General features: G+C 33.8%; 164 protein-coding genes, 4 pseudogenes and 3 riboswitches (1 of these 171 cut by a window edge). Of the genes and pseudogenes, 34 read left to right on the top strand and 134 right to left on the bottom strand.

Annotation, left to right across the window (positions count from 1 at the left end; all coding sequences use genetic code 11):
* The 10 genes from N4A68_19540 to N4A68_19495 all read right to left on the bottom strand — a co-directional run.
* The coding region (locus tag N4A68_19540) for a transposase (GenBank protein MCT4566493.1) at nt 1–243 on the bottom strand (243 nt) is incomplete at its 3' end.
* Nucleotides 244–945: 702 nt separating this feature from the next.
* Nucleotides 946–1,401 (bottom strand): hypothetical protein, encoded by a 456-nt coding sequence (locus N4A68_19535; protein MCT4566492.1) that lies wholly within the window; start codon nt 1,399–1,401, stop codon nt 946–948.
* Nucleotides 1,402–1,416: 15 nt separating this feature from the next.
* On the bottom strand, nt 1,417–9,462 hold the full coding sequence (locus tag N4A68_19530) for a hypothetical protein (GenBank protein ID MCT4566491.1): 8,046 nt from the start codon (nt 9,460–9,462) through the stop codon (nt 1,417–1,419).
* Between the two features lie 34 nt (nt 9,463–9,496).
* Complete coding sequence (locus tag N4A68_19525) at nt 9,497–11,476, bottom strand: hypothetical protein (GenBank protein ID MCT4566490.1); 1,980 nt, start codon at nt 11,474–11,476, stop codon at nt 9,497–9,499.
* Between the two features lie 291 nt (nt 11,477–11,767).
* Nucleotides 11,768–12,460 carry an ABC transporter ATP-binding protein gene (locus N4A68_19520; protein MCT4566489.1) on the bottom strand — a complete coding sequence of 231 codons (693 nt, stop codon included), beginning with the start codon at nt 12,458–12,460 and terminating at the stop codon, nt 11,768–11,770.
* The gene (locus tag N4A68_19515; GenBank protein MCT4566488.1) at nt 12,384–13,211 is read right to left on the bottom strand and encodes an ABC transporter permease; all 828 of its coding nucleotides are present in this window, start codon (nt 13,209–13,211) and stop codon (nt 12,384–12,386) included. The genes N4A68_19520 and N4A68_19515 overlap by 77 nt, the downstream gene beginning before the upstream one ends.
* On the bottom strand, nt 13,183–14,211 hold the full coding sequence (locus tag N4A68_19510; protein ID MCT4566487.1) for an ABC transporter substrate-binding protein: 1,029 nt from the start codon (nt 14,209–14,211) through the stop codon (nt 13,183–13,185). Before N4A68_19510 ends, N4A68_19515 begins: the two co-directional genes overlap by 29 nt.
* Before the next feature lie 20 nt (nt 14,212–14,231).
* Entirely contained in the window at nt 14,232–14,579 is a 348-nt protein-coding gene (locus tag N4A68_19505) for a cupin domain-containing protein (GenBank protein ID MCT4566486.1), read from the bottom strand.
* Between the two features lie 19 nt (nt 14,580–14,598).
* The gene (locus N4A68_19500; protein MCT4566485.1) at nt 14,599–14,955 is read right to left on the bottom strand and encodes a cupin domain-containing protein; all 357 of its coding nucleotides are present in this window, start codon (nt 14,953–14,955) and stop codon (nt 14,599–14,601) included.
* Between the two features lie 22 nt (nt 14,956–14,977).
* Nucleotides 14,978–18,850, bottom strand: coding sequence for an acyl-CoA dehydratase activase (locus N4A68_19495; GenBank protein ID MCT4566484.1), 3,873 nt, complete (start codon nt 18,848–18,850; stop codon nt 14,978–14,980).
* 120 nt (nt 18,851–18,970) lie between these two features.
* Here N4A68_19495 and N4A68_19490 point away from each other — a divergent pair, with 120 nt between their 5' ends.
* Complete coding sequence (locus N4A68_19490) at nt 18,971–19,654, top strand: Crp/Fnr family transcriptional regulator (GenBank protein ID MCT4566483.1); 684 nt, start codon at nt 18,971–18,973, stop codon at nt 19,652–19,654.
* 15 nt (nt 19,655–19,669) lie between these two features.
* Here the strand turns inward: N4A68_19490 and N4A68_19485 are convergent, their stop codons facing one another.
* From N4A68_19485 to N4A68_19455, 7 genes and pseudogenes are all read right to left on the bottom strand, one after another.
* Nucleotides 19,670–21,034 (bottom strand): MATE family efflux transporter, encoded by a 1,365-nt coding sequence (locus N4A68_19485; GenBank protein ID MCT4566482.1) that lies wholly within the window; start codon nt 21,032–21,034, stop codon nt 19,670–19,672.
* A gap of 240 nt (nt 21,035–21,274) precedes the next feature.
* Nucleotides 21,275–21,745 carry a MarR family transcriptional regulator gene (locus N4A68_19480; GenBank protein MCT4566481.1) on the bottom strand — a complete coding sequence of 157 codons (471 nt, stop codon included), beginning with the start codon at nt 21,743–21,745 and terminating at the stop codon, nt 21,275–21,277.
* Between the two features lie 328 nt (nt 21,746–22,073).
* Nucleotides 22,074–23,057 (bottom strand): ATPase, encoded by a 984-nt coding sequence (locus N4A68_19475; protein MCT4566480.1) that lies wholly within the window; start codon nt 23,055–23,057, stop codon nt 22,074–22,076.
* A 58-nt stretch (nt 23,058–23,115) separates the two neighbouring features.
* Nucleotides 23,116–23,250 (bottom strand): annotated as a pseudogene (locus N4A68_19470) (class II fructose-bisphosphate aldolase).
* A gap of 345 nt (nt 23,251–23,595) precedes the next feature.
* Nucleotides 23,596–25,011 carry an MATE family efflux transporter gene (locus N4A68_19465; GenBank protein MCT4566479.1) on the bottom strand — a complete coding sequence of 472 codons (1,416 nt, stop codon included), beginning with the start codon at nt 25,009–25,011 and terminating at the stop codon, nt 23,596–23,598.
* A gap of 93 nt (nt 25,012–25,104) precedes the next feature.
* On the bottom strand, nt 25,105–25,983 hold the full coding sequence (locus tag N4A68_19460; protein ID MCT4566478.1) for an MBL fold metallo-hydrolase: 879 nt from the start codon (nt 25,981–25,983) through the stop codon (nt 25,105–25,107).
* Between the two features lie 431 nt (nt 25,984–26,414).
* Entirely contained in the window at nt 26,415–27,407 is a 993-nt protein-coding gene (locus tag N4A68_19455; protein ID MCT4566477.1) for an AraC family transcriptional regulator, read from the bottom strand.
* Nucleotides 27,408–27,827: 420 nt separating this feature from the next.
* Here N4A68_19455 and N4A68_19450 point away from each other — a divergent pair.
* The 3 genes and pseudogenes from N4A68_19450 to N4A68_19440 all read left to right on the top strand — a co-directional run bounded on the left by N4A68_19450 (nt 27,828) and on the right by N4A68_19440 (nt 31,075).
* Nucleotides 27,828–29,279 (top strand): annotated as a pseudogene (locus N4A68_19450) (5'-nucleotidase C-terminal domain-containing protein).
* 300 nt (nt 29,280–29,579) lie between these two features.
* Nucleotides 29,580–29,711 (top strand): annotated as a pseudogene (locus tag N4A68_19445) (LysM peptidoglycan-binding domain-containing protein).
* A gap of 194 nt (nt 29,712–29,905) precedes the next feature.
* Nucleotides 29,906–31,075 (top strand): YibE/F family protein, encoded by a 1,170-nt coding sequence (locus tag N4A68_19440; protein ID MCT4566476.1) that lies wholly within the window; start codon nt 29,906–29,908, stop codon nt 31,073–31,075.
* 167 nt (nt 31,076–31,242) lie between these two features.
* Here N4A68_19440 and N4A68_19435 read toward each other — a convergent pair whose 3' ends face one another.
* The 6 genes from N4A68_19435 to N4A68_19410 form a co-directional block, all read right to left on the bottom strand.
* Entirely contained in the window at nt 31,243–32,697 is a 1,455-nt protein-coding gene (locus N4A68_19435; protein ID MCT4566475.1) for an aminoacyl-histidine dipeptidase, read from the bottom strand.
* A gap of 343 nt (nt 32,698–33,040) precedes the next feature.
* Nucleotides 33,041–33,367, bottom strand: a complete 327-nt coding sequence (locus N4A68_19430; protein MCT4566474.1) for a MarR family transcriptional regulator — start codon at nt 33,365–33,367, stop codon at nt 33,041–33,043.
* Between the two features lie 153 nt (nt 33,368–33,520).
* The gene (locus N4A68_19425; GenBank protein MCT4566473.1) at nt 33,521–34,534 is read right to left on the bottom strand and encodes a methyltransferase; all 1,014 of its coding nucleotides are present in this window, start codon (nt 34,532–34,534) and stop codon (nt 33,521–33,523) included.
* Between the two features lie 260 nt (nt 34,535–34,794).
* Nucleotides 34,795–35,541, bottom strand: coding sequence for an ABC transporter ATP-binding protein (locus N4A68_19420; GenBank protein MCT4566472.1), 747 nt, complete (start codon nt 35,539–35,541; stop codon nt 34,795–34,797).
* A complete protein-coding gene (locus N4A68_19415; GenBank protein ID MCT4566471.1) occupies nt 35,538–36,548 on the bottom strand; it encodes an iron ABC transporter permease in 1,011 nt (336 codons plus the stop codon). The genes N4A68_19420 and N4A68_19415 overlap by 4 nt, the downstream gene beginning before the upstream one ends.
* 7 nt (nt 36,549–36,555) lie before the next feature.
* Entirely contained in the window at nt 36,556–37,671 is a 1,116-nt protein-coding gene (locus N4A68_19410; GenBank protein MCT4566470.1) for an ABC transporter substrate-binding protein, read from the bottom strand.
* 518 nt (nt 37,672–38,189) lie between these two features.
* On the opposite strand from N4A68_19410, the gene N4A68_19405 reads away from it, so the two are divergent.
* The 4 genes from N4A68_19405 to N4A68_19390 all read left to right on the top strand — a co-directional run bounded on the left by N4A68_19405 (nt 38,190) and on the right by N4A68_19390 (nt 42,207).
* Nucleotides 38,190–39,149, top strand: coding sequence for a zinc ABC transporter substrate-binding protein (locus N4A68_19405; protein ID MCT4566469.1), 960 nt, complete (start codon nt 38,190–38,192; stop codon nt 39,147–39,149).
* Between the two features lie 194 nt (nt 39,150–39,343).
* Nucleotides 39,344–40,069 (top strand): ABC transporter ATP-binding protein, encoded by a 726-nt coding sequence (locus tag N4A68_19400; GenBank protein ID MCT4566468.1) that lies wholly within the window; start codon nt 39,344–39,346, stop codon nt 40,067–40,069.
* Nucleotides 40,070–40,156: 87 nt separating this feature from the next.
* Nucleotides 40,157–41,074, top strand: a complete 918-nt coding sequence (locus N4A68_19395) for a metal ABC transporter permease (protein MCT4566467.1) — start codon at nt 40,157–40,159, stop codon at nt 41,072–41,074.
* The gene (locus N4A68_19390; protein ID MCT4566466.1) at nt 41,071–42,207 is read left to right on the top strand and encodes a metal ABC transporter permease; all 1,137 of its coding nucleotides are present in this window, start codon (nt 41,071–41,073) and stop codon (nt 42,205–42,207) included. Before N4A68_19395 ends, N4A68_19390 begins: the two co-directional genes overlap by 4 nt.
* A 50-nt stretch (nt 42,208–42,257) precedes the next feature.
* Here N4A68_19390 and N4A68_19385 read toward each other — a convergent pair whose 3' ends face one another.
* The 23 genes from N4A68_19385 to N4A68_19275 all read right to left on the bottom strand — a co-directional run bounded on the left by N4A68_19385 (nt 42,258) and on the right by N4A68_19275 (nt 68,813).
* Nucleotides 42,258–43,610 carry an MATE family efflux transporter gene (locus N4A68_19385; GenBank protein MCT4566465.1) on the bottom strand — a complete coding sequence of 451 codons (1,353 nt, stop codon included), beginning with the start codon at nt 43,608–43,610 and terminating at the stop codon, nt 42,258–42,260.
* Between the two features lie 56 nt (nt 43,611–43,666).
* A complete protein-coding gene (locus N4A68_19380; protein ID MCT4566464.1) occupies nt 43,667–44,266 on the bottom strand; it encodes a TetR/AcrR family transcriptional regulator in 600 nt (199 codons plus the stop codon).
* A gap of 247 nt (nt 44,267–44,513) precedes the next feature.
* Nucleotides 44,514–45,446, bottom strand: a complete 933-nt coding sequence (locus N4A68_19375; protein ID MCT4566463.1) for an alpha/beta hydrolase — start codon at nt 45,444–45,446, stop codon at nt 44,514–44,516.
* Nucleotides 45,447–45,815: 369 nt separating this feature from the next.
* Complete coding sequence (locus tag N4A68_19370; GenBank protein MCT4566462.1) at nt 45,816–46,460, bottom strand: flavodoxin family protein; 645 nt, start codon at nt 46,458–46,460, stop codon at nt 45,816–45,818.
* Nucleotides 46,461–46,641: 181 nt separating this feature from the next.
* A complete protein-coding gene (locus N4A68_19365) occupies nt 46,642–47,238 on the bottom strand; it encodes a TetR/AcrR family transcriptional regulator (GenBank protein ID MCT4566461.1) in 597 nt (198 codons plus the stop codon).
* A gap of 162 nt (nt 47,239–47,400) precedes the next feature.
* Nucleotides 47,401–47,844 carry a transcriptional repressor gene (locus tag N4A68_19360; GenBank protein MCT4566460.1) on the bottom strand — a complete coding sequence of 148 codons (444 nt, stop codon included), beginning with the start codon at nt 47,842–47,844 and terminating at the stop codon, nt 47,401–47,403.
* A 453-nt stretch (nt 47,845–48,297) separates the two neighbouring features.
* Nucleotides 48,298–50,766 (bottom strand): S-layer homology domain-containing protein, encoded by a 2,469-nt coding sequence (locus N4A68_19355; protein MCT4566459.1) that lies wholly within the window; start codon nt 50,764–50,766, stop codon nt 48,298–48,300.
* Between the two features lie 63 nt (nt 50,767–50,829).
* Entirely contained in the window at nt 50,830–50,958 is a 129-nt protein-coding gene (locus tag N4A68_19350; GenBank protein ID MCT4566458.1) for a hypothetical protein, read from the bottom strand.
* A 142-nt stretch (nt 50,959–51,100) separates the two neighbouring features.
* Complete coding sequence (locus N4A68_19345) at nt 51,101–52,468, bottom strand: LuxR C-terminal-related transcriptional regulator (protein MCT4566457.1); 1,368 nt, start codon at nt 52,466–52,468, stop codon at nt 51,101–51,103.
* On the bottom strand, nt 52,465–53,838 hold the full coding sequence (locus tag N4A68_19340; protein ID MCT4566456.1) for a LuxR C-terminal-related transcriptional regulator: 1,374 nt from the start codon (nt 53,836–53,838) through the stop codon (nt 52,465–52,467). The genes N4A68_19345 and N4A68_19340 overlap by 4 nt, the downstream gene beginning before the upstream one ends.
* Nucleotides 53,839–54,020: 182 nt before the next feature.
* The gene (locus N4A68_19335; GenBank protein MCT4566455.1) at nt 54,021–55,748 is read right to left on the bottom strand and encodes an ABC transporter ATP-binding protein/permease; all 1,728 of its coding nucleotides are present in this window, start codon (nt 55,746–55,748) and stop codon (nt 54,021–54,023) included.
* 1 nt (nt 55,749) lies between these two features.
* The gene (locus N4A68_19330) at nt 55,750–57,486 is read right to left on the bottom strand and encodes an ABC transporter ATP-binding protein/permease (protein MCT4566454.1); all 1,737 of its coding nucleotides are present in this window, start codon (nt 57,484–57,486) and stop codon (nt 55,750–55,752) included.
* Between the two features lie 162 nt (nt 57,487–57,648).
* Nucleotides 57,649–59,025 (bottom strand): MATE family efflux transporter, encoded by a 1,377-nt coding sequence (locus N4A68_19325; GenBank protein ID MCT4566453.1) that lies wholly within the window; start codon nt 59,023–59,025, stop codon nt 57,649–57,651.
* 216 nt (nt 59,026–59,241) lie between these two features.
* Nucleotides 59,242–59,694: a winged helix DNA-binding protein gene (locus tag N4A68_19320; protein ID MCT4566452.1), complete on the bottom strand. Its 453-nt coding sequence runs from the start codon at nt 59,692–59,694 to the stop codon at nt 59,242–59,244.
* Between the two features lie 168 nt (nt 59,695–59,862).
* Entirely contained in the window at nt 59,863–61,032 is a 1,170-nt protein-coding gene (locus tag N4A68_19315; GenBank protein MCT4566451.1) for a nitrogenase component 1, read from the bottom strand.
* 11 nt (nt 61,033–61,043) lie between these two features.
* The gene (locus N4A68_19310) at nt 61,044–62,354 is read right to left on the bottom strand and encodes a nitrogenase component 1 (GenBank protein MCT4566450.1); all 1,311 of its coding nucleotides are present in this window, start codon (nt 62,352–62,354) and stop codon (nt 61,044–61,046) included.
* 35 nt (nt 62,355–62,389) lie between these two features.
* Complete coding sequence (locus N4A68_19305) at nt 62,390–63,484, bottom strand: ABC transporter substrate-binding protein (protein MCT4566449.1); 1,095 nt, start codon at nt 63,482–63,484, stop codon at nt 62,390–62,392.
* A 126-nt stretch (nt 63,485–63,610) separates the two neighbouring features.
* The gene (locus N4A68_19300; GenBank protein MCT4566448.1) at nt 63,611–64,348 is read right to left on the bottom strand and encodes a nitrogenase iron protein NifH; all 738 of its coding nucleotides are present in this window, start codon (nt 64,346–64,348) and stop codon (nt 63,611–63,613) included.
* A gap of 53 nt (nt 64,349–64,401) precedes the next feature.
* Complete coding sequence (gene cobI, locus N4A68_19295) at nt 64,402–65,103, bottom strand: precorrin-2 C(20)-methyltransferase (GenBank protein ID MCT4566447.1); 702 nt, start codon at nt 65,101–65,103, stop codon at nt 64,402–64,404.
* Nucleotides 65,104–65,546: 443 nt separating this feature from the next.
* Complete coding sequence (locus N4A68_19290) at nt 65,547–66,182, bottom strand: ATP-binding cassette domain-containing protein (protein ID MCT4566446.1); 636 nt, start codon at nt 66,180–66,182, stop codon at nt 65,547–65,549.
* Nucleotides 66,183–66,351: 169 nt separating this feature from the next.
* Nucleotides 66,352–67,122, bottom strand: coding sequence for an ABC transporter permease subunit (locus N4A68_19285; GenBank protein ID MCT4566445.1), 771 nt, complete (start codon nt 67,120–67,122; stop codon nt 66,352–66,354).
* Nucleotides 67,094–68,065: a PhnD/SsuA/transferrin family substrate-binding protein gene (locus tag N4A68_19280; protein MCT4566444.1), complete on the bottom strand. Its 972-nt coding sequence runs from the start codon at nt 68,063–68,065 to the stop codon at nt 67,094–67,096. The genes N4A68_19285 and N4A68_19280 overlap by 29 nt, the downstream gene beginning before the upstream one ends.
* Before the next feature lie 106 nt (nt 68,066–68,171).
* Nucleotides 68,172–68,813 carry a Crp/Fnr family transcriptional regulator gene (locus N4A68_19275; GenBank protein ID MCT4566443.1) on the bottom strand — a complete coding sequence of 214 codons (642 nt, stop codon included), beginning with the start codon at nt 68,811–68,813 and terminating at the stop codon, nt 68,172–68,174.
* Between the two features lie 109 nt (nt 68,814–68,922).
* Between N4A68_19275 and N4A68_19270 the strand changes: the two genes are divergently transcribed.
* The 3 genes from N4A68_19270 to N4A68_19260 are packed head-to-tail and all read left to right on the top strand — an operon-like array spanning nt 68,923 to nt 71,339.
* Nucleotides 68,923–69,633: a hypothetical protein gene (locus N4A68_19270; GenBank protein MCT4566442.1), complete on the top strand. Its 711-nt coding sequence runs from the start codon at nt 68,923–68,925 to the stop codon at nt 69,631–69,633.
* The gene (locus tag N4A68_19265; protein ID MCT4566441.1) at nt 69,626–70,417 is read left to right on the top strand and encodes an ATP-binding cassette domain-containing protein; all 792 of its coding nucleotides are present in this window, start codon (nt 69,626–69,628) and stop codon (nt 70,415–70,417) included. Before N4A68_19270 ends, N4A68_19265 begins: the two co-directional genes overlap by 8 nt.
* A complete protein-coding gene (locus tag N4A68_19260) occupies nt 70,392–71,339 on the top strand; it encodes an ABC transporter substrate-binding protein (protein MCT4566440.1) in 948 nt (315 codons plus the stop codon). Before N4A68_19265 ends, N4A68_19260 begins: the two co-directional genes overlap by 26 nt.
* 203 nt (nt 71,340–71,542) lie before the next feature.
* On the opposite strand, the gene N4A68_19255 is transcribed toward N4A68_19260, so the two are convergent.
* The 7 genes from N4A68_19255 to N4A68_19225 are packed head-to-tail and all read right to left on the bottom strand — an operon-like array spanning nt 71,543 to nt 79,086.
* A complete protein-coding gene (locus tag N4A68_19255) occupies nt 71,543–72,730 on the bottom strand; it encodes an ABC transporter substrate-binding protein (protein ID MCT4566439.1) in 1,188 nt (395 codons plus the stop codon).
* A 24-nt stretch (nt 72,731–72,754) separates the two neighbouring features.
* Complete coding sequence (locus N4A68_19250; GenBank protein ID MCT4566438.1) at nt 72,755–73,906, bottom strand: nitrogenase component 1; 1,152 nt, start codon at nt 73,904–73,906, stop codon at nt 72,755–72,757.
* Between the two features lie 10 nt (nt 73,907–73,916).
* Nucleotides 73,917–75,230, bottom strand: coding sequence for a hypothetical protein (locus tag N4A68_19245; GenBank protein MCT4566437.1), 1,314 nt, complete (start codon nt 75,228–75,230; stop codon nt 73,917–73,919).
* A complete protein-coding gene (locus tag N4A68_19240) occupies nt 75,227–75,985 on the bottom strand; it encodes a nitrogenase iron protein NifH (protein ID MCT4566436.1) in 759 nt (252 codons plus the stop codon). The genes N4A68_19245 and N4A68_19240 overlap by 4 nt, the downstream gene beginning before the upstream one ends.
* Before the next feature lie 14 nt (nt 75,986–75,999).
* Complete coding sequence (locus N4A68_19235; GenBank protein ID MCT4566435.1) at nt 76,000–76,797, bottom strand: ABC transporter ATP-binding protein; 798 nt, start codon at nt 76,795–76,797, stop codon at nt 76,000–76,002.
* Complete coding sequence (locus N4A68_19230; protein ID MCT4566434.1) at nt 76,787–77,863, bottom strand: iron ABC transporter permease; 1,077 nt, start codon at nt 77,861–77,863, stop codon at nt 76,787–76,789. The genes N4A68_19235 and N4A68_19230 overlap by 11 nt, the downstream gene beginning before the upstream one ends.
* An 11-nt stretch (nt 77,864–77,874) precedes the next feature.
* Nucleotides 77,875–79,086, bottom strand: coding sequence for an ABC transporter substrate-binding protein (locus N4A68_19225; protein ID MCT4566433.1), 1,212 nt, complete (start codon nt 79,084–79,086; stop codon nt 77,875–77,877).
* Between the two features lie 109 nt (nt 79,087–79,195).
* On the opposite strand from N4A68_19225, the gene N4A68_19220 reads away from it, so the two are divergent.
* Nucleotides 79,196–79,900, top strand: coding sequence for a Crp/Fnr family transcriptional regulator (locus tag N4A68_19220; protein ID MCT4566432.1), 705 nt, complete (start codon nt 79,196–79,198; stop codon nt 79,898–79,900).
* A 130-nt stretch (nt 79,901–80,030) separates the two neighbouring features.
* Here N4A68_19220 and N4A68_19215 read toward each other — a convergent pair whose 3' ends face one another.
* From N4A68_19215 to N4A68_19185, 7 genes are all read right to left on the bottom strand, one after another.
* Nucleotides 80,031–80,645, bottom strand: a complete 615-nt coding sequence (locus N4A68_19215) for an HD-GYP domain-containing protein (protein ID MCT4566431.1) — start codon at nt 80,643–80,645, stop codon at nt 80,031–80,033.
* A gap of 62 nt (nt 80,646–80,707) precedes the next feature.
* Nucleotides 80,708–81,142, bottom strand: coding sequence for a flavodoxin (locus N4A68_19210; protein ID MCT4566430.1), 435 nt, complete (start codon nt 81,140–81,142; stop codon nt 80,708–80,710).
* A gap of 363 nt (nt 81,143–81,505) precedes the next feature.
* On the bottom strand, nt 81,506–82,102 hold the full coding sequence (locus N4A68_19205) for a DUF3793 family protein (GenBank protein MCT4566429.1): 597 nt from the start codon (nt 82,100–82,102) through the stop codon (nt 81,506–81,508).
* A 319-nt stretch (nt 82,103–82,421) separates the two neighbouring features.
* Complete coding sequence (locus N4A68_19200; GenBank protein ID MCT4566428.1) at nt 82,422–83,516, bottom strand: YibE/F family protein; 1,095 nt, start codon at nt 83,514–83,516, stop codon at nt 82,422–82,424.
* A 317-nt stretch (nt 83,517–83,833) separates the two neighbouring features.
* Nucleotides 83,834–84,328 carry a flavodoxin gene (locus N4A68_19195; GenBank protein MCT4566427.1) on the bottom strand — a complete coding sequence of 165 codons (495 nt, stop codon included), beginning with the start codon at nt 84,326–84,328 and terminating at the stop codon, nt 83,834–83,836.
* Nucleotides 84,329–84,342: 14 nt separating this feature from the next.
* Nucleotides 84,343–84,903, bottom strand: coding sequence for a DNA-3-methyladenine glycosylase I (locus N4A68_19190; protein ID MCT4566426.1), 561 nt, complete (start codon nt 84,901–84,903; stop codon nt 84,343–84,345).
* Nucleotides 84,904–84,907: 4 nt separating this feature from the next.
* The gene (locus N4A68_19185; protein ID MCT4566425.1) at nt 84,908–86,149 is read right to left on the bottom strand and encodes an NAD(P)/FAD-dependent oxidoreductase; all 1,242 of its coding nucleotides are present in this window, start codon (nt 86,147–86,149) and stop codon (nt 84,908–84,910) included.
* A 357-nt stretch (nt 86,150–86,506) separates the two neighbouring features.
* Between N4A68_19185 and N4A68_19180 the strand changes: the two genes are divergently transcribed.
* Complete coding sequence (locus tag N4A68_19180; protein MCT4566424.1) at nt 86,507–87,787, top strand: hypothetical protein; 1,281 nt, start codon at nt 86,507–86,509, stop codon at nt 87,785–87,787.
* A 13-nt stretch (nt 87,788–87,800) separates the two neighbouring features.
* Nucleotides 87,801–88,511, top strand: a complete 711-nt coding sequence (locus N4A68_19175; GenBank protein MCT4566423.1) for a DUF6320 domain-containing protein — start codon at nt 87,801–87,803, stop codon at nt 88,509–88,511.
* 329 nt (nt 88,512–88,840) lie between these two features.
* Here the strand turns inward: N4A68_19175 and N4A68_19170 are convergent, their stop codons facing one another.
* The 7 genes from N4A68_19170 to N4A68_19140 all read right to left on the bottom strand — a co-directional run bounded on the left by N4A68_19170 (nt 88,841) and on the right by N4A68_19140 (nt 96,940).
* Nucleotides 88,841–89,707, bottom strand: coding sequence for an AraC family transcriptional regulator (locus tag N4A68_19170; GenBank protein MCT4566422.1), 867 nt, complete (start codon nt 89,705–89,707; stop codon nt 88,841–88,843).
* Between the two features lie 146 nt (nt 89,708–89,853).
* The gene (locus N4A68_19165) at nt 89,854–90,891 is read right to left on the bottom strand and encodes a flippase-like domain-containing protein (GenBank protein ID MCT4566421.1); all 1,038 of its coding nucleotides are present in this window, start codon (nt 90,889–90,891) and stop codon (nt 89,854–89,856) included.
* A 391-nt stretch (nt 90,892–91,282) separates the two neighbouring features.
* Entirely contained in the window at nt 91,283–91,696 is a 414-nt protein-coding gene (tsaA, locus tag N4A68_19160) for a tRNA (N6-threonylcarbamoyladenosine(37)-N6)-methyltransferase TrmO (GenBank protein MCT4566420.1), read from the bottom strand.
* 145 nt (nt 91,697–91,841) lie between these two features.
* Nucleotides 91,842–93,464 carry an ABC transporter substrate-binding protein gene (locus N4A68_19155; protein ID MCT4566419.1) on the bottom strand — a complete coding sequence of 541 codons (1,623 nt, stop codon included), beginning with the start codon at nt 93,462–93,464 and terminating at the stop codon, nt 91,842–91,844.
* Nucleotides 93,465–93,485: 21 nt separating this feature from the next.
* A complete protein-coding gene (locus N4A68_19150) occupies nt 93,486–95,138 on the bottom strand; it encodes an ABC transporter ATP-binding protein (protein ID MCT4566418.1) in 1,653 nt (550 codons plus the stop codon).
* Nucleotides 95,135–95,875, bottom strand: coding sequence for an ABC transporter permease (locus N4A68_19145; GenBank protein ID MCT4566417.1), 741 nt, complete (start codon nt 95,873–95,875; stop codon nt 95,135–95,137). The genes N4A68_19150 and N4A68_19145 overlap by 4 nt, the downstream gene beginning before the upstream one ends.
* A 105-nt stretch (nt 95,876–95,980) precedes the next feature.
* Nucleotides 95,981–96,940, bottom strand: coding sequence for an ABC transporter permease (locus N4A68_19140; protein MCT4566416.1), 960 nt, complete (start codon nt 96,938–96,940; stop codon nt 95,981–95,983).
* 147 nt (nt 96,941–97,087) lie between these two features.
* Between N4A68_19140 and N4A68_19135 the strand changes: the two genes are divergently transcribed.
* Nucleotides 97,088–97,777 (top strand): Crp/Fnr family transcriptional regulator, encoded by a 690-nt coding sequence (locus N4A68_19135; GenBank protein ID MCT4566415.1) that lies wholly within the window; start codon nt 97,088–97,090, stop codon nt 97,775–97,777.
* Between the two features lie 681 nt (nt 97,778–98,458).
* Here the strand turns inward: N4A68_19135 and N4A68_19130 are convergent.
* The 16 genes from N4A68_19130 to N4A68_19055 form a co-directional block, all read right to left on the bottom strand.
* Nucleotides 98,459–99,313 (bottom strand): MurR/RpiR family transcriptional regulator, encoded by an 855-nt coding sequence (locus N4A68_19130; protein ID MCT4566414.1) that lies wholly within the window; start codon nt 99,311–99,313, stop codon nt 98,459–98,461.
* 91 nt (nt 99,314–99,404) lie between these two features.
* A complete protein-coding gene (locus N4A68_19125) occupies nt 99,405–99,887 on the bottom strand; it encodes a PTS glucose transporter subunit IIA (GenBank protein MCT4566413.1) in 483 nt (160 codons plus the stop codon).
* A 1-nt stretch (nt 99,888) separates the two neighbouring features.
* Nucleotides 99,889–100,749, bottom strand: coding sequence for a PHP domain-containing protein (locus N4A68_19120; GenBank protein MCT4566412.1), 861 nt, complete (start codon nt 100,747–100,749; stop codon nt 99,889–99,891).
* A gap of 23 nt (nt 100,750–100,772) precedes the next feature.
* Nucleotides 100,773–102,170 (bottom strand): PTS transporter subunit EIIC, encoded by a 1,398-nt coding sequence (locus tag N4A68_19115; GenBank protein MCT4566411.1) that lies wholly within the window; start codon nt 102,168–102,170, stop codon nt 100,773–100,775.
* A 36-nt stretch (nt 102,171–102,206) separates the two neighbouring features.
* A complete protein-coding gene (pbp4b, locus tag N4A68_19110; GenBank protein MCT4566410.1) occupies nt 102,207–103,862 on the bottom strand; it encodes a penicillin binding protein PBP4B in 1,656 nt (551 codons plus the stop codon).
* 11 nt (nt 103,863–103,873) lie between these two features.
* Nucleotides 103,874–104,788 carry an N-acetylmuramic acid 6-phosphate etherase gene (gene murQ / locus N4A68_19105; GenBank protein ID MCT4566409.1) on the bottom strand — a complete coding sequence of 305 codons (915 nt, stop codon included), beginning with the start codon at nt 104,786–104,788 and terminating at the stop codon, nt 103,874–103,876.
* 383 nt (nt 104,789–105,171) lie between these two features.
* Complete coding sequence (nagB, locus tag N4A68_19100) at nt 105,172–105,897, bottom strand: glucosamine-6-phosphate deaminase (GenBank protein MCT4566408.1); 726 nt, start codon at nt 105,895–105,897, stop codon at nt 105,172–105,174.
* Between the two features lie 45 nt (nt 105,898–105,942).
* A complete protein-coding gene (locus tag N4A68_19095; protein MCT4566407.1) occupies nt 105,943–106,677 on the bottom strand; it encodes a GntR family transcriptional regulator in 735 nt (244 codons plus the stop codon).
* A gap of 354 nt (nt 106,678–107,031) precedes the next feature.
* Nucleotides 107,032–108,291 carry a phosphoribosylamine--glycine ligase gene (purD, locus tag N4A68_19090; protein ID MCT4566406.1) on the bottom strand — a complete coding sequence of 420 codons (1,260 nt, stop codon included), beginning with the start codon at nt 108,289–108,291 and terminating at the stop codon, nt 107,032–107,034.
* A gap of 46 nt (nt 108,292–108,337) precedes the next feature.
* Nucleotides 108,338–109,879: a bifunctional phosphoribosylaminoimidazolecarboxamide formyltransferase/IMP cyclohydrolase gene (gene purH, locus N4A68_19085; protein ID MCT4566405.1), complete on the bottom strand. Its 1,542-nt coding sequence runs from the start codon at nt 109,877–109,879 to the stop codon at nt 108,338–108,340.
* Complete coding sequence (gene purN, locus N4A68_19080) at nt 109,880–110,506, bottom strand: phosphoribosylglycinamide formyltransferase (protein ID MCT4566404.1); 627 nt, start codon at nt 110,504–110,506, stop codon at nt 109,880–109,882.
* Entirely contained in the window at nt 110,503–111,540 is a 1,038-nt protein-coding gene (purM, locus tag N4A68_19075; protein MCT4566403.1) for a phosphoribosylformylglycinamidine cyclo-ligase, read from the bottom strand. Before purM ends, purN begins: the two co-directional genes overlap by 4 nt.
* A 29-nt stretch (nt 111,541–111,569) precedes the next feature.
* Complete coding sequence (purF, locus tag N4A68_19070) at nt 111,570–112,988, bottom strand: amidophosphoribosyltransferase (GenBank protein ID MCT4566402.1); 1,419 nt, start codon at nt 112,986–112,988, stop codon at nt 111,570–111,572.
* A gap of 124 nt (nt 112,989–113,112) precedes the next feature.
* Nucleotides 113,113–113,814, bottom strand: a complete 702-nt coding sequence (locus tag N4A68_19065; GenBank protein ID MCT4566401.1) for a phosphoribosylaminoimidazolesuccinocarboxamide synthase — start codon at nt 113,812–113,814, stop codon at nt 113,113–113,115.
* Between the two features lie 56 nt (nt 113,815–113,870).
* Nucleotides 113,871–114,365 (bottom strand): 5-(carboxyamino)imidazole ribonucleotide mutase, encoded by a 495-nt coding sequence (gene purE / locus N4A68_19060; protein ID MCT4566400.1) that lies wholly within the window; start codon nt 114,363–114,365, stop codon nt 113,871–113,873.
* Nucleotides 114,366–114,623: 258 nt separating this feature from the next.
* A complete protein-coding gene (locus N4A68_19055) occupies nt 114,624–118,394 on the bottom strand; it encodes a phosphoribosylformylglycinamidine synthase (GenBank protein MCT4566399.1) in 3,771 nt (1,256 codons plus the stop codon).
* A gap of 231 nt (nt 118,395–118,625) precedes the next feature.
* On the opposite strand from N4A68_19055, the gene N4A68_19050 reads away from it, so the two are divergent.
* On the top strand, nt 118,626–119,507 hold the full coding sequence (locus N4A68_19050) for a LysR family transcriptional regulator (protein ID MCT4566398.1): 882 nt from the start codon (nt 118,626–118,628) through the stop codon (nt 119,505–119,507).
* Nucleotides 119,508–119,604: 97 nt separating this feature from the next.
* Here N4A68_19050 and N4A68_19045 read toward each other — a convergent pair whose 3' ends face one another.
* Together N4A68_19045 and N4A68_19040 are read right to left on the bottom strand one after the other, a co-directional pair.
* A complete protein-coding gene (locus N4A68_19045; GenBank protein MCT4566397.1) occupies nt 119,605–119,754 on the bottom strand; it encodes a hypothetical protein in 150 nt (49 codons plus the stop codon).
* Nucleotides 119,755–120,001: 247 nt separating this feature from the next.
* Nucleotides 120,002–121,300 (bottom strand): NCS2 family permease, encoded by a 1,299-nt coding sequence (locus N4A68_19040; protein ID MCT4566396.1) that lies wholly within the window; start codon nt 121,298–121,300, stop codon nt 120,002–120,004.
* Between the two features lie 235 nt (nt 121,301–121,535).
* Nucleotides 121,536–121,637: riboswitch (purine riboswitch) on the bottom strand.
* Nucleotides 121,638–121,901: 264 nt separating this feature from the next.
* On the opposite strand from N4A68_19040, the gene pepF reads away from it, so the two are divergent.
* The 3 genes from pepF (at nt 121,902) to N4A68_19025 (ending at nt 125,659) form a co-directional block, all read left to right on the top strand.
* Nucleotides 121,902–123,788, top strand: a complete 1,887-nt coding sequence (gene pepF, locus N4A68_19035) for an oligoendopeptidase F (GenBank protein ID MCT4566395.1) — start codon at nt 121,902–121,904, stop codon at nt 123,786–123,788.
* A gap of 337 nt (nt 123,789–124,125) precedes the next feature.
* Nucleotides 124,126–124,473 carry a DUF5658 family protein gene (locus N4A68_19030; protein MCT4566394.1) on the top strand — a complete coding sequence of 116 codons (348 nt, stop codon included), beginning with the start codon at nt 124,126–124,128 and terminating at the stop codon, nt 124,471–124,473.
* A gap of 100 nt (nt 124,474–124,573) precedes the next feature.
* On the top strand, nt 124,574–125,659 hold the full coding sequence (locus tag N4A68_19025) for a copper amine oxidase N-terminal domain-containing protein (GenBank protein MCT4566393.1): 1,086 nt from the start codon (nt 124,574–124,576) through the stop codon (nt 125,657–125,659).
* Between the two features lie 59 nt (nt 125,660–125,718).
* On the opposite strand, the gene N4A68_19020 is transcribed toward N4A68_19025, so the two are convergent.
* From N4A68_19020 to N4A68_19000, 5 genes are all read right to left on the bottom strand, one after another.
* The gene (locus tag N4A68_19020) at nt 125,719–127,131 is read right to left on the bottom strand and encodes an AbgT family transporter (GenBank protein MCT4566392.1); all 1,413 of its coding nucleotides are present in this window, start codon (nt 127,129–127,131) and stop codon (nt 125,719–125,721) included.
* Nucleotides 127,132–127,321: 190 nt separating this feature from the next.
* Nucleotides 127,322–128,692 carry a M20/M25/M40 family metallo-hydrolase gene (locus N4A68_19015; protein ID MCT4566391.1) on the bottom strand — a complete coding sequence of 457 codons (1,371 nt, stop codon included), beginning with the start codon at nt 128,690–128,692 and terminating at the stop codon, nt 127,322–127,324.
* Between the two features lie 296 nt (nt 128,693–128,988).
* Nucleotides 128,989–131,028, bottom strand: coding sequence for a sigma 54-interacting transcriptional regulator (locus N4A68_19010; protein ID MCT4566390.1), 2,040 nt, complete (start codon nt 131,026–131,028; stop codon nt 128,989–128,991).
* A 266-nt stretch (nt 131,029–131,294) separates the two neighbouring features.
* On the bottom strand, nt 131,295–132,050 hold the full coding sequence (locus N4A68_19005) for an SDR family oxidoreductase (GenBank protein ID MCT4566389.1): 756 nt from the start codon (nt 132,048–132,050) through the stop codon (nt 131,295–131,297).
* A gap of 22 nt (nt 132,051–132,072) precedes the next feature.
* Nucleotides 132,073–132,543, bottom strand: coding sequence for a heme-binding protein (locus N4A68_19000; protein MCT4566388.1), 471 nt, complete (start codon nt 132,541–132,543; stop codon nt 132,073–132,075).
* Nucleotides 132,544–132,754: 211 nt separating this feature from the next.
* Here N4A68_19000 and N4A68_18995 point away from each other — a divergent pair, with 211 nt between their 5' ends.
* Both N4A68_18995 and N4A68_18990 read left to right on the top strand, forming a co-directional pair.
* The gene (locus N4A68_18995) at nt 132,755–133,489 is read left to right on the top strand and encodes an IclR family transcriptional regulator (protein ID MCT4566387.1); all 735 of its coding nucleotides are present in this window, start codon (nt 132,755–132,757) and stop codon (nt 133,487–133,489) included.
* A 45-nt stretch (nt 133,490–133,534) separates the two neighbouring features.
* Nucleotides 133,535–133,675: pseudogene (locus tag N4A68_18990) on the top strand (tyrosine-type recombinase/integrase).
* Nucleotides 133,676–133,775: 100 nt separating this feature from the next.
* Here the strand turns inward: N4A68_18990 and guaA are convergent.
* The 3 genes from guaA to N4A68_18975 all read right to left on the bottom strand — a co-directional run bounded on the left by guaA (nt 133,776) and on the right by N4A68_18975 (nt 137,479).
* Nucleotides 133,776–135,311 (bottom strand): glutamine-hydrolyzing GMP synthase, encoded by a 1,536-nt coding sequence (gene guaA / locus N4A68_18985; GenBank protein ID MCT4566386.1) that lies wholly within the window; start codon nt 135,309–135,311, stop codon nt 133,776–133,778.
* Nucleotides 135,312–135,326: 15 nt separating this feature from the next.
* Complete coding sequence (gene guaB / locus N4A68_18980; GenBank protein MCT4566385.1) at nt 135,327–136,787, bottom strand: IMP dehydrogenase; 1,461 nt, start codon at nt 136,785–136,787, stop codon at nt 135,327–135,329.
* A 222-nt stretch (nt 136,788–137,009) separates the two neighbouring features.
* A riboswitch (purine riboswitch) is annotated at nt 137,010–137,111 on the bottom strand.
* Between the two features lie 209 nt (nt 137,112–137,320).
* The gene (locus tag N4A68_18975) at nt 137,321–137,479 is read right to left on the bottom strand and encodes a hypothetical protein (GenBank protein MCT4566384.1); all 159 of its coding nucleotides are present in this window, start codon (nt 137,477–137,479) and stop codon (nt 137,321–137,323) included.
* Nucleotides 137,480–137,726: 247 nt separating this feature from the next.
* Between N4A68_18975 and N4A68_18970 the strand changes: the two genes are divergently transcribed.
* The 4 genes from N4A68_18970 (at nt 137,727) to N4A68_18955 (ending at nt 139,310) form a co-directional block, all read left to right on the top strand.
* The gene (locus N4A68_18970) at nt 137,727–137,930 is read left to right on the top strand and encodes a hypothetical protein (protein MCT4566383.1); all 204 of its coding nucleotides are present in this window, start codon (nt 137,727–137,729) and stop codon (nt 137,928–137,930) included.
* A gap of 260 nt (nt 137,931–138,190) precedes the next feature.
* A complete protein-coding gene (locus N4A68_18965) occupies nt 138,191–138,469 on the top strand; it encodes a spore coat protein (GenBank protein ID MCT4566382.1) in 279 nt (92 codons plus the stop codon).
* A 359-nt stretch (nt 138,470–138,828) separates the two neighbouring features.
* The gene (locus N4A68_18960; GenBank protein ID MCT4566381.1) at nt 138,829–139,035 is read left to right on the top strand and encodes a hypothetical protein; all 207 of its coding nucleotides are present in this window, start codon (nt 138,829–138,831) and stop codon (nt 139,033–139,035) included.
* Between the two features lie 20 nt (nt 139,036–139,055).
* The gene (locus tag N4A68_18955; GenBank protein ID MCT4566380.1) at nt 139,056–139,310 is read left to right on the top strand and encodes a spore coat protein; all 255 of its coding nucleotides are present in this window, start codon (nt 139,056–139,058) and stop codon (nt 139,308–139,310) included.
* 110 nt (nt 139,311–139,420) lie between these two features.
* Here N4A68_18955 and lysA read toward each other — a convergent pair whose 3' ends face one another.
* The 7 genes from lysA to N4A68_18920 all read right to left on the bottom strand — a co-directional run bounded on the left by lysA (nt 139,421) and on the right by N4A68_18920 (nt 150,441).
* Complete coding sequence (gene lysA / locus N4A68_18950; GenBank protein ID MCT4566379.1) at nt 139,421–140,722, bottom strand: diaminopimelate decarboxylase; 1,302 nt, start codon at nt 140,720–140,722, stop codon at nt 139,421–139,423.
* 235 nt (nt 140,723–140,957) lie between these two features.
* The gene (locus N4A68_18945; protein ID MCT4566378.1) at nt 140,958–142,814 is read right to left on the bottom strand and encodes a sigma 54-interacting transcriptional regulator; all 1,857 of its coding nucleotides are present in this window, start codon (nt 142,812–142,814) and stop codon (nt 140,958–140,960) included.
* A 123-nt stretch (nt 142,815–142,937) separates the two neighbouring features.
* Nucleotides 142,938–144,569: a chaperonin GroEL gene (gene groL, locus N4A68_18940; GenBank protein MCT4566377.1), complete on the bottom strand. Its 1,632-nt coding sequence runs from the start codon at nt 144,567–144,569 to the stop codon at nt 142,938–142,940.
* Nucleotides 144,570–144,608: 39 nt separating this feature from the next.
* Complete coding sequence (gene groES / locus N4A68_18935) at nt 144,609–144,893, bottom strand: co-chaperone GroES (GenBank protein ID MCT4566376.1); 285 nt, start codon at nt 144,891–144,893, stop codon at nt 144,609–144,611.
* 422 nt (nt 144,894–145,315) lie between these two features.
* Nucleotides 145,316–148,411, bottom strand: coding sequence for an efflux RND transporter permease subunit (locus N4A68_18930; protein MCT4566375.1), 3,096 nt, complete (start codon nt 148,409–148,411; stop codon nt 145,316–145,318).
* On the bottom strand, nt 148,411–149,586 hold the full coding sequence (locus N4A68_18925) for an efflux RND transporter periplasmic adaptor subunit (protein ID MCT4566374.1): 1,176 nt from the start codon (nt 149,584–149,586) through the stop codon (nt 148,411–148,413). The genes N4A68_18930 and N4A68_18925 overlap by 1 nt, the downstream gene beginning before the upstream one ends.
* A 300-nt stretch (nt 149,587–149,886) precedes the next feature.
* Nucleotides 149,887–150,441: a TetR/AcrR family transcriptional regulator gene (locus N4A68_18920; GenBank protein MCT4566373.1), complete on the bottom strand. Its 555-nt coding sequence runs from the start codon at nt 150,439–150,441 to the stop codon at nt 149,887–149,889.
* Nucleotides 150,442–150,703: 262 nt separating this feature from the next.
* Here N4A68_18920 and N4A68_18915 point away from each other — a divergent pair, with 262 nt between their 5' ends.
* Entirely contained in the window at nt 150,704–151,840 is a 1,137-nt protein-coding gene (locus N4A68_18915; protein MCT4566372.1) for a glycerate kinase, read from the top strand.
* A gap of 48 nt (nt 151,841–151,888) precedes the next feature.
* Here the strand turns inward: N4A68_18915 and N4A68_18910 are convergent, their stop codons facing one another.
* Nucleotides 151,889–152,773, bottom strand: a complete 885-nt coding sequence (locus N4A68_18910; protein MCT4566371.1) for an 8-oxoguanine DNA glycosylase — start codon at nt 152,771–152,773, stop codon at nt 151,889–151,891.
* Nucleotides 152,774–153,030: 257 nt separating this feature from the next.
* Here N4A68_18910 and N4A68_18905 point away from each other — a divergent pair, with 257 nt between their 5' ends.
* Nucleotides 153,031–154,353, top strand: a complete 1,323-nt coding sequence (locus N4A68_18905) for a hypothetical protein (GenBank protein MCT4566370.1) — start codon at nt 153,031–153,033, stop codon at nt 154,351–154,353.
* Between the two features lie 12 nt (nt 154,354–154,365).
* Here N4A68_18905 and cobT read toward each other — a convergent pair whose 3' ends face one another.
* The 5 genes from cobT to N4A68_18880 all read right to left on the bottom strand — a co-directional run bounded on the left by cobT (nt 154,366) and on the right by N4A68_18880 (nt 161,139).
* Nucleotides 154,366–155,415 (bottom strand): nicotinate-nucleotide--dimethylbenzimidazole phosphoribosyltransferase, encoded by a 1,050-nt coding sequence (cobT, locus tag N4A68_18900; GenBank protein ID MCT4566369.1) that lies wholly within the window; start codon nt 155,413–155,415, stop codon nt 154,366–154,368.
* 83 nt (nt 155,416–155,498) lie between these two features.
* Nucleotides 155,499–155,721, bottom strand: a riboswitch (cobalamin riboswitch).
* A gap of 57 nt (nt 155,722–155,778) precedes the next feature.
* A complete protein-coding gene (locus tag N4A68_18895) occupies nt 155,779–156,594 on the bottom strand; it encodes a 3-keto-5-aminohexanoate cleavage protein (protein ID MCT4566368.1) in 816 nt (271 codons plus the stop codon).
* Between the two features lie 104 nt (nt 156,595–156,698).
* Nucleotides 156,699–158,057 carry an aspartate aminotransferase family protein gene (locus N4A68_18890; protein ID MCT4566367.1) on the bottom strand — a complete coding sequence of 453 codons (1,359 nt, stop codon included), beginning with the start codon at nt 158,055–158,057 and terminating at the stop codon, nt 156,699–156,701.
* Between the two features lie 373 nt (nt 158,058–158,430).
* Nucleotides 158,431–159,783, bottom strand: coding sequence for an NADP-specific glutamate dehydrogenase (gene gdhA, locus N4A68_18885; protein MCT4566366.1), 1,353 nt, complete (start codon nt 159,781–159,783; stop codon nt 158,431–158,433).
* Between the two features lie 531 nt (nt 159,784–160,314).
* Nucleotides 160,315–161,139, bottom strand: a complete 825-nt coding sequence (locus N4A68_18880) for an Asp23/Gls24 family envelope stress response protein (protein ID MCT4566365.1) — start codon at nt 161,137–161,139, stop codon at nt 160,315–160,317.
* A gap of 349 nt (nt 161,140–161,488) precedes the next feature.
* Here N4A68_18880 and N4A68_18875 point away from each other — a divergent pair, with 349 nt between their 5' ends.
* The gene (locus tag N4A68_18875) at nt 161,489–161,659 is read left to right on the top strand and encodes a 4Fe-4S binding protein (protein ID MCT4566364.1); all 171 of its coding nucleotides are present in this window, start codon (nt 161,489–161,491) and stop codon (nt 161,657–161,659) included.
* 161 nt (nt 161,660–161,820) lie between these two features.
* Here N4A68_18875 and N4A68_18870 read toward each other — a convergent pair whose 3' ends face one another.
* The 8 genes from N4A68_18870 to N4A68_18835 form a co-directional block, all read right to left on the bottom strand.
* Nucleotides 161,821–162,174 (bottom strand): DUF1667 domain-containing protein, encoded by a 354-nt coding sequence (locus N4A68_18870; protein MCT4566363.1) that lies wholly within the window; start codon nt 162,172–162,174, stop codon nt 161,821–161,823.
* The gene (locus N4A68_18865) at nt 162,175–163,443 is read right to left on the bottom strand and encodes an NAD(P)/FAD-dependent oxidoreductase (protein ID MCT4566362.1); all 1,269 of its coding nucleotides are present in this window, start codon (nt 163,441–163,443) and stop codon (nt 162,175–162,177) included. It lies immediately after the preceding gene.
* Between the two features lie 14 nt (nt 163,444–163,457).
* Nucleotides 163,458–164,912 carry an NAD(P)/FAD-dependent oxidoreductase gene (locus tag N4A68_18860; protein ID MCT4566361.1) on the bottom strand — a complete coding sequence of 485 codons (1,455 nt, stop codon included), beginning with the start codon at nt 164,910–164,912 and terminating at the stop codon, nt 163,458–163,460.
* A gap of 162 nt (nt 164,913–165,074) precedes the next feature.
* Nucleotides 165,075–166,619 (bottom strand): glycerol kinase GlpK, encoded by a 1,545-nt coding sequence (glpK, locus tag N4A68_18855; protein ID MCT4566360.1) that lies wholly within the window; start codon nt 166,617–166,619, stop codon nt 165,075–165,077.
* A gap of 205 nt (nt 166,620–166,824) precedes the next feature.
* Complete coding sequence (locus N4A68_18850; protein MCT4566359.1) at nt 166,825–167,169, bottom strand: hypothetical protein; 345 nt, start codon at nt 167,167–167,169, stop codon at nt 166,825–166,827.
* 50 nt (nt 167,170–167,219) lie between these two features.
* Nucleotides 167,220–167,588 carry a hypothetical protein gene (locus N4A68_18845; protein MCT4566358.1) on the bottom strand — a complete coding sequence of 123 codons (369 nt, stop codon included), beginning with the start codon at nt 167,586–167,588 and terminating at the stop codon, nt 167,220–167,222.
* A gap of 127 nt (nt 167,589–167,715) precedes the next feature.
* The gene (locus tag N4A68_18840; GenBank protein MCT4566357.1) at nt 167,716–168,291 is read right to left on the bottom strand and encodes a glycerol-3-phosphate responsive antiterminator; all 576 of its coding nucleotides are present in this window, start codon (nt 168,289–168,291) and stop codon (nt 167,716–167,718) included.
* A gap of 899 nt (nt 168,292–169,190) precedes the next feature.
* Nucleotides 169,191–169,625 carry a winged helix DNA-binding protein gene (locus tag N4A68_18835; protein MCT4566356.1) on the bottom strand — a complete coding sequence of 145 codons (435 nt, stop codon included), beginning with the start codon at nt 169,623–169,625 and terminating at the stop codon, nt 169,191–169,193.
* A gap of 927 nt (nt 169,626–170,552) precedes the next feature.
* Between N4A68_18835 and N4A68_18830 the strand changes: the two genes are divergently transcribed.
* The 4 genes from N4A68_18830 to N4A68_18815 all read left to right on the top strand — a co-directional run bounded on the left by N4A68_18830 (nt 170,553) and on the right by N4A68_18815 (nt 174,210).
* On the top strand, nt 170,553–171,560 hold the full coding sequence (locus N4A68_18830) for a TAXI family TRAP transporter solute-binding subunit (GenBank protein ID MCT4566355.1): 1,008 nt from the start codon (nt 170,553–170,555) through the stop codon (nt 171,558–171,560).
* A 62-nt stretch (nt 171,561–171,622) separates the two neighbouring features.
* Nucleotides 171,623–171,748: a hypothetical protein gene (locus N4A68_18825; protein ID MCT4566354.1), complete on the top strand. Its 126-nt coding sequence runs from the start codon at nt 171,623–171,625 to the stop codon at nt 171,746–171,748.
* 77 nt (nt 171,749–171,825) lie between these two features.
* Nucleotides 171,826–172,260, top strand: a complete 435-nt coding sequence (locus N4A68_18820) for a DUF1850 domain-containing protein (GenBank protein MCT4566353.1) — start codon at nt 171,826–171,828, stop codon at nt 172,258–172,260.
* Nucleotides 172,261–174,210 (top strand): TRAP transporter permease, encoded by a 1,950-nt coding sequence (locus N4A68_18815; GenBank protein MCT4566352.1) that lies wholly within the window; start codon nt 172,261–172,263, stop codon nt 174,208–174,210. It abuts the gene before it with no gap.
* Between the two features lie 176 nt (nt 174,211–174,386).
* Here the strand turns inward: N4A68_18815 and N4A68_18810 are convergent, their stop codons facing one another.
* From N4A68_18810 to N4A68_18785, 6 genes are all read right to left on the bottom strand, one after another.
* A complete protein-coding gene (locus N4A68_18810) occupies nt 174,387–175,838 on the bottom strand; it encodes a 4Fe-4S dicluster domain-containing protein (GenBank protein MCT4566351.1) in 1,452 nt (483 codons plus the stop codon).
* A gap of 76 nt (nt 175,839–175,914) precedes the next feature.
* The gene (locus N4A68_18805; GenBank protein MCT4566350.1) at nt 175,915–177,087 is read right to left on the bottom strand and encodes a serine/threonine-protein phosphatase; all 1,173 of its coding nucleotides are present in this window, start codon (nt 177,085–177,087) and stop codon (nt 175,915–175,917) included.
* A complete protein-coding gene (locus N4A68_18800) occupies nt 177,084–178,808 on the bottom strand; it encodes a 4Fe-4S binding protein (protein MCT4566349.1) in 1,725 nt (574 codons plus the stop codon). The genes N4A68_18805 and N4A68_18800 overlap by 4 nt, the downstream gene beginning before the upstream one ends.
* Before the next feature lie 2 nt (nt 178,809–178,810).
* Nucleotides 178,811–179,056 carry a (2Fe-2S) ferredoxin domain-containing protein gene (locus N4A68_18795; protein ID MCT4566348.1) on the bottom strand — a complete coding sequence of 82 codons (246 nt, stop codon included), beginning with the start codon at nt 179,054–179,056 and terminating at the stop codon, nt 178,811–178,813.
* A 488-nt stretch (nt 179,057–179,544) separates the two neighbouring features.
* Nucleotides 179,545–179,898, bottom strand: a complete 354-nt coding sequence (locus tag N4A68_18790; GenBank protein MCT4566347.1) for a DUF3870 domain-containing protein — start codon at nt 179,896–179,898, stop codon at nt 179,545–179,547.
* A gap of 176 nt (nt 179,899–180,074) precedes the next feature.
* On the bottom strand, nt 180,075–180,710 hold the full coding sequence (locus tag N4A68_18785; protein ID MCT4566346.1) for a redox-sensing transcriptional repressor Rex: 636 nt from the start codon (nt 180,708–180,710) through the stop codon (nt 180,075–180,077).
* A 339-nt stretch (nt 180,711–181,049) separates the two neighbouring features.
* Here N4A68_18785 and N4A68_18780 point away from each other — a divergent pair, with 339 nt between their 5' ends.
* Together N4A68_18780 and acpP are read left to right on the top strand one after the other, a co-directional pair.
* On the top strand, nt 181,050–182,960 hold the full coding sequence (locus N4A68_18780; protein MCT4566345.1) for an ABC-F family ATP-binding cassette domain-containing protein: 1,911 nt from the start codon (nt 181,050–181,052) through the stop codon (nt 182,958–182,960).
* 116 nt (nt 182,961–183,076) lie between these two features.
* A complete protein-coding gene (acpP, locus tag N4A68_18775) occupies nt 183,077–183,307 on the top strand; it encodes an acyl carrier protein (GenBank protein MCT4566344.1) in 231 nt (76 codons plus the stop codon).
* A 405-nt stretch (nt 183,308–183,712) separates the two neighbouring features.
* Here acpP and tsaD read toward each other — a convergent pair whose 3' ends face one another.
* From tsaD to secA, 14 genes are all read right to left on the bottom strand, one after another.
* Nucleotides 183,713–184,750, bottom strand: a complete 1,038-nt coding sequence (gene tsaD, locus N4A68_18770; GenBank protein ID MCT4566343.1) for a tRNA (adenosine(37)-N6)-threonylcarbamoyltransferase complex transferase subunit TsaD — start codon at nt 184,748–184,750, stop codon at nt 183,713–183,715.
* A gap of 188 nt (nt 184,751–184,938) precedes the next feature.
* A complete protein-coding gene (locus N4A68_18765; protein MCT4566342.1) occupies nt 184,939–185,301 on the bottom strand; it encodes a hypothetical protein in 363 nt (120 codons plus the stop codon).
* Between the two features lie 412 nt (nt 185,302–185,713).
* The gene (locus N4A68_18760; protein MCT4566341.1) at nt 185,714–186,928 is read right to left on the bottom strand and encodes an ABC transporter permease; all 1,215 of its coding nucleotides are present in this window, start codon (nt 186,926–186,928) and stop codon (nt 185,714–185,716) included.
* 80 nt (nt 186,929–187,008) lie between these two features.
* Nucleotides 187,009–187,701, bottom strand: coding sequence for an ABC transporter ATP-binding protein (locus tag N4A68_18755; protein ID MCT4566340.1), 693 nt, complete (start codon nt 187,699–187,701; stop codon nt 187,009–187,011).
* A gap of 1 nt (nt 187,702) precedes the next feature.
* On the bottom strand, nt 187,703–188,971 hold the full coding sequence (locus tag N4A68_18750) for an efflux RND transporter periplasmic adaptor subunit (GenBank protein ID MCT4566339.1): 1,269 nt from the start codon (nt 188,969–188,971) through the stop codon (nt 187,703–187,705).
* Nucleotides 188,972–189,478: 507 nt separating this feature from the next.
* Entirely contained in the window at nt 189,479–189,922 is a 444-nt protein-coding gene (gene rimI / locus N4A68_18745; GenBank protein ID MCT4566338.1) for a ribosomal protein S18-alanine N-acetyltransferase, read from the bottom strand.
* On the bottom strand, nt 189,915–190,643 hold the full coding sequence (gene tsaB / locus N4A68_18740; GenBank protein MCT4566337.1) for a tRNA (adenosine(37)-N6)-threonylcarbamoyltransferase complex dimerization subunit type 1 TsaB: 729 nt from the start codon (nt 190,641–190,643) through the stop codon (nt 189,915–189,917). The genes rimI and tsaB overlap by 8 nt, the downstream gene beginning before the upstream one ends.
* Nucleotides 190,643–191,101 (bottom strand): tRNA (adenosine(37)-N6)-threonylcarbamoyltransferase complex ATPase subunit type 1 TsaE, encoded by a 459-nt coding sequence (gene tsaE, locus N4A68_18735; GenBank protein MCT4566336.1) that lies wholly within the window; start codon nt 191,099–191,101, stop codon nt 190,643–190,645. The genes tsaB and tsaE overlap by 1 nt, the downstream gene beginning before the upstream one ends.
* Nucleotides 191,102–191,187: 86 nt before the next feature.
* Entirely contained in the window at nt 191,188–191,430 is a 243-nt protein-coding gene (locus N4A68_18730) for an aspartyl-phosphate phosphatase Spo0E family protein (protein ID MCT4566335.1), read from the bottom strand.
* A 111-nt stretch (nt 191,431–191,541) separates the two neighbouring features.
* Entirely contained in the window at nt 191,542–192,699 is a 1,158-nt protein-coding gene (locus tag N4A68_18725) for an amidohydrolase (GenBank protein MCT4566334.1), read from the bottom strand.
* A 232-nt stretch (nt 192,700–192,931) separates the two neighbouring features.
* A complete protein-coding gene (locus N4A68_18720; protein ID MCT4566333.1) occupies nt 192,932–194,233 on the bottom strand; it encodes an MFS transporter in 1,302 nt (433 codons plus the stop codon).
* Between the two features lie 351 nt (nt 194,234–194,584).
* Nucleotides 194,585–196,873: an RNA-binding transcriptional accessory protein gene (locus N4A68_18715; protein MCT4566332.1), complete on the bottom strand. Its 2,289-nt coding sequence runs from the start codon at nt 196,871–196,873 to the stop codon at nt 194,585–194,587.
* 174 nt (nt 196,874–197,047) lie between these two features.
* Nucleotides 197,048–198,152 (bottom strand): peptide chain release factor 2 gene (gene prfB, locus N4A68_18710; protein ID MCT4566331.1). Its coding sequence is split into 2 segments (ribosomal slippage): nt 197,048–198,076 and nt 198,078–198,152, totalling 1,104 coding nucleotides; the frame shifts between segments, so codons are not numbered across the junction.
* Between the two features lie 43 nt (nt 198,153–198,195).
* A protein-coding gene (gene secA, locus N4A68_18705; protein ID MCT4566330.1) for a preprotein translocase subunit SecA crosses the window boundary here: on the bottom strand, nt 198,196–199,844 show its 3' portion. 1,045 nt of this gene lie beyond the right edge of the window; only the last 1,649 of its 2,694 coding nucleotides appear in the window; the start codon falls outside the window, past its right edge; its stop codon occupies nt 198,196–198,198.

Genomic DNA, 199,844 nt, shown 5'->3' with positions numbered 1-199,844 from the left:
TCCACATATCCTACGCATTACTTGTTCTAATGGTTCTTTACCTATTTTTAATAATACATGTACATGATTTCCCATTAGACAATAAGCATAAACTTGGTATCCACTTTTCTCTTTGTACTTTTTTATGGTTTGTATAAATTTTATACAATCTTCCTCATCTTCAAATATACTTTGACGATTTATTCCTCTCATCATTATATGATATATACCGCTTTCACTTTTTCTTCTGGCTTTTCTTGGCATAAATACACCCCTAGACAATAGTATCCCAAATTTCTACTGTTGTCAATAACTCCGTCCCCTTGACATACGTCCCCTTGACATATGTTTTTTCTCTATATCTAAACAAGCATCATCATTGACCCCATTATTATATTGAATAAATCCTTCTACTGCCTTTTTTCTATCATTATTGAATATATTAAGTGTAAAGCCTATATCAATTAGCTCTACTTTATTTACATATTCATGATAACTACTTCATTTGTATTCTTCTATATTAGTTACTAATCCAGCTTTAATAGGGTTTTGATGAATATATCGCTGGACAGTTAGGAGATATTTATCATCTTCTACGGGCTCACTTTTAAATCGATCTTGAAATAAATATGCTTTGACGATTTATTCCTCTCATCATTATATGATATATACCACTTTCACTTTTTCTTCTAGCTTTTCTTGGCATAAATACACCCCTAGATTAGGGTATCGCAGACTTCTGTTGTTGTCAACAACTCCGTACCCTTGACACTTTTTGATGGAATATTTTTCTCGTTAAGTAAACTGGTATAAAAAGTTTAATATAGAATATTATTCTTAATTTAAATTGGTAATTTACTACCAATTATACTGCTTATCTTTGTACAAATTTCAGGTAACTAGTAATTTCAAGTATTTTATAAAAAAGAGACGATTATTTTTAATTTATAATCGTCTCTCTAAAACTTATATTATTTCAATGATTAAATTGTCTGTCCATACATCATAATAATGTTTAGACATTGAAAATAATCCCTCTTGAATATTATCCACTTTTACTTTAATTGTTTCATTAGAAGAATATCCTTCTTGGGCAAAACTTGTTAAAATAATTCTAAAATTATTTATTTCTGACCTTCTTGCAATATTCTCAACTGCATTTGCAAACTTCAATATTTTTTCAGTTGGATGCTCTAATGACTCCCAATCTTCAAATTCTCCAATAAAATTATCACACTTAAATTCTATAAACTCATCTTGTATATAGTCTTTAAAATACTCTTTCTTTACCTCCCTTATTTGATTTTTATATATAATTTTAAAACCGATATTATTAAATGAAGTTACTAACTCATGTATATTTGTATCAATCTCCTCTAGGTTAAATGTGATAAATTGAGTACAATCAAAATTTTCTTTCATGCTATTTTAACTCCTTTATGGTCTATATTTGCCATTAAATAAATAATCATATAACTGTTTTATGTCTTTAGTTGTTGGAGATGTAACCCCACCATTAGTAGTTTTTGAACCTGTCCCACCATATATATTTCCATTAGGCGCACTATTTCTTGTTGGTTGATGGACATGAGGTTTTACACCTCCATGTGAGTCAGTGCCAAATCTTTTAAACTGTCCTCCTGTTCCTCTTGGATTATTATTAAATCCTGGTGAGTTAGTGTGTAATGGTATTTCTTTATCAATACTCACATTATTATTTATAAACCCTTCAAGTGTTCTTTCTCCTTCTTTAGGTTTGTATCCTTTGTTATGAATCCAATCACCTTCACCCGTCTCCCCACCATATTTCCTATAAACCTCTGAATAATCTGCCTTTGGCTTTGAAGAATTAATAGGCTTAATATTTTTAGCATAATCTCCTGCAGATACAGAAATCATTAAAGAAGTTTGTAATGCATTTCCGTATACTTCATAGGCTTCCATGAATTTAACTACATCTTCTGGTGTAAAACTTTGCCACGGTACGGTTTTATCTATATTTGTCCATGCACCGGGTGACGAACCTAAAACTATTGGATCTTCTGTATAACTTCTATTTAGATGTTCAAATAATTCTTCTTCAGTCATAAGCTTTTCTGATTTTTTTAATTTATATCCGTGCCATGGTGCCTTACCATCATACTTAGTCATTATAATGTTGTATAGGTACCGATACTGTGATAAATCCACCCCATCAACAATATATTTGCTTATTGCACCAGCTCCACCATAATCAGCCTTTTTCTCATAGTTAGTAAAGAAAATTTCTTCCTTGCTCATTTCTTCCCTTGCTCTATTAATTTTGTATCTTCTGTTATTTACCTTTTTTCTAGTCCTTTTTCTCCACTTATCTCTAGTTGCATCTGCATACTTCATGTGATCTAAATTTACATCATGATCATCGGTGTATTCATGCCCTCGTTCACGTCTTGCTTTTTCTCTTATTTCCGTGGCTTTTTCATGCCAATATTTCTTTTCTCTATTATTTTTTGCATCATACCAGTGATCCGTTGCTTCAATAATTTTATCCTGTTCTTTTTTCTTAAGTTCATAGTCACTCTTTATCCAATGCCCACTCGGGTCTATAAAGTTTACTGGGTCATTATGACAGTAGGTGTATCGGTTTAGGCTTAAAGGGTTATTCTCTTGTCCCCAGTAGCTATCCTCGGATACGAATCTTCTGTCCCTTGGGTCGTAGAATCTTGCCCTTAGGTAGTACATGCCTGCTTCTTTGTCGTAGAATTCTCCTGCATACCTGATTTCATTTGCATAACTTTCTTTTTCTTCTAGGAAGTTTCCAAAGGAATCGTAGTGGTAGCTGTTGTCTATTTGACCAGCTTGGTTTACTAGCTGTACCACATCACCATGTCCATTGTAGAGATAGTTTGCATAATTTCTATCATTATCTATTCTGGCTATGTAATCTAATCCCTTTATATATCTTTCCTTTAGATTATTTTGTTTGTCTGTTGCTAGGATCACCGATCCCCTATTATGTAAATAATTTGTTGCGTCTACCTCTACTCCTGCATTTTTTATTGTTTTCTGTGTTCTTAGATCGTCACCATTGTATTTATATTCTACTGCTTTTTCTTTTCCATCTACATTATTAATTACCCTTTTCAGTCTGTCAAATCCATCAAACTCCAGGATAGGCTGACTGATGCTTTGTGCCGTATCTCCTTGATTTAGACTTTTGCTTAGCAGTCTATTTCCCGGTGAGTATGTCATGGTTGTTACTTTGGTTGTTGTATCATTCCCTTCCCTTAGTTCTTCCACTATTTGTATTATATTGCCTACATTGTCAAAGGTATAGCTTTCATTTTTCCTAGGTGAGTCTACACTTTGGAGTCTTCCCTTATTGTCATAGTCATATCTTGTGGTTCCGTATTGATCCGTTGCCGATATCCTTCTTCCTAGGAGATCATATTCATAGGAGTATTGTGATATGATTTGGCTGTTTTGTTTGTTTATTACCTTTATTGGCTTATTGTTCTTATCGTACTCATATGCTATATTTACTCCTGAATCGTAGCTTATATTGCCTTTGTTTCCATTGATGTCATAGCTATATTCTACTATATTGGTTTTACCATCTACTTTATAGCTCACTATTTCTAATCTGTTTAAATCATCATATTCATAATACGTTTCATTATTTAGCTTATCTACTGTCCTTTTTATGTTTCCTACCCTATCGTAGCTATAGCTTAGCTCATCCACATTATCTTTTTGTATATTTCTTATTCTATATATTCTATCATATATGTATTCTGTACTTCCTGTTTCATCTGTCATTCCTATTCTGTTTCCTACTTCGTCATACTCATATTCTATTTTGTCATTTGTAACCGCATTTTCTTTGGATAATAATAGATTTCTATTATCATATTTATAGTTTATTGTATTTCCTTTCTTATCCCTATGCATTATACAGTTAAGGTTTAGATCATATTTGTAGCTTTCTGTTTTATTTTCTGGATCTATTACTTCCTTTAGTAGTCCGAAATCTCCATAGCTGTATTTTGTCAAATGATTGTTTCTATCTAGCATTTGAACTTTATTATTTGCTTTATCATAGGTATAGTTTACCTTTATATCACCTGCATCAGTAACTGTTTTCAACCTTCCAAATTCATCATAATCATATTTTTTTGTGTTGTTTAAAGCATTAATTTCTTCTGACAATTCCCCGAATTGGTTGTACTTATATTTATAGCTGTATTTATTTTTTTCCTTTGCTATGGGGTCAACAATCTGAATCAGTTTATTATTTATATTATAGGTATATTCTGTTCCATATCTTGAATCGTTGTCACTTCCCGATAAATATCCCTTGGCATCAATTTTCTTGATAAGGTTGTTATTTTCATCATAAACATTTTCTTCGATTACTTGATTCCTATTGTTTCTAGTGCGGCTTAGTCTCCCTAAACTATCATATTCGTAGCTTATTTTTTGTTTTTGGGAATTGATTATCTGAGTCCTGTTGCCTAGCTTATCATACCTATACTGAATGATATTACCTAGCTGGTCTGCCATAGCTATAGTTCTGTTCATTTTGTCATAAGCAAAGTATTGTGAATTTCCCTTAGGGTCTATCTTTCTTGTGAGATTCCCTACACCATTATATTTATAGATATTGCTTTTAGCTTGTCCACTGTGGATGAATTTTTCTTCAACTAATCTATTGAGAGAATCATATATTTTTGTTACTGCATACTCCCCTGTATCTCCTTTAAATTCCTTTGGTGAATATACCTTGATTATATTACCAAATCCATCATAATCATACTTTGTCTTTATTTGGATTTTACTAGGATATTCATTGTCCGTAAGCTTTGGTATTATATACTCATCATTAAGCATGCTTTTATCTACTAACTTTATTTCTTCCGTCAATCTATTTTGATTATCATATTGGTATTTTACTATATCATACTTATTTGTATCTCTTTGAATCCTTTGCTTTTTTATATTGCCATTTCTATCGTAGTCATATTCCGTTATGCTGCTGCCATTTAATATCTGTTTTTTTATTTGGTTATTGTCATAGTAGTTATATTCTAAACTTCTTATTAAATTTACATCCTTTGTACCAGTTGTTTGTATCCTTGCTATATTACCAATATCATCATAGGATGTTTCTCTGATACTATAATGTATTATGTCTCCTTTTTGTTCCATTGGTATTTTTTCCTGTATTAACCTATTAAGCTCATCATATGTTTTTTCTGCTATGATATTGCCTTTATAATCCGTTTCCCTTATTGGATTATTGTTTTCATCATATTCAAAGTTTTTGATATTTTTATTGGCTATTCCATTGCTGTAATTAGGATTTTTTATGGAAATTATTCTTCCTAGTCCATCATAATCATAGGTTACTGTATTCCCTAATTGATTTGTATAGGTTTTCTTTCTACCCAAATTATCATAGGTATATCTTACTATGCCCTTATCGGGATATGTTATTGTTTCTATATTATAATCCTTTGTATATGCTATTTGTACGGTGTTGCCTTCCTCATCTGTATATTCTGTGACATTTCCTACTTTATCGTATTTCAATTCTTTTGACTCAAAATATGGATTTATGATCTTAGTTATCTTGTTTAGATAGTTATACTCATACATTGTTTGTTGCTTCTTATCATTTTCTTTATCTGTTAATGTCTCTTTTATAAGGTTTCCATTTAAATCAAATTCCCTATCTATTGTTAGCTTTTTATCTCTAGAGTTTATTTTTACCAATCTATTCAATTCATCATAGGTGTAGTTTTCCCCTACCAATGAATCTATCTCAGCTAGATTGTCTTTGTTTTTATCATAATTCTCTGGAAGTATTTCCTTTATTAGATTTCCTACGTTGTCATATAGATATCTAGTTACTGCAACGTCGTTAGTACCATAGGGAGTTGTCTTTTTTATCAATCGCCCTGCGACATCATATTCAAAATGTACTTCTTTTCCCCTTGGATTTACTAGCCTTATTATATTACTTAGTCCATCATAATAGTATTTATCTTCTTTACCTAGGGCATTAGTTTTTTTAACTATTCTACCTAATTCATCATAGATGTATTTGGTAGAATTATTTTTATAGTCCCTTTCTTCTATCCTATTTCCTACATTATCATAGCTATAGCTTTTACTGTAGTATTCATTGTTATTTGGTGTTACTTCTTCTTTTACTAATCTGTCATCTATATCATAGTATAATTTTTCACTGTAGCCTTCTTCATCTGTATAGATTTCTAAATAGGGCATTGCTTGGTCATCTGTTATTTGATAATTTATTGTTTTTGATTTTAGTTCTGTATTGTTAGTGTCATTAAAGGATTTTTCTTTAAGCCTGTCAAGGGAATCATAGGTGTTTTTTATATATCTTCCATTACTATCGATTTCTTTAGTAACATTGTTCATTAAATCATATTCAAATTCTTTTATTGGAAATTGATTATTTAATTCTGCTGAAAATCCTTTTGTTACTTTATCAAATGTTATTCTGAACTCATTTTTAACTACGCTTTTAATATTATTAAATATATCTAGATTATACTCATAGGAATAGTTCTTACTAGGTTTAAATATCTGTACCTTGTATCTAGCAATAATTGTATCCCCATTATCAGAAACCTGGAGGGAACTATAGTCAGTTATGGGAAAATAATTCTTCGAAATGAGCTTTTCCAATACCATACCCTGTATATACCCTCTAAGCTCCCTTGAATGTTGCTGAACTACTACGTCCCATGTTAAGTTTTTAAGATTATAATTTTGTTCTAAATTTTTAATTATGTTTTCTTTAGAAATCCTTATAGAATATGTTTTTACTCCTTCACTATGCAAAGTTGTATCTCTTATTACTGTAACTTTATTATTTTTTCTCCACACTTCAACCCTTAGCGCTTGTGTCTGGGGATTTTCATATATTCTATTTTCAAAATATACTCTTCTGTCATTATCCTTATTTGGATAGATTGTTTTTATGATTCTATTTAAATCATCATATATATAGCTAATTGTATTGCCATTTTCATCCATGAATTTTGATCTATTACCTGTATTAAAATCATAGCTGTATCTTTTTTCTATAGTCTTATTATCAATTGTTTTATATTCTCTAGTTAAATATGCCCCCCTATGATTTACTCCATCGATGTCAGTACCATACTCAAATTGTATATTATATTTATTATCTATAGATTGTGATAATAGGTTACCATAGGAATCATAGGTGTAGTTAGTTATTCTTCCCTTGCTACTGTAATCTTCTTTATAGCTCTCAAGGATTTTAGTTATGTTACCCTTATTATCCGCATTATAATCTTCTCTACATTTAGTAGAATCGTCTTTATACCATTCCTTGGTTTTTTTAGCATGGTATTTATCAGTATAGTAGGTATACTTGATTGTATTTTTATCATCTGTGGGCTTATTATTGCTTCTATTTGCTAAGGGACCTGTATAACTAAGTAGATTACCATATTCATCATAGCTAAAATCTTCTATTTTACTGATAGAATTATCACCTACACTGCCATCAGCTACTTCAAATTCCTTTGTTATCTTTTTCTTAAGCTGTCCTTTTTCATCATAAGTGAATTCCTTATTTATTTTATGGTCTAATCCCCTATCACAAACTTCTATCAGTTCGTGATTCCCATTATATGTAAAGGCTTTTTTACTATATGGATACTGTACCTCTACATTGTATCTGTAGGTATTTTTTAGATAGTCATCATCATTTTTCTTATATCCACTGACACCATACCCCGATGGTTCATTGGAATAATTATAATTGATTTGTTTCTTATTTTCATAAGTAAACTCATTAGTTGATGTATTAAGGTTCTGCTGTAATATTATCTTCTTTCCAACCTTCGAATATTGAAGTTTACCAGTATCTCCTAATTTCCTAGTCCCTTCTATATATTCATATTTGTCTATCCTATTGTTTCTTGCGTATTTAACTTCAGTTATAAGGTTATATGTATTGTATTTACTATATGTGTTTCCAGAGTAAGTTATCCCTAGATTTTTACTCTTCCAACTGTATACATATTTAGCATAGTCCTTGTACTGTCTATCGCTAGTACTCTTTAGCTTTTCTAAGCTATACATTAACCTTGTGCTTAATACTTCACCTTCTTCAGTCATGGAAAGACCGGATTTGCTGTATCTTATCTTTTTATTTCCTGGAAGAAAAATTTCTACGTCAAACTTGCCTTCTAAATCCGTTGAATATTTACCATTTGCTAATTTTTTAGGTGTAAAATTCAAATCAGAATTATATTGTATATTTACCTCTCTACCCACTGTATCTATTATCTTACTTATTAACAATCTCTTGAAAACTGTATTTTTCACTTTATGTGCATCAAAATACTGATAGTAAAATTTTATCTCATTATTATATCTATCCTTTATCCCCAGTATTCTTCCGTCACTTGAAAAATAGGTTTTCTTTCCATCCTTTTCTATAAGTACATATCTAGATTTAGAATTATAACTACTTATATCGGTTTGTCCACTTGTATAAGTTGTATCTTCTTTAAAGGAAATATCCTTTAGTTTATGTCCATCTATGACATATTCATTATTTTTCTTCTCTATTTGATAAACTTTACCTGTTTCAGAATGAAGAAAAATGCCACTATTTGTATTAGTTATCTCTAAACTTGGAAATGAAAATCGCATTCCTATACCTAGGTTATATCTTTTGTCATAATAGGTTTCTAAATCCCTTGGATTATTAATTATAAAGTTAGAGCTAAAAATCTCATCTTTAATTTCATTTCCTATTAATCTAGCTTTTGTATTCCAAACATGGGCATGACCACTCTTGTAAATCCTCTTCAGCTCAAGGTCTAATCCATTTCTACCAGGTAGAACATAGTCAGTATGGATTAATGTAAGTTCACCGGTTCTTGGATCTATATCTTCTACTGCTTCATAGTCATCTTTGTATGAATTCATAATATCTACATTATATTGAGCCTTTGGAGTGGCTATTTCATTTAGATACTTTTCTGTTTCACTTGTATATGCTGACATCAAGCTAGGCCTATTAGCTCTAAATAATAGACCTTTACCGCTTCTAAGGCTTTCACTCAAGTTAAATTTTACATTTGATTCTTTATTATTTAAGATCGGTACTATCTGTATTGGAGTCTCTTCTTTCTTTAGTTCAATCTCTTTTATTTCTTCTTGATTATCACTATCTTGAATCACTTTATCATAGTCAATATCCACATCATCAAATTCGCCAGTATCTTCTTCTTCAATAACCTCGATTTTGAAATCCTCCGTATTGCCAAAGGGATTTTTATCATTCTCTATCAATTCTTTATCTTGACTTAGATTTTGAATCCCTTCTTCTTTAATAAATTGATGTATATCATCTGCATATATAGGAGTCACCTGGGCAACAATTATTGTAAATATTATAATATAGCTTATAATTCTCTTTAATCTCATATAAATACCTCGCTTTAAATTGATCTATATATTTTTAGTTATTATATTTATGTATTAGATATTCTATATATATATCATCTAGGGATGATCCTTGTATCAATTTTTCGACTACATAATCTACATTTTTATTTATCTCCTGTGAAAATCTAATAACAATATAGGTCTCATCGGATGATAAGCCATATTTTATTGATGTATCATTAAACAAATCATCGTCAACATTTGCATTTTCAAGAGTTTCATTTAACCTAAGAATATTAAATTTGATTTTTATATCCTCCCATGAATTTGTTTCCCTAAGCTGCATTATATAGTGGAAAATATCTTTATCTCCACTAAGGATATCTTCGTTATTTATTGGATTTGTCAATGTTATAAGTTCCTCTTTCTTTTCTAATACTGTTTGCTGTGTTTTCAAACCCCCACCATTTGAATCTTCTGAGATAGTATCCCTTAATTTTGAAGGTTTTGTTTCTTTAGGTTCATTGGATTCCATGGTCTCCACAATATTTTCTTCTTCATCTTCAATTTCAATAATATCTTCTTCTGATCCTCTATCTGATTCATCCTGGGAATCCTGTTTTTCTTCTAAAGCTTGATCCTCTGTTTTTATTGAATCCTCCACTGAAACGTCATTTTCATTAGTTTCTATAGGCTCTTCTGTTTCTTCTTCATCTATATTCTCTTGTGTAGGTGTTTCTTTCTCTATAGTTTCTTCCTTCTCTATAGTTTCTTCTTCTGCCAAATTTTCAATTATTTTTTCCTGTACTTGTACCTCTTCTGTAGATTCTTGTTTTTCATCTACTTCAAAGTCTTCGTTTTCTCCAATTTCTTCTGAATTTTCCTTAGATTCTAATATCTTAGCTTCCTCTGGCTTACTATCTTTTTCTTCTAGGATTTTTTCATCCTCTTTATTCTCTTCTATGGATTGCTCTTCATCTTCTTTCTCTTTTTTACTAAACTCTTGTTTTTCTTTTACCCCTTGATCAATATCATCAGCTTCTGATATCATGGCTTCCTTTGGCTTATTATCTTTTTCTTCTAAAGTTTTTTCATTATCTTTATTCTCGTCTACGAATTCGTCTTCCGATTCTGTGATAATTCCATCAGGATTGTTTTTTTCGTTTTCTTCATCTACTATTTTTATACCTTTATCATCTGCTAAGCTTTTAGATTCATTAACTTCTTTTACTGATTCTTTATTTTCAGGAATCACCTTTTCCTCTGGCAACTCTTCTTTATTCTCTTCTATAGTACTTTCTTCAATATCATTTGTGGTGGATATTGTTTCTTCTTTATTTGTTTTATCAATTGTTTCCTCTAGGTTAATATTGTGTTGTAATTCCTCATTTTTTTCTTTAACCGTTTCTTCTGAAGAATCATTTTCTATTAATTCATTTTCCCTATCAACTGCTTCTTTTAAATCAGAACCTTCTTTCTGTAACTCTTCATCGACTTCTTCCTTAGCTGCACTCTCCTGTAAGTCTTTATGGAGTTCTAAGTTATTGTCCACTTTTGTTTTTTCATTGTAGTAACAATTGAAATCTAGCAATTTATTTATGCTGTATGTAACTTCGCCTGCTATTACAATATCTTCAAAGGTTAGTTCTGTATTTTCGATTATATCCTTTATTTCATCAAATGAAATATCCGGTTGAATACTGTTGCTTTCTGTATTTTGTATATATTCTTTCAATACTTCTTCCAAGTTTTTGTTTTTAGCTAATTGCAATATCTTTTCAACCTCATCTAGGGTCCCGTAGTTATGAAATAAAAATTCATAAACCACCAAGACATCCTTGTCTTTATATCCTTTATTAACAAGTTCTTCTAATATTTCCTCATATTTAGGTTGTATTTTAAATTTTTCTTTTAATTCCTCAATAAGCTTCACTTCATTTTCATTACCTATTTTTATTTTTTGAGCTTCTTCATTATATGCAAGACAATTAATGGGAAGCAAAAAAACCATTATTAAAGAAATCGTGGTTAATATCTTGCTATTTAATTTCATAAAATTATTTCCTCCCTTAAAATTTTTTGTGATTCTAAATAAAACTTAGTGATAATTCAGCTTTCATAAACATGCTATGGAATGATTTTATTTTTCTACTGTTATCATTTTTTTCCCACCCCTCGACACCAAGTTACAATTTTTGCCCGAGTTATATTATACTTATTCCCCATGTATAAATTTGTCATTTTTTGTTGTCGAATATTATTTTTTTTTGACTTTTTTGTAACAAAAGAATAAGGGCAAACCTCACAAATTTTACATCAATTCATGAAGTCTGCCCCTAATATTCTATTTCACAAGACAACTAATTATTTCATTTCTTATTTTAATTAACATTTCATTCTCTAAGCTTCGTTCTCTTTTTAAAGCTTTTATCTCAAATTCCTTTATTACCTTTGTGGGTGTATGGGATAACACCAGTATTCTATCCCCAAGTAGAAGAGCTTCGTCGATTTCATGGGTAACAAAGATTATTGAATTTTGCTTTATCTCCCAAAGATTTAATAGGTGGTTAATCATGGCAAATCTCAGATTGTAATCAAGGGATTTAAAGGGTTCATCCATAAGCAATAACTTTGCTTCATAATTAAATGCCCTTGCAATGGAACATCTTTGCCTCATTCCACCACTTAATTGTGATGGATGATAGTTTTCAAATCCTTTGAGTCCCACCTTGTCTATTAATATTTTCATTTGTTCCCTTGAAGCTTTCTTATTCACAGCAAGAATATTTTCATACACTGTCTTCCATGGAAGTAATCGATCCTCTTGAAATACATAACTGATTCTTTCACTTTTATTTAAAAAATCTCCCTTAGAAGGCTGAATAAGTCCCGATATAATATTAAGCATTGTAGATTTTCCACATCCAGATGGCCCGATTATACATACTATCTCTTTATCATTAATATCTAGGGAAAAATCTTTTAATACTACATAATCGCCAAATACTTTTTCTATTTTGTTCATTTGCAAAATCATAGTTTTCCCCTTTACTCCTAAAATCAAATACTATATCTATCAATTTTTGAGAAAAATATCCTAACACAATAACAATAATTGTCCAAGCCAGCACCTTACCAGTCTCAATATTTAATCTTGAATTAGTTATTTGGGCTCCAATTCCAGTACTTGAACTCAAGACTTCTCCCATAATTACCAATTTCCATCCTAATCCAACTGCTATTGTAATTCCAGATTTCAAATAGGATTTTAATGATGGAAGTGTAATTTCAAAAAGCACTTGTTTTTTTGAAAACCCAAAAATATTGCCCATTTCAATTAGTTTAGGATCAATGTTTTCAAATCCTTCTACAATATTAATTATGAGTATAGGTATACTAGCGATAAACACAATAAATACAGTGGCCTCTCCATCTAGTCCAAACCATATCATGGCAAGTGCTAACCATGATATGGGGGGTGTGGCTTGTATAATATGAAATATGGGCTCAAATAGATTACTAATCCTTTTATTGGCACCTATTAAAAGTCCTAAAATTCCTCCTAATAAAATGGCCCCTGATAGCCCTATAAATAGTCTTTTGAGAGTAATGAACACATCCCTAAAAAAACCAGCATCCATTAAAACATCCCCTGTGGATTTTAATGTTAAAATAGGGCCTGGAAGGATTATGGGGGAGTAGACCATCGATAATCCTCCCCAAATAATCAATATTACAATTAGAGTTTTAAGTATGTCCCTATTTTTCTTCGTAATAATAGTTTTCATCTGGAGTTTTCCCCCCGATACTATCTGCATTAAAATTTAATAGGGTTTCATAATATTTTTCTAAATCCTTCTTAGCATCACCAGCTAGTTTATAATTAAGCCCTAGGGTTGACATGGATTCTTGTATCAAAGCCCCCTTCAGTCCAAGATGTTTTTCTACTAATTGTGATGCCTCCTTAGGATTTTCCAACGTCCATGCAAGGGCCTTTTCATATTCTTTTTCAAATAAGGCTACCAACTCTTTATTGTCCTTTAGGAACTTGTTATTTGTGGCTATACCTGCATTTGGTATATCATACTCTTCTCCCTCTAATTTCTTCCATTCCTTCATATAATCAAAGATCACTCTTACATTTTCATTTCCCATCTTACTCGCAGTTATAAATGGTTCAATATTCATTGCATACTCAATCTCTCCTGCCTTCATTAGCTGTGCAATTTCCGCTGGTGTTGAATATGCTATCTCAATATCTTCTCCTACCTTTAATCCATATTGCTTTAAGAAATGTTGTGTAACTATATCTGGCGGAGCGCTTTTAAATGGTACATACAATTTCTTACCCTTCAAATCTTCCCATTCATTGCACTCTGGATCACTAGTGGATAGGTACATAACACCCCAGGTGTTTACGTTTGTAAGTTTTATATCAACGCCCTTATTGTATAGCTTGGCTGACACATTAACTGGTATAGCTAAAAATCCATATTCTGAACCCGTAGCTGTAGCCAATAATTCCTCAACACTATTCCACACCTTGAAATCAATTTTTACATTTTCTCCAAGGGCATTTGTTTCCATCATCCTAAGTAGTGGAAATGTTGGAGGTGCCTTGGGTCCACCCATAACAATGGTTATTTCTTTGTCTGGAATTTCTGATGATTGTTCTATGTCCTTTTTCTCTGATAAATCTTTACCCACGGTATTTTCTGATTTATCACATCCAAAAAACAATGTAATACTCAAAGCTAGAATCAAAATAAATGCCACTCTTCGTCTCATGATCTTCCTCCCATTCTCCACTATTTTTGTGTTTTTACTATAATGATCATTATTTTTGATTTTTCCACTGCATCAAGACTGTGAAGTACATTGGAAGTAACCACTATGGTTTCTCCTGCTTTAACCATGGATTTTGTTTTTTCATCAATAACCACCTCGGCTTTTCCCTCATATACATATATCATGGTATCCCCTGGCATTGAATAGGCACTTATGCCTTCACCCTTATCAAAGGCAAACAGGGTTAAACTAAAATCCTCTCTTTGAACAAGGGTACGACTTTCAACGCCTCCTTCCACATATCCAATCAAATCTTTAAAATTAAATATTTTTTTAAAATCTATATTTTTGATATATTTTTCTTCCATAAATAAAATCCCCCATGTACTATTTATTTTTTTTCTCAGGCTTTACCACAATAAGCATCATTTTAAATTTTTCTATTGCCTCTAGGGCATGGGGAATATTTGCAGGCATAACCGTTGTGTTTCCCTCTGATAATACGACCTTTGTATCCTCCCCAATCTTTATTTCAACACTTCCTTCAATTATATATACCATTGCATCCCCCGGTGCAGAATGTGTACTCAATCCCTCACCTTTATCAAAGGCAAATAATGTTATACTGAGATCACTTCTTTGTACAAGGGTCTTACTACTCACCCTACCCTCTGAATAGTCTATTAAATCCTTTAATTTTAAAACCTCTTCAAATGGTACATTCTTTAAATATTTTTCTTGCATTTTAGATCCTCCTCGTAATTTTTTAGATATAATAAATGAAATTTTGAATTTTTTCATCATTTCCACTATGTTTACTACCATCAAAGGATAATTCCATGACGGGATAATTAAATTCTTTTTGATACTTATCCTTTAAAAGCTTTAATATGGTTCCAGTATTTTCATACATGGAATTCAAAATCAAAGCTCCATTTATTGTGGCTGGGCATCTAAACTGTTTAATCATCCTATATCTCCCATTTCCGCCACAATATAATGGCAATTTGGAATCAGCTATTTTTATCATTTCATCCAAGTCCTTATCAAATGGACTATATTCCTGTAATTCTTCTGAAATACGGTTCATTACCTTCTTCATATTTGTCAAATTATCTTTCAATAATTTATGGTTACTTTTTTCCTTTTTTAAATAATCTGTCCATCTAAAAAACATCATCTCAGAAATAGGAACATAATAGACCTTATTTTTAAGCTCAAGTTTTTCAAGTTGATGGTTATTAAGGAGAGGGTTAAATACTATACTCAATTCTCCTAGGGCATATATGAATTTCCCATAGCTCTTCCTTGATAATTGATTGTAGATATGCTTAGATATTTTAAGAAGTACCTCCTCGTTAAATGTTCCAGCTTCAATACTATTTAATATTTCTTTTAAATAGTCATTTCTATGCTCTTTATCGGAAGCCATAATAAGGTCTCCTGCAACTAATATCAATCCAAAATCCAAGCCATATTCTTCATCCCCCAACAAATCCTCTATAAATGGTGATTCCACCGTTATATTTTCATGTCCAGCAAGTTTGATCTTTTGCTTTAATAGTCTACTATATTGACCAAAGGCCTCACTCCCTTCGGTTTTAGGAACCCATATACTTGTATTTTTCCTTTTCATTCCTTCTATCTGTGAAAATACATCCCCTAATAAAGCCGTTAGGGATACATACTCCTTTGTCGTGGAGTATCTTTTCCCAATCTCCAAGGATTCTTCATCAGTGGGCAGCAGGATTTTTGCATCAATGTCTCTTTTTCTAAACAAACTCTGTAGTAAATTACTGTAGGGATATAAATAGGGTATATATATACTTCTTTCGCATATTTCCCTAGTATCTCTTATATTGCTACACGCCCTATCCCTTTCACCATTAACCCTATTGTCCTTTAAGCTATCTACAAAGGCTTCAATTCGTGTCATTACCCCAACATTTGATGCATGTTCATCGACCTCTAAATGAAGATATGGCTTATCCTTCATTTCTTCCTTAAAATAGTGACTTAAAATTGTATCCGGCCCACATCCATGGTTTGTAAGATATATGGCATAAAGATTCTTGCTCTCTTTTACAATTCTCGCCCCGGATAGGATATGCTGTCCAAAGGGCCAATACATATTAGGATACTCCCCAGATAAATCATAACTGTGGGCAGGAAGATTGGATAACGTAAGGACTTTATAGCCCATCTCCCTTAGCCTTCGTGGAATTCCCATATTGAGCCCTTTATCTGCTATTCCGTAGGTTCTAGTAATTATTACAAAGGCCTTTTCATCTTCCTTTAGATTATCAATAACCTCTTTTCCTAAATTCTCAACTTCATCTTGAAATTGTTTAAATCTTTTCATTCCCTTTGCTATGGCTAATGTGGTTTGCCCACTATTTTTACCAAGTTCTTTTCCCAATTCCATAAGGGTCTTCATCATGTATTTCTTACCAAACTTAAAGGAAAGGGCTGGAGATAGAAGCTTGATGCCCTTGCCCCTCAAATCCATTACCTGTGACACAATTTGAGGAGCAGTTTGCATATATACGCAGGCATAATCTTCTCTGGTATTGGATATTTCGTGCTTCATAGTATACAAACTTGGTAAAAATACATAATCTACACCTTTATTAATTAGCGTGGCAACATGGCCATTGATAAGCTTTATGGGATAGCACGTCTCATCCAGTGAATACCCTTGACTAAGGGCAACAATATCTTCATTAGTTACTTCAGATAATACAACATTAAAGTCTAGCTCCTTGAAGAACACATTGAATAGGGGAAATAATTTGTGGATAAATAGAACTCTGGGAATGCCAATAGTAGGTTTATCCCCATGAATTTCCCCAGTATACCCTTTTAAAAACAGTTTCTCAATTTCACCTTCAATATCTTCTGTTTCATTGTATATTGATCTTTCATTTTCACCCTTTTCAACCTCTTCTTTGGTTAATAATGCAGCACCATAGGCCCCTGTGACACTAAAAAATGGGGGAACTACAATTTCCTTGCCAAGTACTGCCCTAAAACCATTAACCACAGCTTGATTATGGGCTATTCCTCCCTGGAGAAAAATTTTATTTCCTATGGGCTTATTACCAACTACTCGGTTTAAATAATTATTGACAATGGAATAACTAAGCCCGGCTGTGATATCTACTTTGCTTCTTCCTTGGGATATGGCCTTTGAGATATTCCCTTCTATGAAAACTGTACATCTATCTCCTAAATTTAGGGGCTTATTTCCCTGTAATGCAACTTTCTCATATTCCTCTATAGGTATTCCTAGCTTCTTAGCTTGTTCTTCGATAAATGAGCCTGTACCAGCAGCACAAATTTTATTCATCTCGAAATCAACAACCCTGCCATCTTTTATGCTTATATATTTTGAATCTTGACCTCCTATTTCAAAAATGGTATCCACATCTTCATCTAGCTCTACAGCACCCTTTGCCTGTGCAGTAATCTCATTTATGATAAGGTCTGCACCTATTTTCTTACCAATCATATTTCTACCTGAACCGGTTGTTCCTATGCCTCTTATCCTTAGCCTCCCATGAAACTCATCTTGTATGGATTCCATACCAAGCTTCACAGCTTTTTTAGGATTCCCCTTGGTTCTCAAATATCTATAGGATAAAACATTCCTATTACCATCGATTAGTACAACATTTGTACTGGTAGAACCCACATCTATTCCAATATAGCCTGGGACAATATCCTCCACAGGAATTTTACACATATGTTTATCTAAACTATCCTTATCTCCATATTTTTTAAGGGGTTCATAAACCAGCCCATCTTCATTTATTCCTTCTATTTCCTTTATCCCATTAATTAGTTCTTCCAAAGTACATATCATACTGTTGTCACTGCCCAATAAAGCCGCACCTAAAGCTCCCATATTGGAACAGACACTGGAAACGATCATATCCTCATTAGAAAATTGAAGGATATCCTTTAATGCCTTTATTACACCTTCATTATGTCCTACTCCACCCACAAACATTACTGGCTTTTCCACCTTGATATGCTGAACTACATTAGCTTTATAGTTTCTAGCAAGGGCATAGGACAACCCAAGTAATATATCTTCAGTTTTTACGCCCTCCTGCTGATGGTGGATCATGTCTGTCTTAGAAAACACACTACACCGTCCTGCAATTCTAGGTATTTTTGTAGCCCTTCTTATATAGCTTGAATATTCATCAAGCTCTATGCCTAATCGTGATACCTGTTCTTCTAAAAAAGAACCTGTACCAGCTGAACAACTTGAATTCATGGAAAATTTTATATTTGCCCTAGAATCCTTTGAAAAACCTGTTATAAACCTAGAACTCTGAGCCCCTATTTCCATGATAGATTTAATATTTTCGTCGGTATAAATAACCCCTTCAATCAACGCTGAAATATCATTAATATGATATTTTTCAAATAACTTACCATGTTCTCCCGTAAAGCCTATATAGGATTCCTTTATATCAAACTTACTTTGTATATCCCTTAGCACTTGCTTTAATAATCCTTTTACATTACCATGATGGAATAAACAACTATCAAATACTTGTTTCCTTTGGTCACTTATAACTATACATTTCAATGTAGAATAGCCTATATCAATTCCAATGCTGTACATAACAACCTCCACAGATAATGATAATCCATATCATTTACATTTTATTATCATTATAGTATAATTGATTAATCAATATTTGAAGTATCTAGAGATACTCTTTTTAGAAATTTGGAGGGTAATATGAAATATCTTTTAAAATCACTTTATACCTCAGTTCTTTTCAAAAACATAAATCAAAGTGAAATTGACCATGCTTTATCCTTAGTTGAATATGAAATTAAGTATTATGAAAAAGGAGATTTGATTTTCGGAATTGATCATCCCACTAAATGCATTGGTATTATTTTAGAGGGCTGTATTGAAGTACAGAAAAACTTAGCTTCAGGCAAAACCATAAGTATTCTTAATAAGAAGAAGGGAGACTTATTCGGAGAAGGTTCTGTTTTTTCAAAAACAGGAACATATCCCTGCAATATATTCTCAAAAACTAAAAGCACAATTTTTCTTATTTCTAAGCAAAACATATTATGTATGATATCTAGTAATTCTATGATATTAGATAATTTTCTGAGTTCTTTTGCAAATAGAGTACTTTTACTGAATTTAAAAACTGAATTATTGTCTTACTCATCTATTCAACAAAAAATTGCATTTTCATTACTAAATCTTATGGAGGAATATACACAAGATAATGTTATTACCTTACCCTATTCAAAAAAAGCATGGGCCGAACATCTAAATGTGTCCCGCCCATCCTTATTTAGAGAATTAAAAATACTTTGCAATCAAAAAACTATTCATATGCAGAATCGAACTATTACTATTTTAAAGGAAGATGCCTTAGTAAATCTTTTAAATAATTAATTTATCCCAGAACTTTTAATGAATTATTCCTATTCTACTTTTTATCACCAGTGAATCCAATTCTTTTTTTAACTTAACACTAAAGAATAATGTCAATATCACTGTCAACATATCGGCAATTGGTTGAGAAAGAACAACGCCCTTTAGTCCAATTATTTGTGGTAAAATAAGCACAGTAGGTATTAAAAATATGCCTTGCCTTCCTAGACTTAGTATTAGACCTTCTCTTCCCTTTCCTAATGCTAAAAATAAACTCATATAAATCGTCCCAAATCCAAAAATCGGAAACACTATGCTATAGGCCTTTAAAGCCTGAACCCCTATTTCAAGAACCCTAGATTCATTAGTAAATATTGATACTATTTGACTTGCAAATATGATTTCAATTATTGCTAAGATGAAACAAAAATAAGTCGTCCATTTCAGTGAAACATTAATCGATTTTTTTAAACGATCATATTTTTTTGCTCCGTAATTATATCCCGCAATGGGCTGGAAACCCTTTGAAAATCCTAAAACAATGTAGCTTCCTATGGCGAATATTCTGTTGACAATTCCCATGGCAGCCACTGCCGCATCTCCATAGGGAAAAGCTGCTGAATTTATTAGCCCCATTGATACCCCTGACAATATCTGTGTAACAAGATTAGGAATTCCTATTTTAATTATTTCAAATATAACCTTTCTAGATAAAGTAAAATATCCTATGGATATTTTAATACTACTTTTCACACTATAAAAAAATCTAAGTAATAAAATTGTGGATACAATTTGTGATATTACCGTTGCAATTGCAGCTCCCCTTATTCCAAGATCAAAGATATATATGAAAATTGGATCTAATATTATGTTTAGGATAGCACCTATTAACAATGTATTCATACTTATTTTAGCTGCACCCTCGGCTCTAGCTAAATGGTTCAAAGCTATATTTATAATATTAAATATAGACCCTGGAATAAAAATATACATATAAGCCTTGGCGAAGGGTAGTATAGTTTCTGTTGCTCCAAAAAAACTCAATACGGATTCTAAAAAAATTAAAGTTGGAATTATCGCAATTACTCCCAGAATCAAACTTCCCCAAAATGCAATTGAGGATGCTATGTTGGCCTGTTTTATTTCTCCTTCTCCCAATAGTCTCGAAATATAAGATGCTGATCCGCTTCCCAAAATCAATCCAATTCCTATACTAATCATTGATATGGGAAACGCTACAGCCAATGCCCCCATTGCACTTGTTCCCAGACCTCCAACAAATATGGCATCTACAAAATTATATACCGCAGTTATAAGGAATCCAATAATTGCAGGTATACCAAATTTCAATAATGCTGTTGGAATACTTTCCTCACTCATGATTCTAGTTTTTTCATTCATATGTACCTCTCCTCATATAATAGATTTATGGAAATTACAATACCTCTTCAAATTTGATAAAGATATTCATTCTCATTTAAAATTCGATATAAAGATTCCCGTATTTCAATTTATACATGTCCAAAACTCCCAGAAACACTGAGTATTTGTACATGTATAAATTAAGATTTACTTGGAACTCTCTATATATAGTTTTACCCTCATAATTGTTAACCTGGTTAATTGTTCCTTAAAATTTTTTTAGATTTTTTCAATTATTTGAGCCAATTCCTCGTTTAGCTTTTCTAAAAAATTCTCGATTGTTACTATTTCCCTTTCTTTACTATCTTCTAAAATGCTATACACTCTTTTGAATGTTTCACTGGAAAACCTTTCATGTCCTTGAAAAGCAATCTTACCTTTATCCGTAAGATTAAAGATTACTTCTCTTTGATTATCAACGGGCCTACTTTTTATAATATAATGTTTTGCTATAAGTTTTTTTATAAACTTAGATGCAGCACTTTTAGAAACTCCTAGGGTTTCAGCTAGTTGAGTTAGATTAGTTCCTGGAGTTTTGCTAATAGCAACTATTGTATGGATTTCTGTAGAATACAAGAAGTCTCCAGTACCAAAATCCCTTGGCTCCTTTGAGATCAGGTTAAGTTTATTATTAACTCTTAATAAAAATTCTATTGTCTTACTATATTTTTTCATTGAGCCATTCACCATTATTAACCTCCGCAACCATAAACATGTTAATCAAATCATGGTAATATTCGTTCCTTTTTTCTATAGTACACCTAGTTAACTATTTTGTCAATCCTAACCAGTTTAATTAACCAAACTTTTTTAAAAACCGCCTTTTATAGGCGGTTTCAGATTGTTGACAAAGTCAACAAGATGTCAGGCTGCCTAACAATTCGAAGTTCGAGGCGTGCTGAAACCGAGAAGCCGTAGCGTATACAGACATACGTAAGGGTTCTTGGGTGAAGCAACAACGAAGAAATTCGGGTTTTTAGGCAACCTAAAACCGCCTTTTGTAGGCGGTTTTGAGTTACTATATTTTAAATTTCTCTTCCCCTATAAGTCTACTAATAACCCCTTCATTAAACTCCTCTGTTCCTAACTTAAGGGCATATAAAGCCGCTCCTGTTATAGGCTGTAATAAAGGGTTAACTATCCTTATATTTTTATGAAGACCTAAAATATATTTCTTAAAGGGCTGAAGAATAAATTCCTTGGCCCTAAATACACCCCCAGAATAAGACACAAGGACTTCATCTTCCTCTGAAAAATCTAATTGATTGATTATTGCCCCTACGGTTAGCCCTTGCTCATAGGCAGCTTCTTCAAATATGCCTATTGCATGTTCATCTCCATTTTCAGCAGCCTTAAAAAGAATCTTGGCAAACCCTGCTATTTTCCCTCTATCCATTTTGTACTGTTCTAATACTATCGATATTAAATCAAAATCCCTTTCTATTTTTAACTCCCTACGCATAATTTCATAAATAGGTGTTTTCTCCAATCTTCCATCTGATTCTTTTCCAAATATTTCAATAGCTTTCTTACCTAGCCAGTATGCAGAACCTTCGTCACCACAAACATGGCCCCAGCCACTAGCTCTAACACTTTTCCCATGTTTATCAACCCCAACACCTATTGCTCCTGTTCCAGCAACTATATTTATACCTGGTTTACATGCCAAAGATCCTGCCCATCCTACCTCTACATCGTTTCCACATTTAAAGTTTTCTGATTGTAGGATCAACTTTATTTCCTTTTCCATATTCTCTGCAGCTTCAATTATTTCTCCATATCCCGGCAGCCCTAAAAAGGAAAATGTAATATCCTTAATATCTATTTTACTTTTATCACAGACTTGTTGAATTCCTTCTTTCAGTATTGTAGAAAAACCTTTTATTCCTACTTGCTTGTAATGGCAAGTCCCCTTGACTGTATATCCAAGTATTTCTCCCGATTGATTTATAAGGATAAAAGCAGTTTTTGTTCCCCCACCATCTACACCTAAATATATCATTTAATCATCCCTAATCTAAAAAATTTATTATAGTTTTACGCTTTTACCTGGTCCCCCCCGAGGCTCCGTGAAAAACCAATGGAATACTTACTTTTTGCCTTATTTCTGATAATATATTAAAATCTAACTTAGGTTCAAACTTGTATATCCCGTTGGCAGTACCTACAGCAACTGCCGGGGAATCAATTTTTGTGTTTTTTCAGGTATGACTCCTGGTATCCAAAATCGAGTTCATGTATAAATCACTCCTTTTCTAAAACAGTGAAATCAACATAACATTATGATATAATGTCGTACGTACCATTTGTTTGACACTTTGCTATTGTAAAATATTCTAAACCGAACTGGTACTTACCACTTTATATGATAATATTTTATGATTCCTTTGTCAACTACATATAGTCATCTATTTCTTCGTTGCTACCGAAGCCAAGAACCCTTACGTATGTATATACGCTGTGGCCCCTTGATTTCAGAATGCCTCGAACTTCAGATTTCTCAGCAATCTAAAACGCCTACTAAAAGTAAGCGTTTTTTATTAAACCCTTTTCTCTACTTCTATTTCTTTGTTTATATCTGCAAACTCTCTTATAATGAAAAATATACTTAATATAATAGTAAGTAAATCTCCCAATGGCATGGCCAGCCAAGCTCCTGTCTCCCCTATGAAATGGGGTAAAAGTAATATGATTGGAATGAAGAATAGTATTTGTCTTCCTCCAACTAATAGGGCGGCCTTACCTCCTTTTCCAATGGCTTGAAAGAATCCGATAATCATTGCCATAAAACCATAAAGTAAGAATATACTAAGAAATATTCTAAAATGCCCTATGCCCAATCTAACTAAGGATTCGTCTGTTATAAACCAGCCTAGTATTGCCTTAGGAAATATCATAAAACTAATCCATAGAACTCCCGCAATAACTGTAGATATTCTTGTAAATGATAAACAAGCCCTTTTCACACGTTCAAGTTGGTTGGCACCATAATTAGCTCCCATAATCGGTTGTACCCCTTGTGCTATCCCCCATAGGGATACAAAAGCAAATGTCATAACCCTGTAAGAAACACTCATCAATACAATACTATTGTTTCCATAGGAAGATAATATCTTAAACATTAAAGACATCTGAATTGCAGGCATGATTTGCATAACCATCCCCGATATTCCGACGCTCAATATCTTTGGCATGATATCAAATGAAACTTTAAAGCTTTCCTTTGATATTTTTATAACGCTTTTATCTGACTTAAAATATATAATATCTCCTATTAAAACAAACATTTGTGCAATAATCGTGGCTAATGCAGCTCCTTCTATTCCCATTCCAAATGTCTTTATGAGAATTGGATCTAGGATGATGTTTATAACCATACCTAGAATCATAATTTTCATTGCAGACTTCATTTTTCCTTCACCACGAATTAAAAAATTCAAGGCAGGCCCTAGGGATGAGAATATAAAGCCTAAGCATATTATTTTTAAATATCTTGTCCCTAAAGCTAATATTTCTTCCTTTGCCCCAAGAAAATGAAGCATTGGACCGGCAAAGTTATAAACTAATATGGTCAATAGAATGGATAATACAGAAGTACATATCAATACATTTCCAAATAGTTTATTGGTAGTTTCTTCATCTTTTTCGCCTATAGCCCTTGATAAAGCTGACATTGCTCCCGTAGCAAGGAGCATTGCAACAGCGAAATTCAAGGCTATTATGTTATATGCCACAACTATAGCACCAACACCTTCAGCAGATACAAACCTTCCTACAAATATGGCATCCACCATATTATAAAGTCCTATTACCATCATACCTATCATGGATGGTATAGCGAGCTTCATAAAAAGCTTGCCCATGCTCATTTCCAGTAATTCTTTTCTATTGTCTTGCATAATATATTTTTTCTTCCCTTCTTCAAATTTATGGTATAAGATAGCATATGGCAGCATTTGATTCCATCTTAATTATTTCCATTATTCTAACTATCTTCCTTCCCTGTATCGCTCACAAAACAATCTAAAACATCCTGTCTCCATAAGATATTAAACACACTCAAAGGTTATTTTTGTTCCTACATTACATTTCTTTACTTTTTCTTCACCAAATCGTTTCTTAAGAATATCAATTGTTTTGGTTTTCTTAGTGAATGGCGCAGGCATTTTATCTGTACAATGGTTAAGATATAAATCAGGAAGGTCATATGTATTCTCTAATATATCTCCTACATGCATAACTTGTTGGTGTGTATAAGAAACCATGTGGGTCCCACCGATAATTGCCTTTATCCTTCTTCCCGTAGATTTTTTTACATGATTACAAATATTTAAAATACCACTATGGGCACACCCTGCAATAATAACTTCACCGTCCTTAGCACTCAATACTAAAGTTAAATCATCTAAAATCGGATCAACGACTAAATTATTATTTTCCCAATGCAATGCACGGGATTCCAGCCCATCAAGTTCATTTCTTTCAGTAATTTCTCCAGTGGTTTTTAGATATGGAGCAATTTGCTGTTGCTGTTTACTTAATTGAAAATCTAGTTTTTTTCGTTGACTTTGTGTCAATTTAGGACACCCTAAGGGCATTTTCATAAATAACATTTTAAAAATTTTGTCTTCCGAGAAATCGGGATGGGCAAATAGGGGCAGACTTCCTTTTTTCGTCCTTTTATCAAGAAAATCAGGTAGTGCCCCAGTATGATCCACATGACCATGGGATAAAACCATTTTTGTTATGTGATTTGGAGAAATATTGAGCTTATTCATATTATGAAACAATATATTACTCTTTTGGCCAGTATCAAATAAAATTCGTTCCTTTCCTATGGAAATTAAGAAACTTTGCCCATGATGATTTTTAAGGCCAGAGCCCTTTTCACTTTCATTACTATACAGATTTAATATTTCTACCTTCATTATTTTTCCCCCTTCTATCAATCAAAGTAATTGAGCAAATTGCATAATTACTTTCTATAAAAACCATCATATATTATGCAATTTAGCCAAGTAAGAGTTATGCAATTCCCCGCATAGATATTAATTATCATTATCAATTATAATTCAAAAAAAACTCTCCCGCTTATTCAATCAGAGTAATCAATGTTCCAATCAGATATTAATTTCTAATATTTAGACATATTAAAGGGATAAGTAAGTCAGATTACAAAGTGATTTCAGATTGCTGTAAAGGTTAACAAGATTGAAGAATGCTTAAGAATATGAAGCTTAAGGGGTGCTAAAACCATGGGTACGCAGGATATATAAACATACAGAGGTTCTTGTTTAAAACAATAGGGAAAAGAATTAAATTGGCGGATAAGATTATTAGTTTATTTTTGGAATATGCCTCAATATAAATTTCTGGCATCCCTTGGAGTGATATTGTAATGCTGTTTAAATGCTTTTGTGAAATTTTGATTATTACTATATCCACAATTCAAAGCTATTTCAAGAATGCTTCTATCGGTATTTATTAATAATTCCCTTCCTTTTTCCATTCTTGATTGTTTTATATATGCATATATGCTATTTAGAAATGTTTGCTTAAAACATCCCTTTAATGTTTTAGAAGAAATGTCGAATCCTTCACAAATATCATCAATTGTAATTTTTTTATCCAAATTATCCATTATATATTCTTGGATATTTATTATTTTATTTATTGTGCAGCGATTATAATATTCTATATTAACTCTTTTATTTTTTTCAAAATTCATGACCTCATATAGGAATAGCTCAATAGTTTTTATTCTAATGATTGCATTTTTATCATCATAAATGGCTTGTTTTATCTCATTAACGAGTCTTTTAACCCTAGTATTATATCTGATAATTACAGTTTCACCTTGATTAATCAATTTATAAAAATTAATAAACCTTTCCTTTTCTATTTGAAATATTTCTTCAAAGGATTCCATTATTTTATTACTATATCCCATAATCGTAATACTTTCATATTGTTTATCATAGGGCTCCATTATCTTGACATTTCCAGTACCCTCATAATACATAGATGTTCCCTTGCTCCCTAGAAATACTTTGTCTTCTTGATTACTGGTCAAGAGCTTTCCCTTCAAGCAATAATCTATTTTAAGAAAATCTTGTGAATATATTCTATGGTCAGAATAGTAATTGGTAATTTTATCTTGAAGAACTAAATTATTAAAAGTTAACTTGAGTCCATTTATTATATTGAAAGTCGTTATTGTTCCTTCTCCATATTCAGGTAAAACTGTATATGTAGAATAGTCCTTATTTGATTCCTTTAAAGCAGTCATTTTATTTATGAAAAATGAATCTTTTCTTATACTATTAATAATTACCCCCCCTAAAATAGTCATTGTTTAAGTTCATTGTATCTATTACTTTTATTTTTGTCAATTTTTTACTTTTTCATAGTGCTTTTTTCAGTAATTTACTCAAATGAATATCATATTATTTTCTTAAGCAAAATTTAGCAATATCAGAAGGATATTCCTAGAAAACATAGAATTTATTAATTATGTGGGCAAATTGCATGTAGCTTTAGAAGCTTCAAAGCTATATTCTATAAGGATTTTGGTATAAACTTTAACTTATACAAATCAAAACCCCTTAGAATCATGGGATATTTCGATATGTACAAATTAAGATTTAACCTAAACTCTTTATATCATGTGATTCACTCATATAAAAAATCTAATAACGGAGGGACTAATATGAAAAAATTGTTACAAGTCTGTAAAGGCAAATCACTTCTAAGTCTACTAATAGTTACAATGATGTTATTTACACTGGGTACATCATTTGTCTTTGCCGACGAAGCCACTACTACTGCACCTAGTGGTAACGATTCCACAACAAAGCCCGTTGCTGAAACAGTAGTTGAAGATCAAATTGCTAATACCATTGATATTATTACTTTTAATGACTTCCATGGTAATCTGTCCGAGGATGTTAGAGAAAAAGGGAAAAATATTGGTATGGCTAAAATGGTATCATACGTTAATGAAGCCATGAAAAGAAATCCTAATACCATAGTTGTATCCGGCGGAGACAACTATCAAGGCTCTGCATTATCAAACCTTACATATGGGGCTCCCGTATCTGAAATGATGAAGGCCATGGGTGTAATAGCATCTGCGGTTGGTAACCATGAATTTGATTGGGGAGTACAGCGCATGGAAAAATGGGCTGAAGATGGTGGCTTTGATTTCCTTGCAGCAAATATCTATGATACTGAAACAGGTGAACCAGTAAAATGGGCAAAGCCTTACTTAATAGTTGAAAAGGATGGCGTTAAGATTGCTTTCCTTGGTTTAGCTCATCCTGATACCGTTACTTTAACTAAGGCTGAAAATGTAACTGGTCTTGAATTTAGAGATCCTGTACAGGCGGCACAAACATGGATTGATTATCTAAAGGCAGGAAAAGCTGAAGAAGGTACTCCAGATGTTATAATAGCACTTACTCATATCGATTCTAAACAAGATAGAGAAACAAAAGAAATCACTGGACTTGCAGTTGAATTGGCTAATAAAGTTAAAGGTCTAGATGCAATAGTATCTGCCCACAGCCATCAAACAGTAGCTGGTGAAGTGAACGAAGTGCCAATTGTTCAAGCTTATAAATACGGTCGTGCCCTTGGTAAGATATGTATTGAACTAAATGAAGATAAAACTGTAAAGGATATTACTGCTTCTGTAGATGCCGTATATAAGACTAAAAATGATCTTATAGCCGATGAAAATACCACTAAAACCTATGATAAATACAATAAAGATTTAAGTCCTATTTTAGATGAAGTTATTGGAACAGCCACTGCTGAGTTTGCCCATGACCCAAGTCAGCCAAATGTCACACTATTAGGCAAATGGGTTTCAGACATGAAGAGAAAGAAAACAGGCTGTCAGGTAGCTATTCAAAATGGCGGTGGACTTAGAAGAAGTCTATTGGAGGGAAATATCACAGTGGGTGATATGTATGAAATCATGCCATTTGATAATGCTCTCGTGACTATGGAGCTGCCAGGAAAAGACCTTAAAAAAGCAATCGATCATGGAATATTAAATCCAAAGGTTCGCGATGGACAATTCTCAGGACTTAAGGTTGAATATGATAAGGATAAGGAGTTTGAAGAAAGAATAACTTCTATAGCCCTTGAAGATGGTACACCCCTTGAAATGGATAAGTATTATACAGTTGTTATTAATGACTTTATGCTAACAGGTGGAGATGGATATGACTTCACTAATGCTAAAAATGTTGTGAATACTTACATTCCAATTAGAGATATGCTTATAGAAGCAATAAAAGAAGCTAAATCTATTACTCCACAGGCCGTTGATTATATAGTAGAGGTGGCTAAACCAGTAACTGAAGAACAACAATCAGTAGAACCAGTAAAACCAGCTGAACTTATTCAACCAGCTAAACCGGTACAACCTGCTGAGCTTATTCAACCAGCTAAACCGATACAACCTGCTGAGCTTATTCAACCGGCTAAGCCAGCACAACCAGTTGTTGAGAAAACCTACACTGTTCAAATTAATGATATGTTATGGAAAATTGCAGAAAAGTTTGGAACTACATATCAAAAGCTTGCAGAATTAAATAAATTAGAAAATCCTAATTTAATTTATCCTGGACAAAAGTTATTAGTGCCTGTAAATTAGAAATTTAAAAGAATTTATATTTCATGGATGCATGGAATAATTTACAGGAAAAAGGGTTGTCTCAAGGGAATCTCCCTTAGGCAACCCCGTTTTTATTATAAACCACAGGTTAAACCCAGAGTATCCATAGGAAATTGAAAAACTCAACGACCAATAAGTCTTGGGGATGGAAAGGAGCTAACATAGTGAATAAGTTAAGAATATCCATTTTGTTAGTATTTTGCTATTTATTTGTAGGACTGGCTATGGCTGATCTATGCTTTGCCGACTCCAAAAAAGATGAAGGTCTTAAGGAATATTATGAAGAGCAGATGAAAAGACCTGATTATATAACAGTCAAAGCAAAGGTTATAGATATCCCCTTTGACGATACAGCAATCGACAAACCCGATGTCCCCCTTATATCGGATATAAGATATCAGCATCTCAAGGTCAAGATACTAACTGGAAAACATAAGAATGAAATGTATACAGTAAGAAATACTATAGAAATGATTACTCCATATAAACTTATATTCAAGAAAAATGATGGCATTCTTCTACACCTAACCGAAGATGAAAAAGAAAATGTAGTAAATTTGAGGGTTTATGAAAGATCAAGGGAGAATAATTTATATTTTATTATTGGATTGTTTATATTGCTGCTTATACTTATTGGTGGAATAAAGGGATTAAAGTCGGCTTTGACCCTTATTTTTACAGCATTTATGATTGTATTTGTACTGCTTCCATTGATATTAAAGGGACTAAATCCTATATTCATTTCTTTATTAGTTTGCATTATAACAGTTGGAGTGACACTTCTAGTAATAAGTGGGAAAAACAAAAAAACTCTGACAGCTTTTTTAGGAACAATAGGCGGGGTAATAATTGCAGGTCTTTTGGCATTGTCAGTGGGGACTGCTTCCAATTTAACGGGTCTCGGCAATGAAGATGCTCAATTGCTAGCTTATATTCCACAAAACCAGCAAATAGATTTTCAAGGACTTTTATTCGCAGGCATCCTTATCGGAGCCCTAGGAGCTGTCATGGATGTAACAATGTCAGTGGCTTCTGCCCTGTGGGAGATTGAAGAAATACAGCCTAAAATAACAACCAAGGATTTAATTCGTTCGGGTATGAATATTGGTAGGGATATAATGGGCTCTATGTCTAATACATTAATTCTTGCATATGCAGGGGGTTCCATTCATTTAATGCTCTTGTTTATGGCATTTAATATGACTCCACTGGAAATAATAAATCTAGACCTAATTGCATCTGAGATAATTAGGGCGATGGCTGGAAGCATAGGATTGATTTGTGCCATACCCCTCACGGCTTTAATCGGTGCTACAATAGGTAGACAATATTGAAAGCTTTAGATGCAGAATATTACCTCCTAAAATAAATGAAACCTTCCATTCATTTATACAATAAAGGTTTTTAGGCATATGAAAAAATAAACAAGTCAGGTTACTAAAAGAATCAGTAAGATGACTTGTTTATTTTTTGAATGTACCTTAATCCTATTTAGAAAGGATTATTTAAGTCGTTTCAATACTTCACATAAAAATTCAAAAACACGTTTTGTAGATGATATACTTATATGCTCATTTGGCGTATGGACATCGTAGATATTAGGCCCAATAGATATCATATCGATATCACCCACTTTTTCCTTTAAAAATCCACATTCTAATCCTGCATGGATAGCATCAACCTTAAGCTCCTTACCATACATATCCTCATAAACCTCTTTCATCAAATCCCGTATAGGTGAATCCACCTTATATTCCCACTCGGGATAACCGGCTACTAATTTCATATGGGCATTTGTTAGGTCACATATAAACTGTATTCTATTACTGATTTCTCTCTTCAACGTATTTACAGAGCTGCGAATGGCACTACTAAATACCACATCCTTCTCTTCGGTTAAAAGTACACCAACATTATTAGAACTCTCTACCAATCCCTTAATATCCGCACTCATTGTTTGAACTCCATTTGGAATAAGTCTTAAAATACTTATTAAGGATTGTTTTGTATTTTCACTAAATACTTTATGGGGCTTTTCTCCTTTGTACATATAAAGTGTTATTTCTGGATCGGAACCCTTGAATTCATTTGAAAATATACTTTGGTTATCCATTACAAGCTTTTCCAATTTTTCTTCATTTTCTTTATCCGTTATAATAATTACGTCAGCCATCTTCGCGATAGCATTCATTTTTTCTCCACCAGTGACCTTAGCAATATCAATACTTATATTTGAATTTATTGAATCTAACATTCTTCCCAATAATTTAATTGCATTTGCCCTGTTTTTATTAATTTCCATTCCAGAATGTCCGCCTAATAATCCTGTTATAGAAATTTTATAGGCACTCTTGCTCGGGTCTGCATCCTCCCATTGTATAGGTAGTGAAACTACATTTCTTACTCCTCCAGCACAAGAAGATAGGACTGTTCCCTCTTCTTCTGAATCTATATTAATTAAAATATCCCCTGCAATATTTCCTGGTTTGAGGTTTAAAACTCCATCCATTCCCGTTTCTTCTTCAACAGTAAACAATGCAGTCAATGGTGGATGGGGTAAATCCTTAGCCTCTAAAATTGCCATAGTCATTGCAACCGCTATTCCATTATCGGCCCCAAGTGTAGTTCCTTCTGTACGAATCATATCCCCATCTAATACTAACTTAATGGCATCCTTAACAAAATCAAACTCTATATCCTCTTTCTTTGCACATACTATATCCATATGTCCTTGGAGAATAACCCTAGGAGCATCTTCATAGCCCACAGAGGCAGGTTTATTAATGATAACATTTAAACACTCTTCCTGGGTTACCTCAAATCCAAGGTTTTTACCAAACTTTTCTAGAAAATCACTAACTTCCTTTTCATTTCCTGACCCTCTAGGTATACGGGTCAAAGCCTCAAAATGCTTAAAAACAGCTTCCGGCTGCAATCCCCTTAATACTTCTTCCATTTTATATGCCTCCTTTATTTTTAAATTAAAGCTTAAGTGAGTAAACTCTTTATACTTTAAGAAAATAACTATGGGAAGTACCGATAGTCCTAATAGGGCATATGAAGAAAATAAACGAGTCAGATTATGAAGTGATTTTGATTATTTTCTAGGCACTCAGTCACAATAATACCTACTGTATGCAAGCGATTGAGCATGGCCGAAAAGAATCAAAGGGACTACTGAGGTGACTAGCTTATCCTTTGAATATGCCTAAGTCTATTGTAATACCAATACCAATTCTTGTAAATACCAATACCTATATTATATTGCAAAATGAGGGTATACCCCTCATTTCTATTCACTAAAAGTGATTCTCTACCATCTCATTGGCTTTTACCATAAAAGCCTTCACTATATCGAGACTATAGTCCTCTAAGCCATCTAAAAATTCATATATATTTTTATCATTCACAAGATGAAAGGTATTATGAGCGTCATAGGCTTTCTTCCCTTTATCAGTAAGATATAAACATACCCGCTTCCTATCAGATGGGTCTTCCTCTTTACGTACAAAACCATTCCTTTCTAGCTTAATTATGGTCTTTGATACAACTGCACGGGTAATGTTAAAGTGTCTAGCCATCTCAGATATATAAATTCCTGAATGATCTCCAATTACTTTGATCATATGAATTTCACCCCTGTAAAAGACCATGTCATCTCCAAAATCTAAAATCTTTCTTTTCCCATTGTACACTACCTCAATTAATTTTAAAAAATCTCCCATTATTTCACGAGTTTTATTATTCATATAATAATTATATTAAATCTAATAAGATTTTCAACCTTTCATATAAATCTTTCCCTGTAAATCATCCATGATACTTCCTATCTTTTCCCCTTCCATTTCTACAAAACCGGCTGCCTCCAAAGCATTTGTAATGGTATTTTTATCAAGGAGAATATCTAAACCATCTAAATGACTAGATAACCATCCTACTATAAATTGCTTTGGTGCAGTACGCTCTTCATTAACATCATGGGAAACAAGATAAAGATATCCGGAAGTATTTAAAGCGTCATATAGCTTCTCCACCATATGTAATAAACTATCCTTAGCAAAATCCAATACCCCGGAAGCTATTATAAAATCATAATCCCCTCCTATATCATCAATGGTAAAATCCCCTGTTAAAACTTTTATACGATCCTCAAGATCCATTTCTTTAACCAATTCCTTAGGTAGTTTGGAAACCAAGGGATGCTCGAAGATCACACCATTAGAATTAGGATAATTCTTGATAAACTCTATGGCTAAAGTGCCGGAACCTCCACCTAAATCCAATATCCTCAAAGCTTTATCCTTAGTAAATAAGGATTTTGAAATCTCTAATAATGACTGGACTCTTCCTGTATACATCTCTTTAATTGACAGCTTTGCTAACTTATAAAAATCGTAAACCTCAACACCTTTATTATTTTTGACTACCTGCTGAAGAGGCCCATTTTTAACACGCTCTACTACATTTGAAAGCTGTGTCATTTTTTCTCTAAATACAATATATTCACCTAAATATAATTCTCTTTCTCTATTTAAATAACAATCCACCATGGAAGTATTTTTATAACTATTGCCTTTTTTTTCTATTAAACCAATTGCCACTAGGCTATTTAGAAAAAATTTTAGATTCCTTCCATTGTAACCTGTTTCTAAAGCCACCGCTTTGTAATCCTTAAATTCTTCTAAGTAAGTAAATATATCCAGCTCTATTGCAGCAAATAATAATTGAGCCTCCTTATAATTGTGAACCATTTTATAAAAGCACTTTGGACTGCAGTCTTTTTCATTCAACATAATAATCGCCTCCTATAGATAAACACCCCTAGTATCAAGTTAAGTCATAATATTTCATTAACGCTGAAGATATTGTATCTTAAACCAAAGACAGTTTGCCAGAGAAGACACATATATTTTATGGAAGTTCCCTTTATAAAGCAGTTTTATCCTCTCTCTATTTAGATGATAAACTGGTTTATAGGAGGAACTGAAAAAAACATATGTGACTTCTCGACATCCACGTAGTATCTTAATCTAACACTAAGAGTTGCCTATATTTAACTAATTTTAAAATCAAACCAATCCATTGAAAGTTCAAAGGTTGTGGATAAATTTTTCTTATTTAGAACATTATCAACATCTCCATAAATATATTTAAAATTCTTCATTAATAGTAGAGATTTTTGTCCATATCTTACAGCATTCATAGGGTGATGCGTATTAACAATGCAACCAATTCCTTTAGCCCTAACAAGCTGTATCAATACATCAAAAATTCTTACTTGATTTGCTAAGTCTAAATTCAACTCTGGTTCATCAAGAATCAGCATCTCGGGTTCTGAAACTAATGCTCTTGCTATCAAGATCATTTGTATTTCCCCACCGCTTAATTTATTTATTCGTTTCTTTTTCAAATGTTCAAGACCAAAAGCCTTTAATATCCTATTTACATGATAATAATCCTCTTCCCTAGGTCTTGAAAAAAAATTAATATAAGGATTCCGTCCCATAAGTACTAATGATTCCACTGTATAGGAAAATGGTAGGGTTTTCATTTGAGGTACATATCCTATCCTCTTCCACAGCTGACTTCTAGAATAGTCTTTTATAGTACATCCATCTATCAAGGTATCCCCTTTGGTCCATTCTAAAAAGCCAAGCATACACTTGACTAAGGTAGTTTTTCCCACTCCATTTGGCCCAAGTATTGTCATTAACTCACCTTTTTTTATTAGGAAGTTTATATCCTTTAAAACAGGTATGTCATTGTAATAAAAATGTCCATTTTCAACCTCGAAAATCATGTCCAGTTTCCTCCTGTCTTTTTTAAAAGCAATCCAAAAACCGGTGCCCCAATCAAAGCAGTTAATACAGATAATGGTATCTCAGAACTATACATCAATCTACAAAGATCATCTATTAACAACAAATAAATTCCTCCAATAATAATGGAAATAGGAATTAATTTTTCATTATCAGTACCCACAATCATTCTTCCAATATGGGGTGTGATAAGCCCTACCCATCCAATCATTCCACACATTGATACAGCTGTAGCCGAGATAATAGTGGAGGATAAAATAACCAATATTCTATAAAGCTTAACATTAAGTCCAAGGGCCTCAGCTTCTTCATCGGATAATGATAGCATGTTAAGCTTCCATCTCATCATAAACAACAAGCCAGTACAAAATACAATAGGCAAAAAAGCTGCTTTTACATCCCTCATCTCCACTCCAGATAAGCTTCCCATAAGCCAATAAATAATGGATGGCAATTCCGTATCTACATCGGCACTATACTGTAGCAATGATAGTAATGATGTAAAAACTGCACTCACAATTATACCTGCCAAAACCAGCATAATAACGGAAGATGATTTATTACTTTTCCCAATTGTATAGGTGAGTAATACAGCAACAATCCCCCACAGGAAAGCCATAAGCTGTATGAAAACAATGTTGTTATTAATTAAAATACCAAGTGCAACACCAAAGCTGGCTCCAGCTGATACCCCTAGGATTCTGGGACTAACTAAGGGATTCTTAAAGATAGCCTGCATACCCACTCCTGCCACAGCAAGTCCACTACCAACGAGTAGTGCCATGAGAATCCGAGGAAGTCTTACAGAAAAAACAACAAATGTTTCGATATCATCCATAGAAAGTGTATTGGACAAAGCATTCCTTAATATCCCTAACAAATCTCGTTTTGAAATCTCAAACTTACCAACTCCTAAAGAAGTAACCATAAGTATTATCAATATGAAGCTAAGAATCATGTAATATCTCTTAAGTCTCTTGTCCCTCATACTGTAATTACTCTCTTTCTTTGTTTGGCTCAACAATAGAATCAAGCATTTCATCGGTTAAAGTTATATTGTAATGATTATCATAATACTCCTTAATGATATTAATTAATTTATCTCCGTTGAAATACGACGGATAATTTTTTGCCATCATCCAGTGTATCATTAAAGGCGAATCAGCATTAGGGGCTCCCCATGAAAATATGCCTTCTGGAACATCATATATCCTATTTTCTTTAACAGCATTAACCTTAGACCAATCCTGTCCATTGATATCCTTTAAATAATTCATGGCAGGTTCTCCCATAAATACATAGATTATATCTGGATTGAACTGATAAATTTGTTCCATACTAACTTCTTTCTCTCCAATGATATTATCTGCCACATTAACTAATCCACTCATTTCTAACCAATAATCTCCATATGTATTATTACCACTAACAACTATCTTGTTGCTATTATTGTTAAATATCATTAATCCCTTCAATTTACCTTCACCTATTTTTTCCAAAGAAGTACTCAATTCCTTGTCTATCTTTTCCCACTCCTCTTTTATTGTTTTTCCGTCTTCAACTTGATAAATATCCCTAATCAATCTTTCCCATTCAGTAGTGATTGCCACGGGATCTCTATCCTTAGGCTTCATGAAATCTACCATAGGAATATTTAAGCTCTCTAAACCTTTTTTTTGCTGCTGTCCATAATAGAAAATTATATCGGGCTTGAGATTTAAAACAGATTCTGTGCTTATACTAAATCCCTTTATAAAGCTAGTATCAATCCCATCAAAATTCTTAAATATCTTTTTTATGATCTGGGGATTAGCATTTTTGAATGTAAGTGGATGGGTAGCAACTATATTACTTGTATCCTTAAGTACACCATATTGAATTGATGCAATTGGTGGTGAAATAATAACAACACGATTCAATTTTTCAGCCGATGGCAATTTAACAACATTACCACCTAAGTCCACTATTTCTCTTTGCCCTTCATGGGATAACACTTTTTCTTCAACGTCTGGAGCTAGAACATCATGCTTTGAATTGTTCTCCCCTGTTCCACAGCCATAAATCCCAACTGTAATTAACATAACTAAAAAAATTATTATACTCTTTTTCACTTATATATATCCCCCTTTTTGTATGCTAGGCATACATTGTATTATAAAAAAAATGAGAAATATTCTCATTGAAGATTTTAACATAAATACTTTATAGTGTAAAGCGTTATTTAAAGAAGCTTTCATTTAAAATAAAAGCTTCTTTGAAAAAATTATTCTTCAATAGAAACATACTATTTTTCTTCAACAAGCAATATATATCCTACTTTACCACTGTTGTATGGTATCTTGTTTCAATCTCTTTCCTAGTTTTGTATGCATATAGGAAAAGCAAACGACATAAATTTTATTGATAATAAACTTCATTATTCATAAAATGAGAAAATTGCATAACTCTTACTTGGGAATATCTATAGTAGATTGTTTTTATAAAAAGTAATTATGCAATTTGCTCAAAATAATTATTTTTATTAAAACTATTGACTTTCAAAATTTTCCATATTATAATTTTATTGATAATGAATTTCATTATCAATAGTCTTGTATTTAATTTTTAATTAAAAAAGGAGGTTCAGTAAATGAATAAAAAAATGGTTTTACTTTTAACACTTTGCTTGTTAGTTTTCACTTTTATATCTGGGTGTTCCCAAGATATATCTCCATCTGACAACACACCACAAACTATGAAGGTTATAACAACCAGTACTATGATTACGGATTTGGCAAAGGTAATAGCTAATGGAAACGATAATATTGTCATTACAGGCATTATGGGGCCGGGGATAGACCCCCACTTGTATAAGCCAACCGCTGGCGATGCTGAAATCATGCAAAAATCAGATTTAATTGTTTATAATGGTCTACATTTTGAAGGCCAAATGGGTGAATTATTTAAGCAGATGAAAAGCCGGGGCATACCAACGGTCTCTTTAGCAGACAGCATGAAGGATTTTGAGGGTATTTCCTTTATTGAAACAGTTGAATTCGGAGGAAATTATGACCCCCATATGTGGTTTGATATACATATATGGAAAAGTGCTACTAGGGTGGTGAAGGATGCTTTTATAGAGTTAGACCCAAATAATAAATCCCTTTACGAATCAAATGCAGAAGCTTATTTAAAGGAACTAGATACATTAGCTTCCTATGTTGAAGGTAAAATTTCAGAGTTACCTGTGGAAAGTAGGGTATTAATAACTGCCCATGATGCATTTAACTACTTTGGAAGAATGTATGAGTTTGATGTAAGGGGTGTTCAAGGAATAAGTACTGAGTCCGAAGCAGGTACAAAGGATATTAAGGATTTAGCTGATTTTATTGCTGAACATAAGATAGGCGCCATGTTCGTAGAAAACTCTGTTCCTAAGAAAAATATTGAGGCTCTGCAAGCAGCTGTCAAGGCCCTGGGCTTTGATGTTGAAATAGGCGGAGAATTATTATCAGATTCGTTGAGTGAACCAGGTACAGATGGTGACACGTACTTAAAAATGGTTCGTCATAATGTTGATACCATAGTAAATGCAATTAAGTCTAATTAATATGGGGTAAAGCCAGATTATTCATGGAATATTTGAAAAAATGCAAGTAGTTTTGATTTCTAAGGTGTTTATTAGATTTGAAGACATCTAGGGGGATACGTCGAAAATCTAATGAATACCTTAGAAACAAAAGGACGCAGCAGAGTTTTAGATTTTCTATGTATAATCTGGGTTAAGACTAGGGAGATGTTGCTATGAATGAAAATGCTCTTGAAATCCACGACTTAACAGTGGCATACAATCAAGTCCCCGTTTTATGGGATATCGAATTAGAAGTCCCTAATGGGATTTTAATGGCTATTGTTGGCCCAAATGGAGCCGGTAAGTCAACATTAATCAAGTCCGCCTTACAGCTTATAAAACCAATGTCAGGGAACATTCATTTTTTTGGAGGACAATATAAAAAACAAAAAAAGAGAATTGGATACGTCCCCCAAAGAGGAAGTGTTGATTGGGACTTCCCCACGGATGTACTTGATGCGGTAATGATGGGAAGATATGGTAGGCTTGGTTGGTTTAAACGTCCTACTAAGAAGGATAAAGAAATCGCTTTAGAAGCTATTGATAAAGTCGGAATGCTTTCCTTTATCCATAGACAAATAAGTCAACTCTCTGGAGGGCAGCAGCAAAGAGTTTTCCTAGCTAGAGCCTTGGTACAGGACGCTGATATATACTTTATGGATGAACCCTTTCAAGGAATTGATGCCAAAACTGAAAAATCAATAGTTAAAGTTTTACAAAACCTAAAAAGTCTTAATAAAACCGTCGTTGTTGTACACCATGATTTAGCAACCGTACCTGAATATTTTGATTGGGTTACTTTGCTCAATACAGGTATTATTGCTACAGGTCCTATAAATGAAGTATTCACTAAGGAAAATATATTTAAGACCTATAATAAAAATAAAGTTCGCTATTAAACCCAGATTATTCATGGAAAAATAAAATATCCTTTACTTTTTGATCCCTCTATGAATAATCTAGGTTAAAGGAATCTGGGTGATAATATGATAGAAATATATGAGCTTTTTGCTAATGATTATACATTAAGAATAGTTGCATTAGGCTCAGCTATATTGAGTATAATAAGCGGTGCTTTAGGCACCTATGCCGTTCTAAGAAAACAAAGCCTTTTAGGGGATGCAGTATCCCATGCTGCATTCCCTGGTATATGTCTTGTTTTTTTACTTACAGGATTAAAACGAACTGAGCCCCTTTTACTTGGGGCATTAATCGCTGGATGGTTAGCAGCCATACTTATTCGTGCTTGTGTAAACAATACACGCATCAAACTGGACAGTGCTTTAGGTGTTACTCTTTCTTCCTTTTTTGGTGTAGGTTTAATAATAATCACCTATATACAAAAAATACCGAATTCAAATCAAGCAGGCTTAGATAAATTTATATTTGGTCAAGCTTCAACACTTTTAATTAAGGATATAAAGATAATGACTATACTAGGAGTTGTTGCACTCCTCATAGTTATAATATTTTGGAAGGAATTCAAACTTTTTTGCTTTGACAAGGAATTCGGAAATACTATGGGTTTCTCAATAAAAATCCTTGATATACTTCTGACTACAACAATAGTTATTGCTATAGTCATAGGACTACAAACAGTAGGTGTTATATTGATGAGCGTAATGCTCATTGCTCCAGCAATTGCAGCTAGACAATGGACGGATAGACTTTGGCTTATGATGATTATTGCATCTATTTTTGGTGCTTTATCGGGAGTCACAGGTACCGTTATCAGCTCCCTTGTTAGAAACATTCCTACGGGGCCTATGATCGTAATAGTGATTTCCCTTATTACATTTATATCTATTCTATTAGCTCCTAAAAATGGATTAGTATGGAAAATTATTAAAAAACCTTTAAAAACAGATACTCCAATTGATGTTAAAGGGGGAAGGGAAAATTGAGTACAATTCAAATTGAAACCCTATTCATAGCTATATTAGTTGCAGCTACCTGCGCTTTACCAGGAACATTTTTAGTACTTCGTCAAATGTCAATGATGGCAGATGCTATTAGTCATACGATCCTACTGGGAATAATTCTAGGTTTCTTTATAGTACATGATGTAAACCACCCTTTATTGATTATAGGTGCTGCATTAATTGGAGTTGTAACGGTTTTTATAGCAGAACTTCTAAATAAGATAAAGCTTATAAATGAAGATGCTTCAATAGGTCTTACCTTTCCATTTTTATTTAGTATCGCCATAGTGTTGATATCCTATTATGCTAGAAACGTTCATATAGGTGTTCATGCTGTTTTACTAGGAGAAATTGCCTTTGCCCCATTTAATAGACTTATGATAGGTGGGATTGATTTTGGTCCAAAGGCATTTTATATAATGGGAACCATATTCATAATCAATCTAACATATATTATTTTATTCTATAAAGAGTTGAAAATTGTTACCTTTGATCAAGGCCTAGCAGCTGTATTAGGAATTTCACCCATAATTGTTCATTATTCATTTATGAGTATTGTCTCTATCACATGTGTAGGTGCATTCGACACCGTAGGCTCTATACTAGTTATTGCCTTAATAATAGGCTCTCCTGCAACGGCTTATCTTCTCACGGATAGCTTAAAGGTAATGATCGGTCTAAGTGCAATTATTGGCTCCATATCCGCTATAATCGGATATACCATTGCCCTTTGGATAGACAGTTCTATAGCTGGCTGTATAGCTGCAGTAATTGGAATTGTTTTTATACTCACATTTATCTTTGCACCTAAAAGGGGATTAGTGGCAACCAAGCTTCAGGAACGCCATAAAAAATTGGAGTTCTCACGTTTGGCCTTGCTGATCCATATCATTAATCATGAGAATTCTGAAGAAGAAGAAGAGGAATGCTCTATAAGAAGTATTCATAATCATTTATCATGGAATGTATCATTCTTAGAAAAAATAATTGACTCCACCGAAAAAGATAACTATGCTTTTATAGATAAGGGGATATTAAAGATCACCGAAAAAGGTAAGGAGTATGCAGCAAGCTATCATCAAAGTATCTTAGATAGAATATCTGTAGATAATTGAGATGATTATGTAACTAAGGGGCTGTCTCAAAGGACACCCCTCTTCTTATATCAAATCAATAATTCCTTTCTATCATCTTCCAACCTTCTATATTCCATCAAAAGATTGCTTATGGCTACAAGTAATACTATACCATCCGTAATAGGAATACTTATCCATACCCCAAGCATGTGCATAAGTCTAGGAAGGAATATAACCGTAGGAATAAATACAACCACTTGACGAAGCATAACTAAAATACCTGCTTTACTTCCTTTACCCAATGCTTGGAAAAATGTAACACTTATAATAAAGATGCCTAATACAGGGAAAATACTATACATAAGTCTAAATGAACCTACTCCCTTTTCAACAATAGATATATCCTTAATGAACAAAGCTAGTACCTGCTTCGGAATAATTTGAATTGGCAGCCAAAAAAGTAGTGAGATAACTATTGAACCAACCATAAAGGTATTGGCAACTTTTTTCACACGGTCATATAATTTAGCCCCGTAGTTAGTACCAATAATAGGTTGCAGACCTTGACTCATTCCCCATAGGGGAATGAATGAAAACATTAATACCCTAAGGGATGCCCCCATCAAAATCACTTGTTCATTACCCCCATATTGACTGGTAACATTATATAATACGGTTTGCTGAACAAAGCTCATTATTTGCATAAGCATAGCAGATACTCCTATGGAAAGAATCTCTGGTATTAATTCTTTAGATATTCTTATCCCATGAAATCTCACTGTTTCGCTTATTTTAATAAAATAATACATGGTAATTATGGCTTGAATTATCTGGGATACAATTGTTGCAATAGCCGCCCCCTCTATGCCTAAACCAAATACTTTAATGAAAATAGGATCTAATATTATATTGAGTATTGCCCCAGCTGCCATTATACCCATAGCTCTTTTCATCAAGCCCTCTCCACGCATAATCATATTTGCACTTTGGGCAAAATTGACAAAGAATGAACCTAAAAATATTATCTTAAGGTATCTTACAGCTAACTCAAACATTTCACCTTCAGCACCGCTAATTAGCAGAAGTTTATCTGCAAAAATAGTGCCTATAAGTGTAACAATTACTGATAAAATAAGAACCATTACCAACAAATTACCCATAATTTTGTCTATGGTTTCATTATCTTTTTTTCCTATTGCCCTTGACAATATAGACGCAGATCCAATCCCAACTAGTGTGGCAATACCAGAATTAAATAAAGTAAAGGGATAGGCTACTGAGATAGCTCCCAATGCATTTGCACCAACTAACTGACCTACAAATATGGCATCCACAAAGGAGTAAAGACCTATTACTAGCATACCTATTATAGCCGGTAAAGAAAGCTTAATCATCAAATCCCAGGGACTTTTTTCTAACAATTCTTGTCTCATTTCGTTCATTTTAATACCCCCATCCGCAAATAGACGTAAGCGTCTATTTGCTATAAAAAAATTTTTTATTCTAAAATTTCACTATAAAGCCTGTAGAAAATATTATATAGATTTTCTCTATTTTTCTTTAAAATTTCTTTATCTGAAAATAGATTTTGAGTAAGTAAAAGGGCATTCCCCATTCTGCTTATATATATATTTTTATTCCTCAGCTTTTCTGATTCACAATTTGAAGTATTATCCTTGAATATATTATCAAATATATCCAATGTTTCTTTTTCCAATTCTAAAAATACCTTTTCAAAGTCTTTATCATAAATAATCTCATATGCAAACATCAAGTATAGCTCTCTTTCCGGTGCTTCATTTAATACCTTATCTAACATAATATTTGTTAAAGCCATACATACTTCTTCCCTAGATGCATTTTCCTTTAGCTTGATATTTTGCTCTATAAACCTATAGTTTCCGTATCTCATTATATCGATTAATATTTGCTTAGTACTCCTATAATAATGATAAAATCCCCCCTTGGATAGGCTCGTGGCATTGATTATATCCTCCATAGTGGTATTTCTATATCCCTTTTCTAAAAATACTTTTAATGCCGCTGATCGTATTTCCTCGTATCGTTCTTCTCTACTTTTTCTAATATATTCACCCATATTTTTCTCCTTAAAATAATATTATTATAAATATATCACATTTTAAGTAAGAAAGTTCTCATTAAGTCGAATAAATTCTACTATTGCTACTAATTTTTATCTATCATACCCCCTCACTCAAACTCAATAGACGTGATCGTCTATTGAGTTTGTTGAAAAACGAGATCGATTATCAATCTCGTTTTTCTTTGATTATATTGTAAACCATTCTTATTCATATGGCAACATATTTTTATATAGATTCCCTTTATTCCTTAAAAAATTTAATTAGTATGGGGTTTATTTCTTCAGAGAACTCATAGTGGGCAAGATGGGAGGCCTCTTCCAATTCATGGTATTGAATCTTTGGAATAATATTCCTAAGTCTATCCATCGACTCCCCTGAAATACTTTTATCATTTTTTCCCCAAGTGAGGAGCATAGGTATACCTTGATCCTTTACTTGCTTATAAAAATCCGTTGCGTCATTGACAGCATCACCTCTCATATTAGCAAGTATTGCTCTTTTTTTCCCCTTATAATGTATCTGTCTGGATAGCTTTTCCTTAAGCTCCTGATTCTTTTCAGAAGAATAAAGTACATTTGATGGATTAACTGCTGTCTTATCTCCCACAACACCCATGAAATATTCTCCTACTCCCTTGGTTCTCAATAAGTTTGCCATACCCTTTCCTTCAAAGCTATCGAAGAGGGGAGACAGTAAAGCAACTTTTTCAACTTTACCAGGATGGGTAGCTGTAAAATATATGCTTATACTTCCACCTTGGGAAGTACCGGCTATATATATGGGTTCGTCGATACCCAGTTTATCCAAAAGCTCAACTAGCTGTCTATCGTATAAATCCCTATTATACTTATCCATTTCGGGTCTATCGGAAAAACCATGACCAAATACATCATATCTTAAAACTCTGAAACCAGCATCCACTAAATAATCAAAATTATTATCCCATGAAAAATAAGGCGCTGCGTTTCCGTGTACAAGTACTATTGTTTTCCTTCCTTCATCTCCCTTTAACTCATAATGGGTAACCCCATCGGACAACTCCATAAACTCTCCACCTATATTAGCCCTTGTTTGATCATTCAATACTTCTTTTTCTAAATTTCCTGTTATAAACGGCATTAATATGACAATTAAAACAATTAAACCCAAAATATATACTAACATCTTCTTCATACTGGCCACCTCTCTAAATAATAGCATCCACATTGTAGTTTATAATACACTTTATATTCATTTCCATCCTTCTTCATATGATGAGTTTTTTTCATTTATTTTCCTGTAGATTCATGATATGACATAGGATTTTATTGCTTTATAGCTGAAGAAATTTATAAAAGAAGATATCCAAGCACTTGATAATGATTATTAATTTCATTATCGCTATTTGTATTATACACTATTTTTATCCATGTTTCAATATATTTTCCAAGCAACTGAATTCCATGATTACCTTCTGTAAAAACATACCCCAGGGATTATGCAATTTTCTCAGGTACTAAAATTTTTGGTATATGGTCAGGAATTATAGAAATAACTAGAAATTTATTTTAATTTTTTTCCGGCTATATAGGCTTTTTTCATTATTCTTTCTTCTTTATTCCTTAATAATTTAAATAATGTATCAGTGTATATTACTTTACCGATGAGCTTTCCCTTAAGATTGCCTATATATATCTTCATACACCTAACAGTTTGAGGTAATTCTCCCGATAAATGCGACCCAGGGAATGGAAGGGTCATTGCTACCACTATCATAAACTTTTTCCCATGTAAATATGGATAAGCTCCAAAATTTTTCATTGCATATATATAGGTCTTAAGCTTTTCCATAAGCTTCATTTTATAAAACCCAGCTGCATTATCAGGCTTATACATTGCACTACCGGTATGACGATCAAAAAAGTTTTTCATTATTCCAGATACATCACCCCAGTAGCAGGGACTTCCTAAAATAATAACATCGGATTCTTCTATTTTCTTAAAAATACTTTCAAAATCATCTTCATAAATACATTTACCTTTCTTAGCGCATGCCCAGCATCCAATACAATAATTGATATTATAATCGTATAAATTGATTATTTCCGTTTCATGACCATTCTCATTTGCACCTTCTAAAATCTTTTCACACATTCTGCTTACAAGTCCCTTTTTCCTTTTTGTTCCTACTACTGCCAATACCTTCATATACTTCTCTCCTTCCAAGAATTCTATTAATTTTATTTATGATTTCCCTCTTCTTAGCCCTTTTTAATATACGCCAAAATGATTGAAATACATTGCCTTTTTCATTGCCATAAAAGCTTCAAATATTTCCACCCTCTTTCAATAACGAATGATTATTCTTTATTGTTCTAAAAAAAATTATCTACTCATAGAACCTATGCATTCCACTTAGGTGATATTTTATAAAATCATTTATGGTATCATCTACCCATTTATCATTCTTATAATGCCTTACTATTTCAAGGAATCCTTCCACAAGATTTGTTGCAATTATATGCATAACAAAGGATACATCACTGTTTGCTTTTTCTTGCTCTAAACTAATGGTAAAATGGTTTTCAAGAAATCCGATTAATGTATACTTTAATTTTTCATATTTTGTTCCTTCACTTTTATCAAATATTAGTACTATCTTTTTACTATCACTTTTTATTAATGAGCCTATACCATTTGCAACAATTTTTATAAACTGTTCAATAAAATTAATGTCGGAAAAGTCCTCATTATCTTCATCTCCATTAAAATTATCTAATAGTCTTTTAATATCATAGCAAATTGGGTCAACTATAGAATAATATAGCTTCTCCTTGCCCTCAAAATAGTTGTAAATATTGCTTACACTTGTATCCGCCCTTTGAGCTATACTCTTCATAGATGCCCTTGTAAACCCTTTTTCTAAAAATACTTCTATAGCTGCATTTTGAATTTGCTTTTTTACTTCTTCCTTAAGAACTTGCATTAACGAATCTCCATTCTTTTTTACTGTATTATATAAAATTTCTCATTCTTTGTCAAGTGAGCAAATTGCATAATTACTTTCCATAAAAACCATCTACCAAAAGTAACTACTGAAAGAATCCAAAGGACGAGTAGGATGACTAGTTTATCTTTTGAATCTGCCTTAGGATTTTTGTTTGCATTTAGCACATATTCCAAAGAATTTCACCTTATGATCCTTTATTTCAAAATTATAATTTTTTTCTATTTCTTCTTCTAGTGGTTCCAATAAATCGACCTTTACTTCAGCTATACTCCCACATTTAGTACATATTAAATGATGATGCTGATGATGTTCAGTATTTACATTTAACTCATATCTGCAAACCCCATCATCAAAGTTTACTTTTGTGATTATTTCTAACCCCTCTAATAATTGTAAAGTCCTATATACCGTTGCAAGACCAATATCTGGACAATCCTTCTTCACATATTGATAAACCTGTTCAGTACACAAATGATCCCCTTGATTTTGTAGGATAGCTTCTAGGATAATTCTTCTTTGAGGAGTAAGTTTATATCCCTTTGATTTTAACACTTGTTTTATATTTTCGATTTTATTTATCATCCCATAACCCCCATTTTTCATACCTAAAGTTATTGAATCTCCATGATTGAGTTCTAAGTAAATCTTAATTCAGACATATAAAAACATCCCATATTTCTAGGAATTTTTGATGTGTATAAATTAAAGTTTTGCCTGGAATCTCCATACTTCCATTTATATATCATCCCCCCATATTTGATAATGCTTGTATTTATCAAGTCATGTATATATGATATCCATTAACTTCCATAAAGTGTTTTTTTTATTATATTACTATATTCCTTGCTAGTCAATAATAATAATCATTATCAATATATATATATCATTGTCAACTAGATAAACTAAGTATTTTTATATTTACAAAAGCAACAGATAAAAAATTTCCTTATTACATTACAGTAGATGGGTTTTTTATCTGTCACTGATGGGCTTTACATTAATACATTTTAATTATTATTTTGCATCAATATATCACTATTTAAAGCTATCAAAGGTTCTTTTCAATAGTATTATTGCTACTTCCTTTGTTACGGTTCCTCTAGGATCTAATTTATCACCTGATCCATTAAATATTTTATATCCATTTAACAATTTCACACTATCATAGGCCCAGCTTGAAAGAAAGCTCTTATCGGTATAGCTTTGACTAAAATCTATGTTTTTAGAGTATTTTACACCCGCTGCATCAAGGGATCTCACAAGCATGACACATAGCTGTTCCCTAGTAAGGTTATTATTTGGCGAAAAAGTTGTCTCGGTAGTTCCACCTACTATTTTTGCATGATAAGCCCTTATTATTTCAGTATTGTTGGTATCATTAAAGGGATTTGATGTATCATTTATGGTTTTCCCACCCATGGCATCATAAAACTTCATGATGATTTCACAAAATTCTTCCCTTGTGATAAATTCTTTAAAATTATTAGTCGACTTTGGAGTAGTTAGATTTTTACTAACCGCTTCATTTATTTCTGAAACCGCCCATGAACTAGCTGTACTTATATTTATAGGTGTATTATTTTTATGGGTACTATTTACGGATACTGGACTTTTAGCATTATCTTCGATAAATAGCTCATGAACAATCATATGGTTAGTAGCTCCACCATAATTGTCTCCAAAAACAAACATGATTTTCTGTGGATTGTTGATGGATTTCTTAACTGCTTCGGAAAACACCCCGGATTTTTCTTGGATTAAATTACTGCCTTGTCTACCATAATAATTTCCCTTAGCAATAGTTACCTTCCATGCACTATCGGTGAAGGTAAGGGTTTTATATATTTTTGTACCATTTTGCACAACCTTACTTCCTGCCCAGCTATGATGGGTGGTCACATACGCACCGCTTCCTATATTATCTACTGCAAGCCCCGTGTAACCACAATAATCTTTTCCATACACTGTAAATGCTCCATATACGGTCTTATTTTTCACATCAAAGGATTTTACTGTATCAATCCTATTTCCATCGCGATAACCATTCACTAATCTACCATTTGTATGGTTATCACCTGTCATTTTTAATCCCAGTGCATCTTGACTCAATTGCCCTTTGTACTCCCTATGTTGTACCATATCATACCCATTTACTACATAACCAGCTTTAGAATGAACTGGAGCTTCCTCTTTTTCCAATACATATGAGACTAGATACTCTTTATTTTCAAATTTATTTGTCCATTTTCCAGTTTTATAGCCCTTTGCCTTTATCTCAACATTCAATTCCCTATTTGCGGGAACCTTTAAATTTTGAAAACCTGAGGTTTCAGATTTAATGGTTACATCTCCAAATCTTACTTCAAGTCCATATATTGGATTATTTTGTTCATCGGTTACAGACCCAAAAATAGTAGCGTATTGCTCTTGGGATGGTTGGTCTTGCTTTACAACAGGTTTAAGAGGTTCAGTGGGCTTAACAGGCTCAACACCACCAACATATGAAAGCACAGCTTTATATTCACATGGGAAACTATTATACACATTAAATTTATAAACTTTTCCAGCTTCTACATTTACAACTGCTGTATCACTACTTCCGGGATTGACCTTAAAATCCCATAATCCCATATTTCCTGGATCTCTAAGACTTCCTGACAAATTAACATTGTCCTTCCAATCATTTGTAAGACTTTTAGTTCCATTCATAGATTTTTGTTTTTTAGTAAACATTTTGAGTGCATTGCTATCTGTATTATAAAGAACTACATTCATCTGTCCTGTTTTCGGTGCAGTAAAAGTATATCTGTCATCTCTATCAACATACCATTTACTCCCCCACATTGTTCTCATTCCAATATTACCATTTATAACTATGGAATCCCTTATATTCAGATTATATGGGTTGGTCTCAGTGGTATCTCCATTGTGTTCAATTTTGAAAAATTCCTGTGTGGCTTTTATGGCAAATTGCAAAAATATTCTGGTTGTTGAACTCTCATCAGAATAATTATTGCCCCCTATGGAAACAAAATACTTCCCTGGATATGCATAAAAAGCTCTTTTACAATTACCATTCCCCCCTTCTAAGATAGAACTCACCCTAGGGTTATAGTGCTTTTTCTCCCCGGACACTGAGGAAACAAAATATACGTTTATATTTGAAGAAACATTATGGCCTGCATTTGTGGGTGTCACATCTAATGTAACCATACCCTCTTTCTCAATATTAAGCTCAAAAATCGCAGTCCTATAGACCATATTATCCCTTGCACTTGCATTATATTGACCACCAGTAACACCAACTCCACTCCCCCCAATGGAAAGATTGGAGTACGAATATATTGTATGGGAATTATTAAATACATTATCCATGATATATCCCTTGTCAGCTTCAGGAGAAGGAATAATTGTAGCTCCCGCAGCATAGCCACTACCCATTGATATTGATATCAATATACATATGATACTTAATAACATGATATTTTTCATTACCTTAATCATCAAACATCCCCCTTATATATTTTTGACTATTATTCATTTGTTTATAGCTAGTAATAGTAAATTCTATATTTTTTTATCTTCATCCATTTTGGGGCTTGCTCTATTGTTAATGCAATAGTGAATCAAGTATCCTACACCGGAAAAAATTATTGCACCAAGTAAAACAATAGTCACGTAGAACATAACCTCCATAATACCTCCCCCTCTCAAATTATTTATATATTATTCTACTAAAAGTACAATAAAAAAAAATCATACTTTTAGCTAGAAAAGGTATGATTTTTAGGGGTGGTATCCTAGGGGTGGTATGAATTTTTGTTGATATTAAAGGGTTTCAAACCTTAAGCATAGGATGATCTTTGACTAGCTTATCTATACAGTTCTTCAGTTCACCCCTTGAGGATATATATAGTTTGCTGTAAATTCGACTAATATGGGTCTTAACTGTGTTTTCACTAATAAATAAGATTTTGCTTATCCTTTTATTATTACATCCATTTATTATGTGATAGCATACTTCTAGTTCCCTTGGAGTTAATATTTTCAACTCCTCTATTTGCTGTAATTCATTAAATGTGATTTTTTTATCCTTATTTGTATTTAAGGTTTCTGGGAAAAAGATTAGAATCATGATTGCTAAAAATAAGGGAATGAAAGTAACTATACCGTATATTGAAGAATTCCCAAAACCTACTTTTTCAATTATTTGAGATAAAAAAGCTCCTATTGCTGCTCCCGATAGCATAGCCGATATACCCCTAGGGAAAAGATAGTCCTTTTTTGACCTTTCTGCCATATCCCATGAAAAGCTCCATCCGAAAGCATTCACAAAGGCCCAACCGGATTGTAAAAATGTTTGTGTAATAAAATATGTAACAATCGATGAGGGCATTATAAAGAAAGTGAAGGATATTCCTAAAAGTCCGACTCCAAGCACAAAATTTATTTTTCTTCCGTACTTATCTAGGACAATCCCTGCTAAAATAATGGATACTAAATAAAAAAGCACATTATAATACCTATCTATATGTGCATAAAGCTTAAAATAAGGATATATTCCTGCATAGGAAAACCCACCCGCTATATAAACTACTATTAGAAATATATATACAAAATAGGGATGTATAGTATTTAAGGTTTCATCATTATTCCTAACTATATTATCTTTATATTTTTGACTCGTTTTCAAATAAAGAATAACAGATATACTGCTCATAAGGGCAGGAATTATAAGTGCTATTCCTTTGGTTAGCAAAGAAAAGTTCATATTTATAAAATACAGGATTGTAAAGGAAATAAATAGGGATAAGGATATTATTTTACCCCTTATGAAGTTTGGTATAGCAAGTTTTGCCGTATATGTCCATAAACAACCGATTCTCCCAATCATATAAGCATAAAGCATGGTAGTTATTATCTTAAGATAATAGGGTAATATGTGAAAGGATAAAATAAGGGGTAGAAGCAATCCTAAAAAAACACAAAAAAACTTTGGATGCCCTTCTAGTTTAAAGGGTTTTAAAAAGAATCCAAATACGTGAAATGCTACGGCAATAATGCTAAGAATAGGTGCAAACCCTCCCGCCGTTATGGTTAAAACGGGGCCAAAAAAAGTAAATACTATGGTAGCACCATATGTAAAACCTAAGGTAAGTATTATAAGAGGATATTTTTTAAAAATATTTATATATACTTTTATCAAGATGATTCCCCCTTATTTAAGCTGCTAAGGAGTTCTTTCTTATTTTTCACTCCCAATTTACTATAAATATTTCTTGCATGTCCTTTCAATGTATTCTCACTAATATTTGCTTTTTCAGCTATTTCTTTATTCTTTAGGCCCAATAGCATAAGCTTATATATCTCCATCTCTTTTTTTGTAAGCAATTGTACAATTTTTTCCTCTGGTATAACCCCTTTTACAGCTTCTCTGGTAATTTTAACATCAAGCATTTCATCAATTCCCTTTACCATTAACTTATTGACAAAGGGTAAAAATGCAAATGCTAAAATAGCACCTATAGCAGAAATAGTTATGGCTATATAGGCATGCTCCCTTGTATCCCCTAAGAACATCCCCAGAAGATTTCCCATAAAAACCGCCATTAGATTCGATGCCATGATAAAAATAAATATTTTAATTGGTCTGCCAAAGATATATCCCATCTCCCCTACCAATGTCCAAAGAAAAATATCTAAAATAGCATAACCTAGAACTATTAACCCATAAGCTATAATAGGATTCATTGTAAAAATGATCAATGACATATATCCACAGGCTATCATAACCATTGACAGCGTAACAATTATATCTATAGGGAATCTCTTTTTTGTCTTATAAATTATCAAACCAATAAAAATATATATGATGATATCTAGAATATGAATACTACCAAAGCTATCTTCTACTAAAGGACTTACCAATGTCTGAACTACTCCACCACCTACATTTAATAGAAACATCAAAAAACACATCATTACAAGCAAATCAATGGGTAATTCAATATTGAAATTATGCCTATTTTTTTTAGAAGTAGTTATCAACCTTGAGGAAGTATAATAAGTGCCTGAAAGGCATATAAACAATGAAAGGACGACAATATTGTTCAAATTTTGATATTTTAAAACTTTATTTACATGAAAAATTATATAACCTAGGCAAATTACATATGCCATGTACTTATACATGCTTTTGATATTCAATAGCTTTACAAAATAGCAACCCCATCCCGTTATAAAGAGGACACTAGCAATACCCATCATACCTGCAAGGATAAAAGCAGGAGTAGGATTATCGTGATTTCTTATAAATATTGATAAAATTGTACCTAAAAAGCAAAGGATAATACTATATTTCATAAAACCTGAGCTGTATTCTTCTTTTATATTATAAAATCCCAAATAGAAGAAAATGATTGATGGCGTCAAAATATAGGCTATTGCTAAATATCCCGAGTTTATCTTACTACTGTTAAATATTATATCAAGTGCAGGTCCATTATATAAAAATGATAAAAGCCACCCTAAAAATAGTCCGTAGGATAATATTAAATACCGATAACTTTTTCTCATTGTTTAATCTCCTTGCTATAGGGATTTTAGTATAGACTTCAACTTATGACTTTCTATAAATAATCTCAACTGAGTATTATTTATATATAATAAACCATACTATTATTTAAAACAATAATAAATTCAAAAAATAAATACAATTATTTATTTTTTGAATTTATTTTCAGTTCAACATTATAATTTTATGAGCATAAAAGCCAGTCTTTTGCTTGCTTTTGGGCATCCCATAGGGTTTTAAACAAACCCTTCTTTGCCATAAGCTCGTTGTGGTTACCTCTTTCAACAATTCTCCCTTCATTGAATACTAGGATTTGATCAGCACTTTTTATTGTTTGTAAATGATGGGCTATTACAATCAAGGTTCTTCCCTTCGCAAGATTAGATATGGCTATTTGTATTTTTCTTTCATTTATTGGGTCTACATTACTTGTGGCCTCATCCAGTATCACAATTGGAGCATCCTTTAAGAAAGCCCTAGCTATTGATATTCTTTGTTTCTGTCCTCCCGATAGTCCTGCTCCATTTTCCCCAACAACGGTATCATACCCATCTGGAAGGGTCATGATAAAATCATGTATCATAGCCTTTTTAGCGGCTTCAATCACTTCATTCCTTGTGGCATCCTTATTTCCTACCTTTATATTTTCATATATGGTATCTGCAAATAATATTACATTTTGCATTACAATACTTATATTTTCTAATAGATAATTATAATCTATATCTTCTATGTTAATACCTCCAATTTTTATATGTCCACTTTTTAAATCATAAAATCTCAAAAGTAGGTTTGTTATTGTTGTTTTTCCTGAACCCGACGGACCAACCAGTGCGACCAGAGAGTTTTCCCCTATGTCAATATCAATATTTTTCAGTTCAAATTCATTCTCTTCATATGCAAATGATGCATTCTTAAAAAGAATATCAAAGTGTTTTGGGATTTGTGGATTTTCAGGATTTTTAATAGTGTCTGCCTTTAAAATAGTCATAATCCTATTATAGCTGTCCTTTGCCACAATATAATTGATCCAATATCCCTCTAAATTTGAAAATGGTTTATAGAACTCCTTAGAAAATATGATAAATATTAAATATTGAAATAAATCTATATCATTTTTAAATAGCATAACCCCTCCAACTACCACAAGTACTGCAAAAGAAAGCTCCATAAATACAAAATATTTTCCTATATAGTTTGCAATTGATTTTGCTATTTTTTTACTGCTTTCCCCAAAGTCAACGGCACTTGTTTTAAGATTACTTTCAAAGGTGGTACTTTCATTAAATGCCTTTAAGAGTGGAATACCCTTTGAATACTCTACAAATAAACTAACCATATTTGCTAAATCATCCTGTGAATATTTTTGCAGCTTACTATTTTTCTTTATACCATATATAAGCACTGCTACTGCAATCGGCAGAAGAGAAATCATTGCTAATCCAAGTCTTATATTAATGACACAAAGGCCTATTCCAATGATTATAGATATGATGAAATCACTAATCATTCTAGTCCATAAATGGGCTACTATCATCTCTACATTATCTACATCCTTGTGAATAATTGTACTAATTTCCCCAAGTCTTTCTTTGGTGTAAAAACCTAAAGAAAATCTTTTTAATCTTAAAGTCATTTTTTCTCTTATTCTTCCTGTTATCTCAAACCCCACAAAATGTTTAGCTAGATCAGCAACAGTATTGAAAATTCCTTTAAGTATAAGGATGACAATCAGGCTGATCCAATAGGATGTCAGGCTAGAAAATAATCCATTGCCCCTTATAATTTTATTTAACATATCCAATATCACTACCATCATAAATACACTCAACAAGGAATTGAAAACAAAGCAAATAACCGATGCGGCATGATACATTTTTTCTTTTGTCGTCATTCCTTTTAATATATCCATACTAAACCGCCTCCTTTATTTCCCAGTTATCAACTCGTCTTTGTTCCTCAATCATTTGCTTATATAAACAACAACTATCCACTAATTCTTCATGTATGCCTTTTTCAATTACTCTACCTTCTTGCATCACAACAATTTGATTCGCATTTACAATCGTATTTAAATGATGTGCAATCATAATAATCGTCTTATTTTCTGCCAAATTATCTATGGCCCTTTGAATTAAAAATTCATTATAGGGATCTATGGCTGAGGTTGCTTCATCGAGTATGATTACAGGTGCATCTTTTAAAATCATGCGTGCAATAGAGATACGCTGTTTTTCTCCCCCAGATAATTTTGCTCCACTTTCTCCAACAACTGTATCGTATCCATTCTTTAATGTCATGATCATATCATGGAGCTGAGCTTTCTTAGCAGCTTCAATTACCTCTTCCCTAGATGCATTTTTCTTTCCAATCCTTATATTTTCTTCAATACTTAAATTGAACAAAAACACATCCTGCTGAACTATTGAAACCAATTTTCGAAGCTCACCTTCATCCATATTTTCAATATTTTTACCACCAACCCTTACTTCCCCTTTATCAACCCCATAGAATCCCATAATAAGATTGGCAATTGTACTTTTACCCGATCCCGAGGCTCCTACTATGGCATTTACTGAATTTTTTTTGAACATGAGATTTATATCCTGTAAAGCATTTTTTTCTTTATTATAGCTAAATGTTACATCCTTAAATTCAATTTGAGTTGAGTCAGCTACTTCACTTATATTATCTTTCCCTACTTCCTTTACTCCAAGGATCGTATTTATGCTGTTGATGGTTTTCCCAAAAACTATGTTCTTGTGTTGAAATGTTGATAATTTTGCAAAGGAACTAACAAATACGCCCCCCAATATTATTGATAAAATAAATTGTTCTGTGGTAATTAGATTATTGCTAAGAAGTATGGACCCTACAATGGACAATACCACAATTCCCCCTTCTATAAACAATCCTATTATACCCATGGGAATTGATATGCCCGCAGTCATCTTCTTTACCCATTTGATATAGCTATGCATCGTATCAAGAATTTTTTCTGTTCTATTTTCATCCTTACTAAATGCCTTTATGACCGGTATGGTTGCTATGTATTCCAGTAAATCCTCTGACATCCTCTTTGTACTTTGATTATATATCTGAAATTGCTCGCCCCAAAATCTATGAAAAAGTCCCATCAATAACCACATGATCGGAATGGTGGAAACCAAAGCAAATGCAAGCCTCCAATCCACGAAAAGCAAGCTTATAAATATGGTTGTAGGTATTAAAGTCGCCACTATTATTTCTGGATAAGCATGGGCTAAGTAAACCTCCACTTGTTCTACATCGTGATTTATTATATTTGCAAGATCTCCTGTTTTCCTTTCTTGAAAAAAGGATATAGGCATTTTCTTTAAATGATTAATTATATCCAATCTTATTTCCACTAGGGATGAATAGGCTACATCATGGGCTTTGTGTATGGAAAGGGCATATAAAAGGGCTTTCAATACCTGACAAAGGGCTATCCCAAAACCATATTTAAGAATGCTTGCTGTTGTAAGCTGCTGCACTGAATACAATCTCACTATCCCAATAACTATAAACATGGAAATCACACCTAGTACTACACTTAATGCCATCAAAACACTAGAAAATTTATTTTTCCCTTTATATTTCTTTTTTAAATCCATAGCATTATTTTTCATTTTTTCCTCCTTCTGATCATGATTTTTAGTTTTTATATAATTGAGGAAATTGCATAACTCTTACTTGGCAGAATTGCATAATATATATGGTATAGTTCTTAAGGTTTTTTAACTATATATAGTAGATAGTTTTTGCAGAAGGTAATTATGCAATTTGCTCAATTATCCAATTTCTGTTTTATTGGTATTTATAGGTATTTCTTTTGTTAAGCTACTGATTTTGTCATTTATCTTAAAAGAAAATACCACGGTAAGTAATGTTGTAAAAAAATCTGCTATTGCTTGGGAAAAAAGAACTCCATCTAATCCTACTATTCGTGGCAAGATAAGAACAGTTGGTATCAAGAATATCCCCTGTCTTCCCAAACTCAATATTCCCCCTTCCCTGGCTTTCCCTAATGCTAAAAATAATGTCATATAAATCACTTGGAAGCCAAAGAATGGAAACATTATACTATAAGCCCTTAAAGCTCTAGACCCTATTTTAAGAACTAAGGGATCATCACTAAATATTGATACTATGGGACTCGCAAATATGATTTGAATCACCGCCAGGCCAAAACAAAAAACAGATGTCCATCTAAGGGAAATATTTATTAATTCTTTTAAACGACTATATTTCTTTGCACCATAGCTATATCCTGCAATGGGTTGAAACCCCTTTGAAAATCCGAATACAACATAGCTTCCTATAGCAAATATTCTATTTACGATCCCCATGGCAGCCACTGCGGCATCACCATAGGGAACGGCAGCCGAGTTTATCAGTCCCATGGAAGCACTGGATAATATCTGAAAAACAAGATTTGGCATTCCTATTTTTAATATTTCTAGCATTATTTCTTTAGACAAAGTAAAATACTTAGTGGATATCTTGATGCTGCTTTTATCACTTGAAAAAAAAGCTAACAATAAAATCATACTTACCACTTGTGATATTACTGTAGCTATGGCAGCTCCCTTTATTCCCAACCCAAAGCTATATATAAATATTGGATCTAGAATTATATTGAGAATTGCTCCCACCATCAAGGCTTTCATACTAATTTTAGCTGCACCTTCAGCTCTTACTATATTGTTCATAGTTATATTTACAACACTGAATATTGACCCTGCAATGAAAATATACCCATAGTCCTTTGCAAAGGGCAATATGGTATCCGTAGCTCCAAAGGAACGTAATAATGGCTGCAAGAAAATTAAGGAGGGAACTATCACGATTATTCCTAAAATTATACTCCAAAAAAAAGCTGTTGAAGCAGTTCTATTCCCTAGTTCTATATCTTTTTCTCCTAAAAGCCTAGAAATATAAGAAGCAGCACCACTTCCCAATGTCAAGCCAAGTCCCACAATAACCATTGATATGGGAAAAGCTATAGCCGCCGCTCCCATTGCACTCGTTCCAAGTCCTCCAACAAATATGGCATCCACAAAATTATATATAGCGGTTATAAGCAAACCTATGATTGCAGGTATTCCAAATTTCAATAATACCCTAGAAATTTTTTCTTCGCTCATAATCCTAATTTTTTCATCCATTTATCTCTCTCCTTTTCCTTCACTATAATTGGGTTCACAAAACAATACAAAGTCCATTTATATTGTGATTATGATTTTCATTATCATTTCAAATGATTTATTTAACTCTACTTGACGTAGAGTTATTGTCTTCTATAAATTAATTTGCATCCATGCTTAATTACTTTTTTATGACGTATACCCAGTATACGTTAGGACCTAATAAATAGCGGAATCCTATATGTGTCTTTCCGCCATTTTATTAGCTTTGTCTAAAAATATATCTAAAATATCTAACTCATGTTCAGTTAAACCTGCTAAATATAAAAACATATCTTTATCATATTCACTATGATACTTTTCATGGGCATAATAGGCCTTCATACCTTTGTCCGTTAGTTTAACCAATGTTCTGGTGTTATTAGTTTTATCTATTATTTTTTCAACCAGTCCCTTCCTTTCAAGTTTTTTTATGGTCTTAGATATGGCACCCTTTGTAACGCCAAATTTCCTTGCAACTTCGGAAATATGAATATCATCGTTGTCTCCTATTACATTTATTATATGGATTTCACTCCTATATATTTCTACATCGGTTTCAAAGTTCTTTGGCTGATTACTATTTTTAGATATCTTTTCAGTAAAAGTCATGTACTTTTCAATTACATTTTTCTTTTTATTTTCTTTCATAAAAACATAGTATACCAGGTATACGTATTTGTCAAGTAGTTTTCGCTTAGGAATTTATAAAATCTATTTCACAAAATAAGACTGCTTTAAACCATCAAAAAATTTATGGTTTAAAGCAGCCTTTTCATATATTGGGTAGCCCATTGCATACCCTAGTTATTTCATACTTTATGTATTCCCAAATATTTTGTTCCCATTGTCTGATATATACTCAATTTCTTTATCCCAATAAAGTCTGCTTGAAAGGGCAATATGGGGCAACTCTATATACGTATATTTGGTATTATCCCTTAATAAATCTTTATATAGTGGATCACCTACAATCATGTTATAGTTATCTTCATCCACCAGCATTCCCAGTGAGTCTTCTTCCTTCAAATGTACATCATCTAATTCCATTAGCTCTTCATCCATTTTAAAAAATGATGCTACAATTACTTTTTCAAATCCCATATCCTGTTTCAACATTTTTCTTAAGGAATTGCCCATAATCTGCTCTCCTATAATTAATGCCTTCCTATCAGTGTTTATATCATGAACATTAATCCCATAATCTATTTTTTTATTATTACCTTCTATCAAGTTCTTGGCTTCACTAAAAAAACTTAATGATGCTTTTTTACCAATTGGAATTCCTGTAATAAAGGGAATATCAAACTTATTCTTTAGATATCTAGCTGCTTTCAAGCCTGAAGCCGAAACAACAATATTCAATTCAGCATTTGCACATAGGGAAATTTCTTCAACATTTGTTCCCATACACCAACAGGATAGTATGTTAAAACCTTGTTCTTGGACTCTTTTAATAATATCATCCATATTTTTATTTCTCCCTAAATCTAGGGGGCATGCACCAATTATATTTACAGAGTTCTTTATTTTCTTTTGGGGAGGTTTTACAAAATAATCAGCTATCTTCAGAAACGCCTCAGAAGCTCCAATATCATAATAATCCATCCCATTTGTATCAAATGCAAAGGAAGGCATTTGGGTTTTCTCCTCCAAAATTTTTGCTATTGCATCATAATCCGTTCCAATAACCATTGGAGAAGGGCTACCTAAAACTGCGATAAATTTTCTTTCAATTTGCTTTGAAGCCTCTTTTATTTTTCTAATTAATTTATCATCGTCACCTAGTACAGCATCAACTTCCCTAAGCTCAGAACTGAATACAGCACTTGTATTCCCATACCAACGCGGTTCATCATATCCTGTAAAATTTCCTGTGCATCCTCCAGCATCATGTATTACCAAAATACCTCCCATTTCAAACAAAACAGAGCATACCCCAGAATAATCCGGGGCAAAGGGTGGCAAAGTTTTATATAATCCTTTCATTACACTCCTCCTTATATAACAAGCCCATGGGCATACATCTGCTCTTTATGACTTTTTTTGTCTTTAAGTGCTTTTTCCATCTCTTCAAAAAGATGATATATACCTTTGTACCCAAAGGGTTGACTATCCAATAATAAGGGTACGGTTTTGCAACCAGAACAAAAATAGCCAGCATCAAATCCTATAGCCATATCCGCCTCTAATTTCTCATTTGAAAAATCCGCCATGGTTGGATGAGAGTTTGTAAAAATTTTAATATGGGGTGCATTAAGCTTTAACCATTTTAAATAGTCCTTTTCATAATTCATAATTTGGTCTGCAAAAACATAGGTAACATGAAAACCGTATTTAGTTAATGCACAAGCTAGTTCAAAGGGGCTTGCATTAATTGATGACCCCACGGCAACAGAAAGAGAACCTAGCCTCTCACTATAATAATCAATAGCTTGTAGGGTTTCTTCTAAATACTTTTGAGTATTCAATTTCAATCCTAGGGTTTCTTCTAGCTTCCCGTATGTTTTTTTTATATTATCAACATCATATTCAACGGGAGCAAAAATATATGGGATCCCCAATCTTTTTTCCATATCCTCTGCGGCCAGCCTTCCACCATATTTAACTAATATATTGTATTTAGCTTTACTCATTTTTTGGAATTCTTCAAATGTATCACAAGAAGCAATATGTCTTATTTCGCTTATTCCTGCTTCATACATCACCTCATAAAATTCGCTTTCTTCATCTATAGCAGCAAAATTACCTATGATATTAATTGAATTATCCTTTTCCTCCACTTTATCAATATAATTATATATAGTTTTCTGAACAGTCAGTGGTGGAGGTGTTTTCCCATCCATTGCAATAGGATCCATATGGCATTCACGAACAGTTATCCCATATTTTTTTTCTAATTCCTTTACTAAGCTTCCATAATCTGATCCTAATAAATCATCTATACATGTGGCACAAATTGTCAATGCTTTCGGTTTTAATTTACTATGTTTGATTATTTCTGATACTGCATCGTCGATTCTATCCATATGATATCCCGTTACTATATGGGATTCCTTCATATGTAGAAAAAATAATCGATCTTTGAATCCCAATTGTATACCTGCAATTGCTCCATGCCTACCACAAGCCGCCGGGGAAACAAATAACAATATGGATTCCGGTACAAGAAGGGCTACTCTTATTATCCCCCACCCTCCTGAACTAGGAGGGCAGTAATGAAGACAATTAGAAGTAACTATTTTATTTTTCCGATTTGAATCCTTACTATATATATTATCTATTGGAACATAATAGGGTTTATAACTCATGGCTCATCGCCTCTCTATTTGAAATGATATGAATGTTATTTGACCTTTAATATTTTATTTACAACATCATCGGAAATATCATAATTATGAAGCTCTTTATAAAAGGCTTTAATCTCATCACTCATTTCATAATCACTAAATATATCGGGATGATGGATTTTAGCAAGCCATTTCAGCATTAATGGCGTTTCTACATTCGGTGGATCCCATCTGTAACCACCAATTGGCACCTTATAAACTCTTCCATTCTTCACTGCGTCTATATTAGCCCAGTCTTGACCTTTAACCTTGTTTTCAAGTAAATCCTCTGGTTGAAGACTACAAAAATTACCAATATATATTATTTGAGGATTCCAGGCCATTACTTGCTCCATGCTTACAATTTCACCCCAACCCGAGATACTATCGGCTACATTAATAGCTCCAGTTGTTTCTATCCAATAATTATTAAATGTATCTTTTCCAGCTGTACCAAGCTTTTCGTTAGCAAGATAAAAAACTTTTGGCTTTTTATTTTCTTCAATTCCATTTAATTTTGATACAATGGATTCAGTGGTCTTTTTATGATAGTCTATTATTTCCTTAGCTCTATCTTCCTTCTCAAACAATTCACCAAGCATATTTATCCAAGTCTCTAAATCATCTTGAGTCCCATACTTTACGCCTATAACCTTCAAACCAGCATTCTCCATTTTTTTTATCTCTTTTTCCTGATGGGTCCACTGAAAAACAACATCTGGATTTAGTTTTAAAAGTTCTTCCGTGTTAACTGTAAAACCACCTTCTACAAATTCAGTTGATGCCGCTTTAAGTTCTGGGGCCAACACATTCAAAGTGCTATCCTCAACTGCACTCATAGATTTTGGATGCATACCTACGATTTTGTCCCCGCTTCCATCAACGGCATAGATAATTGATGGAAGTGGTATAGGTAAAGTAACAATCCTTTTTATTTCCTTTGGTACTTCTACTTCCCTTCCCATCTGGTCAACAATTATCCTTGTTTCTTCTTTTTTCACCGTTTCTTCTTTTTTTACTGTTTCTTGTTTATTACTGCATCCCCCCAAGGAAATAATGCATAAAATACAAAGAAACAAAGTAAATATTTTTGTCATTTTTCCATTCTTCATTTGAATCTCCCCTTTCATTTTGAAATCGATAATCGTTATCAATGGCTATGCTGATATATGCCACTATAATTGTTACAAATACGTATTTTACTTCTTCCCCCTTCTGAATATCCTTTTTCAATCTTTTTATATCTTTTTCGCCAGTTCATAATAAATCTTACTCATATCTGAATCAGGAAAAGCTTCAACCACAGTCTTTCCATCATTTTCAGCTCTTTGAACCAAGGGATTTCTAGGTATATGATGAATTACATTTGTATTTATTTCCTTTGCTGTATCATTTACTAATTCTACTTCATTTTTTACATTTCTTGAATTCAGAATCAAGCCACTTAACTTAGCATATCCTCTAGATTTGAACTGTCCAACGGCACTTGCTATATTCTTTGCTGCATATATGCTCATTTTCTCCCCAGATGTAACAATATAAACATCACTGGCATATCCATTACGTATGGGCATAGCAAATCCGCCACATACCACGTCTCCCAGCACATCATAAATTACTACGTCTGGTTTATATATTTCAAAAGCATGCAGGTCCTCTAGCTTTTCAAATGCAGTAATTATACCCCTACCGGCACATCCAATACCTGGAGTAGGTCCGCCAGCCTCTACACAAAGAATCCCATTATATCCTTCAAACACTATATCCTCAAGCCCTATATCATCATCCTTTTCTTTTATAACATCTAATACAGTGGATATAGATTTTCCACCCAAAAGATTTTCAGTAGAATCTGCCTTGGGATCACAGCCTATTTGCATAACTTTATATCCATTAAGTGATAATGCCGCCGATAAATTAGATACAGTTGTTGATTTACCAATACCGCCTTTTCCATATATAGCTATTTTTTTCATGCTAATCTCCCTTTTTAATTAATTGTAATGTATAGGAAAATATCATTTTCCTATCATTCCTTTTTATCTTTTCGTGTCAATAGAATTGATAATCTCTCTTTGTTTTCCTTTAATGCATCTATAACTTCTTCTTTAACCGAAGCATCGGAGAATCCACAACGCTGTACCAATACTCCTTGGGAATCCAATCCATATTTTTCTAAAAATTTAACTGCTTTTTCTTCATTATCATTTAGTTTCATCATTACAATAGCATCGCTTTCCATAAGTACAGAATCAATTTTTTCACTAGAAGCTTCAAGGGGAATAATAGATAGTATTTCATTTGTTTCAACTAGGGGTCTATTTGTAATTGCCGCCGCTGCACAAAAAGATGTAACTCCTGGTACTGTTTCTATTGGTATTCCTGGTGGTATGTTTTTAAGAACATACCCATATGTACTATATACACTAGGATCACCTAATATTGCAAGTGCAACATTTTTCCCATTTTCAACATTTTCACTAATGATGCTTGCTATATTCTCTCCCATTTGCATAAGGACGTTATGATTAATCTGTATTGGATAATCAATAAATATTTTTTCAGCTTCTGAATTCAAACAATCCTCAATAATGGTACAAACAATGCTCTTTTTATCATCTGAGCCTCTCATCATTAATATTACATCAATATTTTCCAGTATGTTTTTTGCTTTAATAGTTAATAATTCTGGATCACCTGATCCTACCCCTATACAATAAAATTTTGACATAACACTCCCCTTTCCATTATTATTCTTTAGTTACTTTATAAAAAGAATTTAAAATGATTTATGCTATATATGGCATGTTAATAATATGGGATTTTATAATATTATCAAAATATATATCTTTATAATCAATAATGATTATCGTTATCAATTTTACCAATATATTCTATTCATGTCAATACGTTTTCCATTTTTTGTGACAACTTTTTCTATTTTTCGCCAAATTTAGCAGTAAAAATATTCAATAGGGGAAATTGTATGACGCTCACTTAGATAAGCCCAATATAGAAATTAATTATGGGATTTGCTTAATAGTCTATTTTTCAAAAAAAGATAATAAAATAAAGGACATAAAAAATCAACAAGTTCTCCAGTGTTTAGAATCACTTAACTTGTTGATTATTATATCCTTCAAGAAAATGGTCATAGAATTTTCTTATTTTTAATTATTTTCTAATGGGGGTAACTATCCTTTCCTTGATACCCAAGGGCTTGCCCTCCAGTATAAATACATAATCGGCAAGCAGCATGGCTTCATCCATATCATGGGTGATAAAAATAACCGTTCTTTTATCCTCATTCCAAAGTGAAATAAAGGATTTCATCAGATTGGTCTTCAGCTCCATATCTAGTCCCTTAAAGGGTTCATCCATAAGTAAAATATCCGAGGGATAGGCAAATGCTCTAGCAATAGAAACCCTTTGCTTCATTCCACCACTTAACTGCTTTGGAAGATAATATCTGTATTCCTCTAAATCCACTATCCTTAGATACTTATCTGTAATATTGTCTGTCTCTTCCTCAGTATTATCTCCTTTTAGGACAAATTTAATATTTTCCTCCACTGAAAACCAAGGTAAAAGCCGGTCCTCTTGAAAAATATAGGAGAACTTCTTTCTCTCTAAACCTACAATATCCCCAGAATCATATTGTTCTAATCCTGAGATTATATTTAGTAGAGTGGTTTTACCTGAGCCCGATGGGCCTAACAATGCTGTTATCTTTTCTTCTTCAAACTCTATATTAAAATTATTTAAAACCCTTAGCCCCTCATATTCCTTATTCAAGTCACTTATTTTGATTGTCACAAGCTACACATCCTTTAACCCATATTATTCATAGAAATTTAAAAATCTACTACGTCCTTTTGTTTCTAAGGCATTCATCAAATTCTCCACGTACCGTTTTGGTATGCCTTCGGACTTGATAAACATCTTAGAAATCAAAACTACTCCCATATTTTTAAACTTACTATGAATAATCTGGGTTTAATAATCGCCTCTTTTTAATCATGGATTTAAATAGATACTCAAATCCAAAACTAAGTAATATAACTACACCCGTCCAAGCAAATACCTCGGGAGTTTCCAAGTATACTTTGGCATTATATAGATGCATTCCTATTGCAAATTTGGGACTGCTTAGCACTTCTGCAGCCACAGTAACCTTCCAACCTAATCCAAGGCTCATGGTAATCCCAGCTGAAATATAGGGCGTAATGGAAGGTACGTAAATATCCCTTATAACTAAGGATTTTTTTACATTATATATTTTTGCCATTTCAAGTAAATTCCCATCTACACCTCTTATACCTTGAACCACATTGGTCCAAATGACTGGGAAGCACATTAAAAAACATATGAAGATAGGGACATTACCAGCTTCAAACCATATAAGTGCAATGATTATGAAGGATATGACTGGAGTAGATTTTATTGTTATTACCAGGGGGTTGAAAAGCTCATAAAAAAATCTATTAAGTCCACAAATTATTCCAATAAGTATTCCACCTATACAGGAAATAATAAATCCCATTGCTACCCTGAGTATAGACATAAAAACGCTATTCCAAAATTTCACTTGTACTATTAACCCCATTAATGCCTTTAATGTACTAATAGGTGAAGGGAGATACACCTCTTTACTTATTATTAAAGAAGCTATCTCCCAAACTAATATCCAAAATACCAAGACCCATATTTTAGTTATTTTATTATTCTTTGATATAATAAAATTCTCCACCTGGAACTTCTCCTCCTATTGATTTAGGATTGAAATTAAAAAGTATGTCATAAAATCCATGTAACATATCCTTAGAAGCCTTTCCATCAACAAATACAATATTACATTTTGGTATCGCCATCTCGGCTATCTTTGCTTTAGGAAGGATACCGTGCTTTTCTATTAAAGCACCCGCATCGGTATTATTTGCATTTACCCAATCAACTGAAGCCTTATATTCATCTAAAAACTTATCTAGGGTCTGCTTATGTTTCTCAGCAAAATCCTTCTGTACAACTATGCAACCCATGGCAAGCTTACTTTCATCTCCCGATACCTTTTCCCATTGTTCAGTCATATCCAGTGCGATTCTCATATCCTTATTTTTCATAAGGGCTACGGTAACATGGGGCTGAGGTAAAAGTGCTATGGCGGCATCGCCTGCTGCAACCATTGCTGCTAGATCAGCATGCTGCATGGAAAAATCTATCTCCACATCCTTGTCGGGATCAATTCCATTTTTCTTTAAAACATATCTAAGTACATAATCGGGAGTAGCTCCCTTACCACTGGCATATATCTTTTTACCCTTTAAATCAGCTATGCTCTTTATTTCATTTCCATTCTCAAGTATGTACAAAACACCCATTGTATTCACTGCCGCCAGCTGTATTTGTCCTTCTGTTTTTTTATAAATAATAGATGCTAGATTTGTTGGCAAAGCAGCAATATCAACTTCTCCATTTATAACCTTTCCTACCAATTCATCTGGGGCCCCAGATACTACAAATTCGTAATTTCCATTGCTTCCCTTTGTCTCGCTATCTTCCATCATTTTTACCATTCCCATACCCGTAGGGCCTTTTAAAGTAGCAACCTTTGTCGTGCTAGAACAACCGGCAAAGGCCATTACAGATAAAATAATTATTAACCCCACGGCAGTAAATTTAAATAGCTTATTCATTTTATTCCCCCCTCAGTTCTTTGATAATCATTATCAATTTAACACTTTTTTATATAGTTGTCAACGACTTTAATATTGTCAAAAAAATAAGTACTATTTAGGAGTATTAAAGATACTTAACTTTATTCTTCTCCCATTTGATTAAGCCTTCCTTTGCTAGATCATTAAGAACTCTATATAGTGAAGCCCTGCTTATACATAGATATTCTGCCAACTCCTGTTTAGAATATCTTATGACTATTTCATCTTGATTATCTTGTCTTTCCCTCTCACTTTCAAGAAAGCAAAGCACCCTTTCTTGAATGCTTTCATAGGTAAAACCCTCTATTCTTTTATTTAGGAAATATATTTTGTCACTAATAAAGGACAAATACCTCTGTAAAATAGTAAAGTCCATTTCAAATATCTTTAGTAATTCCTCCTGGGATATAAAAAGTATTTTACAATTATTTTTTGCCACGATCCTAGAGGGATAGTAATTCTTATTATTAAAAAGTGCAGATATACCCAAAATATCTCCTTTGTTCATTCTATTAAGAATTATAACCTTTCCCGAATAATGAAGCTTTTGGGCTTCTACCATTCCCCTTAATATGATACCCATTGAAGGCTTAAAATCAGATTCTGTAAATACAGTTTCCCCTTTAGAGTATTTAACTATCCTGTGATGTATTTTGTTAAATATTTTTTTCAGTTGGTCCTCACTGACTCCATCAAAGATGGGATTACCTTTAATTATATCATACATATTATTTTTCTCCCCAAAATGTCTTATATAAGACAGATTCCTTTCAAAGATTATATTATACTTTATTCATAATTGCAAGAGATTATCATTATCGTTTTGGAGGTGCTTTATGAAAATAATTATCACAGCTGGAGCCCCAGCCTCAGGAAAGACATCAATTCTATTTAAAACCATAAAGTATTTAAAGGGTCTTGATATAAAAATGGCGGTAGCTAAATTAGATTGTTTAAAAAGCGATGATCAAAAAATATATGAAGCTTTGAATATTCCAGTAATCACTGGCTTAAGTGAAAATTTATGTCCAGATCACTTTTTAGCAATAAATATTATAGAAATCTTCAATTGGGCTAAGGAAAAGGGAGCAGATTATCTCATTGTTGAAACCGCAGGCCTGTGCAATAGATGCGCTCCATTTATCGATCGTGCATTAAATATATGTGTAATCGACTGCTTATCGAGTATAAAGGTTCCTGAAAAGCTAGGCCCAATAGTGACAACGGCTGATATCATCCTCATATCAAAGGTTGATATGGTTTCACAGGCAGAAAGAGAAGTATTTGTATATAATCTAATGGGTCTTAATCCTAATGCAAAGATTTTAGAGGCCAATGGATTAAGCGGGTTTGGAAGCCAAAAAATAGGCAATGTCATCTTAAATTCTTCCGATTATGACACCATTGAAGGGGACTCCCTTCGTCACAGCATGCCAAGTGCAACATGCTCCTATTGTGTGGGTGAAATAAGAATAGGAAATACTTATCAACAGGGAATTATAAATAAAATGGATTTTTCCAAGGGAAGTGAATTTAGTTATGTTTAATAGGTTAATGATTGTTGGAGGCAATGACAAAACAGGAAGTGAAGAGCCAGTGAAAAGGCTCACCCTAGAAAAGGGTAATATTTATACTATAGTTGGCCCCACTGGCTCAGGTAAAACCCAGTTGATTGAAGATATTGAATGCCTAAGTGATGGTTTTGGACTTACCAAACGTAAAATTCTTCTTGATGATGGTCTTTCCCCGGATGATTATAGAACCAGCTATCAAAATAGACTCGTATCCCATTTATCACAAAACATGCATTTTATACTGGACATGTCCGTAGAAAGTTTTCTTAAAATGCGTTTACAGTGTACTAATTTTAATAACTTAAGTAAATCCACCCAGGAAATCATCCAATGTGCCAACGAGCTTAGTGGGGAAAAAATCCATGGAGACTATTCATTGACTAAGCTAAGTGGAGGACAATCCAGAGCCTTAATGATAGCCGACGTGGCTATAAACGGAACCACTCCCATAATATTGATCGATGAAATTGAGAACGCCGGTATTGATAGGCTAAAAGCTATGGAAATTCTTGTAGATTCCCATAAAATCGTTCTCGTTGTTACCCATGACCCCCTATTGGCCCTATATGGTGATAAAAGAATAGTAATGAAGAATGGCGGTATATCAAAAATAATAAATAGAAATCAATATGAGGTAGGCTTACTTAAAGATCTCCACGATATTAATAAAATAACAGCTGGAATTAGAAATGATTTGCGAATAGGAAAAGAATTAAAGAAAGAGGGATGTTATGAGCTTCAAAGTGTATTGGAATAATGTATGCCTTTTAAGTACAAAGGAAGAAAAATATATAGGTGATTCCTTAAAGGATTCAAAAAAAGAAGATAGTATAGTTTTTGAATACTATGGTCTAGGAAGAAGAATGGGATTGAGAGAAAAAATTATGGAGGATTTATCTGAAAATACTATAAAAGCCGATCTAGTTATTTCAACAGATTTAGATATTTTTCAAGATAAGGGTCTAATCCCAAGTGAGAGTGACAGGTTTTCTAATATAAGGGGCTCAATGCCTTTAAGAGCTGAAATATCAAACTCTAATATCGTTGATCCTTCTGGGATTTTTGCTCCTTTTATCATAATTCCACTTATATTTGTGGTAAATAAAAATTTAATTCCAGAGGAAAAAATCCCCCATAGCTTCGAGGAATTACTTGATCCATATTATAAAAACAAAATAGCCTTTGGAGGGATACATAACTCTGCCGGTAGGTCTTTACTAAAATCTATATGGTATTTATATGGAAAAGAAAAGGCTGAGGAATTTGCAAAAAATAGCATTATTACTAGTATGCCAGCTGCCGCCTTTAGAAAGGTCATGACTGGTGAAGCTCCTATATCCATTGTTCCAACCATATTTGCAATGAGATCGGGAATAAACAATATCACTGCCATATGGCCTAGAGAAGGTGCCGTGGCAATCCCCTCATATTATGCTTTTAAAAAGGATAGCGATCCTTTATGTACTAAATGGATACTGGAAAATATCCTTGGAAAATCCCATCAAGAACTTTTAACATCGGCGGGTGCCGTAATTCCATGTGACCCCCATGTGGAGCTTCCACATTTAGCTAAAGAAAATGATTGCAGATTACTGTATCCTAATTGGGAGTTTTTACATGACTTTGATGATGATTATTTTTATTCCTTGTGTGAGAAACACTATGAAATGATAATATAGAAATAAAGGCGTCTTTCGACGCCTCAGATTGTTGACAAAGTCAACAAGATGTCAGGCAGTTGAGAAATTTGAAGTTCGAGGCGTGCTGAAACCCAGAGGCCGTAGCGTATACAAACATACGTAAGGGTTCTGGGCTGAAGCAACAACGAAGAAATTCGGATTTGTCAACAGCCTAAGGCGTCCTTCGACGCCTTAGTACTATTCTAATTATATCCTTCAGAGGCTGCTCTCGATGGATTTAGTATTTTATTTACTTCATCATCGGTCAGCTCATAATCATAAAATTCCTTATAGTAGGTCTTTATTTCATCCTCTATTTTATAGTCATTAAATATTTTAGGATAATTCTTTTGTGCCAGCCACTTTAACATAAGGGGTGAATCTCCACAGGGAGGGAACCATCTATATATTCCAAGGGGTATCTTATATACCTGCTTGTTCTGTACAGCCTTTACTTTACTCCAATCCTGTCCATCAATTGTATTATTGTATAAATCCTCGGGCTGTACATCAGTAAAGTTGGTTATGTAAATAATCTCTGGATTCCATTTATATATTTGCTCCATATTTACAGCACTTTTTATATTGATATCATTTTCTGCCACATCAACAGCACCGGTAGCCTTTAGCCAGTGATTTCCAAAAAATCCTTTACCGGAAACAACTATACCTTTATCGGCATAAGTAAAGATCATTAGTCCTTTCTTTTTCTTGTCTTCTTCCATGGACTCCAATTTCTTGTCAATCCCCTGTTGCACTCTTCGTCCATAGTCAATTATTTCTCCAGCTCTTTCCTCTTGATTAGTCATCTGACCAAGCAGCTCCAACCAAGAATTAAGAGTTTCTACGGAATCACCCTTGGCGATGGACATAGTCTTTATTCCAACCGCATTTATACCCTTGCCTTCAATTTCATCCAATTTATTACCTGAGTCTCCATACATAAAAACAATATCAGGATTCAACTTATATATCTCCTCAATGTTCATTTCATTTCCCTGTATGAAATTTGTTTTAGCTTCTAATATAGATGGAGCCATTTTTTTGAGTATTGAGTTTTCCGCTGCACTTTTTGATGCGGGATGAATTCCTACAATTTCATCTGTAGATCCAGTAGCTAAAAACCAAACAGCAGGAAATGGTAATATCCTTCCTGTAACAATTCTCTCAATTTTATCTGGCATCTCGACTTCACGACCATTTTGATCTATTATTACCCTTGACTTTGTTTCCTTTTCATTTTCTTGTTTTTGAGCTGTGGCATCTTTACTTTCTTCTATTTTGTTCTTAGTTTCACTAGCATTTGTCACATCATCCTTTGTTTCTGCCTTGCATCCAACAATGGATATCCCAAGTATTACCATTAAAGTTATGGTAATCAATTTCTTCATTCCATGTACCTCCTCACATTTTTTTTATATTGACTTTCTTAGAAACTCCATACCGGCTTCCCCGGTATGACAGACATAGTTATCCCAATATAATCGACTAGACACGGCTAAATGAGGTAGTTCAACATAATTTTTCTTTTCATCTGCACTAAGAAATTTTTTGAATAATGGATCTCCAATAATTAGATCAAAGTCAGATTTTTTTAGTAATTCCTCTAAACAATCCTCTGAATCAATAAATTCATCGGTGTCTTCCATTAAATCCCTGTCCATATGAAAAAAGGATACTACCTTTATATCCTCAATGTCATATTCAAGTTTTATTGCATTTCTTATGGAATTGGAAAGGACTTGATCCCCTATAATAAGGATTTTATTTACATTAGACGCCTTTTTCATTATCTCTTTTTTCTTTGTATCTGAATCTATATTTCCCTTGATTTCATCCGCCACCACATCGGAATAATTTGCTCCAATAGGAACACCTATTACATAGGGCATATCATATTTTTTCTTCATAATCCTTGCCGCCTCAAGGGCAGATATGGAAAGTACAAGATTGACCTTAGCCTTTAGTGAATGTCTAATTTCTTCTAAGGACGAACCCATAGCCCAACAAGAATTAATATGTATTCCCCTTTCCCTCAAAGCTCCTTTGATATTTTCAAGCTGAGCTTCATTCCAATAATCTAGGGGAGTCACCCCCAAGAGATTAACACTATCATCTATTTTTTCATCAGTATCAATTAACATGTTTTCAGCAATTGTGGCAAGGGCCTCCGACGCTCCCTTTTCATATGTATAGGTCCCTGTTGTGTCAAAATGATAAACGGGGACACCAAGCTCCGAAGAAATTTTCTGGGCAAGGGCCATTTGATCCATACCTATAACAACGGGTGTAGGTGTAGATGCCAATGCAACAAACTCCCCTTTTTCATTTTTGAGTCGCTCAATAATAAAGCTCTCATCCCCTGTCACTGCATGTATCTCCCTAAGTCCAGAGCTACAAACACAGGCTGAGCTGTTATAAAATCTTGGTTCATCATATCCAGTTACGTTTCCCGTACAACCATCTGCACCATTTATAACCATTACTCCACCCAATTCAAAAAATACTGAACTGACTCCAGAATAGTCCGGTGCAAAGGGCGGTAATACACTATATAATCCTTTCATGTTTGCCTCCTTAAATTACCATTCCCGATTGATACATTTCTTTCTTTAAGTCCTGGGGATTCTCAAAAACTTCTAGCATTCTAGAATATAATATTTTAGTACCTTCATACCCATAAAGCTGTTCATCTAAAGATAAGGGAACTGTTTTTGAACCGCAGCAAAAATATCCTGCATCGAAACCTATGGCTAAATCCACTTTTTTCTTTTCTTCTAAGAAAAATGCCATCGTGGGACTCATGGTAGAATATACCGTTATATAGGGTGCATTTTCTTTAAGCCAATCAACATGTACTTCATCGGAAGGAAGAAGCTGATCTGCAAAAATATAGGGTACATGAAAATCTCTTTCCACTAACTCCCTAGCAAGCTCAAAGGGACATGCATTTGCTGTGGCTCCAACGGCTACAGATAATCTTCCAAGTGTTTTCACCTTATCACGTATTATTTCTTCGGCGGCTTTTCTATATTTTTTATATTCAAGGGATTTTCCTAAAAGCTGCTCTATTTTCATATAGTTCTCTTCTATTCCATCTAGTCTATAGGCCACTGGTACATCGGCAAAGGGTATCTTAAACCTTTTTTTCATTTCTTTGACTGCCATTTTCCCCCCGGGCTTTATTAGTAGATTATACTTTGACCTACTCATCCCATGATATTGTTCATAGGTCTTGAAATCCCTTATGTGAAGGATATCTTCCATACCAGCTTGTCTAAGGATATCATTGATTTCACAGTCCTTGGCAAAACCGTTGAAGCTCCCTATAATATTAATAGTATCCTTTTTTTCATTTGGTACTTCATCTAGATAATCATAAATGGTTTTCTGAATCATTAACTCCGGTGGTCTTTTACTTTCTTTTCTAATAGGATTCATTCGTCCAATCCGTACATCTATATCAAACTTTTCCTCTAGAACCTTTGCTTTGCCTTCATAGTCTGAACCTAATAAATCGTCGGTACATGTACAGCATAAAACAAGGGCCTTTGGTTTTTTTTCTACCTTGTTTAGTATTGACTCAACTGCTTTATCGATCTTATTCATATGCTCGCCTGTAATTATATCTACTTGAGACATATACAGATAGAATAATTGTTTATTGTAGTCGTGCATCATGGATGCTATTGCCCCATGTCTTCCACACCCCTGTGGTATAACAAACAATACCACGGACTCTGGCACTAGACAGGCGACTCTTACCACTCCCCAACCCCCAACACTAGGTGAACAATAATGCAAGGCATCTTCAGGATAGATTCTATTACCCCTATTTCTAACTTCTTCCTTTAAATTAGTTATAGGTATGCTGAATATTTCTTTCTTCATTGAATTTCACTACCTTCAACAATAGATTTTGCTATATCCATTATCTTATGTGATATAGGCAATTCCATATCTCCTTGAATAACAGTCATGTTTTGTTCTTCATATTTTTGAATATTTCCATCCCTCGGTATAATGCCTATGATTTTAGTATCCATGTCCTTTACATATTTTGAAACGATTTCTTCCTCATTCTCAATATTTCTTTTGTTCAATATCACCCCTCGTAGTTTGCCATAGCCCTTATCTCCAAAGCTATCAATAGCCATCTTTATATTACCCGCTGCAAATAAGGCCATCTTTTCACCCGATGTAACGATAATAACCTCATCTGCATATCCATCTCTAATAGGCATTGCAAAGCCACCACAAACTACATCTCCTAGAACATCATAAAATACGAAATCCGGTTTAAATTCCTCAAAGGCATCTAAATCCTCCAAGGTCTCAAATGCCATAATTATTCCTCGTCCTGCACATCCAATACCAGGCGTAGGTCCTCCAGCCTCTATACAGACTATGTCGTTATATCCTTTAACAGCGATCTCATCTAAAGACTCACAGCTACCATTCTCCTTTAGATATTGGATGACAGGTGTTAGCCTTTTACCATTGGTAAGGTTAATCGTGGAATCTGCCTTTGGGTCACAGCCAATCTGTACAACCCTATAACCCAATTGTGATATTGCCGCCGCTAAGGAGCTAGTTATTGTAGACTTACCTATCCCACCTTTACCATATACAGCAATTTTTCTCATAACACTACTCCCCTTTATATTTCATTTGCCAGCTTTACAGGAAACAACATTTGTGCTTTTTCCCCCTCATTTTCCCATTCAATTATTCGAGTTTTCACTTCAAAGAATGCCTTAATATTCTCTTCTGTAATAATTTCACGGGTATTCCCAAATAGATGTCTGCCATTTCCACCTAACATCAATGTGTTGTCGGAAATACGCAGTGCATGATTAGGATAATGGGTATTGATAATGCAAGAAATGTTTTTTCCCTTCTTGAGCTTTTCTATTATCCCAAGCACTAAAAGCTGATTCTTCATATCCAAATTAGATTCTGGCTCATCTAAGACCAATATTTTGGGAGCTGAAGTCAATGCCCTGGCTATGAGTACCAACTGAAGCTCCCCACCACTTATGGCCCCACAGGATTTGTACATTAACCTTGATATCCCCACCTCTTCAATGGCTCTTTTGGCAATAGCTATATCCTCTTTACGGGGTGAAGACATTGATCCTAGATAAGGCGCTCTTCCCATCAAGACCATTTCCAATACAGTATATGGAAATATCATGCTTTTAGCTTGGGGTACATAGCTTATATCCTTCCAAAACTCCGAAGCCGTTATCTTATCTGCTTCTAAATCATTTATAATTGTATTCCCTTTTCTCCATTTAAATAGTCCTAATATACATTTCAGTAAGGTCGTTTTCCCTACACCATTAGGCCCAAGTATAGTAAGTATTTCTCCCGTTTCAACCTTAAAGCTTAGATTTGAAAAAAGATTTGGGCCTTTATCATACCCATATGTACCGTTAACTACTTTAAGCATCATTCCATTTTCCTCCTGTTTTACGTAATAAAAAGATAAAAAATGGCGCTCCTACTATGGCAGTCAATATTGATAATGGTATTTCAGCGGCTGTAATAGTTCTTGCTATATTATCTATAATAAGTAAGTAAAAACTACCTAAGCATATGGAAGCTGGAATAAGATACTTATGATTATTTCCTACCATCATTCTAGCTAAATGGGGGATGACTAACCCAATCCATCCTATAATCCCACATAGGGACACAGCTGTGGCAGAAATAACGGTTGTAGAAATAATTATAATAGTCCTTAGCCTATTTACATTTACTCCCAAGGATTTCGCTTCATCTTCATGTAAAGACAATATGTTCATCTTCCACCTAATGATATAAAGCATTGCAAGCGCAATTGTGATCAATGGTATTCCCAATTTCAAATCAGTTGCGGATGTTCCCGACAAGCTTCCCATCAGCCAATATACAATAGTAGGTAGCTTTTCCTCTGGATCTGCAACATATTTTATTAGGGAAATCAAAGCTTGGAATAATGCACCGACAATGGTTCCTGATAATACGAGCATAAAAAGCTGCATACCAGATTTCTTCTTGCTGATTGTGTAGGTCAGCATAATGCCTAATATACCAAATATAATGGCCATAGTCTGTATAATAACTATATTACCGGATAATAATATCCCTAATGCGGCACCTAATCCTGCACCATAGGATACCCCTAGAATATGGGGGCTTACCAGGGGATTGCCAAACATAGCTTGATTTGAAGCCCCGGCAGCTGATAAGCCTCCTCCAATAAACATGGCTAAAATAATTCTAGGTAACCTGACATTTAGAATAACAGTTTCCTCTATGTCGCTCCAACTTTGTTTTACAGGAATAATCTTTGACAAAAGTACCTTGTATGCCGTCAAAGGTGTAACCCTATACCTTCCTACGCATAGGGAAATCAACATACAGCCTATAGCCGCAACTATCATACCCGTAAACACCATAGTTCTTTTTCTTTTTTTCTTAACTTCACTCTCTTCTATTTGCGATATATCACCCAATACCTTTTCTGTTAAATCCATAAACCTTCTCCTTACTGTTTTGATAACCCTCCGGTACCATTAGCAGCTTCTTTAGCAGGATTTAAAATACCTTCTACGTCATCATCCTTTAATTCATAGTTATAAAAAGTTTTATAATACTGCTTTGTTTCTTCCTTCATATTCAAATCCTCGAAAAGCTCGGGATACTGATGCTTGGCCATCCACTTCATCATTAGAGGCACATCTCCACTTGGTGGATACCAACGATAAACCCCAACGGGTATTTTATATACTCTTTTATTCTTCACTGCATCTACTTTACTCCAATCCTGTCCTTTTATATTATTATCATATAAATCCTGGGGCATGGTTTCAGTAAAGCTACTAATGAATATTATCTTCGGATTCCACTTATAGACTTGCTCCATATTAACATTAGCTGTAACATTAATCTCACGTGCTACATTGTATCCTCCCGTTGCTTCAATCCAAAATTGTCCGTAATGTCCTTTTCCAGGTACTACAATCTCTGATTCACTATGCTTAAATAATATTACTGATTTTGATTTTTCCCCATCTGCAATTCCATCGGTTTTTGTTTGAATATCAGCTAAGGTTTTTTCTCCATATTTTATTACTTCATCTACTTTAGACTCTTTATCAAAGACTTTTCCAAATATTTTGAGCCATGAGCTTAAGGTTTCAAGGGCATCTCCTCCACCCTGTGTCTTAACTGCAATTGCAGGTATGCCTGCCTTTTCCCATTGCTCTTGCTGATTTGTATATGAACCCCAATAAAATGCAATATCAGGCTCAAGCTTAAGCACCTCTTCTATATTCAAATCAGTTCCTTCTATGAAGCCTGTTTCTTTATTTATGAGTTCTGGCGTCATCTTGCCCATGATAGAATTTTCTATGGCACTTTTAGACCCAGGATGCATGCCCACAATTTTATCAACGGATTCTCCAGTAAGGGCATATATACTAGGTAAAGGTAACGCCGTCATAACTACATTATCAGTTTTTTCTGGTAAAACAACTTCCCGTTCATTTTGATCAATAATAGTTTTCCCTTTCACATCCGATGCTTGTTTATCCAATGATTCATTTGTATCCTCTGTTTTTACTTCATTTTTATCAGAAGCCTGTTCTTCTTTTTGTACTGGTTTTGTTTCAGGTGAGCTATTACTACATCCACTTACCATACTTACAAGTGCAATGCATGATATCAACATTAAAAATACACTAATTCTTTTTTTCATACGTCAACCTCCTATAGTTGTGTTTGATATTGATTTTCATTATCGTTAATAGTATAATATCTATTGAATTCAATATCTGTTTCAGATGGAACACAATGGAGGTTTTTTTATGGATATTATTTTAAACGACAAAGAATTAGATTCCCTCAATAGCTGCCCTTTATTTGAAAATATCTCTACTAAAGATACCAGAGAAAATATATTGAACATGGGCTGCTTCAAAAGAAACTACTTGAAGAAGTCAATTTTATTAGATTTTGACCACGATTTCAAAGGAATTGGCATTTTACTATCGGGGGAAATAACAGTAAATATATTTTATGAAAATGGAAATCACCTACCCTTGAGATGTATTAGGCCCTCGGAGGTTTTTGGATTATCCTACTTTTTAAATAATGACAGTCATGAAATAATTACTTTCATAACCAATACAGATTCTACGGTTCTATTTATAAATGAAGATTGTTTGCTGACATTATTAAAAAACTCACCCATATTACTTCAGAACTATTTAAACTATATGAATGGACGTATAAAGTTTTTGATATCAAAGATCGTATTTTTCAATTTATCCAACAACAAGCAGAAAATTTGTCACTTTTTACTTAATGAATGCTCCAAAACTTCTTCAAGGGATTGTTGTCTAAATCTACCTAAAAGTACTCTTTGTGAATACTTAGGTATAGGTAGAACTTCATTTTACCGTGAACTTAATGCCCTTGCCGATAATAGTGCAATCGAAGTGAAAAATAATGGTGTCATTACCATTGATTCCAAAAAGCTGATCGATATTTTGAATAATAGATGCAGTTAAAAATAAAAAAAAGGCATCCCTCGATGAATGAATCTTAGAATCTTTAACTTCATTCATCGTGAAACACCATGGGGTTAAGCTTAAGATATACTTTTTATAGCCAGCCCCTTATAAAGGGAAAAATACATATCTATTTGCAATAATACCTTTGTTGCCAATATTCCCACAATACATCCATTGATTCAACTATAAAGGGATCAAATTGTATACCCTTATTATCTTGAATTTCTTTTTTGCATGTTTCCCAAGACATGGGTTTCCTATAAGCTCTTTGTGATATCATAGCATCTATAGAATCACATATAGTTATAATTCTAGATCCTAAGGGAATATCTTCTCCCTTTAAACCACAGGGGTATCCTTTACCATCCCATCTTTCATGATGATGTAGAACAAGCTTAGATATGACCCTAAGAGTATCGGAGCAATCTAGAATATCGCTACCAATTCTAGGATGTCTTTTGATTGCCTTCCATTCGCTTTCACTAAGCTTCCCCTTTTTATTCAATATCTTATCGGGTACACCGATTTTTCCTATATCATGTAAATGTCCAGCTATATGTATAGTATTAAGTTCTTCTCCTTTTATTCCAATACACTTTGCAAGCTCGTATGACATATCCCCTACTCTATTGGAATGTCCTCTTGTATATAAATCCTTTGCCTCAAGCGCTCCTACTAAACACTGGATTATATCATGATACACTTCAAAGTCTTCTGATAGTTCTTCTATATCATGAACCATTTCATCCTCCGTAGAAACCATATAACAATTGCACTTGTTTTACCAATTCCCTAGGGAATTATTTATGCCCTTGCTAACTGCTCTCCTAATGCCTTACAATCATCTATACCCTCATCGTCGGGAGTTAAGTGAACGATTAAACCTTCTTCTTCCACTAAACTAGCTCCATATTCTTTCATTCTTTCTGCCCAGCTTCTCATCCATTCTCCATCGCCCCAGTCATAAGAACCAAATAGAGCAACTTTCTTACCTGAAAAATCTACATCACTAAGGGACTCAACGAAGGGCTCCATTAACTCTTCCTCTAAAACTTCTGCTCCCATAGATGGGCAGCCAAGAGCTATCAATTCAGAATTTATAACCATATCTTTATTGGCATCCTCTACACTAACTACCTCTACATCATTTCCTATAGCCTTTACTCCTTCTGCAACGGCATTTGCCATCATTTCAGTATTACCAGTACCACTCCAGTATATAATAGTTGCTTTTTTCATTTAAATTACCTCCATTTTATATATATATTTTGCTGAAATATATAGAGAGTCTAGGATAAATCTTAATCTGTACATATGCAAGCATCCAATGTTTCTGGGGATTTTTGATATATATAAATTAAATTTTTAACTAGAATCTCTACATTACAGCTTAATAGCACAGTTTTTTGAATATAAACTTAACTGATTTTTATATAGAAACTGAACAAGTATCTTGAGGAAATTGCATATGCGAATATCATCCTTAATTTAATTACTTAAGATACAAGCATATTTGATGGTATAGCTTTAGGGATTTTAAAACTACATGCAGCAAATAGTTTTTATAGAAAGTAATTATGCAATTTGCTCTCTTAATGACTTCTATATAAAAGCCAAAAGTTTTTCCGGCTTATTGGATTGAAGAAGCTTTCTTATCCTGCTTTTAGCTTCTAAAAATTCATTGAGCCTTTTGTCTGATAAGGTAGGGTCTCCATAAACTCTCCACCCATTAATTTTAGTAAGCTTTAGGGAGGGATGCCCTATAAATCCCATTATGTCCTTCAATGGATATCCTAAGAAGACTCCTATTTCATGGGGAATTACACCATTTCTCATTTTTTCTACAATAAATTCTACATAGGTATCTAAATCATATCTTCGAGGATACCCTAGGGTTTTTAAAAATTTCATATTTCTAAAATCCTTTAAATTTTTATCTAAAGCTTTAGGATTATAGAATAGGATTTTTATACTATTATTTTTAAAATTAAATAACTTGTATGTGATCCTTTTACATTTTCCTATATGCTTATGTATATCCTCAATTTTTCTGAGAACGTGCTTATCATGCTTTGGAAAGCTAAGCAATTCAGCAGGCTTTGAACCTATAAGTACTGGCCCTAATATTTCAACAAGCCATCCGATAAAATTGTCATTTGTTTTATAGGCTAACAAGCAGGTTTCAGTACATTTAGGCACTTTTATTTTTCCCCCTTTAATTTGATGAAAAACATTGATAATAATTATCAATATCAATTAAATAATACCACACCATTTGCTCCTTGTAAATATTTTCTTACATATTTTTTTGTTTTTTTCATTGAGGGAATTTTATAACTCTTAATAGGCTAGGTTACATATGGGAATATAATCCTTGATTTAATCCCTTAAAATATAAGCATAATTGATGGTTTAGCTTTTAGGATTTTAAAACTATATGCTATGGATGGTTGTTATAGAAAGTAATTATGCAATTTCCTAAATTAATAAAAAATAGACAGCTCTTACTTAGAACTGTCTATCTTTTATATACATGGGCTCTTCTTTTATATTTTTTTTGGGGTACCATCATGGCTGCAATTATTGAAGTAAATGGTATCGTCAATATCAATCCAACACTACCGCAAAGTGATCTAATTATCTCAGTGGCCAACATCTCTGTACTTATAAGCCCGTTGATGGGCATCCTCATAAAATGAAATACTAAGAGTATGGGCATTGAACCCCCTACATAGGCTAATATAAGTGTATTTACCATAGTTGCCATTATATCTTTTCCTACCTTCAGCCCCGAATTAATTAATCCTCCAAAGCCTACGCTTGGATTATGGGTTTTTATTTCAAAAATCATTGAGGTTATTGACATACTTACATCCATTACTACTCCTATAGCACCTATAAGAACACCGCTGAAATATAGACCCCTATAGTCTATTACTATATTCATATGTGTTATCAAAAAGTTTACCTCTTCACTACCAAATCCAGTTATTGCACATAAATCTGTAAATATCTTGGCCAGTAACCCAGCCGTAATAGTTCCTGCCACTGTCCCCAGTATGGCGACAAGGCTTTTTCTAGTAAAGCCTGAAATGAGAATAAAGCTTATCAGTATAATAATTATTGTGCTTACGATTGATATAAATATTGGATTGTGACCTTCTACTATTAAGGGGATCATTATCTTAACTATTATAAATCCCGTTACCCCCAATGAAGTCACTGAAAGAATTCCCTTTAAACCGCCAAATATAATTACTGACCCTAAGAAGATTCCCCCTAATATCCTTAGATGATCTTCTCTAGACACATTTATAATTCTTCCCTTTATTTTTCTATTTTCATCAAGCTCAAGCTTTATTAAAACCCTGCTACCCTTTTTAAGATCATAGCTATTGGAAGAATATTCAACGGGTATATATTGTATATTAATTCCTTTTCCCTTATACTCTCCCTCAAGTATTTTGACCTTAACAACCTTTGTTTTGATTCCATTATTTGAGTATTCTTCTACATTCAATACTTCTGCCTTTATTAACCCTTCTTCTTCAGCATACACAATACTTACCAATGAAAAGAAGATAATAATAAGCAAGAAAATCCTTTTAGTCATGTAGTCCCCTCCTATTCATATTTATAACTATGATTAGGAGCTAACAAATAGACCTAGTTATTATAATTTGTCCCTATCAAAAACATTGCTCCTATCTATCTAGTTTTTGAGTTATAGGTATAGAAATTCCAGTCAAAACTATAAAGAGGGTGTCTCAGAATGACGAATTTCTTTGTTATTTGAAATTACACCGGCTTGGCACGTACATAAGTACTAGCCAAGCCGGTGTAATTTTAAAACCTCGAAATTCATTCATTTTGAAACACCCAGGGGCTGAATTAAAAAATTGGTCCTTTGAGACAGCCCCTTCTTTATTTTTAAATAATCTCTTCTATCCATTTCTTCAATTGTGATTTGGCTTCTTCTTTGCCATTTTTTAATGGGTCCTTAAACTCCATTACACTTAAAATCTCATTATCCTTTAGTTCTTCCCTTAGCATCTTAAATGCTTTATTACCTCCTCCTCCCGCATGGCAAAAGAAGAAAGCGACCTTCTTTCCACTTATTTTTGTTTTATCTAGAAAAGAACCAACAGCGGGAGCATATTTCCCTGCCCATATTGGGGAGCCAAGGAATATTAGGTCATAATCATCTGGATTTTTATCGATGGATTTTAAAGCTGGTTTTTTCCCTGTAATAACTTGTCTTCCACCCCAAATATATTTCATGAATTTTCCTGAATCTATATTCTTTATGGGTTTAAGCTCTAATAAATCTGCTCCAGTTATTTCCTTAATGCCTTCTGCTATGAATCTCGTATTTCCTTCTAGAGAATAAAATATAACAAGTTTTTTCAAATCTTTCCCTTCCATATTAACGCTCCTCTCTATACTTCTTTATATCTAAAGCAATCCACTAAATGATCATTAACCATTCCCGTGGCTTGCATATAGGCATAGCAAATAGTCGGCCCTACGAATTTAAAACCCCTCTTTTTCAAATCCTTACTCATAGCTTCTGATTCACATGTCTTAGCAGGAACCTCATCTAAGATTTCCCAGCTATTTTTTATAGTTTCTCCTCCAACAAATTGCCATATGTATTTATCAAAGCTCCCGAACTCTTCTTGTACCTTTAAGAAAGCCTTGGCATTGGCCACAGCAGCCTCAATTTTCCTCTTATTTCTAATTATTCCTTCATTATTTAGAAGCTCATTGATTTTATTTTCATCATATTCAGCTACTTTTTGAGGATCAAAGTTATCAAAGGCTTTTATATAGTTTTCTCTTTTCTTCAAAATAGTTATCCAGCTCAAACCAGCCTGGGCTCCTTCTAAAATAATAAACTCAAAATGCTTCCTATCATCGTGTACTGAAACTCCCCACTCCTTATCATGATATTGGATATATATAGGATCACTGCCAGCCCAATCACATCTTTTTTCCATTATTTTATACTCCCCCGATACTTTTAATAATAGATTCTGCCACCAATTTTCCCATTGAAAAGGCCCCTTGAATATTATACCCACCGGTGTCCCCGTCTACATCAAGAACTTCCCCAGCAAAGTATAATCCTGTAACAATACGGGATTCTAATGTCTTAGGATATATCTCCTTTAAGGATACTCCTCCCCTTGTAGCCATGGCAATATGAAAATCTCCTAGGGCTTTTACCTCCATAGGAAAACCCATAAGCTTTCCTATTAAATTATTTCTTGTTTTTTTATTTAACTCAGCACATTTCAAATTTTCATCAATACCAGCAAGCTTCAATAGATTATCAATAAATCTCTTTGGCAGGAAATATTCTTTTAGCATTGTCCTTACCATTAATTTACCATTTTGTTGAATATCTTCTATAAACCTAGATCTAAATCCTTCCTCATTATCTGCTCCAACAAAATTAATTTTAATTATATCGCCGGGTAAAATATACCTAGAGAAATTTAGGATTCCAGGTCCAGAAATATTCCTATGGGTTAAAAGGATATCTCCCTTAAATGCTTTAATCTTTTTATTATTTCTCCATAGAGTAATTGGTATACCTTCAAAGGAAATCCCTGAAAGCTCAGAAAAGGGATAATCCTTTATATATACTGGCGTAAGTGAGGGCATGGTTTTTTCAATACTATGTCCAAGTTTTTTTGCAAAGATATATCCATCACCGGTAGAACCAGTATTGATATAGGATTTGCCCCCAGTGGCTATAACTAAATATTTTGATTTATATTCTTCACCATTCGTTTTAACAAAAAAGCTCAAGTCCTTTTCATTATAATCAACATCTTCTACTCTTTGATTATATTTTATGTCAGTTTTTTTCCGCTCGCATTCTTGAAGCAATATATTTAGAACATCTATTGCCTTTAGGGTACTTGGAAATATCTTCCCGTTTTCATTACTTATAAAATCCAAGCCTTTATTTCTAAAGAAGTTCAGTAAATCATCATTTGTATAATTTAATAGGGAATGCTTTAAAAACCTACCATTATCTCCATAGTAATTTAGAAAGTCCATAATTCTCCCATCATGGGTAAGATTGCACTGTCCTGCTCCAGATATCAAAAGCTTTTTTCCAGCAGAGGAATTTTTCTCTAGAATCAAGACCCTTCTATTTTCTCCTCCTGAATTTATACCAGCAAATAACCCTGCTGGACCTGCTCCAATAATTATTACATCATAATTTTTCATTTATTTACCTCCAATAATGGGCTTACTATATACTATTTTATATTATTATGTCTCTCTTTTGGTTATAAGTTTTATATTTTTACAAAGAAACAAAAATTATTTTCTAAAGAAGTCCCTAATTATAGATAGCATATTTATTTTATTAAATTGAAACCCTAGGGATTTAAGTATAAGTTAAGTTATACTATGAAAACCCTATATAGGGATTTTAGTATAGACTTTAACTTATACAAGTCCAAAATGCCCAGAAACATCGCATATTTGTCCATGTATAAGTTAAGTTATACTATGAAAACCCTATATAGTATATAATAGTCATATATAAATAACCCATGATAAGCTTGGAGGTTACTAACAATGTCCTATAGAAAAAATAGCTGGTTTCGCCTTGATAATGCCGGCAAGTTATATCCATCTATAATGTCTTCAAGAGTAAGCACTTTATTTAGATTTTCTGCCACATTAACTGAAATGGTTGATCCCCAAGTCTTAGAAAAGGCCCTTGATAATCTAATGCCAAGGTTCCCCTATTTTCAAGTTAACCTCAAAGCAGGAGTCTTTTGGTATTACTTTGTAAATACAGATAAGGTTCCTAAGGTAGAAAAGGAAACCTTTTATCCATGTATGAACATGGAGGTAAAAAAGAAGAGTAGATTTCCTTTTAGGGTCTTATACTATAATCGAAGGATTTCAGTGGAATTTTCCCATGCTATAACCGATGGAACTGGTGCATTGATATTCCTTAAATCACTGATTATAGAATACTTTAGATTAAAAGAATTTAATATAAAGGGAGGGGAAGGATTTTTTAGATACACCCAAGAACCCCATAACGAAGAATATGAAGATGCTTTTAGAAAATACTATAATAAGAAAATTCCCAAGCCACGCAAAAATGATAGGGCTTTTCAGTTCCCATTTCCTTTAGAATCTAAGGGTATATACCATATAGTGACGGGTATAGTCCCTGTCAAAGTCATACTGGAAAAAGCGAGAGAATTTGATGTTACATTAACTGAATTTCTTTTAGCCCTTTACTTTCACTCGATCTTAGAGGTAATATATTCTCTGCCCCCTAAGAAGAGAAATCGGCTAATAAAGCCCATAATACTTAATGTTCCCATAAACTTAAGAAGCATGTATCCATCTAAAACAATGCGTAATTTTTTCATGAGTGTAACTCCTAGTATAGATCCTAGGCTTGGAGTATATAGCTTTGAAGAAATCATCAAATACGTCCATCATTTTATGAAGGCTAAGGTTGATAAAAGATACATAAGTCAGCAAATAACAATGAATGTAAAAAGTGAATTATCCATTATACTTAGGCTGTTCCCTTTGGCATTAAAGAATATGATTATGCCCATAATATATAATGTTTTTGCTGAGAGTCGTTATACCAGCGGCTTTTCAAATATAGGAAAAATAAGTTTACCAAGGGAGATTGAAGAATATATTGAAAGGTTTGAATTCTATCCTCCCCCAAGCCAAGGAAATATTATAAAATTAGCTTCCATTAGCTATAGAGATAAACTATATATATCCTTTGGCAAACTAACAAATACCAAGGATGTGGAAAGGATTTTCTTTAGAAAAATGAGGAAAATGAATATACCAGTTAAAATTGAAACGAATTAGGGAGTGAGTATATATGCCTTATTGCTCAAAATGCGGTATTGAGGTTGATTATAATGTAAGAAAATGTCCACTATGTGATTTTGATATCCCCTTAATAGAACCAGAAGAAAGAAATGAAGATAGATTTCCTTCACCACAAAATTCTTACCCTACTAAGGTTCAGAAACGTAAACGAAGGATATTTATAATAATTTCAGTAATTCTTTTAACTTCTGTTGAACTTATGTTTTTTCAGAATTTTTCACTTGAAGGTAAGTTAACTTGGTCAAGGTACAGTGCCGCCAGTATAATAGCAAGCTGGATTTATTTATTCTTTTTATTTAGATTTATACCTAAATTTAAGGTTTCAGTGATTGGAATAAGTATCACAACCATAATTCTATTGTATTTCTTAGATATACTTAATGGCAAATTGGAATGGTTTATACCTATTGGCCTACCATGCGTTCTTATAGCTGCATTAACTACAATCATATTCGCTCATCTTTTTAAGCGAACTAAAAAGAAAGGGCTTAACATAGTATCCTATATTCTTCTGGCCCTTACCGTCAGTTGCATAGTAATAGAGGCTTTTATTTCATTACATACAAACCAATTTGTAAAATTATATTGGTCCATAATTGTTACCCTGTCTTTGCTCCCAATATCCATTTTATTTCTCTATCTGCATTATGGACTCCCTGAGAAATATAAAATTAAGCTAGAGAGAAAGTTTCATATATAGATGTGTAACTAAGAAAATTAATAAAAAGAAAAGAGAATGACTTCAAGAATATAGTAAGAAAACTATCTGAAAGATTTGTGAAAAATTCGTAGAAATGACAGGACGTCATTGCAGCGACCATGAGGCATGGACGCCTCACGGGAGCGTTAGAATTTTTCTCAAAGCTTGAAGATAAAGTTTTCTCTATATTCTTGTCGGATTGAACGTTCTTTTTATTAATTTTCAGAATCACACTTCTATATAGAGAGTTTAGGGTGAATCTTAAAATAAATCTCAAACAAATAGTCAATGGAAACTGTCATATGCTCCATTGACTATCTGTATCTTTTCTAATCTTTTATTATCGGTATCCACACTTCGCATCTATAGTCGTCATCATTTGGAGAAAGTCCTTCATTAGGATATAGTTCCATTTCGGGCCCTCCGGAATGTTCGTAGCCCGTTGCTGGAAACCACTCAGAATAAATTCTTTTCCATACCCTTTGGATTGCATCAGGAATAGACCCTATTGATTGAAATACGGCCCATGTGGATGGAGGTATCTCAAATTCCTCAAATTCCCCCAGCTCAACATCCTTTGTTTTTTCAACGGCTATTATATAAGTCAACTCCTGAAGGTCTTCACAATAATCCGTACATATGCCCAGCATATCTTTCTTTTCTGTTAATTCCATTATCCTATTGTTTAGTCCTTTTCGATTAAATTCTTCCCAAAATTTTGGTATCCTAATATAATTTTCTCCATCCTTAGTAGATACTCTTATACTTTTTCCAATTAATTTATATGCATCCTTATCAATGATTTTATAATCCATATTCTCATCTCCCTTAATGGATATCTGAAAGGAAAGGCGTGGATAGGCTTTTAATTTGATTCCCGGTCGTCTCGCCGCAGATGGCGGTATACCATGAAGATTTTTAAAGGCTTTGCTAAAAGCTTCTGGTGTCTCATAACCATACTTGAATGCTATATCTATTACTTTAGCTCTAGATGTAGCTAATTCCTGGGCCGCCAGTGTGAGTTTCCTCTTTCTTATGTACTCTGCTATGGTTACATCCATTATCATATAAAACATTCTTTGAAAATGAGATGGTGATGAATAAGATATTTTAGCCACCTCATAAATATCTATTTTGCCCTCAATATTCTCCTCAATATAATCCAAAGCATTGGTCAACCTACTTAGCCATTTCAAGTTCCTGCCTCCTTTAAATAATATTATAGGCGATGATAAAAACTATTTCCTGTCATTTTGTGCTGTTATCTAACAGTATAGTTTATGTGTGGGAAAGTCTCAAGTCGGTTTGGGGGAATAAAAAGTCAACAGAAAAAACCGCTGACTTATGCATCTATTCTTCCCCCCACTCTCCTTTGAAACACATATAAATAAAATGTAAAGATGCCACAAACGATCAATCCAAGATAATAGCTTAAGCACCTCCATAGCAATAGTGCCGCGGTAATTAGGTTGGATGAAAATACTGTCTTAAGTAGTAATGCAAATCCCACCTCGGCTGCCCCAACTGTTCCAGGGGAAGGGATAAGTACAATAGCTATATAAAGCAGTGCCTGTAAAGTAATGATTTGGTAAATCGATGTACCACTTAGACCTAATGCCTTGTAAACAAAGAATGTAATAGAAAAGAAAGCTGTCAGTTGAATAATGGTAGCACAAAAAAGTCTTAGGGTTAAAACCCAGTCTTCCTTATACTTATTTAAGCATTCAACATATTCATCTATAAACTGTGTTGACTTATCAATACACTGTTCTGGTTTCTTAATAATATGGATATATTTAAGCCAAAGGATTATTTTTTTAATTACTTTTTTCATCTTATCTGAATTAAAAGCTATCATTACAATAGCTGTCATTCCAAAGGTGTTAATAAATAATCCGATAAAAATAAATGTAGAAGCTATTTTTGTATTTTCTAAAATCATGGGAAGCTTTAGTATGGCTAATACCAAAGCATATATTGTTGCAGTCACCTGATATAATATAAATTTACTAACTAATACGGCGGTTCCACTTGTTAGGGGTATATTATCCTTTCGTAGCTCATAGAGCTGTGCAGGCTGACCCCCACTTGAAAAGGGTGTCAAATAGCTATAGTATTGCCCAACTAAAGTAATTTTGATTGCTGTAAAGGACTTTATTTCAGGATTGACTCTCTTTAGTAGAATATCTAAAACCCAAGCCTCAATCCCCAAAAACAATATCATACAGATAACTCCACCTATTAGATATACTGGGTTACTAGCTTCTAGCACATATAAGAAATTTCTAAAGTCGAGTTTAGAAAAAATCACCCAAAATGTTGAGATAAGTAGTATAACCAAAACTCCATAGTTTAGATATTTTTTCAATTTAATCACCATCTTAAATTAATTCCAAAGGCATTTGTTAGTATTAAAATATCCCAGTTCATGTTATTTGAGGAAATTGCATAACTCTTACTTGGCACAATTGCATATGCGAATATCATCCTTAATTTAATTACTTAAGATATAAGCATATTTGGCGGTATAGCTTTGAAGATTTTTAAACTACATGTAGTAGATGGTTTTTATAGAAAGTAATTATGCAATTTGTTCATTTGACACTAGGATTTATGCCCTCTACATATTATACTGTAAAATAATTAATACCGCATAGGAGTTTTCTTAATATTTCCTTAAAATATCACAAAAAAATACAAAATAGCACTTGGATTATCCAAATGCTATTTTGTATTTGGGCATATTCAAAATTTCTTTCATATGCCTTACTCTATAAATTTTCAGGATTCAACTTTTCAACATAGGGTTTTATATCCAATACTGGAGTTTGATCCAACATATCCACTCCTTGGATTTCCAGTGTGCATCCATCTATTTTCCTTAGTTCCACTATAGTTATACCTATTGGATTTGGACGTCTAGGCGATCTAGTAGAAAAAACTCCTTTTCTTTCCTCACTCCACGGAGTGAGAGTCAGAAGGTCATATCCCTTTGACTCATGAAAATAGAATTGTACAATAATGTGTGAATAATTATCTAAATCCTTCAAGCCTTCTTTATACTCCTCCATAATGTTTATGGTAGCTATTTTTTCCTTGGCATATATACTCTGAGGCGGAATCTCTTCAACGGTTTTAAATGGAGACGATATATACCCAATGGATCTTAATGTAATATCACTCATAATCAACATCCTTTATATGTTTTTTATTTGAGCAAATTGCATAATTACTTTCTATAAAAACCATCTACTACATGTAGTTTTAAAATCCTCAAAGCTATACCATATATATTATGCAATTGTGCCAAGTAAGAGTTATGCAATTTCCTCATTTTACAAATATCATTTTATTTAAAGCCAATGGGACACCTATAGATACACCTTCTTTGGTGTAATATAGCTCAACCTTATCATTGTGTGCAAAAACAAATTCAGAAAAATATATGTGATACGATGGAAGCTCTTCTACATAAATTTTTTGGAACTCCTTTAAAATTTCTTTTCTTTCTTCAATATCTACTGCTGAAAGCTGCTGGGTCAAAAGTTGATTTATCTTTTCTGATTTGTGATATTGATCGCTTGTGGCTGATTTCCCCAGTATATCCCTATTTAAAAATATAGGATCTCCTAATGCTGCACTTTCTACTACGGATAAATCAAAGTCTCTATTTATAATCATCTGATCCGCTTGCTGTAAATCTTTATATACTGCTTCGGCTTTTATACCTGCCTTATTTAACTGTTCTACAATAATATCTACATCCCGTCGTACTCTTTCATGTCCTAAAACTTTAAAACCTAATATTTTTCCATCCTTTTTATAGTATTCTCCATCTTTTTTGTACCCCAATTTTTTAAGTATCTCTTCTCCTTTTTCAGTATTATAAGTATATTGCTCCATGCCTTGTTCATAGTACTTACTTTGCTCCGGGAAAATACCCGCATTACCCATAAACGCATGACCTCTATGGGCTATCTCAATAATCTCATCCCTATTGATCAAATATGCTATAGCATGTCTAAATTCTTTATCATCAAAGGGAGCTTTTTGGTGATTAAAGGCCACCTTTGTCAACATTCCTATATTACTAATAATTTTTATATCCTTTTCCTTAAGTACTTGCTTTGCATCACCATTTGTAAATATAGCATCTACCTCTCCTTGAAGTAAAGCCTTTGGCTGCATTTGGGGATTCATCTTGAAAACCTTTAATTTTCTTACCTTTGGATATCCTTGATAATAATCCTTAAAGGCTTCAAATACATATTCACCCTTTTCAGCATTATACTCTGCAAGTTTAAAGGGACCACTTCCAATTGCGGATTTTTCAGATAAGTATTCTTGAGGATTATTTATATCCTTATAAATATGCTCTGGTAATATAGGCATACAACCTGCTATATTGGTATAGAATGGAGACCATTTTTGTTTCAACTTAAATTCTACTTTATTTTGTCCTATGGCTTTTACACCTTCAATTGCCTTTAAGTCCAGCCAAAAAATAGGATGTTTTTGTATATAATCAATAGTGAAGGTAATATCCTTTGCCGTTATAGCCTCTCCATCATGCCATTTAGCATTTTCTTGAAGCTCAAAGGTATATGTATTCTTCTCTTCATCGTAGTCCCATTTTTTTGCTAAAGCAGGAATGAAATCTCCATTTTCATTCTTCCATATCAATGAATCAAATACATAACTCATGTATATAAATCCAGGCCCCCTTGGTATAAATCCATAGGGTGTAGGCTGTCCCCAATTTCCCTTTGAATCGGGTATTATATATTCTTCTATACTGTTAACCTGTTCATTTTTCTCTTCTATACCCTTTTCCTCTAGGTTCTCTTGATTTACTGGAGTGGCTTTTTGAGCTTTTGAAGTACAGCCTCCTATACCTAATATTAATACTCCTGATAAAAAAAGTGAAATGATTTTTATAGATTTCCTTTTCATTTTGATACCTCCTCTTATTATTTAAAATATTTTTGGTGCAGCATTTATAAGTTTTTTTGTATAAGAACTAGTAGGTGTATTTATAATCACTGCGGAGCTTCCACATTCCACTACCTCTCCATTTTTTAATACAAGCATCTTGTCGCTTATTTTACGAGCCAATGCAATATCATGTGTAATAAAAAGCAATGTCAGTCCTCTCTTTTCCTGTAACTCCATAAATAATTTCATAATCTTTGCTTGAACACTTACATCAAGAGCAGAGGTAGCTTCATCTGCTATAAGTAATTTGGGTTCTAATATCAAGGCCCTTGCAATAGCTACTCTTTGGCTTTCACCACCACTTAGTTCATGGGGAAGACGCTTTAAGAAATCCTCATCTGTGGGTAAATGCACCTCCTCCAAAGCCCCTAGTACCTTTTTCTTCTTATCTTCTTCACTTCCTATACGATAAATATCAAGGGGTTCCTTCATGGCTTTTAGAACATCAAATCTTCTATTGATAGAGCTTTGAGGATTTTGATAAATCACTTGAACCCGTTTATAAAAAGCTTTATCTTTATGTACAACCTCCTCATTACAATAAAACAATTTACCCTTATCCATTTTTTCTAGTCCCATAATGCATTTGGCAAGGGTTGTTTTTCCACTGCCACTTTCCCCCACAACTGCCAGTGTTTCTCCTTCATACAATTTAAAATCAACTTCCTTAAGCACTTTAGTTTTTTTATATACCTTTGTGATTTCTTCTCCCTTTATTAAACAAATAATTCCTCTTCTATGACATGCTATAAAACGATTCTCTATAAATTCAAGACGTGGCACTTTTTTAAAACAAATATCCTTACTTTGTGTACATCTGCCTGCAAAGGGGCATCCTTTCCTATGACATTGTATCTTTCCTCTAATCCCCTGTAGGTCCTTTGTTGTAGACATATTAGGATATGAACGTAATAGTCCCCTTGTATATGGATGTATAGGCTCACCTAGAACCTTATTTACATCTCCTTTTTCAACCACATAACCTCCATATAGAACCACTATTTCTTCTGCTAGACTCCTTGCAACTGAAAAATCATGGGTGATTAGAAGCACAGTCTTATCCTTAGAAACCCCTTTGATAACATCTATTATTTCAATTTTGGTTAAGGGGTCCAATGCTGAGGTGGGCTCATCCAACACTAAAATATCAGGATCATTAGAAAGGGCCATAGCCAATAAAACTCTCTGAAGCTGTCCCCCACTTAACTGTGGAGGATAAAGATCATGATATATTTCTTTTAATCCAACCTGCAAAAGTAATCTCCTTGCCCTATTAACAGCTTCTTTTTTCGAACAAAATTTATGCTCAATCATAGCTTCTTGAATCTGCTTAGATATTTTTACAGTTGGATTTAATATCTCCCCCATATTTTGAAATACCATACTGGCTTTATTCCATCTATATTGCTTCAGCTTTTCATATGAATATCCTAGGATATTTTTACCTTCTACAAGAATCTCCCCATCTATTTTCCCTTTGTTTAACCCTAACATAGAAAGTCCAATACTTGTTTTTCCAGTCCCAGATTCTCCTATGATCCCAGTAATACTATTCTTCTTAAATTTTAAATCTATTCCACTTATGACTTTCTTATCACCATAAGAAATATTCAAGTCTTTTATTTCTATCACGATTCTATTTCCTCCAAATAAACATTTCTCTTGTTTTCCATATAATATCCTATATAGGATAATGAAAGTAAAAACAATGAAAGCACCACTCCAACAGGAAGCAACCACCATTTCCATACATCTAAATATGTAAATGCCATTGCATTACCCATGATTTTCCCCCAGCTAATGGTTTTAGGATCTACTAGTCCTAGATAGGAGAGACTTGCTTCCATAAAAACAGCCACCCTTGCATTTCTTATAAAGGTAGATATGAGCAGTGGCAATATCTCAGGGATAATATGCTTTCTTAATATATGAATTTTATTAGCTCCAAAGGTCCTAGCCGTATAAACCGATAAATTCTCTTTACAAATAACCACTTGAGAACGTATAACCTTAAGGGGCCCTTGCCAGTTTAATAAACTAATTATGAGTATCAAGGTGATTACATTTGGCCTAATATATGAAGCAATTAACAAGCAAATTATAAACTCAGGCAAAGCTAAAAACACATCGCAAAGCCTTAATATAAATCTATCAAAGGCTCCCCCAGTCAAAGCTGCCATTGACCCAAGAAAACCTGCTATTAAGGTTGCAGCTAATCCTACTGATAAACTAGTGAAAATAGAGACCCTTAAGCCATAAAGAAGTCTAGAGAAAATATCTTGCCCTACATCATTTGTTCCAAGTATATGCTCTCTTGAAGGAGAAACAAGCACTTCCTTTGAAGATTCCCCCGGGGGTAATAAATCCATGAATGGAATACTCCCTGCAGTAATCACTAAGGATATAAGTATGAGCCCTCCTATCCATATACAAATATCTTTTTTGTGAAAATTAATATCTAGCTTCAATTCTTTTTACCTTCTCTCACCATATTTCAAATGAATACCCTCTGCTATTCCGTTAAAAACCAGAACCATTATTGAGACAATAAAAAAAGCACCTTGTAAAACAGGATAATCTCGTACCTTGACAGCTTCATAAATAAGACTTCCAAGTCCCGGATAAGAAAATACAACTTCTATCAGTAATACACCTACAAACATTCTTCCCATAATAATAGCCGCCATTGTTAACAATGGAATAAAGGAGTTTTTACCTAGATATCTGTGCTTTATAACCCTTTGACTTAGTCCTTTTGCTACCGCCGTACGCATATATAATTTTTCACTTGCTACTATTGATGTATTTCTAGTTAACAAATACATATTTGATACCTCTGAAATAACAATTGTCACTATTGGGAGAATCATATGTACTAAGATATCCTTTAGTCTAGTGATCCCCGTCAAGCTTGAACAAGCAGTTTCACATCCTCCCATGGGAAGCCAACCAAGATGAACACTAAAAAATATTAAAAGCAGCATGCCTAAGAAAAATTGAGGAAAACCACTAATTAAGATCATAATACTTAATAGAAATTTATCTATTTTTTTACCACTATGATATCCACTCTCTATGCCAGTCAAATATCCTATTACTATGGATAAAATCATTCCTATCATTACTAAAGCAATAGTCCAAGGTAAATATAGAATTATAAGGTCTATGACCTTCCTTTTATAAAAATAAGAGTAACCCAAATCTAATTTTATTAATGACATCATATATTTCCCAAACTGTATATATATCGGTTTATCTAGTCCAAAGGAAGTTATTAACTCTTGACGCATTTCAGTAGTCATTTCAAAAAAAGCTTGTTCACCAGCCAATGCTGTAACGGGATCACCCGGTAAAAGCCTTGGCAGCATAAAATTCAATATAATTAAACATCCAAATGCCACAATATAATCCTTATACTTCTTTATTGATTTCATTATTAAAATCTCCCATCAAAATCAATCGCAATAATTAATAATGAATCTCATTATCTTTTTGCATTCAGTCTAGATTATAATATAATATATCTAAAGAAACAGTATCTGGTGATACACTTTAAATATTTTTTTGAAAGGAAATTCCTCATGTATGATTTATCAAATTCACTCAAAAAATGTAGTTTGTTTAAAAATAAATCTATAGATGAAATACAATATTTATTATCAAACATCATTTATAGCATTAAATCTTTTAGTAAAAATGAGATTATACTTTCTTCAAATCAAATTGCTAATACAATGGGAATTATTTTATCTGGCTTTGCCGATGTGCAAAAGTTTTTTCCCTCTGGAAAGGTTGTCATAATAGCTAGAAAAGAAAAAAATGATTTAATAGCTGAGCCTTCAATATTTTCAAATACAAAATATTATCCTGCCACGATTTCAGCATGTGAAGCGTGTAGAATAATATTTATACATAAAAATGAACTGCTTAAGCTATTTTTAATGGATGAGGAACTTATGCAAAACTTTTTGGAATCCGTATCTAATTCAATGATAATTTTAAAAAATAAGATTGGAATCCTATCATTAAATTCTATACAAGAAAAAATCAGCTATTTTTTAATTGACGAATATAGAAGAAATAATTGTAATATCGTTAAATTACCCTTTTCAAAAAAAGTTTGGGCTGAATATATGAATGTATCAAGGCCATCTCTTTCAAGGGAATTAAGAAAATTAGAAATGGAAGGAATTATATCATTTGATAAAAACATTATAGAAATTCATGATTTAGAAAGACTAGAAAAAATACTCTTCCAACAACATGATTGAGAAATGTCAAAGGATAAATTCTTGCAATAAAAACCATAATTACACAAAAAGCTATTAAAAGTTATTGAGGGAATTGCATAACTCTTACTTGGCACAATTGCATATGCTATGCGAATATCATCCTTGATTTAATTGCTTAAGATATAAGCATATTTGATGGTATAGCTTTGAAGATTTTTAAAATACATGTAGTAGATGGTTTTTATAGAAAGTAATTATGCAATTTGCTCTATTGATAAAAACAAGATGACAACGTAAAATTAACTACCACCTGTTAAATTAACACAGGAAGCAATACTAATTTCAAAGAATTTATTTTACATATAGTATTTAGTTTTTTGTATATCCTGTATATGTAGATAGATATTTGAGAGATGTTTTAAAAATTCAAGTAGTTGTGTTGATTTCCCAATAAAATGTATACTATTTGGTTTCGTAAACTTCACCATATCTGTTATCCCCTTTTAGATATATCTTTTGACTACAAATCCCTATACCTTTTAGGACTTTAGTCCTACTTCTCTACATTATATCACATTTTTTCTTATATTTTGAGAATTTTTGTCAAAATTTCAATGAAAAATTTTTGGAAAATACAATTTTCTCACATAATTATTGTATAAGAATAAACCAAGGGAACGATTTATGCCAGACTGTCATCCCCCTGGTTTGTGTTTAAAGCTATTTATCAATTTTAAATTCCCTCAGAATATCACTAGTTTGTTGAATATATACCGGAATGTTAGAAAAGTTATTCTTTACTATTCCAATAAAAAGTATATCAACAATAGTAAGTTGAGCTATTCTTGAAGCAATAGCACCCATTCTAAGAGTCTTTTCAACCTCGGTTGTATATATTTTTATATCTGCGAGATCACTTATAGGACTCTTACCAAACTTTGTTATTGAAATTGTTTTGGCTCCTCTTTGCTTTGATATCTCCATGGCTCTATAGGTCTCGATGGTCTTTCCACTATGGGAAAAAGCAATGGCGACATCCCTATTCGTTATGTTCGCAGCGGACACCAGTTGAAGATGGTTATCTGTATGTATATATGCGGGCATATCTATTCTAACTAATTTATATTGAAAGTCCTGTGCAACTAAAGAAGAACCTCCAACCCCATAGATATTTATTCTTCTCGCAGAGCTTATTGCTTCTATTGCTTCCGTCAATACTTTTTCATCCACAAGCTTTATTGTATTTTTGATAGCATTTATGTTTTCAGCGGCTATTTTATTTACAATACTATTCATTGAATCATGGATAGTTATTTTTTCATATATTTTGTCCTCATCAAATACATTCTGATGTACTTCCCTTGCTAAGGCAATTTTTAGTTCTTGAAAGCCTTCGTATCCAAGTTTTTGAGAAAATCTGACTATACTTGCGGGACTGGTATTAGTAAGACTTGCAAGGGTAGATGCAGTTGAATTATAGACCCTATCTACATTAGCTATTATAAAGTCTGCTATTCTTTTTTCAGAAGATGTAAAATCATTTTTTAAATTGTTTATTCTAGTGATACTGCTCATCAAAGAACCCCCAGATTTTCAAATTATAGTATGTTTATTATATCATCCAATGCTTATTAGTAAAATACTGCATTATATATTGTCCTAGAGGCTATTTTTTATTAACCTTCATAATTAGGCTTTGACCGTATACCACATCCCCTAACAATTTTTCTATGTTCTTTACTTTATCTCCATTAGTTATTACAACTGGAGTAATAAGGGACTTAGCCTTTTCCTTTAAATAGGTCATATCCATTTCTATGAGTTTATCACCGGTCTCAACCCTATCTCCTTTGTCAACAAGACGTTTGAATCCTTTACCCTTTAACTCAACGGTATCTAATCCCAAATGTATTAATATCTCAATACCTTCCTTAGTTTTTATTCCAATGGCATGATTAGTAGGAAATACTTGTATTACTTTGCCGTTACATGGAGATACAACATTTCCATGGGTTGGGTCTATGGCAATCCCATCTCCAAGCATTTTCTGTGAAAATACTTGATCTGAAACTTGTGATATATCAATGGCTTTTCCGGTTAATGGAGATGCAATGTCGATTATTGAATTCTTCTTGAATAGATTTAGCATATTAATGACCTCCTATACTTGGACTATTTATCATATATGGCTCCAGATTATAATAGACCTCGTCTGGCAACCAAATGCCACAGATAGGGGTTTTCCTTCTATTATAATCACCATGATAATCTGACCCACCTGTAAATATCATGTTTTTTCTAGATACGATATTCATTAGTTCATTTTGAACTTCATCATTATTGGCAGGATGGTATATCTCAATACCATCTAGTAACTCACTATTTATAAGTTCTTTATATAATCCCCCATCCTTTTTCTTGATCTTGCCAGGATGAGCCAATACTATGATCCCACCATTTCTCTTTATTAGGTTACATATTTGATGAAAGTCATAATAGTCGTAGGTATCCTCCATATAGTAGGGAGCATCCTTACCAAAGAAAGCTTTCAATGAACTCATTATTTCTTCTTGCTTTAAGTATCCATACTTAGTAAGAGTCTTAAGGAGCTTGGCCCTATATAATGGCCCACCGTAACTTTCCTTAAAGAATTCCTCTTCATGGATTTCAATACCATTTGCCTGCATTAGTTTAATTTCCTGCTTTGATTTGTTATTTAAATAGTTTAATAGATTATTAGAATATTTTCTTAGTTCTTCAGAACGAAAGTCTATATTATAGGCTAAAACATGGAACTTAAGGTTATTTTCAACTGCTGTAAATTCAACAGCGGGTACGAACGGGATGCTATATTTTTTACTCATTTTATTCACAACCTCAAGACCTAATATGGTGTCATGATCAGTAATTGCTAATGCAGAAAGACAATTTTTCTGAGCTATTTCAAAGATTTCTTCAACTTTAGAGCTGCCATCAGAAAAAACTGAATGTATGTGAAAATCAAACTTCATAGCTATCCCCCCAAATATATTTTCTATTTAATATTAAGCACTTCACTTAATAGGTTATTTTCATCTTCTGATACTATATCATCGGCCATATCTTCCCACTTAGTAAAATATGTTAAAACAAACCCACCGGCATATGCTAATAGAGTACCAATTATATAATTAAAAACCTTATTAGAAGGTATCAATAAAGTTAAAGGCAACCCAGATAGCCCAATACCAATTGACGCAACTTTAGTTAATGATATATAAGCCCCACCAACCATTGAACCTAGACAGGCGGTCAAAAAAGGTTTGCCTAGTGGCAATGTTACACCAAACATCAAGGGTTCACCAATTCCTAACATACCAACAGGTAATGAGCTGCCAATGATTTTTTTAAGTCTTTTATTCTTTGTCTTAAAGTAAATAGCTAATCCAGCACCTACTTGACCTGCTCCAGCCATAGCTAAAATAGGTCTTAATAAATCGAACCCTGTTTCTTTCAGCAGGCTTACTTCAATAGGCGTAAGTGCCCTGTGAAGACCAGTCATTACTAATGGTAGAAATGTCCCTGACAAAATAGCTCCAATAAGTATACCACCTTTTTGAATAGATGTATTTACTATCCAACTAAGCCCCCCAGATAGGTAAACTCCCGCAGGATGAAAGATATATAAACTACTTAAACCTACTACTAAAAGGACAATTGTAGGTGTTGCAATCAAATCAATTACAGAAGGCATAACTTTTCTAAGTTTCTTTTCAATCCAAGCCCCAAAAATAACAGCTATTAGTACAGCAATGATTCCTCCAGCTTCGGGAACTAGATTCTCGCCACCTATAACTATTTTTGCAAGCTTAGGAGAACTCAAAATACCTGCAATAGCACCACCTAACGATGGACTTCCCCCGAATTCTTTAGCAGCATTAATACCAACCATTATATTCATATACATAAATACTGATTTACCAATTACATATAGTACATAATAAGTATTTTTATCAATCCATTCTTGATTTAAAAATATTTTTGCCAATCCATATATTACCCCACAGCCGATGAATGCTGGTATTAATGGTATAAATATATTAGATACATGCCTTAGAAATAATTTAAATGGAGTACTATTTTTTGCTTTAAGTTCCTCTTTCCTTACCTTAACTTCATCTTCAACTCCCACCTTGATCCCCGTTAACTTTCCGAACTCAAGGGCTACTTTACCAGCTGTTCCAGGTCCAAGTATTAACTGGAGTTGACCACTTTGTTCTACAATACCCATTACCCCATCAACTTTATTAAGAGCTTCTTTGTTAATAATATCCTTGTCTTTAATAACTAGCCTCAACCTTGTAGCGCAATGGGTTACAGATATAACATTTTCTTTCCCACCAATTTTCTCCAAAATATTTTCGCTAATTTTTTTGATTTTTGAGCCAGCCATTCAAGTGGTCCCCCTTTTTATTATATTTTATATAGTTTATTTACTCTCCAGTAGAGCTTCATAAACTAAAGATACTATACTCCCATATCTTCCTGTTTCATACACATCACCTTCAAATCTACCATCATTGCAAACTGAATGTTTTTTATTTGTCAAAAGAATTATGGCCATATCATGCTTGGGATCAATTTGTGTAAGGGTTCCAGTCCATCCAGTATGACCTATTGCTATATTACTAGCATATGGACCAAACTGCCATATCTTATCCCTATTTCCAGCTCTATTCCATCCTAATCCAAATGTGATATTATTATCCGATGGCTTAGTAAATTGATCTAATACATCTTTATCGAATATCTGAACGTTACCATATCCCCCTTGATTCAATATTGTTTGACACAAAATAGCCATATCCGAAGTAGTAGAGAAAAGTCCAGCATGCCCGGAGATTCCACCCATTGAATAATAGGACTTCTCATCATGAACCTCCCCTTGGAGTGTATATCTTCTTATACTCGGATAATCCCTTGATCCACCCCTTGTATTACCCATGGTTTCCGTTGCTGCACAATCTTCTTTTTCAATTCCCTTTTCTAAGGGATTAAATACTGTATGGGTTAATCCCAAAGGCTTATATATATTGCTTTCAACATATTCATCTAGTTTAATCCCAGTAACATTTTCAATTATATATCCTAAAAGCATATAGTCAGTATCACTGTAAATAGTTTTTGTTCCAGTAGGATATTCTAATGGAGCCTTTTCTAAAAGCTTTAATGTTTTTTCTCTATCAAGTGAATGAAACTCCTCACCATAAGGATTATCGGGCATATAGAATTTAATGCTTGATGCAAATCCAGCGGAATGGGTTAACAAATCTCTGATCCTAATATTCTCCCTTGTTTCACCGGTAAAACCTGGGATATATTTACATACCAAGTCGTTTATGTTTATTCTACCTTCACTTACAAGCTTTTGTATAGCTAGGTTAGTAGCATACATTTTAGTGTTAGATGCAAGGTCAAACAAAGTTTCGGTATTCATGGATTCGAAATTATCGAGTAGCTTATCTCCATCATATTTAAGCTTGTATCCATATGCAGTATTTTTGATGATTTTTCCATCCTTCATTACTAATAGTACTGCACCGGGAAAGCCTTCTTTTACTTCTTTATTTATAAGATCATCAATTTCACCTAGTTTTTTTGCTGAAAACCCAACATCTTCTGGCTTTCCAACTATTAGTTTGGGATATGGAATAAATACATTTATGTATGCATCCCCGGGCTTGACCCTTAAAACCTTTAAGGCATTGTGTCCTGTCACAGTATACTTGCTTATGTCTATAGTAACCCTTCCATCTTTGTGTTTAAATACATCCTTAGCCGATACTAATTTGCCATTTACATATAGATCAGCCGATTGTGCCCCGTGATTTTCTACAATTATCTTGCCTTGACCTTCATATCCTTTGAATACCCTTCTACTTTGGGCATATAGCCTACTAGTAGGTTCTTCTTCAGGAAATCTAGGATCAATCTGGGAAGCAACAAGTGGCTGAGCCACTGAAACTTGCTGTTCATCTGCTGTAGTACTAATTTTATTATCCACTGCATATCCATTTAAACTAGTAGATAATATTAATACAAATAGTAATAAGATTGAAAGTTTAGATTTCAAGTTCCTATTCATTTAAATCCCCCTTATTGTATTTTTTTTATTGCTTTTAAAGCCCTTCTTATATGTCCCTTATGTGAATTAAGGTTTTTTTGGGCTACTTCCTTGTCAAGCTCTGACATTATCATAAATATGGCAAGTTTAACGTCATATCCCGTTTTTTCTAAAAACTGAGCAGCAACTGTTTCATCCACAGAAGTAGCTTCTACGATTATGTTTCTACATCTTTCCTTTAGCTTGAGATTTGTGGATTCCAAGTCCACCATTAAATTCTCGTATACCTTGCCAAGCTTTATCATTGCCCCAGTAGAAAGCATGTTTAAAACCATTTTCTGTGCAGTACCTGCTTTCATTCTAGTTGACCCTGTTAATGCCTCGCTTCCTACTACCACCGAAATACAGATGTCAGCCAGCCTTTGAATTTCAGAATCGGCATTGTTTGTAACGGCTACCGATGAAGCCCCTATGGCTTTTGCATATTCGATTCCCCCAAGTACATAGGGTGTTCTTCCACTGGCGGTTATACCTACGAGGGCATCGGTATCATTAAAGCCTATTTTTTTCAAATCCTCCACAGCTTTTAAAATATCATCCTCTGCACCTTCTACTGCACTAAATACTGCCTTTGATCCCCCAGCGATTATTCCGTGAACCAACTCCTTTGGAGTCCCAAAGGTTGGAGGACACTCCGAAGCGTCTAATATTCCTAATCTACCGCTGGTACCAGCTCCAAGATATATCAGTCTTCCCCCCCTTTCAAGCTTATTTGCGATTATATCTACAGCCTTTGCAATGTTAATAATTTGTTTTTCAACAGCATATGCTATTTTTTTATCTTCATCATTAATCATTTTTATCATTTCTTCCGTTGAAACTATATCCAGTTCAAGTGTATTAAAATTCCTTTTTTCAGTGGTCAAGTTACTTAAATCAATCTTCATAGATGTATACACCCTTTCATAGTAGAGTATTAGAGCCTATAGCAATTTGTACATATATTGAGATCAGTTATACTAAGATATCATGAAAAAATATTACTTATAAACTAATGATATCATGAAATTTTATTTCTTTCTACTCCAAAAAAATTTTTGTAAGCTATTTTCTTTTTGAATTTGTTTGTTGGTGCCTTTATTCTTTATCCTAAATCTAACCCTTTTTAGAGTAAACAGCAAACACCAATAGGAGATATTATACTTTAAAAATATATGTAATAAATTCGGCGGGTCTATTGTGATATTTTCTTTCATACCCAATAGACCCGCCAACAAATATAAAAAGAAGGAAGTGTAATAATATTTCATATCCACCTACAGACATGACCTTAAAGCCTGGAGCCTGCATCTTTATCAATAATAACCGTTACATCGGGATGCAGCTGTAGTACTGAAGCTGGTACTTCCGGTGTGATTGGCCCATTTAAAGTATTATAAATAGCTTCAGACTTTTCAGTACCACTTGCCAATAACACTATTTTCTTTACCCCCATAATTGTTTTTATTCCCATACTTATTGCCCTGGTGGGTACTTCTTCTATGGAATCAAAAAATCTTGAATTTGCTTTTATAGTATCTTCATCTAAATGCACTAAATGTGTAGTTGCTTCAAACTTTAGATCCGGCTCATTAAATCCTATATGTCCATTTTTACCTATACCAAGAAGCTGTAGATCAATACCTCCAGCCTGCTTTATAGCATCTTCATAGTTAGCACATTCATCCTTAATGCTATCACACATACCATTGGGAATATGGATGTTTTCAGTCTTTACGTTGACATATTTAAAAAAGTTTTCTTCCATATAATAATTATAGCTTTGAGGATTTTCTTTAGAAAGAGGATAATATTCATCGAGGTTAAAGGTTTTTATATCCCTAAAATCAATATCCCCTTCATCATAAATACTTATTAGATCCTTATAAGTACCTAATGGAGTATCACCAGTTGCAAATCCCAACACACTATTAGGGTTAAGTATAATCTGACTTGCAATAATATTGGCCGCTTTTTTACTCATTTCATTATAATTATCAACAACAATAATCTTCATTTTTCTACCTCCAATACTGTTTTCCATGCTATTTTAACTTATAGCTTAAGGTTTTAACATTATCTCATACTTGTATTTATCACTTCTATATATGGATTTTGTATATTCAATTACTCTACCATCTACTAAATAGGTTTTCCTTTTCAATAACAAGGCCATTGTATCCTTCGGTATATTTAACATACTACTTTCATATTCAGCAAGAATTGTTGGCTCTATACTTTGCTTGGCATAATCCATAACATAATTATAATTTTTACTCAGTAGCTTATATAAAGAATTACCTTCAATTGTTTCCTTTAACATGTCTGGGCACATATAATGGGGTATACTTACTGTCTCCAAGGAAAATGGTTCATCTTCAATGATCATCAGTCTTCTTATTTCTATTACTAGATCATTTTCATCGGATAACTGTAAGTTAGCTTTAACTTTTTTAGTTGCTTTTTTGATCCTAAATGATAGAAGCTTCGTGCTTGTTTTCAAACCTTTTTCTTCCATTTCCTCTGAAAATCCTCTTAGCTTAGTCATTTGTTGCTTTTCTTTTGGGCTTGATACAAAGGTGCCCTTTCCTTGTTCCCTATATAACAATCCCTCATTTACTAGGGACATTATAGCTTTCCTAGCTGTCATTCGACTTATATCATGTAATTTACATAATTCAAGCTCCGGCAGAATGGGATCACCGGGCTTTAATTCTTCATTGTCAATCATCTCACCCAATATCTCCTTTAGTTGATAATACAGAGGTAAAGGACTTTGCTTTGACACTTTTTTCAAAAACATCACTCCCATAATTGTATTACATTTGTTATATTGTATATACAATTATAAAAAAACTTACTTCATTTGTCAAATATATCTAGCATATTATATTTTGGGCTTTACTCATTATTGTTATAATATTTACCGCTATTGAAGATTGGACGGCCTTATTTCTATATTCCAGAGGGGACGATCATTCCTGTCATATAGAATCTATTTATGGTAAAAAGAACCGTTTTCATTATCATATATCTTAATTCACATGTTATTGTCACTATATTCTAAATTTTTTTCAACCCAAAGGTGGCAGTACGAGCCTACTGAAAAAAATCTTATTATATTAAAAGAGACAAGAAAAAAGCACCTGGTCTACCCAAGTGCTATCTCTCCTATATCCGTTCTATATTGTTTTCCTTCAAAATTAATCTTATCTATATTTTTATACACTGTATTTCTAGCCTCATCTATGGTATCGGCAGTAGCAACTACTCCCAGCACTCTTCCTCCATTGGTAACTACCTTACCATCTACTATCCTAGTTCCTGCATGGAATACTATAGCATCTTTTATATCTTCAAGTCCATTGATGGCTTTTCCTTTTTCATATTTTCCTGGATAGCCCTCAGAAGCTAGTATAACACAAACTGCTTTCTTATCTGACCATTTGATGTCTTGATCTTTTAATCTTCCTTCTAGTATACTTTCTATAATGTCCAACAAATCCGTTTCCAGTCTTGACAGTACTACCTGTGTTTCTGGATCACCAAATCTTGTATTAAATTCTAGTACCTTTGGCTGACCGTCCTTAATCATAAGTCCTATGAATACTACACCTCTATAATTTAATCCGTCAGCTTTAAGCCCATCGATAAAGCTTTTTAGTATCCTATTTTCAACCTTTTCTTTTATATCATCATTGTATATTATGCTAGGTGAATAGGTTCCCATACCCCCTGTGTTTGGTCCATTATCTCCATCAAAGGCCTTCTTGTAGTCTTGGGCACTGACCATAGGCACTATGGTTTCTCCATCTACAAAGCAAAGTATCGAGGCTTCTATTCCATCCAAAAATTCTTCTATAACTACCTTGGAGCCTGCATCACCAAACTTTTTATTCTTCATTATCATGCTTAAAGCTTCATGGGCTTCCTTTTCATCCTGTGCAATGATTACTCCCTTACCTGCTGCAAGTCCATCGGCCTTTATAACCATGGGAAATCCGTAAATACCTATATCACTTATTGCTTCATCCGGATTTGTATATTCCTTATACTTTGCTGTAGGAATATCATGTCTTATCATAAATTCCTTAGCAAAGGCCTTACTTCCCTCAAGCTGGGCACATGCTTTATTGGGTGCAAATATCCTTAATCCCTCTGCCTCAAATCTATCAGCAATTCCATCTACTAAGGGTACTTCCGGTCCAACTACGGTTAAATCTATACCTTTTTTCAAAGCAAATCCCAATAAAACCTCTATATCTTCAGCCTTTATATTAACCAGCTCTGCCATATCTCCTATTCCAGCATTTCCAGGAGCGCAATATATCTTATCAACCCTTGGGCTTTGAGAAAGCTTCCATACCAAAGTATGCTCACGTCCACCGCTACCGATAACAAGAACCTTCATAGTTTTCACCTCCAAATAACTTTTGGGTAATACACTTAGAACTCTTCTAATGTTTAAAATGTCTCATTCCCGTAAATACCATTGCTATACCATACTTATTGGCTGCATCTATTGATTCCTGGTCTCTTATTGAGCCTCCAGGTTGGATTATAGCTGTTATCCCTGCTTTAGCCGCTACTTCAACGCAATCTGCAAAGGGGAAGAATGCATCGGATGCCATTACACTTCCTTTAACCTCTACCAAAGCTTGTTTTATAGAATTTTCCACAGCCCAAATTCTATTTACTTGACCAGGGCCTACTCCTACAGTTTGCTTATTCTTAGCCAATACTATACCATTTGATTTAATGTGCTTACATACCTTCCAGGCAAATTCCAAGTCTTCCATTTCCTTTTCAGTAGGTATTCTTTCCGTAATCACCTTTAATTCCTCTTTATACATCTTGGAATTTACATTTTGAAGAAGAATACCACCATTAACTTTTTTCATATCCATGGCATTTTCCCTTTGCTTTTTGCTTATATCCTTTAATTTTAAGAGTCTGATATTTTTCTTTGACTTAAGTATCTCCAATGCATCTTCATCAAAATCTGGAGCAATAACTATCTCAACAAATATTTTATTTATCTCCTCGGCAGTTCTATAATCTATGCTTCTATTAGCAGCAACTATTCCTCCAAAGATTGATTTAGGATCACATTCATAGGCCTTCATGTAAGCATCGTATATATCATAGCCACTGCCAACCCCACATGCATTTGTATGCTTTACACCTACCACTGTCGGTTCTTCATATTCCTTTAGCAGCTCTAGGGCTCCGTTTGTATCATTTATATTATTAAAGGACAGCTCTTTCCCATGTAACTGAACTGCATTAACTAATGATCCCTCAGTCTGTCCTACTTCTTTATAAAATGAAGCTTTTTGATGGGGATTTTCACCATACCTTAGATCACTAACCTTTTCATAGGTAAGGGTCAAAACCTCTGGGAACTCTCTACCCCCTAATCTATTTCTTAAATAACCGGAAATCAATGTATCATAATGGGATGTATGCTCGAACACCTTTAGTGCCAATTCATATTTTGTTTCATAGCACACCTCATTACTCTCATTAAGTTCACCAATTACTTTATCATAATCCCTAGGGTCAGTTACTACTGTGACAAATTTGAAATTCTTAGCCGCAGATCTTAGCATTGTCGGCCCGCCTATATCTATATTTTCAATGGCCTCATCAAACTCTACATTTTCTTTAGCTATGGTTTGCTTAAAGGGGTAAAGGTTTATCACTAATAAATCTATTGGTTCAATATTTAGCTCCTTTAACTGAGCCATATGACCTTCGTTATCCCTTATGGCTAGTATTCCACCATGTATAACAGGATGTAGAGTTTTTACTCTTCCATCTAAACATTCTGGAAATCCTGTAATATCTGACACCTTAGTTACTTCAACACCATTTTCCATAAGTTTTTTAGCAGTTCCACCGGTAGAGATAATCTCTACCCCTAATTCCTTAAGCTTTTTAGCAAATTCTACAATTCCACTTTTATCTGAAACACTGATTAAAGCTTTTTTAATCATTTAAATACCTCCCTTTAACTTAACTCTTCTTCCCTCTACTACCAATCTATCCTCACAAAATAGCTTCACTCCAAGGGGAAGAAGCTCATGTTCTACTTTTAATACCTTATCCGACAAGGTTTCTACAGTATCATCAAAATCTACGTCTACGGTTTTTTGTAGTATGACTGGCCCCGTGTCAGTTCCTTCATCTACAAAATGTACAGTAGCTCCCGTCAACTTCACTCCATAATCCAGTACTGCCCTGTGTACCCTCGAGCCATAATACCCTTTACCACAAAAGCTTGGAATCAGTGAAGGATGGATATTTATTATCCTATGTCTAAAAAGCTTAACAAAGTTTTCATTCAATATGCTCATGTATCCCGCAAGGACAACTAAGTCCACTCCTCTTTCCTTTAGTACTTCTATGAGTCTATCATTTCTTGCATCCACATGGGGATAGTTTCCTTTTCCTATATATATACCTTCAATATCATGGTTTTCGGCCCTCTTTAGTGCATAGGCATCCTTTTTACTGGAAATAACCACTTCAATTCTTCCATTTATATTGCCATTTTCAATATTATCTATTATTGTTTGTAGATTGCTTCCTCTACCTGAAACTAAAACGGCAATTCTCTTTATCGGCATAAACTCACCCCATGTATGCCCTCTACTACTTTTCCTATTTTATAGGCATTTTCGCCAGTATCCTTAATAGCACCGAGTACCCCTTCCCCATCCTTTTCTTTAACAATAAATATATATCCGATACCCATATTAAAGGTTTTAAACATTTCATCGGTTTCAACATTACCTTCTCTTTGCATCAACTCAAATATAGGCAGTACATCCCAGCTTCCTAGATTAACCTCTACACCTAAGCCCTGTGGAATAATTCTAGGAATGTTTTCATAAAAGCCTCCGCCGGTGATATGAACCATACCCTTAACATCATATTGACTTAATACCTTTATAACTGTATTGGCATAAATCTTTGTAGGTCTTAGTAATGCTTCTCCCAGGGTTTCTCCTAATTCCTCAATGTATTTATCTACACCATATCCTAATCTATCGAGGAAAAGCTTTCTAACTAAGGAATATCCATTGGAATGGATACCACTTGAAGCTACTCCTATAACTACGTCTCCATCTTCTATCTTACTTCCATCAATAATCCTAGGCTTGTCTACTATTCCTACGCTAAATCCAGCCATATCATACTCCCCTGCAGCATAGAATCCAGGCATTTCAGCGGTCTCCCCACCAATAAGTGCCGACCCTGACTGAATACAGCCCTCTGAAATCCCCTTCACTATATCGGCGACCTTTTCAGCCTCAAGCTTTCCAGTTGCCACATAATCTAAGAAAAATAAGGGCTTTGCTCCTTGACACAGTATATCATTAACACACATTGCCACCAGGTCAATACCCACAGTATCGTGTTTATCCATCATAAATGCAAGCTTAAGCTTAGTCCCGACACCATCGGTTCCAGAAACTAAAACCGGTGCTTCATACTCTTTAGCATTTAACTCGAAAAGTCCCCCAAATCCACCTAGGTCGCATAGAACATTCTTAGTAAATGTATTTTTTACATATCCCTTCATCAAGTCTACAGCTCTAGCACCTTCTTCTATATTCACTCCTGAATCCGTATAGGTTAGTTTTTCACTCATCAAATAGTCACCTCAAATATAAGATTTGTCTACTTTTTCTCAAATAAGAACTTATTGCCAAGGCTTGGAACCTCCATAGGATAGTTTCCACAGAAGCAAGCTGTACAAAGTTTTTCATCCTCCATATTAATGGATTTTACAAGTCCCTCTACACTTAAGTATCCTAAGCTATCTGCTCCAATTTGCTCTCTTATTTCTTCAATTGAATGGGTAGCTCCTATTAGTTGTTTTCTTGTTGGAGTATCTATGCCAAAGTAGCATGAATGGGTAACGGGTGGCGAACTTACCCTTAGATGAACCTCCTTGGCTCCAGCTTGTCTCAACATATCTACAATTCTACTGCTTGTAGTCCCTCTAACTATGGAATCATCAATTAAAACAAGTCTTTTACCTTCAATATTTTCCTTAAGAACACTAAGTTTTAGCTTAACCATAAGCTCTCTCATTTTTTGATCCGGTTGAATAAAAGTTCTTCCCAAATATTTGTTTTTTAGTAATCCCTGTCTATAGGGAATTCCAGATTCCTCTGCGTAGCCTATTGCCGCAACGGTTCCTGAATCCGGCACAGCCATAACTATATCTGCATCCACTGGATGCTCCTGAGCAAGTATTTTACCTGCTTCAATCCTACTTTTATATACACTTTGTCCATCCAAAACACTGTCTGGTCTAGCAAAATACACAAATTCAAAGGAACAAAGGGCCTTTTGCTTACCTTCATCATATATAATTGACTCTATACCATTATCATCTATTATAACAACCTCTCCAGGTTTAACATCCCTTATCAATTCTGCTCCTACAACACTAAGGGCACAGCTTTCCGATGATAAAACGTAGCCATCATCGAGTTTTCCAATACATAGGGGTCTCAATCCATGGGGATCTCTTGCTCCAATAAGCTTTCCTTCACAGATAATATTGAGGGCAAAGGAGCCCCTTATTCTTTTTACAGCTTCAACAATTGATTCTTTAAATCCTAGATTATAGTTCTTAGCTATTAAGTTGGCTATTACCTCGCTATCTATTGAAGTCTGAAATATGGAACCATTGTCTTCAAGTTCATTTCTGATTTTATCCGCATTTACTAGATTTCCATTATGGGCAAGGGCTATTGATCCACCTTTATATTGTACTACCAGTGGTTGAGCATTGGTCACATAGCTTTCTCCGGTTGTAGAATATCTAACGTGTCCAATGGCTATATGCCCATTTAGTCTATCTAGTACAGTTTTATTGAATACTTCCCTAACCAATCCCATTTCCTTATAATAATGGATTTTACCATCATTATATGCTGCAATCCCTGCACTTTCCTGTCCCCTATGCTGCAATGTCACCAATCCATAATAAATCATTCTAGATATATTTTGACTACCCTTAGAATATACTCCAAATACTCCACACTCTTCATTTAATTTATCAAAATCAAAATTATTGCAGTACATTGTATTTTGTCCCTCCGTTTATTGTTAGGAAAAAGGAGATAGGAGATAAGAAAAAGGTTTATAGGGCTTAATATAGTCCCCTTTAACCTTTCTTCTTTCTCCTATTACTTGTTTCCACTAATTTTTACTGTAATCTCCCCAAGACCTCTTCGTAAGCCTCTTCCACATCTCCTAAATCCCTTCTAAATCTATCCTTATCGAGCTTTTTATTAGTCTCTGCATCCCATAGTCTACAAGTATCAGGGGAAATCTCATCGGCAAGTATTACTTCTCCATCATGTAAACCAAATTCTAATTTAAAATCAATAAGCTTAATATTTCTTGCTTTAAAATATTGTACCAATATATCATTTATTTTCAAGGCATATTCCTTAACCTTGTCAAGCTGCCCATCGGTTGCAAGCTCTATAGCTTTAATATGATAATCATTGATCATTGGATCGCCCAGATCATCATCCTTGTAGCAAAACTCTAAAACTGGAGTCTTCATTACTACTCCTTCTTCAAGTCCCAATCTCTTAGCTAAAGATCCCGCAGCAACATTTCTCATGATAACTTCTAATGGAAGTATTTTTACATCCTTAACTAAACATTCTCTATCACTTAATAATTCAACAAAGTGAGTCGGTATTCCTTTTTCCTCTAGCATCTTAAAAAGTAAAGCTGACATTTTATTGTTGATTACGCCCTTACCACCTATTGTTCCCTTTTTTTCTCCATTGAAAGCTGTTGCATCATCCTTGTATTCGATTATATATCTTTTTTCATCATCGGTTTTAAAAACCTTCTTAGCCTTACCTTCATATAACATTTCAAGTTTTTTCATATTCAATCTCCTCCGTTATACTTAGTTTCGCTTTTAAATAAAAAATTATATTTACTCTAGCCTTCATTAATTATAGACTGTATTTTAGCATCCTTCTCTTCAACCTGCTTAGCCATTTCCTTCTTGTATTCTCTAAACTTCTCTCTTAAGTCTTCATATTTAACTGATAATATTTGAATTGCCAGTAAAGCTGCATTTTCAGCTCCATTGATTGCAACCGTGGCAACGGGTACTCCCTTTGGCATCTGCACTATTGATAATAATGAATCCATGCCATCCATTGTGGAGGATTTGATTGGTAGTCCTATAACTGGAAGTGTACTTACACCGGCTAAAACTCCAGGAAGATGTGCTGCTTTTCCAGCCGCTCCTATTATTAGTTCAAATCCGTTCTTCTCAGCATTTTCAGCAAAATCAATTGCCTTAAATGGTGTTCTATGGGCTGATATAACCCTTACGTCTGCTTCAACCCCAAAGTCCTTAAGAATCTTTACTGATTTCTTAACCACATCGTAATCTGAATCGCTACCCATAATAATCGCTATCTTCATCAAAATACCTCCTTAAATAATGTTTGTCTTTCCCATGTCACAATGTTGTATTTTTTAATATCGAATGTTATATTCCGTTTTTTCTAATCTCATAATATCAAAGGACCTATATATAGTCAATATATTTAACGTATATTAAATACGTTTTTTAATATAAAATACGTTTATTATCGAACGTTACTCTAAATCTAACTTCATTTATTCGTTTTCAATCTTTTCACAACCTTCAACATATCTCATTGGAAGATTCAACATTTTCTACCCAAAATATCTTATTCCCGCTTCAAATAACCTTTGATCCTTATCACCTGGTATATTCTTGCATACATCTCTACCTAGTCTTTCCGAATGCCCCATTTTACCAAGTATTCTTCCATCTGGACTTGTTATTCCCTCAACTGCATTAAATGATCCATTAGGGTTAAACTCTCCATCATAGCTTGGATTTCCATCAAAATCTACATACTGCGTAGCTACCTGCCCATTAGCTATAAGCTTTTTCATTACATCGTCACTTGAGGCAAATCTTCCTTCCCCATGGGACATCGCTATTCTATGAACGTCTCCAACCTTTACATTGTTAAACCAAGGCGAAAGATTGGATACAACCTTCGTCATAGGCATACATGATACGTGGCGTCCTATCTTATTGAAGGTAAGCGTAGGACAACTTTCATCCATATCCCTTATCTCGCCATATGGCAGTAATCCTAGCTTGATAAGTGCTTGGAAGCCATTACATATACCTATCATCAATCCGTCTCTGTCCTTTATAAGCTTCATAACTGCTTTTCCTACCCTTGGATTTCTAAATACAGTCGCTATAAACTTACCCGATCCATCGGGTTCATCTCCAGCACTAAAACCACCGGGTAAGGCTATGATTTGACTGTCCTCTATCTTCTTCACTATTTCATCAATAGATTTTTCAATGTCACTTGGAGTAAGATTTCTAAGTACCATAGTCTCAGCCATACCTCCAGCCCTTTCAAAGGCTTTAGCTGTATCATACTCACAATTTGTACCTGGAAATACAGGTATTAGTACCCTTGGTTTTGCAATTTTTATACTAGTCTTTAGTATGTTTCCCTTTTCATAGGATATGCTTTCAGGTGTTCCCTCCACATCTTCTTTGACTGGAAATATATCCTTTAATGGCTCCCTAAAGGCATCTATAGCTTCATCGAGATCAATACTTACTGCATTTATGTCGATGGCTTTTTTTCCTTGAGTTTTTCCTAAAATTTTATACTCCAACCCGCTTAACAATTCATTTAAATCTTCCTTTGAATCTATCTCTAAGATCATTGAACCATAATCAGCCTTAAATAGCTGCTGAGCTTCCATTGTATCAGTAATTTCAAGTCCTATTTTATTTCCAAATGCCATTTTTGAAACTGTAGCTGCTATACCTCCTATTTTCACAGCTCCTGTTGATAATACTCTTCCATCCTGAATAAGCTCATAAATCTTAGAATAATTCTTATCAAGCCCATCAAAATCTGGAATACTTCTTTCATCCTTTTTAAGGGGGATAAATACTACATAGCTATTTTCTTTCTTGAATTCTGGTGATACAATGGCTCTGGCATCTGCTGTATCTACGGCAAATGATACTAATGTAGGGGGAACATTTAAATCCTTAAAGGTTCCAGACATACTGTCCTTTCCTCCAATAGCTGGTATCTCTAGTTTCTTTTGAACATAGAAGGCTCCTAATAATGCACTAAATGGCTTACCCCATTTTTCCTTATCATTTCCTAGTTTCTCAAAATACTCTTGCAGAGTTAATCTAATGCCTTTATAGTCTCCTCCGAGGGCCACAACCTTTGAAACCGACTCTATTACTGCGTACATAGCTCCATGGAAGGGACTCCATTTAGCTAGTCTTGGATTATATCCATATGTCATTATGGTACAGGTATTGGTTTCTCCATCTAGTACTGGTATCTTCGCCACCATACCTTCTGAGGGAGTAAGTGAATATTTACCACCAAATGGCATTAGTACTGATCCAGCACCTATAGTACTATCAAATCTTTCAACTAATCCTTTTTGGTCAGCAACATTCAAATCCTTTAAGTTTTCTATCCATGCAGTTTTGATCTCTTTGTCCCCATACATAAGGGCAGTTTTGTCGAAATAATTGTCTTCCTTTAATGGATTAATGACTTTAACCTGAGTCCTTTGCTTAACACCATTTGTATTTAAAAAGTCCCTGCTGAGATTTAAAATTTCCTTTCCACGCCACTGCATTATCAATCTACCGGTATTTGTGACACTCGCTACTAAAGTAGCTTCCAGATTTTCCAATAAAGCAAGCTCCTTGAATCTATCTAAATCCTTTTTATCTATAACTACTGCCATACGCTCCTGAGATTCTGATATGGCAAGCTCTGTTCCATCTAATCCTTCGTATTTCTTTGGTACCTTATCTAAATCTATTTCAAGACTGTCTGCAAGTTCACCTATGGCAACGGAAACTCCACCGGCCCCAAAGTCATTACACTTTTTAATCAGTCTTGCAAGCTCGGAATTTCTAAAGAGTCTTTGTATTTTTCTTTCCGTTGGAGGATTACCCTTTTGAACCTCTGCACCGCATGTAAAAATAGACTCTTCTGTATGCTCCTTAGAAGACCCAGTGGCTCCACCACATCCATCTCTACCGGTTCTTCCCCCCACAAGTATTATGAGGTCTCCATCTACAGGCTGTTCTCTTTTAACATTTTCCCTTGGTGCTGCTGCAATAACTGCACCTATTTCCATTCTCTTTGCTAAAAATCCTTCATCATATACTTCAGCAACCTGACCAGTGGCAAGTCCTATCTGGTTTCCATAGGAGCTGTATCCCGCCGCAGCCTCTATAGTTATTTTTCTTTGAGGTAGCTTTCCAGGTAATGTATCTTCAATCCTTGTTCTTGGATCTCCACTTCCCGTAACCCTCATGGCCTGATAAACATATGCTCTACCCGATAATGGGTCTCTTATTGATCCACCAAGGCAAGTGGCAGCTCCCCCAAAGGGCTCTATTTCCGTAGGATGGTTGTGGGTTTCATTTTTAAACATAACCAGCCATTTTTCATTTTTATCATTTACATCTACATCTACTTCTATACTACAGGCATTTATCTCATCGGATACTTCAAGATCATCTAGTTTTCCTTTTTTCCTAAGCTCCTTCATGGCTAGAATAGCTATATCCATAAGACAAATATCCCTATCCCCATCACCATAAACATACTCTCTAGATTTTAGGTATTCAGCATATGCCTCTTCAATAGCTTCTCCATAATAGCCCTTCTCTATCTCGGCTTCTTCTATTTCTGTAAGAAATGTAGTATGCCTACAATGATCTGACCAGTAGGTATCGATAGTTTTTATCTCAGTAACAGTTGGATTTCTCTTTTCAATGTCCCTAAAGTAATCTCTACAAAATAAAAGATCATCGGTACTCATTGCAAATCCAAATTCTTCTCTAAACTTAGTTAATTCATCTACGTTCTTATCTATAAATCCATCTAAAATCATTACATCTCTTACAGCTATGGTTTCCATTTCCAAGGTTTCCGGCTTCTCCAGGGAAGCTTCTCTAGAATCAACGGAATTTATACAATAGCCCTTTATCTTGTCAAAATCCTCGTCGTTTATTTTTCCCTTAAGTAACAATAATTTGGCCACATATACCTTTGGCCTTTCTTTTTGAGTTAATATTTGAATGCACTGCATAGCTGAATCAGCCCTTTGATCGTATTGTCCAGGTAAAAACTCTATAGCTAAAACCCTTTCATCGTCACTGCTTTCTAAAGTCTCATTATATACGCTGTCAACATTTGGCTCAGAGAAGATAGTTCTTTTTGCTCTTTCAAATTCATCTTCCAATATTCCCGATACATCATAACGATTAATAACTCTTAAACCCGTAAGCCCATCTATCCCTAAGTTGTCCTTTATATTTTTTAATAAATGCTGTGCTTCTACATCAAAACCACTTTTCTTTTCCACAAAGAGTCGTCTAACAACATTTCTCATATATATAAACCTCCCATTAGCACAAAGCGTCTAAAGACGCGTTTGTAGTTCTAAGTTCTAAGTGATAAGTTCTAAGATTTAGGTCATTCTTACAGGTCATATAAATTAAAAAAATCGTCCTATGGACTATTAGCTATTAGCTAATCTGTCCCTTTACAATTCAATTCTAACATAGTAAAATATATAATTAAAATTAATAATACTAATGTCAACTATAAGGAGTAATAATATATGGATGTAAATTTTGAACTGTATAAGGTTTTCTATTTTGCAGCAAAGACCTTGAATTTTTCTAAGGCTGCAAATAAGCTATATGTCTCTCAATCAGCAGTAAGTCAATCCATAAAGCTTTTGGAAAAAAAACTAAGCACTAAACTGTTTTTCAGACACACCAAAAATATGAAACTGACTTCTGAAGGCGAAACCCTTTTCAAGCATATTGAGCAAGCCTTTAACTTCATAAAATCCGGGGAAAGAGCTATATTTGAAATAGATAATCTGTTGTATGGCGAAATACGAATCGGTGCCAGTGATACAATCTGTAAATATTTTCTCCTACCTTACTTCAAAAAATTCCATGAAGATTATCCAAATATAAGGATTCACATAACTAATAGACCATCTCCAGTGTGTATAGACCTATTAAAAAGCGGCAGCATTGATATAGCAGTAGTTAATTTAAATAATAAATATAAATATGAAAACCTAGAAGTAACTCCTGTAAAAACCATACAAGATGTTTTCATTGGAGGAGAAAAATTTAAGACTTTGAAAAATAAACCCATAAGGTTAAAGGAGCTTGAAGAATATCCAATACTGAGTCTTGAGAAAAATTCCACCACAAGAACTTATTTTGATCAACTGATTAAAAATCATGACGTAAAAATATCTCCAGAATTCGAACTAGATAGTATAGATTTGCTTGTAGAGATGACTAAAATCGGGCTTGGGATTTCCTTTGTAATAGAAGATGCCATAAAGTTAGAATTGGAAAAAGGCAAAATTTTTAAACTGGATATTAAAGAAACTATATCTGCTAGAAATATTGGAGTAGTTACCCATAATAAAATCCCTCTCCCCCCTGCTGGTGAAGAGTTTATCAAGATGTTCTAAATTTTTCATAGATAATTTGAATTGAAGTCAAGAATTGAATTTTGAACCTTCAAATGGTATTATTATATTAATTAACCAGTAAATTTTGTGAATAAGATTAGGCGAATTCTATGGCAAAAAAAGGATTAAAGATATCCATATATTCAAGTCCTGTTTCAATAAATGGTTCTGGAAAACATCTTATTCTTGATCTGCACATTTCAAATACTACTTCTAAATCTTCAGTATATTTATCAAAAAATTCCATATCATTCTTCCCCCCTTTAAATATCATACAAATTTCTCCATAGGGTCACAAGATATATATGAAATTTTTTACAAAAAAAATAAAAAACAGAAGCCAATATTTAAGCTTCTGATCTAATGTATTCTTATATCCATGGGACTCGCTCCTCCATAGAATATCTATTTACTTTTTAAAGAAGGAAACATAACTTGAAACTAAGGAAAAATAAATCCCATGGTTTATAACTACTCATTTTTATAAATATGCATTACACAATAAGGAATTTAAATATAAACAATACTGCTAAAATATACATAAGCGGTGAAACCTCTTTATATTTTCCTGTTACAGTCTTTAGTACAACATAGCTTATCATTCCAAACACTATACCTTCTGCAATACTATATGCAAGGGGCATCATGATTATAGTTAAGAAAGCTGGTATAGCTTCTGTAAAATCTTCAAAATTTATCTCTTTAATTGGTGACATCATGAAAAGCCCAACTAGTATTAACGCCGGTCCAGTTGCAGCAGATGGAATCATTATAAATAGTGGAGATAAGAATAAAGCCATGGCAAACATACATGCAGTAGATAAAGCGGTAAGTCCTGTTCTTCCTCCCTCGGCTACACCCGATGCACTTTCTACATAAGTAGTTACTGTACTTGTTCCAAGCATCGCTCCAACCGTTGTTCCAACTGCATCTGCAAATAATGCTTGTTTTACTCTAGGTACTCTTCCCTTTTCATCCAGCATATCAGCTTTAGTTGAAACCCCAATTAGTGTTCCAACGGTATCAAACATATCAACAAATAGGAAAGAGAAAAGTACTACAAACATTTTCATGGTGAAAATCTGTGAAAAATCAAACTTAAATAATATCGGTCTTAATGTCGGCGGGGCACTGATAAACTTTAACCCTTCTGGAAGATGGGTTACGCCCATTGGTATACCTATAATAGTTGTGATTAATATGCCAAACAGCAAAGCTCCTTTTACTCTCTTGGCTAGTAAAAAGCCTGATATCAATAATCCTATAATTGCTAATAATGCAGAGCCCTGTGTAACATGGCCTAAAGTTAATGGAATATCTTGTCCTGGAGTTATAATTCCAGATGTAAAAAGTCCAATAAATGCGATAAATAAACCGATACCAACAGAAACAGCCTTCTTAAGGTTCATTGGTATAGCATTAATTATAGCTTCTCTAACATTTAAAAATGTAAGTATAATAAATATAATTCCCTCTAAAAATACTGCTGTCAAAGCAAATTGCCATGAAACATTCATTCCCACTACTACAGAAAGGGCAAAATATGCATTGAGTCCCATTCCCGGTGCCAATGCAAAGGGAAGGTTTGCAATAAATGCCATAATCAGCGTTGCTATAATTGCAGACAATGCCGTTGCAGTAAATACTGCACCAAAATCCATTCCAGCATCATGTAAAGTTAATGGATTAACTATGAGAATATAAGCCATAGTCATAAAAGTAGTAATACCCGCCATGATTTCTGTCTTCACATTAGTGTTGTTTTCAGACAGTTTAAAAAATCTTTCAGTCATTTTATCCACCTCATCATTTAGTATAGATTTTCGCTTTTATTATTTGCGAAATTTGCAAAACTTACATTATAAATTTTGAATATCCTTAAAACATTATCTATTCAAAAAAATGTAAATTTTTAAATGTGTTCTATATAAGAGAAATCCTTTGAGATAAAAAATAGACGCAAAAAATTTCACATATAGAGTGAAACCTTTGCGTCAATTATTAACTCACTGACAAGTGCAAAATAGCACTTAGACAAATTTCACCCATAGTCAGACAATTTATGGTTGTCCGGTAGAAACTTCCCGACCCTATTACGGGAATTATATGAGAGGATATTTATTTTTTCGACAAATAAATAATAACAAAGTAACTTTTAATAGTCAATAGTTTTCCCGAATTTTATTGTCGTTTTTTTGATTATTTAGCTATATTTATCCGAACATTCATTTGTTATGTTTAAATACAATTCGAATTTCAAGGATTATAAGTAAAAATTTTATGCTAAACACCCTATGATTTTTATAATTTACAAAATTTTCTTGACATTGTATTTGTATCATTATAAACTATTTTTGTATATTTTAAAAATTTTATATGTTAAGGGGGATTTTTATGTTAAAAAGACCATTCAAGCCTAAAGCATTGGTATTTATTTTATTGATTACTATGCTTTTTTCATCTTTAGGGGTGTATGCTGAGGGAAGTAGTGTCCCTACTAGGGGTGAAATTCAAGATCAGTACAAATGGAGATTAGAGGATATTTATGAAAGCGATGATGCTTGGGAAGATGATTACAAAAAGTTAGAAGAAATGATTCCTACTATATCAAAGTATAAGGGATCATTAGCAAAAAATTCTAAGAACATAGCTGAGTGTTTATATCATATACAAGATATCAATCGTTTGCATGACAAACTATATGTATATGCAAATATGAGAAGTCATGAAAACCTTTCAGTTGAAAAATATCTTGAAATGGTGGATAGAGTAGGTTCACTAGGTTCTACCATTGGGGAAGTTGCTGCATTTATAACACCTGAATTATCAGCCATTGCTGAAGATAAACTAAAATCATTTATGAAAACTGATGATCTAAAAGACTATGACCTATATCTACAAAACATATTAGATGGAAAGTCCCATACCCTTTCTGAAGCTGAGGAAAGCATAATGGCATTAGCTGAAACTCTTTCCAGCACTCCTGAAAATGTTTATGAAGCATTTAAATATAAGGATAGAAAGGCAAAGAAAATCAAGAATGAAAATGGGGAAGATTTATTATTATCCTATGGAAACTACAGTATACTACTTGAAAATCCAAATCGTGATATGAGAAGGAAGGCCTTTGAAGGAGAGTTCAGCAGCTATAATGAAAATATAAATACATTGGCAGCAGCTTTATATGGTGAAGTTAAGACAAACATCTTCAATGCCAGAGCAAGAAAGTATAATTCCTCCCTTGAAGCGGCTTTACTTTCTAGTGGCATTGATCCAAAGGTATATGACAGCTTTATAGAGGCCGCAAATAATAACCTAGAACCATTACATAAATATGTATCCTTAAGAAAAAAACTTTTAGGTATACAGGATAAGATTCACTATTATGATATGTATGTACCTATGCTTCAATCAGTGAACTCAAGTATACCCTATGAAGATGCAAAAAAAATGGTGTTAGATGCATTAAAACCCCTGGGTGATCAATATGTTAAGGACCTTCAAATGGCATTCGATAACCGCTGGATAGATGTATATGAGACTCAGAATAAATATTCTGGTGGTTATTGCTGGGGATCATATGATACACATCCATATGTTCTTCTGAATTATAACGGTACATTGAATGAAGTTTCAACAATTGCCCATGAATTGGGCCATGCAATGAATAGCTACTATTCCAATAAGAAACAACCATATAGCAAAGCAAATTATGAAATTTTTACCGCAGAAGTAGCTTCCACTACCAATGAAGCTATGATGTATGATTATTTAATAAAAAATGCAGAGTCTAAAGAAGAAAAAATATATTTGATAGGTTCATATCTTGAGCAAATCAGAGGATCAATCTATACTCAATTAATGTACGCAGAGTTTGAAAAAACTATATATGAAGCAGCAGAATCTGGAGCAACCCTAACAGCCCCATTCTTAAACGAAACTTGGGGTGATTTGATGCAAAAATACTACGGTGAAGACTTTGAGGTAGATCAGCTGGCTAAGGTTTGGTGGTCTAGAGTACCTCACTTCTACTGGAATTTCTATGTTTATACATATGCTTCTGGACTGTCAGCCGGCATCAATTTATCCGACGGAATCGTAAATGAAGGTGATACAGCCAGGGATGCATACCTAGAATTCCTTGGGGCTGGAGGCTCCGATAATCCTGTGGAGCTTCTAAAAGCAGCAGGTGCTGATATGTCTACTCAAGAGCCCGTTGAAAGGGCATTACAAAGATTTGATGAACTTTTGACTGAACTTGAAAAATTAATCAATCAGTAATTTTAAAAGGGTCTAAGCCCTTTCATACTTGTAAGTGGTAAGTTCCAAGTCCTAAGATATATAGGTAAAACTTTCAATATAAAATTCTTAGGCATATGAAAAAAACAATCAAAAGAACGAGTAAGATGACTAGTTTATTTTTTGAATCTACGACTCAATTTTTTATAATTGAGTCGTATTTTCTATTTAAGACCTACTAAAATCTACTGATCTATTCCCCAACTCTATTCACACCCTTTTCTTTATGGTAATACTTTGTACTGTCTCTGAATAAAATACCTTTGAAGGTTAATACTTCAAATAATAAATATCATTAAAATTATTTAGGAGAATCCATATGAAAGATAAGAATGCAGTTTTAAAGTACAGAGTATCCAATAATTTAATATTGTCACTTATATTTATCCTTGCCATATCCGATTATATTTTTACATATTTAGGAATAAATGCATTAAGTGTGATCTCTGAAGCAAATCCCCTTATGATAGGATTTATGAAATTGCCATTATACGAAGGGTTATTTCTTAGAAGTATTATAATTTTCATACCTCTGTTTTTATTAAAAATAGTGGAAAAACAATTTGAAAATCCAAAGAACTTTAGATTGATTCTATTTGCGATATTGATCATACAAATCTTCCCTAATATTCTACATGCTATTTGGATCAATATGTACCTGAGTTAAAAATTTATTAGTTAACAGGAACTTTTTAATTTTTTTGCCGTCTAATCTAACAAAGTAGCAAATAAAAAAATCCATGTACTATCTAAAGGAGGACATACAAATGAAATTTAATAAAGTACTTGTATTTACATTGGCGGGAGCAATGCTTGCATCGGGTATAGTAGCATCGGCAGAGTATAGTCCAAATAAGGCCTTACAAGAACCTGTACCAATTTCGAGTTTAAATGTTAATGAAAAACCACAGGACTCCTATGAAGGTTTTCATTTTGTCATTGTAATTAATGGAACTGCATTAAACCCTGAAGAAAATAAAGTATATATGAAGGATGACGATACTATAATGATTCCATTAAGAGCCGTCACTGAAACTTTAGGATACGAAATCCAGTGGAATAATGAAGCTAGGGTAGTGGAATTATTAAAGGGTCCCAACTTAATTATGGTCAAACCAGGAGAGGATTATTATAGCTTTGGAAAAATGGCTCCAGTAAAATTGGGTACAGCATCGGAAATCTTAAAGGGTACAACCTATGTCCCATTAAATTTCTTAACTGATATCTTAAAAGTAGAGACTGTAATGGATGAAACAGGCGGTATTAACATCACCTCACAACAAACTGAAACTAAGGAAAGCACTCTTTTACAAACCCTAGGGAAAATCAGTGAAATAAATAAAACAGAAAAGGGTACTAGCCTATGGATTGAAGGAGAGAACTCCGATGAAGGATATGATTCTATTGTTTTACATATAAATGAGGAAACCCCTTTAATTGATCCAATAACCGATAAAACCCTATCCATAAAGGATTTAAAACAAGGAGATTCTGTCAGAGCCTTCTATGGCCCAGCATTAACTAGAAGTCTACCTCCTCAAGGACAGGCTGAAAGGATAGAGCTTTTAAAGGATGTAACGGTTAAAGCAGGCGTTATCACCGATATAATGAGTTATGATAAAACCAACCAAATTCTCATAGGAGATAAAGTTAATGGTATAGTTCTAACCATTAGTGATAAAACAAAAATAATTACAGAGGATAATAAGGAATTAGCATTTACTGATCTGAAAAAAGGAATGGATATAGAAGCCTATCATTCTCTTATGGCTACAATGAGTTTACCACCTATTTCATCGGCTGAAAAGATTGTAGTAAAAAAAGTAGATACTCAAGCTTCCACGGAAAAATAATTTATGTTATTAAAAAAGTTGACCTATTTGTAAAGGTCAACTTTTTTATTCAATATCAACTAGTATCCTATCATTGTTGCTATTATTAAAAATCCCGCACCTACACTAAGCCAGATACCTAGAAGAGGTACCATGAACTTTAACCATTTTTCATATGGAATTTTGGATACTGCTAAATATCCCATCAAGGTTGCTGATGTTGGTAAAATAGAATTAGTGAATCCATCTCCTAATTGAAAAGCCAGCACAGTGGTTTGCCTTGAAACCCCTAATAAATCTCCCAAGGGTGTCATTATAGGCATGGTAGTTGCCGCCTGACCACTGCCCGATGTAATAAAAGTATTTATTATTATTTGCATTAAATACATACCTAAAGCAGCCACAGAACTATGAAATGATGAGATTAAATCCGATAATGACTTTACAACTGTATCAATAATACAAGCATCCTGCATCACAACTAGTACCGCCCTTGCAATACCCACAATTAAAGCACCGAAAACTATTGACTTTGCACCTTCAACAAATTCCTTTGCTATTTGACTAGGTCCAAACGACGATACAATACCACTTACTATTCCAATTATAAGAAAGGCCGTTGTTAGTTCCTCAATCCACCAGCCCCTATTAGATACTCCCCAAATAATAAGTCCGAAACCAACTATTAGAGTTAAAATAACAATATAATTCTTTATTGACATATCCTTAAGATCATTTAAATCAACAATCACTGTATCCTTCTCTTCCTCTTCTAGATCTGCTACTATGCTATTTGCCATATTACCCTTTATTTTTTTTGTATATCTAATAATATATATACTAGTTACTACTAATAAACAAATCAATAAAATAGCCCTTAACCAAAGTCCAGAAAACATTGGTACCTCTGCAATACTTTGAGCAATTCCAACGTTGAAAGGATTTAGCAATCCTGCTGTAAACCCACAGGCAGCTCCTAGTGCTATCATGGAAGTTCCAGTAATTGCATCAAACCCTAGGGTTCTAGCAACGGCTATACCAATGGGCACAAACATCATTACCTCCGCAGACATTCCCATTGTGAATCCGAAAACAGAAAATATAGTTAGAAAAATAGGTATAATTATTTTTTCTTTACCCATAAACTTTTTAGCTATTTTACCCGTTATACCTTCTATCGTCCCCGTCGAGGAAATAATTTGAAAAGCTCCCCCTACAACAAATATAAAGAATATTATACTTGAAGCACTATTCAGCCCTTTGACGAAGGCCCTAAAAACATCAATTATTCCCGTTGGATTTTGTTCAATATACTTAAAAGAATCAACCACAATAAGGGTCTTTCCAGTCCTTACATCCTTAACCCTTTCAAATTCTCCAGCGGGTATAATATAAGTCAGCAAAGCGACCAATATAACTAGCATGAATATAATTACATAGGTATGTGGTACTTTGAAAAGCTTTCTTTTAGGTTTCATTTCCTTTGCTACCATATAATCCTCCTTTAAATAAGTTTATTTGTCATCTCAAATCTATATAAATCAATTGAGCGGATTGCATAATTACCTTCCGTAAAAAACATCTACTATATATAGTTTTAGAATCTGCGAAGCCATACCACCAAATATGCTATATCTTAAATATTCAAATTAAGGATGATATTCGCATATGCAATTTCCTCAATTAACTATAGTTACTAAGCTCTTTTCCTAGATCATAAATAGCCTGGGCAGAAATATGAATTCCCTTATTAAATAGATCCATTTTCATATTTTCATTAGGTGCATGATTACATTCATCCGCATTACCATATGGAACTGAAATGGATGGCACTCCTAATATTTTCGTCCATATATAATCCGGTAGACTTCCACCTATTACGGGCATTTCAACGGGTCTATCCTTAAAAAAACAGCTGACCGCCTTAACAATAGTTCTTGATAATGGTAGATCAGTGGATGTACGAGAGGGCAGCATATCCTCCTCAACTCTTTTGATCTTGACCCTTGGATTTATATTGACAATATGATTTTTTATCTTCTTAAATACATCTTCTGGATCTTGATCAAATGCGAGTCTTACTTCCATTTTAGCAATTGCCCTTCCCGGTATTATGTTCTTGGCCCCGGCACCTATATACCCACTTTTAAGTCCATTAATTGTTAGGGTAGGCTTAAACATTAAATTGCTATAAAACTGATTTTTAGTAAGTTCTAATTTTTCTACACCATAAATCTTTGCAAGTTCTGATGGTTCATATGGAAGTCTTTCAATAAGCTTCAAATCATATTCGCTAGGTGGTACAACATCTTCATAAAAGCCTTTAATCAATACATTGTCGTCTTCATCCTTCATGGTATTCAATAGCTTTACCATCTCCCATGCTGCATTTTTTATAACACCCCCTTTATTGCCTGAATGATTATCAGTGGTAGATGTATCTAAACTCAAATCAAAATTCATCACTCCCCTAACTCCAAATATTATGTTTGGAACATCATTAATCCCCATAGCTCCATCGGATGTATATACCATATCAGCTGATAATAATTCTTTATTTTCTCTAGCGAATTTAGCTAGATGCTTACTCCCTATTTCTTCTTCTCCTTCAAATACAAATTTAATGTTTATAGGAACATCACCCAGGACTTCTAAGTAATGCTTTACCGCTAAGATATGGGTTATCAATTGCCCCTTATTATCTGCTGTTCCCCTTCCATACATCCTTCCATTTCTTATCTCTGGTTCAAAGGGCTGGCTTTCCCATAAATCTAAATCACCTACTGGCTGAACATCATAGTGTCCATAAAACAGTAATGTCAAAGTTTTTTCCCTATTTGACCTTAGATGTCCGAAAACGATAGGATTTCCATCGGTATTAATTATCTTTGTCTCAATACCCGCTTTTTCCATAATTCCTTTTAATACTTTTGAACATTTAGCTACCTCAAGGTTATTATTACTTACACTTGGTTGGGCAACTAACTTTTTCAATTCCAAGATATTGTTTTCAGTATTAGCATCAATATAACTATGAACTTTTTTAATAGGCATGACTATTTCCTCCCCTTACTTAGTTTGATATTTTATTCAGATATATTAACTTAATTAAGCAATTCATATGCCAAAGGCCCTTTTATATAGCAAATTCAAATATTTCCTTAATATAACTGCCTAAAATCCAATGTTATTTTCCAAAATAGACCTACTATTAAGAACGCTCTTACAAATTAGGGGAATATTTATTTGATATACACCTAATTTAATTTTATTTACCCCCTAAATTCTGCATTTAAAAAACATCCTGCCTCGATTATCGAGACAGGATGTTTTTCCTATATCAGCAGTTATCACATATGTCTTTCATCATTTTTATGGAGATGCATCAACAATTTTCTTCCCTTCTCTGTAATAATGCTGCCTTGTCTAGTTGTTCCTGAAACAATCAGTCCATAATTCTTTAATAGAATTAATCTTTGTCTTATCTGATCATCTGTAATATAAATATTTTTTTCATTTAATAAGTCTCTCAGCCTATTTCTACCGATTCTCATATTATTAAAATACGCGTATTTTAATTGATCCAAAATAAGTATACACTGATTTAATACATTTTTAGATTTTAAATCATCAATAATTAATTGGTACTCTTCACCTATATTTTCCTTGGTTTTTAATAACTTCTTCGGTAAATCCATTTTCTTAATTACTGCACTTTCTGAGATACATTCTAAATAACTAACCAAATTTTCCAGTTCTCTAATATTACCTGGCCAAGAATAAGCTTCTAATATTTCGATTACTTCTCTATCAATTTCTTTGTGTCCATTCATTTTTTTGAAAAAATATTGGATCAAATCCTTGATATCTTCCTTCCTCTCCCTTAGTTTTGGTAATGATAGTGACAGAACATCCAATCTATAGTATAAATCCTCTCTGAACTTTCCTTCGTTGACCATTCTGATTAGATTTCTATTTGTAGCAACAATGATTCTAACATCAATAGGAATGATTTTTCTGCTACCCACGGGCATAATCTCTTTTTCTTGAATTACCCTCAATAATCTTTGTTGTATCTTAAGAGAAGCGTCGCCAATCTCATCGAGAAAAATAGTCCCCCCATGGGCAATTTCAAACAGCCCTTTTTTTCCTCCCTTTACGGCCCCAGTGAAGGCTCCTTCTTCATATCCGAATAATTCACTCAAGGCTAAATCATCTGCTAAGGATGCAAGATTTACAGCAACAAAGGGCCCCCTTTTCCTGCGGGATTCATTGTGTATGGCTTGTGCAAAAATTTCTTTTCCTGTCCCATTTGCCCCCTGTATAAGAACTGTAAAGTCACTTTTGGCTATTCTATTTGCAATTTTTATTTTATTCAGTATTATATCGCTTTTACCAATTACATCATCAAATGTATATTTTGCATTGAACCCTTTACTTAACAACTTCTTTCTCACAATATTTTCTAATTTCTGAATATGCGTTATGTCTTGTATCCCTAAAATAAATCCTAATTCCTTATTATCCTCATTAATTATTTTACTATTAATCATCATCTTTTTCCCTTTATAGTCAATGATTTCATTATGCTGTTCTTTTTTAATTTCTAATAAATCTATAATATTACCTTCTCCAAAAACTTTTCTAAAGTCCTTATTTATAATTTTATTATGGTCACATTTAACTATTTCTGAAAAATCTCTATTACAGAATGTTATGGTATCTTCACTATTAACAAAAGCTAGTCCTTCACTAATAGTCTCAAAAATACTTAACAGAATACTATTCATATTCCTATTATAACTGTTGTATCTAAATATTTTTTCATTATAGCTTTTTGTAATTAGTCCGAGCTTCTCAATTGGCATGTTTAAATTAATAAAGATTTCTATTATTGTACTTATATCAATATATTTCTCTCCAATACAAACAACATTTTCTACACCCTCTGGTACTAAATCCTCTCCCGTTGTAATCACAGTGTCTTTAATATCCAGTCCACTACCTTGAACATATGGAATTAGATCTAAATGAAATATCCCCATTTGCTTTAAAAGGTTTATGGTGACCTTCGCTTCCCTTATGAAATTGCTAATAACAGATACCTCTGACCCTGGCTTTAGACTCAAAACCTCTAGTAAATTACCTAGTCTTATAGTCCTTTTTGCCACAATAACAGGTGTATTTCCTTTTATTTTCTTTAATATATCCTTTACCATACTATTATCTGTACATACTATAACCTTGGATTTCAATTCATTAACATTTTCTAAGTTTCCATATAAAACCCCTATTACTTTATTTGTATAAGCGAATATATCCTTTAGCTGTTGTACCAATAGATCATTTGTCAAGGGATCATAGGAAATTAAAGCTATTTCACCTTTCATTAGATTTCACCACCTTATAATTTTTATGGTAGCTTCAAAGATATTTCTTAAAAGTTTCTCAAACCGAGGAGACATTAGTATCTTTTCTCCCTATATAATCCTTTGTAATTAATTCAATTTAGTAATTGTTTTTCCTTTTTTTTAATAAAAAAATTTGATAACTGAGGAAATTGCATGACTCTTACTTGGATAAGCCTAATATGGGAATATCATCATTGATTTAACTGCTTAAGATATAAGTATACTAAAACAGATATTCTCACAATCTACTGTACTGGTTGACCTGTATGTATGTCAAGTCCCCCTGAGATTGGCAAATTAACACCATTACATGAACTTGAATCCTCGGATGCTAAAAAATACATGGCTTTCGCTACTTCATCTGGAGTACAAATTCTTTTAAGTGGATTTGCTTCGTTAAACATATCTATAACTTCCTGTGAATTTGCTAAAAACATAGGTGTTGCACATGCTGAAGGGCAAACATTATTCACACGAATATTGTATTTTCCATAGTCAAGTGCCATAGCTTTAGCCATATTTACAACAGCACCTTTTGCTGCATTATATGCTGCCATATTGTAATCTCCAAGCATACCTGAAACTGAAGCTGTATTCACTATAGTTCCTCCACCATTTTTAATCAGATAGGGTACAAAATATTTTGAAGTTAAATATATAGACTTTACATCAACATTAAATATCTTGTCCCAATCTTCTTCCTTGGTTTCATGAAGCATTCCACCAGTCCAAATACCAGCGTTATTAATGACACTATCAATTCCACCTAATGTTTCTAGGGTATAATCATAAAGTGCCTTTACTTCACTATCCTTTGTGACATCACATTTACAAAAGTATACTTCCTGAAACCCTTGTTCTTTAAGCTCTTCAATCAATTTTTCTCCCTTTTCTTGATTAATATCTACAACCATAACTCTCCATTCTCTTTGAAGGAAAAGTTTAGTTGCACTAAGCCCCATTCCTGATGTTCCACCAGTTATCAATACTCTTTTTGACATGATATTCATCCCTTCTAAAATATTATTTCCTGTCATTCAAGAATTCTTTGATTCCATCAATACATACTTTATGATCTAGTTCCCCAGTCAATCCACAAACAGTAATAGAACCTACAACTCCAACATTTTTGATTATTAATGGGAACGATCCTCCAACTGCTTGGAATTTTTTAGGATCTAAAAGACTAGATTTATCAAAAGTTGTTCCCATATCCTTATACATTTCCTCAACAAACTTAGATGAGTGATTATATCTATCTACAACATTCTTCTTTCTATCATACCAGTATGCATTCTCTACCATTGTTCCATCCATTAGATGGGAAAATAATACTTGTCTATTTCTCTCAATTTTGATGCCTATACCTCCTTCATCTAATCCTTTTGCTATTTTTATAAATGTCAATCCTAGATTTAATGCATCCTCACTTGAAAATTTAGTGAATTGAAATTCTTCTTCTAATTTTAGTAAATCCTTCATTATTTGATTCATATTTTGTCTCCTCTCACATTTCATGATTTCGTTATTAGCGAACAACATTCATTAATAATGCAATGTTATAATACCATTTACTTTTCTTTCCGTCAACGGTTTTTTGTCATTATCGAATACAAGTCGGTTATATTGAAACCCCTTGTTCTTTATGCTATACTAGGATTACATTATTCTTTTAAAAGTATAAGATAAAAATTTAGGAGGAAATATGAAAACTATCCAATCTATAGATAAGGCAATATTTGTCCTTGAACATGTATCAAAGCAAAATGGAAAGCTTACTTTAACAGATATAAGTATAGCTCTTGATATAAAAATAACCACATTGCATGGAATAATTTCCACATTAGAGTATAGAGGATTTCTACATAAAAATCCTGAAAATAGTAAATATCATTTAGGTGCAAAGCTTTTTGAAATGGGAAAGATTTATGAGGCCGATGTATCTCTTATCGATACTGTTCACCCCTATATAGAAAAGTTAGCTGATGAATTTAGTGAAACGGTTCATCTTGCCATTCCCTTTGAAAATAAAATTCTTTATATTGACAAGGTGGAATCTAAGCATCCGCTAAGGCTTACTTCCATGGTTGGAACAGTTGAAAAGGCTTATGATTCTGCAATAGGTCTTGTAATTCTTGCTCACCTTTCGAAACCTAATTTAGAGAAATTCATGCAAGGATTTAGTAATAAGGAATCAATGAATAAAAAGACTCCTCAACTTATGGATATTTTTAATCAAATAAAACAAGATGGATTCTATATAAAGTTTGAACCTGAAAATGACTTTTACTGTATGGCTTCTCCATTAATAAACTCAAAATCCATAGCTATCGGTGCTATAAGTATTGTTATTCCAAATCACAGATATAATGAACAGCTAAGTAGAAAAATATCCTATAGATTTAAAGAAATATCTGATTTTCTTAAACAAATTATTTAAACATAGGAGTTTTTATTTTCCTTCTAGCACAGATTTTTTGCATTCCTACGCATACACTTAAGGCATTCTCATGCTTCACTGCTCATAGAACTAGGCTTCTCTCCTGTGCTAATTGCTGAAAGATTAGGACATGATAAAGTCGAAATCACTCTAAACACTTACTCACACTTATATCCAAATAAGTAAACTCAAGTAGCGGAAAAACTACAAAATTTACAATTAGAGCCAAAGCATAAATTTAAAAGCCTATAACCCTTATATTTAAAGGTTATAGGCTTTTTGTTTATTACTCCCACTCAATAGTTGAAGGTGGCTTACTAGTTATGTCGTACACTATTCTGTTTACATTATCTACTTCATTCACTATTCTATTTGATATCTTTTCAAGGACATCATATGGTATCCTAGCCCAGTCAGAAGTCATACCATCTGAGGATGTAACTGCTCTGATACCCACTGCATGGCTGTAGGTTCTTTCGTCACCCATAACTCCAACTGATTTCATGTTTGGTAGGGCTGTGAAGTACTGCCAGATCTCTCTTTCCAAGCCAGCATTTTTAATTTCTTCCCTTAGTATAGCATCGGATTCTCTTACTATTTTAAGCTTATCCTCTGTAATTTCTCCTAATACTCTAATAGCAAGTCCTGGTCCTGGGAAAGGCTGTCTCCATACTACTTCCTTTGGCATTCCTAATTCTTCTCCAACTCTTCTAACCTCATCCTTAAACAGTTGTCTAAGGGGTTCTATCAATTCAAACTTCATATCCTCTGGAAGTCCACCAACATTGTGGTGGCTTTTGATTACTGCTGCTTCATCGGTACCACTTTCTATAACATCAGGATAAATTGTTCCCTGTAATAGATAATCCATTTCTCCAAGCTTACTAGATTCTTCTTCAAAAACTCTTATGAATTCTTCTCCAATTATTTTTCTCTTTGTCTCTGGGTCAGTTACTCCCTTTAGTCTTCCTAAAAATCTTTCTCCAGCATTTACTCTGATAAGATTCATATTGAATTTCTCACCAAAAACTGCCTCTACTTCATCGCCTTCATTTTTTCTTAGGAGTCCATGATCGACAAAAATACAGGTTAGGTTATCACCTATAGCCTTGTGTACTAAAACTGCTGCTACCGATGAATCTACTCCTCCAGATAAAGCACATAAAACCTTTTTATCACCAACTCTTTCTTTTATCTCTTTTATGGTTTTCTGTGCGAAATTATACATAGTCCAATCTCCTGAGCATCCACAAATCTCATATAGGAAATTTTTAATAAATTGTTTGCCAAATGGAGTATGCTCAACCTCTGGATGGAATTGAACAGCATATAACTTCTTATCTTTATTTTCCATTGCAGCCACTGGACAGTTATCTGTTGTAGCCGTTATCTCAAATCCTTCTGGAGCCACTTCAATAAAGTCAGTATGACTCATCCAACAAACAGATTTATCTTCAATATTTTTAAATATATCCTTATTTTTAGGTATATTAAGTTGAATTTTTCCGTATTCCCTTGATGGGGCTCTATTAACTTTCCCATCAAAAAGCTTTGCCATAAGCTGTCCACCATAGCAAATCCCCAATACTGGAATTCCCTGTTCAAATACTTCCTTAGAAATGGTTGGTGCATTTTCTGCATATACACTTGCGGGTCCACCAGTAAATATTATTCCTATAGGATTCTTTTCCTTGATTCTTTCTAAAGCCTTTTTATATGGAACTACTTCACAATATACATTTGCTTCTCTAACTCTTCTAGCAATCAATTGGTTATACTGTCCGCCAAAGTCAACTATCAATACTAGTTCTCTTGACTCCATGATAAACCCTCCCTATTAGTCTCTAAAGCTATAATTTGGTGATTCCTTTGTTATATGGATATCATGGGGATGGCTCTCCTTTAATCCTGCCCCAGTTATCCTTATAAACTTACCATTCTCTTTAAGATCGCCGATTGTAGCAGCTCCACAGTATCCCATTCCGGCCTTAAGTCCGCCTATTAATTGATATATAGTTTCTCTAAGGGCACCTTTATACGGCACTCTACCTTCTACTCCCTCAGGAACAAATTTTTTGGTATCTTCTTGGAAATATCTGTCCTTACTTCCGGCCGCCATAGCTCCAAGTGATCCCATACCTCTATAAACCTTAAAGCTTCTTCCTTGATAGATCACTGTTTCCCCAGGACTTTCCTCTGTACCCGCAAATAATGAACCCATCATTACCAAATCTGCTCCCGCTGCAATTGCCTTTGGAATATCTCCAGAATACTTGATACCACCATCGGCTATTATAGGAATATTATATTTTTTTGCAGCCTGAGCGCAATCATAAACTGCAGTTACTTGAGGAACACCTATTCCTGCCACAACCCTTGTTGTACATATGGATCCAGGGCCTATTCCTACCTTAACAGCATCTGCTCCGGCTTTAATTAAATCTTCAGTTGCTTCACCTGTAGCAACATTACCAGCTACAACTTGCAGATCTGGATATTCAGTTTTAACTTTTTTAACGGCATCAAGAACACCCTGTGAATGTCCGTGGGCAGTATCTAAAACCACAACATCTACACCTGCTTTTACTAAAGCAGCCACTCTTACCATCATATCATCGGTTATACCTATTGCAGCACCTGCTAGAAGTCTATTTTTCTCATCAGTCGCTCTATTTGGATATTTTATTGCTTTCTCAATATCCTTAATAGTTATAAGTCCCTTTAATGTACCTTCTTCATCAACTATCGGAAGCTTTTCTATTTTCCATTTTCTTAATATCTTTTCTGCCTCATCTAATGTTGTACCTTCCTTACCTGTTACTAGGTTTTCCTTAGTCATTATATCATCAATTTTTTTACTGAAATCATTTTGAAATCTTATATCTCTATTAGTCAAAATCCCAACTAGCTTTTCATTTTCATCGGTTATAGGAACACCTGAGATATGATATCTCTCCATTAATTCTAATGCATCAGCAATCACATGGTTAGGAGACAGATGAAATGGATCAACTATTACTCCATGTTCACTTCTTTTTACCTTGTCTACTTCCATGGCTTGTCTCTCAACGGACATATTTTTATGGATGATTCCTATTCCACCTTCTCTAGCCATTGCAATTGCTAGTCTTGCCTCAGTAACAGTGTCCATTCCCGCACTCATAATTGGTATATTTAGCTTTATTTTGTTAGTAAGTCTTGTTTTTACATCTACTTGTTTAGGTAGAACTTGTGATTTTTGTGGTATAAGCAGTACATCGTCAAAGGTTAAGCCTTCTTTAATTAATTTTCCCTCCATAATTCACAACCTCCAGTTTTTTCATATTATTTGCAAATGAACGAAATATAAACTCAGATTAATCATAGAAAGCTTTAAAAATAAAAGTAGTTTTTAATCTCCCATGGATAATCCGGGTTAAAATCAATAAATAGAAAATCTGCATAATAACTCCATAGGAGTGAAATTATTATGCAGACAAATTACATACTAAATTCATGTCCTTAAAGTAAAGACAGTATGCATTATAATAATTTCACCCATAGTCAGACAATTTACGGTTGACTGGTAGATACTTCCAGACCCTATTACTGGATTTATATGAGTGTTACTATTCTGTTTATTATTTCTATATAAAGTATCAAATTTATCTATAATTGTCAATACAGCAAATAATTGTTGGAATATTTAGCAAATATAAATCTACTGGGCCGAGGATCTAGGCTTTTGCAGTTCTAAGCTTAAAGTGGTAGGGGCTAGGTAAAGTTTTGCTCCCTCTTCTTGGCTTTTTAAAAAGATCTAAGCTCCTATGATTAGTCATAGGAGCTTAGATCTTACTTTTCTTCATCTTGAGGATTTCCAATGCTTCCTGGGTCTTCTCCAAAGGATACATGGGTATCCTTCATATTGGTTAAATCCCTATTATTTTCAGTATTATTCCTTTTCCCATTTTTGCTCCTAAAAATGTTGAAAAAATTATCAAATAAGCCCATAACGCACCTCCTTTGACATATATTTTTTATATTGATCAAATTGCATAATCATCTTCTATGGGAAATTATCTAATATACCATATACATTATGCAATTGCACCAATCCAAAATTATTTAATTTCTTCAAATTTTAAAAATTATCCAAGCTTTCTAATTATGTTTATCTTCTTCATAATTTACAAGCAATATATATCTATTTACTTGAAATACTATAATTAAGAAATATTCGTAAAGGAGGATCAATAAAATGTATTCTAATACTAGGCTAGATGAATCTAGCCTTAAGGTTATCGAAAATCAATTAGCCTATGAAGCAATGATGAACAGAAAGTACAATTTATATGCATCATACTTCAATGATGCTCAACTCAAAAACCTTTGCCAAAAATCCTCTAATAAGCATAAAGAAAATTATAATAATCTACTTAATTATCTAATTTCATATCATTGAGGAAATTGCATAACTCTTACTTGGCACAATTGCATATGCGAATATCATCCTTGATTTAAATACTTAAGATATAAGCATATTTGATGGTATAGCTTTGAGGATTTTAAAACTACATTTAGTAGATGGTTTTTATAGAAAGTAATTATGCAATTTGCTCCATTAAAGATAATTGCTTTTGAACTTAAACTATAGGAACGAATATCCATAGTATTTCATCTTTTTTGAAATTAATTCAAAAATGTCCTAGGGAGGTTAAGCAAATGTCTTATGACAACAATTTTAGTGAAAAGGAATTATTAAATGATTTATTGATGTCAGAAAAACAGGTTACCTCCACATATAATACGGGTATCATCGAAGCGGCTTGCTTTGATCTAATATCTGCTTTAAATATATGTTTAAGTAATGTCCAAAACTGTCATTTTGAAATATTGGAAGCTATGAATCAAAGAGGGTGGCATGAACTAAGGGAGGCAGATTCCCAGGAGCTTGAAAATACTAAGAAAAAATTCATGGAAATGTCTAATGAATTATTATAAAAAAGTGCATACTGCACTTTTTCAGGCTGTTGAGAAACCCGAATTTCTTCGTTGTTGCCTAGGCCAAGAACCCTTACGTATGTCTGTATACGCTACGGCCTCTCGGTTTCAGCACGCCTCGAACTTCGAATTGTTAGGCAACCCGACATCTTGTTGACTTTGTCAACAATCTGAAAAAGTGCATACTGCACTTTTTTGATTTAATTAGATGGGTTTTGTAAAAAGTAATTATGTGATTTGACTATTTAGCATAATTTTACTTTATAATTATTTAATGCATAGAATATATCTTCTTCAAATATCACAAAATAAACTTGGGTAAACCAAAATATCGTTTCTTAAAGGAAGGAGAGTTTGTATTGGCTCAATTAAATCAAGTGGACCTAAGTAACGTTAGTCAACAGGAATTGCAAAATTTAAGGCACATCATTGATGGTCATAAAACAATGGTTGCTAAATTAAATGATTATGCTTCAAAATGCCAAGACAGTCAAATAAAGCAAATGTTTACACAAGCGGCTCAATCAGCTCAAACTACTGTTCAGCAATTGACCAATAAATTATAATGAATTAGGAGGTATATGCTATGGCTATGCAGGAAAAAGAAATGGTATGCGATGTTCTATCTATGACAAAGGCTAGTATGTCAGACTATACTAACTCAATAGGTGGATGTAGTAATCAAAGTCTTAGAAATGCGTTAACTCAGCTTAGGGCTGAAGCTGAGCAATTTCAAAATCAATTGGCTCAAATAGCTACTCAAAAAGGATATTATCCTACATCTCAGCCTGCTACTCAACAGGATAAGCAACAGCTTAAGTCCCAGTTAACTCAAGGATAATAGTATATAACAAGGGTGTCTCAATGGTTTATCCTTTGAAACACCCTTTTTTATTAGAACTATGAAAAAGATAAATAAGTAAGATGAGTAGTTTATTTCTTGAATATACCTTATTTTAGATATTCAGGAATATGATATCTTGATATCAAATCTTCATAGGTCTCTCTTTCAACAATTACCTCAGCGTATCCTTCATTTACAAGGACTACGGCAGGTCTTGTAACCTTATTATAATTATTCGCCATTGAATAATTATATGCTCCTGTACTAAGAACCGCTAAAACATCCCCCGATTGAATCTTTGGAACCTTTAGATCCCATATAAGTATATCCCCGGATTCACAGCATTTCCCGGATATTGTTACTGTTTCTTTCACTTCTTCATTTGCTTTATTAGCGACAACGGCTTCATATTTTGAACCATAAAGGGCAGGTCTTGGATTATCGGGCATTCCACCATCAATTGCGGCATAGGTTCTAATCCCAGGTATTTCCTTTATAGAACCTATGGTATATAGGGTAATCCCTGCTTCTCCTATAATCCATCTACCAGGCTCAATTATAATAGTAGGCATATCCAAATTGAATTCTTCACACTTTTCAGATACCGTCTCAATTATGGCACAGGTAAAATAGCATATGGGCTTTGGACTGTCTCCCTCAGCATAATATATTCCATATCCCCCACCGGTATTTAATTCCTTTGTAATAAAACCCAATTTATCCTTAGCTTGTTTTATCAAATCCATAGCTTTTTTGGTCGCCATTATATGGGAACTGTTGTCAAATATCTGGGAGCCCACATGAAAATGAAAACCTAGAAGTTCAACGTTCTCATACTCCATTCCAAGCTTAATTGCTTCAAATATTATATTATCCACAAGGGGAATTCCAAACTTTGAATCCTTCTGACCTGTTATAACGTATTTATGGGTATCACTTTCTACCCCTGGAGTTATTCTATATAATACCCCTGGTTTCTTGTTCATTCTATTTCCTATATCATTTATTAATTCAAGCTCATATAGATTATCTACAACTATTCTTCCCACGTCATTTGATATCGCAAGCTCCAATTCGGCCCTACTTTTATTGTTACCATGGAAAAATATTTTCCCCATGGGAAAGCCTGCTGTTATGGCAGTATATAGTTCCCCACCGGAAACCACGTCTAAACACAGTCCTTCCCTTTCTATAATCTTGCACATAGCATGATTTAAAAAGGCTTTACTAGCATAGGCTGCTTTAACATTCTCATATTTTAAAAAGAAATTATCTCTTATTTCTTCACATTTTTCCTTAATAATATCCTCGGATACGACATATAAAGGTGTACCGTATTCCTTGGCCAGCATTACTGTATCCAAGCCCCCAAACACATAGTTTCCATTTCCATTAGTACTTCTCTTCACAATAATCACCCATTTCTCATAATATCCATTTAATTGTAATATTAATCAAGCAATTATTGTGCCAATATGAACATACTATAAAATGAGCAATTCATGTATACTATATTCTATTTTTTCCGGATTATCGGATTAATTGATTTAAGAAAAACTTGTACATTGTATTTTCAAGGAAATTTTCTATCCGTTTTTTAGAACTAAATTCCGTATTCCAGGAATGATTTTTATACTACTACAGCTACATATCAATGTCATATTTCTTTAGCTTATCATAAAAACTTGTTTTCCCAATCCTAAGCATATTCATTGCTTTCTTTTTATCCCCCTCACAAATTCTAAGGGTATCCATAATAATCATTTTTTCCGCATTAATTACTGCCTGTTTTAGAGTCATGGTATTTTCTTTATTTTCACTGTTTTCCCCATAACTAGGTTCTATTTTCAAATACTTAGAAAGTATAGTATTCCCTTCACATAGGATTACTGCCCTTTCAAGAATATTTTCAAGTTGTCTAATATTACCTGGCCAATTATATTGTTTTAGCTTCTTTAAGGCCTCCCCCGATATATGCTTCTCATCATATCCAGCTAGCCTGCATATTTGAGGCAATTTGGAATATACAATCCCATGTATATCTTGCTTTCTCTCCCTTAGAGGTGGTATCCAGATAGGAAATACATTTATTCTATAGAATAAATCTTCCCTAAATCTACCATTTAAGACCTCTGCTTCTAGATTTTTATTTGTAGCTGCCATGATCCTTACATTTACTTTGATCTCCTTAGTCCCACCTACCCTGAAAAAGGATTTGCTTTGCAAGACCTGTAAAAGCTTTACCTGCATAGAAGGAGGTATCTCAGATATCTCGTCTAGAAATATGGTTCCCCCCTTTGCCATTTCAAAGAATCCTATTTTCCCCTTGGTCTTTGCACCGGTAAATGCTCCTTCTTCATATCCAAAAAGCTCACTTTCAATTAGATTCTGTGGTATGGAGCCACAATTTACTTGAATAAAGGGTTCGTCCTTAACCTTGCTTGCCTCATGTATTGATTTTGCCATTAATCCCTTTCCAGTACCACTCTCACCCAATAATAGAACTGTGGAATTAGATTTTGATGCTTTATAAAGAAGATTTTTAACCTCCTTTATTTCATCACTTTCTCCAACAATATTTGGAAACAAATCAATATTTCTTTCCCCTTGCTTTATCTGTTTCTCAACTTCTTCTAATTTCAAAAGTGCTTCATTTCTTTCCTTAATCAATTCCTTTAGTCCAGATATATCCTTAACCTTTAAAACCGCCCCTGCTCTTTTACCATTTCTATCTACAGGTGCAAGTGAACATAGGGTTGGTCTTCCATTTATCTCCATAAATTTATCCTTAAAGGTAAAGTTTTTTCCTTTAGCCGTTTCATAGAACTCTTTAATGGCCCCTACATGACCATGTATCTCAAAAATATCTCTTCCGATAACCTTTACTTCCAGGTTTTTCCCCTTTGCCATATATTCCTTGCCAATAATTAAATCTAGAATACTTTCACGCCTTATTGTATATCCATTTGCTTGATAGAACTTAACTTCGCCCGTTTGTCCATCTAGTACCACCATATGCCCTATTGCATTAATATATTCTATTTCAAAGGTTTCTTCATCTATAGATATATTTATAGATCTTCCTATGAAATCTATACTTACCCGAATATTCTTATCTGAAAACTCCCTATCCAAACTCATAAATTCTTCACTTTTATCTTTTATGTATTTATATATAGGAGAAGCCTTATCATCCTTATATGTACCTAGGGCTATTATAGAATCACCCACATCCATATTATTATCTTCAATCCCTAGCACACTTAGATGCCCTGGAGTAAGTCCACCATCGTCTCTTCCTAGATTATTGTCGGCTATTATTACTATATCTCCCTTTAAGATTCTACCTGCTTCATGACCCTTACCTTGGTTATATATAACTCCGAATACTTCCTTTGCCTTTTTATTATATATTTGAATTATTCCTCTATTATCAATAAAGATAAAGCCTTCTGACATCATATCTGTAAATTGATTAATATAGTCCATATCCACAAACATAAGATAGCCTCCTTGACTTACCTACTACTCCCATTATATACAGATTTAATGTAATTAAAAAGGAGTGGGAAAATCCCACTCCTTTTTATTATATATTATTATCTAAAAACTATCGACTATTTATTACATCATTGGAGGCATTCCGCCGCCCATTCCCATCGGTGGCATATCATTCTTTTCTTCTGGAAGATCAGCTACTGCAGCTTCAGTTGTTAAGAATAAAGCTGAAATTGATGCAGCATTTTGAAGAGCTGAACGAGTTACCTTAGTTGGATCAACGATACCAGCTTCAAGCATAGCAACATATTTTTCATTTAATGCATCAAAACCAATACCAGCATCTGCATTTCTAACCTTTTCAACTACTACAGAACCTTCAAGACCTGCATTGATTGCTATTTGTCTTACTGGTTCTTCAAGGGCTCTTCTGATTATTAATGCACCAGTTTTTGCATCTCCTTCTAAGCTCTCTATTACTTTTTCTACAGCTGGGATAGCATTTATAAGTACAGTACCACCACCAGAAACTATACCTTCTTCAACAGCTGCTCTAGTTGCATTTAAAGCATCTTCAATTCTTAATTTTCTTTCCTTCATTTCAGTTTCAGTAGCAGCCCCTACCTCTATAACTGCAACTCCACCTGAAAGCTTAGCAAGTCTTTCCTGTAGTTTTTCTCTATCGAAATCCGAAGAAGTTTCTTCTATTTGACTTCTTATTTGTCTAATTCTATCTTCGATTCCTGAAGTTTCTCCAGCGCCATCGATGATAGTTGTATTTTCTTTATCTATCTTAACAGATTTTGCAGTACCAAGCATATCTATTTCAACTGTTTTAAGGTCTAAACCTAATTCTTCTGAAATCACTTGACCACCAGTTACTATAGCTATATCTTCAAGCATTGCCTTTCTTCTATCACCAAAGCCAGGAGCTTTAACGGCAACACACTCAAAGGTTCCTCTAAGCTTATTAACAACAAGTGTAGCAAGTGCTTCTCCTTCAATGTCTTCAGCAATAATTAGAAGTTTCTTTCCTTGCTGAACTATTTGCTCAAGGATTGGAAGAATCTCTTGGATATTTGTAATCTTTTTATCAGTAATTAATATATATGGACTCTCTAATACTGCTTCCATCTTGTCAGTATCAGTTACCATGTAAGGAGATACGTATCCTCTATCAAACTGCATACCCTCAACTACTTCTAGAGTAGTTCCCATAGTTCTTGATTCTTCAACAGTAATAACTCCATCTTTTCCTACTTTTTCCATAGCTTCAGCTATAAGAGAACCGATTTTTTCATCAGCAGCTGATATAGAAGCAACGTTAGCAATAGCTTCTTTTCCTTCTATTTGCTTTGAATTATTCTTGATTTCTTCAACTGCTGCTTCAACAGCTTTTTCGATACCTTTTTTGATAATCATTGGGTTCGCACCGGCTGCTACATTTTTTAATCCCTCTCTGATTATAGCTTGAGCAAGTAATGTAGCTGTAGTTGTACCGTCACCAGCAACATCATTAGTTTTAGTAGCTACCTCTTTAACTAATTGAGCCCCCATGTTTTCATATACATCTTTTAATTCTATTTCACGAGCTATAGTTACACCATCATTAGTGATAGTTGGTGAACCAAATTTCTTATCTAAAATAACATTTCTACCCTTAGGTCCTAATGTAACCTTAACTGTATCAGCTAATTTATTAACACCTTCTTCTAATTTACGACGAGCATCTTCACAGAATTTAATTTCCTTTGCCATTGTATTAACCTCCTTATGTAGTTTATACCTGTTCTTTTATTACTCTACTACAGCTAATAAATCATTTTGCTTTACGACAGTATATTCTTCTCCGTCATATTTAATCTCAGTTCCCGCATACTTTGAGAAGATAACTTTGTCACCAACCTTAACTTCCATCTTAACCTCTTTACCATCAACCATTCCACCTGGTCCTACTGCTACTATTTCAGCGATTTGAGGCTGTTCCTTTGCTTGGCTTGGTAAAACTATACCACTTTTAGTCTTTTCTTCAGCTTCTAGCTTCTTGATAACAACTCTGTCACCTAATGGTTTGATGTTCATTATAAAACCTCCTCATTTTTTTGTTTATTTAAATGTAATTTCTAACCTAATTATTAGCACTCACCTTCAACGAGTGCTAATCACAATACTAATTTACATTATTAGTAATTATATGGCAAATCTCATTTGAAGCTATTTTTTACCATATCTATTAATTTTAAATGATTATTACCAATTAGGAGATTATTATTTGCATTATCTTAGTTTTTCTTTGTTTCACTCTTTAGTTCTATTTTTTCAGATTTATATTAATATAAAGCATCAATAACATTCCTTTTTTCTTCATATTTTTTCGTTTAAAACATTATTTTTCAACATTTTTCAGGTCTTCATGACAAAAGCACTAGTACAAGTACTAATGCTTTTAATCTAATTTTTTTTATTTAAATCTTTTCATAAAAATTCCTTTAATAACCTATTTATTATACTTTACGCATATTGGACACTAACCTTCTAATCAGTGACTTTTCTCCTTCAACTATAAGGAATGCAACTGGAATTATAATCAAAGTAAGTATAGAAGAGATTATCATTCCAAATATTATGGAGTAAGCCATAGGCGCCCATAGACTTCCCCCCGTAAGCCCTAATGGGATCAATGAAATTACAGTTGTTACCATACCGATCATTATCGGTCTTATTCTAGTGGCACAAGCTTCTATTATTGCGGCTTTTAAGCTTTCACTTTCATTTCTAAGTAGTTTAATGTAATCAAGGAGAACTATTCCGTTGTTTACAACAACCCCCATTAAGCTAATAGCCCCCAGAAGAGCCATAAATCCTACAGGGTATCCTGTAAGCTTTAATCCCCAAATAACACCTATAAAGGAAAGGGGTATGGTTCCCATTATAATAAGTGGTTCCCTTAGATCCCCAAATTGTACAACGAGAATCAAATAGATAATAGCCACTGCAATTATGGATGGAATAATCATTGATGAAAAAGCTTCACTTCTTTCTTCACTTTCTCCTCCCACTACTAGGGTATAGCCCTTAGGCAGCTCATACTCACCCAAAGCCTTTTCTACCTCTTTATGGGCCTGTGCTGTATTATGTCCTTCCCTAATAAACATTCCTACTGCAATATTACGTTTGGTGTCTCTTCTCATAATGGTATTTCCTGTGAATTCATTTTCTATTGTTGCAATCTGATTTATAGGTATATTCTCTCCTGTAAATCTCGATGTAAAGAATATATTATCCAGAACCTCTTTATTATGTTTATTTGCATCGGGAATCTTCATCAAAACTGGCATATCATCATCATCAATATTTTTTTGCTTCAATTTAGTGATTTCCAGTCCATTTATAGCCATTCTTACGGTAGTAGCTATATCATAGTTTGTAAGTCCAACAAGATTGGCCTTTACTTCGTTGACATTAATCCTCAGTTTATATGAATCAAAGCCATAGTTATCTTGAACATTTTTTACGCTTGGAATTTCTTCTATTATTTCCTTCATTTCACTTGCAATTCTCTTAAGCTCTGTGATATCATCTCCTGATACCCTTACCTCTATTGGGAAATCAACGGGATATGCATTTTCAAGTCTCTTTATATTGATTCTTGCTCCCGTAACATCTTCATCTAATTTTTTTTGTATGCGTTTTATATCCTGTTTCTTACCATTTACAATAAATTGTGCTTTGTTACTAGCTTTAGTTATAGGTATAAAGGTTACATAATACTTTAATGGCCCATCGCCAACCTTAGACATGAAAAGTTCTACGGACTCATCTTCTAAAAGCATATCCCCTATTTCCTTAACTATTTCTCCAGTTTCCGATGCCGTACTTCCATCTTGAACCGCCACATCAATTATATACTGATCCCTCTCAACATATGGGAATAATTGAACTCCTAAGCTAGGTACTACTGCTAAGCTCCCAATAAATACTGCTAAAGCTATCAGAATAACAGTCTTAGGTTTCTTCAATGCTCCACTTAAGATGTTCTTATATATATCAACCATCCTTTTCGCAAAGCTGTCAAGCTTAAAGATTTCTTCTAGTTTTTTAGATACGACATTTTTCTTTTTGCCTTCTCCTTTAAGCCTTAAAATCGTATATCCCATTGCAGGAATCATAGTAAGGGAAAACAGATAGGAACTAAATAGTGCCACAGAAACAAGTATCGGCAAGCTTCTAACAAACTTTCCTGCGACCCCTTGCATCATAGCCAAGGGTAAAAAAGAAGCGATACTTGTGAGTGTAGAAGTTAAAATAGCAACTTGAACTTCATTTACTCCTCTGATACATGCCGTTTCTCTATCGAAGCCCTTTTCCATATAAAGATATATACTATCGTTAGCAACAATCCCATTGGCTACCAATAGGCTTAATGAAATTATTAAAGATGCTATGGAAACCTGATGAAGCTCCATTGAAAAAAGCTTCATAAAAACAAGTACTGACATAATAACTAAAGGAATCGATGAAGACACCACTATAGAGCTTCTTGCTCCCATGGCAATTAAAATCACAATAATTACTAGAACTATAGCCGATATAAGATTATCTTCAAATAAACCTATTGCCTCTTCAACATAAGAACCCTGGTTAGTAAGAATGGAAAGCTTCATGCCTTCATAAATCTCAGATTCAAAGTCCTTTATCACTTTTTCAAGTCTTTTACTGACTTTGACCATGTTCCTTCCTTCAGCATATTTCACTCCAATAACTAATGCCTTTTCATTACCCACCATTATATACTCTTCTTTTTTCTCTTCAGTCTTTACTATGTCCGCAACATCCTTTAAGTATATTGGATTTCCGCTTTCAGAGATTTGTATAACCGTATTCATTATTTCATCAATATTCTTATATTCTCCTGTGGTTTGTACGGGTATCTTAATATTACCTATCTCTAGATTTCCACCTGGAATATTGACATTTCTTGCTTTAAGTGCTTGTATGATAAAGGTAGGGGCTATCTTATACTGTTGAAGCTTAACCATATCCAGATTAATATGTATTTCCTCATTTATTTGCCCATCTATCTCTACACCCTTAACACCTGGATCAGCTTCTAACCTATCCTTTAAATCATCAGCCAACTGTTTTAAATTTTTATAGCTATGTCTATCACCTGATAATGTCACAAGCATACCAAAGGTCTCTGTCAAATCAGTGTTTACCACTGGTTCCCATGCCTGAGATGGTAAATCCTTCTTTACTTCATCTATATCATTCTTTAATTCATCCCAAACCTTTTCTACCTTTCTATCGCTTAAATCCTTTAGAGTTATCCTTATAACACCTATACTATCCTTACAATAGCTTCTTAATCGCTTTATCTCGGATATTTCCTTGATTTTTGACTCCATAGGCTTTATTATCAACTTTTCAATATCCTCTGGACTAGCTCCAGGATATATACATTGTACCGTTGCTTCTGGGGCAACTACATTAGGATTTTCCTGCCTTTCCATATCTCCATATATTAGAATCCCACCTAGGAGAACAAAAAAGCATATCATCATCACAACACTTCTATGATTTACGCTCCATTTTACCATTATTTGTCTCCCTCCACCTTAACAATGTCATTATTTTTGAGCTTAAATTGTCCCTTTACAATTATTTTCTCACCATCACTCAAACCCTCTATTATCTCAACCTTATCCTTTACAATTGAACCCGTTGTGACCAATCTCTTATTTACAATATTCTCCTTTTGGGAATACACAAATACAGTAGGCCCCTCGGGCATATTTATTACGCTATCTATAGGAACAAGGATAGACTCCATATTTTCAAAGGGAATTGTGGCCTTAGCTACCATACCCGGCTTAAGAGCTAGATCCATATTCTCTATGGTTATTTTAACGGGGAAGGTTCTAGTTTTTGTGTCGGCCATGGCTCCAATTTCTGTAATAACGCCATCATATTCCTTTTCCACACCATATACGTAAACCTTTGTCTTCTGACCCTTTTTTATCTTGTTTATATGTTCATCGGGTACACCTATTTCTGCTTCTACATTATCCAGTTTTCCTAGTACTACTACTGGATATCCAGCTGCAACAGTCTCCCCTGCCTCAAATAGTTTTTTTACGACTATTCCATCTATGGGACTATAGAGACTTGCATCGGCAAGATTAGAATCCGCAAGCTCACTCATTGCCCTAGCTTGCTCCAGTTTTTTAGCATATATTTGCTGTGCATTAATTGCTTCATTATATTTATTTTCTATAGTTATAAGGGCTGTTTTGATCTCATCTAATTTATCCTCTGATACTGACCCCTTTTCGTATAGTTTACTAATGCTGTCATGTCTTTTTTGCATTAAATCTAATTGAGATTTCGCTTGATTTATGGCAGATGGTATCTCACTTTTAACCTTTAGCTGCAAGGATTCATAGTTGGACTGGGCTGCAATCATATTTAATCTATACTGATAAGAATCCAGGTTTGCCAATAAACTGCCTTCTTTAATAGAACTTCCCTCTTCAAAATCAATTTTATCTATTACCCCGGGAACCTTAAAGGCAACCTTTACGGTCTTAGAGGGTTTAATATTTCCACTTATAGATATTTCATCTGAGTATTTATTTTTGTTTGCTTCAAATACCTTAACAGGCTTTTTAATTTTTTCTTGCATATTTGCCATCTCACCATCCACAGCACACCCTGACACCACTATTTGAATGGATATTACTAAAGCTATAAAAATACTTAATTTTCTTTTCATTATTTATCCTCCTATTACAAAACTTGTAAAACTTTTCTAGTTTTCCTAGTACCAATTTAATTTTAGCACCACTTCCAAAATGACATGATTTTGACTTGAGCATTTATCATCCAAATGGTGCTTAAAAGTGTTCACCTAGATTATTCATAGTAATATTTTATATAGCTTTAATATATAGAGATTCCAGTCAAAACTTTAATTTATCCATATCAGAAAGTCCCCAGAAACATCGGATGTTTTGCTATGTATAAATTAAGATTTACCCTAAACTCTCTATAGCTATATATTAATATATTTTTATTATTTTTTTGCAGCTCCAAAAAGAACTATGTCTACAAGTGAACCTACTGCTTCACTTATAGTTAAATTGTTTTCCCTTAGGAATTTTTTATCGATTATCCAGTTTTTTGCTTCGTTTAACACCTTAATCAAAATATCTGGATTTATATTTCTAAGTTCTCCTTTTTTTATTCCTTCATAAATAATTTCTTTTTGAATCATTGCCCTTTTCTTAAGCCATGCATCGATCTTTTTCCACTGCTTTGGATAATACTTTTCCGATTGATAGATAGTTTTTTCATTAATATATTTCAGCTCATTTTCAATAACAAGTGTTAATTCCCTTAATTTTTCTATTGTACTAAGGGTTTCATTATTAATAATCTGTCTATCCTTTTCCATTACATTATCTAAAAACAAATCCATAACAGTACTAATTAGTTGTTCCTTTGATCTAAAATTTTCATATAAAGTTCTTTTGCTTACTCCTAGTCGTTTAGCTAAATCATCCATAGTAAATCTGCGGCCCTTTTCATTCATTTCCTCTATAGCTACCGACATTATCCTTTCTCTCATATATTATTGAACCTCCTTATTTACCATGAAAACTTTTTAGGTTTCTTTAGTACCAAGCTAATTTTAACACTCCTACCCAAATATGTCAACAATAATAACTCGAATGTTGTCGATTTATCAGTTCTAATCTCCAGGTTCTAAGTTTTCAAGCTATTCTTTTTGTTTTTGTATTATAATTATAGTAACAGATGAGGAAATTGCATAATACATTCAAAGAATTTTAAGTATGCAGCTTTCTAAAATACTAGAAAAAGGTGATCTTATGTATAAAGTTGTTATTGCTCCGGATTCCTTCAAGGGGAGTTTAACTGCTAAGGAGGTTTGTGATGCCGTTGAGGAAGGCATTATGCAGGTTTATGAAAATATACATATAGTAAAGCTTCCAATGGCTGACGGTGGAGAGGGAACTCTACAGTCCTTAGTCGATTGCAGGGATGGAAAAATTATTTATAAAAGAGTATTAGACCCATTAGCTAATGAAATAGAAGCTCCCATGGGATTACTAGAAGATAGAACCGCAGTTATTGAGATGGCCAGTGCCTCTGGTTTGCCACTAGTACCCATTCATAAAAGAAATCCTTTAATAACTACTACCTATGGTACGGGGCAATTGATAAAGCATGGACTAGACCTTGGGATTCAAAAGTTCATCATAGGAATAGGTGGCAGTGCTACAGTGGACGGCGGAGCTGGTATGCTTCAAGCTTTAGGAATAAAGCTGTTAGACTCTAATAATGAAGAAATAGGCTTCGGTGGGGGAAACTTAAACAACCTTGACAGTATAAATCTTTCTTCAATGGACTCCCGACTTAAGGAGTGTGAGTTTTTAGTAGCATGTGATGTCACTAACCCCCTTACCGGTGAAAATGGTGCTGCAAGGATCTATGGCCCCCAAAAAGGTGCAAGGGGAGAAATGGTGGAAACATTGGAAGAAGGCTTAATGAAGTTTTCCCATGTAGTCAATAAATATCTAAATAAAAATTGTAGTAATGTGCCTGGTGCAGGTGCTGCTGGAGGACTGGGTTTTGGATTAATATCGTTTTTGAATGCCAGACTTATAAGGGGCATCGATATTGTTATAAATGAAACTAAGCTAGAAGAACATATGAAAAATGCAGATTTAATCATAACCGGTGAAGGGAAGCTTGATAGTCAAACGGCATTTGGTAAAACCCCCATTGGAGTCTCTAAACTCGCTAAAAAATATGATATTCCCGTTATAGCATTAGCAGGAGCATTAGGGAATGATATTGATAAGCTCTATAATCAAGGTATAACTTCCCTGTTTTCTATCTCTAAAGCTCCAACTTCCTTAGAGTATTCCATGGAAAATGCTTATTCATTAATTTCCGATACAACGGAAAGGGTTTTTAGGATAATAAAGGCCATCGGTTTATAAATTATAGTTTAAAAGGGGCTGTTTTAAAGGACAACCCCTTAGCCTAAATTATTTCTTTCCCCTTCCTATTTTTAATTCCCTGGCATAGTAAAATAAATACTGTTGGGCAAAACCTGCTATATCTCCAAACTTGTCCCTAGCAAAGCTTTGAATTTTTTTAAGGCTGGTCCCCTCTTCAACATAAAAATATTCCATAACTCTTTTTACCCATATGTCTATAGGAAATGCATCGGCTTTATCCATTGAAAAAAACATGATACAGTCGGAAACCTTTGGCCCTATTCCTGGAAACAACATAAGCTTTTCCCTAGCTTCTACAGTGGATAAATTCCTGAGATTATAGATATCTATTCCATGATCCACCACGAGTTTAGCGGCACTTAATATATATTTGCCTCTAAAACCTATTCCACTAAATTGAATATCTGATATCTCAAGGTTATACAAAGCCTCGGGTCTTGGAAAACTGTAATATTTTTCCCCACGGTATTCTCCAATATATTGTCCATAATTTTTGCTCAATGCATCTATTGCCTTTTTTATCATGGGTATCCTATTATTAGCTGATACTATAAAGGATATCAAGGTCTCCCATTCATCCTGCTTTAGTATCCTAATACCATGGCCAAACTTTACTGAAGTAGCCATAGTTTCATCTAAATCAGCTAATTCCTTTTTTATAGCTTTATAATCTCTTGTTAGATCAAAATAATCATTCCATATATCCATAAATTCATCATAATTGGTATTATCTATGTATACGTTTTTGCCTTCCTTTTTTAGATTTATTACCCTTCCAAGGGCTACTCCTGTGTAGCTCCCATCCTCTTCTTTATTCCATCTAAAGCATTGCCCACATTCAAATATATGGGGTAATTCAAAACTCTCTACATTTTCTAAAACTACTTTATTTTCCATTTCATAAATTTTCATATAATCGAACACTCCTATATATTATTTAGAATATATTTTTAAAGGATTTTAAATCTATTTGTAGAATTATTTATTGAGGAATTTGCATAACTCTTACTTGGCACAATTGCATATGCGAATATCATCCTTGATTTAATTGCTTAAGATATAAGCATATTTGATGGTATAGCTTTGAAGATTTTTAAACTACATATAGTAGATGGTTTTTATAGAAAGTAATTATGCAATTCGCTCTATTAACAAAAGGGGGACATTTTATGGATTTTTTTGTGGATAAACTTAAAGATAGTATGATATTATCCAGGGAAGATATTCTCCTCCTAAGAAAGACTATCAATGAGGAAAACCCATATCTTGATAACTATGCCAAGGCCCATATTTTAGCTAGGTCTATTCACAATAGCTTAGATAAAAGTTTAAAGGGCTTTACTAAGGATTATAAAATTAATATTAAAACTAATCTCATTAGAAATACCTTCTTAAATAGTAAAGATTCTATATACCAATATGATGTCCTCAAAGCATGTGCGGCATCCCAGGATGTATCCTTAGAGTTTATTTATCAAGTTAATAAATGGGTCAATAAGCAAATAGATACAGAAATACCCTTAAATATTATAAAACATACAATTGAAGAAATAAACATCGAAGCTGAAAAAGATATTAAAGACGATATTTCTTTAAGTAAAATATTAGAAGAAGATGATGATGAAACCGTATATAAACCTACTGAAAATGAAATCCCTGATAGTATCCCCCCCACTGAAGATTTTATTGATGAAGAAGCTACCCTAGGTACTGTTAATCCATCACCCGATGAAGCCGACGGGGATGATGCAGATATAGAAGCCCAAATAAATACACAGCAAGACTCTATCATAAAATATATTACAGAATTTAAAGATAAGATTATTGAAAATATAAAAGCTAACATGCCAAAGGATAATATAAAGAAATATATTCTTATATATTCCCTTGCTTTGTGTCTTTTAATCATACCCATTACACGGGTTATTAAAATCTATATAGAAAAAAGGGGAGGTTTTTTTAATATCGTTGTCAGTGCTGATTACAATGATTCAGAATTAGATTTTGGAAAAAATGATGAGGATATTATTATTAGCGAAGAACTCCAGATGATGACAAGTCATTTACCAGATTATTTAAAATATAAACGAATTAATAAGGAAGGCTTAAAAAATTATTTGATTGAAAAGGACTCTCTTTTATCAAAGGAGCCATATTTTTCAACTATAATTGAATGTGCTAAAGAATTCAACTTAAATCCTATTTTATTATTTTCAATAGCTGGTCATGAGCAATCCTTTGTTCCTAAGGACAACGATGCGGCGGAAAAAATTATTAACAACCCCTATAATGTATTTGAAAGCTGGGAAAAGTACAATACCAATTTAACCGATTCTTCAAAAATAGCCTCTAGAACTGTTATAAATAAATTAAAAAACAGACCAGAGAATGAAGATCCATTTAAGTGGATAAACAAGAAGTATGCAGCGGATAAAAACTGGTGGAAAGGCGTTAGGGAGATATACTATACTTTAGAAGAAAAAGCAAAGTAATAACCTAATCCATTAATCCCTCATTATACCTAATTCTTCAAAGGTAGCCATCTCGTTATTCATGAAGGTAGCCGCCTCTATTATATTAAATGTCAAAACTCCACCCGTACCTTCTCCAAGCCTCATTTCCATATTTAACATAGGTTTTAATCCTAAAAGCTCTGAGGCCTTAGCTGCGCCCTTTTCCATTGATGAGTGGGAAGCAAATAGATAATTCTTTACCCTCGGCTCTATGGTACATGCTATAAGGGCTGCTGCAGTTGATATAAAACCGTCCACCACCACGGGTACTCCATTAGCTGCTGCTCCCATCATGACCCCTGCCATCCCTCCAATTTCAAGACCACCTACCTTTGACAATACATCTATACCATCTGTCCTATCGGGTTTATTGACCTCAATGGCTCTTTTAATAACTTTAGCCTTGTGAATTACCCTATCCTCAGATAATCCAGCACCCCTTCCGGCTATTTCAATAGGATCATATGCTCCCAAGACCGAAACGATAGCAGCACTTGGGGTAGTATTACCAATACCCATTTCCCCTGTTGTAAGAAGATTTTTACCCTTATTTATTTCCTCAGTAGCTATTTCAATACCTACTTCTAAAGCTTTTACTGCCTCTTCCCTCGACATAGCAGGCCCCTTTGCCATATTATCTGTCCCATACTTGATTTTTCTATTTATAACCCTTGGTTCGTCTAAATCAACTGCTATTCCTATATCCACTGCAATCACATCGGCCTTAGCTTGTTTTGCCAATGCACAGACCCCGGTTATTCCCCTTGGAAAATTACATGCTTGTATTGCCGTAAGTATTTGTGGGTCTGGTGCCACGCCTTCATCATAGACCCCATGATCTCCAGCCATAACTATAACCCCACGATTATCGACCCTTGGAAAAATATCCCCAGTTATTCCAGCTAATCTTTCTACTATACATTCCAATCTTCCAAGGCTTCCCTTAGGTTTAATTAAATTATCAACTCTAGCTCTAACTTTATTCATGGCATTCCTATCAAGCTCCTTGATACTTTCTAAAGTTTGATTTAACAGTCTCATTGTCTAATCCTCCTATTCCAAATAAATAAAAAAATCCATAGCTCATTTGCATATCAAACAAGCTATGGATTTTACCGTCATCCATTAGTCTTAAAATATTAGGCAGGTCTCCTGGCTCTGGGTCAACACCTTTAAACACCTTCCCGTATAATACTTTTTACAAGAATACAACAGTGGCATATCGTTTAAAGGTTCACCATCACAGTGGTGGGTCCGCTGAAGCTTTTCACTTCATTCCCTATTCTCCTCAACCCATGTACTATTTAAAGTACATAAATTTAAGGCACCTAGATTTTAAAATATTCTATTATATATTTTATTATACAAATAAGCTAGGTTATTTGCAATGGTTATAATATCTAATTAAACTAACCCAAGTATCTTCTTAGCTTCATCCACCGTGGCTATTTCCCTTCCCATCTCTTTAGCTATTCTAACGACTCTTTTCACAAGCAGCTCATTAGTGGCATGGCTTCCATCCTGCATTTTTAGAACATCTTCTATGCCAGTTCTCACGTGTCCACCTAATAACATAGCCATTGTAATAATAGGAACTTGGGAGTATCCAATTCCACATACAGTCCATGTAGAACCCGGCGGTAGACTTTCTACCATAAACATTAGATTCCTTGGTGTTCCTGGTATTGATCCCGGTACATTCATGACGAGATTGAAATGTAAAGGAGCCTTTAATATACCCTTTTTAAGGAGTCTAACTGCATTATGAATCATAGCCATGTCAAAGGCTTCTATTTCAGGCTTAATATTATTATCATACATTTTTGTAGCTAAAGCTTTAATAAGCTCTGGAGAATTGGCATTGACACTACTAGCAAAATTAGATGATCCCGTTGCTAAGCTTGCCATATGAACATTCAAATCTAGCATCTGTCCACGCCATTCTACTGTATTGGCACCTCCACGAGCCCCCGTTGAAAGCTGTTTTATTATTGATATATCCTCTTCATCCAACCTATCAACAACTTTTTTGAATAAACTCCTATCACTGGTAGGCCTTTGATTTTCATCTCTAACATGAATATGGGCTATGGAAGCACCTAATTCATGGCATTTCTTTATATCCATAACTATTTCATCTATTGTTAAGGGGGAATATGGGTTTAATTCTTTAGTGGGAACATTGCCAGTGGGTGCTATGGTAATTATCAGTTTTTCCATAATTTTAACTCCTTTCTATATTAAAAACGACTTAAGTTCCTTTTGTAGTTTTAGGTGACAAGTTCAAGGGGTCAAGTTTAGAGTTTTAAATCATTCTTCTAGGTTTATAATACTTCTTCACAGGTTTTACTTATTCCAGCTTTCAGTGCATCAAATAGTAAATTCACTTCTTTCTTTGTTATATTAACCGGTGGAGCTATGAGGATATGGTCTCCTTTTATGCCATCAACAGAACCACCACCTGGATATACAACTAAGCCCCCTGCTAGGCAGTTATTCATTATCTTATTTTTCACTTGAATACTTGCTTCAAAGGGCTCCTTAGTTCCCTTGTCCTTTACAAATTCAATCCCTATCATCAAGCCTTTTCCTCTAATATCTCCTACTATTGGATATTCATATAGGTTTTGAAGTTTTTCCATTAAATATGTTCCTTGCTCCGCCGCATTTTCTACATATCCTTCCCTTTCCATTATATCTATTACCTTATTTGCTATACCACATGATAGGGGATTACCAGCATATGTGTGTCCATGGATGAAGTGTCCTGATCCTTCCACCATTATAGTATTAAATATCCCATCGGTGACAATAGCTGCTCCTATTGGAGTATACCCACAGCTCATACCCTTGGCACAGGTCACGATATCAGGCACTATACCAAAATGCTCTACAGCAAACTTCCTACCTGTTCTACCAAATCCAGCCATGACTTCATCTACTATCAATAAAACATCATATTTATCACAGATTTCCCTAACTATTTTGAAGTAGATTTTATCTGGATGTACTCCAGGTGCTGCCGATCCTACTACAGGCTCTGTTATAAACGCTGCTATATTATCTGCACCTTGCCTTAAGATTTCTGCTTCCAAGGCCTCGGCCGCTTTTATACTAGTTTCTTCTAAGGTTTTACAGTCCCATGGATTTCTATAGTGGTAAAATTGGGGTACCTTAGGGAAGTTTATAAGCATGGGATCATATATTTTTCTTCTACCCGTTATACCCGTCATTGAAAGTGACCCAATTGTATTTCCATGGAATGAATTCCATTTAGAAATAACCTTCCACTTTGTAGTACTATTTCCGTCCCTTTCTACAAAATATTGTCTGGCCATTTTAATAGCTGTCTCAGTTGATTCCGATCCACCGGATACAAAATAAACATGGTTCAAATCACCGGGAGCCCACTGGGCAACTTTCTCAGCACATTTTTCTATTGAATCCACTGTCCATCTTGAAAGATGTGTAAAGGCTATTCTTTTCATATGCTCCTTTGTAAACTCTGCAATTTCTTTGTTACCATGACCAATATTAGCAACAGCTGAACCAGAACATCCATCGATATACCTGTTTCCATTCTCATCGATTAAATATATCCCCTCTCCCTTTTCTATCCTTGGATACTTCCAGTTTTGGTTTCTGTAAAAAACATGATTTTTAGGAGCTTTGTTTAAACTCATATTGATCCCCCATTCTCTCCACTTGGATTTTCCAATAATTTTTACAATACCCTAAAGCTATAGAGATTCAAGTCAAGACCTTAATTTATATATATCAAAATTCTTCAGAAACGTCGGATATTTTGAGATGTATAAATTAAGTTTAACTTTGGCAAATCTATATAAAATAAAAAACCCAGTACAATTATGGATTTCTCTAAGGAAAATCCATACTGTACTGGGTTTTATTCACTAAGCAATGCTGTAAGGCAACACTACGGTAAATAAAGCAGTAGTAATTATCGAATTATTAATCTGAAAATTCGTTATTATCTAAATAAATTATAACTCAATAGTTTCATGTTTTCAAGATTCTTTTTAAAATAAAAGTTTTTTAGTAATTTCCTTGTGCATGCATAGCTTCAGCAACCTTTAAGAAACCAGCTATATTAGCACCTGCAACTAGGTTATATCCAAATCCATATTCATCCGCAGCTTTCATAGCATTTTCATGGATATTAATCATTATTTGATGTAATTTAGAGTCAACTTCTTCTGGAGTCCAAGCTAATCTCATGCTATTTTGAGACATTTCTAGGGCTGAAGTGGCAACTCCACCAGCATTTGCTGCCTTAGCTGGCCCAACCAAAACTCCATTTTCTTGTAAATACTCTAATGCTTCGTTTGTAGTAGGCATATTAGCACCTTCTACCACATATTTAATTCCATTGGCAACTATTTGTTTAGCATGCTCTAAATGAATATCATTTTGAGTAGCACATGGCATTATTATATCAACTTTTCTTCCCCATGGCTTTTCTCCAGGGAAAAACTCTACTCCATACTTATCGGCATAGTCCTTAACTCTAGCCCCTTTATTTTCCTTTAGCATCTCTACTAAATAATCTATTTTTTCTCCAGTTATTCCATCGGGATCATATATATATCCATCGGGGCCTGAAAGTGTAACTACTTTTCCTCCTAATTCAGTAACCTTTTGGCATGCTCCCCAAGCCACGTTACCAAAGCCTGATAATGCTACTGTCTTATCTTGGAAGGTTTCGCCTTCATGCTTTAACATCTCTTGACAGAAATAAGTTACTCCAAATCCAGTAGCTTCTGGTCTAATCAAGCTACCACCATAGGATAATCCTTTTCCTGTAAGAACACCATTTTCAAATGCTCCTCTAATTCTTCTATATTGTCCATAAAGATAGCCTATTTCTCTTCCACCAACACCAATATCTCCAGCTGGAACATCAACATCTGGTCCAATATGTCTATATAGTTCTGTCATGAAGCTTTGGCAGAATCTCATGATCTCAGCATCAGATTTTCCCCTAGCATCAAAGTCAGAACCACCCTTACCTCCACCTATTGGAAGTCCAGTTAATGAGTTTTTAAATATTTGCTCAAACCCTAGGAACTTAATGATACCAACATAAACTGATGGGTGGAATCTTAAACCGCCCTTGTATGGTCCAATAGCTCCATTGAATTGAATCCTCATACCACGATTAACTTGAACTTTGCCATTATCATCAACCCAAGGCACTCTAAAAAGTATTTGTCTTTCGGGTTCAACCATTCTTTCAAGTAAATTAGCTTCTATATACTCAGGATGATTCTCTAAAACTGGAGCCAAAGAAATCAATACTTCTTCAACCGCCTGTAAAAATTCTGGTTCACCAGCATTTCTTTTCTTAACTTTTTCTAGTACTTCATTAATATAATTCCTAGCATTCATAGTTTGTTGTGTCATTGCAAGAAACCTCCTCTTTTTTTTCAATATAACTATAATTGAATAAAATCTTTTATAAAGACTTTATCAAAATGAATAACATAATTTGTCCTTTTATTATTGTCAAATTCCTTATTTTTATGACTTTTCCATATACTTCACCCTTCAAAATATGATTATTTTGTTAAAATTATAACTTTAAAAAATATTCAGAAAAGTCCGGAATTTGATTGGAAAACCTTTTCCTTGTTCACAAATAAAAAATGCCTATTGCTTTTTACAATGGCATTATAACATACGGGGTAAACTTTGTAAATAAATTATCAGCTTTATAATCATGATTATTTTTTAATTTTTTTTAAAATATTCATCGAGATTTATATAGCTGAGGAAATTGTTTAACTGGAATATCTATATAGGGTTTTCATAGTATAAGTTAAAGTCTATACTAAAATCCCTATACCATGGCTTTAGATATCCTTAAAGTATAATATACTACATAGCCTTTGTAGAAGGTGATTATGCAATTTCCTCAACCTATGATTTTCTATTACTTATCTCTAAACTTTTTATCATAACATTTATAGCAATTATATTTAATGAAGTCATATGTCCTACTTCCCTTTTAACCTTTTTTTGAAGTTCAGAAACAACCTGGGGAATTATAAATCCATAGGTTAGTGATAATTCAATATCAATAGCTATTCCATGGGCATAGTTATTTATCTTTACTTTATTAACTCTATAAATACTTTCAACGTCACTTGTTACGTACTTTATAATCTGAACTATAGCCCTATCATAAATTGTAAATTTACCCATATAGCTAAATGTAGGTCTAACAACGGATTTTTCAGCTATTTGCAGGGTATTATCTCTTTTTTTCCTAAATATTTTAAGCTTATCAATAAAATATCCTGAAAAATCCTTTTTAATCTCAAAGGTTGGTACTGGTATTACATGTTTCCCTTGCTTTAGCCTATAGTGCTGAGCTATCTTTATCTCTTCTTCAGTAGCGATTTCATCAATATATACTATCTCATTGACAGATACAATTCCTAAATTTTCTGCTATTTGCTTTATCATCTTTTTTGAAGTCCCAAGTATCAAGATACTAGCCGGCCTGTACTGGGATATGGTCTCTATAATAGCTTGTCTATGTTTCTTTTCCATAAATAGGGCTGTCTTAACAGCCGATATTCTGGTCCTTTCTCTTTTAGCCGATTTACCAGCTATTATCTTATTTCCCTTGATGAAAAGTCCATCATCTATTATGTAATTGATTTTTTTTTCATGGGCAAGGGCTGATGCCTTATAGCTTTTTCCTGTTCCACTTTTTCCAACTAGCGCAACTACTCTCATTGATTGCCTCCTACTGTATTAAACAAAATATACATTTTAATTATCTCATAAATCAGCTTATTTGTTAATGTAAATTAGGACCCATCCAAAAAATGGACTAACCATCCCACTTGTCCTTTTGATTATTTTATACCCTCTCTTGTCTATTTTTTTCATATACCCAATCTCCAAACCCTCTATATTTAGCCTGTTTGGAATGAGTTTATTCTACAATAAATATACAATGATAATCATTATAATTTAAGCTTTTTTTTAGTTTTTTTAATATATACTGTTGTTTATTATACCCTATATGCTGTATAATTCCTTTAAGAAATGTTTTTAAGATTTATTAAAGGAGGATTTTACAATGGCTTATGTAATTAAAGATAGTTGTATTAATTGTGGTGCTTGTGAGGGAGAATGTCCAGTTGGCGTTATCAGTGCAGGAGATGATCAATATGTAATTGATGCATCTGGTTGTATCGATTGTGGTGCTTGTGCTAACGTATGTCCAGTAGACGCTCCTCAACCAGAGTAATACATACATAAAAAAACCTTAAAAGATTAAGCCTATAGGCTTAATCTTTTTTATTTTTATGGGTATAACAAGGACATCCCATGGCACTAAGAAAAAATAGGACCGCCTCCAAAGGCAACCCCATAGTAATTTAAACTGTAATATCTGCACTTTATAAATTTTTACATACTCCTTGATGCAACAACATCTACCCCTGTACCTAACATATCTTCAATAATAACATCTCCAATTGAAACCGGTGCTTCTGTTTCAGTAAAATTTATTATTTCCATGCATTCAAATATCTTATCCTTTGATATAGCTTCCCTTGTTTTAACAGGCAATCTATTTAATATTCCGCCTTTTACCTTTACAGTTGTAGTTAAAACTCTTGTGGGATTAGTTAATTCTTTAATGCCATATTCCCTTCCTCTAGGACAATTATTTCCAACTACATTATAATCGTCTCCATCCTTCGACACCTTAATATGGCATCCTATAGGACATACTATACAAACCATTTCCTTTGTTTGCATTTAATTAGCCTCCTTCTCCAAAGAAACTGATAGAACAGAATAATCTGAGGCAAGCAAATCTTCTTTTTTTATTTTTACTGTCTCCATTTCTCCAGGAGCCAAATGTTTCTTTTTTATTCTTTTTATTTCTTTGTCATCAATACTAATTACCATGTTCATATCAGTATATACATTATCTACTCTCATAAATAAATCTAATGTATTATCAATATTTTTTGGTCTAACCCTTTGAGGTACAATATACGCAATCCCAGTTTGTGGTTTCGTTTTGACCATGAAGTCTCTACCCTTAATTTGATTATTAATATATTTTGCAGCATTTTTCCCAGCTCTTCTACTTTCTTCTGTAACAAAATCTACTAGATCATGGACATGAACAACATTACCACAAGCAAATACACCTTCAATACTCGTCTCCATTGCTTCATTAACAATAGGTCCTCCAGTAACTGGATCAAGCTTTACACCTGCATTTTTTGAAATTTCGTTTTCCGGAATCAATCCCACGGACAATAATAATGTATCGCATTCAAAGTGTTTTTCAGTTCCTGGAATTGGTTTTCTATTTTCATCAACCTTTGCAATAACAACCCCTTCTACTCTATCCTTACCTTCGATTTGAGTGATCGTGTGGCTAAGTAGCAAAGGAATATCAAAATCTTCAAGGCACTGTACTATGTTTCTAGTGAGTCCCCCCGAGAAAGGCATAAGCTCGGCTACTGCTAATACTTGAGCCCCTTCAAGGGTCATTCTCCTAGCCATTATTAATCCAATATCCCCAGAACCTAATATTACTACTTTTCTACCTACCATATATCCTTCCATATTTACAAACCTCTGGGCAGTTCCAGCTGTAAATACTCCTGCGGGCCTTGTGCCAGGAATGTTTATTGCTCCCCTGGTTCTTTCCCTACATCCCATTGCCAATATTATTGCACCTGCTTGTATCATTATGAATCCATCTTTTGAGTTAACTGCACTGACTACTTTATCTTCCCTTATATCAAGTACCATGGTATCTAATTTATATTCTATTCCTGAATCTTTTAATTGTTTAATGAATTTTTCTGCATACTCGGGGCCCGTTAGTTCTTCTTTAAAAATGTGTAGTCCGAATCCATTATGGATACATTGTTGTAATATACCTCCTAATTCCCTATCCCTCTCTATTACTAATATATTATCCGCACCATTTTTCTTTGCCTCAATTGCCGCAGCTAGACCTGCAGGACCTCCACCAATTACCACTATATCATATGATTGCTTCATGTTTACATCTCCTCCTATTCATTCGTAGCTAAGCTAGGTTGTTTTGTTTCTTCTGTTAGTATATAAGAATCCTTATTGCCTTTTACAATTTCCTTAATATCCATTTCTAGTTCCCTTGCAAGAATTTCCATTACTCTAGGTCCACAAAATCCTCCCTGACATCTTCCCATACCAGGTCTAGCCCTTCTTTTTACACCATCTACCGTCCTTGCACCTGCATTCCTATTAATGACATCTACAATTTCTCCCTCGGTAATACCTTCACATCTACATATAATTCTTCCATAGCGTGGATCTTTTCTTATTAGCTGTTCTTTCTCTTCATCCCTTAATTCCATAAACCGAATAACTGGTCTTCTCTTCTCAATATAATCTTTCTTTTCCTTCAATTTTCCTGCTATTCCCTCTAAAATATCTACAACATACTTAGCAATTGCCGGTGAAGCAGATAAGCCCGGTGATTCGATTCCTGCAACATTTATAAATCCCTTGGCTTCCTTTGATTCCTCTATAATGAAATCCCCTGTACTCGGTCTTGCCCTTAGTCCAGCAAAGCTTGTAATGGTTGTATTAAAAGGTACCTTTTCCGTTGTTTTCTCAGAAACTTTACGAATAAATTGAATTCTTTCACTTGTAGTTGATGTATTTTCTTTATCATCGATTTCTTCAGCATCCGGCCCAACCAGTAGATTCCCATGTACTGTAGGTGTTACAAGTATACCCTTTCCTAATTTGGTTGGTGCTTGAAAAATCACATGACTGACAATATTTCCAACGCTTTTATCTAAAACGTTATATTGACCTCTTCTTGGATATATTTTGAAGCTTCTCGATGAAACCATATCATTTATTTCTCCTGCATACAATCCCCCACAGTTGATCACGTATTTTACTTCTATGGCTTCTTGTTCCATATATAAACAGTATCCGTTTTTTACCCTTTGAATATCTGTTACTTTCCTATCAAATCTAATTTCCGTACCATTATCTGCTGCATTTTCTGCCAAAGCAACGGCTAATTCCCAAGGACAAACAATTCCAGCCGTTGGAGCATATAAAGCTCCAATAACTTTTTCATTAAGATTTGGTTCCTTTTCTATTGTTTCATTACGATTTAAAATCTTCATATCGGGGATACTATTTTCTATCCCTCTCTCATATAGCTCCTTTATACTACTCATTTCTTCTTCATTTGTAGCGATGACAAGTGATCCAATCCTCTTGAAGGGCACATCTAATTCCTCACAAACTTTATCAAACATAGGATTTCCAAGGGCATTTAATTTTGCTTTAAGTGTGCCTCGTTTAGCATCATATCCGGCGTGTACAATAGCACTATTTGCTTTGGTTGTTCCATTTGCCACATCTGTATCCTTTTCTATTAAAGTAATCTTGAGATCATATCTAGATAACTCTTTTGCTATAAAAGTTCCTATTATACCCGCACCAATTATAGCTACATCGTACATAACAAGACCCCTCCTGGTAGCGTATATCTTTAATAAAAAAGAACCATATAAGCTAAACCTATTTACAAGTTTACTCATACGGCTCTCTTATTCTCACGCCTTAAAGTACTAATTTTATAACCTTACAATTCATACTTGTAAAGTAGAATTTCTATATTTGTATTATTCTTCTCCAGAAGTAGCTGCTTCTTCACAAGCTTCACATTTTTCTGCTTCTTCCCACTTGCATGATCTTTCTACAGCCTTCTTCCAGCCTAAATATTTCATTTCTTTAAGCTCACAGGACATCTCTGGCTCAAAATGTTTGTTTACAGCCCATTTTTTAGAGATTTCTTCCCTGCTATTCCAGAATCCAACTGCTAAACCTGCTAAATATGCTGCTCCAAGTGCTGTAGTTTCTGCAACAACGGGTCTATCAACGGGTACACCTAATACATCCGATTGGAATTGCATTAAGAAATTATTAGCAACAGCTCCACCATCTACCTTAAGGGCTTGAAGATTTATACCTGAATCATCTTGCATTGCCTCAAGAACATCCCTTGTTTGATAAGCAATTGATTCCAATGTAGCTCTAATAATGTGATTTCTGTTTGCACCACGAGTAAGTCCTACTATAGTTCCTCTAGCATACATATCCCAATATGGTGCCCCAAGGCCTACAAAGGCAGGAACAACATATACGCCGTTGGTATCTTCCACTTGTTTAGCAAAATATTCACTGTCCTTAGCATCGTCAATCAATCTTAATTCATCACGCAACCATTGAACAGATGCACCAGCTACAAATATACTTCCCTCAAGGGCATACTCAACCTTGCCGTCTACTCCCCAAGCTATTGTAGTCAATAGTCCATTGTTTGATGGAACCATTTCTTCTCCAGTATTCATAAGCATAAAACAGCCTGTTCCATATGTATTCTTTGCCATACCTGGCTCATAACACGCTTGACCGAATAATGCTGCCTGTTGATCTCCTGCTATACCTGCTATAGGTATTTCTGCTCCACCAAATGTCTTTGAATCCGTATATCCATATAACTCACTTGAAGGCCTAACCTCTGGAAGCATTGCAGTCGGTATATCTAATTCTTTAAGGATTTTCTCATCCCATTTAAGTTCCTTAATATTGTATAACATAGTTCTAGACGCATTTGAGTAATCAGTCACATGTACCTTTCCCCTAGTAAGATTCCAGATTAACCAAGTATCTATATTCCCAAATAATAATTCTCCATTTTTAGCTCTTTCCCTTGCACCATCAACATTGTCAAGTATCCACTTAACTTTGGTTCCAGAGAAATAAGCATCCACAACAAGTCCTGTATTTTCTCTAATATAACCTTCTAATCCTCGTTCCTTTAATTCATCACATATCCCCGCAGTTCTTCTACACTGCCATACTATAGCATTATATATTGGCTTTCCAGTATTTTTATCCCATACAACTGTTGTTTCTCTTTGATTCGTAATTCCAATGGCTGCTATTTCTTCTGGTCTTATTCCAGCAGTTTCCAAAACTTCTCTAGCTACTCCACTTTGAGATCCCCAAATCTCCATTGCATCATGCTCTACCCAGCCAGCTTTTGGATATATTTGAGTAAATTCCTTTTGACTTGTCTTTACTATTTTGCCATCATGATCAAATATGATAGCTCTTGAGCTAGTAGTTCCTTGATCCAAGGACATAATATACTTCTTAGTCATCTTTTTATCCCCCTAATAAATGAAAATTTTTTCTATTATTTCATAAACAATATTTTGTTATTTAAAATAATCGATTTTTAATACTTTTTATCTATAGAAATCAGAAATCGCAATAAATCTTTTACATTTTATTCTCCCTAATATCCTTGAAACATTGATCATCTTAAAGAATCAAAATGTAGATTTATTAATGTATTTTATGTAATTAATGGAAGAAGTTAAGACACGATAGTACATATCCACCTATTGTTCCACCTATGAGTGCAAAAGCAGCATTTACAAGTCCATTTTTCCCACTCTCTCCTGAAGCTAAGGATGCAGCAAATAGCCCGGGTCCCGATGCCCAAGCCATATCTATCCAAGCTGGACCTGATTGTACTATAAACCCAACACCATGATTTAATGTCCATGTAGCTGCAACAATAAAGCCAGCTGCCATCCAGCCACCAATAGATCCCCAATCTTCATTCATTTTTCCCCAACACATTCTAACTAAAAATGCAAATATAAACCCACCGGTAAATGTAGTTATCACATTAGCAAAAGTCATTTATCTTATATCCCCCTTATCATATTATATCTTAATCTCTTTAAATATTTTTAAGCCTTTGCTTCAGCTTCTTGTTTTTTAGCCAAATATACTTGAAGTCTATATGCAATTAATCCACCACAGATTCCACCTATAGCAGCAACTGATAATGTTGGAAGTGAAGCTATACCAGCGTCGGCTCCATGTAAAAATACATCTCTCATAGTACCAGCCATGCCTATACCTACTGCCATATCAACCGCCGCTCCATCATTATTGATAATTCCTATATAATGATTTAAATACCACATTATTGCAATAATCATAAACCCAGCAAACCAACCGCCACCAATACCATATTCGTTTGAAAATGCACCCCAAACGCTCATAACAAACATACCAGCAATAGCCGCTCCTAAAATTGTTCCTAAATGTTTCATTCTTTACCTCCTAGCTTTTTTTATTTTAAAAAGTTGAAAATAAGGCGCTTTGACTTTTAAAAATTCACCTCCTTAATGGTTAAGTAATTATTTTTTAGTCCAAACGTTTTCCTAAGGACTGAAAAAATCACATATGCCAAATCCTTTCGTTACTTGTAGAAATGCCCACAGCACCTGCTTTAAGACATTCAATCACATCTTGCTTACGATCAATAAGACCACCTGCTATTACAGGGAGATTGGTTTGATTGCGTATTTTTGTAATCATTCGAGGTATGATCCCAGGCATAACCTCTATTGCATTTGGCTTCGTGGAGTATACAGAATCTATTCCCGTATCCAACGAAAGAGAATCTAATAAGAAAAGTCTTTGTATAGCACATATATTCATACTCTTTGCTTTTCTAACAAGGGTTCCCTTTGTAGTAATAATCCCATCGGGTCTCATCTTCTCACTAATATATTTTAATGCTACCTTATCCTTTGAAAACCCCTCAATTAAATCGATATGAACATATATATACATATTTGCTTCTTTAACTTTATCAATGATTTCTTTTAAATTATAAATACTTCCTGTAAGTAGAAAAATGCTTTGACAAGGAGATTTAATAGCTAGATCAATTTTCTCCAATTTGTTAACAGCAGCAATAATGGGCTCTTGCTCTAATTTCTCTAAAATTTTACTCTTCAATGTATCCACTCCCATATCTAACGAATTATAGATGCAGAATTGTAAACATTTACTTAAAATAAATTGCATGACTCTTACTTAGCTAAGCTACATATGGGAATATCATCCCTGATGTAATTACTTAAGCTATAAACATATTTCATGGTATAACCCCTGGAATTTTAAAACCCCCTGGGATAAATAATTTTTATAGAAAGTAATTATGCAATTTACTCAATTGATTGAATTGACTGAATTTTAATTATATGGTTTGCCATATAAATTTTTAGATATAAATAATAAGAAGCCACACAAAACACACCTATTCAAATTAGGATATTTCATGTGGCTCTCTTCCTCTCCAGCCTTTATATTCTATTGTATACATTATATTCCATTAATGTATATAAGTCAATACCTTTTTATTATTTTTTAAAATTAATGATCATTTTTTATTTAGCTGAGCAATTGCATAATTACTTTACTATAAAAACCATCTATAGATATTCCAGTTAAACAATTAATTTATACACATCAAAACTCCCTAGAAACATCGGATATTTTGAGATGTATAAATTAAGTTTAACTTTGGGAAATCTATATAGGGATTTTAGTATAGACTTTAACTTATACAAGCCCAAAATGCCCAGAACCATCGCATATTTGTCCATGTATAAGTTAAGTTATACTATGAAAACCCTATACTATAGGGATTTTAGTATAGACTTTAACTTATACAAGCCCAAAATGCCCAGAACCATTGCATATTTGTCCATGTATAAGTTAAGTTATACTACGAAAACCCTATATAGGTAGCTTTAAAATCCCAGTAGCTATACCATCATACATGCTTATATCTTAAGTAATTAAATTAAGGATGATATTCACATATTAGGTTCAGCCAAATAAGAGTTATGCAATTTCCTGAGCTACTTTATATTCTGATTAATCTTACTTAAAAACTTTAATATTGTTTTTTCTTCATTTAAGGTTATATCATTTAGAATCACATCAAAAAATTCCTTTTGACTATCTACAAGCATATTATATACCGCTTCACCTTCTTCTGTTAACGAAACCATATTCACCCTTTTATCTTCCTCGGCCTTTTCCTTTATTATGTACCCAGTTGCTACAAGCTTATTAATAATTGTAGCAATTACACCTCTATCTACCTCTGTTTCCTTTACAAGATTATAGATTGATTTTTTGCTTTCTTTTCCTATTTTCTTTATTATCAACATATCTAACAAAGATAAATCTTGATTTTTTTTTCCTATTTTAAAGCCCTTTTTATCTAAAATTAAAGCCTTATGTATTATTTTTTCCATTATTTTATTTATTTCCTTATAGTAATTTGCCACAGTACCACCTACTGATAATTGTTTTCATTGATTATAACATAAACAAATATAAATGGGCAAATAACTATTTCATTAAACAGACTATAGAAATTCCACCAAAGGCTTTAAAAAATAAAGCTATAGCTGGAGCAAGGCTATATATATGAATATAAACCTAAAAACTACACATGGCCACAGATCTACAAATAAAGGGTTTAACATATTTATAGGAGATCATAGTATAAATAAATATACATTATTTATCATTTGGAGCTTTAAAATCACCTACCCATAAAACTCTCACCATGAAATTTACAGCTGCATTTATATTAGCCCTATGGGTTTAAACAATGTCCGTAATATCTGGTGTTTTATTTTTTTTACTGCTTTCTTGTAGTTTTCAGTAGTTTTTAGTAGTCATTAATATATAGTAAATTATAATAATTTTTAAAATAATCACAATATAGATGTAGTGTTATCCATTCCTTGAATTTAATCGAATATTCTATAAAATGAATTCTATTCCCTTGACTGATTCATGTTAATAATTTATAATGAAATAAATTGTTAATAAAACTTAATATTTGTATTATACGCTCTATTAATGGCTATTGTGCAACCCATAATAGCTTGACTAATGGAACCCAGTATAATATTCACATAGTTTTCATTCTTTTATGAATAACCAATGGGAAACCCAGTAAATGAATTTCGATTATGTCAGTCATAGCTTATGCCTTTTTCTGAAAATACCATTTCACCTGTAAATTGGTTATTTTTATATGTCGTGTGGATTAAATTATCTGGGGTTTTTATTGTTTTTGATTCTTTTTTCATTTGTTTAATATCCTTTATTTCCATCATCTCATTCTAATCATCTTATTTTCAATATGAAATATATATGATGCTATAAAGGATTTAAAAAATAATATTTGAGGGGGCTTTTTAATGAAAAAAACTTTATCAATTTTGCTGATAATGATACTTGCCGTGTCATTAGTATTCGCAGGCTGTGATCAACCTGCTAAGGAAACACCGAATAAGGACAGCGGAGACCAAACTCAAAAACCTGGAGAAACACTTGAGTTAGCCTTTGCCACCGGCGGAACTTCTGGTACTTATTATCCACTTGGTGGAGCAATAGCTAATGTTTGGAACAACAAGATTGAAGGTGTTAATGTTACAATCCAGCCTGCAGGAGCTTCTGTTGAAAACATAAACAGAGTTGCATCTGGAGAGGTGGATATAGTTCTTGCTATGAATAATATAGCAGATGATGCCTTTAACGGTACTGGAAAAAGCTTCAGTAAACCTCTTAAAAACTTTAAAGCAGTTGGAGTTGTATATCCAGAGGTTATGCATGTTGTAACTACTCAAGCTTCTGGGGTTAAATCCATAGCTGATTTAAAGGGTAAAGCCATCAACCCTGGTCCTCCGGGAAGCGGTACTTATGTAACTGCAATGAAGTTATTAGAAGCCTATGGAATCGGTCCAAAGGACTATACTGCTAAACCTGGCAGCTTCTCAGATGCAGTTGCTGGTCTAAAGGATGGTACTATAGATGCTGCATTTGCAGTACTTTCATTCCCTGCATCGGCGGTTAAAGAAATAGCTACTACTAACCCTGTAAAAATCCTTTCTATAGACGGATCTGACTTTGATAAGGTTAAGGAATTAGTTCCATTTGCATCTAAGTTTAATATTACTGGCGGTGAGTACAAGGGACAGGAAACTGATGCTACAACTGTAACTCTTCAAGCCGTAATGTATGTTAAAGAAGATTTACCTGAAGACCTAGTGTACGAATTAACTAAGTCTATGTATGAAAATACAGAAGAAATAGCACAAGGCCATGCAAGAGGAAAGCAAATTAAACTTGAAAATGCCATAAGTGGTGTTACTACACCTGTTCACCCTGGAGCACAAAAATATTACGACGAAAAGGGAATTAAGTAAACTAAAGATAGGGGCTGTCTTAGAATATAATCCCTTGAGTTCAGCCCCTGGGGTGTTTCAGAATGAATGAAGTTCGAGGTTTTGAAAATTCAAGGGTTTGGCTAACTAACGTAGGTGCCAAGTCGTTGGACATTTCAAATAACGAAGAAATTCGTCATTCTGAGACACCCCCTTTTAAAATCATATGAAAAGGATTAGATTAGCATTTATATGCATTGTTATTATACTTTTAATACTCTTTTTTTATAAAATTACCTTGCTCCAGGTGTATGTAGTAGATAAAGGTCCAAATCTTAATAAAGTTTTACTTCAACTTCCCATTAAACGGGAAGAAAAATTTTCTGTTAAATGGACACATTCCGTAAGTCTAAGGCCTGTTACGGAAACCTATAAAATTGAAAATGATTTAAATATTTCTATATATGAAATGATATTTGATTCTTTTAGTGCTAACTTGCCTGCTAGTCCCGATTATAATACCATTTGGGAGTTTAATGAGGATCACATTCGTGTTTACAATTATGACGTCATATTTGATGCAGTACCTGTTGTCATAGGAAAAATCGTAGCAAATCATAAATTATGTGTGGGGGATGAAATAATACCCCTTAAGGATATTTATAAGCCGGGAGGATATGTAAAAATCAGAGTAGTAGAGAAAAGCTTGTTAAAATATATTGTTGAGGAGGCGTTAAATTAAATGAGTGAAAACAATCTAAAGCCAACACTTGATGAAGAAAAACAACAAGAACTCATGGCCAAATACGATAGAGAATTTACCTACAGAAAATTAACTGGACTTTTAGGTAAAATAGTTTTTGTATTAGCAATAGTTTGGAGTTTATGGCAGCTCTATACAGCTACCTTTGGCCTAAAACCGCCTACTATACAAAGAGGTGTACACGTTGGATTTGCCCTTGTATTAGTTTATTTACTTTATCCACTTAGAACAAGTGATAAATCAAACAAGGTTAAGTGGTATGACTATATACTATTAGCCGCATCGATTCTAGTCGTAGGCTACCATGTTCTCAACTTTGAAGATTTATTATTTAGAGCTGGGGCCTATACTCAAACCGATATGATAATTTCTATTATAGCTGTTATCTTAGTAATCGAAGCAACAAGGAGAGTTGCGGGGCCAGTACTCATAACGGTTTCTGGTACCTTCTTACTTTATGCTTTCTTTGGAAATTTTGTACCTGGTTATTTCTCCCATGGTGGATACAGTCTTCAAAGAATAGCCACCTATGCATGGATAAGTACTGAATCAATACTAGGTACCCCTATAATGGTTTCTTCTACTTTTATTTTCCTATTCCTCTTATTTGCTACCTACTTAAAAATGACGGGCATAGGAGACTGGTTAACTGATTTGGCCCTCGCCTTGGCAGGACATACTACCGGTGGTCCAGCTAAAGCTGCTATCGTTGCAAGTGCATCCCAGGGAACTATCTCTGGTAGTTCCGTTGCAAATACGGTTGGTACTGGATCAGTCACTATCCCACTTATGAAAAGTATTGGATATAGATCAGAGTTTGCAGGAGCCGTAGAAGCAGCAGCTTCTACAGGTGGGCAGTTAATGCCACCCGTTATGGGTGCAGCAGCATTTATAATGACGGAGTTTACAGATCTACCCTATGTTACAATTGCATTAGCAGCTTCAATACCAGCCCTTCTTTACTTTACAGGTATATTTATAATGGTTCACTTAGAAGCTAAGAAGAATGGTCTTGAAGGTATACCAAAAAGTCAACTTCCAAAGGCTAAAAAGCTTTTAAAGGAAAAGTGGTTTTTGGGTTTACCAATAATCGTTATAGTCTGGCTTTTAGTTAAGGGTTTTACTCCTATGCGTGCTGCTTTAGGGGGGATTGGTTCTTCATTAATAATCGGATTTATTAATTCCTATATTGATAAAGACCAGCAATTCGGTATAAAGGAAGTTATTAAGGGCTTGGAAGAGGGAGCCAGAAGCGCACTTCCCGTTGTTATGGCCTGTGCCAGTGCAGGTATAATCGTTGGTGTCGTTACCCTTACTGGACTGGGTATAAAACTTTCCCATGGTATAGTATTGCTTTCTGCAGGAAATATCTATCTTACAATGTTCTTAACTATGATAGCATCAATTATTTTAGGTATGGGTATGCCCACTACCGCTAACTATATAGTTCAAGCTACTATAGCAGCCCCTGCACTAATCAAGGTGGGAGTTCCAGTAATAGCAGCTCACCTTTTCGTATTTTATTTTGGTATAGTTGCAGATATAACACCTCCAGTAGCATTGGCAGCCTTCGCCGGCTCAGGTATCGCTGGATCTAATCCATTTAAAACCGGTGTTGAAGCTTCAAAGCTAGCCTTTGCGGCATATCTTGTTCCATATATATTTGCAACATCTCCTGTTTTGGTACTAGTTGATGCAACTCCTATAGCAGTAATTGTTGCTTTAACTACGGCTTTAATCGGTATGTTTGGTATTGCTGGGGGTGTTAGCGGATACTTCCTAAGACCGTCAAATGCCATAGAACGACTAATCCTCTTTGGTTCTGGCTTAATGCTAGTAAATCCTAGCTATATAACCAGTGGAATAGGTCTTGTTTTACTTGCAGTTATATATTTATTACAACGTTCTGAAAAGAAAAAAAGCGCTTAAAGCGCTTTTTTAGTTCCACCATGTTCCAAGTTTTTTAGGTCATTCTCCCATGTCTTTAAAAATCTTTAATCGGTATAAATAACTTTTTACTCCTCAAGAATAACCTTAATCTTGGAACTTGGAACTTATAACTTGCAACTTGCGACAACAAAGATACCCCATAGGCACTTTTTTCACTATCTATTTAATTCTAAGTCATCTATATTTAGGACTCTTAAAGAATCCTTTATCTTCTTTTCGATTGCCAATTTACCATATTTATCTACCTGACCACGATCCTTAGGTCCGTGGTGTACAGAAGCCGCTCCTCCTATACACCCCCCCGTGCAGGCCATACCCTCTATGAAATTTCCCTTTAATCTATTCACTTTAGCCATTTTTAAAGCTTTATTACATTCTGCTAATCCATCGCACATAACTGGATTAAAGTCTATATCTATTTTTTCTTCCTTAATCACGTGATTAATAGCCTCGGTCAGTCCTCCTGAACGTGCAAAAATTCTACCAAAGAAAGAAGCATTATCTAAAACTTCTTCTTCACATTCCTTTAAATCTATTTCAGCCGCATCTATCATGGAGGTAAGTTCCTCAAAGGTAATTACATAATCTGTACTTCCCCTTACCCCTTCTTCATTGATCTCCATTTTTTTAGCAGTACAGGGGCCAATAAAAACTACCTTTGCATTTTTATCCGTATTTTTAATTAATCTTGACACTGCTATCATGGGTGAAACAGCAGTTGATATATTGTCTTCCAATTCTGGATAGTTCCTTCTTATATAAGAAACAAACGCAGGACAGCAAGAGCTAGTAATCACTCCCTTTTCCCCTACCTCCTTGGCGAACTCACCGGTCTCATGGAAGGCTATAATATCTGCTCCCAATGCAGCCTCAACAACATCATGAAAGCCTAAAAGCTTAATCCCCTTTACTAATTGACCAATTTTCACATGGGTAAACTGGGTGGATATAGCCGGTGCTATAACAGCATAAACATTTGTATCACTTTCCTTTGATTCCTTTAATAGGTCTATGACATCTACTACAAAGGACTTGTCCACAATGGCTCCAAAGGGACACTTATACACACATGCGCCACATTGTACACATTTTTCGCTATCAATAACAGCCTTTTTATCGGAATCGATGTACAAAGCATCTGCTTCACAGGCTTTTCTACAGGGTCTCATAACATCAGAAATAGCATTATAGGGACAAACATTTTTACATCTACCACATTCTATACACTTATTGTTATTGATGTATGCCCTATGACCTACATAGTAAATAGCGTCAACGGGACAGGCTTCATGGCACCACTTAGCCAAGCATCCTCTACAGGCTTCCGTAACAGTATAGCGATTAATAGAACACTCATCACAGGCTATATTAATAATCTCTATATTATTTGGATTTTCCTTATCCCCGCCACTAGCTATTTTTATTCTTTCTTCTATTATTGCCCTTTCTTTATATACACAGCATCTTGTCCTAGGTTTAGGACCTGGACTGATTTTTTCAGGTATAGTATGACGGTTTTCTTCCAGAGTTCCTTCCATTGCCAATCTTGCAACTTCTTTTAAAACTTCATATTTTATTACTTGAACATCATTTTCAAATCGCCTCATAATAATTCACCCCACATCTTAAACCCAAATTATTCATTTGCACATAAACTAGAAAAATTTCTGCAAATGGTATGGGTTAAACATTTATTAGATTTACATTCTTGCCTAACTTTTTCATCAATTTTACTAGCTGATCAACAACCTTAAGTTTTATACTCAAATCAATAGGTAAGTCCGGGTTTTGATGGGCTGGATTAACAGCTTTACCAACCCAAAGATTTATGTGAGTACATTCTTCTATAAGAATCCTAGCCAATAATGAAGCTCCATCCTTTTTCGTAGGATTGTATACTGTATACTTGTCACAGGAGGAATCTGAGAAACACCTTATTTTTTCTACCGCCTTACTAAGGGTCAATACTCCTTCTGTTACTAAATCGATACCCTTTATATGGGCCGTAGGAGGCACCTCTTTATCAATATAATCTATATTAGTAACTAAATCTTCTGCCAGTTCTCTCGACGTTATTTTTGCCGCAGTTCCCCCACAGACTATTTTCTTTCCTTCACTTTTCATAAGCTCATCTATCACATATGTATCGTTATTTTGATCCTGTGGAGGCCCAGTAAATATGTTTACTATCTCTGGATGTCTAACCTTTATTGTTGCCACAGTGGTATCATCCCCAGGCTTGTTTACATATAAATTGTTACAAGCATTAACCAAACCCTTTGAAATATTTTTAGCACTTTTCATATCCTTTGATAAACGTTCCAGATATTCAGCCACATTTTCCCACTGCCAACCTAGATTTAATATTCCACCAACACCAGCATGAATAACTCCATCGCTTACTACAGTTAATACATCTTCCTTCTCCAGCATAAACTCACTTTCCTTAATCAACTTTCCATTTATATTTTTATCGGTCTTTTCAATGTTTAAAATCCTATTATTTCTTATAAAAAATATTGGTGGATTATCACATTCTACTATATATACTTTGCCATCGTTATATACTTTAACTATTGTAAATGTTGAATAGGCTAATTTTCTGACTTTACATTCAGGTAAAGTGTTTACAATCGTATCCACTGTTTCATAAATAGTAGAGCCTTCCTTTAGCATAGTTGCCGCTATTTTCGATGTTAGGGTCGCTAGTATATTAGCTTTAACCCCACTACCCAATCCATCGGCCAAAACAATTATAGTACTATTATCTGTATACACTATCTCGACCTTATCTCCACAAAGCTCTTCTCCATTTTTGTTCAAACTGTCATATGAAATATCTATAAAAAAACTCATTTAAGATCACCATCTTCTGCCAATGCTATCATTTTTAGTTTTGTAAGTGTTGTTTTAGTTTCTGCAGTAGTTTCTCCAAGTAGGCTTGCTATTTCTTGTGCTACTCTCATTTGCTTATTAATAACATTTTGAGCAGCCCTTACAGCATTTTCTTTTACCTTCTTCAATTCTTCTTTTTGCTTTTCCTCCATGGTATTATTGGACATAATAACTAGGAGAACATTTTGATCGTCTAGGTATAATATATTTTGAAAAAGAACAACTCCATAATCTAGATATGAAATCCTCTTTCCAAGTATATTCCCTTTAGTTTTTATAACCTGACCAAAATCACTGTCATCAATCAACATTGATATGGGTTTGCCTTTTATATAATCGGCCTTAACTTTAAATATTCTTTCCGCCGAGGGATTAAACTCAAGTACCTTTAATTCGCCACTAAGTACAAAAATAACATTTGGAGTATATTCAAAGGTTATATTTGCTAGGCTTTCAGATCTATTTCTCATATAGGGAAGACATATATTATGCTCTGCTTTACCCTCAAATATCCCTTGTGCCTTTTCACGGCAAGTGTCATAGCCACAGCTTCCACAATTAAGCTCATCTTCCTTTTTATATTTTCCCATTTTATTTAGTATGACTTCTATTTCTTCTTCACTTGCTTTAATTGTTTTTATGCTTTTATCAAAAAATAATTTCTTTAAGTTCATTTCCTTTGGTAAATGGAAATAATCCTCCTGGGCCAGCACTTCTTTTTTGGTTGCGTAATCCCTTACCTTCTTTTTTCTGGAATAATAGGAGCCTGAGTCCTTGGGCATTCCAGGGCCTGCTATGCACCCGCCCTTACAAATATTGATCTCTAAACAGACATTACTCAATTCTCCCTTTTCAATGCTCTCTAATATTTCCTTACACTCATTAATCCCCGATACATTTATTAATTCATACGAATGCTTATCTTCTTTAAAAAGATTTTCTATTATGCTCCCATTTAAGGGAAAGCTACTTCCTGCTTTGTAGGACTTATTATCAAAGTTGCTATTGCTTAAAGATTGTATATCTATATTTTCTTCTTTAATCCATGTTTTAAGCTCATTAAAGGTCAATACTGCGTCCACTGCGGTATCATGCTGAAAATCCCTAGCTTCAATATTTTTGCTTATACAAGGTCCAATAAATACCACAAAAACGTCACTGCCATATGACCTCTTTAAGATCTTGCCGTGGGCAATCATGGGTGAAACCACTGGGAGCATATATTTTAACATAGAAGGATAATAAATTTCTATTAGGGAATTAGCAGATGGACAGCAAGTAGTAATTATGTTTTTTCTATTTTTCTTATTAATACTTTCTTTATATAAATTTTTAACTACCTCTGCACCAATTGCCGTTTCTTCTACAATATCAAACCCGAGGTTCTTTAAAGCGGTAACAACTTGTCCAGCTTCAAGGATATCAAAAGCTCCCACAAAGGATGGAGCTATGCTTACAACAACTTTTTTCCCTTCATTCATGGCCCTTTTAACCAGATTTAAATCACTTTCAAATTTTATAGCTCCCTGGGGACATGATGTTAGACACTGTCCACAATATATACAGGTTTTATTTACCATTTCTGCTTGTTCATTTTTAATCTTTATAGACTTAACTAAACAATTTCTAAAACACTTATAGCAATTACGACAGTTTGCATTAGATATAGTTAGAGAATCCAATTTTATAACCTCCCAGCGAGATGGGCTTCAAAAAATCTATCTACTTTATCTTCACCAACTGAAACTATATTCTCATCGTTAATTCTTACTGAAACTCCCCTTGTACATTCTCCTAAGCAGAATGCTGCCTTAACTTCAATTTTATTCTCTAACTGTTTTTCTTGTATTAATTTTTTAAGATTAGTTATAACATTATATGCTCCTTTTAAATGACAGGCACTTCCTATACAAACGTTAATCTCTATCATGTACACCACACCTTTAGTAGAATTTTATTTTGATCTTTATAGTCTACACGTACAGTATACACTCTCGTTATATTTTTATCAATATGCTATTTTTTTTAATCCTAAAATGTTTTTTGTGGATTACTACCCTAGGTATTGTAGGGTACATATTTTCATACATATAAATTAAGATAAATAATTAACAAAAATATTTTTTATCCCAGATTATTCATAGAGAGTTTTAAATTTTCTATGAATAATCTGGGTTTATTCTACAATAAAAAAGGGGATGTCTCAGAATTACGAATTTCTTCGTTGTTTGAAATTCCACGGACTTGGCAGGTACGTAGGTACTAGTCAAACCCATGGGATTTCAAAAACTAAAGCTTAATTCATTCTGAAACACCCCGGGACTGAATTAAAGGGATTATCCTTTGAGACAGCCTCTTCTCTATAGAGGGTTCCGATCAAAGTCTCTACTTAAATCCCAATATATTCTTATATTGTGTTTAATTGTTCTCTTTATATTCTATTTCCTTCTTCCATGTCTCATATCTTTCAACTGCCGCCTTTACAGCAACACATATAGCTTTTTGAGATAACCCGTGGAATCTGAGCTGTATCTTATCCGTTAGTTTTTCCAATCCCTCTTCATGTATATTATGTCCTACTATTATTTCCTTTAGGAATCGCTTGGCTTCATCTGTGATTAAAGTACAGCTTGTATCCTCTATAATTCCCGTTGTAGTATTTATAACGAGACCTACACCAACTACATCACGTAGTTTTGCTGCCGAAATAGTACTGGGAAGCTTTGCATAAGAAATAAAATAAACTGTGTCATCTTTATAAACCTTATCCATATTTCCCTCCCTTAAAGCAGATTCAAAAAATAAACTAGTCATATTCCTAGTACATTTGATTCTTTTCGCCTATACTCAATCAACTACATACGGTGAGTATGACTTGACAAAGTGCCTAAAAATAATCAAAATCACTTGGTAACCTAACCTATTCATTTTTTCATATTCGCAAAATCCTATTCCTGAGTAGATTTGTAGAGATATGTAAGGGTCAATAAACTTTCAACTAAATGTACATTCTCCACTGTTACATTATCAGAAACTCTTAAATCAGTTGGTGCAAAATTCCATATTGCTTTAATACCACCGGAAACTAGTTTTTCTGCTACTTCCTGGGCACTATCCTTATTTGTACAAACGATAGCAATATCGATGTCATTATCCTTTATAAACTGTCCAACATCATCCATGTCCTTAATTTCAATATCCCTTATTTTAATACCAAAAAGCTTTGGATTAATATCAAATAGGGCTTTTACTTCAAATCCAACCTTATCAAAATTAGTGTAATTGGCAAGGGCTTGTCCTAGATTACCGGCCCCAATAATTATGGTCTTGTAAGCCTTGTCCAGTCCTAAGATTTTACCTATCTCATAATAAAGCTCTTCTACATTATATCCGTATCCTTGCTGCCCGTAGCCGCCAAAGTTATTTAAATCTTGTCTTATCTGAGATGCTGTAAATCCAATTATATCACTAAGCTCTTTTGACGAAATCCTTTTTATATCTTTTTCTAATAAATCCTTTAAGTATCTATGATACTTAGGTAATCTTCTTATTACCGCCATTGAAATCTTCGATTTTTCGTTCATACTCACAAACTCCTATTTATCAGTTTTTTTACAAAAATTATATCATTTCAATAAAAGACTGTCAATTAATTGTCAATTGTTATTTTATCTACATATAGTTATCAAAAATAATTATAACCCTATTTGTAGATATTTAATCCTTATTTTTGTATTTCTACATACATAAATTAAGTTTTGTTATGTGAACTCCATAGAGATTCAAGAAAAACTTTAATTTATACATATCAAAATTCCCTAGAAACATCGGATATTTTGCTATATATAAATTAAGATTTACCCTAAACTATATATATATGATAAAATAATTTATATGTATAGAACCACTAGGGAGGCATCAAAATGATAGCAGTTTCGTGTAGTAATATAACTAAATCCTTTGGAATAGATTTGATATTAAAGGATATTTCCTTTACCGTAAATATGGGAGATAAGGTGGGATTAATTGGTAAGAATGGAACGGGTAAATCTACCCTTTTTAAAATACTTACTGGCCAAATTCCCTATGACGAAGGAAATATATATATATCTAAAAATTTAAGTATAGGATATTTAAAGCAAGACCTAGATTTTGATACTGAAAAAAACATTTTTGAAGAATGTATGGTAGTCTTTAAAGATATAATAGAAATGGAAAAAAGAATTCGTGATCTTGAAAAGGAGATATCAGAAACAATCGATCATGAAAGCCATGAATTTAGAAATTTAATGAACCTTTACTCAAAACTACTCGATGAATTTAATAACAAAAACGGATATGGCTATAAAAGTGAGATTCGTGGTGTACTCAAGGGTCTTGGTTTTGAGGAAGATGACTTCACTAAGGAAATCAGAAAGCTCAGTGGAGGACAAAAATCTAGACTCAATATAGCCAAACTTCTTCTTAAAAAGCCTAGCATTCTACTTCTAGATGAACCCACAAACCATTTAGACATAGAGGCAATCAATTGGCTTGAAGGTTTTCTTAAAAACTACTTGGGAACTATCTTAATAATTTCCCATGATAGATACTTTTTAGATCAAGTGGTTAACAAAGTTATTGAAATTGAAAATAAGGGTATTATCGAATTTGAAGGAAGCTATACAAAATATGTTGATTATAAAAAGAATATTTATGAGCAACAAATGAAAAAATACTTAGAACAGCAAAAAGAACTAGCTAAACAGGAAGAAATGATAAGAAGGTTTAAACAGCATGGCACAGAAAAATTAGCAAACAGAGCAAAAAGTAGAGAAAAACGCCTAGAAAAAATCAATATATTGGACAAGCCTGTACTTAATAATAAGAAGACAAGAATTAAGCTTGAAACAAAGCTTAAAAGCGGTAGAGAGGTACTAAAGGTCAGGGAGTTATCTAAATCCTTTGATGATCATGCTTTATTCTCAGATATAGAATTTGATATATATAGACATGAAAAAGTGGCTTTGATTGGCCCAAATGGTGTGGGTAAAACTACTTTATTCAAAATACTACTTAAAAAATTAAATTCCGATACTGGGAATATCACTGTAGGCCATAATGTATTTATGGGGTACTATGATCAAGAGCAGGAAAACTTGAGTGATAATAATACCCTTGTAGATGAAATCTGTAATGAAAACCCCAAAATATCTATTCCAGAAGCTAGGAGCCTTTTAGCATCCTTTCTTTTTATGGGAGATGACGTTTTTAAGGATGTGGAAAATCTTAGTGGTGGAGAAAAAAGCCGATTATCTCTTTTGAAGCTTATGCTATCAAGTGATAATTTTATCTTATTAGATGAACCTACTAATCACTTAGACCTACCTTCTAAGGAAGTATTAGAGGATGCACTCTTAGAATATGATGGAACCATTTTTACCATATCCCATGATAGATATTTTCTAAATAAAGTAGCGACGAAAATACTCGAAATATCTCAAGATGGGATTAAGGAATACTTAGGGAATTATGATTATTATATAGAGAAAAAAAGCGAACTTGAAAACCCACCCGAGGATAGTGATGTAGAAACTATAACAAAAACAAAGCTTAAGGAAGAAAGAAAACGTAAAAAAATGGAAGAAGCTGAAAAGAAAAAGCATATACAGATGGTAAAGAATCTAGAAGAGGAAATATCAACCCTTGAAGCAAGACTACATGAACTAGAACATTTAATGTGCGACGAAAATATTTATACTGATCCCGCTAAAAGCAAGGATATTCATGAGGAATATGAGGCTTCAAAAATGAAATTAGAAAAGCTATATACCCTTTGGGAAGAAAAAATCTAATTTTTTTCTAGACAATTATTGAAATTTAAGTATAATAATATTAGATTCTTAATATGATAAGGTAATATAAAGAAAGAGTACAATAAACGAGGAATTTTTAAAGAGGAGGAATACAAATGGCATTTGAAAAAATTAAAGCAATAATTATCGATCAATTAGGATTGGATGAGGACACTACTATCACGATGGAAACTTCCCTAATAGGCGATCTTGAAGCAGATTCATTGGATGCTGTAGAAGTTATAATGGCTATAGAGGATGAATTCGATATCGAGATTCCCGATGAAGATGCTGAAGATTTTAAAAACATTGGCAACATAGTAAAATACGTAGAAGAAAGAATTTAGTCTGGATATATATCCAGGCTTTTTTATATTTTCCCCTATTTGTCGGGACTTTTTAACTTTTTTCATATTTTTTTTATGATTTTCAATTTTTTCGACGGCATAATTCATCAAAATAAAAAATTATGTACACCATAATTTTTTAGTCATATTTCCTTAAGTAACTTCATATAAATTGGTTAAGGAATATTGTACACATTGGTATCCACAAGTTTTCCCCATTGTTCACAAAACTATCCACAATATTTTTAGTAAATATCTATTTTTCATTTTTTTTCCACACTATCCACATTTTTATCCACAAACCCTATGTTAATTGTGCATAAAAAAGAAAAACCTACTTTAGGTTTACATAAGCAGGTTTTTAAACAATTATTGTTCACCATTTTTTTGTTAATTAATATCACTTTACTTTAGCCCTCCATACTTATCTCCCAACTTTAAGTTTGGTATTGCATTTAGGTACATATCCGCTGTGTAACCGTTTATGTAATCATAATATGCAGCACAGCCAATCATAGCAGCATTATCTGTACATAAGGACAATGGAGGCACCCTAAGCTTAAAATTATTTTGCTCCGCTCTTTCACCAAGCAGTGCCCTAAGTCCACTATTAGCAGCTACTCCACCTGCTAAAACAATGGTATCGACTCCACATTGTTTTGCCGCCAATACGGTTTTATCAACTAAAACATCGATAACCGCTTGTTGAAAACTGGCTGCTACATCTTCCTTGACTATTTCTATTCCCTTCATCCTTGAATTGTTTAAATAATTCAAAACAGCAGATTTTAATCCACTAAAGCTAAAATCTAAGCTACCATTTTCCAAATAGGTTCTAGGAAAATCAATGGCTTTATTATTGCCTTCCTTAGAAAGCTTATCAATTATGGGTCCTCCAGGATATCCTAATCCAATTGATCTAGCAACCTTGTCAAAGGCTTCTCCAGCCGCATCATCCCTTGTTTTTCCAAGCACCTCATATACTCCATAATCCTTCATATGCACTAAATGAGTATGTCCTCCCGATACTACTAGACAAATGAATGGAGGCTCTAATTCCTTGTACTGTATAAAATTTGCATAAATATGTCCCTCAATATGATTTACTGCTACAAGGGGCTTATTTAATGAATATGCTAGAGCCTTGGCAGTGGATAACCCTACAAGTAAAGCTCCAACAAGTCCTGGCCCATAGGTCACACCTATCATATCTATATCCTCAAAGGTAACATTAGCTTCCTCAAGGGCTTCATCAACAACATAGCTAATATTTTCAACATGCTTTCTTGATGCAACCTCCGGTACTACTCCTCCAAATTTTTTATGTAAATCTATTTGAGAGGAAACAATATTTGAAAGTACTTCTCTGCCATTTCTCAATACAGCAACTGATGTTTCATCACAGCTTGATTCTAATGCTAAAGTAATTAATTCTTTTTTCATTTTCCCTTGCTCCTTTAGTTCTGTGCAAATTTTGTCTTTTATTTTTATATTATATACTACTAATCTTTATATAACCATATATTTTCTATATTATATATCGAGGAAATTGCATAACTCTTACTTGGCAGAATTACATAATACATATGGTAGATAGTTTTTGTAGAAGGTAATTATGCAATTTGCTCTATCTATAAATCATATCTATTGCTTTTCTCCTTATCCCTAAGGTTTCTTTCCTTAGTTAGCCCCAACACCTTATAATTTCCCATTGACAAACCCGCTATCAGAAATGTATTGAGTACTATCAAAAATGTGAGTTCTATCAAGTTGTTATGAAATACTAGGCTATCATTTATATACACATTTATGTGATGTAATGAGACCACAAAGAAAGATACCAGTAGATTTAAAAGCCTTGGAACCCTTTTATCTCCATTTTGAGATAAGTATATTTCCTTTATTATCTGAGTAATTAAGTTAACAGCCATGACCATTGCCGTTACAGAGGATAAATAATCTATGTTAAAAAGCCCAAGAGATCCACTATCCAATCTGCTCCCCCCCCATTAATAATGTTTTAATATATGTATATGCATAATGGTTTGTATAAAAATATTATTATTTTATTCTATGAATAAACTTTTTATATTTTGGAGAGATTTATAGGATTTTGTGGCTTGGGATTGTTAATTTGAAATAAAAAGGGGCTGTCTCAAAAAACAATGTCTTGAGTTCAGCCCCTTGGGTGTTTCAGAATCAATGAAGTTAGTAATTCTAATACACCGCCCTTATATTTTATTACTACATTATATTTTCTAACCCTTAATTAAAGCCATAACTGTATGATATACAACTAAAATTAAGACAAGACTTTAGAATTCAAACAAATCTATAAGTCACATAAATTTCCCCCAAGGCTTTAACCCTAATCTTTGAACTTAATACTTAGAACTTTTTCATCTACTATTCATATCTCAAGGCTTCAATGGGATCAAGCTTTGCAGCCTTATTTGCAGGGTATATACCAAAGAAAATACCTACTCCCGCTGAGAATACCCACGCCACTAGGATTGTCACTGGCGATACCGTAGGTGGTATTTTTATAAAGCTTGATATTAGGTAGGATAATCCCACACCTATAACCGTTCCTAATATGCCCCCAATACCTGATATAATAACGGCCTCAACTAAAAATTGAAGTAATATATCCCTATGCCTAGCCCCGATGGCCTTTCTGATCCCGATCTCTCTAGTCCTTTCAGTAACCGATACAAGCATGATGTTCATAACACCTATTCCACCAACCAATAATGAAATAGCCGCTATGGCTCCAACCACCATGGTCATTGCACCTGTTATCTTATTTATTGTTTCCATTTCACTCTCTGCACTATAGCCTCTATATTTTTCTTCCCCTATATTTCCATGACGTCTCTCTAAAAGCTTTATCATTTTATCCAGAGTTTCTTGAATTTTGACTCCCTGTTTAAGATTCATGTCTATTCCATGAACTCTATTACCTAATCCAAACATTTTTTCAACTGTGGAAATAGGAAGATAAATATTTGGAACCTGTTCTCCACCAAATCCTGCAAACACTGATTTTTTATCTCTGTAAACCCCAACTATAAGCAAAGATATATTTCTAGAACGAGTACTCACTATAATTCTTTCACCTAAAACATCGGTTCTTCCAAAGTTATCCAAGGCCATTTTTTCATCTATAACTACTACATTCCTCTTAGCCTTTGTATCACTTTTAATAATAAATCTACCCTTTATCATTTCCTTTTTTTCTATTTTATTATATTCATCGTTTACCCCATTTATATATACATTTATTTTCTTCTTCCCCGATAATACTTCTCCACTTATATTAAAATCGTTTGACATAGCATCTATTTCATCATCAAAGGTCCTTCTAAGTGCATCCATATCTTCATGTTTAAGATAATCTCGTAATGTGGGATTTTTCCTCCAACTTGTTGTTAAATAGACCCTGTTGACACCAAAGCTTTCAAACTCCTTATTCATCATAGTGTTACTGCCTTGTCCCAATGCAACTACAGCTATAACTGAAGATATACCTATGATTATTCCAAGCATTGTGAGCAGTGACCTCATTTTATTTACCCATATGGCATTGAGTGCCACTTTTATACTCTCAAAAAAGTTCACCTCATCAACTCCTTTGTTAACCGAACCCTTACACTTTATTTTCTATCTTTTCATTCTTCTTATAAGTCATGACCGTATCTTTAGAATTTAGAACTTGGAGCTTGTTTTGTATCTTCAACTATTTCACCATCTTTAAAAACAATAATTCTTTTTGTTTTTTCTGCTATATCAAGCTCATGGGTTACTATAACAATGGTGGCTCCTTCTTCATTGAGCTGTTTAAATATATCCATGATCTCATCACTAGACTTAGAATCAAGGTTTCCCGTAGGCTCATCGGCCAGAATAACGGCCGGATTGTTAACCAAGGCTCTGGCTATAGCAACCCTTTGTTTTTGACCTCCAGAAAGCTCATTAGGCTTGTGGTCTATTCTATCTCCAAGTCCTACCTTCTTTAAAGCCTCTATCGCCTTAGCATGTCTCTCCTTAGAATTGACATTGGCATAAAGCATAGGTAATTCTACATTTTTATATGCGGAGGTTCTTGACAGTAGATTAAATGACTGGAAGACAAAGCCTATCTTTATGTTCCTAATTTTTGCTAACTCTAGTTCATTCAATTCTTCGATTTTAGCATTATCAAGCTCATATTTACCATCGGTGGGTTTGTCAAGACATCCTAGTATATTCATCATTGTGGATTTTCCCGATCCCGATGGTCCCATTATAGAAACAAACTCTCCTTCACCTATTTCAAGGTTTACCCCCTTGAGAGCTTCAACTTTGATACTACCATTGCTATAGATCTTCCGTAAGTTTTGTATACTAATCATTTTAATTTCCTTTCTTGCCCGTTATTCCTTTATTGACCTTAACCTCTATACCATCCTTGATTCTTTCTGTAGGATCCGATATGACTAAGTCCTTTTCCTTGAAACCGTCACCTTTTATCTCAACTAACATATCGCCTTCTATTCCCGTTTCAACAACACATTTTTGAGCCTTGTCATCCTTAACAATATATATACACTTAGTTCCATCCTTATCTTCGTATATGGATTCATAGGGTACAACTAATGCATCCTTTGTATTTGCCGTATTTATTTCTACATTTGCTGAAAAATTTGGCTTGAATTGTGTATTTTTATCATTAATATCTATTTTTACCTTTACAGCGGTTTCACTTCCCTGTCCATTTTTCTCAATAACTGCATTTGGAGATATGTATGCTACTGTTCCCTTATACTCCTTATTTTTGGCTCCATCGCAGGTCACCTTTACTGACTGTCCTGTTTTTATTCTTCCTATATCGTATTCACTTATATTAGTTACTACCTCTAGATTTTCAGTATCCTGAATTCTAAACATTAATGTGCTTGACCCCACAACAGCTAGTTCTGAAATATTGACCTCTATTACAGTCCCATCTATAGGACTGATTATATTAGTTTTTTCTATGTCTGATTTATTCTTATCTATATCAAGCTCCATAACCCTTACTTCTTTTTCCTGTATTCTTATTTCTCCTAGGCTATCGGCATCATCATATTTTTTCTTTGCTAAAGCATAGTCATTATAGGCTGTCTGCATAGCACTTTTTGCTTCATCTAAATCCTTTTTACTTACTACTCCAGCATCGAAAAGGGATTTTTTATCTTCATAATTTTTCTTTGCATCATTGTACTCAATTTTAGTATTTTTATAACTTGTCTCCAAATTTGACCTATCTTCTTTTCGGAGCTGATTAAGCTTATCCTTAGCTACCTCTAGCTTTATTTCACTTTGCTTCAGTTCATATTGAAGCTCATCGGAATCAAGCCTAGCAAGTATATCTCCTTTTTTTACCCTCATTCCTTCTTCCACAACTATTTCCCTTACTTTACCGGATATATCCGAGGTTATTTCCCTTTCCTCCTTTGAAATAACCGTCCCACTGGTAAAGATATTAGATATTATATCTTGCTTTATAATATCCACGGTTTTGACATCTACCCCTGTTTGTTGTTTTGATTTCATTGCATTTACAGTAGCTAGGGACACAACTGCTACAACTACTAATACGGCCAAAATAATAAATATTGTCTTCTTTTTAAATTTACCCATATTTTCCCTCCTAATTTTATGACTCCCTTGCCATTTTTTACCTACATATCTCCAAATATTATAGACGATAAATATTTGTAAATCCCTTCAAATTATGTTCAAATTATAATTTTTTTCCCATTTCCTTCACCCAATTATATCTCAATTTTATATGCAATAATATTAAAAAATTCTTAAAAATCCCATTTAGGGCATAGAAATAGAGAGGCTTTTAGCCTCTCCCAGGCTGTTGACAAACCCGAATTTCTTCGTTGTTGCTTCAACCAAGAACCCTTACGTATGTCTATATACGCTGCGGCCTCTCGGTTTCAGCACGCCTCGAACTTCGAATTTCTCAACAGCCTGCCATCTTGTTGACAAGGTCAATAAGATGACAGGCTGTGACAAACGCTCAAGTTCAAGGAGCGTTGAAATTGAGGAACGAAGCTTGCTTTGATCGCAAGTGAGTCCCGGAAATTTCAACAGCAACGCAGAAATTGGGCGTTTGTCACAGCCTGAAAGAGGGTTTTAGCCTCTCCACATAATAATAGCATCCTCATTATTGTCTTGATAGTATTTAGGTCTTTTGCCGCAGGGGCTGAAACCAAGCTTTTCATAGAGCCTTCGAGCCGGTATATTGCTTTCTCGAACCTCCAAAGTCATCCTATGGATTCCTAACCCTTCGGCATATTCTATCATGGCTCTTACTAAAAAGCTTCCTAATTTCTTATTTCTAAATTCCCTTTGTATGGCTATATTTGTGATATGTGCTTCATCTATTATAAACCACATTCCACCATAGCCTATAATCCGATTATCATACTCTATTACAAGATATTTTGCAAGCTGATTATTTTTTATTTCCTTTTCAAAGGATTCTCGGGTCCAAGGAGTTGTAAAACTTATATTTTCAATATCTAGAACCGAATCAAGATCATTTAAGGTCATTTCCCTAACACTAATATTATTCATTGATTTCACTACACTTTCTCATTTTTTCTTCATATTGTCTTTCGGCTTCAGATTTTCTTAGATAAACCGGTACAATACTTAGGTGACTTTCGGGCTTTAAATCCCCCTTATTTATTTTATCAAAAGCAAGCTGGGCAATAGATGAGGACTTCTGCATGTTTACATATGAAGGTGCAAATAATGCCTTTTCCCCTAACCCCGTAATAATGTCCTCTTTATATCTACCTAATCCATCTCCAAGAAAAATAACTTTTTCTTCTCTTTCCCTAAGCTTATCCATAAGCTCATCTATACTTAATGGAGCCTCTTTAACTATATCTATCAGATTATAGTTCACCCATTTATAGACGCCTGTATAGACTTGATTCCTTCTGGCATCCATTATTGGACAAATTAGGTCATTACCATATTTAATATTATATGCAAGCCCTTCTAGACTTGAAACTCCTACCACAGGTATGTTCCAGCCATGTGCCAACCCCTTCACCGTTGCAATCCCTATTCTCACTCCTGTAAAGGACCCCGGCCCCCTTGATACGGCTATAAGCTCTATATCCTTCATAGATAATTCAAGGCTCGATAATAGCTGGTCTATAATAGGCATTAGCTTCTGTGAATGGGTCAGCCCACTATTTATGGTATATTCACCGAATAATTTTTCTTCATTCATTACAGCCACACTAGCTACAAGGGAAGAAGTATCTATTGCTAATATTTTCATTATGAAATCAACTCCTCAATTATACTTTCAAAATGCTTTGATGTCCCTTTGATATAAAACTCTCTGCTATTTATTTCTTCACCTAGCTTTATTTCCATCCAAAGATGCTCCTTTGGAATCAATTCTTTTATTTGAGATGCCCATTCCACTATACAAACTCCATTGCCATAAAAATACTCTTCATATCCTATATCATACATCTCATCTATATCCATTATCCTATATACATCAAAATGGTAAACTGGAAGCCTTCCATCGTATTCGTTTATTATTGTAAAGGTAGGACTTGTCACATCTTCCTCTACTTCTAAACCTCTAGCCATGGATTTAGTAAGGGTAGTTTTCCCTGCTCCTAAATCACCGGTAAGACATACTACATCACCTTTTTTAAGAAGCCTGCCTAATTTATATCCTATTTCCTTTGTTTCATCTTCCTTTGTACAAATAATTTTTTTCAAGCTTTCACCTCTATTCAAACCGTACTGTGTCAATACATATTATCTCCATAATACAATAGATTATAAAAGTAGACAAGAGGAGGTTTTTAAAAGGTGACATGGGGACAGCCCCCAAACACACTGAATTTTCTAGCGTGTTTAGGTACTGTCCCCATGCACTTTCCCTCCATAAGTCTGTAATATGCAACTAGAAGTTCATCTAGTTCCTGACTAACTCTAACGACTTTGTTATCCGTAGGTTTATCGGTCATGCTTAAATATTCTTCGAGCCTTCTTCTAAGTAGATTAATCTTTTCTACCAACTTCATCTCTTTATCAAGCTTCGACATATAATCCCACCTCCAAACACTTCAATTAGATGTATATATTTCAGTACTTATAATATTTATACCAAAAAAAATTTACATCTAATCAATTAGTTGGAAGTCCGGACCCCTTTTCTACTTTTTGTATACAACTTCTCCATTGATAATTGTATATAGAACCTCTGCTTTTATTTCAAATGGATGATGACTCCAAATAACTATGTCCGCATCCTTCCCTTCCTTAAGACTTCCTATTTTATCATCAACCTCTAATATTTCAGCTGGATTTATAGTAATAGCCTTTAGGGCTTCTTCTTCATCCATACCTGCTTTAACAGCTAATGCGGCACATAGCCCTAGGTGATGAAGGGGTATTACTGGATGATCAGTCATTATAGCTACCTTTACCCCTGCTTTACTTAAAACCCCAGGTGTTTCAAATGTAAGATTTTTAAGTTCAAACTTGGATCTATCTCCAAAGCTTGGTCCAACTATGGCAGGTAGATTTTCATTTTTTATATGATGTGCTATTAAATGTCCTTCTGTACAATGCTCTAGAGTCAGCTTTACTCCAAACTCCTTAGCTATTCTTATAGATGTTAAAATATCATCTGCTCTATGGGCATGGGCCTTTAAAGGAATTTCTCCATTTAAAACTCCTATCATCGCTTCCATCTTCACATCTAAAGCTGGCTTCTTTGATTTATCATCTCCAGCAGCTTCTAGCTTTTCCTTGTACTCATTGGCCTTCATAAGGGTTTCCCTTAGTATAGCAGCCGTCGCCATTCTAGTCATAGGTGCTTTATTCTTTTCATTATATACTCTCTTAGGATTTTCTCCAAAGGCACATTTCATAGCCAAAGGCTCTTTAACTATCATATCATCTATTCTATCACCATAGGTTTTTATGGCAGCAAATTGACCCCCTATAACATTGGCACTCCCGGGACCAGTTGCTGCACATGTTACACCACCCTGCCTTGATTCTTCAAAGGTTCTATCCAGTGGATTTATTGCATCAATTGCTCTAAGATGAGGTGTAACTGGATCCGTCATTTCATTTCCATCTGCTCCTTCAAAGCCTATGGAATCCTCCCACATACCTAGATGACAATGGGCATCAACAAAACCAGGTGTCACTATACTTCCCTGGGCATCAATAACCTGTGCATCAAGGGGTGCAACGATATTTTCCCCTATTTCTTTGATTTTACCATTCTCAACTAATATGCTTGCTTGCTCAAAAACCTTTCCTTCCATAGTAAAAACTTTTCCGTTTTTAATTAGTAACATTAAATCTCCCCCTTTAATTATATTAATTTTTGATATATGTTGTATGTAGAAAAAAATAAAACAATAATATCCTAATTTGGCATTTATATAATATCCTCATTACTATTATATAATTTTTTTTATATATTTAAAGAAAAAAATATTTAGGACTCCTCATCAAAGGAGTCCCTATATAAACTCTTATATTTATTATTTTCAAAAACTGCCTAGAATTCTACACCATCAACATATTTTAACTCTTATATATGTTCCTACAATTAGTTTCCTTAACCAAAAATATAAATATGAACCCTATAATAACCCCTATAAAGGAATACATGAAGGCTTTATGATATAGCTCTACGGCAGGCAGGCTTCCTCCAAATCGATCAAATACCCTTCCAAGAATTGGGGGCAAAATAGCGGCTCCAAAAAATCCACCTATATTCACTACGGAGGTTGAAATCCCTGCTATTTCAGGAGGATTTACCTCCTTTGCACATGCCCATCCCAGCACAAAGACTGAACATGTAAAGCCCAATATAAATAGAAGAGGCATTAAAATCTCAATCGGCGGCTTTCCTCCATTTAAGAATACTAAAATTGTCCAGCAGGTCACATATACAGCTCCGAACACCAGCATTGGAAGCTTCCTTTTTTTAATTCCATCGGAGAATTTTCCAATAACTATACTGCCTATTGCCAAGCCTATTACCGAGGACATTGTATAACTTGCGGCCTTAACCTTTGGAATATTATAGACCGCTATTAAATAAGCTTCTCCCCAGGACCCTGATAAAGTAACAAAAGCTCCAAAAAAACCTGCAAACACCACAAAACTAGGCCAAGTTTTTGGATTAGAAACTACCTTCATTAATCCTTTTATGAGATCAGGTTTCTTTTCAGTAGACTTTTTTACTTCTTTACCTTCTATTTCAGCTATTGAAGGTAGTCCCATATCCTGGGGAGTATTTCTAGCAAATATATAACATAGAATTGCAATAACTATTGATATCGCCCCAATAACTACAAATGATACTCTCCAAGTCAAGTAACCAACCATTATCACCAGTGGAGTTTTTGCAAGCACCCCACCTAAATTACCAACAAAGGATGTTATCCCTGACATAGTGGCAAATTCACTTTCCTTAAACCATTCAGATTGAATTTTCAAAATAGATATAAATACAACCGATACGCCTAGGCCTACTAGCAATCTCCCTAAAAAAGCCACAAAAATAGTTGGTGCATATCCAAATATTATTGAGCCCCCACCAGCTACCAATGTTCCAACAGTAACGGTTTTACGAGCCCCTAAAGAATCGGCAAGCATTCCTGAAGGAATTTGCATAAGCATATAAACATAAAAATATGTAGAGCCAAGGTTCCCAAAGGTAGTACCTGTGATATTAAATGTATTTATTAATTCATCCTTAACTACTCCAACAGCAAGCCTATGAAAAAATACTATAATATAAGCTGATGCAAGAACTCCCCATACAACCCAACGATAGCTCATAAGCCTTTTAACCCTTCCATTATCTAATTGGGACATTAAAACTCTCCTCTCAAATTAAAAGTTTAGGCACATCGAGACCCTTAACTTTTGGTCAAATTTTTCCCTACAGAAATGACCTATAATAAGATTTTATAATATTTAAACGAGAATTTCTATAATTTTTTAGGAACGATTCAAATGTTTTAAGTTGAAGGCTTGGCTCAAGTATTTTATACTAAAACTTAGCTGCTGATATCAGGGTATCATATCTTAAATTACTATAAAGCAAATTGCATAATTACTTATTTACAAAAACTATCTACTATATATAGTTTTAAAATCTCCAAACCTATAGCATATATATTATGCAATTCTGCCAAGTCAGAGTTATGCAATTTCCTCTATAGATTAAACCTGCTTTATGCTTAAAGATATTTTTGCTCTTTCTATGTCTAAGCCAATAATTTTAACCTTTACCTCATCGCCAACGGAAATTACATCCATTGGATTTTTTACGAACCTGTTGCTAAGCTCTGAAATATGAACTAGGCCATCTTGTTTAACTCCTATATCAACAAATGCTCCAAAGTCAACTACATTTCTTACTGTACCAGTCATAATCATATCCAACTTTAAATCTTCCATCTTTAAAACATCACTTCTAAAAATAGGCTTTGGCATTTCTTCCCTTGGGTCTCTCCCGGGTTTTTTTATTTCTTCTATTATATCCTTGAGCGTTGGCAGCCCGACCTCTAATTCTTCAGCTAATTTTATGATCTTTTCTTCAATATCCTTTGACCTATCCTTTTTAGGATTGTCATCTTCAAATTTAAAATTAGCTAATGCCTTTAAAGATTTTATGCTTTTTACATTGCCCTTGTTTTCATTAGAGGGCTTGTCTTCTTCTACTTTATATTCCAATATTTTATCTTCAATATTTCTGAGTTTACCTTCTTCGATATCTTCCTTTGTATAGCCTAATTTTTCTATGCATTTCATGGTGATATCATAGGATTCTGGATGTACAGCGGTATTGTCTAACCCATTGTCACCATCAGAAATTCTAAGGAAGCCTGCACATTGTTCATATGCCTTATCTCCTAGCCTTTTAACCTTTTTAAGCTGCTTTCTATTAGAGAATTTACCATTTTCCTCTCTAAAGGCAACTATATTTTTTGCTATTGATGAGGATATCCCTGATACATAATTAAGTAATGATGGAGAAGCCGTATTTAAATCAACTCCTACGCTATTCACACAGTCCTCAACTACATTTTTTAAGGTTTCCCCTAATTTGCTTTGATTTAAATCATGTTGATATTGTCCTACCCCTATACTTTTTGGATCAATTTTTACTAGCTCTGCAAGTGGATCTTGAAGTCTCCTCCCTATGGAGATAGCTCCTCTAATGGATACATCTATATCTGGATATTCTTCTGTAGCTAGTTTAGATGCAGAATATACCGATGCTCCTGCCTCGCTGACTATTGTATAATATACCTCTTTATGGATTTCATTTAATATTTCTGCCACTAGTAATTCCGTTTCCCTTGAAGCCGTACCATTTCCGATAGGAATAATATCTATATCATATTTCTCTATAAGCTCTTTAATAGTCTTTTTTGATTCTTCTACCTTGTTCTGAGGTGGGTTTGGATAGATAGTAGTATACTCCAGCAGCTTACCGGTTCCATCTAATATAACGATTTTACATCCAGTTCTATAACTGGGGTCAATAGCCAATACCCTTACATCCTTAACAGGGGGTATTAACAATAGGGGCTTTGTATTTTTACCAAATACCTTTATTGCTTCCTCCTCGGCCCTTTCTGTTAACCCATTTCTTATCTCCCTTTCAATAGACGGAGCTATAAGTCTTTTATATGAATCCTCTATGGATTCAGTTAAAGCTTCTGTAGTAATAGCTTTAGTATTATGTATGATTTTATTCTTTAAATAATTTAATATTTCTTCATCTGGACTTACCAATTTGATCTTTAATTTCTTTTCCTTTTCTCCTCTGTTTATTGCCAATATCCTGTGGTTTGCAATGCTTTTAACCCCTTCATTGAAGTTATAGTACATCTCATAGACCGTTTCCTCCTTCTCATCAACAGCCTTAGAGCTAATTGTACCTTCTCTTGAGTTTAAGTTTCTTATTTTTTCTCTGTATTCCGCATTGTCAGATATGATTTCAGCGATTATATCCTTAGCACCGTTTACAGCATCATCGATGGTATTTACTTCTAATTCCTCGTTGATAAAGGGCTTTGCTAACTCCTCTATCGTTCCCTCTACCACTTGTTGGTTTAGTATCAATTCAGCCAATGGCTCAAGGCCCTTTTCCTTGGCTTTGGTGGCCCTTGTCCTTCTTTTTTGTTTAAATGGTCTATATAGGTCTTCTACCCTTTGAAGCACCTCGGCTTTAAGTATGTCTTTTTTAAGGTCCTCCGTCAATTTTCCCTGCTCATCAATTAATCGAATCACTTCTTCTTTTCTTGCTTCCAAGTTTCTTAGATAAGTGAGCCTTTCATTTAGGTCCCTTAAAACCTCATCGCTTAAGCCACCTGTCATTTCCTTCCTATACCTTGCAATAAATGGTATGGTATTTCCCTCGTCGATAAGCTTTATTGTACTAACTAATTGTGACTGCTTTAGATTAAGCTCCGAACTAAGTTTCCTTACTATTAAATCCATTATATTCGCTCCCTTCTTTCTGGTTTATTTATAGAGATTTTCAAGTAAATCTTAATTTATACATGTACAAATACTCAGTGTTTCCAGGAGTTTTGGACATGTATAAGTTAAGTTATACTATGAGAACCCTATATATCATAATAAAAAACAGAGGTTATCCCCCCTGTCTATTATTTATGCATTTCTTTGCTTTAGGTACTCATCAATAAATGCATCTATTTCTCCGTCCATTACAGCCCCTACATTTCCTACCTCAGCATTGGTCCTGTGATCCTTTACTAAGTTGTAGGGATGAAATACATAGGATCGTATCTGACTTCCCCAGGCAATCTGACTATAGTCTCCCTTGAGGTCCTCTATTTTTTCCTTTTGTTCCATTTCCTTTAGTTCTATCAGCTTTGCCATCAGCATTTTCATGGCTGTGTTTCTGTTGCTGTGCTGAGATCTTTCATTCTGACACTGTACTACTATTCCAGTGGGAATATGCACTATACGGACTGCCGATTCCGTTTTATTTACGTGCTGCCCTCCAGCTCCCGATGCCCTATAGGTATCTATTTTCAGATCAGCAGGATTTATATCTATATCTATATTATCGTCTAAATCAGGCATTATATCCACGGATGCAAAGGATGTATGCCTCTTGCCCGATGGATCAAAGGGAGATATCCTAACTATTCTATGGACTCCCTTTTCCGACTTTAGATATCCATAGGCATTTTCACCCTCTAGAAGAAGAGTAACACTTTTAATACCCGCTTCCGTATCTGGGAGTATATCAAGGGTCTTTACATTATATCCCTTTTTCTCTCCCCATCTTGTATACATTCTAAGCAGCATTTCAGCCCAATCTTGGGCATCTAATCCCCCTGCCCCAGAATGTATAGATAAAATGGCACTATTCTTATCAAGTTCTCCACATAAAAGTGTTTCCATCTTCGATTTGTCTATTGATTCAGTAAGCTCCTTTATTCCCTTAGCAACTTCCTTTTCCACTGATTCGTCCTTTTCTTCGATCCCCATTTCACCTAGAAGCTTTAATTCATCCCAATCCGAATATAGCCTTTGAAAATTTACAACCTTATCCTTTAGTCTCTTAGATGTTTGAAGGATTTTTTGAGCCCCATCCTGATCATCCCAGAATCCAGGCTCCATCATTTTTTGCTCTAGCTCCTCAATAACTTCCTTTAGGCTATCTATGTCAAAGAGAAACCCTCAATTCGTTTAAAGATTCTTCAAGCTTATTAAGCTCTAATAAACTTTGTTCTAAAAGTAGCATTGTATCACGTCCTTAACCGAAATATGTTGTGATGTTGCATGTTTTATCTTCCACAACATTTTTTATATTTTTTCCCACTACCACATGGGCAGGGGTCATTTCTTCCTACTTTTTTTTCTTTCCTAACCACTGTTTTAGGCCTTCCACCGGCCACACCATCTCCACCGGAAGTATTCGTTATCTTGGCTACCTGTTCACGTTTAGCCTCTGTATCTACGGTCACATTGAATATATATTTTACAGTATCCTCTTGAATACTATTTGTCATTTGGTTAAACATATCAAATCCTTCCATTTGATATGCCCTAACAGGGTCTTCATTTCCAATAGCTCTAAGTCCTATACCTTGTTTTAGCTGATCCATGGCATCTATATGATCAATCCACTTAGTATCAACTACCTTAAGTACAAGAACTCTTTCTATTTCCCTCATTCTTTCTTCTGTAACTTCTTTTTCCTTCTTATCGTATAAATCCTCTGCTATGTTTAATATTTTTTCCTTAAGTCCTTCCTTTGTCAATGCCTCAATATTTTCAAACTCAAGACTTCCCTTTGGAAGGAACATAGTATGAAGATAATCTTCTAGACCTTGTAAGTCCCATTGTTCAGGATAACTGGCTTCTGCTGTATGGACCTCTATAGAATCTTCAACTAGCTTCTCAAGCATTCCCCAGATATGGTCCCTAAGGTTCTCACCTTCAAGAACTCTCTTTCTTTCATTGTAGATAATCGATCTTTGTTTGTTCATTACATCATCATACTGTAGTACATGCTTTCTTATACTAAAGTTTCTACCCTCAACTCTTTTTTGGGCAGTTTCAATGGATTTAGATAAAAGCTTTGCCTCTATAGGTTCATCGTCTTCCATTCCTAGTTTATCAACTATTCCTTGGATTTTCTCGCTACCAAATAGTCTCATCAAATCATCCTCAAGGGATATATAGAATTGAGATGAACCTGGATCCCCTTGACGACCTGAACGCCCTCTAAGCTGATTATCTATCCTTCTGGATTCGTGTCTTTCTGTACCTAATATATGAAGTCCCCCGGCTGCTTTTACCTTTTCCGCTTCCTTATCAGTAATCTTTTTGATGTCCTCATGAAGCTGCTTATAAAGTTTTCTCGCTTCTATGACCTGTTCATCATCACTAGGAGTAAGGCTGGTAACCATAGAGATAACATAATCATCGTAGCCCTTTTTCTTAAGCTGATCCTTAGCAGTATACTCAGCATTACCACCTAATACTATGTCAGTACCTCTACCAGCCATATTTGTAGCTATAGTTACGGCTTCGAATCTTCCAGCTTGAGCAACGATCTCCGCTTCTCTTTCATGCTGCTTAGCATTTAATATCTCATGCTTAATTCCTCTCCTTTTAAGAAGGGTACTTAGAAGCTCAGAGGTTTCTATGGAAATAGTACCAACTAGTATTGGCTGTCCCGTCCTATGTCTTTCTTCTATTTCTCTAATAACCGACTTAAACTTACCCTCCAGTGATTTATATACTGAGTCAGGTAAATCCTGTCTTGCAATTGGTTTATTGGTAGGTATAACTACAACATCCATGCCATAAATATGCTTTAATTCATCTTCTTCCGTTTTTGCTGTACCAGTCATACCCGATATCTTGTTGTACATTCTAAAGTAATTTTGAAGTGTAATAGTAGCGAGGGTCTGGGATTCCCTTCTAA

Source organism: Maledivibacter sp. (assembly GCA_025210375.1).
Lineage (GTDB): Bacteria > Bacillota > Clostridia > Peptostreptococcales > Caminicellaceae > JAOASB01.
The sequence above is the reverse complement of the archived record's forward strand: the minus strand, read 5'-3'. Positions and strand labels throughout refer to the sequence as shown.

What these genes read in the sequence shown, in the direction of transcription:
- N4A68_19535 (MCT4566492.1), bottom strand. Translation starts at nt 1,401, where the DNA reads ATGAAAGAAAATTTTGATTGTACTCAATTTATCACATTTAACCTAGAG.
- N4A68_19530 (MCT4566491.1), bottom strand. Translation starts at nt 9,462, where the DNA reads ATGAGATTAAAGAGAATTATAAGCTATATTATAATATTTACAATAATT.
- N4A68_19525 (MCT4566490.1), bottom strand. Translation starts at nt 11,476, where the DNA reads ATGAAATTAAATAGCAAGATATTAACCACGATTTCTTTAATAATGGTT.
- N4A68_19520 (MCT4566489.1), bottom strand. Translation starts at nt 12,460, where the DNA reads ATGATTTTGCAAATGAACAAAATAGAAAAAGTATTTGGCGATTATGTA.
- N4A68_19515 (MCT4566488.1), bottom strand. Translation starts at nt 13,211, where the DNA reads ATGAAAACTATTATTACGAAGAAAAATAGGGACATACTTAAAACTCTA.
- N4A68_19510 (MCT4566487.1), bottom strand. Translation starts at nt 14,211, where the DNA reads ATGAGACGAAGAGTGGCATTTATTTTGATTCTAGCTTTGAGTATTACA.
- N4A68_19505 (MCT4566486.1), bottom strand. Translation starts at nt 14,579, where the DNA reads ATGGAAGAAAAATATATCAAAAATATAGATTTTAAAAAAATATTTAAT.
- N4A68_19500 (MCT4566485.1), bottom strand. Translation starts at nt 14,955, where the DNA reads ATGCAAGAAAAATATTTAAAGAATGTACCATTTGAAGAGGTTTTAAAA.
- N4A68_19495 (MCT4566484.1), bottom strand. Translation starts at nt 18,850, where the DNA reads ATGTACAGCATTGGAATTGATATAGGCTATTCTACATTGAAATGTATA.
- N4A68_19490 (MCT4566483.1), top strand. Translation starts at nt 18,971, where the DNA reads ATGAAATATCTTTTAAAATCACTTTATACCTCAGTTCTTTTCAAAAAC.
- N4A68_19485 (MCT4566482.1), bottom strand. Translation starts at nt 21,034, where the DNA reads ATGAATGAAAAAACTAGAATCATGAGTGAGGAAAGTATTCCAACAGCA.
- N4A68_19480 (MCT4566481.1), bottom strand. Translation starts at nt 21,745, where the DNA reads ATGGTGAATGGCTCAATGAAAAAATATAGTAAGACAATAGAATTTTTA.
- N4A68_19475 (MCT4566480.1), bottom strand. Translation starts at nt 23,057, where the DNA reads ATGATATATTTAGGTGTAGATGGTGGGGGAACAAAAACTGCTTTTATC.
- N4A68_19465 (MCT4566479.1), bottom strand. Translation starts at nt 25,011, where the DNA reads ATGCTGCCATATGCTATCTTATACCATAAATTTGAAGAAGGGAAGAAA.
- N4A68_19460 (MCT4566478.1), bottom strand. Translation starts at nt 25,983, where the DNA reads ATGAAGGTAGAAATATTAAATCTGTATAGTAATGAAAGTGAAAAGGGC.
- N4A68_19455 (MCT4566477.1), bottom strand. Translation starts at nt 27,407, where the DNA reads ATGACTATTTTAGGGGGGGTAATTATTAATAGTATAAGAAAAGATTCA.
- N4A68_19435 (MCT4566475.1), bottom strand. Translation starts at nt 32,697, where the DNA reads ATGGAAGAAGTATTAAGGGGATTGCAGCCGGAAGCTGTTTTTAAGCAT.
- N4A68_19430 (MCT4566474.1), bottom strand. Translation starts at nt 33,367, where the DNA reads ATGATCAAAGTAATTGGAGATCATTCAGGAATTTATATATCTGAGATG.
- N4A68_19425 (MCT4566473.1), bottom strand. Translation starts at nt 34,534, where the DNA reads ATGTTGAATGAAAAAGACTGCAGTCCAAAGTGCTTTTATAAAATGGTT.
- N4A68_19420 (MCT4566472.1), bottom strand. Translation starts at nt 35,541, where the DNA reads ATGATTTTCGAGGTTGAAAATGGACATTTTTATTACAATGACATACCT.
- N4A68_19415 (MCT4566471.1), bottom strand. Translation starts at nt 36,548, where the DNA reads ATGAGGGACAAGAGACTTAAGAGATATTACATGATTCTTAGCTTCATA.
- N4A68_19405 (MCT4566469.1), top strand. Translation starts at nt 38,190, where the DNA reads ATGAATAAAAAAATGGTTTTACTTTTAACACTTTGCTTGTTAGTTTTC.
- N4A68_19400 (MCT4566468.1), top strand. Translation starts at nt 39,344, where the DNA reads ATGAATGAAAATGCTCTTGAAATCCACGACTTAACAGTGGCATACAAT.
- N4A68_19395 (MCT4566467.1), top strand. Translation starts at nt 40,157, where the DNA reads ATGATAGAAATATATGAGCTTTTTGCTAATGATTATACATTAAGAATA.
- N4A68_19385 (MCT4566465.1), bottom strand. Translation starts at nt 43,610, where the DNA reads ATGAACGAAATGAGACAAGAATTGTTAGAAAAAAGTCCCTGGGATTTG.
- N4A68_19380 (MCT4566464.1), bottom strand. Translation starts at nt 44,266, where the DNA reads ATGGGTGAATATATTAGAAAAAGTAGAGAAGAACGATACGAGGAAATA.
- N4A68_19375 (MCT4566463.1), bottom strand. Translation starts at nt 45,446, where the DNA reads ATGAAGAAGATGTTAGTATATATTTTGGGTTTAATTGTTTTAATTGTC.
- N4A68_19370 (MCT4566462.1), bottom strand. Translation starts at nt 46,460, where the DNA reads ATGAAGGTATTGGCAGTAGTAGGAACAAAAAGGAAAAAGGGACTTGTA.
- N4A68_19365 (MCT4566461.1), bottom strand. Translation starts at nt 47,238, where the DNA reads ATGCAAGTTCTTAAGGAAGAAGTAAAAAAGCAAATTCAAAATGCAGCT.
- N4A68_19360 (MCT4566460.1), bottom strand. Translation starts at nt 47,844, where the DNA reads ATGATAAATAAAATCGAAAATATAAAACAAGTGTTAAAATCAAAGGGA.
- N4A68_19355 (MCT4566459.1), bottom strand. Translation starts at nt 50,766, where the DNA reads ATGATTAAGGTAATGAAAAATATCATGTTATTAAGTATCATATGTATA.
- N4A68_19350 (MCT4566458.1), bottom strand. Translation starts at nt 50,958, where the DNA reads ATGGAGGTTATGTTCTACGTGACTATTGTTTTACTTGGTGCAATAATT.
- N4A68_19340 (MCT4566456.1), bottom strand. Translation starts at nt 53,838, where the DNA reads ATGAGAAAAAGTTATCGGTATTTAATATTATCCTACGGACTATTTTTA.
- N4A68_19335 (MCT4566455.1), bottom strand. Translation starts at nt 55,748, where the DNA reads ATGGATATATTAAAAGGAATGACGACAAAAGAAAAAATGTATCATGCC.
- N4A68_19330 (MCT4566454.1), bottom strand. Translation starts at nt 57,486, where the DNA reads ATGAAAAATAATGCTATGGATTTAAAAAAGAAATATAAAGGGAAAAAT.
- N4A68_19325 (MCT4566453.1), bottom strand. Translation starts at nt 59,025, where the DNA reads ATGGATGAAAAAATTAGGATTATGAGCGAAGAAAAAATTTCTAGGGTA.
- N4A68_19320 (MCT4566452.1), bottom strand. Translation starts at nt 59,694, where the DNA reads ATGAAAGAAAATAAAAAGAAAAATGTAATTGAAAAGTACATGACTTTT.
- N4A68_19315 (MCT4566451.1), bottom strand. Translation starts at nt 61,032, where the DNA reads ATGAAAGGATTATATAAAACTTTGCCACCCTTTGCCCCGGATTATTCT.
- N4A68_19310 (MCT4566450.1), bottom strand. Translation starts at nt 62,354, where the DNA reads ATGAGTTATAAACCCTATTATGTTCCAATAGATAATATATATAGTAAG.
- N4A68_19305 (MCT4566449.1), bottom strand. Translation starts at nt 63,484, where the DNA reads ATGAAGAATGGAAAAATGACAAAAATATTTACTTTGTTTCTTTGTATT.
- N4A68_19300 (MCT4566448.1), bottom strand. Translation starts at nt 64,348, where the DNA reads ATGAAAAAAATAGCTATATATGGAAAAGGCGGTATTGGTAAATCAACA.
- cobI (MCT4566447.1), bottom strand. Translation starts at nt 65,103, where the DNA reads ATGTCAAAATTTTATTGTATAGGGGTAGGATCAGGTGATCCAGAATTA.
- N4A68_19280 (MCT4566444.1), bottom strand. Translation starts at nt 68,065, where the DNA reads ATGAATAAGCTATTTAAATTTACTGCCGTGGGGTTAATAATTATTTTA.
- N4A68_19275 (MCT4566443.1), bottom strand. Translation starts at nt 68,813, where the DNA reads ATGTATGATATAATTAAAGGTAATCCCATCTTTGATGGAGTCAGTGAG.
- N4A68_19270 (MCT4566442.1), top strand. Translation starts at nt 68,923, where the DNA reads ATGAAAATAATTATCACAGCTGGAGCCCCAGCCTCAGGAAAGACATCA.
- N4A68_19265 (MCT4566441.1), top strand. Translation starts at nt 69,626, where the DNA reads ATGTTTAATAGGTTAATGATTGTTGGAGGCAATGACAAAACAGGAAGT.
- N4A68_19260 (MCT4566440.1), top strand. Translation starts at nt 70,392, where the DNA reads ATGAGCTTCAAAGTGTATTGGAATAATGTATGCCTTTTAAGTACAAAG.
- N4A68_19255 (MCT4566439.1), bottom strand. Translation starts at nt 72,730, where the DNA reads ATGAAGAAATTGATTACCATAACTTTAATGGTAATACTTGGGATATCC.
- N4A68_19250 (MCT4566438.1), bottom strand. Translation starts at nt 73,906, where the DNA reads ATGAAAGGATTATATAGTGTATTACCGCCCTTTGCACCGGACTATTCT.
- N4A68_19245 (MCT4566437.1), bottom strand. Translation starts at nt 75,230, where the DNA reads ATGAAGAAAGAAATATTCAGCATACCTATAACTAATTTAAAGGAAGAA.
- N4A68_19240 (MCT4566436.1), bottom strand. Translation starts at nt 75,985, where the DNA reads ATGAGAAAAATTGCTGTATATGGTAAAGGTGGGATAGGTAAGTCTACA.
- N4A68_19235 (MCT4566435.1), bottom strand. Translation starts at nt 76,797, where the DNA reads ATGATGCTTAAAGTAGTTAACGGTACATATGGGTATGATAAAGGCCCA.
- N4A68_19230 (MCT4566434.1), bottom strand. Translation starts at nt 77,863, where the DNA reads ATGGATTTAACAGAAAAGGTATTGGGTGATATATCGCAAATAGAAGAG.
- N4A68_19225 (MCT4566433.1), bottom strand. Translation starts at nt 79,086, where the DNA reads ATGAAAAAAAGAATTAGTGTATTTTTAATGTTGATATCATGCATTGCA.
- N4A68_19220 (MCT4566432.1), top strand. Translation starts at nt 79,196, where the DNA reads ATGGATATTATTTTAAACGACAAAGAATTAGATTCCCTCAATAGCTGC.
- N4A68_19215 (MCT4566431.1), bottom strand. Translation starts at nt 80,645, where the DNA reads ATGGTTCATGATATAGAAGAACTATCAGAAGACTTTGAAGTGTATCAT.
- N4A68_19210 (MCT4566430.1), bottom strand. Translation starts at nt 81,142, where the DNA reads ATGAAAAAAGCAACTATTATATACTGGAGTGGTACTGGTAATACTGAA.
- N4A68_19200 (MCT4566428.1), bottom strand. Translation starts at nt 83,516, where the DNA reads ATGACTAAAAGGATTTTCTTGCTTATTATTATCTTCTTTTCATTGGTA.
- N4A68_19195 (MCT4566427.1), bottom strand. Translation starts at nt 84,328, where the DNA reads ATGGAAGGGAAAGATTTGAAAAAACTTGTTATATTTTATTCTCTAGAA.
- N4A68_19190 (MCT4566426.1), bottom strand. Translation starts at nt 84,903, where the DNA reads ATGGAAAAAAGATGTGATTGGGCTGGCAGTGATCCTATATATATCCAA.
- N4A68_19185 (MCT4566425.1), bottom strand. Translation starts at nt 86,149, where the DNA reads ATGAAAAATTATGATGTAATAATTATTGGAGCAGGTCCAGCAGGGTTA.
- N4A68_19180 (MCT4566424.1), top strand. Translation starts at nt 86,507, where the DNA reads ATGTCCTATAGAAAAAATAGCTGGTTTCGCCTTGATAATGCCGGCAAG.
- N4A68_19175 (MCT4566423.1), top strand. Translation starts at nt 87,801, where the DNA reads ATGCCTTATTGCTCAAAATGCGGTATTGAGGTTGATTATAATGTAAGA.
- N4A68_19165 (MCT4566421.1), bottom strand. Translation starts at nt 90,891, where the DNA reads ATGGTGATTAAATTGAAAAAATATCTAAACTATGGAGTTTTGGTTATA.
- tsaA (MCT4566420.1), bottom strand. Translation starts at nt 91,696, where the DNA reads ATGAGTGATATTACATTAAGATCCATTGGGTATATATCGTCTCCATTT.
- N4A68_19155 (MCT4566419.1), bottom strand. Translation starts at nt 93,464, where the DNA reads ATGAAAAGGAAATCTATAAAAATCATTTCACTTTTTTTATCAGGAGTA.
- N4A68_19145 (MCT4566417.1), bottom strand. Translation starts at nt 95,875, where the DNA reads ATGGATTTATTACCCCCGGGGGAATCTTCAAAGGAAGTGCTTGTTTCT.
- N4A68_19140 (MCT4566416.1), bottom strand. Translation starts at nt 96,940, where the DNA reads ATGAAATCAATAAAGAAGTATAAGGATTATATTGTGGCATTTGGATGT.
- N4A68_19135 (MCT4566415.1), top strand. Translation starts at nt 97,088, where the DNA reads ATGTATGATTTATCAAATTCACTCAAAAAATGTAGTTTGTTTAAAAAT.
- N4A68_19130 (MCT4566414.1), bottom strand. Translation starts at nt 99,313, where the DNA reads ATGAGCAGTATCACTAGAATAAACAATTTAAAAAATGATTTTACATCT.
- N4A68_19125 (MCT4566413.1), bottom strand. Translation starts at nt 99,887, where the DNA reads ATGCTAAATCTATTCAAGAAGAATTCAATAATCGACATTGCATCTCCA.
- N4A68_19120 (MCT4566412.1), bottom strand. Translation starts at nt 100,749, where the DNA reads ATGAAGTTTGATTTTCACATACATTCAGTTTTTTCTGATGGCAGCTCT.
- N4A68_19115 (MCT4566411.1), bottom strand. Translation starts at nt 102,170, where the DNA reads ATGGCTGGCTCAAAAATCAAAAAAATTAGCGAAAATATTTTGGAGAAA.
- pbp4b (MCT4566410.1), bottom strand. Translation starts at nt 103,862, where the DNA reads ATGAATAGGAACTTGAAATCTAAACTTTCAATCTTATTACTATTTGTA.
- murQ (MCT4566409.1), bottom strand. Translation starts at nt 104,788, where the DNA reads ATGAAGATTGATTTAAGTAACTTGACCACTGAAAAAAGGAATTTTAAT.
- nagB (MCT4566408.1), bottom strand. Translation starts at nt 105,897, where the DNA reads ATGAAGATTATTGTTGTTGATAATTATAATGAAATGAGTAAAAAAGCG.
- purD (MCT4566406.1), bottom strand. Translation starts at nt 108,291, where the DNA reads ATGAAGGTTCTTGTTATCGGTAGCGGTGGACGTGAGCATACTTTGGTA.
- purH (MCT4566405.1), bottom strand. Translation starts at nt 109,879, where the DNA reads ATGATTAAAAAAGCTTTAATCAGTGTTTCAGATAAAAGTGGAATTGTA.
- purM (MCT4566403.1), bottom strand. Translation starts at nt 111,540, where the DNA reads ATGAGTGAAAAACTAACCTATACGGATTCAGGAGTGAATATAGAAGAA.
- purF (MCT4566402.1), bottom strand. Translation starts at nt 112,988, where the DNA reads ATGTACTGCAATAATTTTGATTTTGATAAATTAAATGAAGAGTGTGGA.
- N4A68_19065 (MCT4566401.1), bottom strand. Translation starts at nt 113,814, where the DNA reads ATGAAAAAACTTGAAATGTTATATGAAGGTAAGGCTAAGAAGGTTTTT.
- purE (MCT4566400.1), bottom strand. Translation starts at nt 114,365, where the DNA reads ATGAAGATAGCGATTATTATGGGTAGCGATTCAGATTACGATGTGGTT.
- N4A68_19055 (MCT4566399.1), bottom strand. Translation starts at nt 118,394, where the DNA reads ATGAGAAATGTTGTTAGACGACTCTTTGTGGAAAAGAAAAGTGGTTTT.
- N4A68_19050 (MCT4566398.1), top strand. Translation starts at nt 118,626, where the DNA reads ATGGATGTAAATTTTGAACTGTATAAGGTTTTCTATTTTGCAGCAAAG.
- N4A68_19045 (MCT4566397.1), bottom strand. Translation starts at nt 119,754, where the DNA reads ATGGAATTTTTTGATAAATATACTGAAGATTTAGAAGTAGTATTTGAA.
- N4A68_19040 (MCT4566396.1), bottom strand. Translation starts at nt 121,300, where the DNA reads ATGACTGAAAGATTTTTTAAACTGTCTGAAAACAACACTAATGTGAAG.
- pepF (MCT4566395.1), top strand. Translation starts at nt 121,902, where the DNA reads ATGTTAAAAAGACCATTCAAGCCTAAAGCATTGGTATTTATTTTATTG.
- N4A68_19030 (MCT4566394.1), top strand. Translation starts at nt 124,126, where the DNA reads ATGAAAGATAAGAATGCAGTTTTAAAGTACAGAGTATCCAATAATTTA.
- N4A68_19025 (MCT4566393.1), top strand. Translation starts at nt 124,574, where the DNA reads ATGAAATTTAATAAAGTACTTGTATTTACATTGGCGGGAGCAATGCTT.
- N4A68_19020 (MCT4566392.1), bottom strand. Translation starts at nt 127,131, where the DNA reads ATGGTAGCAAAGGAAATGAAACCTAAAAGAAAGCTTTTCAAAGTACCA.
- N4A68_19015 (MCT4566391.1), bottom strand. Translation starts at nt 128,692, where the DNA reads ATGCCTATTAAAAAAGTTCATAGTTATATTGATGCTAATACTGAAAAC.
- N4A68_19010 (MCT4566390.1), bottom strand. Translation starts at nt 131,028, where the DNA reads ATGAAAGGTGAAATAGCTTTAATTTCCTATGATCCCTTGACAAATGAT.
- N4A68_19005 (MCT4566389.1), bottom strand. Translation starts at nt 132,050, where the DNA reads ATGTCAAAAAGAGTATTGATAACTGGTGGAACATCAGGAATGGGGCTT.
- N4A68_19000 (MCT4566388.1), bottom strand. Translation starts at nt 132,543, where the DNA reads ATGAATCAAATAATGAAGGATTTACTAAAATTAGAAGAAGAATTTCAA.
- N4A68_18995 (MCT4566387.1), top strand. Translation starts at nt 132,755, where the DNA reads ATGAAAACTATCCAATCTATAGATAAGGCAATATTTGTCCTTGAACAT.
- guaA (MCT4566386.1), bottom strand. Translation starts at nt 135,311, where the DNA reads ATGGAGTCAAGAGAACTAGTATTGATAGTTGACTTTGGCGGACAGTAT.
- guaB (MCT4566385.1), bottom strand. Translation starts at nt 136,787, where the DNA reads ATGGAGGGAAAATTAATTAAAGAAGGCTTAACCTTTGACGATGTACTG.
- N4A68_18975 (MCT4566384.1), bottom strand. Translation starts at nt 137,479, where the DNA reads ATGGGCTTATTTGATAATTTTTTCAACATTTTTAGGAGCAAAAATGGG.
- N4A68_18970 (MCT4566383.1), top strand. Translation starts at nt 137,727, where the DNA reads ATGTATTCTAATACTAGGCTAGATGAATCTAGCCTTAAGGTTATCGAA.
- N4A68_18965 (MCT4566382.1), top strand. Translation starts at nt 138,191, where the DNA reads ATGTCTTATGACAACAATTTTAGTGAAAAGGAATTATTAAATGATTTA.
- N4A68_18955 (MCT4566380.1), top strand. Translation starts at nt 139,056, where the DNA reads ATGGCTATGCAGGAAAAAGAAATGGTATGCGATGTTCTATCTATGACA.
- N4A68_18945 (MCT4566378.1), bottom strand. Translation starts at nt 142,814, where the DNA reads ATGTTTGTGGATATGGACTATATTAATCAATTTACAGATATGATGTCA.
- groL (MCT4566377.1), bottom strand. Translation starts at nt 144,569, where the DNA reads ATGGCAAAGGAAATTAAATTCTGTGAAGATGCTCGTCGTAAATTAGAA.
- groES (MCT4566376.1), bottom strand. Translation starts at nt 144,893, where the DNA reads ATGAACATCAAACCATTAGGTGACAGAGTTGTTATCAAGAAGCTAGAA.
- N4A68_18930 (MCT4566375.1), bottom strand. Translation starts at nt 148,411, where the DNA reads ATGGTAAAATGGAGCGTAAATCATAGAAGTGTTGTGATGATGATATGC.
- N4A68_18925 (MCT4566374.1), bottom strand. Translation starts at nt 149,586, where the DNA reads ATGAAAAGAAAATTAAGTATTTTTATAGCTTTAGTAATATCCATTCAA.
- N4A68_18920 (MCT4566373.1), bottom strand. Translation starts at nt 150,441, where the DNA reads ATGAGAGAAAGGATAATGTCGGTAGCTATAGAGGAAATGAATGAAAAG.
- N4A68_18915 (MCT4566372.1), top strand. Translation starts at nt 150,704, where the DNA reads ATGTATAAAGTTGTTATTGCTCCGGATTCCTTCAAGGGGAGTTTAACT.
- N4A68_18910 (MCT4566371.1), bottom strand. Translation starts at nt 152,773, where the DNA reads ATGAAAATTTATGAAATGGAAAATAAAGTAGTTTTAGAAAATGTAGAG.
- N4A68_18905 (MCT4566370.1), top strand. Translation starts at nt 153,031, where the DNA reads ATGGATTTTTTTGTGGATAAACTTAAAGATAGTATGATATTATCCAGG.
- cobT (MCT4566369.1), bottom strand. Translation starts at nt 155,415, where the DNA reads ATGAGACTGTTAAATCAAACTTTAGAAAGTATCAAGGAGCTTGATAGG.
- N4A68_18895 (MCT4566368.1), bottom strand. Translation starts at nt 156,594, where the DNA reads ATGGAAAAACTGATAATTACCATAGCACCCACTGGCAATGTTCCCACT.
- N4A68_18890 (MCT4566367.1), bottom strand. Translation starts at nt 158,057, where the DNA reads ATGAGTTTAAACAAAGCTCCTAAAAATCATGTTTTTTACAGAAACCAA.
- gdhA (MCT4566366.1), bottom strand. Translation starts at nt 159,783, where the DNA reads ATGAATGCTAGGAATTATATTAATGAAGTACTAGAAAAAGTTAAGAAA.
- N4A68_18880 (MCT4566365.1), bottom strand. Translation starts at nt 161,139, where the DNA reads ATGAGAGTAGTTGCGCTAGTTGGAAAAAGTGGAACAGGAAAAAGCTAT.
- N4A68_18875 (MCT4566364.1), top strand. Translation starts at nt 161,489, where the DNA reads ATGGCTTATGTAATTAAAGATAGTTGTATTAATTGTGGTGCTTGTGAG.
- N4A68_18870 (MCT4566363.1), bottom strand. Translation starts at nt 162,174, where the DNA reads ATGCAAACAAAGGAAATGGTTTGTATAGTATGTCCTATAGGATGCCAT.
- N4A68_18865 (MCT4566362.1), bottom strand. Translation starts at nt 163,443, where the DNA reads ATGAAGCAATCATATGATATAGTGGTAATTGGTGGAGGTCCTGCAGGT.
- N4A68_18860 (MCT4566361.1), bottom strand. Translation starts at nt 164,912, where the DNA reads ATGTACGATGTAGCTATAATTGGTGCGGGTATAATAGGAACTTTTATA.
- glpK (MCT4566360.1), bottom strand. Translation starts at nt 166,619, where the DNA reads ATGACTAAGAAGTATATTATGTCCTTGGATCAAGGAACTACTAGCTCA.
- N4A68_18850 (MCT4566359.1), bottom strand. Translation starts at nt 167,169, where the DNA reads ATGACTTTTGCTAATGTGATAACTACATTTACCGGTGGGTTTATATTT.
- N4A68_18845 (MCT4566358.1), bottom strand. Translation starts at nt 167,588, where the DNA reads ATGAAACATTTAGGAACAATTTTAGGAGCGGCTATTGCTGGTATGTTT.
- N4A68_18830 (MCT4566355.1), top strand. Translation starts at nt 170,553, where the DNA reads ATGAAAAAAACTTTATCAATTTTGCTGATAATGATACTTGCCGTGTCA.
- N4A68_18825 (MCT4566354.1), top strand. Translation starts at nt 171,623, where the DNA reads ATGAATGAAGTTCGAGGTTTTGAAAATTCAAGGGTTTGGCTAACTAAC.
- N4A68_18815 (MCT4566352.1), top strand. Translation starts at nt 172,261, where the DNA reads ATGAGTGAAAACAATCTAAAGCCAACACTTGATGAAGAAAAACAACAA.
- N4A68_18810 (MCT4566351.1), bottom strand. Translation starts at nt 175,838, where the DNA reads ATGAGGCGATTTGAAAATGATGTTCAAGTAATAAAATATGAAGTTTTA.
- N4A68_18805 (MCT4566350.1), bottom strand. Translation starts at nt 177,087, where the DNA reads ATGAGTTTTTTTATAGATATTTCATATGACAGTTTGAACAAAAATGGA.
- N4A68_18795 (MCT4566348.1), bottom strand. Translation starts at nt 179,056, where the DNA reads ATGATAGAGATTAACGTTTGTATAGGAAGTGCCTGTCATTTAAAAGGA.
- N4A68_18790 (MCT4566347.1), bottom strand. Translation starts at nt 179,898, where the DNA reads ATGGATAAGGTTTATAAAGATGACACAGTTTATTTTATTTCTTATGCA.
- N4A68_18785 (MCT4566346.1), bottom strand. Translation starts at nt 180,710, where the DNA reads ATGAACGAAAAATCGAAGATTTCAATGGCGGTAATAAGAAGATTACCT.
- N4A68_18780 (MCT4566345.1), top strand. Translation starts at nt 181,050, where the DNA reads ATGATAGCAGTTTCGTGTAGTAATATAACTAAATCCTTTGGAATAGAT.
- acpP (MCT4566344.1), top strand. Translation starts at nt 183,077, where the DNA reads ATGGCATTTGAAAAAATTAAAGCAATAATTATCGATCAATTAGGATTG.
- tsaD (MCT4566343.1), bottom strand. Translation starts at nt 184,750, where the DNA reads ATGAAAAAAGAATTAATTACTTTAGCATTAGAATCAAGCTGTGATGAA.
- N4A68_18755 (MCT4566340.1), bottom strand. Translation starts at nt 187,701, where the DNA reads ATGATTAGTATACAAAACTTACGGAAGATCTATAGCAATGGTAGTATC.
- N4A68_18750 (MCT4566339.1), bottom strand. Translation starts at nt 188,971, where the DNA reads ATGGGTAAATTTAAAAAGAAGACAATATTTATTATTTTGGCCGTATTA.
- rimI (MCT4566338.1), bottom strand. Translation starts at nt 189,922, where the DNA reads ATGAATAATATTAGTGTTAGGGAAATGACCTTAAATGATCTTGATTCG.
- tsaB (MCT4566337.1), bottom strand. Translation starts at nt 190,643, where the DNA reads ATGAAAATATTAGCAATAGATACTTCTTCCCTTGTAGCTAGTGTGGCT.
- N4A68_18730 (MCT4566335.1), bottom strand. Translation starts at nt 191,430, where the DNA reads ATGTCGAAGCTTGATAAAGAGATGAAGTTGGTAGAAAAGATTAATCTA.
- N4A68_18725 (MCT4566334.1), bottom strand. Translation starts at nt 192,699, where the DNA reads ATGTTACTAATTAAAAACGGAAAAGTTTTTACTATGGAAGGAAAGGTT.
- N4A68_18720 (MCT4566333.1), bottom strand. Translation starts at nt 194,233, where the DNA reads ATGTCCCAATTAGATAATGGAAGGGTTAAAAGGCTTATGAGCTATCGT.
- N4A68_18715 (MCT4566332.1), bottom strand. Translation starts at nt 196,873, where the DNA reads ATGGATTTAATAGTAAGGAAACTTAGTTCGGAGCTTAATCTAAAGCAG.